This is a genomic window from Streptomyces shenzhenensis (assembly GCF_021462265.1).
In the GTDB taxonomy this organism is placed as follows: Bacteria; Actinomycetota; Actinomycetes; order Streptomycetales; family Streptomycetaceae; genus Streptomyces; species Streptomyces shenzhenensis.
The window spans coordinates 1-226597 of record NZ_JAJONF010000001.1 but is presented as its reverse complement, the minus strand read 5'-3'; the positions used below and the strand labels follow the sequence as shown (position 1 = coordinate 226597).

The 226597-nt window shown below is 71.8% G+C and carries 203 protein-coding genes, 1 tRNA gene and 4 pseudogenes (1 of these 208 cut by a window edge); 79 read left to right on the top strand and 129 right to left on the bottom strand.

Annotation, left to right across the window (positions count from 1 at the left end):
* The 5 genes from LQ326_RS01035 to infC form a co-directional block, all read right to left on the bottom strand.
* Window positions 1-369, bottom strand: partial view of a sensor histidine kinase gene (locus tag LQ326_RS01035; protein WP_234531487.1) — the 5' end (the start) only. 780 nt of this gene lie to the left of the window's left edge; the window shows 369 of its 1149 coding nt (coding positions 1-369); the start codon lies at window positions 367-369; its stop codon lies off the left edge, out of view.
* 166 nt (window positions 370-535) lie between these two features.
* The gene (locus tag LQ326_RS01030) at window positions 536-1390 is read right to left on the bottom strand and encodes a TrmH family RNA methyltransferase (RefSeq protein WP_234531894.1); all 855 of its coding nucleotides are present in this window, start codon (window positions 1388-1390) and stop codon (window positions 536-538) included.
* A gap of 357 nt (window positions 1391-1747) precedes the next feature.
* Window positions 1748-2131 carry a 50S ribosomal protein L20 gene (gene rplT, locus LQ326_RS01025; RefSeq protein WP_055492778.1) on the bottom strand — a complete coding sequence of 128 codons (384 nt, stop codon included), beginning with the start codon at window positions 2129-2131 and terminating at the stop codon, window positions 1748-1750.
* A gap of 99 nt (window positions 2132-2230) precedes the next feature.
* The gene (gene rpmI, locus LQ326_RS01020) at window positions 2231-2425 is read right to left on the bottom strand and encodes a 50S ribosomal protein L35 (RefSeq protein ID WP_046726698.1); all 195 of its coding nucleotides are present in this window, start codon (window positions 2423-2425) and stop codon (window positions 2231-2233) included.
* 133 nt (window positions 2426-2558) lie between these two features.
* Complete coding sequence (gene infC, locus LQ326_RS01015) at window positions 2559-3230, bottom strand: translation initiation factor IF-3 (protein ID WP_234531892.1); 672 nt, start codon at window positions 3228-3230, stop codon at window positions 2559-2561.
* A gap of 399 nt (window positions 3231-3629) precedes the next feature.
* Between infC and LQ326_RS01010 the strand changes: the two genes are divergently transcribed.
* Window positions 3630-4013: a DUF1844 domain-containing protein gene (locus LQ326_RS01010; protein WP_234531480.1), complete on the top strand. Its 384-nt coding sequence runs from the start codon at window positions 3630-3632 to the stop codon at window positions 4011-4013.
* A gap of 7 nt (window positions 4014-4020) precedes the next feature.
* Here LQ326_RS01010 and LQ326_RS01005 read toward each other — a convergent pair whose 3' ends face one another.
* Window positions 4021-4755 carry an SseB family protein gene (locus tag LQ326_RS01005; protein ID WP_234531479.1) on the bottom strand — a complete coding sequence of 245 codons (735 nt, stop codon included), beginning with the start codon at window positions 4753-4755 and terminating at the stop codon, window positions 4021-4023.
* A 150-nt stretch (window positions 4756-4905) separates the two neighbouring features.
* On the opposite strand from LQ326_RS01005, the gene LQ326_RS01000 reads away from it, so the two are divergent.
* Window positions 4906-5910, top strand: coding sequence for a serine hydrolase (locus LQ326_RS01000; RefSeq protein ID WP_234531478.1), 1005 nt, complete (start codon window positions 4906-4908; stop codon window positions 5908-5910).
* Between the two features lie 138 nt (window positions 5911-6048).
* Here LQ326_RS01000 and mycP read toward each other — a convergent pair whose 3' ends face one another.
* Both mycP and LQ326_RS00990 read right to left on the bottom strand, forming a co-directional pair.
* Entirely contained in the window at window positions 6049-7212 is a 1164-nt protein-coding gene (gene mycP, locus LQ326_RS00995; protein WP_234531477.1) for a type VII secretion-associated serine protease mycosin, read from the bottom strand.
* On the bottom strand, window positions 7209-8072 hold the full coding sequence (locus LQ326_RS00990) for a hypothetical protein (protein WP_234531890.1): 864 nt from the start codon (window positions 8070-8072) through the stop codon (window positions 7209-7211). The genes mycP and LQ326_RS00990 overlap by 4 nt, the downstream gene beginning before the upstream one ends.
* Before the next feature lie 1722 nt (window positions 8073-9794).
* On the opposite strand from LQ326_RS00990, the gene LQ326_RS00985 reads away from it, so the two are divergent.
* Window positions 9795-10997 carry an amino acid deaminase/aldolase gene (locus LQ326_RS00985; protein ID WP_234531476.1) on the top strand — a complete coding sequence of 401 codons (1203 nt, stop codon included), beginning with the start codon at window positions 9795-9797 and terminating at the stop codon, window positions 10995-10997.
* Here the strand turns inward: LQ326_RS00985 and LQ326_RS00980 are convergent.
* The 4 genes from LQ326_RS00980 to LQ326_RS00965 are packed head-to-tail and all read right to left on the bottom strand — an operon-like array spanning window position 10994 to window position 15395.
* Entirely contained in the window at window positions 10994-11812 is an 819-nt protein-coding gene (locus LQ326_RS00980) for a DUF2510 domain-containing protein (RefSeq protein ID WP_234531888.1), read from the bottom strand. The genes LQ326_RS00985 and LQ326_RS00980 overlap by 4 nt on opposite strands.
* 48 nt (window positions 11813-11860) lie before the next feature.
* Complete coding sequence (locus LQ326_RS00975) at window positions 11861-12652, bottom strand: 3-oxoacyl-ACP reductase (RefSeq protein WP_234531475.1); 792 nt, start codon at window positions 12650-12652, stop codon at window positions 11861-11863.
* The gene (locus LQ326_RS00970; protein WP_220214489.1) at window positions 12649-14028 is read right to left on the bottom strand and encodes an aldehyde dehydrogenase family protein; all 1380 of its coding nucleotides are present in this window, start codon (window positions 14026-14028) and stop codon (window positions 12649-12651) included. Before LQ326_RS00970 ends, LQ326_RS00975 begins: the two co-directional genes overlap by 4 nt.
* Window positions 14029-14036: 8 nt before the next feature.
* Window positions 14037-15395 carry a glutamine synthetase family protein gene (locus tag LQ326_RS00965; RefSeq protein WP_234531473.1) on the bottom strand — a complete coding sequence of 453 codons (1359 nt, stop codon included), beginning with the start codon at window positions 15393-15395 and terminating at the stop codon, window positions 14037-14039.
* Between the two features lie 161 nt (window positions 15396-15556).
* On the opposite strand from LQ326_RS00965, the gene LQ326_RS00960 reads away from it, so the two are divergent.
* Together LQ326_RS00960 and LQ326_RS00955 are read left to right on the top strand one after the other, a co-directional pair.
* Entirely contained in the window at window positions 15557-16291 is a 735-nt protein-coding gene (locus LQ326_RS00960) for a FadR/GntR family transcriptional regulator (RefSeq protein WP_234531472.1), read from the top strand.
* Window positions 16292-16361: 70 nt separating this feature from the next.
* Entirely contained in the window at window positions 16362-17054 is a 693-nt protein-coding gene (locus LQ326_RS00955) for a gamma-glutamyl-gamma-aminobutyrate hydrolase family protein (protein ID WP_234531471.1), read from the top strand.
* 675 nt (window positions 17055-17729) lie between these two features.
* Here the strand turns inward: LQ326_RS00955 and LQ326_RS00950 are convergent.
* Complete coding sequence (locus LQ326_RS00950) at window positions 17730-18650, bottom strand: LysR family transcriptional regulator (RefSeq protein WP_234531470.1); 921 nt, start codon at window positions 18648-18650, stop codon at window positions 17730-17732.
* A 71-nt stretch (window positions 18651-18721) separates the two neighbouring features.
* Here LQ326_RS00950 and LQ326_RS00945 point away from each other — a divergent pair, with 71 nt between their 5' ends.
* Entirely contained in the window at window positions 18722-19840 is a 1119-nt protein-coding gene (locus LQ326_RS00945) for a TDT family transporter (protein ID WP_234531469.1), read from the top strand.
* Here LQ326_RS00945 and LQ326_RS00940 read toward each other — a convergent pair.
* Entirely contained in the window at window positions 19752-20480 is a 729-nt protein-coding gene (locus LQ326_RS00940; protein WP_234531468.1) for a helical backbone metal receptor, read from the bottom strand. The genes LQ326_RS00945 and LQ326_RS00940 overlap by 89 nt on opposite strands.
* A gap of 139 nt (window positions 20481-20619) precedes the next feature.
* Window positions 20620-21192 carry a helix-turn-helix domain-containing protein gene (locus LQ326_RS00935; RefSeq protein WP_234531467.1) on the bottom strand — a complete coding sequence of 191 codons (573 nt, stop codon included), beginning with the start codon at window positions 21190-21192 and terminating at the stop codon, window positions 20620-20622.
* A gap of 847 nt (window positions 21193-22039) precedes the next feature.
* Between LQ326_RS00935 and LQ326_RS00930 the strand changes: the two genes are divergently transcribed.
* Complete coding sequence (locus LQ326_RS00930) at window positions 22040-22969, top strand: 5'-3' exonuclease (protein ID WP_234531887.1); 930 nt, start codon at window positions 22040-22042, stop codon at window positions 22967-22969.
* A 117-nt stretch (window positions 22970-23086) separates the two neighbouring features.
* Entirely contained in the window at window positions 23087-23932 is an 846-nt protein-coding gene (locus tag LQ326_RS00925; protein WP_234531466.1) for a siderophore-interacting protein, read from the top strand.
* A 53-nt stretch (window positions 23933-23985) separates the two neighbouring features.
* On the opposite strand, the gene LQ326_RS00920 is transcribed toward LQ326_RS00925, so the two are convergent.
* From LQ326_RS00920 to LQ326_RS00910, 3 genes are all read right to left on the bottom strand, one after another.
* Window positions 23986-24762 carry an ABC transporter permease gene (locus LQ326_RS00920; RefSeq protein ID WP_234531465.1) on the bottom strand — a complete coding sequence of 259 codons (777 nt, stop codon included), beginning with the start codon at window positions 24760-24762 and terminating at the stop codon, window positions 23986-23988.
* Window positions 24759-25775 carry an ABC transporter ATP-binding protein gene (locus LQ326_RS00915; RefSeq protein WP_234531463.1) on the bottom strand — a complete coding sequence of 339 codons (1017 nt, stop codon included), beginning with the start codon at window positions 25773-25775 and terminating at the stop codon, window positions 24759-24761. The genes LQ326_RS00920 and LQ326_RS00915 overlap by 4 nt, the downstream gene beginning before the upstream one ends.
* Window positions 25776-25972: 197 nt before the next feature.
* Entirely contained in the window at window positions 25973-26608 is a 636-nt protein-coding gene (locus tag LQ326_RS00910) for a PadR family transcriptional regulator (protein ID WP_234531462.1), read from the bottom strand.
* Window positions 26609-26845: 237 nt separating this feature from the next.
* On the opposite strand from LQ326_RS00910, the gene LQ326_RS00905 reads away from it, so the two are divergent.
* Window positions 26846-28351, top strand: coding sequence for an amino acid permease (locus tag LQ326_RS00905; RefSeq protein WP_234531460.1), 1506 nt, complete (start codon window positions 26846-26848; stop codon window positions 28349-28351).
* Window positions 28352-28458: 107 nt separating this feature from the next.
* On the top strand, window positions 28459-29406 hold the full coding sequence (locus LQ326_RS00900; protein WP_234531459.1) for an RluA family pseudouridine synthase: 948 nt from the start codon (window positions 28459-28461) through the stop codon (window positions 29404-29406).
* A 109-nt stretch (window positions 29407-29515) separates the two neighbouring features.
* On the opposite strand, the gene LQ326_RS00895 is transcribed toward LQ326_RS00900, so the two are convergent.
* The 6 genes from LQ326_RS00895 to LQ326_RS00870 form a co-directional block, all read right to left on the bottom strand.
* Window positions 29516-31006: a cytochrome P450 gene (locus LQ326_RS00895; protein ID WP_234531458.1), complete on the bottom strand. Its 1491-nt coding sequence runs from the start codon at window positions 31004-31006 to the stop codon at window positions 29516-29518.
* Window positions 31007-31078: 72 nt separating this feature from the next.
* Window positions 31079-31699 (bottom strand): GTP-binding protein, encoded by a 621-nt coding sequence (locus tag LQ326_RS00890; RefSeq protein WP_234531457.1) that lies wholly within the window; start codon window positions 31697-31699, stop codon window positions 31079-31081.
* On the bottom strand, window positions 31680-32108 hold the full coding sequence (locus LQ326_RS00885; protein WP_234531456.1) for a DUF742 domain-containing protein: 429 nt from the start codon (window positions 32106-32108) through the stop codon (window positions 31680-31682). The genes LQ326_RS00890 and LQ326_RS00885 overlap by 20 nt, the downstream gene beginning before the upstream one ends.
* Window positions 32105-32512, bottom strand: a complete 408-nt coding sequence (locus LQ326_RS00880) for a roadblock/LC7 domain-containing protein (protein WP_089103096.1) — start codon at window positions 32510-32512, stop codon at window positions 32105-32107. Before LQ326_RS00880 ends, LQ326_RS00885 begins: the two co-directional genes overlap by 4 nt.
* Window positions 32509-34131, bottom strand: a complete 1623-nt coding sequence (locus LQ326_RS00875; protein WP_234531455.1) for a sensor histidine kinase — start codon at window positions 34129-34131, stop codon at window positions 32509-32511. The genes LQ326_RS00880 and LQ326_RS00875 overlap by 4 nt, the downstream gene beginning before the upstream one ends.
* Before the next feature lie 336 nt (window positions 34132-34467).
* The gene (locus LQ326_RS00870) at window positions 34468-35094 is read right to left on the bottom strand and encodes a TetR/AcrR family transcriptional regulator (protein WP_234531454.1); all 627 of its coding nucleotides are present in this window, start codon (window positions 35092-35094) and stop codon (window positions 34468-34470) included.
* Between the two features lie 187 nt (window positions 35095-35281).
* Here LQ326_RS00870 and LQ326_RS00865 point away from each other — a divergent pair, with 187 nt between their 5' ends.
* The 4 genes from LQ326_RS00865 to atzF are packed head-to-tail and all read left to right on the top strand — an operon-like array spanning window position 35282 to window position 41890.
* On the top strand, window positions 35282-36106 hold the full coding sequence (locus LQ326_RS00865; protein WP_234531453.1) for an urea amidolyase associated protein UAAP1: 825 nt from the start codon (window positions 35282-35284) through the stop codon (window positions 36104-36106).
* Complete coding sequence (locus tag LQ326_RS00860) at window positions 36103-36708, top strand: urea amidolyase associated protein UAAP2 (RefSeq protein ID WP_234531452.1); 606 nt, start codon at window positions 36103-36105, stop codon at window positions 36706-36708. The genes LQ326_RS00865 and LQ326_RS00860 overlap by 4 nt, the downstream gene beginning before the upstream one ends.
* Window positions 36705-40217 carry a 5-oxoprolinase/urea amidolyase family protein gene (locus tag LQ326_RS00855; RefSeq protein WP_234531451.1) on the top strand — a complete coding sequence of 1171 codons (3513 nt, stop codon included), beginning with the start codon at window positions 36705-36707 and terminating at the stop codon, window positions 40215-40217. Before LQ326_RS00860 ends, LQ326_RS00855 begins: the two co-directional genes overlap by 4 nt.
* A 17-nt stretch (window positions 40218-40234) precedes the next feature.
* Complete coding sequence (gene atzF / locus LQ326_RS00850; RefSeq protein ID WP_234531449.1) at window positions 40235-41890, top strand: allophanate hydrolase; 1656 nt, start codon at window positions 40235-40237, stop codon at window positions 41888-41890.
* Window positions 41891-42035: 145 nt separating this feature from the next.
* Here the strand turns inward: atzF and LQ326_RS00845 are convergent, their stop codons facing one another.
* The 11 genes from LQ326_RS00845 to LQ326_RS00795 all read right to left on the bottom strand — a co-directional run bounded on the left by LQ326_RS00845 (window position 42036) and on the right by LQ326_RS00795 (window position 53497).
* A complete protein-coding gene (locus LQ326_RS00845; protein ID WP_234531447.1) occupies window positions 42036-44888 on the bottom strand; it encodes a DEAD/DEAH box helicase in 2853 nt (950 codons plus the stop codon).
* 82 nt (window positions 44889-44970) lie between these two features.
* On the bottom strand, window positions 44971-45915 hold the full coding sequence (gene tatC, locus LQ326_RS00840) for a twin-arginine translocase subunit TatC (RefSeq protein ID WP_234531445.1): 945 nt from the start codon (window positions 45913-45915) through the stop codon (window positions 44971-44973).
* Window positions 45916-45962: 47 nt separating this feature from the next.
* Window positions 45963-46247 (bottom strand): Sec-independent protein translocase subunit TatA, encoded by a 285-nt coding sequence (gene tatA, locus LQ326_RS00835; RefSeq protein WP_181806521.1) that lies wholly within the window; start codon window positions 46245-46247, stop codon window positions 45963-45965.
* A 261-nt stretch (window positions 46248-46508) separates the two neighbouring features.
* Entirely contained in the window at window positions 46509-46703 is a 195-nt protein-coding gene (locus tag LQ326_RS00830) for a hypothetical protein (RefSeq protein ID WP_234531443.1), read from the bottom strand.
* A gap of 10 nt (window positions 46704-46713) precedes the next feature.
* The gene (locus LQ326_RS00825) at window positions 46714-46974 is read right to left on the bottom strand and encodes a CpXC domain-containing protein (protein WP_181806526.1); all 261 of its coding nucleotides are present in this window, start codon (window positions 46972-46974) and stop codon (window positions 46714-46716) included.
* A 94-nt stretch (window positions 46975-47068) separates the two neighbouring features.
* Window positions 47069-48079 (bottom strand): helix-turn-helix transcriptional regulator, encoded by a 1011-nt coding sequence (locus LQ326_RS00820; RefSeq protein WP_234531441.1) that lies wholly within the window; start codon window positions 48077-48079, stop codon window positions 47069-47071.
* 19 nt (window positions 48080-48098) lie between these two features.
* Window positions 48099-49100, bottom strand: coding sequence for a helix-turn-helix transcriptional regulator (locus LQ326_RS00815; RefSeq protein ID WP_234531440.1), 1002 nt, complete (start codon window positions 49098-49100; stop codon window positions 48099-48101).
* Window positions 49101-49306: 206 nt separating this feature from the next.
* The gene (locus LQ326_RS00810) at window positions 49307-49678 is read right to left on the bottom strand and encodes an FKBP-type peptidyl-prolyl cis-trans isomerase (protein WP_234531439.1); all 372 of its coding nucleotides are present in this window, start codon (window positions 49676-49678) and stop codon (window positions 49307-49309) included.
* Window positions 49679-49753: 75 nt separating this feature from the next.
* Window positions 49754-50752 carry an FKBP-type peptidyl-prolyl cis-trans isomerase gene (locus LQ326_RS00805; RefSeq protein WP_234531438.1) on the bottom strand — a complete coding sequence of 333 codons (999 nt, stop codon included), beginning with the start codon at window positions 50750-50752 and terminating at the stop codon, window positions 49754-49756.
* Between the two features lie 114 nt (window positions 50753-50866).
* Complete coding sequence (gene pafA, locus LQ326_RS00800) at window positions 50867-52228, bottom strand: Pup--protein ligase (RefSeq protein WP_181801152.1); 1362 nt, start codon at window positions 52226-52228, stop codon at window positions 50867-50869.
* Between the two features lie 9 nt (window positions 52229-52237).
* Complete coding sequence (locus LQ326_RS00795; RefSeq protein WP_234531886.1) at window positions 52238-53497, bottom strand: MFS transporter; 1260 nt, start codon at window positions 53495-53497, stop codon at window positions 52238-52240.
* Window positions 53498-53592: 95 nt separating this feature from the next.
* Here LQ326_RS00795 and LQ326_RS00790 point away from each other — a divergent pair, with 95 nt between their 5' ends.
* A complete protein-coding gene (locus LQ326_RS00790) occupies window positions 53593-54609 on the top strand; it encodes a LacI family DNA-binding transcriptional regulator (protein WP_234531437.1) in 1017 nt (338 codons plus the stop codon).
* A gap of 69 nt (window positions 54610-54678) precedes the next feature.
* On the opposite strand, the gene prcA is transcribed toward LQ326_RS00790, so the two are convergent.
* The 6 genes from prcA to arc all read right to left on the bottom strand — a co-directional run bounded on the left by prcA (window position 54679) and on the right by arc (window position 60908).
* Window positions 54679-55455: a proteasome subunit alpha gene (gene prcA, locus LQ326_RS00785; protein WP_234531436.1), complete on the bottom strand. Its 777-nt coding sequence runs from the start codon at window positions 55453-55455 to the stop codon at window positions 54679-54681.
* 68 nt (window positions 55456-55523) lie between these two features.
* The gene (gene prcB / locus LQ326_RS00780) at window positions 55524-56369 is read right to left on the bottom strand and encodes a proteasome subunit beta (protein ID WP_234531435.1); all 846 of its coding nucleotides are present in this window, start codon (window positions 56367-56369) and stop codon (window positions 55524-55526) included.
* A complete protein-coding gene (locus tag LQ326_RS00775) occupies window positions 56321-56926 on the bottom strand; it encodes an endonuclease VII domain-containing protein (protein WP_234531433.1) in 606 nt (201 codons plus the stop codon). The genes prcB and LQ326_RS00775 overlap by 49 nt, the downstream gene beginning before the upstream one ends.
* Window positions 56927-56976: 50 nt before the next feature.
* Window positions 56977-57195, bottom strand: coding sequence for a ubiquitin-like protein Pup (locus tag LQ326_RS00770; protein WP_234531430.1), 219 nt, complete (start codon window positions 57193-57195; stop codon window positions 56977-56979).
* 190 nt (window positions 57196-57385) lie between these two features.
* Window positions 57386-58897, bottom strand: a complete 1512-nt coding sequence (dop, locus tag LQ326_RS00765) for a depupylase/deamidase Dop (protein ID WP_362741157.1) — start codon at window positions 58895-58897, stop codon at window positions 57386-57388.
* 244 nt (window positions 58898-59141) lie between these two features.
* Window positions 59142-60908: a proteasome ATPase gene (gene arc / locus LQ326_RS00760; protein WP_234531429.1), complete on the bottom strand. Its 1767-nt coding sequence runs from the start codon at window positions 60906-60908 to the stop codon at window positions 59142-59144.
* 526 nt (window positions 60909-61434) lie between these two features.
* Here arc and LQ326_RS00755 point away from each other — a divergent pair.
* A complete protein-coding gene (locus tag LQ326_RS00755; protein WP_234531428.1) occupies window positions 61435-61740 on the top strand; it encodes a ferredoxin in 306 nt (101 codons plus the stop codon).
* 52 nt (window positions 61741-61792) lie between these two features.
* On the opposite strand, the gene LQ326_RS00750 is transcribed toward LQ326_RS00755, so the two are convergent.
* From LQ326_RS00750 to LQ326_RS00740, 3 genes are all read right to left on the bottom strand, one after another.
* Window positions 61793-62374, bottom strand: coding sequence for a hypothetical protein (locus tag LQ326_RS00750; RefSeq protein ID WP_234531427.1), 582 nt, complete (start codon window positions 62372-62374; stop codon window positions 61793-61795).
* 281 nt (window positions 62375-62655) lie between these two features.
* Window positions 62656-63558 carry a tRNA (adenine-N1)-methyltransferase gene (locus tag LQ326_RS00745; RefSeq protein ID WP_089103073.1) on the bottom strand — a complete coding sequence of 301 codons (903 nt, stop codon included), beginning with the start codon at window positions 63556-63558 and terminating at the stop codon, window positions 62656-62658.
* 170 nt (window positions 63559-63728) lie between these two features.
* Entirely contained in the window at window positions 63729-65222 is a 1494-nt protein-coding gene (locus tag LQ326_RS00740) for a site-2 protease family protein (RefSeq protein WP_234531423.1), read from the bottom strand.
* Window positions 65223-65362: 140 nt separating this feature from the next.
* Between LQ326_RS00740 and LQ326_RS00735 the strand changes: the two genes are divergently transcribed.
* Window positions 65363-66304 (top strand): RecB family exonuclease, encoded by a 942-nt coding sequence (locus tag LQ326_RS00735; protein ID WP_234531422.1) that lies wholly within the window; start codon window positions 65363-65365, stop codon window positions 66302-66304.
* Between the two features lie 16 nt (window positions 66305-66320).
* Window positions 66321-66992, top strand: a complete 672-nt coding sequence (locus LQ326_RS00730; RefSeq protein WP_030608351.1) for a response regulator — start codon at window positions 66321-66323, stop codon at window positions 66990-66992.
* Window positions 66993-67064: 72 nt separating this feature from the next.
* Here LQ326_RS00730 and LQ326_RS00725 read toward each other — a convergent pair whose 3' ends face one another.
* The 3 genes from LQ326_RS00725 to metH all read right to left on the bottom strand — a co-directional run bounded on the left by LQ326_RS00725 (window position 67065) and on the right by metH (window position 73451).
* Window positions 67065-68669: an ABC transporter substrate-binding protein gene (locus tag LQ326_RS00725; protein ID WP_234531421.1), complete on the bottom strand. Its 1605-nt coding sequence runs from the start codon at window positions 68667-68669 to the stop codon at window positions 67065-67067.
* A gap of 423 nt (window positions 68670-69092) precedes the next feature.
* Window positions 69093-69794, bottom strand: a complete 702-nt coding sequence (locus LQ326_RS00720) for an HAD family hydrolase (protein WP_234531419.1) — start codon at window positions 69792-69794, stop codon at window positions 69093-69095.
* 141 nt (window positions 69795-69935) lie between these two features.
* Entirely contained in the window at window positions 69936-73451 is a 3516-nt protein-coding gene (gene metH / locus LQ326_RS00715; protein ID WP_234531418.1) for a methionine synthase, read from the bottom strand.
* 357 nt (window positions 73452-73808) lie between these two features.
* Here metH and LQ326_RS00710 point away from each other — a divergent pair, with 357 nt between their 5' ends.
* The 6 genes from LQ326_RS00710 (at window position 73809) to LQ326_RS00685 (ending at window position 81107) form a co-directional block, all read left to right on the top strand.
* A complete protein-coding gene (locus LQ326_RS00710) occupies window positions 73809-74573 on the top strand; it encodes an IclR family transcriptional regulator (RefSeq protein WP_181801167.1) in 765 nt (254 codons plus the stop codon).
* Between the two features lie 374 nt (window positions 74574-74947).
* Window positions 74948-75742 carry an MIP/aquaporin family protein gene (locus LQ326_RS00705; protein WP_234531417.1) on the top strand — a complete coding sequence of 265 codons (795 nt, stop codon included), beginning with the start codon at window positions 74948-74950 and terminating at the stop codon, window positions 75740-75742.
* Between the two features lie 72 nt (window positions 75743-75814).
* On the top strand, window positions 75815-77353 hold the full coding sequence (glpK, locus tag LQ326_RS00700; protein WP_234531416.1) for a glycerol kinase GlpK: 1539 nt from the start codon (window positions 75815-75817) through the stop codon (window positions 77351-77353).
* Window positions 77354-77406: 53 nt separating this feature from the next.
* Window positions 77407-79023: a glycerol-3-phosphate dehydrogenase/oxidase gene (locus tag LQ326_RS00695; RefSeq protein ID WP_234531415.1), complete on the top strand. Its 1617-nt coding sequence runs from the start codon at window positions 77407-77409 to the stop codon at window positions 79021-79023.
* 221 nt (window positions 79024-79244) lie between these two features.
* The gene (locus LQ326_RS00690) at window positions 79245-79916 is read left to right on the top strand and encodes a FadR/GntR family transcriptional regulator (RefSeq protein WP_234531414.1); all 672 of its coding nucleotides are present in this window, start codon (window positions 79245-79247) and stop codon (window positions 79914-79916) included.
* 162 nt (window positions 79917-80078) lie between these two features.
* On the top strand, window positions 80079-81107 hold the full coding sequence (locus LQ326_RS00685; protein ID WP_234531413.1) for a PAC2 family protein: 1029 nt from the start codon (window positions 80079-80081) through the stop codon (window positions 81105-81107).
* Window positions 81108-81245: 138 nt separating this feature from the next.
* Here LQ326_RS00685 and mshC read toward each other — a convergent pair whose 3' ends face one another.
* From mshC to LQ326_RS00665, 4 genes are all read right to left on the bottom strand, one after another.
* Complete coding sequence (gene mshC, locus LQ326_RS00680) at window positions 81246-82475, bottom strand: cysteine--1-D-myo-inosityl 2-amino-2-deoxy-alpha-D-glucopyranoside ligase (protein ID WP_234531411.1); 1230 nt, start codon at window positions 82473-82475, stop codon at window positions 81246-81248.
* Between the two features lie 92 nt (window positions 82476-82567).
* Window positions 82568-83383: an SCO1664 family protein gene (locus LQ326_RS00675; RefSeq protein WP_234531410.1), complete on the bottom strand. Its 816-nt coding sequence runs from the start codon at window positions 83381-83383 to the stop codon at window positions 82568-82570.
* Window positions 83347-83937 carry a DUF3090 domain-containing protein gene (locus LQ326_RS00670; protein WP_234531408.1) on the bottom strand — a complete coding sequence of 197 codons (591 nt, stop codon included), beginning with the start codon at window positions 83935-83937 and terminating at the stop codon, window positions 83347-83349. The genes LQ326_RS00675 and LQ326_RS00670 overlap by 37 nt, the downstream gene beginning before the upstream one ends.
* A gap of 101 nt (window positions 83938-84038) precedes the next feature.
* The gene (locus tag LQ326_RS00665) at window positions 84039-84725 is read right to left on the bottom strand and encodes a histidine phosphatase family protein (RefSeq protein ID WP_234531407.1); all 687 of its coding nucleotides are present in this window, start codon (window positions 84723-84725) and stop codon (window positions 84039-84041) included.
* 62 nt (window positions 84726-84787) lie between these two features.
* On the opposite strand from LQ326_RS00665, the pseudogene LQ326_RS00660 reads away from it, so the two are divergent.
* Window positions 84788-85826, top strand: a pseudogene (locus LQ326_RS00660) (magnesium and cobalt transport protein CorA).
* 22 nt (window positions 85827-85848) lie between these two features.
* Here the strand turns inward: LQ326_RS00660 and LQ326_RS00655 are convergent.
* Together LQ326_RS00655 and LQ326_RS00650 are read right to left on the bottom strand one after the other, a co-directional pair.
* On the bottom strand, window positions 85849-86637 hold the full coding sequence (locus LQ326_RS00655; RefSeq protein WP_234531404.1) for a ferritin-like domain-containing protein: 789 nt from the start codon (window positions 86635-86637) through the stop codon (window positions 85849-85851).
* A 223-nt stretch (window positions 86638-86860) separates the two neighbouring features.
* On the bottom strand, window positions 86861-87916 hold the full coding sequence (locus LQ326_RS00650) for an LLM class F420-dependent oxidoreductase (protein WP_234531403.1): 1056 nt from the start codon (window positions 87914-87916) through the stop codon (window positions 86861-86863).
* A gap of 254 nt (window positions 87917-88170) precedes the next feature.
* On the opposite strand from LQ326_RS00650, the gene LQ326_RS00645 reads away from it, so the two are divergent.
* Window positions 88171-89154 carry an aldo/keto reductase gene (locus tag LQ326_RS00645; protein WP_234531401.1) on the top strand — a complete coding sequence of 328 codons (984 nt, stop codon included), beginning with the start codon at window positions 88171-88173 and terminating at the stop codon, window positions 89152-89154.
* Window positions 89151-91478: a helix-hairpin-helix domain-containing protein gene (locus tag LQ326_RS00640; protein WP_372496690.1), complete on the top strand. Its 2328-nt coding sequence runs from the start codon at window positions 89151-89153 to the stop codon at window positions 91476-91478. The genes LQ326_RS00645 and LQ326_RS00640 overlap by 4 nt, the downstream gene beginning before the upstream one ends.
* A gap of 159 nt (window positions 91479-91637) precedes the next feature.
* Here the strand turns inward: LQ326_RS00640 and LQ326_RS00635 are convergent, their stop codons facing one another.
* On the bottom strand, window positions 91638-92366 hold the full coding sequence (locus LQ326_RS00635) for a hypothetical protein (RefSeq protein WP_234531391.1): 729 nt from the start codon (window positions 92364-92366) through the stop codon (window positions 91638-91640).
* A 47-nt stretch (window positions 92367-92413) separates the two neighbouring features.
* Here LQ326_RS00635 and LQ326_RS00630 point away from each other — a divergent pair, with 47 nt between their 5' ends.
* Complete coding sequence (locus LQ326_RS00630) at window positions 92414-92602, top strand: DUF5703 family protein (RefSeq protein WP_234531390.1); 189 nt, start codon at window positions 92414-92416, stop codon at window positions 92600-92602.
* An 85-nt stretch (window positions 92603-92687) separates the two neighbouring features.
* On the opposite strand, the gene LQ326_RS48195 is transcribed toward LQ326_RS00630, so the two are convergent.
* The 3 genes from LQ326_RS48195 to LQ326_RS00615 form a co-directional block, all read right to left on the bottom strand.
* Window positions 92688-93599, bottom strand: coding sequence for a chaplin (locus LQ326_RS48195; protein ID WP_234531387.1), 912 nt, complete (start codon window positions 93597-93599; stop codon window positions 92688-92690).
* Between the two features lie 144 nt (window positions 93600-93743).
* Entirely contained in the window at window positions 93744-93977 is a 234-nt protein-coding gene (gene chpH, locus LQ326_RS00620; RefSeq protein WP_181805842.1) for a chaplin ChpH, read from the bottom strand.
* A 145-nt stretch (window positions 93978-94122) separates the two neighbouring features.
* Window positions 94123-95448 (bottom strand): M20/M25/M40 family metallo-hydrolase, encoded by a 1326-nt coding sequence (locus LQ326_RS00615; protein WP_234531385.1) that lies wholly within the window; start codon window positions 95446-95448, stop codon window positions 94123-94125.
* A gap of 212 nt (window positions 95449-95660) precedes the next feature.
* Between LQ326_RS00615 and LQ326_RS00610 the strand changes: the two genes are divergently transcribed.
* A tRNA-Leu gene (locus LQ326_RS00610) sits at window positions 95661-95748 on the top strand.
* A gap of 94 nt (window positions 95749-95842) precedes the next feature.
* Here LQ326_RS00610 and LQ326_RS00605 read toward each other — a convergent pair.
* A complete protein-coding gene (locus tag LQ326_RS00605) occupies window positions 95843-96082 on the bottom strand; it encodes a DUF397 domain-containing protein (protein ID WP_234531384.1) in 240 nt (79 codons plus the stop codon).
* A 3-nt stretch (window positions 96083-96085) separates the two neighbouring features.
* A complete protein-coding gene (locus LQ326_RS00600; RefSeq protein ID WP_181805839.1) occupies window positions 96086-96952 on the bottom strand; it encodes a helix-turn-helix domain-containing protein in 867 nt (288 codons plus the stop codon).
* A gap of 242 nt (window positions 96953-97194) precedes the next feature.
* On the opposite strand from LQ326_RS00600, the gene LQ326_RS00595 reads away from it, so the two are divergent.
* The 4 genes from LQ326_RS00595 (at window position 97195) to LQ326_RS00580 (ending at window position 103727) form a co-directional block, all read left to right on the top strand.
* Complete coding sequence (locus tag LQ326_RS00595) at window positions 97195-97638, top strand: ATP-binding protein (RefSeq protein WP_234531382.1); 444 nt, start codon at window positions 97195-97197, stop codon at window positions 97636-97638.
* A 356-nt stretch (window positions 97639-97994) separates the two neighbouring features.
* Window positions 97995-101861: a Pls/PosA family non-ribosomal peptide synthetase gene (locus tag LQ326_RS00590; protein WP_234531380.1), complete on the top strand. Its 3867-nt coding sequence runs from the start codon at window positions 97995-97997 to the stop codon at window positions 101859-101861.
* Between the two features lie 77 nt (window positions 101862-101938).
* Window positions 101939-103312: a M1 family metallopeptidase gene (locus LQ326_RS00585; RefSeq protein ID WP_234531378.1), complete on the top strand. Its 1374-nt coding sequence runs from the start codon at window positions 101939-101941 to the stop codon at window positions 103310-103312.
* 13 nt (window positions 103313-103325) lie between these two features.
* Window positions 103326-103727: a YchJ family protein gene (locus LQ326_RS00580; RefSeq protein WP_234531376.1), complete on the top strand. Its 402-nt coding sequence runs from the start codon at window positions 103326-103328 to the stop codon at window positions 103725-103727.
* Window positions 103728-103729: 2 nt separating this feature from the next.
* Here the strand turns inward: LQ326_RS00580 and LQ326_RS00575 are convergent, their stop codons facing one another.
* Entirely contained in the window at window positions 103730-104431 is a 702-nt protein-coding gene (locus tag LQ326_RS00575; RefSeq protein WP_234531375.1) for a FadR/GntR family transcriptional regulator, read from the bottom strand.
* A 158-nt stretch (window positions 104432-104589) separates the two neighbouring features.
* On the opposite strand from LQ326_RS00575, the gene LQ326_RS00570 reads away from it, so the two are divergent.
* Window positions 104590-105108: a gluconokinase gene (locus tag LQ326_RS00570; protein ID WP_234531373.1), complete on the top strand. Its 519-nt coding sequence runs from the start codon at window positions 104590-104592 to the stop codon at window positions 105106-105108.
* A 54-nt stretch (window positions 105109-105162) separates the two neighbouring features.
* Window positions 105163-106560: a GntT/GntP/DsdX family permease gene (locus tag LQ326_RS00565; RefSeq protein ID WP_234531371.1), complete on the top strand. Its 1398-nt coding sequence runs from the start codon at window positions 105163-105165 to the stop codon at window positions 106558-106560.
* A 204-nt stretch (window positions 106561-106764) separates the two neighbouring features.
* On the opposite strand, the gene LQ326_RS00560 is transcribed toward LQ326_RS00565, so the two are convergent.
* The 3 genes from LQ326_RS00560 to LQ326_RS00550 form a co-directional block, all read right to left on the bottom strand.
* Window positions 106765-107388, bottom strand: coding sequence for a cytochrome b/b6 domain-containing protein (locus LQ326_RS00560; RefSeq protein ID WP_234531369.1), 624 nt, complete (start codon window positions 107386-107388; stop codon window positions 106765-106767).
* A complete protein-coding gene (locus tag LQ326_RS00555; protein WP_234531368.1) occupies window positions 107372-108112 on the bottom strand; it encodes a molybdopterin-dependent oxidoreductase in 741 nt (246 codons plus the stop codon). Before LQ326_RS00555 ends, LQ326_RS00560 begins: the two co-directional genes overlap by 17 nt.
* Before the next feature lie 127 nt (window positions 108113-108239).
* Window positions 108240-109229 (bottom strand): hypothetical protein, encoded by a 990-nt coding sequence (locus LQ326_RS00550; protein ID WP_372496689.1) that lies wholly within the window; start codon window positions 109227-109229, stop codon window positions 108240-108242.
* Window positions 109230-109616: 387 nt separating this feature from the next.
* Between LQ326_RS00550 and LQ326_RS00545 the strand changes: the two genes are divergently transcribed.
* The 4 genes from LQ326_RS00545 (at window position 109617) to LQ326_RS00530 (ending at window position 111954) form a co-directional block, all read left to right on the top strand.
* Window positions 109617-110510, top strand: coding sequence for a DMT family transporter (locus LQ326_RS00545; protein WP_234531367.1), 894 nt, complete (start codon window positions 109617-109619; stop codon window positions 110508-110510).
* A 34-nt stretch (window positions 110511-110544) separates the two neighbouring features.
* Window positions 110545-111054 (top strand): NUDIX hydrolase, encoded by a 510-nt coding sequence (locus LQ326_RS00540; RefSeq protein WP_234531365.1) that lies wholly within the window; start codon window positions 110545-110547, stop codon window positions 111052-111054.
* Between the two features lie 196 nt (window positions 111055-111250).
* On the top strand, window positions 111251-111643 hold the full coding sequence (locus LQ326_RS00535) for a YidH family protein (RefSeq protein WP_234531364.1): 393 nt from the start codon (window positions 111251-111253) through the stop codon (window positions 111641-111643).
* Entirely contained in the window at window positions 111640-111954 is a 315-nt protein-coding gene (locus LQ326_RS00530) for a DUF202 domain-containing protein (protein WP_234531363.1), read from the top strand. Before LQ326_RS00535 ends, LQ326_RS00530 begins: the two co-directional genes overlap by 4 nt.
* 13 nt (window positions 111955-111967) lie before the next feature.
* Here LQ326_RS00530 and LQ326_RS00525 read toward each other — a convergent pair whose 3' ends face one another.
* Window positions 111968-112909 carry an NADP-dependent oxidoreductase gene (locus LQ326_RS00525; protein WP_234531362.1) on the bottom strand — a complete coding sequence of 314 codons (942 nt, stop codon included), beginning with the start codon at window positions 112907-112909 and terminating at the stop codon, window positions 111968-111970.
* Between the two features lie 301 nt (window positions 112910-113210).
* Here LQ326_RS00525 and LQ326_RS00520 point away from each other — a divergent pair, with 301 nt between their 5' ends.
* Window positions 113211-114233, top strand: coding sequence for a phosphotransferase family protein (locus LQ326_RS00520; protein WP_234531361.1), 1023 nt, complete (start codon window positions 113211-113213; stop codon window positions 114231-114233).
* 5 nt (window positions 114234-114238) lie between these two features.
* A complete protein-coding gene (locus LQ326_RS00515; RefSeq protein WP_234531359.1) occupies window positions 114239-115453 on the top strand; it encodes an acyl-CoA dehydrogenase family protein in 1215 nt (404 codons plus the stop codon).
* A 153-nt stretch (window positions 115454-115606) separates the two neighbouring features.
* On the opposite strand, the gene LQ326_RS00510 is transcribed toward LQ326_RS00515, so the two are convergent.
* Window positions 115607-116527, bottom strand: coding sequence for a helix-turn-helix transcriptional regulator (locus LQ326_RS00510; RefSeq protein ID WP_234531357.1), 921 nt, complete (start codon window positions 116525-116527; stop codon window positions 115607-115609).
* Window positions 116528-116713: 186 nt separating this feature from the next.
* Here LQ326_RS00510 and LQ326_RS00505 point away from each other — a divergent pair, with 186 nt between their 5' ends.
* Window positions 116714-117688, top strand: a complete 975-nt coding sequence (locus LQ326_RS00505) for an aldo/keto reductase (protein WP_234531355.1) — start codon at window positions 116714-116716, stop codon at window positions 117686-117688.
* A gap of 111 nt (window positions 117689-117799) precedes the next feature.
* Here the strand turns inward: LQ326_RS00505 and LQ326_RS00500 are convergent, their stop codons facing one another.
* From LQ326_RS00500 to LQ326_RS00485, 4 genes are all read right to left on the bottom strand, one after another.
* Window positions 117800-118495 carry a type 1 glutamine amidotransferase domain-containing protein gene (locus tag LQ326_RS00500; RefSeq protein WP_234531353.1) on the bottom strand — a complete coding sequence of 232 codons (696 nt, stop codon included), beginning with the start codon at window positions 118493-118495 and terminating at the stop codon, window positions 117800-117802.
* Window positions 118496-118560: 65 nt separating this feature from the next.
* On the bottom strand, window positions 118561-119154 hold the full coding sequence (locus LQ326_RS00495) for a TetR/AcrR family transcriptional regulator (RefSeq protein WP_181805197.1): 594 nt from the start codon (window positions 119152-119154) through the stop codon (window positions 118561-118563).
* 29 nt (window positions 119155-119183) lie between these two features.
* Complete coding sequence (locus LQ326_RS00490; protein ID WP_234531351.1) at window positions 119184-120860, bottom strand: class I adenylate-forming enzyme family protein; 1677 nt, start codon at window positions 120858-120860, stop codon at window positions 119184-119186.
* The gene (locus tag LQ326_RS00485; protein WP_234531350.1) at window positions 120857-121621 is read right to left on the bottom strand and encodes an SDR family oxidoreductase; all 765 of its coding nucleotides are present in this window, start codon (window positions 121619-121621) and stop codon (window positions 120857-120859) included. Before LQ326_RS00485 ends, LQ326_RS00490 begins: the two co-directional genes overlap by 4 nt.
* A gap of 252 nt (window positions 121622-121873) precedes the next feature.
* Here LQ326_RS00485 and LQ326_RS00480 point away from each other — a divergent pair, with 252 nt between their 5' ends.
* On the top strand, window positions 121874-123115 hold the full coding sequence (locus LQ326_RS00480) for an exo-beta-N-acetylmuramidase NamZ family protein (RefSeq protein ID WP_234531348.1): 1242 nt from the start codon (window positions 121874-121876) through the stop codon (window positions 123113-123115).
* A 79-nt stretch (window positions 123116-123194) separates the two neighbouring features.
* Window positions 123195-124514: a serine-threonine protein kinase gene (locus LQ326_RS00475; protein ID WP_234531346.1), complete on the top strand. Its 1320-nt coding sequence runs from the start codon at window positions 123195-123197 to the stop codon at window positions 124512-124514.
* A 38-nt stretch (window positions 124515-124552) separates the two neighbouring features.
* Here LQ326_RS00475 and LQ326_RS00470 read toward each other — a convergent pair whose 3' ends face one another.
* Window positions 124553-127339: a penicillin acylase family protein gene (locus LQ326_RS00470; protein ID WP_234531344.1), complete on the bottom strand. Its 2787-nt coding sequence runs from the start codon at window positions 127337-127339 to the stop codon at window positions 124553-124555.
* A gap of 269 nt (window positions 127340-127608) precedes the next feature.
* On the opposite strand from LQ326_RS00470, the gene LQ326_RS00465 reads away from it, so the two are divergent.
* Window positions 127609-128211: a hypothetical protein gene (locus tag LQ326_RS00465; protein WP_234531342.1), complete on the top strand. Its 603-nt coding sequence runs from the start codon at window positions 127609-127611 to the stop codon at window positions 128209-128211.
* A gap of 49 nt (window positions 128212-128260) precedes the next feature.
* Window positions 128261-128344, top strand: a pseudogene (locus LQ326_RS47695) (3-keto-5-aminohexanoate cleavage protein); the annotation flags it as partial.
* 67 nt (window positions 128345-128411) lie between these two features.
* Here LQ326_RS47695 and soxR read toward each other — a convergent pair.
* Window positions 128412-128882: a redox-sensitive transcriptional activator SoxR gene (gene soxR, locus LQ326_RS00460; protein ID WP_234531340.1), complete on the bottom strand. Its 471-nt coding sequence runs from the start codon at window positions 128880-128882 to the stop codon at window positions 128412-128414.
* A gap of 124 nt (window positions 128883-129006) precedes the next feature.
* On the opposite strand from soxR, the gene LQ326_RS00455 reads away from it, so the two are divergent.
* Window positions 129007-129468, top strand: a complete 462-nt coding sequence (locus LQ326_RS00455) for a MaoC family dehydratase (protein ID WP_234531336.1) — start codon at window positions 129007-129009, stop codon at window positions 129466-129468.
* Window positions 129469-129480: 12 nt separating this feature from the next.
* Here LQ326_RS00455 and LQ326_RS00450 read toward each other — a convergent pair whose 3' ends face one another.
* The 3 genes from LQ326_RS00450 to LQ326_RS00440 form a co-directional block, all read right to left on the bottom strand.
* Window positions 129481-130104: a TetR/AcrR family transcriptional regulator gene (locus LQ326_RS00450; RefSeq protein ID WP_181805930.1), complete on the bottom strand. Its 624-nt coding sequence runs from the start codon at window positions 130102-130104 to the stop codon at window positions 129481-129483.
* 97 nt (window positions 130105-130201) lie between these two features.
* Entirely contained in the window at window positions 130202-130489 is a 288-nt protein-coding gene (locus tag LQ326_RS00445; protein WP_234531334.1) for a YiaA/YiaB family inner membrane protein, read from the bottom strand.
* A gap of 59 nt (window positions 130490-130548) precedes the next feature.
* On the bottom strand, window positions 130549-131700 hold the full coding sequence (locus LQ326_RS00440) for an acyl-CoA dehydrogenase family protein (RefSeq protein ID WP_181805934.1): 1152 nt from the start codon (window positions 131698-131700) through the stop codon (window positions 130549-130551).
* Between the two features lie 60 nt (window positions 131701-131760).
* Here LQ326_RS00440 and LQ326_RS00435 point away from each other — a divergent pair, with 60 nt between their 5' ends.
* Window positions 131761-132420, top strand: coding sequence for a TetR/AcrR family transcriptional regulator (locus LQ326_RS00435; RefSeq protein ID WP_234531332.1), 660 nt, complete (start codon window positions 131761-131763; stop codon window positions 132418-132420).
* A 544-nt stretch (window positions 132421-132964) separates the two neighbouring features.
* Entirely contained in the window at window positions 132965-133909 is a 945-nt protein-coding gene (locus LQ326_RS00430; RefSeq protein WP_234531331.1) for a DMT family transporter, read from the top strand.
* Between the two features lie 7 nt (window positions 133910-133916).
* Here LQ326_RS00430 and LQ326_RS00425 read toward each other — a convergent pair whose 3' ends face one another.
* The 7 genes from LQ326_RS00425 to LQ326_RS00395 form a co-directional block, all read right to left on the bottom strand.
* The gene (locus tag LQ326_RS00425; protein WP_234531329.1) at window positions 133917-135005 is read right to left on the bottom strand and encodes a Zn-dependent alcohol dehydrogenase; all 1089 of its coding nucleotides are present in this window, start codon (window positions 135003-135005) and stop codon (window positions 133917-133919) included.
* 13 nt (window positions 135006-135018) lie between these two features.
* A complete protein-coding gene (locus LQ326_RS00420; protein ID WP_234531328.1) occupies window positions 135019-136407 on the bottom strand; it encodes an aldehyde dehydrogenase family protein in 1389 nt (462 codons plus the stop codon).
* An 82-nt stretch (window positions 136408-136489) separates the two neighbouring features.
* Window positions 136490-136942 (bottom strand): DUF3574 domain-containing protein, encoded by a 453-nt coding sequence (locus tag LQ326_RS00415; RefSeq protein ID WP_234531327.1) that lies wholly within the window; start codon window positions 136940-136942, stop codon window positions 136490-136492.
* A gap of 158 nt (window positions 136943-137100) precedes the next feature.
* The gene (locus LQ326_RS00410; RefSeq protein ID WP_234531326.1) at window positions 137101-137757 is read right to left on the bottom strand and encodes a class F sortase; all 657 of its coding nucleotides are present in this window, start codon (window positions 137755-137757) and stop codon (window positions 137101-137103) included.
* Window positions 137744-138514 (bottom strand): hypothetical protein, encoded by a 771-nt coding sequence (locus LQ326_RS00405; RefSeq protein WP_234531325.1) that lies wholly within the window; start codon window positions 138512-138514, stop codon window positions 137744-137746. The genes LQ326_RS00410 and LQ326_RS00405 overlap by 14 nt, the downstream gene beginning before the upstream one ends.
* Window positions 138515-138827: 313 nt before the next feature.
* Window positions 138828-139445: a TetR/AcrR family transcriptional regulator gene (locus LQ326_RS00400; RefSeq protein ID WP_181806197.1), complete on the bottom strand. Its 618-nt coding sequence runs from the start codon at window positions 139443-139445 to the stop codon at window positions 138828-138830.
* A gap of 64 nt (window positions 139446-139509) precedes the next feature.
* Entirely contained in the window at window positions 139510-140094 is a 585-nt protein-coding gene (locus LQ326_RS00395) for a hypothetical protein (protein ID WP_234531324.1), read from the bottom strand.
* A 161-nt stretch (window positions 140095-140255) separates the two neighbouring features.
* Between LQ326_RS00395 and hmgA the strand changes: the two genes are divergently transcribed.
* From hmgA to LQ326_RS00380, 3 genes are read left to right on the top strand one after another with little or no spacing between them, the layout of a single operon-like run.
* On the top strand, window positions 140256-141632 hold the full coding sequence (hmgA, locus tag LQ326_RS00390; RefSeq protein ID WP_234531323.1) for a homogentisate 1,2-dioxygenase: 1377 nt from the start codon (window positions 140256-140258) through the stop codon (window positions 141630-141632).
* A gap of 26 nt (window positions 141633-141658) precedes the next feature.
* Window positions 141659-142408, top strand: coding sequence for a GntR family transcriptional regulator (locus LQ326_RS00385; protein WP_234531322.1), 750 nt, complete (start codon window positions 141659-141661; stop codon window positions 142406-142408).
* A 12-nt stretch (window positions 142409-142420) separates the two neighbouring features.
* On the top strand, window positions 142421-143572 hold the full coding sequence (locus LQ326_RS00380) for a type ISP restriction/modification enzyme (RefSeq protein ID WP_234531321.1): 1152 nt from the start codon (window positions 142421-142423) through the stop codon (window positions 143570-143572).
* A gap of 77 nt (window positions 143573-143649) precedes the next feature.
* Here the strand turns inward: LQ326_RS00380 and LQ326_RS00375 are convergent, their stop codons facing one another.
* Window positions 143650-144360 carry a TetR/AcrR family transcriptional regulator gene (locus LQ326_RS00375; protein ID WP_234531320.1) on the bottom strand — a complete coding sequence of 237 codons (711 nt, stop codon included), beginning with the start codon at window positions 144358-144360 and terminating at the stop codon, window positions 143650-143652.
* Between the two features lie 63 nt (window positions 144361-144423).
* Here LQ326_RS00375 and LQ326_RS00370 point away from each other — a divergent pair, with 63 nt between their 5' ends.
* The 3 genes from LQ326_RS00370 to LQ326_RS00360 are packed head-to-tail and all read left to right on the top strand — an operon-like array spanning window position 144424 to window position 147362.
* Entirely contained in the window at window positions 144424-145359 is a 936-nt protein-coding gene (locus LQ326_RS00370; RefSeq protein WP_234531319.1) for an ATP-binding cassette domain-containing protein, read from the top strand.
* Window positions 145356-146132, top strand: coding sequence for an ABC transporter permease (locus tag LQ326_RS00365; RefSeq protein WP_234531318.1), 777 nt, complete (start codon window positions 145356-145358; stop codon window positions 146130-146132). The genes LQ326_RS00370 and LQ326_RS00365 overlap by 4 nt, the downstream gene beginning before the upstream one ends.
* A gap of 33 nt (window positions 146133-146165) precedes the next feature.
* Window positions 146166-147362 carry a CaiB/BaiF CoA transferase family protein gene (locus LQ326_RS00360; RefSeq protein WP_234531317.1) on the top strand — a complete coding sequence of 399 codons (1197 nt, stop codon included), beginning with the start codon at window positions 146166-146168 and terminating at the stop codon, window positions 147360-147362.
* A 23-nt stretch (window positions 147363-147385) separates the two neighbouring features.
* On the opposite strand, the gene LQ326_RS00355 is transcribed toward LQ326_RS00360, so the two are convergent.
* The 3 genes from LQ326_RS00355 to LQ326_RS00345 all read right to left on the bottom strand — a co-directional run bounded on the left by LQ326_RS00355 (window position 147386) and on the right by LQ326_RS00345 (window position 149135).
* Window positions 147386-147655 carry a hypothetical protein gene (locus LQ326_RS00355; RefSeq protein ID WP_234531315.1) on the bottom strand — a complete coding sequence of 90 codons (270 nt, stop codon included), beginning with the start codon at window positions 147653-147655 and terminating at the stop codon, window positions 147386-147388.
* A gap of 137 nt (window positions 147656-147792) precedes the next feature.
* Window positions 147793-148596 carry an anti-sigma factor gene (locus LQ326_RS00350; protein ID WP_234531313.1) on the bottom strand — a complete coding sequence of 268 codons (804 nt, stop codon included), beginning with the start codon at window positions 148594-148596 and terminating at the stop codon, window positions 147793-147795.
* Entirely contained in the window at window positions 148593-149135 is a 543-nt protein-coding gene (locus LQ326_RS00345) for a sigma-70 family RNA polymerase sigma factor (protein ID WP_234531310.1), read from the bottom strand. Before LQ326_RS00345 ends, LQ326_RS00350 begins: the two co-directional genes overlap by 4 nt.
* Window positions 149136-149341: 206 nt before the next feature.
* Between LQ326_RS00345 and LQ326_RS00340 the strand changes: the two genes are divergently transcribed.
* The 4 genes from LQ326_RS00340 to LQ326_RS00325 all read left to right on the top strand — a co-directional run bounded on the left by LQ326_RS00340 (window position 149342) and on the right by LQ326_RS00325 (window position 155835).
* Window positions 149342-150868: a DUF4331 domain-containing protein gene (locus LQ326_RS00340; RefSeq protein WP_234531305.1), complete on the top strand. Its 1527-nt coding sequence runs from the start codon at window positions 149342-149344 to the stop codon at window positions 150866-150868.
* Between the two features lie 207 nt (window positions 150869-151075).
* Window positions 151076-152485 carry a tetratricopeptide repeat protein gene (locus tag LQ326_RS00335; protein ID WP_234531304.1) on the top strand — a complete coding sequence of 470 codons (1410 nt, stop codon included), beginning with the start codon at window positions 151076-151078 and terminating at the stop codon, window positions 152483-152485.
* Window positions 152482-154188, top strand: a complete 1707-nt coding sequence (locus LQ326_RS00330; protein WP_234531303.1) for a sulfite exporter TauE/SafE family protein — start codon at window positions 152482-152484, stop codon at window positions 154186-154188. Before LQ326_RS00335 ends, LQ326_RS00330 begins: the two co-directional genes overlap by 4 nt.
* Before the next feature lie 45 nt (window positions 154189-154233).
* On the top strand, window positions 154234-155835 hold the full coding sequence (locus LQ326_RS00325; protein WP_234531301.1) for a serine/threonine-protein kinase: 1602 nt from the start codon (window positions 154234-154236) through the stop codon (window positions 155833-155835).
* A gap of 3 nt (window positions 155836-155838) precedes the next feature.
* On the opposite strand, the gene LQ326_RS00320 is transcribed toward LQ326_RS00325, so the two are convergent.
* Window positions 155839-156642 (bottom strand): SGNH/GDSL hydrolase family protein, encoded by an 804-nt coding sequence (locus LQ326_RS00320; RefSeq protein WP_234531299.1) that lies wholly within the window; start codon window positions 156640-156642, stop codon window positions 155839-155841.
* Window positions 156643-157535: 893 nt separating this feature from the next.
* Between LQ326_RS00320 and LQ326_RS00315 the strand changes: the two genes are divergently transcribed.
* Together LQ326_RS00315 and LQ326_RS00310 are read left to right on the top strand one after the other, a co-directional pair.
* Window positions 157536-158630: a DUF5925 domain-containing protein gene (locus LQ326_RS00315; protein ID WP_234531298.1), complete on the top strand. Its 1095-nt coding sequence runs from the start codon at window positions 157536-157538 to the stop codon at window positions 158628-158630.
* A 15-nt stretch (window positions 158631-158645) separates the two neighbouring features.
* Window positions 158646-159416, top strand: a complete 771-nt coding sequence (locus LQ326_RS00310) for a DUF72 domain-containing protein (RefSeq protein WP_234531297.1) — start codon at window positions 158646-158648, stop codon at window positions 159414-159416.
* A 130-nt stretch (window positions 159417-159546) separates the two neighbouring features.
* On the opposite strand, the gene LQ326_RS00305 is transcribed toward LQ326_RS00310, so the two are convergent.
* Window positions 159547-159918, bottom strand: coding sequence for a GntR family transcriptional regulator (locus tag LQ326_RS00305; RefSeq protein ID WP_234531295.1), 372 nt, complete (start codon window positions 159916-159918; stop codon window positions 159547-159549).
* A gap of 70 nt (window positions 159919-159988) precedes the next feature.
* Here LQ326_RS00305 and LQ326_RS00300 point away from each other — a divergent pair, with 70 nt between their 5' ends.
* On the top strand, window positions 159989-160918 hold the full coding sequence (locus LQ326_RS00300; protein WP_234531289.1) for a GNAT family N-acetyltransferase: 930 nt from the start codon (window positions 159989-159991) through the stop codon (window positions 160916-160918).
* Window positions 160899-161408, top strand: coding sequence for a ribonuclease FAU-1 family protein (locus LQ326_RS00295; RefSeq protein ID WP_234531288.1), 510 nt, complete (start codon window positions 160899-160901; stop codon window positions 161406-161408). Before LQ326_RS00300 ends, LQ326_RS00295 begins: the two co-directional genes overlap by 20 nt.
* 7 nt (window positions 161409-161415) lie before the next feature.
* Here LQ326_RS00295 and LQ326_RS00290 read toward each other — a convergent pair whose 3' ends face one another.
* Window positions 161416-162042: a class I SAM-dependent methyltransferase gene (locus tag LQ326_RS00290; RefSeq protein WP_234531287.1), complete on the bottom strand. Its 627-nt coding sequence runs from the start codon at window positions 162040-162042 to the stop codon at window positions 161416-161418.
* A 140-nt stretch (window positions 162043-162182) separates the two neighbouring features.
* Here LQ326_RS00290 and LQ326_RS47690 point away from each other — a divergent pair, with 140 nt between their 5' ends.
* Complete coding sequence (locus LQ326_RS47690) at window positions 162183-162317, top strand: hypothetical protein (RefSeq protein ID WP_089102986.1); 135 nt, start codon at window positions 162183-162185, stop codon at window positions 162315-162317.
* Window positions 162318-162342: 25 nt separating this feature from the next.
* On the opposite strand, the gene LQ326_RS00285 is transcribed toward LQ326_RS47690, so the two are convergent.
* The 3 genes from LQ326_RS00285 to LQ326_RS00270 form a co-directional block, all read right to left on the bottom strand.
* Window positions 162343-162792 carry a GNAT family N-acetyltransferase gene (locus LQ326_RS00285; RefSeq protein ID WP_234531286.1) on the bottom strand — a complete coding sequence of 150 codons (450 nt, stop codon included), beginning with the start codon at window positions 162790-162792 and terminating at the stop codon, window positions 162343-162345.
* Window positions 162793-163146: 354 nt separating this feature from the next.
* On the bottom strand, window positions 163147-164007 hold the full coding sequence (locus LQ326_RS00280) for an esterase/lipase family protein (protein ID WP_181806920.1): 861 nt from the start codon (window positions 164005-164007) through the stop codon (window positions 163147-163149).
* Window positions 164008-164603: 596 nt separating this feature from the next.
* Window positions 164604-165185, bottom strand: coding sequence for a TetR/AcrR family transcriptional regulator (locus tag LQ326_RS00270; RefSeq protein WP_234531285.1), 582 nt, complete (start codon window positions 165183-165185; stop codon window positions 164604-164606).
* Between the two features lie 597 nt (window positions 165186-165782).
* Between LQ326_RS00270 and LQ326_RS00265 the strand changes: the two genes are divergently transcribed.
* Complete coding sequence (locus LQ326_RS00265; protein ID WP_234531284.1) at window positions 165783-166799, top strand: alcohol dehydrogenase catalytic domain-containing protein; 1017 nt, start codon at window positions 165783-165785, stop codon at window positions 166797-166799.
* A gap of 140 nt (window positions 166800-166939) precedes the next feature.
* Here the strand turns inward: LQ326_RS00265 and LQ326_RS00260 are convergent, their stop codons facing one another.
* The 8 genes and pseudogenes from LQ326_RS00260 to LQ326_RS00225 form a co-directional block, all read right to left on the bottom strand.
* Entirely contained in the window at window positions 166940-167503 is a 564-nt protein-coding gene (locus LQ326_RS00260) for a CGNR zinc finger domain-containing protein (protein ID WP_234531882.1), read from the bottom strand.
* A 95-nt stretch (window positions 167504-167598) separates the two neighbouring features.
* Window positions 167599-168597 (bottom strand): DNA polymerase Y family protein, encoded by a 999-nt coding sequence (locus LQ326_RS00255; protein WP_234531282.1) that lies wholly within the window; start codon window positions 168595-168597, stop codon window positions 167599-167601.
* Window positions 168594-172046: a DNA polymerase III subunit alpha gene (locus LQ326_RS00250; protein ID WP_234531280.1), complete on the bottom strand. Its 3453-nt coding sequence runs from the start codon at window positions 172044-172046 to the stop codon at window positions 168594-168596. Before LQ326_RS00250 ends, LQ326_RS00255 begins: the two co-directional genes overlap by 4 nt.
* Window positions 172047-172771: 725 nt before the next feature.
* Entirely contained in the window at window positions 172772-173608 is an 837-nt protein-coding gene (locus tag LQ326_RS00245; protein WP_234531279.1) for a slipin family protein, read from the bottom strand.
* A gap of 123 nt (window positions 173609-173731) precedes the next feature.
* The gene (locus tag LQ326_RS00240) at window positions 173732-174631 is read right to left on the bottom strand and encodes a S1 family peptidase (RefSeq protein WP_181808197.1); all 900 of its coding nucleotides are present in this window, start codon (window positions 174629-174631) and stop codon (window positions 173732-173734) included.
* A 250-nt stretch (window positions 174632-174881) separates the two neighbouring features.
* Window positions 174882-175661, bottom strand: a complete 780-nt coding sequence (locus tag LQ326_RS00235) for a DUF1684 domain-containing protein (RefSeq protein ID WP_234531278.1) — start codon at window positions 175659-175661, stop codon at window positions 174882-174884.
* Between the two features lie 37 nt (window positions 175662-175698).
* Window positions 175699-175971: pseudogene (locus LQ326_RS00230) on the bottom strand (LLM class flavin-dependent oxidoreductase); the annotation flags it as partial.
* A 12-nt stretch (window positions 175972-175983) separates the two neighbouring features.
* On the bottom strand, window positions 175984-177738 hold the full coding sequence (locus LQ326_RS00225; RefSeq protein WP_234531277.1) for an FAD/NAD(P)-binding protein: 1755 nt from the start codon (window positions 177736-177738) through the stop codon (window positions 175984-175986).
* A gap of 1563 nt (window positions 177739-179301) precedes the next feature.
* Here LQ326_RS00225 and LQ326_RS00220 point away from each other — a divergent pair.
* Window positions 179302-179742 (top strand): cell division protein SepF, encoded by a 441-nt coding sequence (locus LQ326_RS00220; RefSeq protein WP_181806499.1) that lies wholly within the window; start codon window positions 179302-179304, stop codon window positions 179740-179742.
* 36 nt (window positions 179743-179778) lie between these two features.
* On the opposite strand, the gene LQ326_RS00215 is transcribed toward LQ326_RS00220, so the two are convergent.
* Window positions 179779-180972, bottom strand: coding sequence for an acyl-CoA dehydrogenase family protein (locus tag LQ326_RS00215; protein WP_234531276.1), 1194 nt, complete (start codon window positions 180970-180972; stop codon window positions 179779-179781).
* A 135-nt stretch (window positions 180973-181107) separates the two neighbouring features.
* Complete coding sequence (locus LQ326_RS00210) at window positions 181108-182718, bottom strand: MFS transporter (protein ID WP_234531275.1); 1611 nt, start codon at window positions 182716-182718, stop codon at window positions 181108-181110.
* Between the two features lie 258 nt (window positions 182719-182976).
* Between LQ326_RS00210 and LQ326_RS00205 the strand changes: the two genes are divergently transcribed.
* Window positions 182977-184293, top strand: coding sequence for a mannosyltransferase family protein (locus LQ326_RS00205; protein WP_234531274.1), 1317 nt, complete (start codon window positions 182977-182979; stop codon window positions 184291-184293).
* 237 nt (window positions 184294-184530) lie between these two features.
* Complete coding sequence (locus LQ326_RS00200; protein WP_234531273.1) at window positions 184531-185556, top strand: phosphatase PAP2 family protein; 1026 nt, start codon at window positions 184531-184533, stop codon at window positions 185554-185556.
* 104 nt (window positions 185557-185660) lie between these two features.
* Here the strand turns inward: LQ326_RS00200 and LQ326_RS00195 are convergent, their stop codons facing one another.
* Together LQ326_RS00195 and LQ326_RS00190 are read right to left on the bottom strand one after the other, a co-directional pair.
* Window positions 185661-185876 carry an I78 family peptidase inhibitor gene (locus LQ326_RS00195; protein ID WP_234531272.1) on the bottom strand — a complete coding sequence of 72 codons (216 nt, stop codon included), beginning with the start codon at window positions 185874-185876 and terminating at the stop codon, window positions 185661-185663.
* 513 nt (window positions 185877-186389) lie between these two features.
* A complete protein-coding gene (locus LQ326_RS00190) occupies window positions 186390-187067 on the bottom strand; it encodes a LysM peptidoglycan-binding domain-containing protein (protein ID WP_234531271.1) in 678 nt (225 codons plus the stop codon).
* 540 nt (window positions 187068-187607) lie between these two features.
* Between LQ326_RS00190 and LQ326_RS00185 the strand changes: the two genes are divergently transcribed.
* Together LQ326_RS00185 and LQ326_RS00180 are read left to right on the top strand one after the other, a co-directional pair.
* Complete coding sequence (locus LQ326_RS00185; RefSeq protein ID WP_234531269.1) at window positions 187608-188393, top strand: DUF8842 C-terminal domain-containing protein; 786 nt, start codon at window positions 187608-187610, stop codon at window positions 188391-188393.
* A 206-nt stretch (window positions 188394-188599) separates the two neighbouring features.
* Window positions 188600-189007 carry a hypothetical protein gene (locus LQ326_RS00180; protein ID WP_234531268.1) on the top strand — a complete coding sequence of 136 codons (408 nt, stop codon included), beginning with the start codon at window positions 188600-188602 and terminating at the stop codon, window positions 189005-189007.
* A 69-nt stretch (window positions 189008-189076) separates the two neighbouring features.
* Here LQ326_RS00180 and der read toward each other — a convergent pair whose 3' ends face one another.
* The 5 genes from der to aroH all read right to left on the bottom strand — a co-directional run bounded on the left by der (window position 189077) and on the right by aroH (window position 193648).
* Complete coding sequence (gene der / locus LQ326_RS00175) at window positions 189077-190561, bottom strand: ribosome biogenesis GTPase Der (protein WP_234531265.1); 1485 nt, start codon at window positions 190559-190561, stop codon at window positions 189077-189079.
* 218 nt (window positions 190562-190779) lie between these two features.
* Window positions 190780-191463: a lysophospholipid acyltransferase family protein gene (locus LQ326_RS00170; RefSeq protein WP_372496686.1), complete on the bottom strand. Its 684-nt coding sequence runs from the start codon at window positions 191461-191463 to the stop codon at window positions 190780-190782.
* Window positions 191421-192107 (bottom strand): (d)CMP kinase, encoded by a 687-nt coding sequence (gene cmk, locus LQ326_RS00165; RefSeq protein ID WP_234531263.1) that lies wholly within the window; start codon window positions 192105-192107, stop codon window positions 191421-191423. Before cmk ends, LQ326_RS00170 begins: the two co-directional genes overlap by 43 nt.
* Window positions 192108-192203: 96 nt before the next feature.
* The gene (locus LQ326_RS00160) at window positions 192204-193289 is read right to left on the bottom strand and encodes a prephenate dehydrogenase (RefSeq protein WP_234531260.1); all 1086 of its coding nucleotides are present in this window, start codon (window positions 193287-193289) and stop codon (window positions 192204-192206) included.
* A complete protein-coding gene (aroH, locus tag LQ326_RS00155; RefSeq protein WP_234531258.1) occupies window positions 193286-193648 on the bottom strand; it encodes a chorismate mutase in 363 nt (120 codons plus the stop codon). Before aroH ends, LQ326_RS00160 begins: the two co-directional genes overlap by 4 nt.
* A 184-nt stretch (window positions 193649-193832) precedes the next feature.
* On the opposite strand from aroH, the pseudogene LQ326_RS00150 reads away from it, so the two are divergent.
* The 3 genes and pseudogenes from LQ326_RS00150 to LQ326_RS00140 form a co-directional block, all read left to right on the top strand.
* A pseudogene (locus LQ326_RS00150) lies at window positions 193833-194105 on the top strand (DUF6529 family protein); the annotation flags it as partial.
* The gene (locus LQ326_RS00145) at window positions 194102-194593 is read left to right on the top strand and encodes a Rieske (2Fe-2S) protein (protein ID WP_234531256.1); all 492 of its coding nucleotides are present in this window, start codon (window positions 194102-194104) and stop codon (window positions 194591-194593) included. The pseudogene LQ326_RS00150 and the gene LQ326_RS00145, both read left to right, overlap by 4 nt.
* A gap of 22 nt (window positions 194594-194615) precedes the next feature.
* Entirely contained in the window at window positions 194616-195359 is a 744-nt protein-coding gene (locus LQ326_RS00140; RefSeq protein WP_234531254.1) for a nucleotidyltransferase domain-containing protein, read from the top strand.
* Between the two features lie 104 nt (window positions 195360-195463).
* On the opposite strand, the gene LQ326_RS00135 is transcribed toward LQ326_RS00140, so the two are convergent.
* The 11 genes from LQ326_RS00135 to pyrG all read right to left on the bottom strand — a co-directional run bounded on the left by LQ326_RS00135 (window position 195464) and on the right by pyrG (window position 208329).
* Window positions 195464-196486 (bottom strand): ADP-ribosylglycohydrolase family protein, encoded by a 1023-nt coding sequence (locus LQ326_RS00135; RefSeq protein ID WP_234531253.1) that lies wholly within the window; start codon window positions 196484-196486, stop codon window positions 195464-195466.
* The gene (locus tag LQ326_RS00130; protein WP_234531250.1) at window positions 196483-197202 is read right to left on the bottom strand and encodes an NUDIX hydrolase; all 720 of its coding nucleotides are present in this window, start codon (window positions 197200-197202) and stop codon (window positions 196483-196485) included. Before LQ326_RS00130 ends, LQ326_RS00135 begins: the two co-directional genes overlap by 4 nt.
* Before the next feature lie 208 nt (window positions 197203-197410).
* Window positions 197411-198532, bottom strand: a complete 1122-nt coding sequence (locus LQ326_RS00125) for a pseudouridine synthase (RefSeq protein WP_234531248.1) — start codon at window positions 198530-198532, stop codon at window positions 197411-197413.
* On the bottom strand, window positions 198532-199185 hold the full coding sequence (gene scpB / locus LQ326_RS00120) for an SMC-Scp complex subunit ScpB (protein WP_181809513.1): 654 nt from the start codon (window positions 199183-199185) through the stop codon (window positions 198532-198534). Before scpB ends, LQ326_RS00125 begins: the two co-directional genes overlap by 1 nt.
* On the bottom strand, window positions 199182-200282 hold the full coding sequence (locus LQ326_RS00115) for a segregation and condensation protein A (protein ID WP_234531244.1): 1101 nt from the start codon (window positions 200280-200282) through the stop codon (window positions 199182-199184). The genes scpB and LQ326_RS00115 overlap by 4 nt, the downstream gene beginning before the upstream one ends.
* Before the next feature lie 18 nt (window positions 200283-200300).
* The gene (locus LQ326_RS00110) at window positions 200301-200888 is read right to left on the bottom strand and encodes a hypothetical protein (protein WP_234531243.1); all 588 of its coding nucleotides are present in this window, start codon (window positions 200886-200888) and stop codon (window positions 200301-200303) included.
* The gene (locus LQ326_RS00105) at window positions 200873-202000 is read right to left on the bottom strand and encodes a ParA family protein (RefSeq protein WP_181808434.1); all 1128 of its coding nucleotides are present in this window, start codon (window positions 201998-202000) and stop codon (window positions 200873-200875) included. Before LQ326_RS00105 ends, LQ326_RS00110 begins: the two co-directional genes overlap by 16 nt.
* Before the next feature lie 405 nt (window positions 202001-202405).
* Complete coding sequence (ald, locus tag LQ326_RS00100) at window positions 202406-203530, bottom strand: alanine dehydrogenase (protein WP_234531242.1); 1125 nt, start codon at window positions 203528-203530, stop codon at window positions 202406-202408.
* A gap of 137 nt (window positions 203531-203667) precedes the next feature.
* A complete protein-coding gene (locus LQ326_RS00095; protein ID WP_234531241.1) occupies window positions 203668-205743 on the bottom strand; it encodes a tetratricopeptide repeat protein in 2076 nt (691 codons plus the stop codon).
* Window positions 205744-205916: 173 nt separating this feature from the next.
* Window positions 205917-206543, bottom strand: a complete 627-nt coding sequence (locus tag LQ326_RS00090) for an NUDIX domain-containing protein (RefSeq protein WP_234531239.1) — start codon at window positions 206541-206543, stop codon at window positions 205917-205919.
* Between the two features lie 97 nt (window positions 206544-206640).
* A complete protein-coding gene (pyrG, locus tag LQ326_RS00085) occupies window positions 206641-208329 on the bottom strand; it encodes a CTP synthase (RefSeq protein ID WP_181806619.1) in 1689 nt (562 codons plus the stop codon).
* Between the two features lie 517 nt (window positions 208330-208846).
* Between pyrG and LQ326_RS00080 the strand changes: the two genes are divergently transcribed.
* The 3 genes from LQ326_RS00080 to LQ326_RS00070 all read left to right on the top strand — a co-directional run bounded on the left by LQ326_RS00080 (window position 208847) and on the right by LQ326_RS00070 (window position 213959).
* Window positions 208847-210649 carry a glycoside hydrolase family 15 protein gene (locus LQ326_RS00080; protein WP_234531238.1) on the top strand — a complete coding sequence of 601 codons (1803 nt, stop codon included), beginning with the start codon at window positions 208847-208849 and terminating at the stop codon, window positions 210647-210649.
* Window positions 210650-210778: 129 nt separating this feature from the next.
* Complete coding sequence (locus LQ326_RS00075; protein ID WP_234531236.1) at window positions 210779-212125, top strand: FAD-binding oxidoreductase; 1347 nt, start codon at window positions 210779-210781, stop codon at window positions 212123-212125.
* A 190-nt stretch (window positions 212126-212315) separates the two neighbouring features.
* The gene (locus LQ326_RS00070) at window positions 212316-213959 is read left to right on the top strand and encodes a PucR family transcriptional regulator (RefSeq protein ID WP_234531234.1); all 1644 of its coding nucleotides are present in this window, start codon (window positions 212316-212318) and stop codon (window positions 213957-213959) included.
* A gap of 4 nt (window positions 213960-213963) precedes the next feature.
* On the opposite strand, the gene LQ326_RS00065 is transcribed toward LQ326_RS00070, so the two are convergent.
* The 5 genes from LQ326_RS00065 to LQ326_RS00045 all read right to left on the bottom strand — a co-directional run bounded on the left by LQ326_RS00065 (window position 213964) and on the right by LQ326_RS00045 (window position 219456).
* Entirely contained in the window at window positions 213964-215100 is a 1137-nt protein-coding gene (locus LQ326_RS00065; protein ID WP_234531233.1) for a glycosyltransferase family 4 protein, read from the bottom strand.
* 323 nt (window positions 215101-215423) lie between these two features.
* Entirely contained in the window at window positions 215424-217151 is a 1728-nt protein-coding gene (recN, locus tag LQ326_RS00060; protein ID WP_234531880.1) for a DNA repair protein RecN, read from the bottom strand.
* Window positions 217152-217428: 277 nt separating this feature from the next.
* Window positions 217429-218334: an NAD kinase gene (locus LQ326_RS00055; RefSeq protein ID WP_132889008.1), complete on the bottom strand. Its 906-nt coding sequence runs from the start codon at window positions 218332-218334 to the stop codon at window positions 217429-217431.
* Complete coding sequence (locus LQ326_RS00050; RefSeq protein ID WP_234531232.1) at window positions 218331-219146, bottom strand: TlyA family RNA methyltransferase; 816 nt, start codon at window positions 219144-219146, stop codon at window positions 218331-218333. Before LQ326_RS00050 ends, LQ326_RS00055 begins: the two co-directional genes overlap by 4 nt.
* A gap of 7 nt (window positions 219147-219153) precedes the next feature.
* Entirely contained in the window at window positions 219154-219456 is a 303-nt protein-coding gene (locus tag LQ326_RS00045) for a hypothetical protein (protein WP_234531231.1), read from the bottom strand.
* 42 nt (window positions 219457-219498) lie between these two features.
* Here LQ326_RS00045 and LQ326_RS00040 point away from each other — a divergent pair, with 42 nt between their 5' ends.
* Window positions 219499-219846, top strand: coding sequence for a sterol-binding protein (locus LQ326_RS00040; RefSeq protein ID WP_234531230.1), 348 nt, complete (start codon window positions 219499-219501; stop codon window positions 219844-219846).
* Here the strand turns inward: LQ326_RS00040 and LQ326_RS00035 are convergent.
* The 4 genes from LQ326_RS00035 to LQ326_RS00020 are packed head-to-tail and all read right to left on the bottom strand — an operon-like array spanning window position 219830 to window position 223919.
* Window positions 219830-220696, bottom strand: a complete 867-nt coding sequence (locus tag LQ326_RS00035; RefSeq protein ID WP_234531228.1) for an ABC transporter ATP-binding protein — start codon at window positions 220694-220696, stop codon at window positions 219830-219832. The two genes, LQ326_RS00040 and LQ326_RS00035, sit on opposite strands and share 17 nt — an antisense overlap.
* Window positions 220693-221730, bottom strand: a complete 1038-nt coding sequence (locus LQ326_RS00030; protein WP_234531226.1) for a FecCD family ABC transporter permease — start codon at window positions 221728-221730, stop codon at window positions 220693-220695. Before LQ326_RS00030 ends, LQ326_RS00035 begins: the two co-directional genes overlap by 4 nt.
* A gap of 56 nt (window positions 221731-221786) precedes the next feature.
* Window positions 221787-222830, bottom strand: a complete 1044-nt coding sequence (locus LQ326_RS00025) for a FecCD family ABC transporter permease (protein ID WP_234531224.1) — start codon at window positions 222828-222830, stop codon at window positions 221787-221789.
* Window positions 222831-222890: 60 nt separating this feature from the next.
* On the bottom strand, window positions 222891-223919 hold the full coding sequence (locus LQ326_RS00020) for an HAD-IIA family hydrolase (protein WP_234531222.1): 1029 nt from the start codon (window positions 223917-223919) through the stop codon (window positions 222891-222893).
* Between the two features lie 95 nt (window positions 223920-224014).
* On the opposite strand from LQ326_RS00020, the gene LQ326_RS00015 reads away from it, so the two are divergent.
* Entirely contained in the window at window positions 224015-225298 is a 1284-nt protein-coding gene (locus LQ326_RS00015; RefSeq protein ID WP_234531220.1) for a DUF1015 family protein, read from the top strand.
* A gap of 66 nt (window positions 225299-225364) precedes the next feature.
* Here LQ326_RS00015 and LQ326_RS00010 read toward each other — a convergent pair whose 3' ends face one another.
* Window positions 225365-226174, bottom strand: coding sequence for a tetratricopeptide repeat protein (locus LQ326_RS00010; RefSeq protein WP_234531218.1), 810 nt, complete (start codon window positions 226172-226174; stop codon window positions 225365-225367).
* A gap of 105 nt (window positions 226175-226279) precedes the next feature.
* Between LQ326_RS00010 and LQ326_RS00005 the strand changes: the two genes are divergently transcribed.
* Window positions 226280-226597, top strand: a 318-nt coding sequence (locus LQ326_RS00005) for a hypothetical protein (protein ID WP_234531216.1), incomplete at its 3' end; no start/stop codon positions are given.

Below are 226597 nucleotides of genomic sequence, written 5' to 3'. Positions count from 1 at the left end.
CCGCACGTACCTGGCCGACACCAGCACCTCCCGGCCACCGGGCAGCAGCAGGTTCCGCTCGGGCTGGCCGGTCCGGATGGCGAGGCCGCCGTAGGGGTCGGTGAGCTGCCACCAGCGCCGGCCTTCCAGGTCCTCTAACGGCAGCGCCTTCTCCAGTCGCTGTCCGAGAGCGTCCGCGGCGGCGGTGGCGGTGATGCGGACGGCGGCGGCGTTGAAGCAGACGACGAGACCGTCCTCGTCGGCGACCACCAGTCCGTCGGGCAGCTCGTCGGGGTCGATGCCGGGCCCGGTGAGGTCGCCGTGCCGGGGTGCGGGTACGCGGCCGGTGCCGCGGCGGCCGCCCGGCGCGTTGCTGGTGCCGACACTCATACCCCGTACTCCACCTCTCAGACGGCGCAGCAGGCCCCCGAGGTGGCCACCCTACTAGCCCCTGCCGCCGGATTCCCGCCGCCCGCCCGAAGGGCGGGCGATTCGGCGACGCGGCGCGCGTGCGTGCCAGGCGTCGCGCGGCAGGCGGGGATCCGACGGCGGGGGCTTAGCTCTCGGTGACGGAACGGCACCCTCCGGAGGCGCGCTGGGCACGGGCCGATGCGTAGAGACATACGGCGGCGGCGGTGGCGAGGTTCAGACTTTCGGCCTTCCCGTGGATCGGGACGCGCACGACGGCGTCCGCGAGCGCGCGGGTCTCCTCCGGGAGCCCCCAGGCCTCGTTCCCGAACACCCACGCCGTGGGTCCGCCCATGGTGCCCTTGTCGAGCTCGTCGTCGAGGTCGTCGGTCCCCGCCCCGTCCGCGGCGAGAATCCGCACGCCGGTCTCCTTGAGCCCGGCCACGGCCCGCTCGACGGGCACGCCGACGGCGACGGGAAGGTGGAAGTGCGATCCGACGGAGGCCCGGACCGCCTTCGGGTTGTACAGGTCCACGGACGCGTCGGTGAGGACGACCGCTTCCGCGCCGGCGGCGTCGGCGCACCGCAGCACGGTCCCGGCGTTGCCCGGGTCGCGGACGTTGGCGAGGACGGCGACCAGCCGGGGTCGGGCGGCGAGGATGTCCTCGAACGGGGTGTCGAGGAACCGGCACACCCCGACGAGTCCCTGGGGGGTCACGGTCGTGGAGATGTCGGCGATGACGTCCTCGGAGGCGAGGTGGATCCGGGCGCCGGCCGCCCTGGCCTCCCCCACGATGTCGGCGTACCGCTCCGCGGCGTCGAGGGTCGCGAACAGTTCGACGAGCGTCGGCACGTCACCGACCCGATGCCCGGCCGCCTCCCGCACGGCCTGCGGCCCCTCGGCGAGAAACAGCCGGTCCTTGCCCCGGAAGTTCCGCCGCCCCAGCCGCCGGGCGGCGGCGACACGGGCGGAGCGGGGAGAGATCAGCTCGGGGGTGGGCATGTTCTGGTTCACCTTCGGAGACATCGGTAACTTCTTTGCCCGCCGCGCACCGCGCTTTCCGCCGCAACGGCGCTCAGCCGGTACGGCGGATTCTCTGCGGTGCCGAACCCTGCATCGCCAACGCGCGGCGCGGCGTGGCCGGGGCAACGGTTTCCCAGCACCCACCCGACTGCCCGCAGCTACGGCGTGCCCCGTGAGGGGCGCGGGGCTGAGTCGATGTGCGGCTGCGCCGCGTGGGCGCGATCGGCCCCCGCCGGCCCGCGGCCGAAGGGCAGCCGCAGCCCCGGCAACAGCAGGACCCGCAAGCCTTTCAGCCTGCGGGTCCTTCAGTCACGTCGGCCTGAAGCCAGCGCGGCGTCACGCAGCCTTGGGGGCGTTGACATCCGCGGGCAGCGCCTTCTGGGCCACCTCGACGAGCGCGGCGAAGGCGCCCGCGTCGTTGACGGCCAGCTCCGCCAGGATCTTGCGGTCGACCTCGACGTTGGCGGCCTTCAGACCCTGGATGAAGCGGTTGTAGGTGATGCCGTTGGCGCGGGCAGCGGCGTTGATGCGCTGGATCCACAGCTGACGGAAGTCGCCCTTGCGCTTCTTGCGGTCGTTGTAGTTGTAGACCAGCGAGTGGGTGACCTGCTCCTTGGCCTTGCGGTAGAGGCGCGAACGCTGACCGCGGTAGCCGGAGGCCTGCTCGAGGATCGCCCGGCGCTTCTTGTGGGCGTTGACTGCCCGCTTGACGCGTGCCACTTGTTAACTCCTTGTAGCGGGGCCGCGGTTGGACTCACGCGGCCCGGAAACGACTGGGTCCCGGTTGGTCTGACTCAGGGCGCGGAGAACGCCCGCGTGTCACTTGCCGAGAAGCTTCTTGATCTTCGCGGTGTCACCCGGGGCCATCTCGGCGTTGCCGGTGAGGCGACGCGTCACACGGGACGACTTGTGCTCGAGCAGGTGGCGCTTGCCGGCGCGCTCACGCAGGACCTTGCCGGAGCCGGTGACCTTGAAGCGCTTGCTGGCACCGCTGTGCGTCTTGTTCTTCGGCATAGCGCCGTTATCTCCTCGTCGGTGGCGCTCCGGTGCCCGGTCGTGAAACCGGGCACGGTGGAACGTCGCTCTTGTATCGAATACCACCTGGGGCTCGCGCCCCGGGTGCTGACCTGGGGCATTGGCCCCGGGGTCACGCCTCGGCGTGCTCCTCGGCGGGCACCTCGACCTCGGCGGCCTCAGCCTCGGCCTCGGCTTCAGCCTCGGCCGGGTTCTGCGAGCGGCCGGGGTTGGCCTTGGCGTCTGCCTTGCGGGCTTCCTGCGCCTGCCGGGCTTCGGCCATGGCCTCGGTCTTCTTCTTGTGCGGACCGAGAACCATGATCATGTTCCGGCCGTCCTGCTTCGGGTTCGACTCCACGAAACCGAGGTCCTGGACGTCCTCCGCGAGCCGCTGCAGCAGTCGGTAGCCCAGCTCGGGCCGGGACTGCTCGCGACCACGGAACATGATCGTGATCTTGACCTTGTCGCCCTGCTTGAGGAACCGGACGACGTGACCCTTCTTGGTGTCATAGTCGTGCGGGTCGATCTTCGGCCGGAGCTTCATCTCCTTGATGACCGTGTGCGCCTGGTTCTTGCGCGCCTCACGGGCCTTCATGGCCGACTCGTACTTGAACTTCCCGTAGTCCATGAGCTTGCACACGGGCGGACGGGCGTTCGCCGCGACCTCGACCAGGTCCAGGTCGTACTCCTGTGCAAGCTCCAGGGCCTTAGCGAGCGGGACGATGCCCACCTGCTCGCCACTGGGACCGACAAGTCGCACCTCGGGAACGCGAATCCGGTCGTTGATGCGGGGCTCGGCGCTGATGGATCCTCCTCGGTAGCACCACGCGACGGCCTGGCGGGCAGCCGCGTAACGTCTGTTTTCGTAAGACCTAACCGCGCCGAAGCACAAAAAATGCCCCGGACGATCACAGGCGGGGCTCCTCGAACTACCGGAACACCGCCGCGGGGATCGCGGGGCGCACAATCGGACGGAACGCCATCGCCACGAGTGGCGAAGCGACCGTCTGACCGGTGACCCGCCGCCCGGGGGGCGGTCGGGTGGGAGTTCGAAGCCTCCACTTGTGGGCCGGTTCAGCTAGCTGTGTGGCATACCTGTCCGGCCGGTCGTCCCACCAGGCTAGCAGCAAAGCCGGGGCAGGGCTAATTGAGACGGCCCGGCCTAGGTGAGAGCGTCCTGCCTCCTGCGCCTATCGTGTGGGGCATGAGTGAGACACCCCTTCCCGGCCCCGGTGACACCGGACAGTCCGACTTCGACGAGATGACCCGCGACATCGCCGAGGTCCCCGCGGTCGAGGTGATCGTGACGGTCGCCGTCAACCTGATGAGCGCCGCGGCCGTGAAGCTCGGTCTGTCTTCCCACGAGGAGGAGGCCGAGAAGTACAAGGACCTGGACGAGGCCCGCAAGCTGGTCACCGCCCTCGCCGGGCTGCTCGACGCGTCCGCGACCGAGATCAGCTCCTTCCACGCGGCCCCGCTGCGGGACGGCCTGAAATCGCTCCAGCTGGCCTTCCGCGAGGCCTCGCTCGTCCCCGACGAGCCCGGCCAGGGCCCCGGCGAGAAGTACACCGGACCGGTCTACGGCTGACCGCCTGTCAGTCCCTGACGTACAAGGGCTCGCCCGGAGGCGTGGTCCCGGCCGGCAGCAGTGCCAGGTCCAGGCCGCGCACCAGGCGGGCCCGCAGTGTCTCGTCGGCCGCGAGCCGCTCGGCGACGGCCCGGGCGGCCTCGGCGGGGGACGCCGCGGCCGGGTCGAGGACCAGCGCCAGCGTCCCGTCGGCCGATCCGGGTCCGAGGTGGGCACGGAGCACGGCGGGCTCGGCGGCCACCGCGGCCCGGACGGCACCGGCCACGGCCGGGTCGGCGAGCGGGTCGGTGGTCGTACGCCCCTCGGCGAGGGCGAGCAGCGCGGAGCCGGTCAGCTCGAACGGCACCGGCCCCGACATGTCGAGCACCACCGTGTCGGCCTTCTCGTGCGCGGCGGCCTGGAGCGCCTGGTGCAGGGGTACGGCGACGGGCCGGGCCGCCGGGTCCCAGCGGGCCAGCGACTCGGTGGAGGTGAAGGCCGGCAGAGCGGTGCGGTGGCCCGCCTTCAGGGTGGGGACGGCCATGTCGCTGGTCTTCTCACGACGCAGCCCGTTCTCGTCCTGCTCGACCTCACCGAGCACGGCGACCACCGGGACCAGGAGCCGGGCGCCCTTCAGCGCCTCGAGGACGGGTCCGACCGCGCCGCGGTCCTCGGCCCAGGCGGCCAGCGCGGCGGCCAGCCGGGGGTCGGCGGAGCCGTCGTCGTCGGAGTAGCCGGGGTCGGGAATGTTCTTCTTCGCCACGGTCCCCGACCTTATCGGTGGGATGCTGCTGCGGTTGTGCGGCCCCCGAAACCGGTTGGACACGGCTTTCACGGGAATCTCAGATTTCCCTGACCTGGTTCTAACGTCCGGCAAACGGCTCGCACAGTCCCCGCCCCGAGCATCGCGGGCATGGAGTCCTCCAGAGCCACCGCAGGTTCCCGTCGGGCCCGCCGCCGTACCCCGCGCCGGCGCCGGCGCGGGGGCCTTCTCCCCGTCTGCCTCGCCACCGTCGCCGTCGTCGGTGCCACCGCGGCGGGGACCGTGTACGTGAAGGCGCACGCGGGCGGCGACGCCGTATCCTCGGCGGCGTCGCCGGCGCCGTCCTCCTCGGCCTCGGCCGCGACGAGTGGGGAGGCGTCGGTGGAACCCGTGACGGAGCCGGCCGTGGACCGGGGCGCGCTGCTGGGTTCGGCGCTGGCGAAGGTGACGGTGCCGTCCGGGGCGAAGGTCTCGGCGGCCGTCCTCGACCTGGACTCCGGCGACAGCGCGGCCTGCGGGGACTCGTCCTTCGACACCGCGAGCATCGTGAAGGTCGACATCCTGGCGACGCTGCTGCTGCAGGCGCAGGACGCCGGCCGGCATCTGACGGCGACGGAGAAGGCGTACGCCGTGAAGATGATCGAGAACAGCGACAACGCGTCGGCGTCCCGGTTGTGGGACGCCATCGGCGGGGCGGCGGGGCTGGACGCGGCGAACAGGCGGTTCGGGCTGACGTCGACCGAGGGGGGCGACGGAGAGCTCTGGGGGCTGACGCAGACCACCGCCGCCGACCAGCTCACCCTGCTTCAGCAGGTGTTCGGGGACGACTCGAAGCTAAGCGCGGCCTCGCGGGCGTACGTCCAGGGGCTGATGAAGACGGTCGAGCCGGACCAGCGGTGGGGGGTCTCGGCCGCCGCCGACGGTTCGCGGTACGCGCTGAAGAACGGGTGGCTGGCGCGGAGCACGACGGGGTTGTGGGACGTCAACAGCATCGGGCGGGTGACGGTGGGCGGGACGGACTATCTGGTCGCCGTGCTGTCGAAGGGGACCGTGAGCCAGGCCAGGGGGATTTCCCTGGTGGAGGGGGCTGCGAAGGCGGCGGTGGGTTCCTTCGCCGGAGCTGATCCGTCGGCCTCCGCCTCGGCTTCGAGGTAGGGGAGGCGACGGCGGGTCCGGAGGCGGCCGCGGCCGCCTGGGGGCCGGTCGCGCCCGCGCGGCGGTGGCCGCGCATCGGACACGTCCCCGCGCCCCTTGCGGGGCGCTCCGGCTCAGGGTGTTGCGGAGACGGACGGGTCAGACCGTCCTGCGGCGCCCGCGCCACAGGACCGCCGCCGCCACCAGCAGCACCCCGCCGGTGCCTCCTGCCAGGGGGGCTGCCCAGTCCGTCGCGCCGGTCGCCTTTTCCTCCGGGTCGGGGCCGGAGCCGAAGTACTTCTTGCCGTACGACGCCGATGTCAGGTTCCGGGTCTTCAGGTTCGCCGCGGACTTGATCGCCGCCGCCGGGTCGATCATGCCGAAGCCCCGGGAGTCGTCGCGGCGGCCGCTCGGGGCGTTGCCGGCGGTGTCCTCCACGAGCTTCTTGATCTGGGCCGGGGTGAGGCCGGGATGGGCGGCCTTGATCAGGGCCACGGCGCCGGAGACGAAGGCGGAGGCGGCGCTGGTGCCCCAGCCTTCGTAGTACTTGTGGTCCGGGTCGGCGATGACGATGTCGTCGCCGGGCGCGCTGACCGTGGCGTACCAGCGGCGGGTGGAGAAGGAGGCGCGGACGCCGAACCTGTCCACCGCGGTGGCGGCGATGACACCCGGGTACGCGGCCGGGTAGGAGATGTGGTCGCCCTTCTTGCCGCCGTTGCCGGCCGAGGCGACGACCACGACGTCCTTCTTCAGGGCGTACTGGATGGCCTCGTCCTCGCTGGGCTCGGGGTGCGCGGAGTCGGAGTCGTCGCCGAGGGAGAGGTTGATGACGTCGGCGCCGTGGTCGGCGGCCCAGCGGATGCCCTCGGCCAGGGCGTTGCCCCGGGTGGAGCGGGCCCTGGTGCGGGCGCTGTCGCCGTCTTCGAGGATGACCCGGACGGGGAGGATCCTGGCCTCGGGCGCGACGCCCATCACGCCGTCGCCGTCGCCGGCCCCGTGGCCGTGACCGGCGATGATGCCGGCCATGGCGGTGCCGTGCCGGGCCCAGTCGCGGTCGCCGGGCCCGGCGCCGAAGCCGATCATGTCCTTGGCGGTCAGGACGTTGCCGACGAGGTCCGGGTGGTCGGCTTCGACGCCGGTGTCCAGGACGGCGACGGTGATGCCCTTGCCCTTGGTGGTCCGCCATGCTTCGTCGAGGTGCAGGGCGGCCAGGCCCCACTGCTGGGCGCGGATGCTGTCCGCGTAGGCGGTCGTGGCGGGCAGCAGGGCGAGCGAGCCGGCGAGCAGCAGGCTCATCGCGGCCCCGGTTGCGCGGCGCTTCATGAGGGCTTCTCCGTTGCCGGGCCGGCGATGCCGTGGCGCAGTCGCCGTTCGATGCGGTCCGCCAGGCCCTGGGCCTCGTTGCCGAGGCCGGCCTGGGCCGCGGCCGTGGTGGCGCCGGACGCCTCGGCGTCGGCGGCGGGCTGCGGGGCGTCGACGGTACGGCCGTCGGCCCAGCCGGAGACGGCGTAGGCGACGACCGGGGCGTCGGTGAGCACGGAGATCGTCCAGGAGGCGCGCTGGCGCGGTCCGAACCGCTCGGCGGCGGTGCCCTTCGCGGCGTACGGGCGGGGCAGCAGATCGGTACGGCGGTCCAGGCGCTCGGTCGCGAACCGCTTGGCGAGGGCGGTCATCCCGGCCGGGTCGGCCTTGGTGAACAGCAGGCCGACGGTCGTCACGTAGCTCTGGGTGGCGTCGGTGTAGGTGGCGCGGATCAGGCGCCGGCAGCCGACGGGGGCTAGCGCCTTGCGCAGCAGCGGGTCGAAGGCGTCGGCACAGTCCGTGGCCGGGGCGACGGCGATGCGGGTCCAGGTGCGGTCGGCTCCGCCGGGGCCGGCGCCGATGCCCTGCACGGTGGGCGGGAACAGCTCGTCGACGGGCACGTTGTGCCACAGGCCGGCGGCGGAGCTGAAGCTGGTCGCGGCGCCGGTGCCGCCGCCGTCGTCGACGAGCCAGCCGCCGGTCACCGCGCCGCCGATGAGGCCGAGGCCGAGGACCATGCAGGCGGCGGCAGCGGCGGTACGGGGCGCCACGCGACCGGCCAAGGACAGCCCCCGCCCCCGCTCGTCGTACCCCTCGGGCTCACCGAACGTCACAACGGGCCGCTCCCGGCCGGGAGTTCCCGCGCCGTCGCTCCAGGACATCGAGGGGTCCGGGGCGACGCCGAAGGGGTGGCGCGGCGGGACGGCCGGCCGATGCGGAACGTCGGCCGCCGGGGCCGTGTCCGGCCGCACAGGAGCACCGGCCGCCGGGGGCTTCGCCGGACGCGGCGGGGCGGAGGGCGCCGGGGGGCTCGTCGGCCGCGCGGGAGCGCCGTTCGCGGGAGCCCCCGCGGGACGCGGTGCGGGATCCGTGGGAGGCGAGGGCGTACCGGGCGCCGAGGAGCCGGCCGAAGGGCCCGCCGGACGCGACGGGAAACCGACCGTCGGAGTGCCCGTGGGACGCGAGGGCGCACCGGCCGCCGAGGTGCCCGTCGAAGGACCGCCACCGGCCGCCGAGGAGCCCGCCGGAGGGCCCGCCGGAGGCGGCGGGAAGCCGACCGTCGGGGTGCCCGTCGGACGTGGTGGGGTGTCGGCGGCCGGGGGCTGGGGCGGGCGGGACGGCGGTGGGGCGGCCTTCGGGGGGGTCGTGGGGCGGGGCGGGGCCGTGGGTACGGGGAACGTCCGCATGTGCGGGCTCCACGCGCTGCCCGACTCCGGCGCGCCGATGGTGGTGGCCGGGAAGTCGCCGCGCTGCCGGTCGAGCCGTCCGGGTACGGCTGTGCCGGACGTGCCCGTGGCCGCGTCGCTCGGCGGCTCGGCGGGGGTGCCCGGGCGCGTGGCCCGCGCCCCGGTGGCCGCACGCCGTTCACCCGGCGACGGGTCCGGTTCCCCGGCCGTACGCTCAGGGCGTCGCGAGCCGCCCGGTTCCGGGCCGGCACCCGTGCGCCGGGGCGACGGGCCCGGACCGTACGACAGCCGGAACGGCGCGCCCCGCACAGGGGCCTCAGGCGGCACCGGCCGGCCGGAGTCCCGGCCCGGGGACGGCGACGGCCCCTCCCGACCGGTCTGCCCACCGGAGAACGCCGACGGCACCGGCGGCACCGCTCGGCCGGTCTCCCGGCCGGAGGGCGCCGGGGGTGTGTCCGGGAAGCGGGCCGAGGCCGGCGGGGGCGGTGCGGACGCGGCGGGCCGGCCCTCAGGCGGCCGGAGGTTGGGGTAGCGGGGCCGAGTGATGCGTCCGGCGGACGCCGAGCGGCCTGCGCTCCTGTCCCCCGCCCCCTGTTCGCCCTGGCCCACCGCACCGCCCCGACTCGTCCGGTCATCACGACTCTGCTGCCCGCCAGGCGCTCCCGGCAGCTGGTCCTGCCCGGTGATCCCGGTCCCCTCCGTGGATACGTCCGGCCGCTGCGGTCGGTTCACCCGGTTCGGCCGGTCGAAGAACCCCGGACGGTCCGCCCGGCCGAACGCGTCACCCGTGCGGGGGGCATCACCTTCGCCGGTCACCTCGTTCTTCGGCCGGGACCCGTCGGCCGCCCGCGCGGACTCCCCGGCGGGCTCTGCCGGGACGGGGCCGGGCGAGGGGCGGCGTGGTATCGGGGCGTGCCGCGCTTCAGTGCTCATGCGCCCCCCGTTTCCTCATGCCCGGGCCAACTCCTCGTGCGGGCCGTCGTGCTCCCCGGCGCGGAGACGTCCGCCCCCGGGCACGCATACCCGCACACGCGGATCCGCATCCCGGCACGGGCCGGACGGCCGGGTCCGTGCCGCCGTACGTGCGCGTCACTCTACGGGTTGTCCGAGGGCGAACGGGAACCAGTCCGCGCCCCCGGGGCATCTGCCCGGATCGTCCCTCTACCCTGCGGTAATCCTGTCTGGCAGGCTTCGTTCATGACTGCGCGCGCCGCCGACCGGGCCCGTTACAACCGGGCCACCGCCCACCTGGACGCCCCTGTCGCGATCGTTGATCTGGAGGCCTTCGACGCCAACGCGGACGACCTCGTACGCCGGGCCGGCGGCAAGCCGATCCGGGTCGCGAGCAAGTCCGTGCGCTGCCGCCACCTGCTGGAACGGGTCCTCGCGAAGGAGGGTTTCGCGGGGATCATGTCGTTCACGCTCGCGGAGTCGCTGTGGCTCGCGCGCTCGGGGTTCGACGACGTCCTGCTGGCGTATCCGTCCGCGGACCGGGCCCGGTTCGCGGAACTGGCCGCCGATCCGAAGCTGGCCGCCGCCGTGACCGTGATGATCGACGACCCGGCACACCTCGACCTGATCGACGCCGCCCGTGACGGCGGCGGTGAAGTGGTCCGGGTCTGCCTGGAGTTGGACACCTCGCTGAAGCTGTTCGGGGGGCGGGTGCGGGTCGGGGCCCGGCGCTCGCCGCTGCACTCCCCGGCCCAACTGGCCGACCTCGCCCGGGTGGTGGCACGGCGCCCGGGGTTCCGGCTCGTCGGGATCATGGGGTACGAGGGGCATATCGCCGGGGTCGGGGACGATGTCGCCGGGCGGCCGCTGCGCTCCCGCGCGGTGCGTCTGATGCAGGCCACCGCCCGTCGTGAGCTGGCCGAGCGGCGCGCCGCGGTGGTGCGGGCGGTCCGGGCGGTGGCGCCGGACCTGGAGTTCGTCAACGGCGGCGGCACGGGCAGTGTGCAGACCACGGCGGCGGAGGACTCGGTCACCGAGATAGCGGCCGGGTCGGGCCTGTACGTGCCGCGTCTCTTCGACAACTACACCTCGTTCACCGGCCGTCCGGCCGCGCTGTTCGCCATGCCGGTGGTGCGGCGGCCCGGTGTCGGGGTCGTCACGGTCCTGGGCGGCGGTTACCCGGCTTCGGGCGTCGCGGGTCCGGACCGGCTGCCGGTGCCGTACCTGCCGGAGGGGCTGTCGTACGACGCGCAGGAGGGCCCCGGTGAGGTGCAGACGCCGCTGCTCGGCTCGGCGGCGGACGATCTGCTGATCGGCGACAAGGTGTGGTTCCGGCACGCCAAGGCGGGCGAGCTGTGCGAGCGGTTCGCCGAGTTGCAACTGGTCGAGGGCGACCGGGTGACGGCGACCGTGCCGACGTACCGGGGTGAAGGTCACACCTTCCTCTAACCGGCGGGCTGGTCACCGACCGGGCGGATGCCGCTGGTGATGGCGTCCATGTCGGACAGCGGCGGTCCGTCCGGGCCCGCGTCGAGGACGAGCCGGACGACGACCGGGGCCGGGATGCCGGTGGCGGAAGGGAAGGCCACGGCCTGGACGTAGCCGCCCGGTCCGTCGGCCGTCCGTACCCGCCAGCGCACCAGGTAGCCGTCGCGGCCTGCCACCGCGACCCGCCCGGCCTTGACGACCCGGTGCGAGCGGATGCCCCCGAAGGGACGCCGGCCGCCGGGATCGTGGCCGTAGGCCGCCTCGGCCGCCTCGGGTACGTCGCGTTCGGCGACGGTGCGCGGGGAGGCTCCGTCGGCGCCGCCCGCCGTAAGGCTGATGACCTGGCCGTGGCGGCACCGGCCGGTGCGGGCCGGGCAGGCGTAGGTGCCGGCGGTGGTCATCACGACGTCGTCCTGGGCGGGGTACGAGGAGCCGGTCCAGCCGGCCGGCACCGGCAGGCTGATGCCGTTGAGCTGGTCGACGACGCGGTCCGGGGGCGCCGCCGGACCGGGGGCGGTGCGGACCGTCGTGTCGGCCCGGCCGCTCGCCTCGTCGGTGCGGAGCACGGTCGCGCCGCAGACGATCGCGGTGGCCAGCACGGCCGCGGCGGATGTCAGCGCGACCGCCCTGGCCCGTCCGGACACCCCGGCCGCCGGGGGCGGCGGCGCGGGGAGGCCGGACGGGGTGCGCCGGTGCTCGGTCCAGGCCCGGCCGTCCCACCAGCGCTCCAGGTGCGGGGCGTGCGGGGCGGCGTACCAGCCGGGCGGCGGCGTCATGCTCACTCCCGCACTGTAGGACGGGGGTGGGGGTCCGTACCCGGACTCCTAGAGGGGCGTGACGTACGCCCCGGAGATCCCGCCGTCCACCAGGAAGTCGCTGGCGTTGACGAAGGAGGAGTCGTCGCTGGCCAGGAAGGCGACGGCGGCGGCGATCTCCTCGGCCTCGGCGAACCGGCCCAGCGGGATGTGCACCAGGCGGCGGGCGGCCCGCTCGGGGTCCTTGGCGAACAGCTCCTGGAGGAGGGGGGTGTTGACCGGTCCGGGGCAGAGCGCGTTGACCCGGATGCCCTCCCGGGCGAACTGCACGCCCAGTTCACGGGACATGGCCAGGACGCCGCCCTTGGAGGCGGTGTAGGAGATCTGCGAGGTGGCCGCGCCCATCCGGGCCACGAAGGACGCCGTGTTGATGATGGAGCCCTTGCCCTGCCGCCGCATGTAGGGGATGGCGGCCTTGCAGCACAGGTAGACGGAGGTGAGGTTGACCTCCTGGACGCGCTTCCAGGCCTCCAGTCCCGTCTCCAGGATGGAGTCGTCGTCGGGCGGTGAGATACCGGCGTTGTTGAAGGCGATGTCGACGCTGCCGTAGGTGTCGTACGCGGTCTTGAACAGCGCCTCGACCTGGTCGGCGTCGGTGACGTCGACCTTCACGAAGAGTCCGCCGACCTCCTCGGCGGCGGCCTTGCCCCGGGTCTCGTCGACGTCGCCGCAGACGACGTGGGCGCCCTCGGAGGCCAGCCGCCGCGCGGTGGCGAGGCCGATGCCGCTGCCGGCTCCGGTGATGACGGCGGTACGGCCGACGAGCCGGCGGCAGACGGTGTCAGGGGTCTGAGCGGTCACTGTGCGGGGCCTTCCGTGCTGATGAAGACGTTCTTGGTTTCGGTGAAGGCGGTGAGCGCGTCCGGGCCGAGTTCACGGCCGATCCCCGACTGCTTGTAGCCGCCGAAGGGGGTCCAGTAGCGGACGCTGGAGTGCGAGTTGACGGACAGGTTGCCGGCCTTGACGGCCTGGGAGACGCGCAGGGCGCGGCCCACGTCCCGGGTCCAGATGGAGCCGGAGAGGCCGTAGTCGGTGCCGTTGGCAAGCCGGATCGCGTCGGCCTCGTCCTCGAACGGGATGACGGCGGCGACCGGCCCGAAGACCTCCTCGACGGCCACGCGCGCGTGCGGGTCGACGCCGGTGAGGACGGTCGGCGGGAACCAGAAGCCGGGGCCCTCGGGGGCCTTGCCCCGGATGCCGGGCGCGTCCGCGTCGACGTAGGAACGGACCCGCTCCAGCTGGGCCCCGGAGATCAGCGGGCCCATGTCCGTCCGCTCGTCGGCCGGGTCGCCGACGGTGACGGACTCGATCGCGGGGGCGAGGAGTTCCAGGAAGCGGTCGTAGACCGGCCGCTGGACGAGGATGCGGGTACGGGCGCAGCAGTCCTGGCCGGAGTTGTCCAGGAAGGACATGGGGGCAGCGGCCGCGGCGGCCTCGATGTCCGCGTCGGCGAAGACCAGGTTGGGGCTCTTGCCGCCGAGTTCGAGGGTGACGCGCTTCACCTGGTCGGCGCAGAGCGCCATGATGCGCTTGCCGGTCCGGGTGGAGCCGGTGAACACGATCTTGGCGACGCCGGGGTGGCGGACCAGGGCCTCGCCGGCGATGTCACCCCGGCCGGGCAGGACTTGGAACAGGCCCTCCGGAAGCCCTGCCTCCAGGGCGAGTTCGGCGAGACGCAGGGCGGTGAGCGGGGTGGTCTCGGCGGGCTTGAGGATCACCGCGTTGCCTGCGGCGAGGGCGGGCGCGGTGCCCCAGGCCGCGATGGGCATGGGGAAGTTCCAGGGGGCGATGACGCCGACGACCCCGAGGGGTTCGAGAAGGGTGACGTCGAGGCCGCCGGGTACCGGGATCTGGCGTCCGGTCAGCCGCTCCACTCCCCCGGCCGCGTAGTCGAGCAGGTCGCGGACGTTGCCGGCCTCCCAGCGGGCGTTGCCGACGGTGTGCCCGGCTTCCCGGACCTCCGACTGGGCGAGTTCCTCGCGGTGTTCGTCGACGGCGACGGCGAACCGGCGCAGCAGCCGGGCCCGTTCGCCGGGCGCGAGCGCGGCCCAGCGCTCCTGGGCCCGCGCGGCCCGTCGTACGGCGGTGTCGATGTCCTGCTCCGCGGCGCCCGGGACGGTCGCGATCACCTCCTCCGTGGCCGGGTTGAGGACGTCGAGTTCGTACTGTTGCGACAAGTGATGCCTCACATGCGTTCGAAGGAGCGGCGCAGCTCCCAGTCGGTCACCGCGGCGTCGAAGGCCTCCAGCTCGACGCGGGCCATGTTGCGGTAGTGCGCGACGACCTCGTCGCCGAAGGCCGCCTTCGCCACGGGGCTGTTCTCCCAGAGTTCGGCGGCCTCGCGGAGGGTGGTGGGGACGTGGGCGAAGTCGGCGGTGTAGGCGTTGCCGGGGCAGGGCTCGGGGAGTTCCAGCTTCTGCTCGATGCCGTACAGGCCGGCCGCGACCAGACCGGCGACGGCGAGGTGCGGGTTGACGTCGCCGCCGGGCAGCCGGTTCTCGAAGCGCAGCGAACGGCCGTGGCCGACGACCCTCAGTGCACAGGTGCGGTTGTCCTGGCCCCAGGCGACGGCGGTGGGGGCGAAGGAGCCCGGCTGGAACCGCTTGTAGCTGTTGATGTTGGGGGCGTAGAGGAGCGAGAAGTCACGGAGGGCGGCGAGCTGTCCGGCGAGGAAGTGCCGCATCACGTCGGACATGTGGCCCTGGGAGGAGAAGGCGTTGTTGCCCTCCGCGTCCGCCAGCGACAGGTGGATGTGGCAGGAGTTGCCCTCCCGCTCGTTGTACTTGGCCATGAAGGTCAGGGAGACGCCCTCCTGGGCGGCGATCTCCTTGGCGCCGGTCTTGTAGACGGCGTGCTGGTCGCAGGTGACCAGGGCCTCGTCGTAGCGGAAGGCGATCTCGTGCTGGCCCGGGTTGCACTCGCCCTTCGCGGACTCGACGGTCAGACCCGCGCCCGCCATCTCGTTGCGGATCCGGCGGAGCAGGGGCTCGATCCGCCCGGTGCCCAGCACCGAATAGTCGATGTTGTACTGGTTGGCCGGGGTCAGTCCCCGGTAGTTCGCGTCCCAGGCCGCCTCGTAGGTGTCCTTGAACACGATGAACTCCAGCTCCGTACCGACCTGTGCGGTGTAGCCGAGTTCGGCGAGGCGCTCCAGCTGGCGGCGGAGGATCTGCCGGGGCGCGGCGACGACCGGGGAGCCGTCGTTCCAGGCGAGGTCGGCGATGAGCATCGCCGTGCCCGCGTTCCAGGGCACGCGGCGGAGGGTGGCGAGGTCGGGGTGCATGGCGAAGTCGCCGTAGCCGCGGTCCCAGGAGGACATGGCATAGCCGTCGACGGTGTTCATCTCGGTGTCGACGGCGAGGAGGTAGTTGCAGCCCTCCGTGCCGTGGCGCAGGACCTCGTCGAGGAAGAAACGGGCGGCGAACCGCTTGCCCTGCAACCGCCCTTGCATGTCGGGGAAGGCCAGGACGACGGTGTCGATCTCACCGCCCGCGACGAGGGTGTGCAGTTCCTCGACGCTCAGCGGGGGTGTGCGGTCTGCCACGGGAGCTCCTTCGGCTTCTTTCACGCTGGTACCGCTGGTACTGCTGGTACTGCTGCTGCCGCGGGTCTGCTGCGGCCACTGCTGACGATGCGCTTCTGCGGCCGGACGGGGAGCTCTAAGGTATTGAAGAGAACCATTGCTTGGGAAGGGGGTACGGCCATATGTCGCTGGACGCGGACGGCGCCCTCGACGACCCGTTGACTCCGGTGCTGCGACCGGTGCGGGCGGGCAACGGCTTCGAGGAGGCGCTGGAGCAGATCCTGCAGGTCGTCCGGCTGGGCCTGGTTCCGGGCGGCGAGCGGCTGCCCGCCGAGCGGGTTCTGGCGGAGCGGCTCGGGATCAGCCGGGTGACGCTGCGCGAGGTGCTGAAGGTGCTTCAGGACCAGGGTCTGGTGGAGTCCCGGCGCGGACGGTACGGCGGTACGTTCGTGCTGCCGCGCACGGACGCGGGCGGCGAGGGCGAGCTGCGGCGCCGGATCACCGAGGTCGACATCGAGGACGTGCTCCGGTTCCGGGAGGTCCTCGAAGTGGGCGCGGCGGGCCTGTGCGCGGCGCACGGGCTCACCGGCGAGCAGGCGCTCAGGCTGCGGGAGGCGCTGGCCCGCACGCACGAGGCGCCGCTGGCGGACTACCGCCGCCTGGACACCCTGCTGCATCTGACGATCGCCGAGCTGTGCCGCTCCCCGTCCCTCACCGCCCAGTACGCGGCGGTGCGCGCGACGGTGAACGACCTCCTCGACTGCATCCCGCTGCTGGTCCGCAACCTGGAGCACTCGCAGCGCCAGCACATCGCCCTGGTGGAGGCGGTGCTGGACGGGGACGCCGACGGCGCGCGGGAGATGATGCGGGAGCACTGCGCGGGGACGGCGGCGCTGCTGCGGGGCTTCCTGGCGTGACGGCCGGCCGACGCGTCACCGAGGTGTGCGATAAAGGTACGCACGCACACCTTATGACTGGGGAGGGTCCATGACCGGGCGGCCGCTGATCGGCGTGAGCACATACCTGGAGGCCGGAGTGCGCTGGGGAGTCTGGGAGCTGGAGGCGGCCCTGCTGCCTGCCGGTTACCCACGCCTCGTCCAGCGGGCCGGCGGCCTGGCCGCGCTGCTGCCGCCGGACGCCCCCGAGCACGCGGCGGCGACGGTGACGCGCCTGGACGGCCTGGTGATCGCGGGCGGCCCGGACGTGGAGCCGGTCCGCTACGGCGCCGAGCCCGACCCCCGCACCGGGCGTCCCGCCCGCACCCGGGACGCCTGGGAGCTGGCCCTCATCGACGCCGCGCTGGCCGCCGGCGTACCGCTGCTCGGCATCTGCCGGGGCATGCAGCTCCTGAACGTCGCCCTCGGGGGCACCCTCGTCCAGCACATCGACGGCCATGCGGAGGTGCCCGGGGTCTTCGGCCGCCACGAGGTGAAGCCGGTGCCCGGCACCCGGTACGCCGGGACGGTCCCGGAGGAGACGTCGGTCCCGACCTTCCACCACCAGGCGGTGGACCGCCTCGGCGCGGGGCTGCTGGTGTCGGCGTACGCGGCCGACGGCACGGTCGAGGCGATCGAACTGCCCGCCGGGGACGGCTGGGTCCTCGGGGTGCAGTGGCATCCGGAGATGGGCGAGGACCTGCGGGTGATGGAGGCACTGGTCGCCGCCGCGTCCGCGCGCTGAGCAGCGGTTTTCGCCCCCGCCGCCCCTACCCGTCCCGTCCACGTCCCGTCCTCCAGGGAGTGCGCCCCCTTCGACCGCCCGCTCCGGGGCTGCCGCCCCCGAACCCCCGCATCGGCCTGAACGGCCTCGTCCTCAAACGCCGGACGGGCTGGTGGGGGGTGCGGACCGGCCTTCGTCCTCGTCCGCCGGACAGACTGGAGGCAGGGACGCAGACCAGCCACCGTCCCCGTCCACCGCGCAGTTGGAGACGGGAACAGCCCGGCCTTCGGCCCCTGGCCGCCGGACAGACTGGAAACGGACACAGCCCGGCCTTCGCCCCCGGCCGCCGGACGGGCTGGAGGCGAGCACGGACCAACCACCGTCCTCGCCCACCGGACAGACTGGAGACGGACACAACCCGGCCTTCGCCCCTGGCCGCCGGACAGACTGGAGGCGGGCACGGACCGGCCCTCGTCCTCGCCCACCAGACAGACTGGAGAGGGGTACGGGCCGGCCTTCGCCTTCGCCCTCGTCCGCCGGACACTGGAGACAGGCACAGACCAGCCTTCGCCCTCGTCCGCCGGACAGACTCGAGGCGGGCACGGACCGGTCCTCGTCCTCGTGTGCCGGACGGGGCTTCCTTCCGGCCGTTGCTCTTTGCGGGAGCGAGTCGGGTGGTGGGTGGGCGAAGGGTTTTCAGGCGCGGGTCAGGGAAAGCAGCTCGCGGGCGGGGCCGGTCGGGCGGTGGCCTGTCGGCCACACGGCGCGTAGGTCGCGGCGGAGGGCGATGCCCTCCAGGGGGATGGCGACCAGCCGCCGCATCGCCAGCTCCTCCCCCACCACCAGTTCGCTGAGGACCGCAGGCCCGGCGCCGCCGACCGCCGATGCCTTCACCGCGGTGGTCGACGACAGTTCGATCAGCGGGCGGGCCAGGCCGCCCAGCGCCGTGTCGAGGACCTGGCGGGTGCCCGAGCCGCGTTCGCGGAGGATCAGCGGGGTCGCCGCCAGCTCCGCCGCCGCGAGCGGGCGCCGACGGCGGGCCCAGGGGTGGGCCGGGGCGACCACGACGATCAGGCGGTCGTGGGCAATCACCGCCGAGTCCAGGCCGTGCGGAACCGTCAGGCCCTCCACGAAGCCCAGGTCCGCCTCGTCCGCGAGCAGCCGCTCGGCCACCGCCGCCGAGTTGCCGGCGAGCAGCGACACCGCCGTGTCGGGACGCTGGGCGCGCAGCGCGAGCAGCCAGCCGGGCAGCAGGTACTCGGCGATGGTCATGCTCGCCGCCACCCGCAGCCGCGAGTCCCGCCGGTCCCGGAGCGCCTGGGTGCCCGCGTCGAAGGCCTCCGCCGCCTCCACCACCCGCCGCGCCCAGTCGGTCACCAGCGCCCCCGCGTCGGTGAGCCGGGAGCCGCGCGGCGAGCGGTCGACCAGGGCCACGCCCAGCTGCCGTTCCATGGAACGGATCCGGCTGCTGGCCGCCGGCTGGGTGATGCCGACCTCCCGCGCCGCCGCCCCGAGGCTGCCCAGCCGCGCCACCGCCAGCAGCAGCTCCAGCGCGCCGAGGTCCGGCACCCGGTGCGCGAGCGTGCCCCCTGTGGCCCGTTCCTCCGTCTCGCTCATAAGACCAGCTTATGCCCCCATAGAGAAGAGCTCCCTGGTCGGCCGCGCGGAACAGCGGAACCGTTGGATTCATGGTCACCGCAGTCCGTCATCTCGGCCCCAACTGGTACGCGTCCGTCATGGGCACCGCAGCCCTCGCCCTCGGCGGCGGCGCACTCGGCGTCAACGGCTCGCGCGAGCTCTTCGTGAGTGTCTGGGCGCTGTCCCTGCTCCAGCTCGTGGTCCTGCTGGCCGCCCGGGCCCTGCACTGGGCCCACCACCGCGACCAGGCCCGCGCGCATCTCCTCGACCCCGCCGTGGCACCCTTCTACGGCTGTCTCGCCATGGCCCTGCTCGCCGTCGGGGGCGGTGCGCTGGCCCTCGGACGGGACTGGATCGGGGAGCCTGCCGCCGTCACGCTCGGCTCCGTGCTCTTCGTCGCCGGTACCGCCGTGGGACTCGCGGCGGCCGTCGCCGTGCCGTACCTGATGGCCGTACGGCATCGCGTCGACCCCGGCCAGGCCTCCCCGGTGTGGCTGCTGCCGCTGGTGGCGCCCATGGTGTCGGCCGCGCTCGGGCCGCAGCTGGTCCCGCATCTGCCGCCCGGGCAGGCGCGCGAGACCCTGCTCTACGGCTGCTTCGCGCTCTTCGGGCTGAGTCTGCTCAGCACGCTGCTCATGCTGGGGCTCGTCTTCGGCCGGCTGATCGCCGGCGGTCCGCTGCCGCTCGCGCTGACCCCCACGGCCTTCCTGGTGCTGGGCCCGCTCGGGCAGTCCACGACGGCGGTGGGTGCCTTCGCGGACCTCGCCCCCGGCGTGGTACCGGCGCCGTACGCCGCTGGTTTCGGCCTCCTCGCGGTGCTGTACGGCGTTCCGGTCATGGGGTTCGCACTGCTGTGGCTGGCGCTGTCGGCCGTCCATGTGGCGCGGGCGTGGCGGCAGGGGATGCGGTTCACCATGACATGGTGGGCGTTCACCTTCCCCGTGGGGACGTGCGTCACGGGCGCCGCCGCGCTCGGGCGGCACACCGGGCTCGCCGCGTACCACTGGCTGGCGGCGGCCCTGTACGCCGTCCTCGTCGCCGGCTGGCTGGCGGCCGCCTCCGGCACCGTACGCGGGCTGCTCAGCGGTCAGCTGCTCGCAGGGCCTCGGCCAGCACCCGGGGCGCCTCGGCCAGTGAGGGTCCGTACCACGTCAGGTGCCGTCCGCTGACCAGCGCGCAGGGCAGTCCGGGAAACGCCTCGGGGCCGTCGGTGGCGGTGAAGCGGTAGGGCTCGTCCGGGAGGACGACCAGGTCGGGGTCGGCGTCGCGCAGTTCCCCGAGCGGGACGCGGGGGTAGCGCTCGGGGTGTCCTCCGAAGAGGTTGTGCACGCCCAGCCGGGCCAGCAGGTCGCCCGCGAACGTGTCCCGGCCGAGGACCATCCAGGGCCGCCGCCAGACCGGTACGACCGCCGTCGTCACAGGGCCGGCGGGCACCGGCGCGGACCACGCCTGCTCCGCCTCGTCCAGCCAGCGGGGGCGGCCGCTCGCGCCGCACGCGGTCAGGACCCTCTCCAGTTCACGGAAGGCCTGTGGCAGGTCCCGCACCTCCGTGACCAGCACCTCCAGGCCTGCCGTGCGCAGGGCGTCCAGGTCGGGGGCGCGGTTCTCCTCCTCGTTGGCGATCACCAGGTCGGGGGTGAGGGCGAGGATCCGGTCGAGGGCGGGGTTCTTGGTGCCGCCGATGCGGGGGACGCCGAGACGGGCCGGGTGGGTGCACCAGTCCGTGGCGCCGACGAGAACCCCTGGACGGGTCTCGGCGATCGCCTCGGTGAGGGACGGTACGAGGGAGACCACGCGCGGTGGTGCCACGCGCGGTGGTGCCACGCGCGGTGGTGCGCCGCGGGCGCGTGGTGGCCGGTCGCGCCCCCGCGGCGGCAGCAGCCTCTCGGATGCGGCACCGCGCCCCTTACGGGGCGCTTCGGAGCCGGGCGTCTCAGGACGGGGAAGATCAGCGCTGGCGATCGTGGACTGCCTCGATGTGTTCCGCCACCGCCACCACGATCACCCGGGTGTCCGGGACCGTCGCACGCCAGCGGTGGCGGACTCCGCCGGTGAGGTAGAGGGTGTCGCCGCGGCCGAGGCGGTAGGCGCGGCCCTCGGCCTCGATCTCCACGGCGCCGTCGGCGACATACATCAACTCGTCGTTGCGGTGCTGGAATTCGCGGCCGGCGTCGTGGTCGCCGGTGAACTCCGAGGCGTGCAGCTGGTGGTGACCGCGGACCAGGGAACGCACCTGGGGTGCGAAGTCCGGCTCGGTGGCGTCCTCGGCCCGTACGACGTCGACGCTGCACGCCGGGTCGGCGGCGGCGAGGAGTTCGACGGCCGTGGTGCGCAGGGCGTCGGCGAGCTTCTCCAGGGAGGTGCGGCTGGGGCGGGCCCTGTCGTTCTCGACCTGGCTCAGGAAGGGCACCGACAGGCCGCTGCGCTCGGCCACGACGGCGAGGGTGAGTTCCAGCGCGCGGCGGCGCCGCCGGACTGCCGCGCCCACCCGCACGGGCTGCTGGTCTTTGTGGTCGCCCATCGCTCCGGCTCCCTCCTTCGCTCGTCGTTCCGTCCTCCGGGTGCCCAGCCTCGGCCGGGTCCCTCCTGATGGGTTCTCTGCACCCTACGCATGTTCGGCAAACCGTTTCAGGCAGCCGTCACATCCCTGTCACGTCCGGTGAGTGCGACCCTCACGGTTCGCGCCAGTACACCGGACGGCCGGACCCGCCGGGCACCGGCTCCTCCTTCGGGATGAACGCGCTGACCAGAGGGCGGGACGGCCGTCGGGGCCGGTGATCGGCCCGGCCGGGGGACGGGCGAAGGCGCGGCTGCCGCCGGGGGAGGCGGGGGCGGTACCGGTCGGCCCGTCCGGAGGCGGGGTCGCAGGCGTACGCGGGCCGGCTCCCTCAGTCGGCCCACAGGCGCCGGCCCCCGTCCGCACGAGCAGACGCCCCATGAGTTCAATGCGCGGGCGGCCGCCGATGTTCCCGGCGCCGCCCCGGGCGCGGAGTGCCTGGTGGAGGCGGTGCTCCGGGCGGGCCCGCCGGACGGTGAAGCACCCCGGGCCGGCGCGGAGTTGAGGGCTGGCGCCGCGGCAGGGGGCGGCCGGTTCCCCGGGGTCGGCGTGGACCGCGGTGCCGTCGGGGACGCCCTCGGCGCAGCGGGAGCAGGGCGCGGCTCGCGTCGAACGTGCGGTCGGCCGTCCCGGCCGGCGGGGCGGAACGGCTTGGGCGGTGCCGTAGCGCTCTGTGGTTGGCCGGATCCTTCTCGCAGGCGTTGCCCCGTCCGCAGGGGCCGCCGGCGGGCCGGAAGGGAGGGCTGGTACCTGGGTGCCGGTCCATGGCTCCCGGCGCAGCGCCCGGACGCCGTCAGTGCCGTACGGCATGATGCGGGGCGTGACCGCACGACTGATGCTTCTCGACACCGCCTCGCTGTACTTCCGCGCCTACTTCGGCGTCCCGGACTCCGTGAGGGCGCCGGACGGCACGCCGGTGAACGCCGTGCGCGGGCTGCTGGACTTCATCGACCGGCTGGTCCGGGACCACCGTCCGGACCTGCTGGTGGCCTGCATGGACGCCGACTGGCGGCCGCGGTGGCGGGTCGACCTCATCCCCTCCTACAAGGCGCACCGGGTCGCCGCGGAGCACGAGAGCGGACCGGACGAGGAGGAGGTCCCGGACACCCTCGCCCCGCAGGTGCCGGTCATCGAGGAGGTTCTGGACGCGCTCGGCATCGCCCGGGTCGGCGTCGCCGGGTACGAGGCCGACGACGTGATCGGCACCTTCACCGCGCGCGCCGAGGGCCCGGTGGACATCGTCACCGGTGACCGCGACCTCTACCAGCTGGTGGACGACGCGCGCGGGGTGCGGGTGCTGTACCCGCTGAAGGGTGTCGGCACGCTGCAGACGACCGACGAGGCGTGGCTGCGCGAGAAGTACGGGGTCGACGGGCGCGGCTACGCGGACCTGGCGCTGCTGCGCGGCGACCCGAGCGACGGCCTGCCGGGGGTGCCGGGCATCGGGGAGAAGACGGCCGCCAGGCTTCTCGCCGAGTTCGGTGACCTGGCCGGGATCATGGCCGCGGTCGACGACCCGAAGGCGAAACTCACGCCGTCGCAGCGCAAGCGGCTGGACGAGGCCCGGCCGTACGTCGCCGTGGCCCCGCGGGTGGTCCGGGTCGCCGGTGACGTACCGCTGCCGGGCGTCGACACCGCGCTGCCCAAGACCCCCCGCGACCCGGCGGGACTGAACGCGCTGGCCGCTCGCTGGGGGCTGGGCGGCTCGCTGACCCGTCTGCTGGCGACGCTGGAAGCCTGACCCGTCGAAGGAATGCTTCCGGCAAAACCCGCTCATCAAGTGCTCATGGAAGAGGTGTTAACTGGAAGGGAAGTGCTAACTTAGGCAAACCTAACCAATTGAGCTGGGAGGCCGGTCATGGCAGAGCGCCCGGGACGTAAGCCGCGTAAGCCCCATTCCGCTCAGGTGGTGCGCACCGAGCGGTTGAGCCCGCACATGCAGCGCGTGGTCCTCGGCGGTGACGGACTGGCCGGCTTCGCCGCGGACACCTGCACCGATCATTACGTGAAACTCCTCTTCGGACCGGAGGGCGTCACCTATCCGGAGCCTTTCGACCTGGAGCGGATCCGCGCCGAGTTTCCCCGCGAGCACTGGCCGGTGACCCGGACCTACACCGTGCGCTCCTGGAACCCCGAACACCGGGAGCTGACCCTGGACTTCGTGGTCCACGGCGACGAGGGCCTGGCCGGGCCGTGGGCCTGCCGGGTCCAGCCCGGCGAGACCGTGCGCTTCCTGGGACCCGGCGGTGCCTACGCACCCGACCCGGACGCCGACTGGCATCTGCTCGCCGGTGACGAGAGCGCGCTGCCCGCGATCGCCCGCGCCCTGGAGTCCCTGCCGGCCGAGGCGAAGGCGTTCGCCTTCGTCGAGGTCTCCGGCCCCGAGGAGGAGCAGAAGATCGACGCCGACGTCGAGGTCGTCTGGCTGCACCGCGGCTCCCGGCCGGTCGGCGAGGCCCTGGTCGCGGCCGTACGGGCGCTGGAGTTCCCGGAGGGCCGGGTGCAGGCCTTCGTGCACGGCGAGGCGAGCTTCGTGAAGGAGCTGCGGGGGCTGCTGCGCGTGCAGAAGGGGATCCCGCGCGAGGACCTGTCGATCTCCGGTTACTGGCGCCTCGGCCACAACGAGGACGGCTGGCAGGCCTCCAAGCGCGAGTGGAACGCCCGGATCGAGGCGGAGCAGGAGAACGGCGCGGCCGCGGCCTGAGACGTGCGGGCCCGGCCGCACCCGAGGGTGCGGCCGGGCCCGCGCCGGCCGTTTCAGACAGAGCGCTGATACGACCTGAAGGTCCTGATCGACAGCCACACGGCCGCGACCGCCAGCGCCAGCAGCGCTCCGCCGCGGCCGAGCACCGCCCCCCAGTCGGGGTCCGCCGACATCGCCGAACGGCCCGCCACCATCGCCCAGTTGAGCGGGTTGAAGTCGGCTGTGTGCCGCATCCAGCCGGGCATCTGGGACGGCGCCATGAAGGCGCTGGACAGGAAGGTCAGCGGGAGCAGCAGGAAGGTGTTGATCCCGATGATCGACTCGCGCTCCCGGACCAGCATGCCGAGCGCGTTGGACAGCGCGCCGAAGATCGTGCCGAGCAGCACGGCGGCCACCACCAGGACGGCCGTGCCGCCGATCCCGCCCGGGTATTCGGCGCCGCCCAGCAGGCCGAGCAGCACGATGATCAGTGACTGGCCCGCGGTGACCAGGCCGTTGTTCACCACATTGCCGTTCATCAGCGCGGCCCGGCTGACCGGGGTGGTCAGGAAGCGGTTGAGGGTGCCGCGCTGGATCTCCTCCAACGTGCCCATGCCCGCCCACATGTTGGAACTGAGGGCGCTCATCACCACCACGCCGGGCACCAGGTAGTCGAGGTAGGAGGTGGTCCCGAAGCCGCCCAGCTCGACGACCTTCTTGAAGAGGTTGCCGAACAGGAACAGCCAGAACACCGGCTGGATCAGGGTGATGATCGCGTAGGCGGGCTGGCGGGCGAACACCAGCAGCTGGCGCTGGGTCATGTACCAGGTCTGGGATACGGCGTTGCTCATCGGGCACCTCCGGCCAGGGCGAGGGTGCCGGAGCCGTCGGCGGCGTCGGCCTCGGCGTAACGGCGGCCGGCGTAGCGCAGATAGACGTCGTCGAGGGAGGGCCGGGCGACGGTCGCCGACACCACGGTCACCCCGGCCCGCTCAAGGGCGGCGAGCAGCGCGGGCATCGCGGCGGCCCCGTCGTCGGCGCGGGCGCTGATCCGGCGCCCGTCGAACAGCACCTCGTGCACGCCCGGCAGCCCGGTCAGGGCGCCCGTGAGCAGGGTGCTGCCGGCTTCCCCGGGCGCCTCGCGGAGCTCCACGTGGACGGCGTCGCCACGCAGTTCGCCCTTGAGGGAGTCGGGGGTGCCCTCGACCACGACCCGGCCGCGGTCGACGATCGCGATCCGCTCGGCGAGCCGGTCGGCCTCTTCCAGGTAGTGCGTGGTGAGCAGGATGGTCAGGCCCTCCTCCCCGGCCAGCCGGCCGATCTCCTCCCACATCGCGGTGCGGGCCTCCGGATCCAGGCCGGTGGTGGGCTCGTCCAGGAAGAGCACCTCAGGGTTGTGGACCAGCCCGAGGGCCACGTCGAGCCGGCGCCGCATCCCGCCGGAGTACCCCTTGACCTGGCGGCCGGCGGCCTCGGTGAGGGTGAAGCGGTCCAGCAGTTCGTCGACGCGGCGGTCGAGAGGGGCGCCCCGCAGGCCGTAGAGCCTGCCCTGGAGCCGGAGGTTCTCGCGGCCGGTGGCGCCGGGGTCGGCGCCGGAGTTCTGGGCGACCACGCCGATCGCGCGGCGCACCCGGTCGGGGTGGCGCAGCACGTCGTGGCCGGCCACGGTGGCGGTGCCCGAGTCGGGGCGGGCCAGCGTGGTGAGGATCTTGACGGTGGTGGACTTGCCGGCGCCGTTGGGTCCGAGGAGCCCGAAGACGGTGCCGGGTTCGACGGTGACGTCCATGCCGTTGAGCGCGGTGACGTCACCGGGATAGGTCTTGATCAGCTGGCGCGCCTGCACTGCGGGCGCACGGGTGTTCATGACAGGGCTCTCCTGAGTGAGCGGATGACAGATGACAGGGGATGACAGCTGATCCGCTTGAGGAGCACCGGGCTATCCTGGGTGTGCCGCACCTCGATCGCCCGGATCTGCCTCACGGCGGGTTCAGCTCGGGGTTCGAGACCCTGGCGGAGCTGCTGCAACAGCTCTGCCGGGGTCTGTTTCCCGCTCGGCTTCCTCTACTGCTGGTCCACCTCCGTGAACTCCGGGGGCAGTTCGCCGGTTTCGTGGAACCGGCGCCAGCCCTCGACGCCCGGCAGCGAACCGTCCTGTATCTCCCGCACGAAGCCGCGGACCCATGCGGCCTGCGCCTCCAGCATGTGCAGGTGGTACTCGACCTCGACGACGAACAGCCGGGGCAGCGTCTCGTGCAGCTTCTCCAGCACGGCCCTGCCGCCGGCGACCTCCACCTCCAGGGAGCTCAGCCGCTGCTCCAGCAGGCGCTCGACCTCGTCCGGCGGCAGAGCGCCCATCAGCGAGAGCGCCGTCTCGAAGATCGGGTACTCCTTCGCCGGGACGGCCATGAGGTCGGACAGCCAGTGGATCATCTCCTCGCGCCCGGCGTCGGTGATGCCGTAGACCGTGCGCTCCGGGCGGTTGCCCCGCCGCTCCACGTCGGCCACCTCGACGAAGCCGTGCTTCTCCAGGTTCTGCATGACCGTGTAGAGCGAGCCGTAGTTGATCCGGGTGCTGGTGTCCTTGCCCTGCCGGCGCATGGTCTGGGCGATCTCGTACGGATGCATCGGCTTCTGCCAGAGGGTCGTCAGCACGACGAGCGCCAGGGGATTGCTGAGCTTGCGGCGCTTCGCTGCCATACCGACCTCCTCGCCTCCGAATATCCGTGGCCGAACATATCGCGAGTCGGCCAGAGACGTCAATACACACGATGTATCGCGTCTGAGGCAGATCCGCAAGAGAGTGAGGACTTGGGCCCGCCCCGGACACGCCGGCGTGACGCGTCCGAAACAGCGCGTCCCTAATTTCTGTCGCCCGACAGGAAATCTGCGATTCCCGTCCCAGACAGGAAGTCCGCCTGACAGGCAGGTGCCGCCGTGACGACACTCGACGACCGCTCCCTGGAGGAGTTCGGCTACCGCCAGGAGCTGCACCGCAGCCTCGGCCGGTACGCCTCGTTCGCCGCCGGGTTCTCCTTCATCTCCGTACTGACGACCGTCTTCCAGTTCTTCGCCTTCGGGTACGCCTTCGGCGGCCCGGTCTTCTTCTGGGCCTGGCCGGCCGTGCTGACCGGCCAGTTGCTGGTGGCCGCGTGCTTCGCCGAACTGGCCGGGCGCTATCCGATCTCCGGCGCCATCTACCAGTGGTCCTCCCGCCTGTCCAACCCGTCCTTCGGCTGGTTCGCCGGCTGGATCATGGTGATCGGGCAGATCGTGGTGGTCGCGGCGGCCGCGCTCGCGCTGCAGATGGTGCTGCCCGCCCTCTGGTCCGGCTTCCAGCTGATCGGCACGGATCCCTCGCCGGCCTCGGCCGACGGGGCTGCCAACGCCGCTGTGCTGGGCGTCGTACTGCTGGTGCTGACCACCCTCGTCAACATCGTGGACAACCGCGTGATGTCCGTGATCAACCGGGTCGGGGTGACCGCCGAGATCATCGGCGCGGTCCTGATCATCGTGCTCCTGCTCACCCACTCCAAGCGCTCCCCCGGCATCACCTTCCACACCGGTACGGCCGCCGAGGGCGGCCTGCTGGGCGCGCTGCTGGTCGGCTCGTTCACGGCCGCGTACGTGATGATCGGCTTCGACAGCGCGGGGGAGATGAGCGAGGAGACGCACCACCCGCGGCGTACGGCGCCGCGCACGATCCTCACGGCGCTGACCGCCGCGGGCCTGCTCGGCGGCCTGGTCGTCCTGGGCGGCCTGCTGGCCGCGCCCAGTCTGACCGACGGGCACCTGGGGGTCGACGGGCTCAGCTACGTGCTGACCAGCAGCCTCGGGGACGGGGTGGGGCGGGTGTTGCTGGCCGACGTGGTGGTGGCGATCGCGGTGGCGACGCTGGCGATCCAGACGGCGGCGTCCCGGATGCTGTTCTCCATGGCCCGGGACGGGCAGCTGCCGTTCGCCGGCCGGCTGGCGCGGGTGAACCCGCGGACCGGGATGCCGGCGGCGCCGGCCGTGGTGGTGGGGGTGCTGGCAGGTGCGCTGCTGCTGCTCGACTTCGGGTCACCGGACGCGTTCCTGGCGATCGGGACCACCTGCATCGTGATGCTGTATCTCGCCTACGCGATGGTGACCGGACCGTTGCTGGTGCGGCGGCTGCGGGGTGAGTTCCGGGTCGAGGGGACGGACGAGACCGGGGCCGCGCTGTTCTCGCTGGGGCGGTGGGGAGTGCCGGTGAACGCGGTCGCGCTGCTGTACGGGCTGGTGATGACCGTGAACCTGGCGTGGCCTCGGGGAGCGGTGTACGACCCCGCGGGGGGTCACTGGTACTTCCGGTGGTTCACCGTGCTGTTCCTGGCCGGGACCGTGGTGGCGGGCGGCGCCTGGCGGCTCACCCGCGCGGAGTCTCCGAGTGCGGTCGCGGTGCCGGAGGCCGTGGCGTAGCCGGCCGGACGCGGGTGCGCGGGGACGGGCCGCGCACCCGCGGCGGAACGCATGTCGCTACGGCCCCGCACCCCCGAGGGGGCGCGGGGCCGTAGCCTTGGCCGCACATGAGACGTAAGACTGCGGCCCCGCCCTCCCCCCTGCCCCAGCGCCAGGGGGTGGACCCCGTGCGGGTGCGGCTGCCCTTCGCCGACGGCTGGGCCACGGTCGGCGACTACCTGATCGAACGGCTCTCCGGGGCCGCTCCCGGCGCGGTCGCCGAGATGCTGGACTCGGGGCTGGTCGTGGGCGCGGACGGAAACCCCGTCGCCGCCCGCACGCCCTACTCCCCCGGCCGCTACCTCTGGTTCCACCGCGACCTGCCCCCCGAGGTCCCCGTCCCCTTCCCCCTCGAAGTCGTCCACCGCGACGACCACCTCGTCGTCGTCGACAAACCGCACTTCCTCGCCACCACCCCGCGCGGCAGTCATGTCACCGAGACCGTCCTCGCCCGGCTGCGGCGGGAGCTCGGGATTCCCGGGCTCGGGGCCGCGCACCGGCTGGACCGGCTCACGGCCGGGCTCGTGCTGCTGGTCGTGCGCCCCGAGGAGCGCGGGACCTACCAGACGCTGTTCAGCCAGCGGCGGGTGCGCAAGGAGTACGAGGCGATCGCGCCGTACGATCCTTCGCTCGCGGTTCCCCGCACCGTGCGCAGTCGCATCCTGAAGGAACGCGGGGTGCCCGCGGCCCGGGAGATCGACGGGGAACCCAACGCGGAGACCCTTGTCGAACTGGCCGGACACCGGGAAGGCCTGGGCCGCTACCGGCTCACCCCGCACACCGGGCAGACCCATCAACTGCGCGTCCACATGAGCGCCTTGGGGGTGCCGATTCTCGGCGATCCGCTGTATCCGGTCGTGACCGGCCCCGTGCCGGACGGTGACTTCCGGCGTCCGCTGCAACTGCTGGCACGGAGCCTGGAGTTCACCGATCCGGTCACGGGGGTGGAGCGCCGGCTGCGCAGCCGGCGGGCGCTGCGGGCCTGGGAGTCGTACGAGGACTGGGCAGCGCCCTGAAGGTGCGCGGGGCTGTAGGCGATGGTGCGGCCGCCGCCGCGTGGGCGCGACCGGCCACGACGGTGCCGCACCCGGCCGCCGGCCCGTCGCGGCGCTTCCCGCGGGGCACTCAGCTGCCCAGCCACCAGCGGCGCAGCCTGGGCCAGATGCCGCGTGGCGGGGCCGGTTCGGGGACGGTCATGGTCACGGGCACCGCCGGCCGGGGCGCGGGGGCCGGCTCCGGTGCTGCCGGGCGGGTCGTGCCGGCCTGCCAGTCGGTGCGCTGCGGGGGGACGAGGGCCGGGCTCGGCATGAGGGTGACGTCCTGCTTCGGCTTGGGGTCGAAGCGCACCGGCAGGTCCACCAGGTGCCGGGAGGCGATCGAGGCGCGCCAGCGCAGCTCCTCCTCGTCGCAGTCGAGCTGGATGTCGGAGAGCCGGGTCAGCAGCTGGTCGACCCCGACGTCGGCGATGGCACGGCCGATGTCCTGGCCGGGGCATTCGTGCGGGCCGCCGCCGAAGGCGAGGTGGGAGCGGTTGCCCTGCATGTTGGCGCTCAGGTCGGGGCGGACGCGCGGGTCGACGTTGCCCGGCGCGGGCGCGTAGAGCAGTCCGTCGCCCTTGCGGATGCGCTGGCCGCCGAGTTCCGTGTCCTGCTTGGCGAAGTAGGCGAAGACGGTGCTGAACGGCGGCTCGTCCCACAGCGACTGCTCGATCGCCTCGGGCACGGTCATCTGGCCGCCGTTGAGCTGGGCGCGGAAGCCGGGTTCGGTGAGGACCATGCGCAGTGCGTTGGCGAGGAGGTTGGCGGTGGTCTCGTAGGCGGCGATGAGGACGACCCGCAGGTGCTGGGCGACCTCGTCGTCGTTGAGCCGGGCCGGGTGGTTGATGAGGTGGCTGGCGAAGTCGTCCTCGGAGCGGGCCCGGCGCCGGGCGGTGAGCCGCGTCAGACAGCCCATGACGTACTGGTTGCTGGCGATCGCGGTCTCGGTGCCCTTCAGCATGTCCCGGGCGGCCTCCACGATCCGGTCGTTGTACTCCTCGGGCATGCCGATCAGTTCGCACATGACCGCCATGGGCAGGTGCTCGGAGTACTGGGACACCAGCTCGGCGCGGCCCTTCTCGCAGAACTCGTTGACCAGCAGCTGGGTGTAGCGGCCGATGAGGCGGCGGATGCTGCGGTGGTCGATGGTGGTCATGGCGCCCGTGACGGCCGCGCGCAGCCGCATGTGTTCCTCGCCCTCGGCGTGCGAGCAGATGGGCTGCCAGGCGATGTGCGGCATGAGGGGGTGGTCCGGCTTGACCATGCCCTCGCGCAGCGGGGTCCAGATCCGGCTGTCCCGGGTGAAGACGGCGGGGGTGCGGACCATCTGGAGGTTCTCGGTGAGCCCGAGGACCACCCAGACCGGTACGTCGTCGTGGAGCAGGACGGGTGCCACGGGGCCGTGTTCCTCGCGCAGCTTCTCGTACAGCTCGCCCAGGTGGTCCGCGTCGGCGCCGTAGAGCCGCTGGAGTCCGCCGGGGCCGCGGTCGTGCGCCGGACAGCCGGGCGGCGGGACCGGGGCCGGATCCGGGACCGGGTCGGTGCTGGTACCGGCCGGGAAGGGGGATTCAGGCGTCACAGTGATCGCTCCGAAGAGATCCGAAAGAATTCCAGAGAATCCAAGAGAATCCGGGAGAATCCGGAAGGAATGTCAGGTGAGCGCGCCGGACATGGCGAGCGAGTGCAGGAAGCGCATCAGGGTCATCAGGACGTCCCGGCTGGAGGCCCGGCGGCGGGCGTCACACTCCACGATGGGGACGTCGGGGGGCAGGTCCAGCGCGGTGCGCAGTTCCTCGATGGGGTAACTGGGCGCGTCAGGGAAGGAGTTGACGGCGACAACGAACGGCACGCCGCGTTCCTCCAGGCGTCCCATGACGTCGAAGCTGACCTCCAGGCGCCGGGTGTCGATGAGGACGACCGCGCCGAGGGCGCCCTCGAACAGCCCGTTCCACAGGAACCAGAAGCGTTCCTGGCCGGGGGTGCCGAAGAGGTAGAGGACCAGTTCGTCGGTGATGCTGATGCGGCCGAAGTCCATGGCCACGGTGGTGGCGGTCTTGGAGTCGGAACCGTAGTTGTCGTCGACGCCGATGCCCGCCTGGGTCATGGTCTCCTCGGTGGTCAGCGGTCTGATCTCGCTGACGGAACCGACCATGGTGGTCTTGCCGACCCCGAAGCCGCCCACGATCACGATCTTCACCGCGGCCTGGGCGGTGTGCGGCAGGTGGTCCTCGCTGCGGGGGCCGGGAATCGTGTCAGAGCCTTTGAAGTCCATGCATCACCGCTTCGAGAAGTGAACGGTCGGGGAGCGCCTGGCGGACGATCGGGGCGCGTGCCTGGACCAGTTCGGCCGTGATCAGCTCGGTGATCAGCGCCGTCATCGCGCTGAACGGCAGGTTGAGGTAGGCCGAGAGTTCGGCCACGGACAGGGGGGCCAGGCAGAGCCGGAGCAGCGCCGCCTGCTCGGGGGTGACGGACGGCGGCGGGGCGGCGCGTGCCACGATCAAGGTGACCAGGTCGAGTTCGGCCCGGGCGCCGTCGGCGCCGCTGATGACGTAGAGCCGTTCGGGGTTCTTGTTGTCGCCGTCCTCGCCGCTCTCGGGGGTGGGCGGCGTGGACGGGGGCGGGGGCGGGGGCGGAACGTCCGGCCTGGACCGGCGCCGTTTGCGTTGCGGAGGAGTCATACGGTCTGCCCGTTCCGCCGGGGCGGACTGGTGAGGTGGGCGCCGATGCGGACGACGAGATCGCGCATCATCTCGCTCATCCGGCCCGGTTCGCAGGTGACGTCGGCCAGCACGGCCAGATAGGCGTTGGCGCCGGCGGACATGAGGTAGAAGTAGCCCCTGTCGATCTCGATCAGGACGAGGTTCATGTCGCCGTTGCTGATGGGGAGTTCCTGGGCGACGGCACTGGCCAGGCTCTGCACGCCCGCGCAGGCGGCGGCGAGCCGGTCGGCGGCGTCGGGGTCGCCGCCGTGCCGGGCGATGCGCAGGCCGTCGGCGGAGAGCACGACGATCATCTCGACGCCCGGTACACCGTCGGCGAGTTGCTTGAGCATCCAGTCGAAGTTGCCTCGCTGCTGGATCACTTGAGGTCCCCCTCGTCGTCGGCTTCGGTGCCGGCCGGATCGTTGATCAGATGCAGGTACTTGGTGGGGTTCCGGGTGAAGTCGGTGGGGTGGACACCCGGGTTGTTCTTCTTGAGCCCCTCCCAGAAGGCATCGACCCAGAGGCCGGGCTCGCGGCGCTCGGGCTCCGGCTTCTCGGGCTCGGGTTCCTTGTGCTGCGACCAGATGGTCGGGGTGCCCTCGCGTTCGGCACGCTCGATCGCGGCCTGCTCGGCGATCCGCTGGCTGAGCGGAGTCTTCATCCGGCTGCGCCGCTGCGGCAGGCCGCCCGCCGTCCATTCGGTGACCTCGGGGACGTCGTCCTCCATGGAGATCCCGGCGGGGATGCGGGGGCTGGTGGGGCGGCGCCGCTTGGGCGGGCGCTTGGGGCCTTCGAGGGCGCCGAGTTCGGGCTGGGGGATGCCGGTGGCACCGATGCCGTGGGCGATGCCGGGGGCGGGGTCGGTGGTCATCATGTCGCTGGGCACGATGAGGACGGCCCGGACGCCGCCGTACGCGGAGGCGCGCAGCGAGACGTCCATGTTGTACATCTTGCACAGGCGGCCCACGACCGAGAGGCCGAGGCGCGGGTTCTCGCCGAGGACCTGGATGTCCTTGCCCTGCTTGGCCTTCGCCAGCAGGCCCTCCAGACGGTCGCGGGCCTCCTCGTTGAGGGTGACGCCGGCGTCCTCGATCTCGATGCAGACGCCGGACTGCACCTCGACGGCGGTGACGTGCACCTTGGTGGAGGGCGGCGAGTAGCGGGTGGCGTTGTCGAGGAGTTCGGCGGCCGCGTGGATGACCGGCTCGACGGAGGTGCCCTTGATGTTGACCTGGCAGATGGAGTGCAGTTCGATGCGCCGGTACTCCAGGATCCGGGACATGGCGCCGCGCAGCACGCTGTAGAGGGCGACCGGGTTGGGCCACTGGCGGCCGGGGCGGCCGCCGCCGAGCACGGAGACCGAGTCGGCGAGGCGTCCGATCAGCGCGGTGCCGTGGTCGATGCGCAGCAGGTCGTCGAAGACCTCGGGGTTGCGGCCGTGGTCCTCCTCCATCTCCCGCAGTTCGTGGGCCTGCTGGTGGACGATGGCCTGGACGCGCCGGGCGACGCTGACGAACGAGCGCTCCAGGGAGTCTCGCTGGAGGTCCTCCTCGTCGATGATGTCGAGCATGACGCGGATCAGCCGGCGCTGTGACTCGGGGGCGTTGCGCATCCCCGGGTCGAGGTCGAAGAGCTGGCGGACCACCTCTTTGGGCGACTCGCCGGCTTTCAGCCGGTAGAGCGCGGTCGGGAAGACCTCCCGGCCGAGTCGGTCGATCTCCGCCTCGCTCACGGTGAGGCACTGTTCCAGATACGTACGGTGACGTTCGTGTTCGGCCTGGGCGTCCCGGAGCCTGCGGCCGCGGCGCACTGCTTCCGCCGCCGTCACGAGCACCAGCAGCATGCCGACGGCCCCGCACGCGCCGACGGCGGCCCGGGCGGACTCCGCCACCAGGACGACGGCGGCGGCGGTCGCCGCCGCCATCAGTATGGCGGGCAGCAACAGCACGCGCGCCAGGGACAGTTCACGGCCATTGGGAGGCGATTGCACACTCACCATGTATGCCTTCTGAGACGAATCGGCTGGGTGTCGGGGAAGTTCGCATGGGGAAGGTTCATGGAGCAGTCTGGATCTTCCGTATGATTGGGAACAGGCGCACGAATTCATCTCAACTCGGTGCGCCGCGGGCGAGCTTAGTCCGACCGGATCAACGCCATGTCATATTCGGCGAGCACCTGAAAACGCCCACAGGACCGGAGTAGCCTCGGTCGTTTTGCACGCAGGGCATTCATTCGAACGCAGTCCGTCATGGCGTACAGGTGTGCGGGATCACTCACCGTGATGAGTGAAAGGAGCCGCCGGAGCGAGACCCCCGCCGGCCCGCGCGGGGCCTCTTCAGACCCCGACGATCCGCAGCGCCGCCTCGGCCGTGGCGCGGGCGAACTCGTCGGCGGGGCGCTCCGGTTCGGACCGGTGGACCAGGATGACGCCCTCGATCAGCCCGAAGACGAGATCGGTCCGAAGCTCCAGCTCCCTCTTGGCCAGCGCCCCGCCGGCCACCGTGGCGGCGATCAACTGCCGGTAGGCGTCCTTGAGTTCGGCGCGCACGGCACGGAAGCCCGCGAACCGGTCGGCCTGCACCTCGGGCAGCAGGTAGAGCGCACCCAGGTTGTGCGGCCCGGCGCACAACAGCTCCACGTCGGCCCGGCACAGGATCCGCAGCCGTTCCTCGGCCGGGGTCACCTCGTCCGCGAGCAGCTCCCGCGCACAGGCCAGGGACGGCGTGACGGTGGACTCCAGCAGCTCGGCGAGGAGTTCCTCCTTGCCGGAGACGTAGTGGTACATCGACGCCTGCCGCATGCCCGCCCGCTCGGCGACGGTCCGGGTGGTGGTGGCCGCGTAACCGCGGGTGGTGAACAACTCGGCCGCCGCGGCGAGCAGTTCGGCCCGCGGCTCAAGACCGCTGTCGGGTCGCTGCGCGGCCCGCGGCCGGCCGACCCGGCGGCCACTGCTCGTCCCCATGCGTTCGATCCTCGCACACGACGCCGTACGGCGGTCGCGCCGACGCCCCGCCCGACGGGCCACCGCCCCCGGTGAGCCCCAGGTAACCGGGCCGGAACGCCACCGCAACGCCGCCGACCCGACCCCGGCCTAATTTCTGTCGAGCGACAGAAATAACCCCTTCAGCCGAAGGAGACGGAGGTCAGCGATGGCGACAGCGACCACGTACGGGGCCCGGGCGCACGCCCGCGCCCAGGAGGGCACCCGCGCCGAGGCCATGCCCGTGGTACCGGCCGCCGACTGGCCGGACCCGCCCTGCGCGGCCGGCCACCTGGTGTGGGCCGAGACGGTGGCCGGCGGCAACTACACGCACCGCGTCCTCGCGCGCGGCACCGAGCTGCGCCTGACCGACCTGAACGGCGACGCCTGCGCCCACCTCCTGCTCTACGCCGCCGACCGCCCCTGGGAGCGGCTGAACGTCGCCGACACGGTCAAGGTCCAGTGGAACGCCTACCTCCGCGAGGGCGTGCTGCTCCTCTCCGACCAGGGCCGGGTGCTGGCCTCCGTCGTAGCCGACACCTCCGGCCGCCACGACGCCCTCTGCGGCACCTCCACCCTCCTGCGCAACACCGCCCGGTACGGCGACGGCGCCCCGCAGTCGCCCTCCCCCGCCGGCCGCGAACTGTTCAAGCTGGCCGCGGCCAAGAACGGCCTGGAACCGCGCGACCTGCCGCCGTCCCTGTCGTTCTTCCAGGGCGTCAGGGTGCGCGACGACGGCACGCTGGACTTCACCGGCTCGGCCGGCCCCGGCGGCAGCGTCACGCTCCGCGCCGAACAGGACGTCACCGTCCTCATCGCGAACGTCCCGCACCCGGCCGACCCGCGCCCCGACTACGTCAGTACCCCGCTGGAGGTACTGGCCTGGCGCGCCGCACCCACGCCGCCCGGCGCCCCGCTCTGGGACGCCACCCCCGAGGGCCGCCGTGCCTTCCTCAACACCGCCGAATTCCTCGCCGCGAGGGGGCTCGCATGAGCACGCAGAGCGTGGTCCCGGCCCGCGCCGCCTGGTCCGCCGTCATCCGCGCGGGCGAGTTCCTCACCATCACCGACCTGCACGGCAACCAGGCCGTCGACTTCCTCGTCTACGACGCCCACGACACGTCGGTCCGCTACAGCGCGCCCGACACCATCCACGCCCAGGACTCCGTCTTCCTGACCACCAACAGCGTGCTGCTCTCCAACGAGCACACCCCGCTGATGACCGTGACCGCCGACGAGGTCGGCCGCCACGACACGGTCGGCGGCGCCTGCTCCAAGGAGTCGAACACCCTGCGCTACGGCCACCACACCTGGTCCCAGCACGCCTGTGTGGACAACTTCCTCGCCGAGGGCGCCCGGTACGGCCTCGGCAAGCGCGACCTGGTCTCCAACATCAACTGGTACATGAACGTGCCCGTCGAGAAGGACGGCACCCTCGGCATCGTCGACGGCCTCTCGGCCCCGGGCCGGAAGCTGGCCCTGCGCGCCGAACGCGACGTCCTCGTCCTGGTCTCCAACTGCCCCCAGATCAACAACCCCTGCAACGGCTTCGACCCCACGCCCGTGCAGATGACGATCACCGGAGCCGCCGGATGACCTCCTTCGAGAAGCTGCTGGTCGCCAACCGCGGCGAGATCGCCGTCCGCGTCATCCGCACCGCCCGCGCCCTCGGCCTGCGCACGGTCGCCGTCTACTCCGACCCCGACCGCTCGGCGCCGCACGTACGCCTCGCCGACGAGGCGGTCCGGCTCGGCCCGGCCCCGGCGAAGGAGTCGTACCTCGACGCCGACCTGGTCCTGAAGGCCGCCAAGGACACCGGCGCGGGCGCCGTCCACCCCGGCTACGGCTTCCTGTCCGAGGACGCCGCCTTCGCCCGCCGGTGCGAGGAGGCCGGCATCGTCTTCGTCGGCCCGACCCCGGAGCAACTCGAACTGTTCGGCGCGAAGCACACCGCGCGGGCGGCCGCGAAGGCCGCCGGGGTGCCCCTGGCCCCGGGCACCGGGCTGCTGACCGACCTGGCCGAAGCCCTCCGCGAAGCGGACGCGATCGGCTATCCCGTGATGCTCAAGGCGACCGGCGGGGGCGGCGGTATCGGTATGTCGGCTTGTCGGTCAGCCGATGAACTGACCGACGCCTGGGAGCGGGTGCAGCGGGTCGCCGCCGCCTCCTTCTCCTCGGCCGGGGTCTTCCTGGAACGCCTGGTCGAGCAGGCCCGCCATGTCGAGGTCCAGGTCTTCGGCGACGGCCACGGCCGGGTCGTCACCTTCGGGGACCGGGACTGCTCCCTCCAGCGCCGCAACCAGAAGGTGGTCGAGGAGGCCCCGGCCCCCGGCCTGCCCCCGCGAATCCGCGCCCGACTCGCCACCGCCGCCCGCGACCTGTGCGCCTCGGTCGGCTACCGCTCGGCCGGCACGGTCGAGTTCGTGTACGACGCGGCCCGCGAGGAGGCCTACTTCCTGGAGGTCAACACCCGCCTCCAGGTGGAACACCCGGTCACCGAGGAGATCTACGGCGTCGACCTGGTCGCCTGGATGCTGCGCCTCGCGGGCGGCGAGACCGACGTGGTCCGCGACCCGGGCGAACCGCGCGGCCACGCCGTCGAGGCCCGCGTCTACGCCGAGGACCCCTCCCGCGGACACCGGCCCAGCGCCGGGCTGCTGACCCGGGTGGAGTTCCCCGCGGGGGTGCGCGTCGACGGCTGGGTGGAGACCGGCACCGAGGTGACGACGTCGTACGACCCGATGCTCGCGAAGGTGATCGCGTACGGTCCCGACCGCGCCGAGGCGCTGCGCCGGCTGGACGAGGCGCTGACCGCCGCCCGCGTCGACGGGATCGAGACGAACCTCGGCCTGGTGCGCGCGGCGCTCGCCGACCCCGCGTTCCGCGCCGCCGCCCACTCCACGGCGACCCTCGCCGAGGTCACCGACCCCACCCCCCGGATCGAGGTCGTCGCGGGCGGCACGCTCACCACGGTCCAGGACTGGCCGGGCCGCACCGGCTACTGGCAGGTCGGCGTCCCCCCGAGCGGTCCGATGGACGACCGCTCCTTCCGCCTCGGCAACCTCGCCCTCGGCAACCCGGCGGGCGCGCCCGGCCTCGAATGCACCCTGCAGGGCCCGTCCCTGCGTTTCACCCACCCCACCACCGTCTGCGTGACCGGTGCCCCGGCCCCGGTGGCGGTCGACGGCACCCCGGTCGCCCAATGGGAACCGGTGACGGTCCCGGCCGGCGGCCTGCTGGAGATCGGTGCCCCCGCCGAGCACGGCCTGCGCACCTACGTCCTCGTCGCCGGCGGCGGCCTGGACGTCCCCGACTTCCTCGGCAGCGCGAGCACCTTCACCCTGGGCCGGTTCGGCGGCCACGGCGGCCGGGCGCTGCGCACGGGTGACGTCCTGCACGGCGGGGCCGTGACCGACGGCGAACCCGTCGCCGACCGTCCGCGCTTCACCGCCGACTGGCACCTCGCGGCCGTCGAAGGCCCGCACGCGGCCCCGGAGTTCTTCACCGAGGACGACATCCGGGACTTCTACGCGGCCCGGTGGAAGGTGCACTTCAACTCGGCGCGCACCGGCGTCCGGCTGGTCGGCCCCAAGCCGCGCTGGGCGCGCACCGACGGCGGTGAGGCGGGCCTGCACCCCTCCAACATCCACGACACCCCGTACTCGGTCGGCGCGGTCGACTACACCGGTGACATGCCGGTCCTGCTCGGTCCGGACGGTCCCTCCCTGGGCGGGTTCGTGTGCCCGGCGACGGTCCTGAGCGGCGAACGCTGGAAGCTCGGCCAGTTCCGCCCCGGCGACACGGTCCGCTTCACCCCGGTCGACGTGACGGGCACGCCCCGCCCCGAGATCGTCGACGGCGGAGTCCTCGCCCGGGACGGCGACGTGACCTACCGGCGCAGCGGCGACGACAACCTGCTGGTCGAGTTCGGCCCCATGCAACTCGACCTGGCTCTGCGGATGCGCGTCCACGCGCTGATGGAGGCGGTGACGGCGGCGGACCTGCCCGGTGTCACGGACCTGACCCCGGGCATCCGTTCGCTTCAGATCCGGACCGACCCGAGCGTCCTCGCCCAGGCCGGACTCCTGAGCGCGGTAAGAGAGATCGTGGTGAACCTGCCGCCCACCGGGGAACTGGTGGTGCCCTCCCGCACGGTCCATCTCCCCCTCTCCTGGGACGACCCGGCGACCCGCGAGGCGATCGCCCGTTACATGGCGGGGGTGCGCGACGACGCCCCCTGGTGCCCGTGGAACATCGAGTTCATCCGCCGGATCAACGGCCTCGACTCGGTCGAGGACGTCTACCGCACGGTCTTCGACGCGGAGTACCTGGTCCTCGGCCTCGGCGACGTGTACCTGGGCGCCCCGGTCGCCACCCCGCTCGACCCGCGCCACCGCCTGGTCACGACGAAGTACAACCCGGCCCGCACCTGGACCGCCGAGAACTCCGTCGGCATCGGCGGCGCCTACCTGTGCGTCTACGGCATGGAGGGCCCGGGCGGCTACCAGTTCGTGGGCCGTACGACCCAGGTCTGGTCGGGCTGGCAGCAGCGCGGCGCGTTCGAGCCGGGCATGCCGTGGCTGCTGCGGTTCTTCGACCGGATCAGGTGGTACCCGGTGGACGCGGACGAACTCCTCGATCTGCGCGCCGACATCGTCTCCGGCCGGTTCGTGCCGCGCATCGAGGAGGGGACCTTCTCCCTCGCGTCCTACCAGGAGTTCCTCGCCACGCACGCCGACTCGATCGGGGAGTTCAGGGCACGCCAGCAGAAGGCCTTCGCCGCGGAGCGGGACGCCTGGGAGGCGGCGGGCGAGTTCGCGCGCGCCGAGGCGGACGCGGCGCCCGCCGCCCAGCCCGCCGAGGTGGCGGTGCCGCCGGGCGGCCGTCTGATAGAGGCCGAGTTCGCGGCCTCCGTATGGCAGTTGAACGTGGCGCCGGGGGACACGGTGACCACCGGGCAGCCCCTGCTCGCCCTGGAGGCGATGAAGATGGAGTCCAGGGTGCACGCGCCGATGACCGGTGTGGTCACGGAGATCCTGGCACGGCCCGGCGACCAGGTGGCGGCGGGCACGGCCCTGCTCGTCCTGGCACCGGCCCGGAACTGACCCCGAGGAGCACGACCATGTCCAGCACCGTCTCCCGTGTCCGTGCCGCCTACGCACGCATCGCGGCCGTCGACCGGCCCGAGATCTGGATCGGCCTGCGCCCGCGGGACGAAACCGAGGCGGAGGCCCGCACGATCGACGAGCGGGTGGCCCGCGGTGAGCACCTCCCGCTCGCCGGGCGGCTGTTCGCCGCCAAGGGCAACATCGACGTGCACGGGCTGCCCACGACAGCCGGCTGCCCGGCGTACGCGTACGAACCGCGGGCCGACGCCCCCGTGGTGGCCCGCCTGCGCGCGGCCGGCGCGCTCGTCCTCGGCACCACCAACCTCGACCAGTTCGCGACCGGCCTGGTGGGGACCCGTTCCCCGTACGGCGCGGTGCGCAACGCGATCGACCCGGCCAGGATCAGCGGCGGCTCCAGTTCCGGCTCGGCCGTCGCCGTGGCCCTGGGGATCGTCGACTTCGCCCTGGGCACGGACACGGCGGGCTCGGGCCGGATCCCGGCGGCCTTCAACGGCATCGTCGGCCTGAAGCCGACCCGGGGCCTGGTGCCGACGGCCGGCGTCGTCCCGGCGTGCGCGTCGATCGACTGCGTGACGGTGTTCGCCCGCACGGTCCCCGAGGCGGAGCAGGCACTGTGCCATGTCACATACCCCCCGGACCGCCCCCTCCCGGCGCTCCCCCAGCGCGCTCCCGGCCCGTGGCGGATCGCCGTACCGCCGCGCGAGCAGCTCGGCGAGCTGGACGAAGGCTGGGCGGAGGCCTACCAGGAGACGGTGGGCCGGCTGGCCGCCGCGGGCGCGTCGATCCGGCCGCTCGACCTCACCCCCTTCACCGAGGCGGCGGCGATGCTCTACGAGGGCGCGTTCGTGGCCGAGCGCTACACGGCGGTCGGGGACTTCATCGACTCGTTGCTCTTGTCCGGCGGGGCGGGTCTGGACCCCACGGTCACCGGAATCATCACCCGGGCCCGTGACATCCCGGCCCACCGGCTCTTCGCGGACCAGGACCGGCTGACGGACCTGCGCGGCCGTGCCCTGGCCGCGCTGGGAGACGCGGACGCCCTGCTGCTGCCCACAGCCCCCGGCCACCCCACCCTCGCCGAGGTGGCGGCGGACCCGCTGGGCGCCAACGCACGCCTGGGCCGTTTCACCAACTCCACGAACCTCTTCGACCTGGCGGCGGTGGCGGTCCCGGCGGGTGAGGTGAACGGCCTGCCGTTCGGCGTGATGCTGATCGGCCCGGCGTTCACGGACGACCGCCTGGCCGTCATCGCCCGCGCCCTGGAACCGAGGGTCCGTCTGGCCGTGGTCGGCGCCCACCTGACCGGCCAGCCGCTCAATCCCCAGCTGCTGGCGCTGGGGGCGGTACGGGAGCACACGACGACGACGGCCCCGGCGTACCGCCTCTACGCCCTGCCGACCACCTTGCCCAAGCCCGGCCTGGTGCACGTGGGCGCGGGCGGCGCGGCGATCGAGACGGAGATCTGGAGCCTGCCGGCCGAGGGCCTGGGCCGCCTGCTGGCCGCCCTGCCCCGTCCCATGGCGCTGGGCAGCGTGGAGCTGGCCGACGGCACCGCCGTCCCCGGGTTCCTGTGCGAGCCCGGCGCGCTGGCGGGCGCCGAGGACATCACCCGCCACGGCGGCTGGCGAGCGTTCCTGGCGTCGCGCTGACGCCCTCGCCGCACCCGTCCCGGCGGCCCGCCCGGACAGCGGGCTCACCGGTGACCTCACTTTCACGCGGCTGCGCTGAGCCCGCACGGCGAACCAGGGCCTGCCCGGCGGGATCCACCGGGCAGGCCCCACGCGCTGACGGCCGTCAGCCCACCGACGAGTAGGCCACGACTCCCCGCAGCACCAGGTCGACCGCCCTGCGCGCGGCCTTGGCCACCGTCGACCCCTCCACCGGGGCCGCGGCCGAGATCTGCCCCAGCACGTCGATGACCTGCTTGCACCACCGGACGAAGTCCCCGGCGGGCATCTCCGCCTCCCGCAGCACCTCGTCCAGCCCCGTTCCCGAGGCCCACATGTACACGGCCCAGGCGAACCCGAGATCCGGTTCCCGCTGCCCGACGCCCTCGGTCTGACTGATCCGGAAATCCTCTTCCAGGGCGTCCAGCCGACCCCAGATCCGCACCATCTCGCCGAGCGCGGCCTTGGCTTTCCCGGAGGGCAGCTTGGGGGCCATCGCGTCGTCACTGGCGCGGGCCTCGTACACCAGCGCCGAGACGCAGGCGGCGAGTTCGGCGGGGCCGAGGCCCTCCCAGACGCCCGCCCGCAGGCATTCGCTGGCGAGCAGGTCGAGTTCGCCGTAGAGCCGGGCCAGCCGCTTGCCGTGTTCGGTGACCTCGTCCCCGCGCAGGTAGTCCAGCTCGGTCAGCAGCGCCACGATCCGGTCGAAGGTCCGGGCGATGGTGTTGGTCCGGCCCTCGATCCGCCGCTCCAGCTGTGAGGTGTCCCGGATCAGCCGGTGGTAGCGCTCGGCCCAACGGGCGTGGTCCTCGCGGTCGTTGCACCCGTGGCAGGGGTGCGCGCGGATCGCGGTCCGCAGTCGCGCGATCTCGCGGTCGTCGGCCGCCTGCGACCGCTTCTTGCGGGCCCGCTCCGGGGGGATGTGCCCTGCCTTGGTGCGCAGCGCGGAGGCGAGGTCCCGACGGGACTGCGGCGAGCGGGGGTTGAACGACTTGGGGATCCGCATCCGCTCCAGCGCCTCGACGGGCACCGGGAAGTCGATGGCGGCGAGCCGCTTGACCTGCCGCTCGGCGGTCAGCACCAACGGCCTGGGACCGTCGTGCTGTTCGAAGCCGCGGTGACCGTTGGACCGGCCGGCGGGCAGCCCGGGGTCCAGCACCAGGGCGAGCCCGGCGTACTTGCCGGTCGGCACATGGATGACGTCGCCGGGCCTGAGCTTCTCCAGCGCGACCGCCGCCTCGGCCCGCCGCTGGGCCGCGCCCTGCCGGGACAGTTCCGTCTCCCGGTCCTTCAGCTCGCGCCGAAGTCGCGCGTACTCCTCGAAGTCGCCGAGGTGGCAGGTCATGGACTCCTTGTAGCCGGCGAGCCCTTCCTCGTTGCGCTGCACCTGACGGGAGATGCCGACGACCGACTTGTCGGCCTGGAACTGCGCGAACGACGTCTCCAGCAGCTCCCGCGAGCGATGCCGCCCGAACTGCTCGACCAGGTTGACCGCCATGTTGTACGACGGCTTGAAGCTGGACCGCAGCGGATACGTGCGGGTGCCGGCGAGTCCGGCGAGGTGCTCGGGGCTCATGGCGCGCTGCCACAGCACCACCGCGTGGCCCTCGACGTCGATGCCGCGCCGGCCCGCACGGCCCGTCAGCTGGGTGTACTCGCCCGGGGTGATGTCGGCGTGCTGCTCGCCGTTCCACTTGACGAGTTTCTCCAGCACCACGGAGCGGGCGGGCATGTTGATGCCGAGCGCGAGGGTCTCGGTGGCGAACACGGCCTTGACCAGGCCGCGGACGAACAGCTCCTCGACGACCTCCTTGAAGGTCGGCAGCATGCCGGCGTGGTGGGCGGCGATGCCGCGCTCCAGGCCCTCCAGCCACTCGTAGTAGCCGAGGACGTGCAGGTCCTCCGGCGGGATGGAGGAGGTGCGCTCCTCGACCAGGGCGCGCACTTTGTCCCGCGCCTCCTCGTCGTTGAGCCTGAGTCCCGCGTGCAGGCACTGCTGGACGGCGGCTTCGCAGGCGGCGCGGCTGAAGATGAACGTGATGGCGGGCAGCAGGCCCTCGTTGTCGAGCCGTTCGATGACCTCGGGGCGGCCCGGTGTCCACACCCGGGACCGCTGCCGGCGCTCCCGCTCCCGGTCGGCCTCGCGCATGGCACGGCCGCGTCTGCGGTCCTGGTACGAGGGCCGGGTGGCCTCCATCCGGGCCAGCCGGACGAGGTCGGGGTTGACGGCCTTCTTGTGGCCCTCGCCCTCCTCGAACAGGTCGTACATCCGGCGTCCGGCGAGCACGTGCTGGAACAGCGGGACGGGCCGGTGTTCGGAGACGATGACCTCGGTGTCGCCGCGGACGGTGTCCAGCCAGTCGCCGAACTCCTCGGCGTTGGAGACGGTCGCCGACAGGGAGACCAGGGTCACGGACTCCGGCAGGTGGATGATCACCTCTTCCCAGACGGCGCCGCGGAAGCGGTCGGAGAGGTAGTGCACCTCGTCCATGACCACGTAGCCGAGGCCGATGAGGGTCTGGGAGCCCGCGTACAGCATGTTCCGCAGGACCTCGGTGGTCATGACGACCACGGCGGCGTCCGGGTTGATGCTGTTGTCGCCGGTGAGCAGGCCGACCATGCCGTCGCCGTAGCGGCGGCAGAGGTCGGTGTACTTCTGGTTCGACAGTGCCTTGATGGGTGTCGTGTAGAAACACTTCCTGCCCTGCATGAGGGCGAGGTGGACGGCGAACTCGCCCACGATCGTCTTGCCTGAGCCGGTGGGGGCGGCCACCAGTACGCCCTTTCCGGCTTCGAGTGCCCGGCAGGCCTCGATCTGGAAGGGGTCGAGGCCGAAGTCGTACATCTCGCGGAAAGCCGCGAGCGCGGTGGCCTGCTCGGTGGCCCGCCTGCGGGCCGCCGCATACCGCTCGGCCGGTGAGAGGTCCTCTGTCATCGTGCTTTCGAGCGTACCGGTCCCCACTGACAACAGGACGATCATTATCCGGAACATGGGACGACGGACGACGAAGAGGTGCCCGCGTCGTGGGACGCGGGCACCTCTCGGTGACTGTGGGGCCTTGTCAGGTCACGTCGTCGTAGCCGTTCACGCGGTCCGCCGGGCCCTCGGGCAGCGCGCGGCTGGCGGAGACGGTCTCGATCTCGCCGATGCCCTCGGGGGTGAGGTCGAGGTGGGAGGCCTCGTCGTCGTCGAGGCCGTCGTCGTCGCGGCGGCGCCTGCGCCGGTCGTTGAGGAGGGAGAACATGACCGCGCCGAAGTACAGCACCCAGATCGGTCCGGCGAGCGCCAGCATGGAGAGCGGGTCGGTGCTCGGGGTGGCCACGGCGGCGAAGATCGTGATGCCGAGGATCATCCCCCGCCACCAGCCGAGCATCCGCTTGCCGGTGATGATGCCGGTGAGATTGAGCATCACCAGGAGCAGCGGCAGCTCGAAGGAGAGGCCGAAGACGACCACCATGCGCGTGACCAGCTGCAGCAGGTCGTCTAGCGGGAGCAGGTTGCTCACCCCGTGCGGGGTGAAGCCGATGAGCACCTTCGCGGTGGTCGGCAGCACCTTGTACGCGAAGAACGCGCCGGCGAAGAAGAGCGGAACGCCGGTACCGACGAACGCGTAGGCGTACTTCTTCTCGTGCCGGTGCAGACCGGGGGCGACGAACGCCCACAGCTGGTACAGCCAGACCGGTGAGGCGAACACCACACCGGCCATCAGGGAGACCTGAAGGGCGAGCGTGAAGGGCGCGAGCAGACCGTTGATGGTGATCTGGGCGCACTGCCCGTCACCGCTCGTCTTGTTCATCTCCGAGAAGGCGTGGGCGCAACCGACCGAGTCGAGGATCGGCCTGGTGAGGAAGTCGATGATGTTGTTGTAGAAGAAGGCGGCGATCACCGTGATGACGATGATGGCCAGCATCGCCTTCGCGAGCCGGTTGCGGAGCTCACGAAGGTGATCCGCGAGAGGCATCCGCCCCTCGGGGTCCTTCTCCTGTTTGCGGGCAGACTTTGGCAACCCACGTCCTCATCTCGTACGGCGGGCCGGGGGCTACCGGCCCTGCGTCAGCGCTGGGTGGTGTCCGACGGCTCGTTGACCGGGCGGGCGCTGGTCACGTCGCCGGGGGCCGCCTGGATGGTGCGCTGGGCCTGGGACTGCTCGCCGGAGGCGGGCGCCTGGGCGGAGGTGGTGGTGTTGCCGTCTTCCTTCATCGCCTTGGCCTCGCTCTTGAGGATGCGCGCGGACTTGCCGAGCGAGCGGGCCATGTCCGGAAGCTTCTTCGCGCCGAACAGCAGGATGACGACCACAAGGATGAGAATGATCTCGGGGGCTCCGAGCCTTCCGAACATAAGTCTTTACCTTCTCACCGAGGCGGCTGGATGGGGTGCTGTCCGATCCGTCGGACATGCGTCCGAGTGATCGTGCTGTCAGCGATCGTAACGCTCAGGGGTAAACGTGAGGCAATCCCCGTGCGTACTCCCGGTCCGCGGCACGGGCCTCGTTATCCGTACCGCGTGCAGCAGCGTACCTGCCCCTGCGGGCGCCGTGACAGGCCGAAGTGACGCAAACCGCTTACAGCCCCGCTCCTCACACCGCTTGCACAGCGAGGGTCACAGCGTGTCCACAGCACGGGCGGTGCTGACGGCCGCCCGCTCCAGGTCCTCCGCGGCCCGGTTGATCCGCCGCGCCGATTCCGCGACCTGCGCTCCCAGCCGGCGCGCCTCCAGGAACACCCGGACGGCGAGCACGCCGAGCACGGCGAGACCCACGAAACCCACAGCTACCGCGACCATCGCCCAGAACATGGGCCCGAGCCTAGACGGTGGGGTGCAGCCGCAGTGTCCTGACCCCGCCGCCGGTGAGCAGTTCGACGATGCGCTCACCGGCGGGCTTGCGGACGGCGGCCCCGCAGTCGGGGCAGGTGAAGGAGTAGAACGTCGTCTGGCTGGTGGCCCCGATGGCCAGGCGCAGAGCGCTCGCGGTGAGCTCGAAGCTGCCCCGGCAGTCCGGGCAGCCGGCCCTGAAGACCACGGGAACCACTCTTCTCATCCCGGCGAAGGCGGCCGCGACCGTCATCTCCCGCGTGCCCGCGCCACCGGAACCCGAAGACTCGTTCAAAACCCTCGCCCCTTCTTCCTGGCCGTTCGCCTCCGGAGCGCGCTCCTCGGGCTCACGCATGCCCTTCCTCATCGACGTGCCCCACGTGGTCGTACGCCGTCAGTGCCTCCCGGGCCGCCCGGCGGGCGCTGTCGGCCAGCTCGGGCGGTGACACGATCCGGCCGTCGCCGCCCAGCCTGAGCGCCAGCCGGCGCAGGGAGGCCGGATCGGGGGTGCGCAGACTGATACGCAGACCGCCGTCGGGAAGCTCATCCGCGCTGTCGTGCGGGTAGTACTCGGCGACCCAGCGGCCGGCCGGGCCGACCTCGACGACCACCTCGGGGTCCTCGGCGGCCGGCTGCACCAGGGCCTCGGACAGGTCGCGCAGCTCGATCTCGGGAGGTGCGGACGGCTCGTCGAGGATCTTGATCTCGGCGACCCGGTCGAGCCGGAAGGTGCGCCGCGCCTCGGAGCGGCGGCACCAGGCCTCCACATAGGTGTGGCCGACGCTGACCAGGCGGATGGGGTCGATCTCGCGCTCGGTGACCTCGTCGCGGGCCGGTGAGTAGTAGCGGATCCACAGCCGGCGGCGCTCGGCGATCGCCCGGTCGACGTCGGCGAAGACGCCGCCCTCGGACTCGAAGGTCACCGACAGGCGGGCGCTGGCGTCACCCGCCTCGCCGGCCGCGGTCTCCACTTTGGCGGTGGCCCGCAGCAGCGCCTGCCGGTCGCCCTCGCGCAGTCCGGGCAGGGTGGCCACCGCGCGGGCGGCGACCAGCAGCGCGGTCGCCTCGTCGGCGGCGAGCCTGAGCGGTTCGGCGGCCTCCTCGCCGAGGGCGGCCGCGTTGTGCCACCAGATCCGCTCGCCGTCGGTGTCGATGTCCAGCAGGTCGCCGCCCCGGAAGCTGGTGCCGCACATGGGCAGCACGTCGAGGTCGGAGACCAGCTCGTCCTCGGTGATGCCGAAGGCGCGCGCCACGTCCGCGATCCGGGCGCCGGGGCGCTCGCGCAGGTAGGTCACCAGGGAGAGCATCCGCCGGGTCTGGTCGATGGCGTTCACGTGCCTGACCGGTTTGCCTGCCACTGCCTTGCTCCGCTCCCCCTCAGCCCTTGGCCACGGCACGCAGCCGGTCCACGACATCCGCTCGCAGCTCGGCCGGCTCCAGGACCACCACGTCCGGCCCGAACTCCACCAGCCACGCGTCGAGCCCGTGCCCGTACGGAATCTCCAACTCGTCCCACCCGTCGCCGAGTTCCCGCACCGCCGTGGCCTTCGCCCGAAGGGGGTACCCGGACCCCGAACGCAGCCGGATCAGCGCGGAGCGGTCGGCGATCTCCCCGGCCCAGCTCGCCACGGTCTCGCGGACGGTGACGACGTCCGGGACCGGCGCGGTGAAAGCGGTGCCCCGGGAGCGGACCTTCCCGGTGATCCGGGACAGCCGGAAGACCCGCTCGGCGCCCCGGTCACGGTCCCAGCCGGCCAGATACCAGTGGCCGCGCCAGCACTCCAGGGCCCAGGGCTCCACGTTCCGCGTCTCGGGGCGGGCCGCGGTGGCCTTGCGGTACTCGAAGAGGACCGGGCGGCGGTCCCGGCAGGCCAGCATCAGCGGCTCGAACGCGGCCTCGTGCACGGGGATCCGCGGCTCCAGGGCGCCATGCGCCTCGTACGGGTCGACGCCCTCGGGGAGGCCTGCCGCGCGCAGCTTCTGCAGGGCGCCGCTGGCGGCGCCGGCGAGCCGGGCCTGCTGCCACACCTTGGCCGCAAGGCCCAGGGCGGCCGCCTCCTCGGCGTCCAGCGTGATCGGCGGCAGCCGGTTGCTGTCGCGGCGGGCGAGGTAGCCGACCTCGCCGTCCAGGTTCTCGACGGTCTCGATCACCAGCCCGAGTTCCCGCAGATCGTCCTTGTCCCGCTCGAACATCCGGTTGAAGGAGTCGTCGCTGCCCGCCGCACCCCGGCCCGGCCCAGAGGCCGCACCCCGGCCCGGCCCAGAGGCCTCGACGTATGCCTCGATGGAGTCCCGCAGCTCACGCTTGCTGAGCGGCCGCCGCGTCCCCAGCAGGCACAGCGCCAGGTTCATCAGCCGCTCGGCCTTGGCAATGGCCATCGACGCCCTTCGCCTTCCCTATGGTGCTTCTGACCGATGACCGTACCGCTCCGGAGTGTCACGGCAAAAGCCAGTACAAACAACGAGGACCGAAACGGACACAACCCCGCAAACACCGAGGGCCCGCACGCACCGCACGGGCCCTCGTCCAGCCGGTTCACGGCCGGAACCGGTCGGCGCGCGACGGCACCGGCCCGGCGCGGGGATCAGACCGCGATCAGGTCCACGACGAAGATCAGCGTCTCGCCGGGCTGGATCGCCGGCGTCGGGCTCTGGTTGCCGTAGGCGAGGTGCGCCGGGATGGTCAGCTGCCGCCGGCCACCGACCTTCATCCCCTGCACGCCCTGGTCCCACCCCTTGATGACCCGGCCCCCGCCCAGCGGGAAGCGGAACGGCGTGCCCCGGTTCCAGCTGGCGTCGAACTCCTCACCGGTGCTGAACGCGACACCCACGTAGTGCACGGTGACGGTCTGGCCGGCCTGCGCCACCTCGCCGTCGCCCTCCCAGATGTCCTTGATCTCCAGGTCGGCCGGGGGCTCGCCCTCGGGGAAGTCGATCTCGGGCTTGTCGATGCTCACGTCTTAGGCTCCTGCTTGTGTAACGACACGGAACCCGGACAGTCTTTCATCCCCGCCCCGGTGCCGCCCGCGCCACTACATCGCCGCGAGAATGTCCACCGAGAACACCAGCGTCGAACCCTTCTGCACCACACCACCGTTCGGCGGGTTGTTCCCGTAGGCCAGGTCCGGCGGCGTGACGACCATGATCCGGCTGCCCACCTTCTTGCCGGTGATCCCCTGCGCCAGCCCCTTGACGACCTGCTGCATCTGCGCGACCGAGAACTGGGCCAGCTTCCCGCTCTCATACGTCTGCTCGAAAACCTTGCCGCTGTCCCAGACCTCGCCCTTGAACTGGCACAGGATGGTCTGCTCCGCCTTCACCTCCGGGCCGTCGCCCTCCAGCACGTAGTTCGACACCAGCTTCTTCGGCGGAGCCGCCTTGGGAATGCCGATCGACGGAGCCTTGCCGTCCGTGTTCGTGCCCACCTTCGGCAGCGCGGCGTCGCTCTGCGCGACCGCCTTGCCCGTACTGGAGCTCTTCGAGTTGTACGAGTTCAGCACGTCCACCACGAACACCAGCGTGTCCGTGCCCTTGATCCCCGCCTGCGCGTTGCCCGAGCTGCCGTACCCCCAGGTCGGCGGCACGGCCATCAGCACCCGGCTGCCGGCCTTCTTCCCGGCCAGCCCGTACCGCCAGCCGTCGATGATGCTGCCCGCGGCAAGCTGCATGAGCAGCGGCGTACGGTCGTACGACTGGTCGAAGACCTTCCCCGTGGACCAGATCTGCCCCAGGTAGTTCGCCTCGATGAAGTCGTTCTCCGCGACCGTCTTCCCGCTCCCCGCGATCACCGTCTTGACCGCCAGGTTCTTCGACGGATCCCCGCTGCCCTTGGCGACCGTCGGCTTCTCGCCGAACTTCGTACCCGCCGTGATCGCCGGCAACGGCCCGTCCACGATCTTCGGCGGCGGCACCGAACCGGACGCCGACGGCGAGGCGCTGGCCTTGCTGGAGGAGGACGACTTGTCACCACACCCGGCGAGTGTGACCAGTCCTGCGGGAACAGCGGCAAGGAGAAGAGAGCGTCGGCGCACGGAAGAGCCTCGTAATCGGTCGATCTTGCGGATGGCGTGCGCGCAACTCTACGGCGTGCGACGGGCGCCGTACGGAAAACGTACGGCGCCCGTGTGGCGCTGAGCGGCGATCGCTCACATACCGGCGATGAGCTTCTCCACCCGGTCGTCGACCGAACGGAACGGGTCCTTGCACAACACCGTGCGCTGCGCCTGGTCGTTGAGCTTCAGATGCACCCAGTCGACCGTGAAGTCCCGGCGCTGCTCCTGAGCCCGCCGGATGAAGTCACCGCGCAACCGCGCCCGAGTCGTCTGCGGCGGCACCGACTTGCCCTCGAAGATCTTCAAGTCATTGCAGATCCGAGCGGCCTGCCCCTTCTTCTCCAGCAGGTAATAAAGACCCCGACGACGGTGAATGTCGTGATAAGCGAGGTCTATCTGCGCCACCCGCGGATGAGACATGGTCATGTTGTGCTTGGCCCGGTACCGCTCGATGAGCTTGTACTTCATCACCCAGTCGATCTCGGTGCCGATCCGGTCCAGGTCCTCGGCCTCGATCGCGTCCAGCGTCCGGCCCCACAGCTCCAGCACCCGCTCGACCGTGCCGGTGCGGATACCGCGGCGCTCGCAGAAGTCCACGGCCTTCTCGTAGTACTCCCGCTGCACCTCCAGGGCGGAGGCCTCCCGGCCGCTGGCCAGGCGCACCTTGCGCCGGCCCGTGATGTCATGGCTGACCTCGCGGATCGCCCGGATCGGGTTCTCCAGGGTCAGGTCCCGCATCACCGTGCCCGCCTCGATCATGCGCAGCACCAGGTCGGTGGCACCGACCTTCAGCAGCATCGTCGTCTCGGACATGTTCGAGTCACCGACGATGACATGCAGCCGGCGGTAGCGCTCGGCGTCCGCGTGCGGCTCGTCGCGCGTGTTGATGATCGGCCGGGAACGCGTCGTCGCCGAGGAGACGCCCTCCCAGATGTGCTCCGCCCGCTGGCTCACGCAGTACACCGCACCGCGCGGCGTCTGCAGCACCTTGCCCGCGCCGCACAGCAGCTGCCGGGTCACCAGGAACGGAATGAGAATGTCCGCGAGCCGGGAGAACTCCCCGTGCCGCGCCACCAGATAGTTCTCGTGGCAACCATACGAGTTGCCCGCCGAGTCGGTGTTGTTCTTGAAAAGGTAGACATCGCCCGCGATTCCTTCCTCATGCAGGCGTCGTTCGGCGTCCACCAACAGTCCTTCGAGAATGCGCTCGCCGGCCTTGTCGTGGGTGACCAGTTCGATCACATTGTCACACTCGGGTGTCGCGTATTCCGGATGTGAGCCCACGTCGAGATAGAGCCGGGCGCCGTTGCGCAGAAAGACATTGCTGCTACGGCCCCATGACACGACACGGCGGAAGAGGTACCGCGCCACCTCGTCAGGCGACAGGCGGCGCTGTCCCCTGAACGTGCACGTGACGCCGTACTCGTTCTCCAGCCCGAAAATGCGGCGGTCCATGACTGAACATTACGCCCGATCCCCCGAGCTGAAACGGGGTTCGGCAGCACGATTTGGATCATTTTCCGAACCGGCCGCAATCACCGTGTCCCCACCGGGAGCTGCGAGGACCCGCCCGGTGACCGCCAGGACCAGCAACGACACGGCCCCCGCCACCCCCGGCACAGCGAACCCCCACAAGGCCCCGCCCGCCTCGACGACCGGGCCCGCCAGGCCCGTTCCCACCGACGCACCCACCGTGAACGTCGTCACAAGCCAGGAGAACGCCTCGGTGACCGTACCGCTCGGCGCATGCCGGTCCACCAGCACGAACGCACACGCGATCACCGGCGCCAGGAACACCCCGGCCAACACCGCCAGCACCACCATGGCCACCGCACCCGGCATCAGCATCAACGGCAGATAACACACCGCCAGAAGAGCCACCAGCACCCGCAGTCGCCGCGTCGGCTCCCCCGTCCACCGCCGCGCCCCGTACACCATGCCCCCCAGCAGCGCACCGAGCCCCAGACCGGCCATCAGCCAGCCGTACACCACGTCACCGCCGTGGCCGTCCGCATACGGCACCGACGCGACCGTGATGGAACCCAGCGCGATCCCCACGAACAGGAACGCCGCCAGCATGACCAGCAGACCGGGCGACCGCAGCGCGCCCAGCCAGTGCGCCGCACGCGGCGCCGAACGCCACGCCCGCGACGGCGGCGAGACCACGACCGAGAGCGCACCGAGGACACCCACCGCGTTCACGACGAGCAGCGCCGCCTGCGCCGACCACAGCGACACGCACAACGTCACCAGCAACGGTCCCACGGTGAACATGACTTCCTGCGCCACCGCGTCCATCGCGTACGCCGTGTGCACCCGCTCCCCCGCACCCAGCACACTCGGCCACAGCGCCCGCAGACCGCCCTCCAGAGGAGGCGTGAACAACCCGGCGGCCGCCACGCACACATAGGCCGACGGCAGCGGACCGGTCCCGGCGAAGGCGAAAGCGGCCATCGCGACGGCCGACGCCACAGCCGCCGGCAACTGCACGCGCGGCTGGCCGTGCAGATCGACCAGACGCCCGAGCACCGGCTGCCCCACGGCGTTCGCCACCCCGTACACCGCGGCGAGCGCCCCCGCGAGGCTGTACGTACCGCCCTGCGCCCGCACGAACAGCACGATCGCGAGCGCGGCCGTCGCGTTCGGCAACCGGCCCACCAGCGTCCCCGCCAGCAGCCGGGCCGCGTGCCTCGCCCTGAGGATCTCCAGGTACCCCGCGGCCATGCCCCGCCTCCAAGCTTGACGTGTTACGTATAACCCCTTCTCCCATACGTACCATGTGCGCTGTTCACACGTCCAGACGAAGGAGCCCACCCCCGGTGCCACCCAGCAGCACGCGCCCGACGAGCCGCGACGTCGCCCAGGCCGCCGGCGTCTCCCAAGCAGCCGTCTCGCTCGTGCTCGGCGACAAATGGCGCGGCCGCGTCTCCGAAACCACCGCCGAACGCGTCCGCCAAGCCGCCCTCGACCTCGGCTACCGCCCCAACCTCGCCGCCCGCAACCTCCGCCTCGGCCGCACCCGCACCGTCCTCCTCGTCGTCCCCGCCCTCACCACCGAATTCTTCGCCGGCGTCTACACCGGAGCCGCCCGCGTCGCCTCCGCACACGGCTTCGGCGTCGTCCTCTACCCCTCCCCCCAGGGCATCGGCCCCGCCCGCGACCCCTTCGCCTCCGCCCAAGCCGCCCTCGACGGCGTCATCGCCTCCTCCATGGCCGCCGACGCCCTCACCGCCATCCGCGGCGACCAGCTCCCCCTCGTCATGCTCGACAGCGACCCCCACGGCAGCCTCGGCGCCGCCACCGTCAACCTCGACATCGCCGACGGCGTACGCCAGGTCACCGACCACCTCCTGCACCTCGGCCACCGCCACTTCCTGCACCTGGCCGCGGACATCCCCTCCTGGACCTTCGAAGTACGCGCACACGAACTGGCGACCCGCACCGCACGCGTGCCCGGCACCTCGGTACGCACCGTCCACGCCCCCATCTCCATCCAGGGCGCCCAGACCGCCATCGAAACCGCCCTCACCACCCCCGGCCCCCGCCCCACCGCCCTCGTCTGCGACGACGACAAACTCGCCGCCGGCGCCTACAAAGCCCTGCGCCGCCAAGGCCTGCGCATCCCCGACGACATCTCCGTCACCGGCCTCGACGACCTCGCCCTCGCCACCGCCATCGACCCCGAACTCACCACCGTCCGCCTCGACGCCGAACTCTTCGGCGAACGCGGCATGCAAGCCCTCCTCGCCGTCCTGGACGGCCGGGAACCCCCACACGGAGACATCCCCGTGGAACTCGTCGTACGAGGCTCCACAGCCCCACCACGGGCGTCCTGACCGCACAAACACCCGCGCCCCGCCCGGAAACCACCGGACGGGGCACACACAACGGGCTCACACCAACAGCTACTCGACGTCTCCGCCGGACTCCTCGACCCCCTCGGCCCCCTCGGCCCCCTCGGCCTCGGCAGCCGCGGCCGCACCCTCCGCCTCCAGCAGCCGGGACAGCTGCGGACCGACGATCCGCTTGAACTTACGCGCCTGCGGACGCGTACGATCCAGCACCGCCACCTCCAGACGCTCCGCCGGAATCTCCCGCTGCGTACCGTTCGGCTCCCGCGACAGAGCCGTCACCGCCAGCTTCAGAGCCTCCGCCAGAGTCATCCCCTCCCGGTGCTCACGGTCCAGATACGTACTGATCTGCTCCGCGTTACCACCGACCGCCACCGAACCGTGCTCATCCACGATCGAACCATCGTGCGGCAACCGATAGATCTGATCACCCTCCGGGGTCTCCCCCACCTCGGCGACGACCAGCTCCACCTCGTACGGCTTCTCCGCCGCCGACGAGAAGATCGTGCCCAGCGTCTGCGCGTACACGTTCGCCAGACCACGCGCCGTCACATCGTCACGGTCATAGGTGTAACCACGCAGATCGGCATAACGCACCCCACCGATCCGCAGATTCTCGTACTCGTTGTACTTACCGGCGGCCGCGAAACCGATCCGGTCATAGATCTCGCTGAACTTGTGCAGCGCACGGGACGGGTTCTCACCGACGAACACGATGCCGTCGGCGAACTGGAGCACAACCAGACTGCGGCCACGCGCGATGCCCTTCCGGGCGTACTCGGCACGGTCCGCCATCGCCTGCTGAGGTGAGACATAGAACGGCGTCGACACCGGTATCCGTCCCCTTCCCTAGGGTTCCGTCGAAGTCACTGGGATCACCTTGATAAGAACGCCGACACCTACAGCAGCGCCGCGCGCGGACCGTCCGGCTGCTCCAGACGGCGCGCCAGCACCGCACGGGCGAGCTCGGAGGACTCGTCGTCGGTGAGCCGGCGGAAACCGCCCTCGGTGATCACAGTGATGATCGGGTAGATCCGGCGGGCGACATCGGGACCACCCGTCGCCGAGTCGTCGTCAGCCGCGTCGTACAGAGCCTGCACCACCAGTGTGGTCGCCTGCTCCTCGGACAGGTCGTTACGGAACAGCTTCTTCATCGCACCGCGCGCGAAGATCGAGCCCGACCCGGTGGCGGCGAAGTGGTGCTCCTCGGAACGGCCGCCCGTCACGTCGTACGAGAAGATCCGCCCCTTCGCCCGGTCCACGTCGAACCCGGCGAACAACGGCACCACCGCGAGCCCCTGCATCGCCATGCCCAGGTTGGACCGGATCATCGTCGACAGCCGGTTCGCCTTGCCCTCCAGCGACAGCTGAGCGCCCTCGACCTTCTCGAAGTGCTCCAGCTCCAGCTGGAAGAGCTTCACCATCTCCACGGCCAGACCGGCGGTGCCGGCGATACCGACGGCCGAGTACTCGTCCGCCGGGAACACCTTCTCGATGTCCCGCTGCGCGATCACGTTCCCCATCGTGGCCCGGCGGTCACCCGCCAGCACGACCCCGCCGGGGAAGGTCACCGCCACGATCGTCGTCCCGTGCGGCGCCTCGATCACCCCCTGCGTCGGCGGCAGCTGCCTCCTGCCGGGCAGCAGCTCCGGCTGGTGCTCGCCGAGAAAGTCCATGAACGAGGACGACCCGGGCGTCAGGAAGGCAGCTGGTAGACGCCCGGTGCTACGAGTGTTGGCTTCCACAAGTTTCCTTCCAGGTAAGCGGCGGCTCGGCGAGCGGCGTCCGGATCATCCCTCAATTTGCCGATGGCCGAATTGCAGTTGAAGCACAGTACGCCTCGGACCCTACCCGTCTTGTGGCAGTGATCCACATGCACGGGTGGGGCAGATAGACAGATCGCGCAGATCCCGTACTGGGACACGACCATCGCGTCGCGCTCGGCTTCGGTGAGGCCGTAGTTGCGCTTGAGGTGATCCGGACGGCCCTTCGCCGCCCGGCAAGCCTTGCAGCGCGTCGAGAGTCCGTCCGAAGCGGTGGCATTCCGGTGCCACTCGCTCCAGGGCTTGATCTCGCCACACATCCGGCAGAGTTTGTGCCCGTGCGGGACATCGACCTTCTCCCGGACGGCCTTCCCCTCAGCCTCCCGGCGGCGCCGGTAGTGCGCGGCACTGTAGTCCGCCACGCACTCCCGGCAGTGCACCTGGAGGCCGTCCCGCCGATTCCTGTCCCTCGCGAACGAGGCGGGAGGCAGATCCCGCTTGCACTTCCTGCATTCCTTCGCGTCCGGTTCCCCAGCCACACCAACCCCCCGCAACCTTCAATTTGAAGGTGAAAACGCCTAGACGGGCTTCACTCCCCGCCTTTTTGCACGAAGGACCTCACGAAATCCTCGGCGTTTTCCTCGAGTACATCGTCAATCTCGTCAAGAACCGAGTCGACGTCGTCGCTCAGCTTCTCGTGCCGCTCCTTGAGGTCCTCCGAGCCCTGCGACTCCGCCGCCTGCTCCTCGACCTCCTCGGTGGAGTGCGTCGCCTTCTGCTGTCCGCCGCCGGTGTCCTTGGTTGCCATGACACTCACCCCGCTCAGTTCGCCCGACATGGGTCGACAGGTCGGCTTTCCTGCCGATCGGTGATGATCAGACCCTACAAGCGGGGTCCGACATCGGCCCCGCAGTTTCTCCAACGTACGGGGGCCAACTCGATGATTCCCGGGCGGCCGGGTTTTGACCCCGGTCGCCCGGTGTGGTCCGAGCGCCCGCTCAGCCGCCGGAGAGGACCCTGACCAGGTCTTCCGCGGTACGGCAGCGGTCCAGGAGCTCCTTGACGTGATTTCGCGTTCCGCGTAGTGGTTCCAGGGTTGGGACGCGCTGGAGGCTGTCGCGGCCGGGAAGGTCGAAGATGACCGAGTCCCAGCTGGCCGCGGCGACGTCGTCGGCGTACTGCTCAAGGCAGCGGCCGCGGAAGTAGGCCCGGGTGTCCTCAGGAGGGCTGGTGCGGGCCCGTTCCACCTCTGACTCGTCGAGGAGCCGCTTCATGCGTCCGCGGGCCGCGAGGCGGTTGTAGAGGCCCTTCTCGGCCCGTACGTCGGCGTACTGGAGATCGAGGAGGTGCAGTTTGGCGGCGTCCCAGTCCAGGTCGTCGCGGCGCCGGTAGCCCTCCATGAGTTCCAGTTTGGCGACCCAGTCGAGTTCTCCGGCCAGGCTCATGGGGTCGTGTTCCAGGCGGTTGAGGGTGTCCTCCCAGCGGGTGAGGACGTCCTTGGTCTGGTCGTCGGCGTCGGCGCCGTAGCGCTCCTCCACGTATTTGCGCGAGAGCTCGTAGTACTCCATCTGGAGCTGGACGGCGGTGAGTGTGCGTCCGCTGCGGAGGGTGACGAGGCGCTTGAGGGTGGGGTCGTGGGAGACCTGGTGGAGGGTGCGTACGGGCTGGTCGACGGCGAGGTCGACGGCGATGAAGCCGTCCTCGATCATGGAGAGGACGAGGGCGGTGGTGCCGAGTTTGAGGTAGGTCGAGGTCTCCGAGAGGTTGGCGTCGCCGATGATCACATGGAGGCGGCGGTATTTCTCGGCGTCGGCGTGGGGCTCGTCGCGGGTGTTGATGATGGGCCGTTTGAGTGTCGTCTCCAGGCCGACCTCGACCTCGAAGTAGTCGGCGCGCTGGCTGAGCTGGAAGCCGTGTTCGTGGCCGTCCTGGCCGATGCCGACGCGGCCGGCGCCGGTGACGACCTGGCGGGAGACGAAGAAGGGGGTGAGGTGGCGCACGATGTCCGAGAAGGGGGTTTCCCGCTTCATCAGGTAGTTCTCGTGGGTGCCGTAGGAGGCGCCTTTGTTGTCGGTGTTGTTCTTGTAGAGGTGGATGGGCTGGGCGCCGGGGAGTGCGGCGGCTCGTTCGGCGGCTTCGGCCATGATGCGTTCGCCGGCCTTGTCCCAGAGGACGGCGTCGCGGGGGTTGGTGACCTCGGGGGCGCTGTATTCGGGGTGCGCGTGGTCGACGTAGAGGCGGGCGCCGTTGGTGAGGATCACGTTGGCGAGGCCGATGTCCTCGTCGGTGAGCTGGCTGGCGTCGGCGGCCTCGCGTGCGAGGTCGAAGCCTCGGGCGTCCCGTAGCGGGTTCTCCTCCTCGAAGTCCCAGCGGGCCCGGCGGGCCCGGTGCATCGCCGCCGCGTAGGCGTTGACGATCTGGGACGAGGTGAGCATGGCATTGGCGTTGGGGTGACCGGGGACGGAGATCCCGTACTCCGTCTCGATGCCCATTACTCGCCGTACGGTCATGCGGCCCTCCTTGCCCGGCGGAGCCCTCGGTCGGGGGCTGCGCTCGCGTACCGCTGGTGCTCCGGTGCGTGTGCGGTGCCCGTCCCCGCACTGCGCGACCCGGCGGTAGGAAAGAGCCTAGAACGCCTTTGCACTGGTGGGGAGATCATTTGCGTCATTGCCCTGCTCGCCTCGGTTCCGGTTTTGGCCGGAAAAACAGTGGGCTGCGGGTACCCGGTGAGGGCACCCGCAGCCGCCCTGTGTTTTACAGGTACTGTCCGGTGTTCGCCACCGTGTCGATGGAGCGTCCGGTGTCGGCGCCCTGCTTTCCGGTGATGAGGGTACGGATGTAGACGATCCGTTCGCCCTTCTTTCCGGAGATTCGGGCCCAGTCGTCGGGGTTGGTGGTGTTGGGTAGGTCCTCGTTCTCCTTGAACTCGTCCACGCAGGCCTGGAGGAGGTGGGAGACGCGGAGGCCCTTCTGGTTGTGTTCGAGGAAGTCCTTGATCGCCATTTTCTTGGCGCGTCCGACGATGTTCTCGATCATGGCGCCGGAGTTGAAGTCCTTGAAGTAGAGGACTTCCTTGTCGCCGTTGGCGTAGGTGACTTCCAGGAAGCGGTTTTCCTCGGATTCGGCGTACATGTGTTCCACTGCCGTCTGGATCATGCTTTCGACGGTGGTGGCCTTGCTGCCGCCGTGTTCTCCGAGGTCGTCGGAGTGCAGCGGGAGGCGCTCGGTGAGGTACTTGCCGAAGATGTCCTTGGCCGCTTCGGCGTCGGGACGCTCGATCTTGATCTTCACGTCGAGCCGGCCGGGGCGGAGGATGGCGGGGTCGATCATGTCCTCGCGGTTGGAGGCGCCGATGACGACCACGTTCTGGAGGCCTTCGACACCGTCGATCTCGGCGAGCAGCTGGGGGACGATGGTGTTCTCGACGTCCGAGCTGACACCCGAGCCGCGGGTGCGGAAGAGGGACTCCATCTCGTCGAAGAAGACGATGACGGGGGTGCCCTCGCTGGCCTTCTCCCTCGCGCGCTGGAAGACGAGGCGGATCTGCCGCTCGGTCTCGCCGACGTACTTGTTCAGGAGCTCGGGGCCCTTGATGTTGAGGAAGAAGCTCTTGCCGGCCGCTTGGCCGGTGACTTCGGCGACCTTTTTGGCCAGTGAGTTGGCGACGGCCTTGGCGATGAGCGTCTTGCCGCATCCGGGGGGTCCGTAGAGCAGGACGCCCTTGGGCGGGCGCAGTTCGTGCTCCTTGAACAGGTCCGGGTAGAGATAGGGGAGCTCGACGGCGTCGCGGATGGCCTCGATCTGGCCGCCGAGACCGCCGATCTGCTCGTAGCCGATGTCGGGGACCTCTTCGAGGACGAGTTCCTCGACCTCGCTCTTGGGGACGATCTCGTAGACGTAGCCGGAGCGGGGTTCGAGCAGCAGGGCGTCGCCGGGGCGGATGTTCACGTCCAGCAGTGGCTCGGCGAGCCGTACCACTCGTTCCTCGTCGGTGTGCCCCAGTACGAGGGCGCGCTCGCCGTCCTCGAGGATCTCCTTGAGGGTGACGATGTCGCCGACGCGCTCGAACGCCATGGCGTCGACCACGTTGAGCGCTTCGTTGAGCATGACTTCCTGGCCGCGCCTGAGGTCGTCCAGGTCGACGCTTGGGCTGACGTTCACCCGTAGTTTGCGGCCGCCGGTGAAGATGTCGGCGGTGCCGTCCTCGTTCGCCGTGAGGAAGACGCCGAAGCCGGCCGGCGGCTGTGCGAGTCGGTCGACCTCTTCCTTGAGGGCCACGATCTGGTCGCGGGCCTCGCGGAGGGTGTTCGCGAGTCGCTCGTTCTGGGCGGACACGCCGGCCAGGTTCGTCTGTAGCTCGACGATCCGCTCTTCGAGAATCCTCGTGTGTCGCGGAGAGTCGGCGAGCTTGCGTCGCAGGACGGCGATCTCCTGCTCAAGATAGGCGATCTGCTCGGACGGGTCGTCGGACCCCCGTCCCGGGCGGATGCCGCGGTTCATGTCGTCGTCGTGGGCTGCCACGGTCCTCACCTCCTCCAAGGGGAGCTGGACGCTTCCAGACCCTACCTGGGTGGGTGTCGATTGAAACCCCTAGATCACAAAGACTGTCAAGGTGTGTCGTCGGTCACCCATTGCGTTCTCCCTCGTGCCGGGTGGATACCCACTCAACGCGTTTCAGAAGCGGCGTGTTCCAGGCCGGGAGTGGTCAAAACCCTTCGTCACTGACCGGAGTTGTCCGCTCCGGTGCCGGTTCTGGGGTTGTGCCCCGGTGGCGGATTTCTTACACAGAGCGACCGGCCGGATGTGGTGGGTGATCATGGAGGTGGGCCGCGGGTTGGCTCAAGTCGATCGATGCGGTGGCCGAGCGCCGCCGTACCGCGCGGTGGGACGCGCCGTGCGCGCGGGTCCGGAGTGTGCGCGGGGGTGCGCCGGGAGGGTGCGCGGGCGGCTGTGGGCCGGAGGTAGGGTCGAGGGCGTTCAACACCCGCCGGGGCGGGAGCGGGTGATCCCCGTCTCCTGCCGGCCGGCGCTTTCGACGGCAGGAGAGATGACCGTGCAGCAGGAGGCCCTGGCCGGCGGCGAGGCGCTTGAGGTCTGGATCGACCAGGATCTGTGTACGGGTGACGGGATCTGTGCCCAGTACGCCCCGGAGGTGTTCGAGCTGGACATCGACGGCCTGGCCTATGTGAAGGGCGCGGACGACGAGCTGCTGCAGGCGAAGGGGGCGACGGTGCCGGTGCCGTTGCCGCTCCTTACGGATGTGGTGGACTCGGCGCGGGAGTGTCCGGGCGAGTGCATCCATGTACGCCGGGTCGCGGACCGGGTCGAGGTGTACGGGCCGGACGCGGAGTGATTTTCCGGCCACCGGGCGTGGCGGCCGCGCCGGCCCGTCGGTGGTGCGGTCGTCAGACGCTGTGGGCGGCCGCCGGGGTGGAGCGGACGAACGCGTGGCCGTTCCACTGCCACTTGGCGCTGGATTTCAGGTCCGGGCAGCAACTGGGCACATTGTCCGAGGAATAGCCGAGCAGGGTGGCGGTGACCGCTTGGCCGGCTACGGCGAAGTCGGTCACGGTGAGCCGGTCCTTGGGGTCGACGAGGGTGGCGACGACGCGGGGGCTGGTGGCGTCGGCGGCCTGGGTGAGGACGTAGACGCCGTCGGGCGGGGTGCCCATGGCCGAATCGCAGTGCACCACGACGACGGTTTCCGGTCTGCCGTCGCCGTCGAGGTCGCCGGTGGCCTTCTTGACGACCAGTTCCTTCACGGGGCCGCAGTCGAGGGGGAAGTCCACGCCGGTGGTGCTGGGCGGCGCGGCGGCCGCGGGGGCGGGCTTCGTCTTGGCCGCGGCGGCGGGCTGGGCGGCTTTGGCCGAGCCCGGCTGGACGAGCGACGACAGAGCGACGACGCCGGCCACGGCAGCGGCGGTGGCGAGCCAGTGCATGGGGCGGGTGTCGGTGTGAGCGAGCTCCGGGACCACGGATTGCTGCACTAGGAGTGTCTCCTGTGAGGCCTGTGCCGGTGGGGGTGGCCTGCATCGTGCCACACGTCACAGTGGGGTGGGAACGGCGGGGTGGGCTTTCGTGGCCGGTGGGGTCCGTGGTCCGGTGAGGATGTCCGCGACGGCGCCTGTGGCGGGGGGGTGCTGGTGTCTGCGGGGCCCTGTGATGGCACCTGTGGTGGCGTCAACGTATGAGCGCCGCGGCCTAGTTCCGGTGGGGTCGGGGGAACTCGGCCGCGGCGCTCGTGCGTTGTCGGGGCGGTGGGGCGGGCTCAGCGGCCGGCGCCGCCGTCGGCGTTGGGGCCGTCGTAGTCCTCGCCGTAGGCGCCCTTGGCGGGGCGGCGGCGGCGCATGGGCGGCTCGACGCCGTCGGCGAGGCGGCGGGCGGTGAGCAGGAAGCCGGTGTGGCCGATCATCCGGTGGTCGGGGCGGACGGCGAGGCCTTCCACGTGCCAGTTGCGGATCATCGTCTCCCAGGAGGTCGGCTCGTTGAAGCAGCCGATCTCGCGGATGGACTCGACGGTCCTGGCGAGCTGGGTGGTGGTGGCGACGTAGCAGCAGAGGATGCCGCCGGGGACGAGTGCCTTGGAGACGGCCTCCAGGCATTCCCAGGGGGCGAGCATGTCGAGGATGACCCGGTCGACGTCGGTGTCCGAGAGGTTGTCCTGGAGATCGCCGACGGTGAGCTGCCAGGCGGGGTGCGGGCCGCCGAAGTAGCGCTCGACGTTCTGCTGGGCGATCTCGGCGAAGTCCGCGCGGCGCTCGTAGCTGTGCAGCATGCCCTGGTCGCCGATGGCGCGCAGCAGGAAGCTGCTGAGGGAGCCGGAGCCGACGCCGGCCTCGACGACGCGGGCGCCGGGGAAGATGTCGGCGAAGGAGAGGATCTGCCCCGCGTCCTTGGGGTAGACGACGGCTGCCCCGCGGGGCATGGACAGGACGTAGTCGGGGAGCAGGGGGCGCAGCGCGAGGTAGGCGACGTTGCCGGTGGTTCGGACAACGCTGCCCTCGGGAGCGCCGATCAGTTCGTCGTGCGGGAAGGAGCCCTTGTGGGTGTGGAAGTTCTTCCCGGCTTCGAGCGTGAACGTGTAGTGGCGGCCCTTGGGGTCGGTCAGCTGTACCTGGTCCCCGACCTTGAAGGGCCCGCGCCTGCGGGCGGCACCGGTCGGTTCGGACATGTGAACAGCCTACCGGTTCCCTGCGGGGGGCCTGACCGGCCTGACCGGCAGGGGGGCCGAGGGTGGGTGCGTCGAGTGCTGGTCGTGGGTGGCTGGTCGCGCCCACGCGGCGGAGCCGCACATCGACAAGGCCCCGCGCCCCTTGGGGGGCGCTTTCAGGCCGGGGCGTTTCAGGACGGTCTTGCCATCGCCCTGACGAAGGCGCGTTCGACGTCGGCTGCCGACAGGACGCCGTAGATCTCGCCGGTCTCCTCGACCACCAGGTATTCGGTGGCGGGGGTGGCGCGCAGGACGTCGAGGAGGTCCTCGCCCGCGAGTTCCGCGGAGACGCGCATGCCGTCGGTGAGGTCCTGGGCGAGGCCGCTGACGGCGACCCAGGGGCGGCGGTGTTCGGGTACGCCGACGATCGCGGCCTCGCGGACGAGGGAGAGGGGATTGCCGTCGGCGTCGACGACGACGAGGGCGCGGGCGCCGGCGGCGTTGGCGCGGCGCAGGGCCTCGGAGAGGGGGGTGTCGGTCTCGACGGGGACGGCGCGGCGGGTGAGGGCGCGGGCGCGCAGTTCCGGGAGGTGTTCGCGGAGCCGGGCCATGCGCAGGCTGTTGCCGGCGCCGGTCCAGATGATCGCGGCGAGGATGGCGGCGAGCAGGGCGTCGGTGACGGCGTCCATGCCGCTGCTGTCCGCGGTGTTGCCGCCGAAGGCGCCCCAGTGGTTGAGCAGGGGGAGGCCGATGAGGACGGAGACGGCGAGGGCGCGGCCGACCCAGGCGGCTGCGACGGTGCCGCTCATGGGTCTGCCGGTGATCTTCCAGACGACGGCGCGGAGCATCCGGCCGCCGTCGAGGGGCAGGCCGGGCAGGAGGTTGAAGGCGGCGACGATGAGGTTGGAGACCATCAGGCCGGCCAGCAGGACACCGGGGACGGTGCCGGGTTCGACGGGCTGCATGGCGAGGTAGAAGAGGCCGGACAGGACGAGGGAGAGCAGCGGGCCGACGAAGGCCAGCACGAATTCCCGTCCGGGGGTCTCGGCCTCTTTCTCGATCTCGGAGACGCCGCCGAAGAACTGGAGCTGGATGCGGCGGACGGGGAGTTTGAAGCGGATCGCGGCGACCGTGTGGGCGAGTTCGTGGACCAGTACGGAGGCGTAGAAGGCGATGGCGAAGAAGAGGGAGACGAGGTAGCGGGCGGCGCCGAGTTCGGGCAGCACGCGGTCGAGCTGGCCGCCGAAGACCCAGGTGATCAGGGCGGCGACGAGGAACCAGCTGGGGGCGACGTACACCGGGACGCCGAAGGGGCGCCCCATGAGCAGGCCGCCGCCGGGTTCCTTGGGCCGCTGCGGCGGCTGTCCCTTGGCCATGCCGGACTGGGCGGGGCCCGGCCGGTCGCCTTCACGGGGTGCGTCGGCGCGTGGCGCGGGCGCTGGTTCCGGCGTTTCCGCGGTGCCGGGCGTCCCGGCTGTCTCCGGCGTGTGCTCCGGGTTCGGTGTCTTCGGCGTCTCCCCCGGCTTCGGTGTCTGCGGGGTCTCCGGCGTCGGTTCGGCCTGGTCGGTGGGGGTGGTGGCGCGGGGATCGGCCGGGTCCGGCCGCGCGTCGGTGGGCCCTGCGCGGTGCTCGGTCGGGTCGGGGCTGTCCGACCGGGGCTGTCCGCTGCCGCCGCTCACGTCCACGGTGTCCCCTCGTTAGATACGTCGTCTCTGGTCGATGGTATGCGGCCGTCGTGGCGTGTTCCGCCCCGGCACCCCCTGTGGTGGCCGGGGCGTCGTGCGGGTTGGGTGACTGTCAGTGGCGGGCCGTATGGTCTGTGGTCATGGACAGCAGCATCGAGGACGCCTCGCAGGACGGGGACGCGGTCGTCGCGCAGGGGGAAGGGCCGGTCACGGTGAGGGCGGCGCGGGCGGCCGGGCCGCCCGTCTCGCTGTCGCCGTCGCGGGCCAGTGACTTCATGCAGTGTCCGCTGCTGTACCGGTTCCGGGTGATCGACCGGCTGCCGGAGAAGCCGAGCGAGGCGGCGACGCGGGGGACGCTGGTGCACGCGGTCCTGGAGCGGCTCTTCGACGCGCCCGCCGTGGAGCGGACGGTGCCGCGGGCCAAGTCGTTGGTCCCGGGGCAGTGGGACCGGTTGCGGGAGTCCCGGCCGGAGCTCGGGGAGCTGTTCGCGCAGGATCCGCAGGGCGAGCGGCTGGCGCGCTGGCTGGGTGAGGCGGAGCAGCTCGTGGAGCGCTGGTTCACGCTGGAGGATCCGGTCCGGCTGGAGCCCGTGGAGCGGGAGCTGTTCGTGGAGACCGAGCTGGAGTCGGGGCTGCGGCTGCGCGGGATCATCGACCGGGTCGACGTGGCGCCGACGGGTGAAGTGCGGATCGTCGACTACAAGACCGGCAAGGCGCCGCGGCCGGAGTACGCCGAGGGCGCGCTGTTCCAGATGAAGTTCTACGCGCTGGTGGTGTGGCGGCTGAAGAAGGTGGTGCCCAGGCGGCTGCAGCTGGTCTATCTGGGCAGCGGTGACGTGCTGACGTACGACCCGGTCCTCGCCGATCTCCAGCGGGTGGAGCGCAAGCTGCTCGCGCTGTGGGAGGCGATCCGGCAGGCGACGGAGTCGGGCGAGTGGCGGCCGCGCCCGACGAAGCTGTGCGGCTGGTGCGACCACCAGGCGCACTGCCCGGAGTTCGGCGGTACTCCCCCGCCGTACCCGCTGCCGGTGAGGTCGGCCGGGTCCGGGGACGTGGCGCAGGGCAGAATGGGCGCGGACTAGCAGAAGGAGACTCACCGTGGCCATCCGCGTCCTACTGGTCGACGACCAGCCGCTGCTGCGTACCGGGTTCCGGATGATTCTGGAGGCCGAGCAGGACATCGCGGTCGTGGGCGAGGCAGGCGACGGCCTGCAGGCCCTCGACCAGGTACGCGCTCTCCAGCCCGATGTCGTGCTGATGGACATCCGGATGCCGCGGATGGACGGCGTGGAGGCGACCCGGCAGATCACCGGTCCGGGCCGGGACGGTCCGGCGAAGGTGCTGGTGCTGACCACGTTCGATCTCGACGAGTACGTGGTGGAGGCGCTGCGCGCGGGCGCCAGCGGCTTCCTGCTGAAGGACGCTCCGGCCAATGAGCTGGTGCAGGCGATCCGGGTGGTGGCGAACGGCGAGGCGATGCTGGCGCCGAGCATCACGCGCCGGCTGCTGGACAAGTACGCGACGCATCTGCCGTCCGGCGAGGAGCCGGTGCCGGACACCCTGCACACTCTCACCGACCGTGAGGTGGAGGTGCTGAAGCTGGTGGCGCGGGGGCTGTCGAACGCGGAGATCGCCGCCGACCTGTTCGTCAGCGAGACCACGGTGAAGACGCATGTGGGGCATGTGCTGACCAAGCTGGGGCTGCGGGACCGGGTGCAGGCCGCGGTGTACGCGTACGAGAGCGGCCTGGTGCGGCCCGGCGCGCAGTAGGGCAGGTGAGTGCGACGCGAAGGGCGCCCCTCTCGGTGGAGAGGGGCGCCCTTCGCGTCGTCCGACCGGGTGTCAGCTGCTGGAGCCGCGGCTGAGCTCCCACAGCTGGAGGCTGGAGGAGGAGTTGAGGGTGTAGGCGACGCCCGTGATGTCGTTGCGGGCGGCGACGTACTGCTTGCCCTGCCACAGCGGCAGCACCGGGACGTCGTCGGCGACGGTGTTCTGGATCTCGGTCAGGGTGCCGGTGGCGCTGGCCCGGTCGGCCTCGCGGCGGGACTCCGGGATCAGAGTGTTGATGATCTTGCTGTTGAGGTAGGGCGACTTGAGGAAGTTGTCCTTGTCGAGGAACGGCGCGAGGAAGTTGTCGGGGTCCGGGAAGTCGGGGAACCAGCCCATGCCGTAGACGTCGTAGCGGCCCTTGCGTTCGGCCGTCTGGTAGGTCGTCCAGGCGGTGCCCTGGATGCTGACGTCGAACAGGCCGCTGGCGTCGAGCTGCTGCTTGAGGACCTCGAACTCCTGCTTGGTGGCCGGACCGTAGTGGTCGGTCGTGTAGTGCAGGGTGAGCTTCACCGGGGTGGTGATGTTCGCCGCGGCCAGCAGGTTCTTCGCCTTGGAGACGCTGGGGTCGCCGTACTTGTTGAAGAAGGAGTTGGAGTGGCCGGTCACGGAGGCCGGGACCAGCGAGTACAGCGGCTGGGCCTGGGAGCCGTACACCTTGGCGACGAGTTCGTCGCGGTTGATGACCTGGGCCATGGCCTGGCGGACGGCCTTGTCCTTGACCGAAGGCGCGTTCGTGTTGAAGCCGAGGTAGCGGATCTCCAGGCCGGACATCTCGACGAGGTCGACGTTGGAGTCGTCGCCGGCGTCGAGCTTGTTGATCTGGGACGGCGACATGCTGCGGGTCATGACGTCGATGTCGCCCTTGTTGATCGCCTCGCCCATGGCGTCGGCGTCCTTGAAGAAGCGCATGACGACCTGCTCGTTCTTCACCTTCACGCTGCCCTTGTAGTTCGGGTTCTTGGTGAAGGTGCCGGAGACGAAGTTGTTGTCCTTGACCTCGGCCTTGAAGGTGTAGGGGCCGGAGCCGTCGATGTCGAAGCCGTCGCGGAGCTTGTCCTTCTCGTAGTCCTTCGGGTTCACGATGCCCGCGACCGGAGTGGACAGCTTGTACGGGAAGGTGGCGTCGGCGCTCTTGAGGTGGAAGATGACCTCGCGGTCGCCCTGGGTCTCGATGGTGTCGATGTTCGAGAGGAGGGCGAAGACATCGCTGTCCGACTTGATGCGCAGGGCGCGCTCGATGGACCACTTGACGTCCTCGGCGGTGACGGCGTTGCCGTCGGAGAACTCCAGACCCTCGCGCAGCTTGCAGGCGTAGCGCTCGCTGCCGCTGTCGGTGAAGGAGCAGCTCTCCGCCGCGTCGGGGACCGGGTCGCCCTCGCCCTTGGGCTGGGACATGAGGGTCTGCACGGTCTGGCGCAGGATGTTCCAGCCGCCGACGTCGTAGGAGTAGGCGGGGTCGAGCGGTGCCGGGGCGTCCTTCGTGGCGGTGAACCCGTCGGTGGTGCCGACGACGATCGCGCCGCTGCTGCTGCTCCCGCTGTCGGATCCACCGCACGCGGCGAGCACGGGAGTGAGCAGGCCGACCACGGCCGGCAGCACCAAAGTCTTGCGGTTCATGCTCGAAGTTCTCCAGAGCTGTTCGAATCCGTGTATCCCGCATGCAGGGGGTGTCGAAGCGGATCACGGGGGCTACGGTGATGTTCTCGCGACGAGATTAGTCCGCGCCCGCAGGAGGGTTGGCAGCGGCGTGAGTTGAGGCCCCATCACGCAGGGGAGCCGGTTGCGGACAGAACGAACACCCGACAGCGTCAGGATTAGTGCAGCGTCTCCCCAATCGGGACACAAGGTCACCCTGATTCCCCCCGAACGGGGGTGGTCTGCACACTCGGGCAACGTTGTCGAGTTGCCGCACGCGTGGGGAACGTCACACGCACATTTCGGTGATGAGGTATCGGAATTCAGCCTGTTGAACAGTTGCGAATTCCGTTGAGCAACCGCCCCGGGATTTCACCCAATGACCTTTGCACGCTGGGTGAACGGCTAGCGCATTTCCGTCATCAGACCGTGCAGAAAAGCCAGGTCGACGTCTTCCAGCGAGGTCACCACGGTACGCCGCTCGGCCGGGGCGATCGGCGCGACCGACGGGACGGCGACCACGTGGCAGCCGGCGGCCTCGGCGGCGGCGACTCCGGTCGCGGTGTCCTCGACGACCGCGCACCTGGCCGGATCGACCTCGAGCCCCGCGGCGGCGAGCAGATACGGGTCCGGGAACGGCTTGGTGCGCGAGACCTCGTCGCCGGCGACGGACAGGGTGAAGTGGTGGGTGCCCAGCGAGGTCAGGACACGGTCGATGATGCGCCGGTGCGAGGCGGAGACCAGGGCGGTGGGGATCTGCTGCTCGTACAGCTCGGCGAGCAGCCGCTGGGCGCCCGGCATCAGCGGCAGGGCGGCGCCGATGCGCTCCTCGAAGCCCTCGTTGAGCAGCACGCTGAGCTCGGCGAGCGTGATGGCGGCGCCGGTGGCCTCGATGAGGAAGCCGGCGCTGCGGGTCATGGGGCCGCCGACCACGACATGGCGCCAGGACTCGTCGAGGGCGTGGCCGAGGCGGGCGAAGATCTCGACCTCGACGTCCCACCAGAAGCCCTCGGTGTCCACCAGGGTGCCGTCCATGTCGAGGAGCACCGCCTGGAGTGCCGAGCCTTCCGCCGTACGGGTTCCGAGCGCGGGGACCGTGCTGGTCATCCGGCCGCACCTCCTTGAGGGACGAGCAGGCCGGTTCCCATGCGGGGAACCGGCCTGCTGTGGACCGACCAGTGTACGACCTGTCCGCTCAGTGCGCTGTGTGGCGCGTGTCTCGGCGCGCCGCACGCCTCACCGGACGCCTCACCGCGCGTTGAAGTACTTCGCCTCCGGGTGGTGGATCACGATCGCGTCCGTGGACTGCTCGGGGTGCAGCTGGAACTCCTCGGAGAGGCGGACGCCGATCCGCTCCGGCTGGAGCAGGTCGGCGATCTTGGCGCGGTCCTCCAGGTTCGGGCAGGCGCCGTAGCCGAGGGAGAAGCGGGCGCCCCGGTACTTCAGGGAGAACATGTCCTCGATGTCGTCCGGGTCCTCGCCGGCGAAGCCGAGTTCGGAGCGCACGCGGGCGTGCCAGTACTCGGCGAGGGCCTCGGCGAGCTGGACGGACAGGCCGTGCAGTTCGAGGTAGTCGCGGTAGGAGTTGGCCTCGAACAGCTTGGCGGTCCGCTCACCGATGCGGGAGCCGACGGTGACGACCTGGAGGCCGACCACGTCCGTCTCCCCCGACTCCTCCGGGCGGAAGAAGTCGGCGAGGCAGAGCCGGCGGCCGCGGCGCTGGCGCGGGAAGGTGAAGCGGGTGCGCTCGTTGCCCTGTTCGTCGAGGATGATCAGGTCGTCGTCCTTGGAGACGCAGCGGAAGTAGCCGTAGACCACGGCCGCCTCCAGCAGGTTCTCCGTCTGGAGCTGGTCGAGGAGGCCGCGCAGCCGGGGGCGGCCCTCGGTCTCGACGAGTTCCTCGTAGGAGGGTCCCTCGCCGGTGCGGGCCTGCTTGAGGCCCCACTGGCCCTTGAAGAGGGCGCCCTCGTCGAGCCAGCTCGCGTACTCCTTGAGCTGGATGCCCTTGATGACGCGGGTGTCCCAGAACGGCGGGGTGGGCACCGGGTTGTCGACGGCGACGTCGGAGCGGACGTGCCCCTCCTCGGGCCGCTCCTCGGTCTCGACGGCGGCGGTGGAGCGGACCCGGCGCTGCTTGAGCTCCGGGAGGACGGCGCCGGGCATGCCGCGCTTGACGCCGATGAGGGCGTCCATGAGGCGCAGGCCCTCGAAGGCGTCGCGGGCGTAGCGGACCTCGCCCTCGTAGAGCTCGTACAGGTCCTGCTCGACGTAGGCACGGGTGAGGGCGGCGCCGCCGAGGATGACCGGGTAGGTGGCCGCGAGGCCGCGCTGGTTGAGCTCCTCCAGGTTCTCCTTCATGATCACTGTGGACTTGACCAGCAGGCCGGACATGCCGATGACGTCGGCCTTGTGTTCTTCGGCGGCCTCCAGGATCGCGGAGACGGGCTGCTTGATGCCGAGGTTGACCACGTTGTAGCCGTTGTTGGACAGGATGATGTCGACGAGGTTCTTGCCGATGTCGTGGACGTCGCCGCGCACGGTGGCCAGCACGATGGTGCCCTTGCCCTCGGCGTCCGACTTCTCCATGTGCGGTTCGAGGTGGGCGACCGCGGCCTTCATGACCTCGGCGGACTGCAGGACGAACGGCAGTTGCATCTGGCCGGAGCCGAACAGTTCGCCGACGACCTTCATGCCGTCCAGCAGGGTCTCGTTGACGATGTCGAGCGCCGGGCGGGTCCCCAGGGCCTCGTCGAGGTCGGCTTCCAGGCCGTTCTTCTCGCCGTCGATGATGCGGCGCTTGAGGCGCTCCTCCAGCGGGAGGGCGGCGAGTTCCTCGGCCTTGCCGGCCTTCAGCGACTTGGCGGTGGCGCCCTCGAAGAGCTGCATGAGCTTCTGGAGGGGGTCGTAGCCCTCGGCGCGGCGGTCGTGAATCAGGTCGAGGGCCGTGCGGACCTCTTCCTCGCTGAAGCGGGCGATGGGCAGGATCTTCGAGGCGTGCACGATCGCGGAGTCCAGGCCCGCCTTGACGCATTCGTCGAGGAAGACGGAGTTCAGCAGGATGCGGGCGGCCGGGTTGAGGCCGAAGGAGATGTTGGACAGGCCGAGGGTGGTCTGGACGTCCGGGTGGCGGCGCTTGAGCTCGCGGATCGCCTCGATGGTGGCGATGCCGTCCTTGCGGGACTCCTCCTGACCGGTGCAGATGGTGAAGGTCAGGGTGTCGATGAGGATGTCCGACTCGTGGATGCCCCAGTTCCCGGTCAGGTCGTCGATCAGCCGTTCGGCGATCTCGACCTTCTTCTGGGGGGTGCGGGCCTGGCCCTCCTCGTCGATGGTGAGCGCGATCAGCGCGGCGCCGTGCTCGCGGGCGAGCGCGGTGACCTTCGCGAAGCGGGACTCGGGGCCGTCGCCGTCCTCGTAGTTGACGGAGTTGATGACCGCGCGGCCGCCGAGCTTCTCCAGGCCGGCCCGGATGACGTCGACCTCGGTGGAGTCGAGCACGATCGGCAGCGTGGAGGCGGTCGCGAAGCGGCCGGCCAGTTCCTCCATGTCGGCGACGCCGTCCCGGCCGACGTAGTCCACGCACAGGTCCAGCATGTGGGCGCCCTCGCGGATCTGCTCGCGGGCGATCTCCACACAGTCGTCCCAGCGGGCCGCCAGCATGGCCTCGCGGAACTTCTTGGAGCCGTTGGCGTTGGTGCGCTCGCCGATGGCCAGGTAGGAGGTGTCCTGGCGGAACGGGACCGTCTGGTAGAGGGAGGCGGCGCCGGGCTCGGGGCGCGGGCTGCGCTCGGGCGGGGTGACGTCCCGGACCCGGTCGACGACCTGGCGCAGGTGCTCGGGGGTGGTGCCGCAGCAGCCGCCGATGAGGGAGAGACCGTAGTCGCGGACGAAGTTGCCCTGGGCCTCGGCCAGACCCTCGGGGCCGAGCGGGAAGTGGGCGCCGTCCTTGGTGAGGACCGGCAGACCGGCGTTGGGCATGCACAGCAGCGGAATGCGCGAGTGCCGGGTGAGGTAGCGCAGGTGCTCGCTCATCTCGGCGGGGCCGGTCGAGCAGTTCAGGCCGATCATGTCGATGCCGAGCGGCTCCAGCGCGGTCAGCGCGGCGCCGATCTCGGAGCCCAGCAGCATGGTGCCGGTGGTCTCGAAGGCCATGGAGACGAAGAGGGGGACCTCGATGCCGAGGGCCGTCATGGCGCGGCGGGCGCCGAGCACGGAGGCCTTGGTCTGCAGCAGGTCCTGGGTGGTCTCGACGATCAGGGCGTCGGCGCCCCCGGTGAGCAGGCCCTCGGCGTTCTGCTGGAAGCCGTCACGGATGGTGACGTACGGCACATGGCCGAGGGTCGGCAGCTTGGTGCCGGGGCCGATGGAGCCCAGGACCCAGCGCTGCCGGCCGTCGCGGGCGGTGAAGTCGTCGGCGGCCTCGCGGGCGATGCGGGCACCGGCCTCGGACAGTTCGTGGACGCGGTCGGCGATGTCGTACTCCGCCATGGCCGCGTGGTTGGCCCCGAAGGTGTTGGTCTCGACGCAGTCCACGCCCACCGAGAAGTAGGCGTCGTGGACCGAACGCACGATGTCCGGGCGGGTGAGGTTGAGGATCTCGTTGCAGCCTTCGAGGTTCTCGAAGTCCTCCAGGGTCGGGTCCTGCGCCTGGAGCATGGTGCCCATGGCTCCGTCGGCGACCACCACACGTGTGGCGAGCGCCTCGCGGAGCGCGGACACCCGGGTCCGGCTGTCGGCGGAGGGGGACGGCGGCAACGAGGCCATGAAGGGCTCCCTTGGATGCGACGGCTGTCGGCTATGCGGATTCCCCGGGCGGACCCGGCTGTGGACGCACCGCGCCAGCCTAGCCGGGAGTGGGCTTGGATGGGCAGGGCGTCCACGTGGCGGACGAGTGAGCCGGGGGCGGCAGTATGAGGCCCACCATGGCGTTTCCGCCGCTCACAGGTCATCCTGCGGGGCGGACCTGGGTGGCCGGGTACCCAAGGCCGGCTGGACGCGAAGTAACGGATGTCGACCGACCATTAGCGGAGAGTCGACATGGACCGGTAGTGTTCGGCATTGCCGAACGACGGTTACGGCGTCGTGACGGTGAGGGTCACCGGGAACGGAGGCAGAACGGCGATGGCACGGAACATCCAGTCGCTCGAACGGGCGGCCGCGATGCTGCGGCTGCTCGCGGGCGGCGAGCGACGGCTCGGGCTGTCGGACATCGCCTCGTCACTGGGTCTCGCCAAGGGCACCGCCCACGGCATCCTGCGCACCCTTCAGCAGGAGGGGTTCGTCGAGCAGGACGACGCCTCGGGGCGCTATCAGCTGGGCGCCGAGCTGCTCCGGCTGGGCACCACCTACCTGGACATCCACGAGCTGCGGGCGCGGGCCCTGGTGTGGACGGACGACCTGGCCCGCTCCAGCGGGGAGAGCGTCTACCTGGGCGTGCTGCACCAGCAGGGCGTGCTGATCGTGCACCACGTCTTCCGGCCCGACGACAGCCGGCAGGTGCTGGAGATCGGCGCCATGCAGCCGCTGCACTCCACGGCGCTGGGCAAGGTGCTGTCGGCGTACGACCCGGTGGCACACAGCGAGGCCCTGGAGGCCGACCGCAAACCCTTCACCGACCGCACCGTCTGCGACCTGGACGCCTTCGAGCACATCCTGGACATCACACGGGCGCGCGGGTACGCGGCCGACGTGGAGGAGACCTGGGAGGGCGTGGCCTCGGTCGCGGCCCCGATCCACGACCGCCGCCGCATGCCGGTGGGCGCGGTGGGCATCACGGGCGCGGTGGAACGGCTCTGCAAGGACGGGGAGGTGCGGCCCGACCTGATCGCGGCGGTGCGGGACTGCGCCCGTGCGGTGTCGCGGGACCTGGGCGCGGGCCGGTTCTGAGCGCGCGCCACTGATCGACGGCCGAGGCCGGTTCGCCTGTCGGCGGACCGGCCTCAGTCGTACCCTGAGGTGGACATAACGGCGCAAAAGTGCAGATCAGTGCAGTTACCGCAGGACACCCGGCGGACAACCCGACTCCCCGACAAGCCGCAGCAATCAATAACGATCGCGCTTTCAACAACGGAACTCTTGACGCACGTGTAACGCCGGAGCGAGACTCCCGTCCATCGGTCGGCATTGTCGAACACCTACCGGCAATACGCGCTAGAGTGTGACAACGCCAGAGGCCGACATCGCTCTCACCCCCGAGGGCGCCAACACCCCGAAGGGACTCGGGGTTCGGCTTCCCTGGACGAAGGACAAAGGAGTCGCGGGTGTCCAGCTCCGACATCTTCATCGGCGAGACCATCGGTACCGCCGTACTCATCCTGCTCGGCGGTGGCGTCTGCGCCGCCGTCACGCTCAAGGCCTCCAAGGCCCGTAACGCCGGCTGGCTCGCCATCGCCTTCGGTTGGGGCTTCGCCGTCATGACGGCCGTCTACATTTCCGGACCTCTGTCCGGTGCCCACCTCAACCCGGCCGTAACCGTCGCTCTCGCCATCAAGAACAGCGACTGGAGCAACGTCCCGGTCTACTTCGCCGGACAGCTGCTCGGCGCGATGATCGGCGCGGCCCTGGTGTGGGTCGCCTACTACGGCCAGTTCCACGCCCACCTGACCGACAAGGAGATCGTCGGCGGTCCGGGCGCGCAGGCCACCGAGGCCAAGGCCGTCGAGGCCCAGGAGGCGGGCGCCGGCCCGGTGCTCGGCATCTTCTCCACCGGCCCGGAGATCCGCAACGCGGTGCAGAACCTCGCCACGGAGATCATCGGCACCGTCGTGCTGATCCTCGCGGTCCTCACCCAGGGGCTCAACGACAAGGGCAACGGACTCGGCGTGCTGGGCGGCCTGATCACCGCGCTCGTGGTCGTCTCGATCGGCCTCTCGCTCGGCGGCCCGACGGGTTACGCCATCAACCCGGCCCGTGACCTCGGCCCGCGCATCGTGCACGCGCTCCTCCCCCTGCCCAACAAGGGCGGTTCCGACTGGAGCTACGCCTGGATCCCGGTGGTCGGCCCGCTGATCGGCGGAGCCATAGCCGCGGGCATCTACAACGTCGCCTTCGCTTAAAGCGTCGGGCCCCGCCGAAGCAGACGTAGACAGACGTACCGCCACACACCACGGACCTTTGAGGAGCACACAGTGACCGACGCCCACACCGCAGGCCCCTTCATCGCCGCGATCGACCAGGGCACGACCTCCAGCCGCTGCATCGTCTTCGACCGGGACGGCCGGATCGTCTCCGTCGACCAGAAGGAGCACGAGCAGATCTTCCCGAAGCCGGGCTGGGTCGAGCACAACGCCAACGAGATCTGGACCAACGTCCAGGAAGTCGTCGCCGGGGCCATCCAGAAGGCCGGCATCACCCGCGCCGACATCAAGGCCATCGGCATCACCAACCAGCGCGAGACCACCGTGCTGTGGGACAAGAACACCGGTGAGCCCGTCCACAACGCCATCGTCTGGCAGGACACCCGCACCGACGCCCTCTGCCGCGAGCTCGGCCGCAACGTCGGCCAGGACCGCTTCCGCCGCGAGACCGGCCTGCCGCTGGCCTCCTACTTCGCCGGCCCCAAGGCCCGCTGGCTGCTCGACCACGTCGACGGCCTCAAGGAGCGCGCCGCGGCGGGCGACATCCTCTTCGGCACCATGGACACCTGGGTCATCTGGAACCTGACCGGCGGTGTCAACGGCGGCAAGCACGTCACCGACGTGACCAACGCCTCCCGCACCCTCCTCATGAACCTGCACACCACGCAGTGGGACGAGAAGATCGCCGAGTCCATCGGCGTACCGCTGCAGATCCTCCCCGAGATCCGCTCCTCCGCCGAGGTCTACGGCGAGGTCACCGGCGGACCGCTCGGCGAGCTGCTCGGCGGCATCCCGGTCGCCTCCGCGCTCGGCGACCAGCAGGCGGCCCTGTTCGGCCAGACCTGCTTCTCCGAGGGCGAGACCAAGTCGACCTACGGCACCGGCACCTTCATGGTGATGAACACCGGCGACAAGATCATCAACTCCTACGCGGGCCTGCTGACCACGGTCGGCTACAAGATCGGCGACCAGCCGACCGTGTACGCGCTGGAGGGTTCGATCGCCGTCACCGGCTCGCTGGTGCAGTGGATGCGCGACCAGATGGGCCTGATCTCCACCGCGGCCGAGATCGAGACGCTCGCGCTCTCCGTGGAGGACAACGGCGGCGCCTACTTCGTGCCGGCCTTCTCCGGCCTCTTCGCCCCGCACTGGCGCTCCGACGCCCGCGGTGTCATCGCCGGCCTGACCCGGTACGTCACCAAGGCGCACCTGGCCCGCGCGGTCCTGGAGGCCACCGCCTGGCAGACCCGCGAGATCGCGGACGCCATGGTGAAGGACTCCGGCGACGAACTGGTGGCCCTCAAGGTCGACGGCGGCATGACCGCCAACAACCTGCTGATGCAGACCCTCGCCGACGTCCTCGACGCACCCGTGGTGCGCCCGATGGTCGCCGAGACCACCTGCCTCGGTGCCGCCTACGCCGCCGGCCTCGCCGTCGGCTTCTGGTCCAGCACCGACGAGCTGCGCGCCAACTGGCGCCGGGCCGCCGAGTGGACCCCCCGCATGGACGCGGAGACCCGCGACCGTGAGTACAAGAACTGGCTCAAGGCCGTCGACCGGACCATGGGCTGGATCGACGACGAGAGCTGACGAGAGCGCGGACGCTCTCACGATCGAGCTCTGACGAGGAGTAAGAACCCGACATGACCAGTCAGTCCACCCTGCAGTCCGTGCCTGCCCTGGGTACGCACCCGGCCTCCGGCTCCAACCCGAGCCGGGCCGAGACCAGGGAGCAGCTCTCCAAGGCGTCGTACGACCTTCTCGTGATCGGCGGCGGCATCCTGGGCATCTCCACCGCCTGGCACGCCGCGCAGTCCGGGCTCAGGGTGGCACTGGTCGACGCCGGCGACTTCGCCGGCGCCACCTCCTCCGCCTCCTCCAAGCTCCTCCACGGCGGTCTGCGCTACCTGCAGACCGGCGCGGTGAAGCTGGTGGCGGAGAACCACTTCGAGCGCCGTGCGGTCTCCCGCCAGGTGGCCCCCCACCTGGCGAACCCGCTCACGTTCTACCTCCCCGTGTACAGGGGCGGGCCGCACGGCGCGGCGAAGCTCGGGGCGGGCGTGTTCGCCTACTCCGCGCTCTCCGCGTTCGGTGACGGCGTCGGTCACCTGCTCTCGCCCGCCCGGGCGCAGCGGGACGTCCCGGAACTGCGTACCGAGAACCTCAAGGCCGTCGCGGTGTACGGCGACGACCAGATGAACGACGCGCGCATGGCGCTGATGACGGTCCGCGCGGCCGTCGAGGCGGGCGCGGTCGTCCTCAACCACGCCCAGGTCACCGGGCTGCGCTTCACCAGGGGGCGGGTGACCGGCGCCGATCTGAAGGACGCGGTCTCCGGCGAGGAGTTCGGCGTCAACGCCCGCCTGGTGCTCAACGCGACCGGCCCCTGGGTCGACCACCTGCGCCGGATGGAGGACCCGAACGCGGCCCCGTCCATCCGCCTCTCCAAGGGCGCGCACCTGGTGCTGAAGCGGACCTCCCCCTGGAAGGCCGCGCTGGCCACCCCGATCGACAAGTACCGGATCACCTTCGCCCTCCCCTGGGAGGACATGCTCCTGCTCGGCACCACCGACGAGGAGTACGAGGGCGACCCGGCGGACGTCTCCGTCACCGATCAGGACATAGCCCAGATCCTGGACGAGGCCGCGTTCTCCGTCCGGGACCAGCAGCTCAGGCGCGACCTGATCACCTACGCCTTCGCCGGCCTGCGGGTGCTGCCGGGCGGCCCCGGTGACACCGCCAAGGCCAAGCGGGAGACCGTGGTCACCGAGGGCCGGGGCGGCATGCTGTCCGTCGCGGGCGGCAAGTGGACCACCTTCCGGCACATCGGCCGTACGGTCATGGAGAAGCTGGAGGCGCTGCCGGGCCACCCGCTGGGCGACGACTTCGAGCCGGTCTCCGCGCTGCCGAAGAAGCTGCCGCTGCCCGGCGTCGCCAACCCCCGTGCCGTCGCCCACCGGCTGCTGGTGGACAGCCCGGCCCCGGGCCCGCGGATGGCCGCCGACACCGCCAGGCACCTGGCCACCCACTACGGCTCGCTGGCCTTCGACATCGCCCGTATCGCCAACGAGGACCCGCGGTTCGCCGAGCGCGTCCACCCGGACGCCCCGGAGATCTGGGCGCAGGTCGTCTGGGCCCGCGACCACGAGTGGGCCGAGACCGCGGACGACGTGCTGCGCCGCCGTACCACCCTGACGATCCGCGGCCTGGCCACGGACGACGTCCGGGCCAAGGTCCAGGACCTGCTCGACAAGAAGTAGCCCGCCGGGTTCGCCGAAGGACCACGCGATACGGGCGGTGTGCCGGGTCCTCCCCGACCACCCGGCACCCGCCGCGGCCCCGGCCCCGCCGTACCGGGACGGGTCTGTGAGGGGGCGGCTCCTCCGCTGTGGGGAGCCGCCCTCTCGGCGTGCCGCGGACGCCTGGCCGGGTCGCATATTGTGGCTGAGACATCGGATGTCTGAGTGACAGGGAGACCGGTATGGCAGTCACCGACGAGGCGATCGAGAAGATCAAGGACATGATCGTCTCCGGTGCGCTGCGCCCCGGGGACCGGCTGCCCAAGGAGAGCGAGCTCGCCGCCGAACTGGGTCTGTCCCGCAACTCGCTGCGGGAGGCGGTACGGGCCCTGTCGCTGATCCGGATCCTGGACGTCCGGCAGGGCGACGGCACGTACGTCACCAGCCTGGACCCGCAGTTGCTGCTCGAGGCGATGAGCTTCGTCGTCGACTTCCACCGTGACGACACGGTCCTGGAGTTCCTCGCGGTGCGCCGGATCCTGGAGCCGGCCGCGACCGCGATGGCCGCCTCCCGGATCAGCGAACAGCAACTGGACGCGCTGGAAACCCAGTTGGACGCGCTCGGCGCCGCGCCCTCGGTGGAGGAACTGGTCGCCTCGGACCTGGAGTTCCACCGGGGCATCGTGCAGAGCTCGGGAAACTCGGTGCTGTGCTCGCTGCTTGACGGACTGTCGGGGCCGACCACCCGGGCCCGGATCTGGCGCGGCCTGACCCAGGAGGACGCGGTCGCCCGGACCCTGCGGGAGCACCGGGCGATCCTGGCCGCGCTGCGCGACCGGGACGCGGAGGCGGCCCGGTCCTGGGCGACCGTGCACATCGCGAGCGTCGAGCAGTGGCTGCGCAGCAGTCTGTGAGGCGCTTCCCGGCTTCCCCGGATCGAGGGTGATCAAGGGTGTTCGAGGGCGGCGAACGGGGCAGTGATCCGTTCACTCCCCCGTGCAAGGGGGCTGCGGGCGCCCCCGCCTCACGCCGTAAGGTTGGGGCGTACGCGAGGGCACGTCGGAAGGAGGCGCTGGGTGATCGAGCTGGAGGGGGTTCCCGAGCTGATCGACCCAGTCATGGTGGCCGCGTTCGAAGGGTGGAACGATGCCGGCGACGCCGCCTCCACCGCGGTCGCGCATCTGGAGCGGGAGTGGAAGGGCGAGGTGTTCGCGGCGCTCGACGCCGAGGACTACTACGACTTCCAGGTGAACCGCCCCACGGTGTGGATGGACGGCGGCGTGCGCAAGATCACCTGGCCGACGACACGGCTGTCGGTGGTCCGGGTCGGCGGTGACAAGCCGCGCGACCTGGTACTGGTCAGAGGCATCGAGCCGTCCATGCGCTGGCGCTCGTTCTGCAACGAGCTGCTCGGCTTCGCCCACGAGCTGGGCGTCGAGCTGGTGGTCGTGCTGGGCGCGCTGCTCGGCGACACCCCGCACACGCGTCCGGTGCCGGTCAGCGGCGTCACCTCGGACTCCGACCTGGCACAGCGGATGGACCTGGAGGAGACCAAGTACGAGGGCCCGACGGGCATCGTCGGCGTCCTCCAGGAGGCGTGCACGCACGCGGGTGTCCCGGCGGTCTCGCTCTGGGCCGCGGTCCCGCACTACGTCTCCCAGCCGCCCAACCCGAAGGCCACGCTGGCACTGCTGAACCGGCTGGAGGACCTGCTCGACCTGCGGATCCCGCTCGGTGAGCTGCCCGAGGACGCGCGCGCCTGGCAGGTCGGGGTGGACCAGCTGGCCGCGGAGGACAGCGAGGTCGCCGAGTACGTGCAGACCCTGGAGGAGGCCCGGGACACCGCCGAGCTTCCGGAGGCGTCGGGTGAGGCGATCGCCCGCGAGTTCGAGCGCTACCTGCGGCGCCGGGACGTGAGCCCGCCCGGCGGTCACGCCACGGCGGACGGCGGCGACGCCCCGTCCTACCTGCGGGACAGCCCCGGCGGCCGGACCCGGCCGCCAAGGCCGCCGAAGCCCGACACTCCCGGGAGCGCCGAGAACTCCGGGGGGACCGGCGACGCCGGGGACCAGGGGTCGGACGGCGAGGACACCTCCGAGGACTGAAACAGGGGCGGTACGCGTGTGCGCGTACCGCCCCTTTCACGACAGGGTTTCGGCGGGCTGAGCGCGCCCACGCGGCGGAGCCGCACATCGGCGCAGCCCCGCGCCCCCCCCAAGAAGGGGCGCGGGTGTCGGCGTCTCCTAAAGGGCCACGCCCAGCAGGGCGTCGACCGCTCGCGACACGACGCCGGGTGCGCCCGTGTCCGCGCCGCCCTCCGTCTGCTGGCGGACCGCCCAACGGTCGACCGCCGCGAGCGCGGCCGGGGCGTCCAGGTCGTCGGAGAGGGCCTCGCGGATCTCCTCCACCAGGGCCTCGGCCGGCGGGCCGTCCGGGCGGGAGACCGCCGTGCGCCAGCGGGTGAGGCGTTCCTCGGCGTCCCGCAGGACCTGGTCGGTCCACTCCCAGTCGGCGCGGTAGTGGTGGGCGAGGAGCGCGAGGCGGATGGCGGCCGGGTCGACGCCGTCCCGGCGGAGCTGGGAGACGAAGACCAGGTTGCCCCTGGACTTGGACATCTTCTCGCCGTCGAGGGCGACCATGCCGGCGTGGACGTACGCCTTGGCCATCGGGAACTCGCCGGTGAGCACCTGGGCGTGCGAGGCGCCCATCTCGTGGTGCGGGAAGGCCAGGTCGGAGCCGCCGCCCTGGACGTCGAAGGTCATGCCGAGGTGGTCGAGGGCGATCGCCACGCACTCGATGTGCCAGCCGGGGCGGCCACGGCCGAGGGAGCCGCCGTCCCAGCTCGGTTCGCCCTCGCGGGCGGCCATCCACAGCATCGGGTCGAGGGGGTTCTTCTTGCCGGGGCGGTCGGGGTCGCCGCCGCGTTCGGCCGAGAGCAGCCGCATGGTGGCCGCGTCGAGGTTCGAGACCTTGCCGAAGTCCGGGTCGGCCTCGACGGAGAAGTAGATGTCGCCTTCGAGTTCGTAGGCCGCACCGAGTTCGCGCAGCCGCTCGACCAGCGGCACGATGCCGGGTATGGCCTCGACGGCGCCTATGTAGTGCTGCGGCGGGAGCATCCGGAGGGCGGTCATGTCCTCGCGGAAGAGGGCCGTCTCCTGCTCGGCGAGGGCGACCCAGTCGACGCCGTCCCGCTCTGCGCGCTCCAGGAGCGGGTCGTCGACGTCCGTCACGTTCTGGACGTAGTGCACCTGCCGCTTGGTGTCGAGCCACACGCGCTGAACCAGGTCGAACGCGTTGTAGGTCGCCGCGTGCCCCATGTGGGTCGCGTCGTACGGCGTGATGCCGCAGACGTAGATACGGGCGACGGGACCGGGGTCGAGGGAGACCAGACCGCCGGTCGCGGTGTCGTGGATCCTCAGGTCGCGGCCCTGACCAGGCAGGGCGGGGACCTCGGAAGCGGGCCAGGCATGCATGTACATGAGCGTAACCGGACCCGAGTTCGGTATACGAACCGGACGACCGGGAAGGCGCTCTTGATCTCGGGGCCGGAGTGTGCTGGTGAGGGCTATACGGGCGGCCAGGGGATGGCCGGCCACTCGCCGCTCGGTTCCGGGTGTTTCCCGGTGGTGAGCAACGTCTCGACACGCGCGCGTGTGGCGTCCAGTTCGGCTGTGGTGATCAGTTCGGCCAGCCGGGTCCCCAGCGGCCCGCCGAGGGCCTCACGCAGCTTCCTGAGGACTTCGACGGCGTCGCCGGTCAGGTCCTCCCCCGCCCAGCCCCACAGCAGGGTGCGCAGCTTGTTGTCGACGTTGAAGGTGACGCCGTGGTCGATGCCGTACAGGCGGCCGTCGGCGGTGGGCAGCAGGTGGCCGCCCTTGCGGTCGGCGTTGTTGACGACGGCGTCGAGGACGGCGAGCCGGCGCAGCCGTTCGTCGTCGGCGTGCACCAGCAGGGCCGTCCTGCCGTCGCCGACGTCGGCGAACCCGATGGCCTTCCAGCCGGGCTCCGGTTCCTCCGCGTCGACCAGGGCGAGCAGGTCGGCGGCATCGGGGGACACCTCGATCCACAGCTGGACCATGCCCTCGCCGTACGGGCCGTCGCGCAGCACGGTGGGCGGGACCAGGTCCCAGCCGGTGGCCGCGGCGACCTCGTAGGCGGCCACCTCGCGCTGCGCGAGGGTGCCGTCGGGGAAGTCCCACAGCGGGCGCTCCCCGGCGACCGGCTTGTAGACGCAGGACGCCTCCTGGCCGTCGTGCGCGACCGTGCAGAACAGCGCCGCGTTGGAGGCGTCGCGGATGCGGCCGCGCACCTTCAGTTCACCGTGGGCGAGCAGCTCGGCAGCGGTCACGCTCCGCGGCGGTATCCGTTCTGGCGCGGACATACGTGTCCTTCCGGGTCGAGCGGGAGGCTGCACAGCGGGCACGGCGGCCGCCCGGCGTTGACGACGTCGAGGGCGCGCTTGGTGAAGGCCCTGGCCTGCGCGCCGGTCAGCCGGACCCGCAGCATCGGGGGCCCGTTCTCCTCGTCCTGGAGGAGCCGCTCCTCGGCTTCGGCGAGGTCCTCCTCGGAATCGGCCTCCAGTTCCACGAGGGCCTGCGCCTCGACGATCATGCGCTCTTCCTCGCCGTCCCAGGCGAGCGCCATGGTGCCGACGCGGAACTCCTCCTCGATGGGGGTGTCCAGCGGGGCGGTGTCGGCCACCTCGTTGGGTACCACGGCCGGCACGGCCGCGTTGCCGCCGCTGCGGCGCACGACCTCGTCGAGGAGTTCGTCCATGCGTTCGGCGAGTGCGGCGACCTGAGTCTTCTCCAGGGCCACGCTGGTCGTCCGGGGGCCGGCCGTGGCCTGGAGGAAGAACGTACGGCGTCCGGGCATTCCGACCGTGCCTGCGACGAAGCGGTCCGGCGGATCGTAGAGGAACACCTGACGGGACACGTCCTGTCTCCATGGGAATCGAGAGTGCGTGGGTTTCGGGAGGGCGACGACGCGGCCGGGGGCCGCTTACGTGGATCGCTTCACCCTACTGCGGCCGACGATCACGGCGCGCCGGCGCCGCCACCGACCGGGGCGTCCTCCCCGGGGGGTTCCTCGCGGGGGGCGAGGGAGGCCAAATCCCCGGTGTCCCCGAGACGAACGAGAAACGGCCTGAGGCGGGTGTAACGGATCGCTGTGATGGAACACGGTTCGACGGAGATCCGCTGGAAGAGGTCGAGATGCAGGCCGAGCGCGTCCGCGACAAGGGACTTGATGATGTCACCGTGCGAACACATGAGATAGACGGCGTCCGAACCGTGGTCGCGCGCCACGCGCGCGTTCCACTCGCGTACCGCCTCGGCGGCACGGGTCTGCATGGCCCGCATGGACTCGCCGCCGGGGAACGCGGCCGCCGAGGGATGGGCCTGGACGACCTCCATCAGCGGTTCGTCGTTGAGTTCGGCGAGCTTGCGGCCGGACCAGTCGCCGTAGTGGGCCTCCCCGATCCGCTCGTCGGTGTGCGCGGTGAGTTCGGGGCGGGCGTCGAGCAGGGGGCGGACCGTCTCCTGACAGCGCTGCAGCGGGCTGGTGACGATCTCGGAGATCGGCAGCCCGGCGAGCCGGCCGGGCAGCGCGGCGGCCTGGGCGGCTCCCCGCTCGTCGAGGGCGACGCCCGGCGTCCAGCCGGCCAGCACACCCGAGGTGTTGGCCGTGGAACGTCCGTGCCTTACGAGGATCAGCGTGGGCATGCGGCCCAGGGTAGGCGCACGCCGGAGTGCACAGGCGCGCGGGCGACAGGAGAATACGCTCCGTGATCGTCGACTGCGCCATCTACCGGGACGGGCGAAGGACCGAGACACCGCAGGACTTCTCCGACGCCCTCGCGGAGGCACGCGGGCGTGGCGACAGCTTTCTGTGGATCGGCCTGCACGAGCCGACGGAACGCGAGTTCGACCTGGTCACCGACGAGTTCGGGCTGCATCCTCCCCCATAGCCCTGAACGGGCATGGGAGGTGCCCCCAGCCGTCGAGGACGCGCTGAGCGCCCACCAGCGGCCCAAGCTGGAGGTGTACGACGACTCGCTGTTCGTCGTCCTGAAGCCGGTCAACTACGAGCCGAAGAGCGACACGGTGACCTCCGGCGAGCTGATGATCTTCATCGGGGACTCCTTCGTGGTGACCGTGCGCCACGGGACGCCGTCGCCGCTCGGGGACGTCCGGCGGCATCTGGAGGAGCAGCACGAGATGCTCAGGCACGGGCCGACCGGCGTGCTGTACTCGATCTCCGACGCCGTCGTGGACCACTACCTGGAGGTCGCGACCGAGCTGCAGAGCGACCTGGAGGAACTGGAGACCGAGGTGTTCTCGCCCAGCGGCGGCGGCTCCCGGCACACCGCGTCGCGGATCTACACCTTCAAGCGGCAGATCCTGGAGTTCCGGCGGGCGACGGTGCCGCTGGCCGTGCCGATGACCAAGCTGGCCGGAGTCGGCTCGTACGGCAGCGGTGTGGCCGTGCCCTTCGTGCAGGAGTCGGCCCGACCGTTCTTCCGGGACGTCAACGATCATCTGATGCGGGTGAACGAGAGCGTGGAGGGCCTGGACCGGCTGGTGTCGGACGTCCTGAGCGCCCATCTCGCGCAGATGAGCGTGCGGCAGAACGACGACATGCGGAAGATCTCGGCGTGGGCGGCCATGGCCGCGGTCCCCACGATGATCGCGGGGATCTACGGCATGAACTTCGACCACATGCCCGAGTTGCACTGGATCTGGTCGTACCCGGCGGTGATCATGATCATGGCGTTCCTGGAGGCGGTGCTGTACCGGCTCTTCAAGCGCCGCGGGTGGATGTGAGGGACGGTCGCGGCCCGCCGGGTCAGGCGAACTCGGGGGCGGCGGCCGCGGGGCCGCCCAGGGCGTTGCGGCGCTCCGGCATCCGCAGGCGGACCATGCGGCGCCAGCCGGCGGCGCGTTCGTAGGCGTAGACGGCGTGGATGCCGAGCGCCAGGAGCGCGGAGGTGGCCTTGGGCCAGCCGAGGATGCGGCCCATGTGGGCCATGACGGCGAGGCTGACGTCCCGGTAGACGCGGATCTCGGCGAGGGCGCAGGCGCGGAGCGTGCGCTGGATGGCGTGGCCGTGCCCGGCGGCGGCCAGGCGCAGCAGTTCCTCGTGGCAGTAGGCGAGGTGGTTGTCCTCGTCACCGGAGATCATGCGCACCGCGCGGCCCACGTCCGGGTGGTCGGCGAAGTACCGGCGCAGCAGCGCCATCTGCTCGGAGGCGCGCTGCTCGGTGACCCGGCTGTGGGCGAGGTAGGTGACGATGTCCGGGACGGTGAGCGGCCGGTCGGCCCTGAGCCGCTGGTGGGCGAGCCCGATGCCGTGCCGTTCCAGGATCATCGTGTAGTCCGTGTCGGCCGGTACCGCGACGGGTGTCAGCCCGCGCTTCCTGAGCAGTGCGCGGAAGATGCGCCCGTGCTTGTCCTCGTCGGCGCCGTGGCGGGTGATCTTCGTGGCGAGGCCGCGTTCGCTCGCCGGTACCAGCGCGGCGATCCGCCCGTTCTCCCAGCCGCCCTGGGACTCCCCGCTGGCCGCGATGGAGCAGAAGAGCCGGAAGGACTCGTCGTTGTCGAGGATCTCCTGGAACAGACTCCTGGCTGACAGCATCGTGGGCACCTCTCTGGAGGACTCACCAAACCCGCAAAGAACGAGTCAAATGCCGCATCGGAGTCACTGCAACAGGGGGTACGGGAACACTCGGCCGAAAGGAGGACCACCGGGGCCCCGCGAGGCGTAACCGCGTGGGATCCGGCGCGTTGTTCCGCGTGGCGGCCGTGGCGGGGAAGCCCCCCCGAGCCCCCACCACGGCCGCGGACTTCCCCTCAGGCGCTCACGCGAGCCCGGCGCGCTCCAGGGCCTCCGCGCCGGCCCGCAGCGAGGCGAGCCGCTCGTCCAGGGCGAAGCCGGCGGGCGCGAGGGAGAGCGTGGTGACCCCGGCGGCCGCGTAGGCCTTCATCCGGTCGGCGATCCGCTCCACGGACCCGAGCAGCGTGGTCTGGTCGATCAGCTCCTGCGGTACGGCCGCGGCGGCCCCGTTCTTGTCCCCGGACAGGTACTTGTCCTGGATCTCGGCGGCCTCCCGCTCGTAGCCCATGCGCCGGGCGAGCTGGTTGTAGAAGTTCTGCTTGCGGCTGCCCATACCGCCGACGTAGAGCGCGGTGTAGGGCCGGAAGGTGTCGGCGAGGGTGGCGACGTCCTTGTCGTCGCCGACGGCGAGCGGCAGCGTCGGGCAGATGTCGAACCCGTCGAGGGTCTTGCCCGCCTTCTCCCGTCCCGCGCGCAGGTACTTGACCGCCGTCTCCTCCAGATGCTCGGCCGAGGGGAAGATCAGCAGCGCGCCGTCGGCGATCTCGCCGGTCTGCTCCAGGTTCTTCGGGCCGATGGCGGCGATGTAGACCGGGATGTGCTCGCGCTCCGGGTGCACGGTCAGCTTGATCGGCTTGCCGGGACCGCCGGGCAGCGGCAGCGTCCAGTGCTCGCCCTCGTACGACAGCCGTTCCCGGCTCATCGCCCTGCGCACGATCTCCACGTACTCGCGGGTGCGGGAGAGCGGCTTGTCGAACTTGACGCCGTACCAGCCTTCGGAGACCTGCGGCCCCGAGACGCCGAGGCCGAGCCGGAAACGGCCGCCGGAGAGGGAGTCGAGGGTCGCCGCGGTCATCGCGGTCATGGCCGGCTGCCGGGCCGGGATCTGGAAGATGGCCGAGCCGACGTCGATGCGCTCGGTCTGGGCGGCGACCCAGCTCAGCACGGTGGCGGCGTCGGAGCCGTAGGCCTCGGCGGCCCAGCACACGGCGTACCCGAGCCGCTCGGCCTCCTGCGCCACGGCCAGATTGTCCCCGTCCATCCCGGCACCCCAGTAGCCGAGGTTGATCCCGAGCTGCATGGCCGTTCCCCTTACCGATCAGTAACGTCGTTGTCGCGAGAGACCTTAGCGCGGAGGCTTTCGGCACGGAGGGCCGGTTCGCGGCCGCGGGCGGGCGGCGGCTGGTCGGGCCCCTGCGGCGGAGCCGTCCAGCGACGCTCTCCCGCACCCCCGGGCGGGTCGGCTCCCGCCTCCCGGAACGCTCCGCTGCCCGGTGAAATCGGTTGTCCACAGGCAACCCAACGCACCAGCTCTGGCCAGTAATGTCGGCTGACATGGAGCAGAGGCATCTCGGCCGTACCGGCCTGCGCGTGTCCCGGATCGGGCTCGGCACCCTCACCTGGGGCCGGGACGTCGACGAGCACGACGCCGCGGACATGCTGAAGGCGTTCTGGGAGGCCGGCGGGACCCTCGTGGACACCGCGGACGTGTACGGCGACGGAGAGGCCGAGTACCTGCTCGGGCAGCTGATGGAAGGGCTGGTGCCGCGCCGGGACCTGATCATCTCGACGAAGGCGGGCAGCGTCCCCGACCCCGACCGGCGTTTCAACGGCTCGCGCGGCCATCTGCTCGCCGCGCTGGACGCCTCTCTCGCCCGTCTCGGCACCGACTACGTCGACGTCTGGCACGTGCACGCCTACGACCCGGACACCCCGCTGGAGGAGACCCTCCAGGCCCTCGACCTGGCGGTCGGCAGCGGTCGCGCCCGGTACGCCGGGGTCTCCAACTTCTGCGGCTGGCAGCTGGCGAAGGCCGCGACCTGGCAGCTCGCGGCGCCGGGCACGCGCACCCGGCTGGCGAGCACGCAGCTGGAGTACTCGCTGCTCCAGCGCGGCATCGAGCGCGAGGTGCTGCCCGCCGCCCTCGACCTGGGCATCGGCCTGCTGCCGTCCTCCCCGCTGGGCCGGGGCGTGCTGACCGCGAAGTACCGCCACTCCACTCCCCCGGACTCGCGCGGCGCCTCCGAGCATCTGGCGCCGTTCGTCGAGCCGTACCTCGACGACACCGCCACCCGCATCGTGGACGCGGTGCAGACGGCGGCGGACGGGCTCGCGGTCACCCCGCTCCAGGTGGCGCTCGCCTGGGTGCGGGACCGGCCGGGCGTGGCAGCCCCGATCGTCGGCGCGCGCAACGCGCAGCAGCTCGCGGGGGCGTTGTCAGTGGAGGCGCTTAGTCTTCCTGACGAGATCTGCCGGGCGCTCGACGACGTGTCGGCGCCCGTGCACCGCTATCCCGATCACGACTGGAGCACGCTGTGAGCACGGAGCCGGGGCTGGGCGCCGAGCCCGAGGCCGACGAGGGCACGACAGCCGGGGAGACGACAGAGACCGGAAACCTCACCGCCGGCTCGGCCACGTCCCCCGACACGCACACCACCGGGTCCGGCACCACCGGCTCCGGCAGCGAGAACCGGGCCGAAGGCACAGCTCAGGTGTCCGAGGCCGAGGCCGACGAGGGCACGACGGCCGGGGAGACGACAGAGACCGGAAACCTCACCGCCGGCCCGGCCACGTCCCCCGACACGCACACCACCGGGTCCGGCACCACCGGCTCCGGCAGCGAGAACCGGGCCGAAGGCACAGCTCAGGTGTCCGAGGCCGCCGCCGAGCTGGCCGCTCAGCGGGTGGAGCGGGAGCGGATCGCGCGGCGGAAGGCCGAGAAGGCGGGTCCGGTCGAGAGCGGGGCCAGGCTCAGCGGGAAGGCGGCGGATCTGCTCGCGGCGATCCGGGCGGTGGAGAGCGGCGAGAAGCCGGCGGCCACCGTCTTCGCGGCACCGGAACCGGAGCCGCGCCGGAGGCCCGAGCCCGAGGCCGTCCGGCGCCCGCAGCCGGCGCCCGCCCCCGCGGTGCCCGCCGTGGCCGCCATGACCGGCGGCCCCGCGGCGGAGGCGGTCGCGGCGGTGCGCGGGGTGCTGGCCGACGGCGGCGCGCCCGAGTCGCTCGCCCTCCAGGTCGCCGCCGTCCTCGGCGAGGGCGCGGACACGCTGCTGCGGGAGGATCCCTGGCAGCTGCTCCGGGTCGCCGGCGTACGGCCCGACCAGGCCGACGGGTTCGCGCGGGCGCTGCTCGGCGGCCAGTGCGCGCCGGACGACGAGCGGCGCGGCCGGGCTGTGACGGGCTGGCTCCTCGAACAGGCCGCCGTGGCCGGGCACACCGCGCTGGAGATGCCGGCGCTCACCGCCGCGCTGGCCCAGCGGGCGGTGCCCGACCCGGAGGCCGCCGTGCAGAGCGCGCTCGCGGAGGGTGAGGCGCTGGTCTTCCAGGACGCCCTGGATCCGGGCGCCCCGGAGCCCGAGGACGACGAGGAGGAGCGGCCGGTCCGGATCCTGGCCGCCCTGGAGCGGTACGCGCTGGCCGAGGAGAGCCTCGCCGACGGTCTTGCCCGGCTCGTCGGCTCCCTCGCCAAGGACGCCCCGGAGCCCTGGGAGGCGGCCGCGGCGGCGGCCTCCGGCGGCGCGGCCGAGCTGGCGCGGGCGGTCGCCGGGCACGGGCTGGTGCTGCACACCGGCGGCGAGGCGGCCCGCGCCGAACCCGCGGCCCTGCTGACCGCCGCCCGCGCCGCCGGACTGCGCGCCTTCGCGGCCACCCACACCCCCGACGGCGGCCGGCGCCTCACCGGCGCCGAAGGAGCCGTCGGCACCGTCGCCGACCTGCTGTCCGGCGCCGTGGGCCCCGGCCGGGACGCGGACGGCGCCCTGGACCTCGACCTGCTGATCGTGCTGGACGCGCCGCAGCTGGACGTGGAGGGCGCCGCGATGCTCGTGGAGGCGCTGCCCGACGGGGCCCGGCTGGTGCTGAGCGGGGACCCGGCGGTGCTGTGGTCCGCGGGGCCCGGGCGGGTCTTCGCCGACCTGCTGGCAGCCCGCGTGTGCCCGCAGATCGCCTCCCGCACGCCCGACCCCGGCCCGCTCGGCGAGCTGGTCTCCGGGATCGGCGTCGGCGAGCTCACCCAGGTCGAGGCGCCCGGCAAGGAGGTCGTGATCGTGCCGGTACGGGACGCGGGCGAGGCGGTGCACCGGACGGTGCAGCTGGTCGCCGACTCCGTCCCGCGCGCGATCGGTGTCCCCGCCGAGCAGACGGTGGTGATCACCCCGGGCCACGGCGGGGCGGCGGGCACCCGCGCCCTCAACGCGGCCCTCAAGGAACGGCTCAATCCCGGCCCCGGCCGCTTCGGCGGCTTCGACCCCGGTGACCGGATCGCCTACTCCCCCGTACCGGGCCGCACGGTGCCGGGGCAGGTGGTGAAGGCCGACGCCGACGGGCTGCACCTGTCGTGCGCGGGCACGCCCGTGGTCGTACCGAAGGAGCGGGTGGAGCAGGCCGTCCGGCACGGCTGGGCCCTGACCGCCCACCAGGCGGCGGGCGGCCGCTGGCCGGCGGCGGTCGTGGTGCTGCCCGGCGACGCGGTCCAGTCCCTGAGCCGCCCCTGGGTGTACACGGCGTTCAGCAGGGCGGAGCGCCATCTGTCGGTGGTCCACGGCGTGGAGCAGGCCCTGCCGAAGGCGGTGGCCGAGACCTTGCCGAAGCCCCGGACGACCCGCCTGCCGCTGCTGCTGAGGACGCAGGTGCCCGCGGCGAACTGACCGATTCCGCCGGCGGCTCCGCGCGGGCACCGCCGACCACGCCGCGCGATCCCCGTCCGCCGCCGGACCGTATCCGCCGCGGCGTCGATCAGCCGCGACGGCGCCGACCGGCGGTGCCCGTCCGGTCTCGGCCTCCGGAAGGCACCGCCGGCCGTCGGCTCAGCGCTCGGCGTCCAACGGCTCCAGGTCCTCGTCCTCGTCCAGGTCGAGGACGTCGTCCAGTTCGTCGGCGTCCCCGGCGCCCTCGCCGTCGTCGTCTTCGTCGCCTTCGTCGTCCTCGTCGTCGAAGACCGCGCTGACGTCGAAGCGGCACACCACCCGCTGCGGCTCGACCCCCTCGAAGGGCGCCTCCAGCCACTCGCCGGGCTCGGCCGGCTCGTCCGCCGCGGTCACCCACAGCGTCGAGTCGCCCTCCTCCAGGCCGAACTCCTTGTGCCGGGAGGCGATCTCGTCCGGCTCGAACTCGCCGAACAGGACCCCCAGGGCTCCGTGGATCGTGCCGGCGGCGCCCTCGTCCGCGCCGGGACCGTCGCTGTACTCCGCCGCCTCGACCCGCTGGGCCTGCGCCAGCAGCCGCTGCGGCTCGGCCACGGCGTAGTCGCGGCGGATCAGCACGCTGATCGCGTTCGGTTCCTCGGGGCCCGCGTACGGCGGCAGCGAGTCGTCCGTACCGGGGATCTCGAAGGGCGTGACTTCGTCGTAGCGGTCGTAGAGAAGCTCGTCGTAGACCTCGGCGGCCGCAGCAAGCTGGTTGAACGCCTCGTAGACAGCCGGGTCGTCCTCCCCCGACCTGCGTTCGACCGCGGCCAGATGGCGGTCGAGCGCGGTCTTGACCGCCTCGGCGGCGGCGCGTACCTCGGCAGCGGTGGGCTGCGCAGCATCAGACATAGTGCAGACGCTATCCGTACCGGGCACCAGCCCGCACAATAGATGCGATGCCGGAATACGAATTTGTCGACGTGTACGTACCTCGCGGGGTGTCCCGCAAGGAGGCGACACGTCTGCTGACGGACCATGCCGAGTACAGACACTGGGAGTTGGACCGACTGAGCCTCATGCGCGACGGCAGCCGCAGGGTGCGGTTGCGCCGGCGGATCATCCGCCAGGTGCGTGCCACATGGTGAGACTGGCCGACTGACGGGAGGAGGCCCCGCGTCGCGGGGCCCGTCCCGTTCGACGCACCGCCACCGGTGCGTCACCGTCCGTGCGCTACGCCGTGGCGCGGGCCCTGCGGTACAGCACCGCGCCCGCGATCAGCGAGCCCGCGCCCGCCGGGAGCACGAGGCCCAGCGGCAGGTCGCCGCCGGTGTGCGCGAGCTGCGCGGCGACCGGCGCGCTGCCCAGCGGGCTGACGATGCCGCCGTGGCTACCGGTCGGGACGGTCCTGTTCCCGGAGTGAGCGGGAGGGGTGCCCGGGTGGTGGCCCGGTGTCCCCGGCTGTCCCGGCGTGCCCGGGTTGCCGGGCGGGGTGGTGCCGTGGCCGGGCGGCTGCGTCGGGTGACCGCCACCGGGCTGCCCGGGGTGGCCCGGGTGTCCGGAACCCCCGTTGTCGGCGCACTCGTTGCCCGCGGCGGTGTTGCCGGCGCCGATGACGTCGACGCTGTTGCCGCAGACATTGACCGGGACGTCGATCGGCGCCTGCACCGTGTTGCCCGAACCGACACCGGGCGAGTCGGCGGTCCGGCCTCCCGCGTGCGAGCCACCGGCGCCGCCTTGGCCGCCGCACCGGTTGCCCATCGCCGGGTTGAGGACACCGACGACGTCGACGCTGTTGCCGCAGACATTGACCGGGACGTCGATCGGCGCCTGCACCGTGTTGCCCGAACCGACACCGGGCGAGTCGGCGGTCCGGCCCCCGGCGTGCGAGCCACCGGCGCCGCCTTGGCCGCCGCACCGGTTGCCCATCGCCGGGTTGAGGACACCGACGACGTTCACGGTGTTGCCGCAGATGTTCAACGGCACGTGCAACGGCGCCTGCACCGTGTTGCCCGAGAGCACGCCGGCCGAGCGGGCGGCGGAACCGGCCGCCCCCGAGTCGGCGTGGGCGTATCCGCTTGCCGCGGCGATCACGCCGGTCGCCGCGGCCACTGTCATAAGACCCTTACGGGTACCCTGTCGCATTTTCTGAATTCCCCTGCCTCGGATCCTGACCTTGCATTCCGCACGGGCATCCGTTCGAAAAAGCCCGCGGAGAAACCGGTCGGCCCCGGAGCGCGTGGCGCGCGCTCCGGGGCCGACGGAAAGACGCCCCTCAGGGAGCCGGCGTCACTTGTTGATGCAGGAGTTGCCGAAGGCGGGGTTCAGCAGCCCGATCACGGAGATCGTGTTGCCGCAGACGTTCACCGGGACGTGCACGGGAAGCTGGATCACGTTGCCGGAGACGACACCCGGGGAGTGCACGGCAGCGCCCTGGGCCCCCGAGTCGGCGACAGCCAGGCCCGCACCCGCGAGAACCAGACCACCAGTGGCAGCCGCAGCAGCGACGACCTTCTTGAGCATTATTCCTCCTTGTTGGCAATGCGATCCGCAGTAGCGGATCACATCTGGAGTAACGAGGAGGGAGTAATGGAGCTACGAGCTTATCGTCGCATTCACTCTTCTCATTCGGCCTCGTACAGCCGCCCGATTATATGAAGCCAGGACTTTACGACGCGTCGATGAAACGGTCGAGCACGCGCACGCCGAACCGCAGCCCGTCCACCGGCACCCGCTCGTCCACGCCGTGGAACATGCCCGCGAAGTCCAGCTCCGGCGGCAGCTTGAGCGGCGCGAAACCGAAGCCGCGGATGCCGAGGTCGTCGAAGGACTTGGCGTCGGTGCCGCCGGAGAGCATGTAGGGGATCGCCTTGGCGGTCGGGTCCTCGGCGAGCAGCGAGGACTGCATGGCCTCCACCAGGGCTCCGTCGAAGCTGGTCTCCAGCGCCTTGTCGGAGTGCACGTCCGTACGGACCACGTTCGGACCGAGGATCCGGTCCAGGTCGGCGAGGAACTCCTCCTCGTGACCGGGCAGGAAGCGGCCGTCCACGTGCGCCGTGGCCTCGCCGGGGATGACGTTGACCTTGTAGCCGGCGTTCAGCTGGGTCGGGTTGGCGGTGTTGCCGAGGGTCGCGCCGATCAGCTTGGCGATGCCGCCGAGCCGGGCCAGCGTCGACTCCATGTCCTCCGGGTCCAGCTCGGTGCCGAGCGCGTCGCCGAGCTCGTCGAGGAAGGCCCGGGTGGTCTTGGTGACCCGCACCGGGAACCTGTGCCGGCCGAGCCGGGCCACGGCCTCGGACAGCTCGGTGATGGCGTTGTCGCGGTGGATCATCGAGCCGTGCCCGGCGGTCCCGGCCACCTTCAGCTTCATCCAGTGCATGCCCTTCTCGGCCGTCTGGATGAGGTAGAGCCGGCGCTGCTCGTTCACCGTGAAGGAGAAGCCGCCGACCTCGCTGATCGCCTCGGTGACGCCGTCGAAGAGGTCCGGGTGGTTGTCGACCAGGTGCCGGGCGCCCCAGGTGCCGCCGGCCTCCTCGTCGGCGAGGAAGGCCAGCACGATGTCCCGGGGCGGTTTCCGGCCGCTGCGCAGCCGGTCCCGTACGACCGCCAGGGTCATGGCGTCCATGTCCTTCATGTCGACCGCGCCCCGGCCCCACACGCACCCGTCCGCGACCTCGCCGGAGAAGGGGTGGTGGGTCCAGTCGTCGGCGTTGGCCGGCACGACGTCGAGGTGGCCGTGGATCAGCAGGGCGGGCCGGGAGGGGTCCGCGCCCTCGATGCGGGCCACCGTGGAGGCGCGGCCCGGGTGGGACTCGAAGATCCTGGGCTCCAGGCCGACCTCGGCGAGCTTCTCCGCGACCCACTCGGCGGCCTTGCGTTCACCGGGACCGGAGTGGTCGCCGTAGTTGCTGGTGTCGAACCGGATCAGCTCGCGGCAGAGGTCCACGACCTCGTCCTCACCGGTGACGCCCTTGGCCGTGTCTGTCTCGCTCACGCTGCTTCCTCCTGCTGTCCCTGCCGGCCGGTCCCTGCCATCCTCCCTCTCCTCCCGCCCCGGGCCCAAGGCCGGTCCCGGCCCGTCACACGCCCGTTCACGCCCGCCCGCCCCGGAACGGGGTGTGATCGGCCGCCCCCGAAAGCCTGGTAGTGTTTCCTTCGTCGCCGCGAGGGAAACCCACACGGAAGACTTCGCACGACAGACACCTTGTCCGGGTGGCGGAATGGCAGACGCGCTAGCTTGAGGTGCTAGTGCCCTTTATCGGGCGTGGGGGTTCAAGTCCCCCCTCGGACACCACGAAGAAACCCCTGCTGAGCAGGGGTTTCTTGGTTTTCCGGGCATTTTGGGCAGAGTGCGGGCGACCACCCCTCGCGGTGGGCGCCGCGCTGTCTCAGCCGATGCCGTCCACGGGGCCGCCTATTCGGCCGTCACGGTGGGCGAGGGTGGAGGTGAACGCACGGAGCGTGGCGCGGTCCAGCAGGAGCGCGGGTCCGTCGGGACACTTGCTGTCGCGGACGGCGACCGTCGCCTCGTCGACGATCCCGCATTCCACGCAGTCGGACTGTGATGCGGACGCCGAGGACTTCCACCAGATCACCGGCAGAGTCGACGCGTCGTCAGCGTGCTTCATTCCTTATTCGTTCTTCCTTATCTGGGTGATCAGTTCCACCGACGCCTCGACGGACTCGGCGGCAGACGTGAGGCGTTGCCACGCGGCCCGGTGCGTGGAGACCCGATCACGTTCCTCGATGTACAGGGCGGAGGTCAGCCCTTCCTGGTGGACGACGTCCAGGTCCGTGTGCGGACCGAAGCCCAGGATGCTGAAGGTGCCGGTGAGCCCGGCGTGCAGGGGAGCGTCCGATCGCAACACCTGGATGTTGATGTTCGGGCGCCGCCCCATCGTAAGCAGGCGCCCCAACTGCTCGTACATCAGGGCGGGATCCTCGGTGGTGGAGCGCAGGGCCTGTTCGGAGATGATCGCCCAGAGGGCCAACGGGTCGCTGTCCCGGGTGAGGACGGCCTGGCGTGCCAGCCGTACCTCGACCAGCGCGTCGACCCGTGCCTCGACCGCCTCGGACATGGCGGTCGCCCGGATGATCTCGCGGGCGTACTCGGCGGTCTGGAGCAGTCCGGGGATCATGCCCAGCTGCCAGGTGGAGACCGTCTCGGCCTCCGCCTCCAGGCTGATGAGATCCTCGTAGACCGGGGTGAGGACACCCCGGTACGAGTGCCACCAGCCGCGCCGGCCGCCTTCCTTGGTGAGCGTGATCAGGGCCGCGCGCAGCTCGTCGCTGACGTCACGGCCGAGTTCGCCGTACAGGTGGAGCAGCGCCTCGATGTCCGCTGCCTTGGGGGCCGTCTTGCCGGTCTCCATCCGGGAGAGCTTGGAGGAGACGAACGCGCCTGCGGAGTGCTCGGCGACCTCGTCGAGAGTGAGTTCGCCGCGCAGTTCACGCAACTTCGCACCGAGCCGTCGCCGGCGCACCGTGGGCGTGCTCACGGGTTCCCCCTTCTGTCCGGTGAACTGCCCGACAGTCTGCCCGTGCCGCCCCGACCCCCGCCACCGGCTGAAGGCTTGTCTCGCAACTCTCTCGACTCGATGCGCAATATTTCACATCCCGTGGTACGTATTGCGATCGACTGTGCCGTGAAGGCACCATGAATCCGGGAAATACGACAGTGACCGCACTCGCATGGCGAACCACCGTGCCTGCGTTGGGACATGCCCGTGAGGGGATGCACATGATCGAACGCCAGCGGAGCACCACGACCGAACCCCGCGCCGTGCAAGTCGCCCCGCCGCCGGTTCTGTTACTGGCCAGCGAGCCTCAGTCGGCCAAGGCCGCCCGGCTGTTCGTGAGCGACTTCATCGCGCACCACACCCCTGACGCCTCCCGTGACCACATCGACGCGGTAGCCCTGGTCACCTGCGAGCTGGTCACCAACTCCCTGCGCTACGAGACCGATCCGGACGACCCGGTCCGTCTCGTCATCGACACCGACGGCTCCCGGACCCGGGTCGAGGTGCACGACCCGCTGGGCCGCCACCCCCGGCTGCGCCCCATCTCGGTCGAACGGGACCGCGGGCGCGGTCTGCTCATCCTCGACGCGCTCTGCTCGGGCCGCTGGGGGGTGGGCAATCTGCCCTGGGGCAAGTCCATCTGGGCCGAGGTCAGCGCCGCGTGACGTCCGGCGCCCCGTGACGTTTCCTCCACCCCCACGGTGACGGCCGGTTCCGCGGCGTTCTCCCCTCCTCGCCGCGGGGCCGGCCGTTGCCGCAGGCGCCGCCGGACACGTGGAGTTGGCCTGCCTCACGCTGTGTGTCCCATCTCTCCCGTGGGCGGATAACCCCTGGTCAGGGCTTGCTCAAGAGTCGAGGGCCTGCTCCGAACGGCTGCCTCCGGGTGGCTGCCGGAGGAGCGGAAGCCTAGCGTCGTACTAATATTTCCGGCTTGTTACCCAGCCGGAGCCGGACAATCCCAGGCAGACCTGGGGATCCGCCGGCGCCCCGGAGGGTTCCGGGAACGAGACGCGAGGACCGGATGGCAGCCATTGACGGGAGCGGTGCTCTCGGCCTGCTCGACGAGGAGATCCGCGAGCAGTTCGGGAACACGGCACGGTTCTCGGCCGGACCGGCGGCCTCGCCGCGCACGCTCGTGGACGTGTTCGAAGCCACGGTGCGGGCCCACCCCGACGAGCCCGCGCTGGACGACGGCGCCGCCCAGCTCACCTACCGCGCGCTCGCCGTCGAGGTGGCACGACTGCGGCGGCGGCTCGCCGAGGCCGGGATCGGGCTCGGGGACCGGGTGGGCGTCCGGGTTCCCTCCGGGACCAACGACCTGTACATCGCCGTGCTCGGCGTCCTCGCCGCCGGTGCCGCCTACGTGCCCGTCGACGCCGAGGACCCGGACGAGCGGGCCGCACTGGTGTTCGGTGAGGCGGAGGTGGCGGCCGTTCTCGGCGCCGGTCTGCACATCGACGTCCGCCGCGAGTCCGCGAAGCCCGCCGGCCGGCCCGGGACCGAGCACGACGCCTGGATCATCTTCACCTCCGGATCCACCGGCACGCCCAAGGGCGTCGCCGTCACCCACCGCAGCGCCGCCGCCTTCGTGGACGCCGAGGCCGCGCTGTTCCTGGCCGAGGAGCCGATCGGCCCGGGCGACCGGGTCATGGCGGGCCTCTCCGTGGCCTTCGACGCCTCCTGCGAGGAGATGTGGCTGGCCTGGCGCCACGGCGCCTGCCTGGTGCCCGTGCCGCGCTCCCAGGTGCGCAGCGGCGCCGACCTCGGCCCCTGGCTGGTCGAGCAGGAGATCACCGTCGTCTCGACCGTGCCCACCCTGGCCGCCCTCTGGGAGCCCGAGACCCTCAACGACGTCCGGCTTCTCATCTTCGGCGGCGAGGCCTGCCCGCCCGAGCTGGCGCAGCGCCTGGTGACCGAGGGCCGCGAGGTCTGGAACACCTACGGGCCCACCGAGGCCACCGTGGTCGCCTGTGCGGCCCTGATGACCGGCGAGGAGCCGATCCGCATCGGGCTGCCGCTGAACGGCTGGGAGCTGGCCGTGGTGGACGACGCGGGCGTGCCCGTGGCCATGGGCGAGAGCGGCCAGCTGGTGATCGGCGGGGCCGGCCTCGCCCGGTACCTCGACGCCGAGAAGGACGCGGAGAAGTACGCGCCCCTGGAGTCGCTGGGCTGGCAGCGGGCGTACCGCAGCGGTGACCTGGTGCGGGCCGACCGCGAGGGGCTGGTCTTCCTCGGGCGCGCCGACGAGCAGATCAAGCTCGGCGGGCGCCGGATCGAGCTGGGCGAGGTCGACGCGGCCCTCCAGGCGCTCCCCGGCGTCGCGGGCGCGGCGGCGGCCGTACGGACCGCGCGCGGCGGCAACCAGCTCCTGGTCGGCTATGTCGTCACCCAGGACGGCTGGGACCACGCGGCGGCCGTCGAGAAGCTGCGCGCCGAGCTGCCGGCCGCCCTCGTGCCGCTGCTGGCGCCGGTCGCCGAACTGCCCACCCGCACCTCAGGCAAGGTCGACCGCAACGCCCTCCCCTGGCCCCTGGAGAGCCTGGGGACCGTCGGTCCGGCCGGGCAGCTGTACGGCACCGAGGCATGGCTCGCCGAACAGTGGACCGAGGTCCTCGGCATCCCGGTGAGCGGCGCCTTCGACGACTTCTTCGCGATCGGCGGCGGCAGCCTGTCCGCCGCCCGGCTCACCACCCGGCTGCGCACCCGCTACCCGAGCGTGGCCGTCCTCGACATCTACCAGCAGCCGGTGCTGCGCAAGCTGGCCCGGCGGCTGGAGCAGTCCGCGCAGGACGACGGCGCCGAGCGCACGATCGGGCCCGTGCCGCGCGCCGCCCAGTTCGTGCAGCTGCTGCTCCTGCTTCCCCTGTTCACCCTGCTCGGCCTGCGCTGGACGGTGGCCCTCGCCGCGCTCGGCAATGTGCTGGACGGCTACGGCTGGCTGCCCACCGCGCCCTGGTGGCTGGTGGCCCTGGGGGCCGTGGTGCTGTTCACCCCGCCCGGCCGGATCGCGATCGCGGCCGGTGGCGCGCGGCTGCTGCTGCGGGGCGTGGCTCCCGGCACGTATCCGCGCGGCGGCTCGGTCCACCTGCGGCTGTGGGCGGCGGAGCGGCTGGCCGAGTTCGCCGGGGCGACCACGCTGACCGGGGCCTGGCTGGAGCGGTACGCGCGGGCGCTGGGCGCCAGGATCGGCCCCGAGGTGGACCTGCACTCGCTGCCGCCGGTCACCGGCCTGCTCAGGATCGGGCGGGGCGCGGCCGTGGAGTCCGAGGTGGACCTGTCCGGCTCCTGGCTGGACGGCGACCGGCTGGTCGTCGGCCCGGTCCGGATCGGCGCCCACGCGGTCGTCGGGACGCGCAGCATGCTCTTCCCGGGCGCCCGGGTCGGCAAGCGCGCCGAGGTGGCCCCCGGCTCCGCGGTCACCGGGCAGATCCCGACCGGCCAGCGCTGGGCCGGCGCCCCGGCCGTCAAGCTGGGCAAGGCCAAGCGGAACTGGCCCAAGCAGCGGCCGCGGCGCGGCACCCACTGGCGCGTGATGTACGGCCTGACGGGCTTCGCGCTCAACGCGCTGCCGGTGCTGGCGGGCGGAGCCGCACTGCTGGCCGCCGGGCGTTTCGTGGCCCCCGGGGACGGCCTGGCCGACGCCCTGCGGGGCGCGGCGGCCGCGCTGGTCCCGGCCACGCTGGCGTTCGGGCTGGCGTACGCGCTGCTGCTCCTGGTCTCGGTCCGGCTGCTGAGCCTGGGGCTGCGCGCCGGCACCTACCCGACGCACAGCCGGACCGGCTGGCAGGCGTGGACGGTGTCCCAGCTGATGGACCGCTCCCGCGAGACGCTCTTTCCGCTGTACGCCGGCCTGGTCACGCCGGTGTGGCTGCGGCTGCTCGGGATGCGGATCGGCAAGGGCGCCGAGGTGTCGACCGTGCTCGCGCTGCCGAGCCTGACGACGGTCGGCGAGGGCGCGTTCCTGGCCGACGACACGCTGACCGCGCCGTACGAGCTGGGTGGCGGGTACGTGCGGATCGGGCGCGCGGAGATCGGGCGGCGGGCCTTCCTCGGGAACTCCGGGATGACCGCGCCGGGGCGCAGTGTGCCGGACGGCGGACTTGTCGGGGTGCTCTCGGCGACGCCGAAGAAGGCCAAGAAGGGCACGTCGTACCTGGGGCTGCCGCCGGTGAAGCTGCCGCGCAGCGCGGCCGACGGTGACCAGAGCCGTACCTACGAGCCGCCCAAGCGGCTGCTGTGGGCGCGGGCCCTGGTGGAGACGTGCAGGATCGTGCCGGTGCTGTGCTCGGTGGCGCTGGCCGGTCTGACGGTGGCCGCGCTGTGCGCGCTCGGCGGCTGGGCGCCGCTGCTGTCGGGCCTGGTGCTGCTCGCCGCCGGTGCGCTCGCGGGCCTGGTCTCGGTGCTGGCCAAGTGGGTGCTGGTCGGGCGGCACCGCAGCGCGGAGCACCCGCTGTGGAGCTCGTTCGTGTGGCGCAACGAGCTGGCGGACACGTTCGTCGAGGTGCTGGCGGTGCCGTGGCTGGCCGGCTCGGTTCCGGGTACTCCCGTGATGACGGCCTGGCTGCGCGGCCTCGGCGCGCACATCGGCAAGGGCGTCTGGGTGGAGAGCTACTGGCTTCCGGAGACGGATCTGGTGACCCTGGAGGACGCGGCCACGGTGAACCGCGGCTGTGTGCTGCAGACTCACCTCTTCCACGACCGGATCTTGCGGACGGATACTGTGGTCCTCCGTGAGGGCGCCACACTGGGTCCTGGCGGGATCGTGCTGCCCGGCAGCACGATCGGGGCCCGTACCACCCTGGGGCCCGCGTCCCTCGTCATGGCGGCGGAGTCGGTTCCCGACGGCACCCGCTGGCTCGGCAATCCGATCGAGGCATGGCGTCCCTGAGCGCGGGCCGTCCGGTGGCCGCGGGCGCAGGTGCGCCGAGAGACGGTTCGAGCACAGCGCAGGGAGCGGACGCGGAAGTGGCAGTGCAGCAGTCAGCGGGTCCGGACCCGTACTTCCCGGACAACGGCGATCCCCGGTACCGGGTGCATCGTTATGAGCTCACGCTGGACTACCGGCCCGGACCCAATCGTCTGGCCGGCACGGCCCGGATCAACGCGATCGCGGGCCGGGCGGCCCTGTCCGAGTTCCAGCTGAACCTGGCCGACTTCAAGATCGGCCGGATCCGGGTGGACGGCCGCCAGCCGCACTGGACGCACCGGGGCGGCAGGCTGCGGATCAAGCCGGCGAAGCCGCCGCGCGCCGGGGCCGCCTTCACCGTGGAGATCCACTGGTCCGGCAACCCGAAGCCGGTGAACAGCCCGTGGGGCGGGATCGGCTGGGAGGAGCTGACGGACGGCGCGCTGGTGGCCAGCCAGCCGGTGGGCGCGCCCTCCTGGTTCCCGTGCAACGACCGGCCGGCCGACAAGGCGTCGTACCTGCTCTCGGTCACCTGCCCGTCGGCGTACTCGGTGGTGGCCGGCGGCCGGCTGCTCACCCGTACCGCGAAGGCGTCGACGACGACCTGGGTGTACGAGCAGGCGGCACCGACGTCGAGCTATCTGCTGAGCCTCGCGATCGGCAAGTTCCAGACCGTGCTGCTGGGCGATCCCGGCATCGGCGGGGTGCCGATGCACGGGCACATACCGGCGCATCTGCTGCCGGAGTTCTCACGGGACTTCGCGCGGCAGCCCGCGATGATGGACCTGTTCCAGCGGCTGTTCGGGCCGTATCCCTTCGGCGAGTACGCCGTGGTCGTCGCCGACGAGGAGTTCGACGTCCCCGTCGAGGCCCAGGGGCTGTCGCTGTTCGGCGTCAACCACGTGGACGGGGCCCGGGGTTCGGAACGGCTGGTGGCGCACGAACTCGCCCATCAGTGGTTCGGCAACAGCGTGTCCATCGCCGACTGGCGGCACATCTGGCTGAACGAGGGGCTCGCCAAGTACGCGGAGTGGCTGTGGTCGGAGCGCTCGGGCGGGCGCAGCGCCCAGCAACTGGCGGCCGCCGCCCACCGGTTGCTGTCCGGGCTGCCGCAGGACATCCGGATCGCCGCCCCCGGCAAGAAGTCGATGTTCGACGACCGCCTCTACGAGCGGGGCGGTGTGACGGTCCACGCGATCCGGTGCGCGCTCGGTGACGACCGGTTCTTCCACATGCTGCGTGCGTGGGCGGGCCTGCACCGGGGCGGGTCCGTGACGACCGCGATGTTCACGGCCCACGTCAACCGGTTCGCGGACGAGCCGCTGGACGGCCTCCTCGACGCCTGGGTGCACCGTGCGGCGCTGCCCGCGCTGCCCGCCCCGGCCGTCCCGGCCCGCCCGGCGCAGCCGCCCACCAACGCCGAGTCGGCGTAGGGGGGGCGGGCGCATGACACCGAAACGCTCCCGGCGGCAGCCGTCCGCCGGCTGCCCGTGCGGTCTGGCGGAGACGTACGAGGAGTGCTGTGGCCGGTTCCACCGGGGCGAGGCGGCGGCGCCCACGGCGGAGGCGCTGATGCGCTCGCGCTACAGCGCCTTCGTGAAACGTGACGAGCCGTACCTGCTGCGCACCTGGCACCCCCGGACCCGTCCGGCCCGGCTGGACCTGGACCCCGGCATGCGCTGGACCGGCCTGGAAATCCTGGCGACGGCCGAGGGCTCCCCCTTCCACTCCACCGGCATGGTGACCTTCCGGGCCTCCTACCGGGGCGGCTCGCTCGAGGAGCGCAGCCGGTTCGAGCGGGTCGACGGAGCCTGGGTGTATCTGGACGGGGTGTTCCCGCCGCAGTAGCGCTACGGCGCCAGGACGTCCAGTTCCTGGAGGGCGCCCGTCGTGATGGCGCGGGTCAGTTGTTCGGCGCGGGGGGCGTCGCCCTCGCGTACCGCCTCCGCGACCTGGACGTGGAGGGTGACGGCGGCCGGGTCGGGGTCCTCGAACATCACCTCGTGGTGCGTGCGGCCGGCGAGCACCTCGGCCACGACGTCGCCGAGCCGGGCGAACATCTCGTTGCCCGAGGCCGTCAGGATCACGCGGTGGAAGGCCACGTCGTGGACCAGGTACTCCTCCAGCTCGTGGCCGCGGGAGTGGGCCACCATGCCGAGGGCACACTCGGTGAGCTCGGCGCACTGCGCGGCCGTGGCGTGCCGCGCCGCCAGGCCGGCCGCCACCGGCTCGACCGCCGAACGCAGCACGGTGAGCGAGCGCAGCTGGTGCGGGCGGTCGGCGCCGGCCAGCCGCCAGCGGATGACCTGCGGGTCGTAGACGTTCCACTCGGCTCTTGGGCGGACGGTGACGCCCACCCGGCGGCGGGACTCGACCAGGTGCATGGATTCGAGGACCCGCACCGCCTCGCGCATCACCGAGCGTGACACCTCGAAGTGCTGGGAAAGCTCGTCCGTACGCAGGACGCTTCCCGGCGGGTACTCACCGGCGGTGATGGCCGGGCCGAGGGCGTCCAGTACTCGGCCGTGCAGGCCCCGGCCAGGTGTGCTCATGCACTCAGCGTACCGAGTGGATCACCGGCGAAAAAGTCAGACTTATATGTCACAGGCTCTTGAATTCGTCGTACCTAATGGGTTTCAGTGAGGCCGACGCCGGATGCCGTACGCCGGTGTCGTTGTCCGGATCTCCCGAGGAAGACAGCGAGGCAGTGATGCGGACCCCCCACGTCGTCGCGGTGATGGGCGTCGCCGGCACGGGCAAGACCACGATCGGTCCCCTGCTCGCCGCCCGGCTCGGCGTCCCGTACGCCGAGGGCGACGACTTCCACCCGCCGGCCAACATCGCCAAGATGTCGGCCGGGCACCCGCTCGACGACGCCGACCGGTGGCCGTGGCTGGACGCCATCGGCGCGTGGGCGCACGGCCGGGAGGGGGGCGGCGTGGTCAGCTGCTCCGCGCTGAAGCGGGCGTACCGCGACCGGCTCCGGGCCGCGGCCCCGGGCCTTGTCTTCGTGCACCTCACCGGCGACCGGCAGCTCATCGAGGACCGGATGTCGCACCGGCGGGGTCACTTCATGCCGACCGCGCTGCTGGACTCCCAGTTCGCCGCCCTCCAGCCGCTGGAGGCGGACGAGGCCGGCGTCGCCGTGGACATCTCGGGCAGCCCCGAGGAGATCACCGCACGGGCCGTGCGGGCGCTGGACGCGCTGCCCGGCCCCGCCCCGCAGTGACACACCCCCCTTTGTTTGTCCCCATAACTGGCCCATAACCGCAAGGAACACCCCGTGACCAGACTCAGCGTCGAGGTGCTGGCAGCGGACGCCGTCGCGCCCATCACGTCGTCCGGACACGCCCGACTCGGCATCGCCGTCCTGTTGGGCATCGCCGTCATCGTCCTGCTCATCACCACGTTCAAGCTGCACGCCTTCCTGGCGCTCACCATCGGCTCGCTCGCGCTCGGCGCGTTCGCCGGGGCGCCGCTCGACAAGGTCATCACCAGCTTCACCACCGGGCTCGGCTCCACCGTCGCCGGCGTGGGTGTCCTGATCGCGCTCGGGTCGGTCCTGGGCAAGCTGCTGGCCGACTCCGGCGGCGCCGACCAGATCGTCGACACGATCCTCGCCAAGGCCGGCGGGCGGGCGATGCCCTGGGTGATGGTGCTGATCGCCTCCGTGATCGGGCTGCCGCTCTTCTTCGAAGTCGGCATCGTGCTCCTCATCCCGGTGGTGCTGATGGTCGCCAAGCGCGGCCACTACTCCCTGATGCGCATCGGCATCCCGGCCCTCGCCGGTCTGTCCGTGATGCACGGCCTGGTGCCCCCGCACCCGGGTCCGCTGGTCGCGATCGACGCGGTCCACGCGAACCTGGGCCTGACCCTGGCCCTCGGTGTCCTGGTCGCGATACCGACCGTGATCATCGCCGGTCCGCTGTTCTCCAAGGTCGCGGCCCGCTGGGTGGACGTGCAGGCCCCCGACCGGATGCTCCCGCAGCGCCCGTCCGCGGAACTGGAGGACCGCCCCGGCTTCGGCGCCACCCTCGTCACCATCCTGCTGCCGGTCGTCCTGATGCTGGCCAAGGCGCTGGTCGACGTGGTCGTCGACGACCCGGCGCACACCGTCCAGCGCGTCTTCGACGTCATCGGCTCCCCGTTGATCGCGCTGCTCGCGGCCGTGATCGTCGGCATGTTCACGCTGGGCCGGCCGGCCGGGTTCACCAGGGAACGCCTCTCGGAGACCGTCGAGAAGAGCCTCGCGCCCATCGCGGGCATCCTGCTGATCGTCGGTGCGGGCGGCGGCTTCAAGCAGACGCTGATCGACTGCGGTGTCGGCCAGATGATCCTGGAGATCTCCAAGGACTGGTCGATCCCGGCGCTGCTGCTGGCCTGGCTGATCGCGGTGGCGATCCGGCTGGCGACCGGCTCGGCGACGGTGGCCACGGTGTCGGCGGCGGGCCTGGTTGCTCCCCTGGCGGCCGACATGTCGACCGCCCACACCGCCCTCCTCGTGCTGGCCATCGGCGCGGGCTCGCTGTTCTTCAGCCATGTCAACGACGCCGGGTTCTGGCTGGTGAAGGAGTACTTCGGCCTGAGCGTCGGCCAGACGCTCAAGACCTGGTCCGTGATGGAGACGATCATCTCGGTGGTCGGGGGCGGCCTCGTCCTGCTGCTCTCGTTGGTGATCTAGGAGAGATCCGGGAGTGGGCGGAGGCCGATGGTGTGCCCGGCGGCGCACCATCGGCCTCCGCCTTCCCGGCTGGTCACCGTCGCGGCGGGAGTCACGGAGCGGCCGCTTCCGCGGTTCGCTCCGCGGCGACGGCGATCGGCCGCAGTGCTCGTGCTCGGCGGTTTCCGATGTGCCGCCGGAGTGCCTCGCGCGGGCCCCGCAGGGCTACGGTCGCCACAGCGGGTGTTCGCGTCTGGCCCACTCCCGGCTCACCGTGCCCGTGCGCAGGCCCCGTCGGGCCTCCGGGTCGCCCAGGGCCATGCCGACGTGACCGGCCAGGACGATGCCGATCGTCAGGGCCAGCCAGTCGTGCACGAAGGTCGCCGAGGTCCGCCACATCAGCGGGGTGAGGTGGGTGAACCACATGAGCAGGCCCGTGCCGAGCATGACGAGGGTGGCGCCGGCGATCCAGTTCGCGTAGATCTTCTGGCCGGCGTTGAACTTGCCCGCCGGGCGGGAGGAGCGGCGCTTGTCGCGGCTCAGGGCGGCGTGCAGCCAGAGCCGGTCATGGGGGCCGAAGCGGTTCAGGAAGCCGAGGTCCCTGCGGAAGGCACGGGAGGCGAGGCCCAGCAGGACGGGTACGGGGAGCGCGAGGCCCGCGCACTCGTGGATGCGGACGACCAGTTCGCGGCGGCCGACGAGGACCGCCAGCTGCGGGATGTAGAGGCAGGCGGCCGTCGCGACGCACAGGCCCATCAGCAGCGCCGTGGCGCGGTGCACCCAGCGTTCGGCGGCGGTGAAGCGGTGCAGCCGGTCCGTGGCGGCCGGGGCCTCAGCTCGTAGGCTCATCGTCACGTCCGTTCGAGCGGCCGACCCAGGCGTCGACGTCGTAGCCGAGCCTCTCCCAGTAACCCGGTTCGACCTGGTCGGTGACCGTGATGCCGGAGAGCCACTTGGCCGACTTGTAGAAGTACATGGGGGCGACGTAGAGGCGGACCGGGCCGCCGTGGTCGTGGGTGATCACCTTGTTCTGCATGCGCAGCGCGACCACGACATCGGGGCGGCGTGCCTGGTCGAGGGTGAGGCTCTCGGTGTACGCGCCGTCGAAGCAGGTGAAGCGGATCGCCTTCGCGGAGTCCCGGACGCCCGCCAGGTCCAGGAGACGGGACAGCCGGACACCCTCGAAGGGCGTGTCCGGCACCCGCCAGCCGGTCACGCACTGGACGTCCCTGACCAGCCTGGTCTGCGGCAGGGCCCGCAGGTCGGCCAGGGTGTACGTGCGCGGCTTGTCGACCAGCCCGTCGATCTTCAGCTGGTAGTCGGCGGCGGTCTTGTCCGGCACCGACCCGGTCACCGAGTAGTAGCGGAAGCCGCCGCCGTTCGGGAGGAGCCCGGTCAGGCCCGTGGGGTCCTTGCCGGAGAAGGCACCGAGGACCGACTCGGTGACGCGTTGCAGCACCGGGGCGGTGACCAGGCCGACCGCGCCGAGGCCGATGGTGCCCAGGAACACCCGGCGCCCGACCGGGCTGCCCTCCTCGCTGCGCCGCGGCTCCTCGGACTGTTCAGAGTTCACGCACTCATTCGAACACCATCCGGGCGGGCCCGGCCACGGATTCCGGCGGCCGTAAGGAATCCACAATCTCTTCTCATGAAGCTCTTCTCATGAGGCTCATGAACTCATGAATCCCATGAAGCTCCTCTCAGCCTCCCAGCACCCGCTCCCGGGCCGCCCGGAACGCCTCGCACGGGTCGCGGTCCGGGTACGACCAGGGTGCCGCGGTGGCGTGGCGGCCGATGCGCTGGAACAGGGCCGCGGCCTCGGCGTACCGGCCGGCGCCGAAGGTGGCGTGGGCGAGGTGGTTGACGTCGAGGTGGCGGCGCGGGTGCTCCTCGGTCCCCCACTCCAGCCACCAGTCGAAGGCGGCGCCCAGGGCGCGCAGCGCGGACGGCTCGGTCCAGTGCCCGGCGGCGGCCGGGTCGGCGGGGGCCTGGCCGGTGGCGGCGAGCACCCGGTGGCGTTCGGTGTACGCGACGACCGGCAGGACGGCGAGCGGGGAGTCGGCCGGGGCCTCGGCCGCCGCGCGTTCGGCGAAGGCGCGCAGTTCGTCTGTCCCCCGGCTCTCGGTCTCCGCGATCCGGGCCGCCATCAGGTGGTGGGCGTGGTGGTGCTCGGGATGGCGGCGGCGCACCTCGGTGAAGGCCCGCCGCGTCTCCTCGTCGGTGCCCAGGTGGCGTGCCACCAGGAGGAGGCCGAGCCACGGGGTGGGGTCGGCGGGGGCGAGCGCGGCGGCACCGGCGCAGGCCTCGCGGGCGCGCTCCGGATCCTCCTTGCCGCGCAGGGCGCGCCGGACCAGGGTCAGGGCGTACAGGGTGGCGGCGCCGGCGGAGCCGGGCTCGGCGAGCAGCCACTCGCGGGTCCAGGCGATGGCGTAGGGCTCGCGGGCGAGGACGGTGACCCGGTGGCCGCGGCGGTCCCAGTCGTCACCCGTGTGGAGCAACAGGGAGCGGGCGGACTGCCAGCGGCCCTGAGCCAACGCGGCCCGGGACGAGATGAGTTCGTCGTCGCCCAGGGCGTCGTCGGGACAGTACTCGCACTCGGGGTGCGTGGCCGCGCGGATGCCTTCGGCGAGGGCCGGGCGGTGCCCTGACACGGCTGGGCCTGGGCCTAAGAGGGGCGGGGTTGGGGGCACCGCGGAACTTCCTGATTGTCGGGCTGCCATCGGCCAATCACGCACAGCAAACCCCCAGCCAAGACTTTGCGTCAAGCTGAACGGGTCCGGTACTCCGTTCAACTACCCTGCGCCTGGGAGAACTTGACGCGCGCCGGGAGCCGATGGGCGTACCGTGTCGGTGGGGCACCGGGTGCCGGCTGTGGCGTACGCCATGGCGCCGCCCGCCCGGGCGTCGGACCATGGCCCTACGGTCCGCATCGCCCCGACCCGCCCATCGTGGTCGGCATGGGCAGCGTGACCGAGTCAACCGCCCGGTTCCGGGTACCCCCGGAACAATCCCATCCGGGAGCGCTACAGTCGGCCACTACGCACTCCGTAGCCCGGCCGCAGATCGAGGTACGCAGCGTGTCCGTTCTGGTTCTGATTCTCGCCGTGAGCGCGGCCTGTTGCCTGGGCTTCGGGTTCGTGCTCCAGCAGAACGTCGCCCAGAAGGCACCGCTCAGCGACTTCCTGTCGCCGCGGCTGCTGCTCGACCTGATGCGGGTGCCGCGCTGGCTCGGCGGCATCGGCCTGATGGTGGCCGGCATGATCCTCGGCGCGGTCGCCCTCGGCAAGGGCGAGATCTCCCTCGTCGAGCCACTGCTCGCGACGAACCTCCTGTTCGCCCTCGCGCTCTCCCGGCACCAGACCAAGCATCCACTCAGCCATCAGGGCTGGGCCGGCCTCATCTTGCTCGCGGGCGGGGTGACCACGTTCATCCTGGCGGGCCAGCCACGCGGCGGCGACGCCGTCACCGACCCGGCGCGCCACTGGCTCATCATCGGCGTGATGGTCGGCACCGCCCTGCTGCTCACGACCTACGCCAAACGGTCCCGCCTCAGCGCCGGCCCCACCCTGCTCGCCCTCGCCGCCGGCCTGCTCTACGGCGTCCAGGACGCGCTGACCCGGGTCACCGGCACCCGCTTCTCCGAGGGCGGCATCATGGAGGTGCTGACCGGCTGGCAGCCGTACGGCGTGCTGGTCCTCGGGGTCACCGGGCTGATCCTCGTCCAGAGCGCGTTCGAGACGGCGGAGCTGCGCAACTCGCTGCCCGCGCTCACCGCGGCCCAGCCGCTCGCCGGGATCCTGTGCGGGGTCGGATTCCTCGGGGACCGGCTGCGCACCGACACCGGGGCACTGGCCTGGGAGGCGGCGGGACTCGCGGCGATCGTGGCGGGCATCGTGCTGCTCGGGCTGCATCCCGCGATGCCGCGCGGTACGGCGCCGAGGGAGCCGTCGCTCGACCTTCAGCCGCGCTGACCCCGGCGGGCCGTCCGCCTGCTTGGATGGCGGCATGAGCGCTGCTGACGAGATTCTCGACATCGTCGACGAGCACGACCAGGTCATCGGGCGGTCCCCGCGCGGCGAGGCCTACGCCCGGGGTCTGCGCCACCGCTGCGTCTTCATCCAGGCCCGCGACGCCGCCGGCCGCGTCTTCGTGCACCGCCGCACCGCGACCAAGCTGGTCTTCCCCTCCCTGTACGACATGTTCGTCGGGGGCGTGGTGGGGGCGGGCGAGTCCTACGACGACGCGGCGCTGCGGGAGGCCGAGGAGGAACTCGGCGTCCACGGGCTGCCGCGCCCGACGTTCCTCTTCAAGTTCCTGTACGACGACGGGGCCGGGCAGAGCTGGTGGTCGGCGGTGTACGAGGTGCGCTGCGAGCTGCCGGTGCGGCCACAGGTGGAGGAGGTGGCGTGGCACGACTTCCTGACCGAGGAGGAAGTGGTGTCGCGGCTCGGGGAGTGGGAGTGGGTGCCGGACGGGGTGGCGGCGTGGGAGAAGCTGCGGCTCCATCGGGGCTGAGGCGGGGGGGACGGACGCTTACCGGCGCCGGCAGGGTGCCGCCGCGCCCACCCGTGCCGCCCAGCGGCACGACTGCCCGCGGCTGTGTGAGACACGGCCGGGCAGCGCGCCCCTTCAGGGGCGCGGGGAACTGCGCGACCAGCCCCCACGCACCCGCGGCCGGACGACCACGGCACCCCCGGTAGGCTCCCTGCACGTGATCGGATTCGTGCAGAACGTCCGCCTGTGGTTCGCCCCCGAAGAGGTGCGCCAGGAAGGAACGACCCCCGACTACCGTTTCTCCCTCGCCAACGAGCGCACCTTCCTGGCCTGGCTGCGCACCGCCCTCGCCCTCATCGGCGGCGGATTCGCGGTGGACCAGTTCCTGCCCCACCTCGGCCGGAGCTGGCGCATCGGCCTCGCCCTCGCGCTCCTCGGCGCCGGCGTGCTCTGCTCGCTGCGTGCCGTCAACCACTGGATGCGCTGCGAGCGGGCGATGCGGCGCGGTGAGGACCTGCCCGTCTCCCGGTTCCCGGCGCTGCTGAGCGTGGTCATCGCCGTGGTCGCCGTCGCGATGGTCGTCGTCGTGGTCGCCGGGTGGGAGGGATGACGCAGCCGGACCGCGACCCCGGGCTGCAGCCGGAGCGGACCCGGCTGGCGTGGCGCCGTACGACGCTGTCGGCGACCGTCGCCGCCATCCTCGCGGCGAAGACCGCCCTGCACGGCGGCGCCTCGGCCGCCGGCTTGGTCGCCTGCGCCGCCTGCTGCGTCCTGTGGCTGGGCTTCCTCCTGGTCGCCCACCGCCGTATCCGCGACCTCGCGGTCCCCGGCCGCCCCACGGCACTGGCCCCCCGGTGGGCGACCGGGGCGGTGCTGTGCACGGTCGCCATCGCCCTGTGCGCCGCCGCGCTGGTCGTATGAGATCAGCCGCGGCTCAGCCCTCCTCCGGCCAGTCCACGGTGACCACCAGCTTGCCCCGGGTGTGCCCCTCCTGGCTGCGGCGCTGCGCGTCGGCCGCCGCCTTCAGCGGAAACGTCTCGGCGACATGGACGGTGATCACGCCCTGTTCCGCGAGCGCGGTGAGCCGGGTCAGGTCCTCGGCGTCGGGCCGTACGAAGCAGTACCGGCCGCCGAAGTCGACGACGTCCGGGTCGGCGATCGAGGCCATCCGGCCCTCGGGGGCGAGCAGGTTCGCCGAGACGATCAGGGCCTCCCCGCCCACGGTGTCGAAGACGGCGGCCACGCCCTCCGGGGCCAGTCCCCGCACGCGTTCGGCGAGGCCCGGGCCGTAACCGACCGGCTCGCCGCCGAGGCCGCGGACGAAGTCATGGTTGCGCTCGCTCGCCGTGCCGATGACCCGGGCACCGAGATGGGCCGCGATCTGCACGGCGAGGGAGCCGACCCCGCCGGCGGCGGCGTGCACGAGGATCGTCTCGCCCCGCTTGACCTCCAGGGCGTGCACCAGCACCTGGTAGGCGGTGAGGCCGGCCAGCGGCAGCCCGGCGGCCTGTTCGAAGGTGAGGTTGCGCGGCTTGCGGGCCAGGGTGCGCACCGGGGCGGCGACGTACTCGGCGAAGGTGCCCCGGGAGAGGAAGTCCTCGCGGACGTAGCCGATCACCTCGTCGCCGACCGCGAACTCCGTGACGGCGGAGCCCGGCTGCACGACGACCCCGGAGACGTCCCAGCCGGGGATCACCGGGAAGACGGCGTCCAGGATGCTGTGCAGATGGCCCTCGCGGCACTTCCAGTCGACGGGGTTGACGGCCGCCGCGCGGACCTTCACCAGCACCGAGTCGGGGCCGACCTTCGGGTCCTTGACCTCGCCGTACTCCAGCACCTCGGGGCCGCCGTACCGGCTGTAGCTGATCCCTTTCATGCACACGACCCTCCGGGGTACCGGGGCGCCCCGCAACCGGGATGCCGGTACGTACGCCGTTCGCGTGGCAGTCCGTGGGCCGGCATCCGGTCACCCTCCTGAGCCGCGCAGCGGTCCTTCCCGACGTCCGGGGCGACCCCGCACCCGTGGTGGCTTCCGCCGCTCCGCGCGCGGGGAGAGCCGCCGCGCGCTGTTCGGGCCGTAGGGTGGTCCCGGTCACGTTTGGCGCACGCGCTGGACGACATACCGACTGGTCGGCATCATGAGTCGGGTCCTGTTCATTCATTCGTAGGAGCGATGCATGAGCCCCGACCACCCGCCCGGACTCGATCTCGACCGGCTGCGCGGCCTGCTCGACCGCGAGCGCCCCGGCCTGGTGACCGGTCCGCTGACCGCAAGGCTGATCGAGGGCGGCCGGTCGAACCTCACCTACGCGCTCTCCGACTCCGCCTCGAAGTGGGTCGTACGACGGCCGCCGCTGGGTCACGTCCTGGCCACCGCGCACGACATGAAGCGCGAGCACCGGGTGATCAGCGCGCTGTACCCGACCGAGGTGCCGGTGCCGCGGCCGGTGCTGCTGTGCGAGGACGAGGAGGTCCTCGGCGCGCCGTTCTACGTCATGGAGTTCGTGGCGGGCACCCCGTACCGCACCTCCGACCAGCTCGTCCCGCTCGGCCCCGAGCGCACCCGTGACGCCGTGCTCTCCCTGGTGGACACGCTCGTCGAGTTGCACGCCGTGGACCCCGCGGAGGTAGGCCTCGGCGACTTCGGCCGCCCCGAGGGCTTCCTGGACCGGCAGCTGCGCCGCTGGGGCAAGCAGCTGGACGCCTCCCGCAACCGTGAGCTGGCCGGCATCGACGAGCTGCACGCGACCCTGGGCCGCCGGCTGCCCGAGTCACCCATGCCCACGGTGATCCACGGCGACTACCGTCTCGACAACGTCCTGATCGGCGACGACGACCGGATCAAGGCGATTCTCGACTGGGAGATGTCGACGCTCGGCGACCCGCTGACCGACCTGGGTCTGCTGGTGATGTACAGCCTGCCGCTGGGCGCGCCCGACTCCCCGGTGTCCACGACCGCCGAGGCGCCGGGCCACCCGGAACCCCGGGAGCTGATCGAACGGTACGCCGCCCGCTCCGGGCGCGACGTCTCGCACATCTCCTGGTACACGGCGTTCGCCTGGTTCAAGCTCGCCGTGATCCTGGAGGGCATCCACTACCGGTACACGCTGGGCCAGACACTCGGGGAGGGCTTCGACCGCATCGGCGATCTCGTCCCCGTCTTCATCGACCACGGACTGACCACTCTTCAGGAAGGCTGACGGTCATGGACTTCGCGTTCGACGCGCGCACCGAGGAGCTGCGCGCCCAACTCCTCGCCTTCATGGACGAGTTCGTCTATCCGGCCGAGGCGGTGGCCGAGGAGCAGCGGGCCGCGCTGGCCTCGCCGTGGGACACCCCGGCCGTGGTGGAGGAACTGAAGGCCGAGGCGCGCAGGCAGGGCCTGTGGAACCTCTTCCTCCCGGACGCCGAGTACGGCGCCGGCCTCACCAACCTCCAGTACGCGCCGCTCGCCGAGATCACCGGCCGGTCCCCGCACCTGGCGCCCACCGCGCTGAACTGCGCGGCGCCGGACACCGGCAACATGGAGGTGCTGGCCCAGTTCGGTGACGACGCGCAGAAGAAGCAGTGGCTGGAGCCGCTGCTGGCCGGTGAGATCCGCTCCGCGTTCGCCATGACCGAGCCGGAGGTGGCCTCCTCCGACGCCACCAACATCACCACCCGCATCGAGCGGGACGGCGACGACTATGTCATCACCGGCCGCAAGTGGTACATCTCCGGGGCGATGAACCCGGACTGCAGGATCTTCATCGTGATGGGCAAGACCGACCCGGACGGCACCGACATCCGGCGCCAGCAGTCCATGGTCCTGGTCCCCCGTGACACCCCGGGCGTCACCGTCAAGCGCGCGATGAAGGTCTTCGGCTACGAGGACCACTACCACGGCGGCCACGCCGAGGTGTTCTTCGACCACGCGCGCGTGCCGGTGTCGAACCTGATCGGCGAGGAGGGCGGCGGCTTCGCCATCGCCCAGGCCCGGCTCGGTCCCGGCCGGATCCACCACTGCATGCGGCTGATCGGCATGGCCGAGCGGGCGATCGAGCTGATGTGCAGGCGGGCGGTGTCCCGGACGGCCTTCGGGAAGGCGCTGGCCCAGCAGGGTGTGGTGCACAACTGGATCGCCGACGCCCGGGTGACGGTGGAGCAGCTGCGGCTGCTGGTGCTCAAGACCGCCTGGCTGATGGACACCGTCGGCAACCGGGGCGCGCACGCCGAGATCCAGGCCATCAAGATCGCGACGCCGCGTGCGGTCGTCGACATCATCGACCGCGCGATCCAGTTGCACGGCGCGGGCGGTGTCAGCCAGGACTTCCCGCTGGCCGACCTGTACGCCGGAGCCCGCACGCTGATGATCGCCGACGGGCCGGACGAGGTGCACCAGCGCTCGCTGGCGCGACGGGAGCTGAAGAAGTACCTGTAGGCGCCGGGCCGTCGGGGCCGGTGCGGGCGTCCGCCATGCCCGCGCCGGCCCCTCGCCGTCCGCCGCGTCCGGTCCTGGTACCTGGCCCCTCGCCGGTCACCGCGTCCGGTCCTGGTACCTGGCCGTGCGCCACCGGTGACGGCGGCGGGCCGGTCAGTGCTCGTCCGGTCCCGGTCGCCGGTCGTGAGCCGGCGCCTCGGCCCGGTCGACGGGGTCGGGGGTGCGCTGGGTGCCGAGCATGTCGAGGAGGACCATGGCGTCGTGCTCGGGGGTCGCGGGGGCGGCGTAGTAGGCGACGAGGCGTTGGCCGGGGGTGCCTTCGAGCGTCATGGACTGGTAGCCGAGGGTGAGGTCGCCGACCTGCGGGTGCCGGAAGCGCTTGGTGCCGGGGCGATGGGCGCGGACGTCGTAGCGCTCCCACAGACGGGCGAAGTCCTCGCTCTTGAGAAGGAGTTCGCCGACGAGCTGGGCCAGGTCGGGGGCATCGGGGTCGGTGCCGGCCAGGGCGCGCAGGCGGGCGACGCAGCCGCGGATCTGGCTGTCCCAGTCCGGGAACAGGTCACGGGCGGCGGGGTGCAGGAAGTAGTAGCGGGCGAGGTTGCGCTGCTTGGCCGGCCAGCTGTCGATACCCGCGTAGAGGTGCAGGCCGCCCGGGTTGGCGGCGAGGACGTCCAGGGTGCGGCTCAGGACGTAGGCGGGGCCCGGCCGCAGGTTTGCCAGCAGCAGCCTGACTCCGGGCCGCACCGTGCGGCTGGGCGCGGTGGGCGGCTCGGGGGCGGTTCGGGCGGCCCGGGCGGCCAGACTGCGCAGATGCTCGTGCTCGTCCCCCGCCAGGCGCAGGGCGCGGGCGAGGGAGTCGACGACCGCGGGGCTGGGCCGGGTCTCCTTGCCACGTTCGAGGCGGGTGTAGTAGTCGATGCTGACTCCGGCGAGGGTGGCGAGCTCCTCGCGGCGCAGTCCCGGGGTGCGGCGCAGCCCCGGGCCGGCGGGAAGGCCGACCTGGTCCGGGGTGATCTGGGTACGGCGGGCGCGCAGGAACCGTGCCAGCTCGTTGCTGTGCTGGTCAGAGCTCATGGGGAACAGTGTCGCAGCCCGGTGACCGGAGCACGGTGGCCGTGGGGGGCCGTACCGCTCCCTGGCACGCCGCTCCCCGGCACCGCTCGGCCTGCCACGGGATGCCGGGCGGCGCGAGGGTGGTGAAGCCGCGACGGGCTGTCGCCCCGGCGGCTTCCCGTTCCCGTTCGGAAGGCAGAACGCAGCATGCGTACCACCACCCTGGGCACCCACGGACCGCAGGTCGGCGTCATCGGCCTGGGCGCCATGGGGATGAGCTTCGCCTACGACATGGCCTCCCCCCGTGACGAGGCCGCCTCGGTCTCCGTCATCCACCAGGCCCTCGACCTGGGCGTGACCCTGATCGACACCGCCGACGTGTACGGCCCCTACACCAACGAGGAGCTCGTCGGCCGGGCCCTGGCCGGCCACCGCGACCGCGCGGTGATCGCCACCAAGGTCGGCTTGGAGTGCGTCGACCCCACCGGCGGCCCCGGCGGTTCACCGCTGGTGAGGCCCAACGGCCGGCCCGAGCACGTGCGGGCCGCCATCGACGCGAGCCTGCGCCGCCTGGGCACCGACCATGTCGACCTCTACCAGCTGCACCGGGTCGACCCCGAGGTCCCGGTCGAGGAGACCTGGGGTGCCCTCGCCGAGGCCGTCACCGCCGGCAAGGCCCGCCACCTGGGCCTGTCCGAGGTCGGCGTCGACGTCATCCGGCGCGCCGAGGCGATCCACCCGGTGACCACCGTGCAGTCCGAGTTCTCCCTGTGGACCCGCGACGTCCAGGCCGAGGTGCTGCCCTACTGCGCGCTGCACGGCATCGGGCTGCTGCCGTACTCGCCGCTGGGCCGTGGCTTCCTCGCCGGCCGTTTCGCGTCCTTCGACGAACTGCCGGACAAGGACCAGCGGCGCCGTCTGCCGCGCTTCCAGCAGGAGAACCTGCGCGCCAACCTGGGCATCGCGGCCGCGGTCCGCGAAGTCGCCGACCGGATCGGCGCCACCCCCGCGCAGGTCGCCCTCGCCTGGCTCGTCGCCCAGGGCCCGTACGTCGTCCCCATCCCCGGCACCAAGACGCCGGAGTACCTCGCCGACAACGCGGGCGCCACGGACGTCCGGCTGTCTCCGGCGGACCTCGCCGACCTGGACGCCGTCCCGGCCCCGGCCGGCGCCCGGTACTGAGGCCGCTGCCGGCTTGAGGCCGTCACCGGCTTGAGGCCGTCACCTAAGTGAGCCCGTCGCCGGCTTGAGCCCGTCGCCTGCGTGAGGATCTCGGCGGCTCGAAGACGTCGCCTACTTGAGGATCTCGAGCAGCCGGTCCGCCAGAATCGCCGCCGAGCGGGGGTTCTGGCCGGTGATGAGATTGCGGTCCTCGACCATGTACGGCTCCCAGACCGGGCCGCGGCTGAAGTCGATGCCGACCTTGTCCTTCAGCTCCGTCTCCAGCAGCCACGGAGCCCGAGAGGCCAGGCCGACGCCCTCTTCCTCCTCGTCGGTGAAGCACGTGACCCGGTACCCCGCGAAGGGCGACCTGCCGTGGATCCTGGTGGCGAGGATCGAGGCGGGAGCGTGGCACACGATCGCCAGCGGCCTGCCCGAGGCGAGCTGCGCGGTCAGCAGGCGGCCGGCATCGGCGTCGAACGCCAGGTCCGCCATGGGGCCGTGGCCGCCGGGCAGGTACACCGCGTCGTAGTCCTCCGGGCGGACGTGGGAGAGCTGGAGGGGCCGCCGCATCACCTCGGCGGAGCGGATGATCTCCTCCAGTTCGAGGGCCATCTCCTCGCCGCCGGCCATCGACGGACGCAGGCTCATCATGTCGACGTTCGGGGTCACGCCGCCGGGCGTCGCGACCTCGACGTCGTGACCGGACTCCGTGATCTTCTTGTACGGCATCGCGAACTCTTCGGCCCAGTAGCCGGTCGCGTACCTGGTGCCGTCCTTGAGCACCCAGTAGGTCGCCCCGCTGACGATGAAGAGGATTTTCGCCATCGCACTCGGTCTCCTTCCCCCCGAGTCGACTCGTAGAGGAATGCAGCCGTTCCAGCGTAGGCACCTCAGGGACGCAGTGCCCTCAGCAGCAGGTCGGCCAGGTGGTCCGCGACCTCCTGGGGGGTCATGGGACCTCCGGGGCGGTACCACGTCGACAGGTGGTGGACCGAGCCGAAGTGGTAGTCGACCACGAGGTCGGCCGGGGTCGCGGTGGAGAAGACGCCCTCGCGCTGGCCCTCCTCGACGAGCGCGCGGAACCGTTCGTGGTAGCGCCGCCGCTCGGCGCGCACCTGCTTGTTCTTCTCCGGGCTCAGGTGGTGCATGGACCGGAAGAAGATCATGGCGTCGTCGAGGTTCTCGATGGTCGTGACGACCACGTCCGCCGCGGCGCCCCGCAGCCGCTTCTCGATCGGCTCGTCCGCGTTCGCGAAGGCGTCGAGCCGCTCCTGCTGGACGCGCAGCACGCGCGCGTACACCTCGTGCAGGAGGTCGTCCTTGGAGCCGAAGTAGTGGTACAGCGCCCCCTTGGTGACGCCGGCCGCCTCCACGATCTCCTGCACGGAGGTCCGGTCGTACCCCTGCTCCGCGAAGAGCCGGGTGGCGGCGGCAAGAAGCCGCTGCGGAACGGGAGCCCCGTCTCCGTCCGTCGTCCTGGGCACTGCCGCCACCTGCCTCTCTCGAAATTCTGCTAACTCTGTTGCGGTCGGGAACGCAGTTCCCGTCGCAGGATCTTCCCACTTGCCGTTTTCGGCAGGTCGGGCAGGATCTCCACCTGGCGCGGATACTTGTATGCGGCCAGTCTCTCCCTGCAATAGAGGGCGAGATCGTCCGGATCGGTTGCAGCACCGGGGCGAAGACTGATGTAGGCCTTGACGGTCTCCCCGCGGTACCCGTCCGGCACGCCGACCACGGCGGCCTCGCGCACCGCCGGGTGGGTGTACAGCACGTCCTCGACCTCGCGCGGCCAGACCTTGAACCCGGACGCGTTGATCATGTCCTTCTTGCGGTCGACGACGTACAGCCAGCCCTGCGGGTCCATGAACCCGATGTCGCCGGTGCGCAGTTCGCCGTCGGGGAAGGTCTCGGCGGTGGCCTCGGGCCGCCGCCAGTACCCGGGCACCACCTGCGGCCCGCGTACGGCGATCTCGCCCTGCTCGCCGAAGGGCACCTCCTGACCCTGGTCGTCGATGACGCGGACGACGGTGTCCGGGCCGGGCACCCCGACCGCGAGGGTGCCGGACACGGGGTCGACGGGTGCCTCCAGCGTCGGCGGCACGGAGGCGCAGGGCGCGGTGCACTCGGTCAGCCCGTAGCCGTTGCGGATGTACGGCCCGAACCCGGCGCGGAACTTCTCCACCAGGGCCGGCGGCAGCGGCGCGCCGCCGGAGGAGATGTTGACGAAGGAGGCGAAGTGCTCCGGGGTGACGTCCGGGTGGGCGGCCAGGGCCATGAAGGCGGTGGAGGGGCCCACCGTGTACTGCGGGCGGTGCTCGGCGAACGCCTCCAGCACCAGGCCCGGCTCGAAGCGGTACGTCAGCACGAGCGTGCCCGCACTCGTGAGGCAGGCGCAGAGCTGGCAGACCATGCCGGTGATGTGGAAGAGCGGCGCGAGGGCGTAGTAGACCGGCGCGTCGGGCAGCGCGAGCCCGGTCCGCTGCCGCTCGGCGTTGTACATGATGTTGCTGTGCAGGTTGGTGGCGCCCTTGGGGGCGCCGCTGGTCCCCGAGGTGTAGCTGATCAGCGCGATGCCGGAGGGCTCCGGATCCCGCCCCTCGGGCGCCTTGCCGCCCTGCCGCGCGACGGCGACCAGGTCCTCGGCGTCGGCGGCCTGCGGCAGCCGCTCGAAGCCCAGCACGCGCGCGTCGTCACGGGTCTGGAAGTCCAGCTCGCTCGCGGTGAGCACGATCCGCACCGTCGAGTCCGCGGCCGTCTCGCGCAGATACGACTCCCAGGCCCGCTGCGAGCAGACCAGCGCGGCCACCTCCGCGTCCCGCAGGACGTGGGTGACCTCCCCCGACTTGTACATCGGGTTGACCGGCACGACGGTCGCGCCCGCCTTCCAGGCGCCGAGCAGCGCGAGCACGAAGTGCGGCGAGTTCTGCAGGACGACGGCGACCCGGTCGCCGCGCTCCAGGCCGCGCCCGGCGAGGTACCCGGCGACCGAGTCGCTCAGCTCGTCGACCTCGCGGAAGCTGAGGCGGGCGTCGAAGTAGGTGAGGCAGGTGCGGTCGGGCGCCTCGGCGACGGCGGTGCGCAGCGCGTGCACCAGCGAGGCGGGCGGCTCGACCGGCCCGCGCTGGACGTCGTCGAGCAGGGCCAGCCAGGGCCGGGCGGCATAGCCGGACTCGGTCTGCGGCCGGGTCACCGGGTGGCCTCCCACTTCTGCTGGAGGTGGTTCATGTTCGTCAGCCAGCGGTCCGGGTCGGTGGCCCGCGCCTGGTAGAAGTCGGCGACCTCGGGGTGCGGCAGGATCAGGAACCGGTCCTCGGCCATCCCCTTGAACAGCGCGTCCGCGACGGCGTCCGGCTCGATCGCGGTCGGACGGAGCACCAGGTCGCCCGCGCTGCCGGTGGCGGCGAGCATGTCGGTACGCACGCCCTGCGGACAGATGGCATGCACCTTGAGTCCGCGGTGCCGGTATGTCAGCGACAGCCACTCGGCGAAGGCGTACGCGGCGTGCTTGGTCACGCTGTACGGCGCGGCCCCGATCATGGTGAGCAGTCCGGCGGCGGACACGGTGGACACGAACCGCCCGCTCCCCCGCTCCAGCCAGTCCGGCACCAGCTCCTGCGCGGCCCGCACATGGGCCATGACGTTGACGTCCCAGGCCGACTCCCACACGGCCGCGTCGGCCGCCTCGGACCCGCCGGAGCCGAGCCCGGCGTTGGCGCAGTAGACGTCGACACTGCCGCCGAGCGCGTCCCGGGCGGCGCCGACGATGCCGGACGCGTCCCCCGGAAGGGCGATCCCGCCGATCTCCGCGGCGACCGCGGCCGCCTTCTCCCCGTCCAGGTCGTTCACGACCACGCGGGCGCCTTCGGCGGCGAACCGGCGGGCAAGAGCGGCACCGATGCCACCCCCCGCCCCGGTGACCACGACTCGGGCTTCTTGCACGGCTCCCACCATCGGTCTCCTTCGACACGACGCGACCAGACTCGGCTCAGCAACGACACACTAACCGGTCGGTATGTTTGAGAAAAGGGCGACCGTCGCACCCCCTAGGAGCAACGCGCCCTCCAGGGGCGCGGGGCCCACTGTCCGACACACGACCACGGCAACTCCCCAGGGGCGCGGGGCTGTGTCCGGCATGCGGCTCCGCCTCGTGGGCGCGACCAGCCACCCACGACCCGCACCCGGACGACCACGGAGGCCACCCCCATGCGCCCGTCCAGACGAACTCTGCTCACCGCGGCCACGGCAACGGCAGCGGCCGTCACAGCCGTACCCACGGCGACCACAGCCGACGCCCACGCCGGCCTCAGAACCGGTTTCGACCACCTGTCCGCCGACGGCTACGCCCTCCTCACCGCCCAGAAGGTCGGCATCGTCACCAACCCCACCGGCATCACCCCCGACGCCCGCCACATCGTCGACGTCATGCACGCCGACCCACGTGTGAACCTCACCGCCGTCTTCGGCCCGGAACACGGATTCCGCGGCACCGCCCAGGCCGGCGGTTCCGAGGGCCGCTACGACGACCCGGCGACCGGTCTGCCCGTCTACGACACGTACCTCAAGAGCGGACAGCCCCTCGCCGACGTCTTCACCGCCTCCGGCGTGGACACCGTCGTCTTCGACATCCAGGACGTCGGCGCCCGTTTCTACACGTACATCTGGACGCTGTACGACTGCATGGAGGCCGCACAGCTGGCGGGCAAGCGCCTCGTCGTCCTCGACCGCCCCAACCCGGTGACCGGCCGCACGGCCCAGGGCCCGGTCCTGCACCGGGAGTTCGCCAGTTTCGTCGGCCGGCAGCCGATCGCACAGGCGCACGGGATGACGGTCGCCGAGCTCGCGCGGCTGTTCAACGCGGAGTTCCTGGGCACCCCGGTCACCCTGGACGTCGTACCGATGACGGGCTGGCGGCGTTCGCGCTTCTACGACGCCTACGGCCTGCCGTGGGTGCCACCGAGCCCCAACATGCCCACCCCGGACACCGCCCTGGTCTACTCGGGGACGTGCCTCTTCGAGGGCACGAACCTGTCGGAGGGACGCGGGACCACCCGGCCCTTCGAACTGCTGGGCGCGGAGGGCATCGACGCGCGCTGGGCGGCCGCCGCCGACGGACTGGCGCTGCCGGGCGTGCGGTTCCGGGAGGCGTACTTCACGCCCGCCTTCTCCAAGTTCCAGGGCAGAACCGTCGGCGGGGTGCAGATCCATGTGCACGACCGGGCCGCCTACGACCCCGTGCGCACCGGAATCGGCCTCCTGGTCACCGCGAAGAAGGTGTGGAGCGGCTTCGCCTGGCGCCCGGACGACTGGATCGACAAGCTCACCGGATCCGCGCGCGTGCGCACGATGATCGACGCCGGCGCGGGCCCGGACGAGGTCGTGGGCGCCTGGCAGGACGAACTCGCCGCTTTCCGCCGGGTCCGAAAGGAATTTCTCCTCTACAACTGAGGCGCGTCGTATGGCCAGTCCCGCCCCGTGGCAGGACGATGCGCGCACATCGCACCGGTTCGGGGACGAGGAGCCCGGCATGGCGGATCCTGGGATGAGTGTGGCCCCCTACTGGGAGCTGACCTTCGACGCGGACGGGGACCCGGACGGGGCCGAACGCGACCGGCTGCTGGGCGAGATCGGCGGCCATGGCCTTCATGACCTGATCGTCTTCGCGCACGGCTGGAACAACGACCGTTCGGGGGCGACCGCCCTGTACCGGCGGTTCTTCGCGCCGGTCCCGAAGCTCGCGCCGCGGGCGCGGATCGGGTACGCCGGGGTGATCTGGCCGTCGATGCGGTTCTGCGACGAGCCGATCCCCGACTTCCCGAAGTCCGTGGTGGCCACGGAGGCGGAGGAGGCGGCGGCGCCCGTCCTCGACAAGGACACCCGGCGCGCGCTCCTGGAGACCTTTCCGGGGCGGGCCACCGTGGTCCACCAGATCGCGCGGATGCTGGACCAGCGGCCTGCGAACGAGCTGGCGGAGTTCGGGCGCCTGGTACGGCTGCTGGTCGAGGTCCTCCCCGGCGGCCCCCAGCCGCTGTTCGCGGCGGACACGCTCGCACAGGGCGTCCCGCGGAGCGAACCGGTGCTGTTCAGCGGAGACACGACGGCCCTGTGCGAGGAGTTCGCGACGGCGCTGGCCGGTCTCCAAGGGAGCGGCGAGGCGGCCGGGTTCACGGTGCCGAACCCCTGGGACGGTGCGAAGGAGCTGCTGCGGCAGGCGGCCTACTACGCGATGAAACGGCGCGCTGGGGCCGTCGGGGAACGCGGGCTCGGGCCGGTGATCGGCCGGCTGGCCGAGGCGGCACCGGAGGTGCGGGTGCATCTGGTGGGCCACAGCTTCGGTGGCCGGCTGGTGTCGTTCGCGCTCCGCGGGCTGCCGGACGGGGTACGCACGGTGAAGTCCGTCACCCTGCTGCAAGGAGCTTTCTCGCACTACGCGTTCGCCGCCCGGCTGCCGCAGGATCCGCGCGCCTGCGGGGTGCTCCAGGGGCGGCAGAACCGGATCGACGGCCCGCTGGTGTGCTGTTACTCCCACTTCGACGAGGCGCTCGGCACGCTGTATCCGCTGGCCTCGCGGATGGCGGACGACGCCGAGTCGGCGCTGGGCGAGGACGTGGGGCGGGTGCTGGGCGCCCAATGGGGTGCGATGGGCCACGACGGCGTCCAGGAGGTGCCGGACACCCGGTCGCTGGACCTGGCGGCGGCGCTGCGCGGCCCGCTCGCCGCGCCGGGCTGTGTGAACGTCGACGCGGCGGCGGTGGTGAAGCGGGGCGGCCCGCCGTGCGGGGCGCACAGCGACATCGTGCACCCGGAACTGGCACGGGTGGTACTGGCGGCGGGGCGCATCGGATGACCCCGCCGCCGTAAGACATCAGCTCACCGGTGTTCGGCTCACCGGTGTGACGTGAACTCCACGACCTGCTGGAAGGTCGGCCGGTTCTGCCAGCTGATGTTGTAGTGCTTGATGCCGCCCAGGGTGCGCTGGACGATCGAGTCCGCGCACCACTGGTCGCCCGCCGAGCACAGCGAGTCCCCGGGGTAGACGGTGGACGCGCTGGTGCCGGCCGCCGTCTTCAGGGTGCTGATGAGGATGTCCCGGCAGGCGCTGAGGCTGCCGCCGCCGCAGTACTGCTCGGCGAGCGGTCCCGAAACGGTCTGCCCGAGCACCGACCGGATGTCCTTGTCGACATAACTCCACCAGCCGTACTGGAAGGAGCTTCCGGCGTGCGAACCGGTCGGTCCGTGGGCGGCCGACGGGGTCTCGTCGATGTACAGGTTGTTGGTGAACGCGGTGTACAGGTTGTCACCGAGGCCGGGCTGGAACTCGGCCTTCACCAGCAGCGGCCACCAGGCGTCCAGGATCCGGATGGCGTCGGAGTTGGCGTACGCCTTCGAGCCCGCCGAGGTCTCCGTGCGCTTGCCGCCCGCGGTCAGCCAGGTCTGGAGCTTGGTGACCGCCGCGGCGGCCGTGGAGTCGGTGACGGTACTGCTGTTGACCACCTTCAGGAGGTCGGGCAGGACGTCCTCGGCACGCAGGTCCGTGAGCGACGCGTCTGCCATGGCCTTGACAAGCGAGGAGCGGGTGACACCACCGGCGGCGAGGAGTTTCTTGACCCGGTCGTCGAGCAGGTTGCCACGGTGCACCGAGCCGTCACCCCAGCTCGCGGTCGTGTAGTTCAGTGCCTGCTTGTTGTTCCAGGAGATGTAGTAGTCCTGGTCGATCGACTGGGGGTGCTGGGAGGCCGGGGTGTAGTCGGCCGTGTTGGTGGCCGGGTTCCAGTTCTGCCACTCGTAGGCGGCCTGCCCCCAGACCGGGAACTCGGAGTCGACGCCGCTCGCCCGCACCGGGTTGTTGCCGCTGTTGTAGTACGCGGTGTGCGAGGAGTCGGCGTAGAACCAGTTGAACGTGAAGTTGATGTGCTGCACCGCGCTCTGGAAGGTCTGCGGGCTCTTCACGTAGTCGGGATCGTTGAGCATCTGGAAGCCGATGATCGAGTCGGCCTCGTGCATGTAGGAGGATCTGAGGGTGGTGTAGGCGACCCTCTTCCCGCCGACCGTGGCCCGGTATTCGACCGGGCCGTACTTGGTCCTCCAGACCTTCATGGTGTACGACCCGGCGGCCGTGCCGTCGGCCGTGGTCGGCTTCCAGGAGTTGGTCTGCTGGACCTCGTCCATGGCCGTGCAGGTGCCGTGGAAGAGGTAGTGGTAGTCGTCCTGGCAGAGTTCGACCGCGTAGGAGTCGATGATGTCCTGCCCGGAGGTGGTCGCGGACCACGCGTAGTCCTGGCCGCGGCCCAGTTCGACGTACATGCTCAGGCCGGCGAAGGAGGCGCCGCGGGCGCTGATGCCCGGGCCCTGGATCTCCTGGAGCATGAGCAGCTGCGGGGCGAAGTAGCCGGTCTGCGGTCCGAAGACGGCGATCGGGTGGCCGCTCGCGGTGTACTTGCCGCTGACGACGAGGGCGTTGGACATGCCGCGTCTGGCCGAGCTGAGCGCGGTCTTGGTCGCCGCCGCGGCGGCGGCGTTGGCGCTCTGGTCGGCGCCGGTTCCGGTGGCGTCGTAGACCAGCGGTTCGGTCGTCACCGACCCGGCGTCCGGCAGCGCCTCGCCCTGCGGGTCGGCGGGCTTGGTGCCGTAGGGGTAGCTCTCGCCGTTGTGGACGGTGAGCACGGCCTCGGGGTCGTTGCGCTCGCGGAACGACTCCCAGACCTTGGTGCCCTCCGTCACGCCGTACTTCTCCTGGGCGGCGAGCAGCGATATGGCGTTGTTGACCTCGCCGCCGCCACCGGACCCGAACAGCGCGCCGATCACGGAGGCCAGCGCCACCAGGTCGGTGATCTTGAAGTGGTCGATCGTGCCGGCGTTGGTGATCGAGTCCTTGTGCCCGGTCAGGACGTACTCGCCGGGGAAGTAACGGCCGCTGTCGGAGGCGTCGATGTAGGAGTTGATGCCGTCGAGGTAGGCGTTGGCGTCCCCGAGGGCCTGCTGGCCGCGGGCGCCGTTGCTGGCGACGGCGTTGTCGATCTGCGCCTGGAGGTCGGCCTCGGAGTAGGGGGCGTTGCGGTAGAACTCCTGCTCCAGGCCCTGGTTGGAGGCGACCCCACCGGCGAAGGTGGTGAGCTGGCCGCGGCCGACGTGCCGGAACACGTCCATGAGCCACAGCCGGTCCTCAGCGGCGGCATACCCCGCGCCGAACTCCGTGCCGTACCTGGTGGTACCGGTGATATGGGGCACTCCGGTCGGCTTGTCGCGGACGATCGTGACGTCGCTGCGGCCGGCCGGCTTCTCCGTGGAGGCGACTTGACTGGAGGGGACCCCGAACGACGAGTCGTTGAAGAACGTGTTGATCTTCGCGTCGGTGAGGGTGGAGTACCCCGTCGCCAGGTTGCTGTAGGGGCCGAGCTGGTCCTCGGCATGGCTGGGCTGGGTGCCGAAGGCCTGGTTGAGCAGGATCTGGGCGAGCGTGGCGTTGCCGTTCTCGCCGGGCGGCAGGATGTCGGAACACTGGCCGCCGCAGTAGTCGTTCGAGGCCGCGGCCGCCGCCGGAGTCGCCTGGACCAGCGGGGAGAGCAGGCCGGCGACGAGGACGCATACGGATGCGGCTTTCAGGAACCCGGGGAGCTTGCGGGGAGTTCTCAGTTTGTCGAACAGAGCGTGGTATCTGGTGCGCCGGGGCATGGCGGCTCCTCACAACGGGGGTGGTGCCGGACGTTACCGCCGGTATCCCCGGGATTGAAGATGAACATGCGTCAAGTTTTGGAGTGGTCGCCCGCGTCGGCGCTGTCACCGGCCGTCGGTCAAGGCGGGCGGCCTTATGGACGGCATCGGAAATCGGATGGAGCCGATTCGAGTGTCGATACGTCTATACGGCAACGCCGCGCGAAGCCCGTGCGGGCGACGCCGAAGTGACCGAAGTACAGCAGCAGGTGTGACGGAGGTGCAGGGCGATGGCCGGTTTCCGGAGTCTGGCGAGACAGGTGCGGGACCCACGGTGCGATCTGGCGCTACGGCGTTACTCGCTGCGCAAGTGCCTGGAGCGGTTCGCTCCTTACGGGCACCGCGCGACCTGGGACCATCTCTGCTCGCGGGCCGGGTTCGGTCCCGAGGACCGCTCCCCCGATCCGGTGCGTCTCGTGGGCGCGCTGGAGGAGCTGGAGGAGGCACGGACGGTGTGGCTCGGCTATGAGAGCGAGTTCGCCGAGCGCCGCAAGAAGGAGAAGCACGACGGGCTGCGCCGCCCGGGCAGCGTGGACGACTGGCACCGGCTGACCTGGGGCGGATTCGGAGTGGCCTGGTGCGACGACCCACGGGTCCATCCCGACGGACCACTCGCCGAGGTGCTGCGACGGCTGATCGCCGCCCTGGAGCGCGCGCCGGGCACGGCCTGCCCGGTGTGCGAAGGGGAGCACCTCATCTGGAAGTACGACCTGGACCACGAGCCTTCCGCCGGTCCGGTCTGCGCGGACTGCGGGATCCTGGTGCCGCGTCCGGTACTGACCGCCGAGGCCCTGGCCTACGCCAGGCGCGGGCGGCTTCTCATGTCGGCCTGACCACACGGGGGTGCGCCGGGGACGCCGCACCCCCCAACTGCCGGTGACCTGGCCGGTGCTGCGGCCGGCGGGCCGGCCGGGCCTCGCGACCCGGATCGGGCTGGAGGACACCCTGCCGCTGCCGGACGGCTGACGGGCCCTGTCCAACGCGCGGTTGGTGACCGAGAGGCCGCTCCAGCACGGACGGTGGCCGGCGCGCCCTACTGCCCGCGCTCCACCCGTTCCGGCAGCAGCCGGGAACCCGCCCGCCGTTCGCCGAACGCGTCGTCCGGGTTGGACAGCACGCACGTGTCCAGCGACAGACAGCCGCAGCCGATGCAGTCGGTCAGATGATCACGCAGGCGGTTGAGCTGCTTGATGCGCTCGTCGAGTTCCGCGCGCCAGGCCGCCGAGAGGCGGGCCCAGTCCTCGCGGGTCGGCGTGCGCTCCTCGGGGAGTTGGGAGAGGGCCTCGCGGATCGTGGCGAGCGGGATGCCGACCCGCTGCGCCGCCCGGACGAAGGCGACCCGCCGCAGTGTGTCGCGGGTGTAGCGGCGCTGGTTGCCGGGGGTCCGCCGACTGCTGATGAGGCCCTTGGACTCGTAGAAGTGCAGCGCGGAGACGGCGGCGCCGCTGCGCGCGGCCAACTGGCCCACGGTCAGCTCATGGATCTTCTCGGGAATCTGCGGCACCCGTCAGAGACTACCCAGGGGGTGCGGGTCGCGGTCCGTTGACAGGGGGCCCGTACCCGACCATGCTAAGCAGTTGCTTAGACATGGCAACGCGTGATCCCGTGAGTGCGAGAGGGCCGGCAACATGGCAGAACCGAGGATCTTCACCTCCCCCGACGAGCTGAAGGCGGCCGTGGGCGAGCAGTTGGGCCACACCGACTGGCTGGAGGTCGACCAGAAGCGGATCGACCTGTTCGCGGAGGCGACCGGCGACCATCAGTGGATCCACGTCGATCCGGAGAAGGCCGCCGCCGGCCCGTTCGGCACGACCATCGCGCACGGCTATCTCACCCTGTCGCTCCTCCCGCTCTTCGGTCCCCAGCTGATCAAGGTCGAGGGCGTGAAGATGGGGGTCAACTACGGCACCAACAAGGTCCGTTTCCCCTCGCCCGTCCCGGTCGGCTCGCGGCTGCGCGCCACCGCGACCATCACCGACGTGACGGACGTCACGGGAGGCGTCCAGGTGACGGTCGCCTTCACCGTGGAGCGCGAGGGCGGCGACAAGCCGGTCTGCGTCGCGGAGTCGGTCTCCCGCTACTACCTCTGAGCGGCCCCGCGGCTACTTGGCACCCACCATCCGCAGCACGAGGTCGGCGTAGAGCGCGCCGACCTCCTCGGGGGTCCGGGGGCCGTTGACGTTGAACCAGCGGGCGACGTCGATGCAGAGCGACAGCACCGCGAGGGTGGTGCCGTGCACGTCGATGACGTCGAACTCGCCGGCGGCGACGCCCTCCTGGATGATTCCGCGCACCTCGGCGTCGACCTGGCGGCGCAGGTCGAGGATCTCGGCGCGGGCGTCGGGGCCGAGTGCCTCGAGTTCGTACTGCACGACCCGGGCGGTGGTACGCCGCCCGGCGTGCCAGCGGACGAAGGAGCTGACCGCGTCGGCGAGCCGCTCGGTGGCGGTGCCCTCGCGCCGGGCGGCCGTCCGGAGAATGTCCAGGGCCTTGTCGTGACCGATGCGGCTGATCCGGTGGAGCAGCTCTTCCTTGGTCTTGTAGTGGATGTAGAGCGCGGCGGGGCTCATGCCGGCCCGGCCCGCGATGTCGCGGGTGGTGGTGGCGTGGTAGCCGCGTTCGGCGAAGGCCTCCACGGCGGCGACCAGCAGGCGCCGGGCCGCGTCAGGGGTGACCTCTTCCCACGGCTCGACCTCGCCGCCGGCCGTCTCCTCCGCCGTACTCATCGCTCGTTCGCCCCTCTCGATACCGGAGCTCCACCATACCGCCGAAGCTGAGCGAGCGCTTAGTGTGCCCGCTCAGAGCTTTCCCGGCGGCGGGGCCTCAGAGCTTCTCGAAGGGGTCGTGCTCGGCGAGCAGCTTCTCCAGCCTGGCCTGGTCGACGCGGCTGACGAGCTGCCCGGCCTCCTGGCGGTCACGGATCACCTTGGCGAGCGTGAAGGCGGAGGTGACGAGGTAGAGCACGGCGATGCCGAGGAAGCCGCGTACCCAGGCGTCGGCGTGCAGCCGGAGGATGCCGATGACGGTGGCCGTCATGGCGAGGGCGAAGGAGGCGACGGCCTGGCCGTAGAAGGCCGCCGTGTTCTGGTGTCTGACCGGTGCGTCACTCATGGTCCGAGCATCGGCGCACGTGGCCCGCGCCACATCCGTCGGGATACTCAGGGACGTACTCAGAACGCCGAGACACCCGTGAGCGCCCGCCCGATGAGCAGCTTCTGGATCTGGCTGGTGCCCTCGTAGAGGGTCATCACGCGGGCGTCACGCAGGAGTTTGCCGGCCGGGTACTCGTCGATGTAGCCGTAGCCGCCGAAGACCTGGAGGGCGTTGTTGGCGGCGCGCACCGCGGCCTCGGAGGCGAAGAGCTTGGCCTTGGAGGACTCGGTGGCGAACGGCAGCCCCCGGTCGATCAGATCGGCGACCCGCCAGGTCAGCAGCCGGGCCGCGTCCACGTCGACGGCGATGTCGCTGATCAGCTCCTGGACCAGCTGGTGTCCGGCGATCGGCGTGCCGAACTGCTCGCGCTCACCGGCGTACTTGACGGCCGCGTCCAGTGCGGCCTGCGCTATCCCCACACAGCCCGCGGCGACCGACATCCGCCCCTTGGCCAGCGCCGACATGGCGACCGAGAAGCCCTTGCCCTCCGGGCCGAGCATCGCCGAGGCGGGAACCCGGACGTTCTCCAGGACGAGCTCCGCGGTGGCCTGGCCGCGCAGGCCCAGCTTGCCGTGGAGGGGACGGCGGGTGAGGCCGGGGGTGCCGGCCGGCACGAGGAAGGCGGAGACGCCCTTGTGGCCGGGGGCGTCGGTGGAGCGGGCGAAGAGGAGGACGACGTCGGCCCAGGTGCCGTTGGTGATGAACATCTTGGTGCCGTTGACGACGTAGTCGTCGCCGTCGCGTACGGCCCGGGTGGTGAGGTTGCCCGCGTCGGAGCCGGTGCCCGGTTCGGTGAGACCGAAGCAGCCGACGTACGCGCCGGAGGTGAGCCCGGGCAGCCAGCGCCGTTTCTGCTCCTCGGTCCCCCAGGCGGCCACCGTCTTGGCGACGAGGCCGAGGGAGACCGACACGATGCCGCGCACCGAGGAGTCCCCGCGGCCCAGTTCCTCCGTCACCAGGCAGTACGCGAGGTGGTCGCCGCCGGATCCGCCGTACTCCTCGTCGATGGTCAGCCCCAGGAAACCGACCTCGCCGAGCTTCTTCACGATGCCCCGGTCGACCTCCTCGGCACGGTCCCAGGCGGTCGCGTTCGGGGCGATCTCGCGGTCGACGAAGTCCCGGGCGAGCCGGCGTACGGCGGTCTGCTCCTCGCTGAGCCCCAGGTTCACCATGCGATCACCCTTTAATTAGCACTGCTAGTTTATTCTCCCGGGCCTACTATGTGCGCCATGGCCCGACCGCGCAAGCCCCTCCTCAGCACCGACCGGATCGTCCGGGCGGCCCGGGAACTCGTGGACGCGGAGGGCCTCGCGGCCGTCTCCACGCGGCGGCTCGCGGCCGAGCTGGGGGTGAGCGGGCCCTCGCTCTACAACCACTTCCGCACCAAGGACGAGATCCTGGAGGCGGTCGCGGACTCGGTCAGCGCGCAGGTCGACCTGTCGATGTTCGAGAACCTCGGGCAGGACGGCGGCCGGGACTGGCGAACCGCGCTGCACGACTGGGCGGTGTCGTACCGCACCGCACTGCGCGACCACCCGAACATCGTCCCGGTCCTCGCCCGGGGCCCCGGCCGCCGGCCGGCCGGCCTCCGGCTCGCCGACGCGGTCTACGGCGCGATGGTGGGCGCGGGGTGGCCGCCGGCGCAGGCGACGTCCATCGGGGCGCTGATGCGGTACTTCATCATGGGGTCGGCGCTGGGGTCGTTCGCCGGGGGCTTCGTGGACGACGTGAGCGCGTACGACCCGGCCGACTATCCGCATCTCGGGCAGGCGCATCTCCTCTCGGAACGCCAGGAGAAGATCGACGCGCGGGCGTTCGAGACGGGGTTGCGGGCGTTGCTGGACGGGTTGAACGAACAGTTCGCGCGGGTGCGGGAGACGACGGCGTAGTCGTGGCGGGAGTACGTGGTCGGCTGCGGGCCGGTGGGGGCTGGCCGCGCCCACGCGGCGGAGCCGCACATCGATACAGCCCCGCGCCCCTGACGGGGCGCTGCCCAGCCGTGTCTCACAAACCGCGGGCAGTCGTTGCGGGAGTACGTGGTCGACTGCGGGCCGGTGGGGGCTGGCCGCGCCCACGCGGCGGAGCCGCACATCGATACAGCCCCGCGCCCCTGACGGGGCGCTGCCCAGCCGTGTCTCACAAACCGCGGGCAGTCGTTGCGGGAGTACGTGGTCGACTGCGGGCCGGTGGGGGCTGGCCGCGCCCACGCGGCGGAGCCGCACATCGATACAGCCCCGCGCCCCTTTGGGCGCGCTGCCCAGCCGTGTCTCACAAACCGCGGGCAGTCGTGCCGCTGGGGCGGCACGGGTGGGCGCGGGCGGCACCCTGCAAGCGCCGGTGAGCGTCCCCACCCCCCGGCTCCACCTCCGGCCCGCCGATCACCCGTCCGAAATCCGCCAGCGCCGAGCCGGTCCGGTCCCTACCCTCGGCGGTATGACGAACCAGGCCACCCCGGCTCGACCACGCCTTCTCCCGACCGTCGCCGCCGGCGTCACCGTCGTGCTCTGGGCCTCCGCCTTCGTGTCGATCCGCAGTGCCGGGGCGGCCTACTCGCCGGGCGCGCTCGCGTTCGGGCGGATGTCGGCCGGGGCGCTCGCGCTCGGGCTGATCTGTGCCGTACGTCGGATACCGCCGCCGCCCAGGTCCGCCTGGCGCGGGATCGGGATGTCCGGCGTGCTGTGGTTCGGCTTCTACATGGTCGCCCTCAACTGGGGCGAGCAGCAGGTGGACGCGGGGACGGCCGCCCTCGTGGTGAACGTCGGCCCCTTGCTGATCGCCCTGCTCGACGCCCGGCTGCTCGGTGATCCCATGCCGCCGCGGCTGCTCGCGGGGATGGCGGTGTCGTTCGCGGGTGCCGTGACCGTGGGGCTGTCGATGGCGGGCGAGGGCGGCTCCTCGGTGCTGGGTGTGGTGCTGTGCCTGCTCGCGGCGGTGGCCTACGCGGCCGGTGTCGTCTCCCAGAAGCCCGCGCTGGCCAGGGCGAGCGCGCTCCAGGCGACGACGTACGGGTGTCTCGTCGGCGCCGTCGCGTGTCTGCCGTTCGCCGGGCAGTTGGTGCGCCAGGCCGCCGACGCACCCCTGTCCGCCACCCTGAACATGGTGTACCTGGGCGTCTTCCCGACCGCGCTCGCCTTCACGACCTGGGCGTACGCCCTGGCCAGGACCACCGCCAGCCGGATGGGCGCGACGACGTACGCCGTGCCGGCGCTGGTGGTGCTGATGTCGTGGCTGGCTCTCGGCGAGGTGCCCGGGCCGGTCACCCTGGCGGGCGGCGTGCTGTGCCTGGCCGGTGTGGCGGTGTCCCGGTCCCAGGCGCGGACGCGCACTCCCCGGGCCGTGACCGGGGCCGGGGAGGCCCGCTCCGAACAGGTGCGGTGACGGCCGGTCAGAAGACGACCAGCGCCCGGCCGCCCTTGCCCGCGGTCATGTTCTCGAAGGCCGCCGGGATGCCCTCCAGGGCGATGCGTTCGGTCACCATCGCCCCGAGGTCCAGGCGGCCGGCCCGGACGTGCCCGGCGAGCACCGGCAGGTCGCGGGCCGGGTCCGAGTTGCCGTAGACGCAGCCGGAGAGGGTGCGGCCCCAGTGGAAGAGTTCCAGGGCGTTGAAGGTGACCTGTTCGGTCTTGGCGCCGATGCCGACCACCGTCGTACGGCCGCCCCGCCGGGTGGACTCCCAGGCCGCCCGGATGCTGACCGCGCGGCCCACGCACTCCACGGCGACGTCGACGCCCTGTCGGCCGGTGCGGGCGCGGATCTCGCGGGGCGTGGTGTCGGAGGCGAGGACGAAGTCGGTGGCGCCGGCCGCGCGGGCCAGCCCCTCCTTGGCCGCGGAGACGTCCACGGCGATGATCGTGGACGCGCCCGCGATCCGGGCCGCCTGGACGGTGGCCAGGCCCACCCCGCCGGCGCCGAACACCGCCACCGTCTCGCCCGCCCGGACCCGCGCCGAGTGGTGGACGGCGCCGTACCCGGTGAGGACCGCGCAGCCGAGGAGGGCCGCGTCGGTGAGCGGGATGCCGGCGGGGAGCGGGAGGACGCAGGACTCGGCGACCACGGTCTCCTCGGCGAAGGCCGCCACGTTCAGGCCGGGGTGCAGGTCGGTGCCGTCCGCCGTGCGGGCGTGGACGTCGGCGGAGCCGTTCAGCGCGTTGGCGCACAGCCAGACCTCGCCGAGCGCGCAGGCGGGGCAGCTTCCGCAGGAGGGCGCCCAGTTGAGGACGACCGGGTCGCCCGGCGAGAGCCGGGTGACCCCCTCCCCCACGGCCACCACGGTGCCCGCGCCCTCGTGGCCGAGGACCGCCGGGACCGGCACCCGCATGGTGCCGTCGCAGAGGGAGAGGTCGGAGTGGCAGACGCCGGCGGCGGCGAGCCGGACCCGGACCTGGCCGGGGCCGGGGTCCGGGAGTTCGATCGCGGTGACCGACAGCGGGGCGCCCACGGCGGGCAGTACGGCGGCTCGGACCGTGAAAGTCATCGCAGCGGCCTCCTCAGAACTGCAGGGACTTGGTCTGGAGGTACTCGGCGAGCCCGTGCGCGCCCAGCTCCCGCCCGACGCCCGACTGCTTGTAACCGCCGAACGGGGCAAGGGGGTTGAAGCGTCCGCCGTTGATGTCGACCTGCCCGGTGTCCATGCGCCGGGCGAAGGCGACCGCCTCCGCCTCGTCCCCGGCCCAGACGGCCCCCGCGAGCCCGTAGACCGTGCCGTTGGCGATGCGCAGGGCGTCCTCCTCGTCCTCGTAGCGCAGGATCGACAGAACCGGGCCGAAGATCTCCTCCTGCGCGATCGTCATCTCGGGGGTGACGTCGGCGAAGACGGTCGGGCTGACGAAGTACCCCCGCTCACGCGGGCATTCGGGGCCGCCCGCGACCAGCCGGGCCCCCTCCGCGACGCCCTTCTCGATGTAACCGCGCACCCGCTCCTGCTGTCTGGCGCTGACGACCGGCCCGATCCGCTCGCCGTACTTGGCGGCGGCCGTCGCCGCCAGCTCCACCGCCTCCTCGTACCGGTCGGTGTGGACCAGCATCCGGGTCCAGGCGCTGCACGTCTGGCCGGAGTTGGACATCACGTTGGCCACGCCGACGTTGACGGCCCTGGCGAGGTCGGCGCTCGGGAGGATGACGTTGGCGGACTTGCCGCCCAGTTCGAGGGCGACCTTCTTCACGGCGGCCCCGGCCACCGCGCCGATCTGCCTGCCGACGGCCGTGGAGCCGGTGAAGGAGACCAGGTCGACGCCCGGGTGCTCGGCGAGGGCCTGCCCCGCGACCGGGCCGAGGCCGGTGACCAGGTTGAACACACCTGCCGGGAAGCCCGCCTCGTGCACCGCCTCCGCGAACAGCTGGGCGGTGAGCGGGGTGTCCTCGGCGGGCTTGAGCACGACCGTGCAGCCGGCGGCGAGCGCCGGGGCGGCCTTGGCGACGATCTGGTGCAGCGGGTAGTTCCAGGGCGTGATCGCGCCGACCACGCCCGCCGGCTCCTGGTAGACGGTGGAGTTGCCGACCTGCTCCTCGAAGGGGTGGGTGGCCGCCAGTTCGGCGTAGGAGCCCGCGACCGCGATCGGCACGCCGGCGTGGACCGCCTGGGAGAGCTGGAGCGGTGCGCCCAGTTCGGCGGTGACCGTCTCGGCGATCTCGTCCTTCCGGGCCGCGAGCACGTCACGCAGGGCGGCCAGCCGGGCGGCCCGCTCGGCGGGCGGCGTCGCGGCCCACGCCGGGAGGGCGGCACGAGCGGCGCGCACGGCGGTGTCGACGTCCAGCGCGCCGCCCGCCGGTACCCGCCCGACGACCTGCTCGTCGACCGGGTTCACCACCTCGATCACGTCCCTGCTCTCGGCGGCGCGCCAGTCGCCGTCGATGTACAGGCCGTCATGTGCCTTCATGCTGGTTCCTCCCGGCAGGCTGCGTCGTCCGCTCACAAACTAGCGGCGATAGTTTTAGTGCGCCAGACGTGCCCCGGGGCCATCAGAAGTCGGCCCGGGCGCGTTCGTCGACCCTGCCCACGCTCTCCTGCGCGAAGGCCTTCTCGTAGGCCCGCCGGATCTCCTCGATCTTCCGGTCACTGCCCCGCGCCCCCGACTCCGGATACAGCAGGATCAGCACGTACGACCGCTCCTTCTCGATCGTCCCGTGCGCGTCCCGCCACTGCCCGCGCCCGTCCTGCACGGTGAGCCCGCCGGGGAACTCCGGGGTGACCTCCTTGTCGACGAACGCCGCGAACTGCCGGTCGGTGACGGCGGGCCCGCCGTCCGGTCGGGCGGTGCCGAAGAGCAGCCGGGTCTCGACGTACGGCTCGCCTCGCGCCGACGTGGCCGGGGAACGGCCGCCGGCCGGCGCGGTGTACGCGGCCGGAGTACCGGCGAGCAGGATCCCGGCCACGGCGAGCGCGGAACGGTTGCGGAGGGAATGTACAGGCATGCCCCATTCCTAGAGGGATCGCCCGTCCCAAGTCCCGGCTTCCCACCGGAGTTCACTCGTCCAGGCCGGCCGGCACGGCTGGACTGCGGCGCCCCGTCAGGGGCGCGGGGCCGCAGCGGATCTGCGTCTCCGCCGCACCCCGCGCCCACGTCCCCCGCTCACCGCGTCGCGGCCAGGTGGGCGAAGACCACCACGTTGCTGGTGTAGCCGGTCCTCCGGCTGAAGAGACCACCGCAGGTGATCACCCGGAGTTCGGGACGCCGGGTCGGGCCGTACACCTCCTTGTCGGGGAAGTCAGCCTTGTCGTAGACCTTCACCCGGTCCACGGTGTACACGGCGGTACGGCCGTCCGCGCGCCTGGCCTCGATCCGTTTGCCCGGGGTCACCTGGGCGAGTGCCGCGAAGACGGCGGGCCCCGTCGTGGTGTCACGGTGGCCGACGGCGACCGCGAGGCCGGACTCGCCCGGCGTGGCGCCGCCCTGGAACCAGCCGACCAGATTCGGCTTGTCGACCGGCGGTGTCTCCAACCGCCGGTCCCGGTCGAGCCGGATGCCGACCACCGGCGCGTCGACACCCAGGAACGGGATGCGCAGCGACGTCGGCCGGGACCTGGGCAGCGGCCGGGGCGGAGGCCCGGGCCTGGCCCCCGCGCCCGGGCCGGCCGCCAAGGCGTCCGGCCCGGCCGGTACGGTCGGCCCGCCGTCCCCCCACCACCGGACCACGGCCACCAGGACGATCGCCAGCAGGGCCGTCCTCGCGAGACGGTAGGCACGGGTCCGGTACCAGGGCCTGCGTCTGCGCCTACGCGGCGCCATGGGGGCGACGGCGGATCAGCCGGACGTACATCACGCCGCCGGCCGCGACGAGACTCACGGCCGCGGCCGCGGCCAGCGGCGAGAACGCGGCCGTGAGGCCGGCGAGACCACCGCCACCCGCGTGCACCCCGCCCCGCGGGCCGCCGTGGTCGGTGCCCTGCACCCAGGCGTCGTTGCGCTGGTTGTCCTCGATACGGCCGTTCAGACCGGCCCCGTCGCCCGGAGCGACCCCGTTCTGCCCGTTCAAACCGGCCCCGCCGCCCGGACCGACCCCGCTCTGCCCGTTCGGATCGTTGAAGCCGTTGGCACCGTTCTGGCCCTGCGCGCCGGCCTGCCTGCTGTCATGGCAGTCGACCCGGAAGATCTTCGACTTGGTCCGGCCGTTCAGGGCCCACGTGAGGCTGTACTGCCCGTCCGCCAGCCCCAGCGGGTCGGTGTGGCCGGCCCCTCCGGCGAGCTGGATGGCGCCGCCGGAACTGGCGGCGGTGGGCAGCGGGGGCTGCGGCGTGATGGTGTAGGTGATCGTGCTGAGGTCGTCGAAGTTGACGGCGTCGAGGTAGAAGCTGCAGACGACCGGGTCGTCCTTCGACACACCGAAGGGCACGCCCACACGGTGGACCCTGATGTCACCGTTCTCCCCCTGCGCCGCCGCGTTCGGCGCCGCCACCCACGACGCGCCCGCCGCGGCGAGGGCGGTGAGGACGACGGTGGCGCCCGCGCGGGAACCGGTGGTGCGCGGATGTGTGAGCGTGGGCATGCAAGCTCCTCCGAGTTAGATGATTTTCATACAAATCAGCCTTTCGCCTGGACTGTCACTCACGCGCTCCGAGGACCGGGGCAGCCACGTGCGACGCGCCGTCAGATATCCCTCGTGCGGCGCAGCGCCGGGTCCCCGCGCGGCGTCCGCGGCCGTGCCGGTCAGGACGTGGACGGCGGGCACCGGCGGGCTGGACATGCGGCGCGGCGGCCGGCGACCGGGACGCGGGCGGCCTCCACCGCGCGGACGCGGCGCGCCTGACCGGGCTCGGCGAGCACCGGCGGGGCTCCGGTCGGGACGTTCGCGACGACCGTCAGTCCAGAACCCGGGCCAGGTAGGCCCGCAGGAGTTCCCGCATCTCGGTGATGATCTTCTCGTCACCCTCCGGGTCCATCCGGAAGGACAGGTGGACCAAGGTGTCGGCCGTCTCCACGGCGACGAGGAACGTGCGACGCAGGGCCTCGTCGGAAGCGCGGCCGATATAGCCGGAGAGCAGGTCCGTCAGGCGGTCGGCGACTCTGCGGTTGGGTTCGGAGTGGCGGGCGCCGACCGGGATCTGGTTGCCGAAGTCGACGAGGGAGAAGCCGGGGGCGGTGCGCTTCATGGCCAGGTACTCGTCGAGCACCGCGTCCATCGCGGCCCGCCAGTCCCCCTTCGGCGCGTCCTTCAGCCGCTCGGTGACCCGCTCGGAGAACCGCTCGAGGTTGCGCTGGGCGAGGGCGTCGGCCATCTGGCGCTTGTTGCCGAAGAAGCGGTAGACCGAGCCGATGGGCACCCCGGCGCGCACCGCGACGGCCCGGGTGCTCAACTCGTCGTAGCCCACCTCGTCGAGGAGGTCGGCACAGGCGTCGAGGATCCTGGTCAGCCGTTCGGCGCTGCGGCGCTGCACGGGCGCTTTGCGAAGCGATGTCGCTGGGGGCACGGACTTCATGATGCCTTTCCGCCGGGATCACGGGAACCACGCCCCCGAGTACGCAGACGGATGGCCCATGCACTCATCCGGCGTCCTGGCTGCTCGCGCCGGTGCCGGCGGCCGGAGGAGTGCCGGGTGCGGCCGGCGATGCCGACGGTGTGGCCGTCTCCGCGCCCGACGCGGTGACGTCCGCGGTGCTCTCCACCGGCTTGCCCTGCACGGCCCAGACCGTGCCGTCGTCCGCGTAGAGCCGGGCGGTGATGTGATGGGTGCCGTGCGGGACCAGGCCGGCGGGCAGGTGGTACGCGGCCGTGCGCAGCCGCGTCACCAGGCCGCCGTCCACGAAGAGGTAGGCCAGGCCCCGGCCGAGGACCGCCTTCGCCGCGCCGCCCGCCTGCGAGAACCGGAAGCGGTGCACGTCGAGCCGGACGTCCCAGCCGCCGGCGGCGTCGGGGGTGACCACCGTGTCCACCTCGGGCGCCCGCTTCTTGTCCAGCTCGCGGTAGTGGCGCCCGCCCGTGTCCGTCTTGTCGAGGACCTTGCCCACCGGCGAGGACGACGCCGTTCCCCGCCGCCCGTGCGCGTCCCCGGTCCCGCATCCCGCCGCCGCGACCAGCAGCAGCACGCAGACCGCGAGCGCACCCGGCAGTCCACGCGTCCACGACATGCCCGGGAGCGTAGAACAGCGCGCCCGAGACCGGATCCCCCTCAAGTCGGGTTCTCACCGTCCCCCCGCGGGATGATCCGGGCCCTCTTGCACCCGGCCCCGCGCAATCCTACGGTGTTGCATAGGAATCGATGGCGTGCAGGCAGGTTCAGGGAGCGATCATGAGCGATGGGGGCACCTCCCGCGCGAGCGTGTACGAGCGCGAGCGAGAGCGCGGGGAAGCACGGAAGACCGCCGAGGGGCTGTCGTACCTCTCCGGGTTCGGCAACGAGCACTCCTCCCAGGCGGTGCCGGGCGCCCTGCCCGAAGGCCGCAACTCCCCGCAGCGCGCCCCGCTCGGCCTGTACGCGGAGCAGCTCAGCGGCACCGCCTTCACCGAGCCGCGGGCCCACAACCGCCGCTCCTGGCTGTACCGGATCCGCCCCTCGGCCGCCCACCCGGCGTTCACCCGCGCCGCCGGCAACGGGGCGCTGCGCACCGCCCCCTTCACGGACCTCGCCCCGGACCCGAACCGACTGCGCTGGAACCCGGCGCCGGAGCCGCCGCCCGGCACGGACTTCCTGGCCGGCCTGTGGACCCTGGGCGGCAACGGCGACGCCACCCAGCGCACCGGCATGGCCGTGCACCTCTACCATGCCAACGCCTCCATGACGCGGGTCTTCTCCGACGCGGACGGCGAGCTGCTCGTCGTCCCGGAGCACGGCGGACTGCTGCTGCACACGGAGTTCGGTCTGCTGCATGTGGAACCGGGACAGGTGGCACTGATCCCTCGTGGGGTCCGCTTCCGTGTGGAGCTGCTGGAGGACACGGCCCGGGGTTATGTGTGCGAGAACTACGGCTCGCCCTTCCGCCTCCCCGAGCTCGGCCCGATCGGCGCCAACGGCCTCGCCAACGCCCGGGATTTCCTGGCCCCCGTCGCGGCCTACGAGGACGTGGCGGGTCCGGTGGAGGTGGTCAACAAGTTCTGCGGCAACCTGTGGACCGCCACATATGACCACTCCCCACTGGACGTGGTCGCCTGGCACGGCACACATGTGCCGTACATCTACGATCTCCGCCGCTTCAATGTGATCGGCACCATCTCGTACGACCACCCCGACCCGTCGATCTTCACGGTGCTGACGGCACCCTCCGACACCCCCGGCCTCGCCGGCGTCGACTTCGTGGTCTTCGCGCCCCGCTGGCTGGTGGGCGAGAACACCTTCCGGCCGCCGTACTTCCACCGCAACGTGATGAGCGAGTACATGGGTCTGATCGAGGGCGCGTACGACGCGAAGACCGCCGGAAAGGGGGGCTTCGTGCCGGGCGGCGGGTCCCTGCACAACATGATGTCCGCGCACGGCCCGGACCGGGAGACGTTCGACCGGGCGAGCGCGGCCGAGCTGGGGCCGCAGAAGGTGGACGACGGTCTGGCATTCATGTTCGAGACCCGCTGGCCGGTCACCCTCACCCCGCAGGCGGCGGCCGCCGAACATCTCCAGCCGCGCTACGACGACGTGTGGCAGGGCCTGGAACGGCACTTCCGCCCCTTGCCCTGAAGATCTACCACCGGTACGGATGGCCCGTGACCTCCTTCGCCCCGGACTCGATCGTCCTGAACCGCAAGCTGCCGCTCTGGTACCAGGTGTCGCAGTCGCTGCGCGCCTCGATACTCGGCCGCTCGCCCCGGGACCCGCTCCGGCTGCCCACCGAGGAGCAGCTCGCGGAGCACTACGGCGTGAGCGTGCTGACCATGCGGCAGGCGCTGAAGGAACTGGAGGACGAGGGCCTGATCAGCCGGCACCGCCGCCGCGGCACCTTCATCGAACCGGACGCCCGGCGGGGCACCCCGGTACGGCTGCTCGGCTCGGTGGACGCGATCGTGGCCCAGCAGTCGGGCATGACGGCACGGCTGCTGGACCACGGCACGGTGCCCGTCACCGGCGAACTCACCGAGTACTTCCCGGATCTCGCGCAGGTGGCGGCGTACCACCGGCTGCGCAGTGACGAGCAGACCGGCGAGCCCACCAACCACGCCCGCAACCACGTCCGCCCCGAACTGGCCGAGCGCATCGACCCGGAGGACCTCGCCCGCTGGCCGATGACCAAGGTGCTCCGGGACGTCGTCCGCGCGGACATCAGCCGCATCACGGACACGGTCGAGGCCCGCCTGGCCGACCCGGAGACCGCCCGGCTGCTCCAAGTCCCGCTCCTCAGCCCGATCCTGCACTACACGGGCGTCACCTACGACACCGCCGGGCGGGTCCTGGATCTGGCGGTCATCCACTACCGGGGCGACCGTTTCTCCTTCACGGTCACCCTCGACGCCACCTGAACTCGTCGTACGATGCCGGGCGTGACGCCCGACGACGCTCCGCTGCTGGCGGACCTCATGCCGTGGTCCGTCGCACCACTACGGCTCGGCCGGGGGTGGCCGACGGCTCCCGGCCCGGCGACTCTGAAGGCCCGCTGGGACGCCCTTCTCAAGGCCGAGGGCACCGACCGGGAGACGCTGTTCGAGCCGACGCGCTCCCGGTCGGTCCATTCAGCGGTGGCCCAGCTACCGGGCCGGCCGACCGGCACGGAGAGACTGGAGCGGGCCGCGTCCCCCTGCCCGGAGCCGGTCCGCGTCCTGACGGCCCCCTTCGACGAACAGTGGCTGCTCCCGGACCACCGCCTGATCGACGCGGCCCGCCCGGAGTTGTGGCGGGTGGCGGACGACCGCCAGATCTTCGCGGTGGAATCGGCGGAGGGGATGCCCCTGCTGGCGACCTCCCTCCTGCCCACCCTGCGCACGGGCCGCATCCGTCCGCTGTACCGCCGGCCGGGGGGCGACGAACCGAACCTGGCACCGGGGCTGCCGGCCTACCTGGCCGACCGGCTGGGCGAAGACCCCACTCCGGTGGACGTCCTGGCCTGGATCCTGGCGACGGTGCGCGCCGACCACACCGTGCCGCTGACCGGGGACCCCGGCCTCTGGTCGAGAGGCGTGGCACTGGGCCGGCGGGCCCTGTGGCTGCTGCGCCGCGACGGCGAACGCCCCCGGCTCCCGGGCGGCCGCCGCCCGTACGTCCGGGCCCCGCTCCCCGCCCGCCCCCGCACGCTCCTCTACGACCCCGAGGAGGAGGCCCTCCACCTCGACGAGGGCCGCATCTCCCCGGTGCCGCGGGAGGCGTGGGACTTCAGGATGGGCGAGGTACGGGTCCTTCAGGCGTGGTTCACCACCCGCGCGCAACAGGGGGAACCGGGCACCCTGTCGGCGATCGGCCCCACGACATGGCCGCAGCAGCAGACCTCGGAGCTGCTGGAACTGATCACGGTCCTGACCCTGCTGGCAGACGTCCGCGCGCAGCAGGCCGAGCTGGAGATCAAGACACCGATCACGGCGGCCGACCTGACCGCGGCGGGCGTTCTCCCGCCGCCGGAGACGGCCCGCAAACCGGCGTCGATCCTGGAGCACACGGAAGAGGGCCCGGCGGGTCAACTGACGCTGCTGTGAGTCGCCCAGGGGCGCGGGCCGCGTTCGGTCCGCGGCTGCCGCCGCGCGGGCGCGCCCGACGCCCGCCCACCCGCGGCCTACGACGACGCGAACCCGTCCAGAACCCGCGCCACCGCCCGCCGGAAAACCCCCTCCATGTCAACCGGCCCCGAATCCTGCGCGAACGCCTCCGCCATCCGCGGATACGCCCCCGAGGCGATCTGCCCCCCGAGGTAGGCGATGCGCATCGCGTTCTCCCGTTCCTCGGACCACGGCAGGTTCCGCACCCGCTCGGCCGTGTCGATCTCGTTCCGCACATAGGTGGTGACCACACCGTTCACCATGGCGACCAGCTCGAACTTGGTGCCGTACGACGCGTCCAGCGGCTCCAGGCAGGCCAGACAGTGCTCCAGATACCGCAGCGCATGGGGGCTGAAGCCGTAGACCGGTGACATCAGACGGGCCACCCACGGGTGTCGGCGCATCAGCTCCCGGGTCTGCTCGGCGACCCGCATCATGTCGGCCCGCCAGTTCCCCGTCGGCTCCCAGAGCTCGTGCTCCGCGCTGACCGCGTCGAACATCAGCTCGTACAGGTCCTCCTTGCGGGGGACGTAGTTGTACAGCGACATGGTGCCGCACCCCACGCCGGCCGCCACATGCCGCATCGACACCGCGTCCAGACCCTCCGCGTCGGCGATCCGCACCGCGACCGCCGCGATGTCGGCGCGGGTGAACGCCGGCCGCGGCCCCCTCCCGGTCCGCTCGGGACGCGCCCAGATCACCTCGGGTTCGACCCCTCGGACTGCCATCGGTCATCACCTCGCCCACCATCCTAGTTACGTACAGCGTACGTAGTGCGCTATGGTCGCCGTATGACTACTACGTACGCTGTACTTAGTGAGGGTCTGGAGAAGCGCTTCGGCGCCGTGCACGCCCTGCGCGGTCTCGATCTGGCCGTACGGCAGGGCGCGGTCTGCGGACTGCTCGGGCCGAACGGGGCGGGGAAGACGACGGCCGTACGCCTGCTGGCCACCCTCCTCCGGCCGGACGCCGGCTCCGCCCGCGTCGCGGGGCACGACCTGGTCCGGGACGCGGCGGCCGTACGCCGCAGCATCGGCGTCACCGGCCAGTACGCCTCGGTCGACGGCGACCTCACCGGCCACGAGAACCTGCGCCTCTTCGCCCGGCTGCACCGGGTGCCGGGGCCGAACGACCGGGCGGCCGAACTCCTCGGCCGCTTCGGTCTCGCCGAGGCGGCCGACCGCAAGGCAGCCACCTACTCCGGCGGTATGCGCCGCCGCCTCGACCTCGCGGCGAGCCTGGTCCGCCGCCCCGCCGTGCTGTTCCTCGACGAGCCCACCACCGGCCTCGACCCGGCCAGCAGGAACGGCATCTGGGACACGGTGCGCGAGCTGGCCGCGGACGGCACGACGGTGCTGCTCACCACGCAGTACCTGGAGGAGGCCGACCAGCTCGCCGACGACATCGTGCTGATCGACCGGGGCCGGGTGGCCCGGACCGGCTCTCCCGCCGAACTGAAGGCTCTCGTCGGCCGGTACGCACAGGCGGTGGTCGCCGACCGGGACGCGCTGCCGAAGGCCGCCGCCGTCATCGATCAACTCACCGGAGCGGAGCCGCAGTTCGATCACGACGGGCACACCGTCGGCGCCGTCACCACCGATCCCACCCTCACCCTCCCCCGCCTGGTGCGCGAACTCGACGCGGCGGGAGTGCCGTTGCTCGACGCGAGCATCAGACAGCCGACCCTGGACGACGTCTTCCTCCGACTGACGGGAAGCCCCGCATGAGTGAGCTCGTGTACGACGGTGTCGCGATGGCGGGACGGCAGCTGCGCCGGGTCCGCAACAGCCCGGGCCTCGCGGTCCTCACCCAGCTGATGCCGGTCAACATGCTGCTGTTCTTCGGCTACGTCTTCGGCAGCGCGCTGGCGATGCCCGGCCAGGAGTACCGCTCCTTCCTCGTCCCGGGACTGCTGGTGGCGACCGCGGCCGGCGGGATCATGACGGGGATGTTCCAGGCCGCCCAGGACACCCATCGAGGCGTGACGGACCGCTTCCGGAGCATGCCGGTGAGCCGGGCCGCGGTACCGCTGGGACAGGCGGTGGCGGACCTCGTCGTCACCACGGTGGGTACCGTTCCCCTGCTCCTGGTGGGACTCGCCGTGGGCTGGCGCGTCGAGGGCTCGGCAGCCGCGGCGGCCGGCGCGGTGGGCCTGCTGCTCCTGTTCCGGTTCGCCTGCACGACCGTCGGCATCCACCTCGGCCTGCTCACCCGCAGCGAGGAGGCGGCCGGTCAGCTCGGGGCGTCCTTCTTCGTGCTGCCGCTGCTCTCCGACGCCTACATTCCCACCGGCAACCTCCCCGGCTGGCTGCGCACGCTCGCCGAGTGGAACCCGATCAGCGCGGTGACGACGGCCCTGCGCGACCTCTTCGGCAACGCTCCCGTCCCGGACGGCGCGGCCTGGCCGGTGGCGCACCCCGTCCTGGGCTCGGTTCTCTGGAGCGTGGTCCTCATCGCCGTCTTCCTGCCCCTGGCCGTCCGCCGGTACGGTCACTGCTGACAAACCCGGTGGTCACCGGACATGATCCGGTCCATGGACCGTCTCCCCCTGCCTCTCGAAGGCATCACCGTCGTCGCCGTCGAACAGGCCGTGGCCGCCCCCTTCGCCACCCGGCAGCTCGCCGACCTCGGGGCCCGCGTCATCAAGGTGGAGCGGACCGACGGCGGGGACTTCGCGCGTGGCTACGACACCGCCGCCCGGGGGCTCGCCTCGCACTTCGTGTGGTGCAACCGGGGCAAGGAGTCCATCGCGCTGGACCTCAAGGACCCACGCGGCCTGGACGTCGTACGGCGGCTGATCGCGGACGCGGACGTCTTCGTGCAGAACCTGGCGCACGGTGCCGCGTCCCGGCTCGGGCTCGACGCGGCCACGCTGTGCGCCGCGCACCCCCGGCTGGTCGCGGTGGACATCTCCGGGTACGGGGCGTCGGGGCCGTACGCCGGCAAACGCGCGTACGACATGCTCGTGCAGTGCGAGGCGGGGCTGGTGTCGGTCACCGGGACGCCGGAGCAGCCCGTGAAGGCCGGGATCCCGGCCGCGGACATCGCGGCGGCCATGTACGCCTTCTCGGGCGTCCTCGCGGCGCTGGTGCGGCGCGGGACCACCGGGCGGGGCGGGCCGGTGGAGGTGTCGATGCTGGAGGCACTGGCCGAGTGGCTCGGGCATCCGCTGCATCACACGATGCACGGCGGGACGCCGCCCGATCGCACGGGTCTGGCGCATGCCGTGATCGCGCCGTACGACGCCTATCCGACCGCGGACGGCGGGCGGGTGCTGCTGTCCGTGCAGAACGACCGGGAGTGGCGGCGACTGGCCGAACAGGTGATCGGCCGGCCCGAGTGGGGCACGGATCCGGCGTTCGCGACGAACGCGGCACGGGTGGCGAACCGGGCGCGGACCGACGAACTGGTCGGCACCGCTCTCAAGGCGCTCGGTGCCGACGAGGCGCTGGCACGGCTGGAGGCCGCGGGCATCGCGTGCGCGCGGCTGCGGGATCTGCGGGAACTGGCCGGGCATCCGCAGCTGGCGGCGCGGCAGCGGTGGCGGGAAGTGGGGTCACCGGTCGGGCCACTGCGTGCGTTGCTGCCACCCATCACGCTGCCGGGCGGGGACGAGGCGCGGATGGGGGACGTACCCGCGCTCGGGCAGCACACCGGGGCGCTGCTGCGTGCCGTGGGGATGACGGACGCCGAGATCGCAGCGTTGCGCCGGGACGGTGTGGCGGCCTGAGCGCGGGCGTGACGGTCGGGCGGTCAGTGCTTGTTGCCGCCGAACAGTGAACGGCGCAGCCTGCGCAGCGGCGCGAAGAGGGAGACACGGCCGACCCGCGTGACCCGGTCGCTGCGCTGCGCGGGTTCACGCGCGGTCAGCTCACGCATCAGCGAGGTCGCCTCGACCGCCTGCTGCTGCGGTATGGCGGGACCCGCCAGCACCGACAGATGGCGGTCGAGGCGCGAACTGGTCGCGCCGCTCCCGCAGGTGATCGCAGGAACCCTCGCCCTGCTGCGTGTTATCTGATCCATGTCACTCCCCACCCGTACGAGTCCACCCGGCCCGGGCAGGGTAACCCTATCGCCCCGAGGGGGCACTCGTGTATCGCGGTCACAGGATTCACCTTCCCCGCAAGGGTGTTGACGACCCCTCTTGAACTACGCTTCGATTACTTTCCGAATCCGACCGATTCCAGGGCGAGTTGGACAACTGGCTGACTGGTGGGCTGCGCTGACCCTCCGGCGGGCTCGACGGTCACGGCGAGTGACGTCGCGGACCTGCTCAGCCCTGTCGCGACCAGGGGCGTGCCGGCCTTGAAGAGCCCGAGGGAGCGCGGTTGCACACGGGGGCGCATGAGCCAGAGCTGGTGCACCCGGCCGTTCGCCGGGGTGCCGTATCCGCTGAGCGTGACGACGGCCCGCCCCTCCGAAGCGGAGGCCACCGCTCCGATACTCCGGCCCTGGGCGTCCTGGTAGCTGGTCGCGCGGGCGTCCGTCGCGGCCAGCACGTGGGCGATCTCACGTGACTGGGAGCGCGCGGCGTCGAGCTGCTCCTGGGTCCGGTCGGCCTGCACCGCGAACAGTGAGGCGACGACCAGCGCGGCGGCCGCGGTGGCGGTGGCGAACGGCACGAACAGCGGACGCGGCCGCCGGCGCGGCGGCGGGGGCTGCGCGCCCCAGACGTGCGGCGGCAGATTGGGCACGCGCTCCTGGCCCAGGGCCGGCTCCTGCGGGGTGGCGCGTACGGCGGCCAGCACCCGGTCGCGCATCGCGAGCGGCGGCGGGGCCGCCGTCGACCAGGCGAGCCGCACCGCGTCCTCGGTCAGCGCCCGGACCTCGCCGGCACACCGGTCGCAGTCCTTGAGATGCCTCTCGAAGCGCCGCCGTTCACCGGCGTCCAGGGCGTCGAGGGCGTAGGGCGGGGCCAGCGAGTGCAGGTCCTCGCGGTGCAGCAGGCGGCCGACGAGACTCATGCGGTGCCTCCCAGGCAGTCACGCATCCGGGTGAGTCCGTCGCGCATCCGGGTCTTGACCGTGCCCAGCGGCAGCTTGAGCCGCTCGGCGACCTCACGGTAGGTGTAGCCGTCGTAGTAGGCGAGTGTGACGGACTGGCGCTGCAGGGCGGTGAGGCGGTCCAGGCAGCGGCGCACCCATTCACGCTCCAGGCCGGCCTCCACCGTCTCGGCGACCTGGTCGAAGGCGGGTTCGCCGGCGCGCAGGGCCTCGCGCTGTTCGCGTTCGCCGGCCGCGCGGGCGCTGCGCACCCGGTCGACGGCGCGGCGGTGGGCGAGGGTGAGGACCCAGGACAGGGCACTGCCCCGGCCGGGGTCGAATCTGGCCGCGGAGCGCCAGAGTTCGAGCAGCACCTCCTGGGCCACCTCCTCGGACTGGGCGGGGTCGCGGACCACGCGTCGCACGAGCCCGAACACCGGACCGGACACAAGTCCGTAGAGGTCCTCGAACGCCTTCTGGTCGCCTCCGGCGACCAGCACCAGCAGTTCGTCCGCCTCCACCCCGTCCCCCCTCCTGTGGCCGCACCCGGCCCGTCCTCCCACACCAGGCATTCGCAACTGACACACCTCCGGCAGAAGTACGTACGCGAGCGCCCGAAACGCGGGTTGACCACGAAAAAAGATTTTCTTTCCGCTGACCAATCCAAACGGCCCCGCCGCTCCGTATACCCGTCCGTCAAGCAAGTTGGGACCGAGGGACGGACGGCATGACACCTCTAAACTCCAGGAGCGGCGCGCGGCGCAAGGGCCTCGTCACGCTCATCTGTGGGGCACTGGCCACCGGTGGGATCACAGCCGCCAGCGTCGCCGCGCTGGAACCGGGGGCGGCCTCCGCCTCCTCCCACCGGGAGGCCCCGCTCATCTCGGGCACTCCGCAGTACGACAACACCGACCTGTACGCGTTCGTCAGCCCGGACAAGCCCGACACCACGACGATCGTGTCGGACTACATCCCCTTCGAGGAGCCGGCCGGCGGCCCGAACTTCTACCAGTTCGCCGACGACGCCCAGTACGACATCCACATCGACAACAACGGTGACGCGCTGGACGACCTGATCTTCCGTTACACCTTCCGTACCAAGATCAAGAACAAGAACACGTTCCTCTACAACACGGGCGTGGTCGACAGCCTGAACGACCCCGACCTGAACGTCACGCAGTCGTACGACCTCGACCTCATCAAGCTGAAGAACGGCAGGCAGCAGTACCGGACGCGGATCGCCGACAACGTCCCGGCGGCTCCCTCGGACGTCGGCAAGGCGTCGATGCCCGACTACGCGAAGCTGCGCTCCCAGGCCATCTACAAGACGGCGAACGGCGGCGCGACCTTCGCCGGCCAGGCCGACGACCCGTTCTTCGCCGACCTGCGCGTCTTCGACCTGCTGTACGGCGGCAACCTCTCCGAGGTCGGGCGGGACACCCTCAAGGGCTACAACGTCAACACGATCGCGCTCCAGGTGCCGAACTCCCTGATCCGGCAGTCGGCGTCGCGTCCGACCGTCGGCGTCTACGCGACGACCCAGCGCAGGAACGCGCAGGGCTACTACGCGCAGGTCTCGCGCCTGGGCAACCCGTTGGTCAACGAGGTCGTCAACCCGCAGAAGGACAAGGACAGGTTCAACGCGTCCCAGCCGAAGGACGACGCGCAGTTCCTGAAGAACGTCACCAACCCGGAACTGCCGAAGCTGATCCAGCAGATCTACAACATCAAGGCGCCGTCCGAGCCCCGCAACGACCTCGTCAGCGTGTTCCTCACGGGCGTCAAGGGCCTCAACACGGAGCAGCCGCAGGCGAAGCCGTCGGAGATGCTCCGCCTGAACACGTCCATCAAGCCCACCGCCAAGCCCAAGCGGCTCGGTGTCCTGGACGGCGACAACGCGGGCTTCCCGAACGGGCGCCGGCTCACCGACGACGTGATCGACGAGGCGCTCCAGGTCATGGAGGGCGAACTGGTCGGTTCCAAGAACGACCTGGGCGACGCGGTCGACAAGAACGACAAGGGCTTCGAGAAGTACTTCCCGTACGTGGCCGAGCCGACGTCCGGCTCGCGCGGTGCGCTCGCCAAGAGCGCGGCCCAGAGCAGCACGAAGAGCGCGCTGGGCGACGCCCTGACCGGTTCCGGTGACAGCAACACGACACTGATCGCCGGGTCGGCGGCCGCGGGTGCGGCGGGCGTGCTGCTGATCGGCACCGGGTTCGGCTGGTGGCGGCGTCGGATGCGGCGGCCGTACTAGTCGCCGTTCCGGCAAGGGCAGCTGGGTGACCGCGGGTCGGTGGTGGCTGATCGCGCCCGCGCGACGGTAGTCGCACATCCATCACAGCCCCGCACCCCTTACGGGGCGATCGATTCACGCCCCTCATGTACTGGCGCGGCCCGCACCCACTCAATCCCCCACGGCGCGGGCCGCGCCGCCCCACGCGAACAGCTACTAGGAGAGGGCATGGCCCCGGGTACGAACGACAAGCAGCCCGCCGAGACCAAGGACGACGAGCGCGTCGCCGCCCTGCGCCGGTTCGCCGCCGCGGGGCGGAACCGGCGGCGGGCCCGACTCGCCGGCTCCGCCGTGCTGATGGCGATCGCGCTGACCGGCGGGGCGATCGCCTTCGGGTCCGACGGGGACAGCGGTACGGCGGCGGTGGCCACGTCGAGCGCGGTGGACCCGGCGCTGCTGGCGAGCGGCGACCTCGACACCACGATCGCCTCTCTCCAGGCACACCTCCGCACCCAGCCGAAGGACTCCGACAGCTGGGCCACCCTCGGCCTCGCCTACGTCGAGCAGGCGCGCACCAAGGGCGACCCGTCCCGCTACCCGCAGGCCGAGAAGGCCCTCAAGCGCGCGCTCCTGATCACCCCGGACAACGACCAGGCGCTGGCCGCCGAGGCCGCGCTCGCCGCCGCCCGGCACGAGTTCGCGCCGGCGCTCACCTACGCCGACCAGGCCCTGAAGCAGAACGCGTACAACGCAAACGCCCTGTCCTCGCGAATCGACGCCCTGGTCGAGCTCGGCCGCTACGACGAGGCGAGCAAGGCGGCCGACCTCGCCGACCAACGCAAGCCCGGCGTACCGGTGTTCACGCGGTACGCGTATGTGCGGGAGCTGCGCGGTGACGTGCGGGGCGCCCGGCGGGTGCTGACGCAGGCACTGGCCACGGCCACGTCGAAGGGCGACATCTCCTACGTGGCCGCCCAGCTCGGTCTGCTCGCCTGGAACCAGGGCGACTACAAGAGCGCGCTGAACTACTACGCCCGTGCCCTGGCCGCCGACGAGAACTACCTTCCGGCGCTGGAGGGCCGGGCCCGCGCCCAGGCGGCGACCGGCGACCGGGCCGACGCCATCAAGGGCATGGAACTGGTCGTCTCCCGCTACCCCCTGCCCCAGCCCCTGGTCGAGCTCGGCGAGTTGTACGAGGACCGGGGCGCCAAGGGCGACAAGGAGAGGGCCGAGAACCAGTACGCCCTCGTCGAGGCCTGGATCGCGCTCGCCCGCGCCAACGGCGTCAACGCCGACCTCGACACCGCCCTCGCCGCCGCCGACCACGGCAACAGGGCCGAGGCGCTGAAGGCCGCGCGCACCGAGTGGGCCCGCCGTCACACCGTGCACACCGCGGACGCGCTGGCCTGGGCCCTGCATGTCAACGGCAAGGACAAGGAGGCACTGCCCTACGCCCGGCAGGCCACTGCCACCGGCTATCACAACGCCTCCTTCCTCTACCACCTGGGCATGATCGAGCTGGCGGGCGGCGAGAAGGCGGCCGGCCGGGCCGCCCTCGCCAAGGCCCTCGACCTCAACCCGGGCTTCTCCCCGCTGGGCGCCCGTGCGGCCCGCAAGGCGCTGGAGGCCGCGAAGTGAACCTGCGCCGGATCGCCGCCCTCTTCACCACGGCCTGCGCCCTGGCCCTTCTCCCCGCCACGGCCGCGAGCGCCCACCCACTCGGCAACTTCACCGTCAACAAGTACGACGGTCTCGTCGCCGCCCCCGGACAGCTCCGCGTCGACCACTTCGAGGACCTCGCCGAGATCCCGGCGACCCAGGCCAAACCCGATCTGAAGCGGCTGGGCACCGCCAAGTGGGCCGAGCAGCGCTGCACGACGGCGGCGGACGGCAGCAGGCTCACCGTCGACGGCACGGCCACGCCCCTGGCCGTCACCACCAGCCGTGCCGAACTGCGTCCCGGCCAGGCGGGTCTGAACACTCTGCGGGTGTCGTGCAGGTTCACCGCGCCGCTCCCGAAGGGCTCCGCCGTCACCCTGGCCTTCCACAGCGCGGGCACCGACTCCGGCCCCGGCTGGCGGGAGATCACTGCGCGCGGCGACCGGATGACGCTGACGAAGACGGACGTACCGAAGACGTCCGTCTCCCACGAACTCACCAGCTACCCCAAGGACCTGCTCTCCTCCCCCGCCGACATCACCAGCGCCGCCGTCCGGGTACGGCCGGGCGGCCCCGCCCTCGCCCAGGAACAGCAGGCCACCCCGGGGGCCGAGATCCTCCCCCGGGGCATCGACCGCTGGACCCAGGCCCTGACCGACCTGGTCGCCCGCCATCACCTCACCGTCGGCTTCGCGGCGCTGGCACTGTTCATCGCGATCGGCCTCGGCGCGATGCACGCCCTCGCACCGGGCCACGGCAAGACCCTGATGGCGGCGACCGCGGCGGCCCGGGGCGGCCGCGCCCGCCTCCGTGACGTCCTCCCGCTGGCCGCGTCGGTCACGGTCACCCACACCCTGGGCGTGGTCGCCCTCGGCGTCCTGGTGACAGCGGGCTCGGCGGCCACGCCCTCGGTGATCGCCTGGCTGGGCATCGCGAGCGGCCTCACGGTCCTCGCCGCGGGCGCGAACCTGACCCGCAGGGCCTGGCGGAACAGGACCCACGAGCAGGCGCATGCCCACGGCCACCACCATCACCACCACCACGATCACGATCACGCTCACGCCCCGGCCGAGAAGCGAGAACCGGCCCTGGTCGGCGCCCACACGCACGATCACGACCACGGCGCTCAGCCACATCCTTCAGCCCGTCCGACGTTCGAGGACCAGGCCCTTCAGCACCATCACGACCACGGCGCTCAGCCACATCCTTCAGCCCGTCCGGCGTTTGAGGACGAAGCCGTTCAGGCCGAAGCGGGGTCCGGGGGCGCAGCCCCCGCTGACGGCCACACCAACCCGCCGCACACGCACGGCGGCCACACCCACACCCACCCCACGGCCCCCACCCTCCGCGGCACCGTCCTCCTCGGCTTCGCCGGCGGCCTCGTCCCCAGCCCCTCCGCCGTCGTCGTGCTCGTCGGTGCCGCCGCCCTCGGCCATGCCTGGTTCGGGCTGCTTCTCGTCGTCGCCTACGGCGTCGGTCTCGCGCTGACGCTGACCGCCGCCGGGTTCGCCGTCGTCAAGCTGGGTACGGGAATGACTCAGGTGATGGACAAACGCCCGCGCTGGACCGCCCACCCCATCGCCACACTGGTCCGCAGGACCACCCCGCTCGCCTCGGCGCTCGTGGTCGTGGCCCTGGGCGCCGGACTGGTGCTCAAGGGGGCCGCATCCGCGTTCCTCTGAGTTACGTTTGTGATGAATTCGCGCGAGCTGCCGTGGGGGGCACCCGTGACCGAAGAGCCGGGTCGTGAGCGAGTGATCGCGGGCCGCTACCGACTGCTGTCCCCGCTGGGCGAGGGCGGCATGGGAACCGTGTGGCGGGCCCGCGACGAGGTGCTGGGCCGTGACGTCGCCGTCAAGGAGGTGCGGGCGCCCGCCGGGCTGCCCGGCTCCGACGTCGAGCGGATGTACGCCCGTCTGGAACGCGAGGCCTGGGCCGCGGCCCGGGTCGCGAACCGCAATGTCGTCACGGTGTACGACGTGGCGGTGGAGGGCGGACGGCCCTGGATCGTCATGGAGTTGGTCCCGGGCGTGTCCCTGGCCGACGTGCTGGAGGCGGAGGGCCCGATGTCGCCGCAGCGGGCGGCGGGCATCGGCGCCGAGGTGCTGTCCGCGCTGCGCTCCGCGCACGCCGCCGGGGTGCTGCACCGGGACGTGAAGCCCGGCAACGTGCTGCTGTCGAACGACGGCCGGGTGGTGCTCACCGACTTCGGGATCGCCACGGTCGAGGGCAGCTCGGCGCTGACCATGACCGGCGAGGTGATCGGCTCACCGGAGTTCCTCGCCCCGGAGCGGGCGCTCGGACGGGCGTTCGGCCCCGAGTCCGACCTGTGGTCGCTCGGGGTGCTGCTGTACGCGGCGGTGGAGGGCGCCTCGCCGTTCCGGCAGAACACCCCGCTGAACACCCTGCGGGCCGTGGTGGACGAGGAGTTGCCGCCGCCGTACCGGGCCGGGCCGCTCGCCCCCGTCATCGAGGGGCTGCTCCGCAAGGACCCGGCGCAGCGGCTGTCGGCCGACCAGGCCGAGCGCGACCTGCGGTTGATCGCGGCCGGGGGCACCCCGAGCACAGCCGTCACCGTCCCGGTCCCGGCACCGTACGAGGCCCCGACCCGCGTCGCCCGGCAGCCTCGGCCGTCCTCGCCCACGCCCCCGCTGCCCACCCCGACGGACATCCGGCCGCCGGCCTCGGACCACGAAGGCAACCGCAGGGCCGGCACCGTGCTGATCATCGGCCTGGTACTGGTCGCCCTCGCGCTCGGCGGGCTGACGTACGCCCTTCTCCACCGGAACAACGGCGGCAGTGGCGGCGGCGACGCCGGTGCCGGCCAGTCGGCCAGCAGCCTCAGCTCCCCGGCGCCCAGCCGGAGCAGCACGACCAGGTCCGGGTCCCCGTCGGCGTCCGCGAGCAGCAGCGCGCCCGCGCAGAGCGTGAAGGTCAGTGTGGCCGGGTCCGGTACGGACTACTCGGGGGCCTGCCCGCCGTCGTCCGCGCAGGCGCCGACGTTCACGGCGACGTTCACGGTGGGGAGCGTGCCCGCGGACGTGCGGTACCGGTGGGTGCTGAAGAACGGGACGCTCAACGACCAGGGCTGGAAGACGCTGTCCTTCCCGGACGGCGGCGGGAAGACCCGGCAGACGAGGGTGACCGTGACGACCTGGTCCGGCAGCGGGACACTGCGCGACGCGATCGCCGTCGAGGTGCGCAGCCCGGTGGAGACGACGTCCAACTCGGTGCCGTTCTCGGTGACCTGCACCAGCACGACGGAGACCCCGACCGGCGGGGCCTCCTCATCGGCTTCGCCTTCGCCTTCGCCTTCGAGTTCGGGCTAGAACTCAGGAAGCGTTGGCGGTCAGGACCGGCAGATAGGCGCCGGAGTGGCCGCCCGCGGTGGGATGGTACGACTCGGTGATGGCCAGCCAGTTGACGCTGTGCAGCCAGGAGCTGCCGGAGCAGATCTCGTGGCTGGAGAACGCGGAGCGGACGTCGCCGAAGGTGAACCCGTGGTCGGCCGCGCGCTTGGCGATCGCGGTGTCGATGTAGTCGGCGGCGTTGTTGATGGCGGTGCGCTTGGCCGTGGAGAGACCGAGACAGGTGGTGCCCAGCAGGTAGAAGCGGGGGTAGCCGAGGACGACGACCTTGGCGTTGGGGGCCTTGGCGCTGATCGCGTCGTAGACGTTGTCGAGTTTGCCGGGGAGGGTGGAGTCGACGTAGGCCTCCGCGGTGCTGATGCGGGACAGGCAGGTGCTGTCGGAGCTGAGCACACAGGTCGTCATGATGTCCGCGAAGCCCGCGTCGTTGCCGCCGATGCTGATGGAGACCAGGGCGGTCGAGGAGCTGAGGGTGCCGAGCTGGCTGGAGAGCACATCGTCGGTGGTGGCGCCCGAACAGGCGAGGAACGAGAACGAGGACGGGCTGTGGGCGGCGTTCCACAGGTAGGGGTAGGCGTTGGTGCTGCGGTCGCAGCTGCCACTTGAGCTGATGTAGCTGCCGGCGCCGACGCCGGACGAGTACGAGTCGCCGAGTGCCACATAGCCCCCGGTCGCGGCCTGTGCTTCGGTCGCGGCCGCCCCGGTGAGGGCGAGGCCGGTGGCGAGGAGGAGTGAAGTCACGTATGCCGTAATTCGGGAACGTCTCATGGAACCTCCCTTTAGCAGGATCTCTGCAGCAACCGTCTTAGCAACTACGCGCGTTGACGGGAAGTGTCCATGCCAAAACTGTTCCGGATCTCAACTGGCCCTAAACTGGCTGAAACTGCACGTTCCCGCCGCATTTCATCACGTTCAACAGAGATCCCGAGGAACGTGCCGTCGTCGATCACCGGAACGCGCCGTTGTCGAGCGACTTGTCCCCCGACGGCATCAGGCGTCTCGGGGAACGGTCACGTCCAAAGGCCCGCTTCACGCCTCGCGTTCGCCTGCGCGAGATCGAGGCCCGGCATCCGGCGCCCCGGGGGCGAGGTGGTCCGGGTCGCGGTCCGGTCCGGGGTGCGGCGACTGTGCCGCCTGCGGGACGGCTTCTGGTTCTCGCTGCCGCTGCTCGCGGTACCCCCGGCCTCGCCGGCGCAGCGCTTTCTGACGCTCAAGTGACGGGGGTGAAGCGACGCACGGGGTGCACCTGGTGAGCGACTTCACCTCGTACGGGTTCCAGTAGCAGCCGGAGTCGGCACCGCCCTCGGCCAGGGCGATCAGCTCGTTCGCGCATGAAGTCGACGCGCCGGGCCGGCGCGCCGAAGTCGTAACGTCCTTTCACCGGCTCGGGGTTGCCGGCGCCCCAGCCCACGACGGCCCGGTCCTGCGGCGGCCCGGCGTCCTGGGAGCGCACCCATGACGTCCCATCAAGGACAACAGGTGCGGCGGGACTCGCCCCGGGGCCGGGTCTCGGCGATCGCCGGCCGTGCGGCAGGCCGGGGGCGCTCCGGGCTGTGCGCCGGGCCCCCTCGGGTACTCCGGAAGCTCGGTGCGCGCCCGACACTCCCCTCCCACTCCGGAAAACGGGTGCGCGGCGGGGTCCGGTGACGGATCATGGCGGCATGTCTGCCAAGCCGCACGAGACGCTGCCGATCCGGCTGAACGTCGACGACTCCGACTCCCCGTCCGATGTCGTCGACGCGCTGTTCCTCGGCCGCTTCGCGACGGGCGAGCAGCCGTACTCGCACGCGGCGAACATCGACCGGGTGCGCTCCGGGGCGACCCTGCTGCCGAAGGAGGCGCGGGTGCTGCGGGTGGCCCGCGACGACGACCGCAGCGCGACCCTGGCGGAGGGCGACGGCTGGACCCTGCTGGTCTCCCGCTGGAACCGGGGCGCTGACGTCACGGTCACCGCGACCACCGCCGAATTGGCCGCGAAGGTGCTGAACGAGGCGACGGACGGCGCGGCGGACGAGCCGGAACCGCAGCCGGAGAACGTGACCATGGGTTTCTGGTACGTCTCCCCGCGCCGTGGCCCGCACCGCACCACCCGGCAGATCTCCGCGGGCACCTGGGACGAGGTCCGCGCCAACTACACGGCGCCGGTCGCGGACGCGATGGACCGCCTGATGAAGACGACCCCGGAGGACATCGCCGGCCGGCTCCTGCTGCTGCACGGCCCGCCGGGCACCGGCAAGACCTCCGCCCTGCGCACCCTCGCCCGGTCCTGGCGGGACTGGTGCCAGGTGGACTGCGTCCTCGACCCGGAGCGGCTCTTCTCCGACGTCGGCTATCTGATGGACATCGCGATCGGCGAGGAGGACGGCGCCGGCAAGGGCCGCTGGCGGCTCCTGCTGCTGGAGGACTGCGACGAACTGATCCGCGGCGAGGCCAAGCACACGGCGGGCCAGGCGCTGTCCCGGCTGCTGAACCTGACCGACGGCCTGCTCGGCCAGGGCCGCAACGTCCTGGTCGGTGTCACCACCAACGAGGACCTGGAGCGGCTGCACCCCGCCGTGGTCCGGCCCGGCCGCTGCCTGGCCCGCATCGAGGTGGGCCCGCTGACCCATCGCGAGGCGGTGAACTGGCTCGGCACCGAGGAGGGTGTGAGCCGGGACGGGGCGACCCTGGCGGAGTTGTACGCGCTGCGCCGGGGCACCGCGCCGACCTCGGTACCGGGGGCGCGCGAGGGCGCGGACGCGGGGCTGTACCTGTAGTGCTTTGATGGGGGTATGCCCCTGTTCATCGGAACGTCGGGCTGGCAGTACAAGGACTGGCGGGACGTCCTGTACCCGGCCGACGTACCCATGCGCTCGTGGCTGGAGACCTACGCGGAGCACTTCACCACGGTCGAACTGAACAACGCCTTCTACCGCCTCCCGTCCCGCGAGAACTTCGAGTCCTGGCGGGACCGGGTCCCGCCGGACTTCGTGATCGCGGTCAAGGCGAGCCGCTACCTGACGCACATCAAACGCCTCAAGGACCCCGCGGAGCCGGTCGACCGCCTGATGACCCACGCGGCGGGCCTCGGCGACCGGCTGGGCCCGGTCCTCCTCCAACTCCCCCCGACACTCAGGGCGGACCCGTCACTTCTGGACGCCTGCCTGGCGTGTTTTCCGCGCGGTACGCGGGTGGCGGTGGAGCCCCGCCATGACTCGTGGTGGACGCGGGAGACCCGCGAGGTCCTGGAGTCCCGGGGCGCGGCCTTGTGCTGGGCCGACATCCAGGCCCGCCCCATGACCCCCCTGTGGCACACCACCGACTGGGCCTACGTCCGCTTCCACCAGGGCCGGGCCCATCCCTGGCCCCGCTACGGCCGCCGCTCCCTGGAGACGTGGGCCGACCGCATCGCCACGGCGTACCCGAAGGAGGCCGACGTCTACACGTACTTCAACAACGACCCGGGCGGGGCGGCGGTACGGGACGCGGTGGCGTTCGGGAGAGCGGCGCAACGGGCTGGGCTGACGGTGACCCGCACCCCGCAGCTGAGCACCAGCGGCTGACGCCGCAGCGCTTCCCACGTCGGGCCGAGCGGAGCAGGGCACCGCCCGGTCGCTTGTTGCCGTCGGTCTTCTCTCCTGCCGCAACGGCCCTCAGCCATGACGGGGGAACCGGCGGTGCCGGGCCCCGCCCTCAGCCCTCCCCGTAGACCGCCCGCAGGGCATCCCGGGCCGCGGACAGCGCCTCCTCCTCGCCCAACCCCAGCCGCCGCACCCGATCGGCGTAGGCCTGGGCGGCCAGTGACGCCTCGCGCTCGGCGGCGGAGCCCGCCGCGGCGACGAACGTGCCGTTGCGGCCCCGCGTCTCGATCACCCCGTCCGTCTCCAGCGCCCGGTACGCCTTGGCCACCGTGTTCACCGCGAGGCCCAGCGACTCGGCCAGCCCCCTGACCGTCGGCAGCCGGTACCCCACCGGCAGCACCCCGCCCCGCGCCTGCTCGGAGATCTGCGCCCGCACCTGCTCGTACGGCGGCGCGCTGTCATCGATGTGGATCTTCAAGGTCACGGCCCGATTCTCCCGCACCCGCCGGAAAATGAGAGGCATCCCGCTCACGTCCCCGCATAGCGTGCGCCCCATGACAGTGATCGTGCGTGACCTGCGCCCCGACGTCCGGTCCGACGCCGAGGGCTTTGCCCGGGTCCGGCAGCTCGCCCTGCCCTACATGCTGTACACCCCCGAGTCCCTGGTCCACGATCTCACGCACGCCCACCCCGACGCCCGCTTCCGCCTGCTGATCGCGGAGGAGGACGGCGAGGTCATCGGCACCGCCCAGGTCGGCGTCGCCCACGAGAGCACGGAACCGGGCCAGGGCTTCGCCAACGTGTACGTGCACCCGGAGCGCACCGGCCGGGGCGCCGGCACCCTCCTCGTCCGCAGCGCGGAGGCACACCTGTCGGCGGTGGGCGGGAGCACGTTGTTCACCTGGGTCCTGGACGCCCCGTCCAACCGTGCCTTCGCCGAGCGCCGCGGCTACACCGCGAGCCGCTCCTCCCACTTCCTCCGTCTCGACCTGGCGCACGGCGCGCTCCCCCCGCCGCGGACTCCCCCGCCCGGCGCGGAGCTGCGCACCGCCGCCGACTTCGCCGACGACCCGCGCCCTCTCTTCGACCTCGACGCGGAGACGATACGGGACGAACCGAGCGACATCGACTTCGAGTTCGCCGACTACGAGGCATGGCTGGACGAGACCTGGCGGCACCCGCTTTTCAGCCGGGAGCTGACCTCGGTCGTCCTGGTCGACGGGCGCCCCGCGGCCTTCAGCTCGGCCCGCACCGACGGCGGCACACGGTACGGCACCATCATGACCGGCACCGCCCGCGCCTTCCGCGGCCGGGGACTGGCCAAGCTCGCCAAGAACGACTCCCTGCACCGCGCCCGCGCCGCCGGCCACACGGAGGCGTTCACGGGCAACGACAGCGGCAACGGCCCGATGCTGGCGATCAACAAGTGGTTCGGGTACGAGATCTGCGCAACGGAGGTCAGGTATGTCCGTGAACTCGGCTGAGCCGACCGGCACGGTGGACGTCGTGCTGGTCAAGGCAGGCCGCACGAAGATCAGTTATCCCGCCGAGCTGCTGCACGACGACGGCAACCGGATCGCCGTGCGCGCCCCCTGGGCCGGCGACACGCCCCGCGACTTCGGCTTCGTCCGCTTCGAACCGGGCGACGTCTTCACCGAGTTCTACTGGCGGGACCGCTGGTACGCGGTGAAGGAGGTCCGGGCCGCCGACGGCACGCTGAAGGGCTGGTACTGCGACGTCACACGCCCCGCCACGCTGGCGGGCGGCCGGCTGGTCGTCGAGGACCTCGACCTGGACCTGTGGCGCTCCGCCGACGGCGGGGACGTACGGCGCCTGGACGAGGACGAGTTCGCCGAGAGCGGGCTGGCGGAGCGGGACCCGGAGGCCGCGGCGGCGGCCGTGACCGCGCTCGACACGCTGGAGGCCCTGGCCCACGAGCCGGATTTCACCGATCGGCTGTCCCTGCTGTCCTGAAGCCCTCTCACACCGTCGCCACCACCGCGTACCGCTCGTCGGCCACCTCCTTCCCCCACAGCACCGCCTGCGCGGACAGCGGCTCCACGCGCACGTCCGCGGCGAGCGGCGCGAGGAGGGCGGCGAGCCGGCCGGAGGGGATTCCGACAGGTGCACCGGGGGGAGTCGCGGCCCCCCAGACCCCCTCCACCAGCACGAACCGCCCTCCGGGGCGCAACAGGCCCCGCCAGTGCCGCAGCACACGCGCGGGATCGGGCAGCGTCCACAGCACATGCCGCACCAGCACGGTGTCGAAGAGCCGCTCGCCCACGGGCGGCGCCGCGGCGTCGCCGAGCAGGAACACCGCGTCACGGCCGGCGAGCTTGGCGCGGGCCCGCGCCAGCATCGCCGGGGAGCTGTCCACCCCGGTGACGCGGTGGCCCTGCTCGGCGGCGAGGAGGGCGAGGCTGCCGGTGCCGCAGCCGAGGTCGAGGACATCGGCCGGACGGGCGGGCAGCCACGCCCGGAGCCGCGCCGCCCAGGCCGCGCGCACCTCGGGCGTGCCCAGCCCGTGATCGGGCTCCGCATCGAAGGTGGCGGCCTCCGCATCCCAGTCGACACACAGCGCAACTGTCTGATCACTGTCGTTCGTCATGCCCCCAGCGTGACACCCGCCACTGACACTCGATCCGTGTGACAGCGACCACTGACAGACCGGCACCGATGAGGAACTCTCGCCACAAGGGTCTACCTCCGTGAGAACACGGAACTCGGTAGGCGCTCAAGGAGGCAGCCATGCGCCGCACGACCGTGCAGAAGCCCCTGAAGAGGACGGACAGCCGCCGGATCCGCGAGGAGGCCGACGAGCGCCCCGCCGGACGCCCGGAGGTGCGGAAGGACATCGCACGCACCTGGTGGCCGGACGGCTGACCGTGCCGGTGTCCTCCGCGCCCTTTCAGCTCAGCCGCTTGCGGTAGTGGACGCGGTCGTAGGGCCCGTCCACCCGCCGTTCGACGACTTCGTAGCCGTACCTCGGGTACAGCTTCCGGTTCTCCCACATCATCGCGTTGGTGTAGAGCCTGACCTCTGACAGGCCGAGCGCACGCGCGCGTGCGTCCACGAAGGCCAGCAGCAGCCGCCCCACCCCCGTGCCGTGCGCGTCGGGGTGGACGGCGACGCTGTCGAGGAACAGGTGGTCCTCGTGTGCCTCGATGACGACGAGCCCGGTCACCGGCTCCCCGACGACGAACACCCGCCCCGCGGACACATTCGCCATGTGGTCCGCCTCCATGGGCTGCGGCACCACCCCGATCCGCGCGATGTAGGGCTGGTACGCCATGTCGGTCACGGCCTTCACGGCCGGCACGTCGGCGGCCCCGGCGAGCCGGATCTCGTCGTTCGTCACGGCGTGAACGCTATCTACCTCAGCGCAGTCTGAGCACTCCCTTAAGACGACCATAAGGATCTCCTTCGCCCGCTCCCAGCAGGCGATTCCACGGTTTCCTGGGGCTAGCTTTCTGATCGCCCCCACGGGACCCGGCCCGGCCGGACCGAGCCCGACCCGAGGACCGTCGCGAGGAGTCCCGCATGCGCGCAACACGCCGTCAGGCCGCCGCCGTGGCGCTCGGCGTGGGCACGGTCACGTTCGCCGCCGCGCGATCGGCGGAGCGGGCGCCCCGGCGCTGATCCTCATTGGCTCCGGGGCCTGACCGGCGGCTCAGGCCGGACAGGCCCCGGTGGCGTTCAGTTGGGCCGTGGCTCAGCTGAACGCCGACGCACAGGTGGTGGCGGTGGCGTGCGCGGGGTCGAGCGCGTTGGCCACCTCGTGGAAGGCGATGCGGTCGAAGAGCGCGATCGCCACGTGTTCGGAGAGGTCGAGCGAGCACAGGTCCTGGAGCAGGACGTTGTGGACGTCGGAGCCGGTCAGGTACTGGCTCTGCCAGGGCGTGGCCACCTCGTCGTACTTGGTGGCGACGACCGTGTAGTGCACTCCGGGGACGGTGTCGCCGCCCGCGTTGAGCTTGGTGAGGAAGGCGGAGCCGGGGATCTGGTCGGCGAGGCCGGGGGTGGTGGCCTTGATCAGGTCCGTGGCGCCGGGGAAGTACGGCAGCAGGTTGGTGAGGCCGCTGATGGTGGCGCCGTGGTTGTCGGGGGCGAGGCCGACGAGGGCGTTCACCTTGGCGGCACCGCCGAGGAACTTCAGGTAGTAGCGGGGCATCATGCCGCCCTGGGAGTGGCCGACGAGATCGGCCTTGGCGGCGCCGGTCGCGGCGAGCACCTTGTCCACGAAGGCGGAGAGTTGCTCTGCCGACTTGTCGATGGGACCGAGGCCGTAGAAGACGGGGACACCGTCGAGCTGGCCGTAGTCGAGGGAGAAGACGCAGTAGCCGCGGTCCTCCAGATACGGGGCGAGGGAGAGCCAGTTGTCGACGGAGTTGCCAAGGGTGCCGTGGACCAGGATCACGGGGCGGGGGTGGGCGGCGGAGGGACGGCAGGAGTAGTCGTTCCAGCCGGTACTGGGGGCGCTCGACGCGTGGGCGGTGGCGGCGGGAACGGTGGCGACGGCGGCGGCCAGGAGTAGCGCGGTCAGGGGTCTGAGCACTCGTTTCCAGGGCAGCATCGAGTGATCTCCTTGCGGCTCAAGGGAGGTGCGACGGCCTTACGCCCTGTGATCCGGATCACGAGGATGCTGTTCACTCATCAAGTTACGGACGAGTAGTGGAAGCGTGAAGTTACGCGTCAGTAAAAACTTCCAGTGATAACCAATGGCTCAGACACAACCCTGACAGACCATCACCAGGCAGGCCCGAGCGGACTATAAGGAGCGATCCGCGCGAAATGCTCACCCCGGGGTGAGGCCGGCGCTTCGCATATCCCTCGCGCACGACTTCATCGACAAGCCGACTTGCCGCCCGCGTGGGGACCCCGAGGTGCACGGCGGTTCGGTGACGGTGCCCCGGCCGGGGCGCCCGCTTCGTCGTCCACGACCGGCGTCGGCCCGATGGCCGCGGCCTCGTGCGGGCGGCCGTCGTTCGGTTCGCCGCACGGTACACACGGCCTCGTGGCCCAGCCGTCCGTGTGCCGTGCGAGGGTGACGAGGCCGGAGCCGAAACGGCAGGCGCAGGAGGGAAGCACGGCGCCGTGCGGCACAAGGAGGCACCCCGGGCCGGCCGGGACTCCCCCAGGGCGCTCACCGCGGGCCGGCGAGCAGGACGATCACTTCCGGCGCAGCAACACGCCGAAGACGGTACGGAAGAACGCGTCCACGGCCGAAGCCGACTTGTCGGCGCGCGCGGCAATCAGCGCCCCCTCCCACGCGCTGAGGATGAACAGCGCGGTGGCCTCGATGTCGAGATCGTCGTCGAGGTCACCCGCCTCCTGGGCCTCGGCGAGCACCTGACGGATCCGCGCCGTCCACCGGTCGAACCCCCGCTTGACCGCGGCCCGGATCTCCTCGTTGTGGTCGGCGACCTCCGCGCCGAAGTTGCCTACCAGGCATCCACGGACGAACCCGTTCTCCACCATATCCTTGCTCAGGAACTCGAAGTGCGCCCGGAGCCTGTCCAGCGGGTGACTGTCCGACGCTGTGAGCATCTCGAAACGCAAAGAGGCCCCGTACCGGTTCAGCGCCTCCAGGGCGCTCTCCTCCTTGCTGGAGAAGTGGTTGTAGAACGAGCCCTTGGGAACACCCGCGGCCTTGACGATGTCGCTGATCCCCGTGGCGTTGAAGCCCTGCGCGTGGAACTGCCGGAAGGCCGCCTGCGCGATCTCCTCCCGCTTGGACGCTCGCCCCATCATTCCCACCTTCTGATGACCTGTCAGGCACCTCGTACGACACCGGAGGCGTCTCCGCGGGTACGTGCGCGGCAAGAGGCCGTCACCGCTCGGGTCATGGGAAAGCGGCGCCGCTCATCAAGATGACCGACCATATTATAGCCAGGAAGCCGCGCAACGGTCGTGAGTCCCCTTCCTCACCCGGCGCGATCGCCCCCGAGACGCCACTCACCGCTGAGCCTGGGCCGACCGCCCGCGGCCCTGGACGCGACCGGCCGCGAACACCCGTCTCGGGGGCATCCGCCGTGGACCGCGCCAGGCACACCCATAGGCCCCATGACCTGCGCGTTCATCATTTCGTTCCTGCCGCGCACCAAACGCACGTCCCCACGAACCGAACCGCCTCGCCCGCAGACCGGGACTACGCGGCGCCGTCTCGACCGCCCCCGCCGCGGGGCAGGGGTTCACCCGAGGGCGGAGATGGGTTAGCGTTTAAGACGACCGGTCATTTTGATAACCTCGCCGTCGAGCCGGGGCCCGCGCCGCCGCGGTGCGTCGTGGAGCCGCCGGTCTCGGCACCCACCCCTGCCCTCCCGGGCAGCATCACACTCAGGAGCAGTCGTGCCCACATACCGGGCCTTCGAGGCCACCGGCGTCCACAACCTCCAGTTGGTCGAGCGAGAGCTGACAGATCCCGCACCAGGCCAGGTACGCCTGCGTGTGGAGGCCTGCGGTGTCTGCCACACCGACGTGCTGGCCGTGGAGGGGTTGCGCAGCGGCCCCTCGCGCCCGCTCGTTCCCGGCCATGAGCTCGTCGGCGTCATCGACGCCGTCGGGGCAGGCGTCACCGCCTGGCAGCCCGGTGACCGTGTCGGCGTCGGCTTCCTGAACGGCCAGTGCTGGGAGTGCGAGCCGTGCCGCCGCGGTGACTTCGTGAACTGCAAGAACCAGGAGCAGACCGGAACCACCGTCGACGGCGGGTACGCGGAGGTGGCCTATGCCCGGGCCAGCGGGCTGGTGCGGGTTCCCGAAGGGATATCCGCGATCGACGCCGCTCCGCTGCTGTGCGCCGGACTGACCACCTTCATCGCCCTCCAGCAGGGGCCGACCAGGGCCGGCGCGCTGGTCGCCGTGCAGGGCATCGGCGGGCTGGGGCACCTGGCCCTGCAGTACGCACGCAGCCTCGGCTACCGGGTCGCCGCCGTGGCGCGCGGGAAGGAGAAGGAGGCGCACGCACGGCAGTTCGGCGCCCACGAGTACATCGACAGCACCGGTACCGATCCCGGAACCGCGCTCAGCGCCCTGGGCGGCGCTTCCCTCATCGTGGCCACGGCGGCCAGCGGCGCGTCGATGAATCCGCTGGTCCGCGGTCTCGCGCCGAACGGCAGGCTGGTCGTGGTCGGTGTGGGGCCCGACCCGCTGACCGTCGCCACTCCTGACCTGATCTTCGGCACGCACTCCGTCGTCGGCAGCCTGACCGGGTCGTCCATCGAGAACGAGGACAACCTCGCCTTCGCCCTCGCCCACGGGATCCGCGCCGGCATCGAGGTCATGCCCTTCACCCGGGCGCCGGAGGCCTACGAGCGCATGCTGTCAGGCGAGGCGCGCTTCCGCGTCGTGCTCGACACGGCGGCCTGACCCTGACGGCGCCGGGCAGGACGCCCCACCACCCCCCCTGCCACCCCACGCGCCGGCCGGGGTCGCCGGGCGATGCCGAGGCCCTTCGGGGACCAGCGGCAGTCGACGCCTGGCACCCCCGGGACGCGCACGCGCCCGTGTCAGTGAGCCTGCGCCGTCGGGGCCTCGCTCCTGCGCTTGCGCGCTCGATAGGCGGCCGCCTTCACCCTGTTTCCGCACGGATCCATGGCGCACCACTCCCGGCGGCTCCCATGCGACCGGTCGACGTAGACCTGGGTGCACTCCGGCCTGCTGCACTCCTTGAGCAGTGCCGCGTCCGGTCCGCCGAGGAGCTGTATGGTCTGCCGGGCAATCGATGACAGAGCCTGCGGCGCCGTGGCTTCGATCCGTCGCCCCGTGGGGGTCAGCTGCGGGATGGCGGACGGCGTACGGGCCCTGTCGTTGACGAGCATGAGCGCGTCGGCGTCGTAGACGTCACCCGCCAGCCTGGCGACGATGAGCAGGTAGATCGCCTCGCGCAGGGCCACCGCGTGCTCCAGGTCGGCCGGCGCGCACGGCGTGTCCCGGTCCGCGATGCCGGACTCACGGAACCAGGCGTTGAGGCTTTCCGGTGAAGTGAGGACCTCGACCGGCTCGGCGGTGCGCCGCGCCCGCAGGGTCCCGACAAAGTCCAGCACTGGGTGACCACACTTGAAGACATGCATCATGTCACCAGTTTGACCAGTGATGGCCAAAAGGGCAAAGAAGGCCCACGACCAGGGGTATTCCGTTCGTCCCGGCGTCCACGTCCGTCAGTCAGTCAGTCAGCCAGAGTCGCTCGACGTACAGCCTTCAGCCCGAAGCGGCGGCGGGCGCGGTCGGCGGCCGCCTCGGCCGCTCGGGCGCGATCGTCGCCGGGATCCAGGGAGAGCTGGCGGTAGGCATCGTCTTCGGGCAGCAGGGCGTCCGCGCGGACCGCGAAAGCGCGGACCCGTGCTCGCTGTAGCCCCAGTGCGTTCAGCAGAGTCAGAGCACTGGCCGCGAGGGCGGGTGAGTGGTCGGTCGGCTCCGGCAGTGTGCGGGTGCGCGTGGTGGAGCTGCGGTCGGCATACCGCACCGTGAGGGTGAGCCGACCGGCGATCAGGTGTTCGACGCGCAGGCGTTGTCCGATCTGGTCGGCGAGTTCGAGGACGGCTCGGTGATGCTGCGCCGGGTCGAGGCAGTCCCGTTCCAGCACGAGGTCGGCGGCCAGGTGCGCCGCCGGTTCCGAGGGGGTGACCGGGCGGGGGTCGTGGCCGTGGGCGCGTTCGGCCAGCAGCCGGGCGGGGCCCGCGCCGAGGAGCCGTTGCAGGGTCCCCGCGGGCAGGTCGACGATCTGGCCGATGGTGTGCAGACCGTATCTGCGAAGCGTTTCCGCCGTGCCGCGGCCGACCCCGGGCAGCGCGGTGACCGGCCGCGGATACAGCCAGTCAGCCGCTTGCCCGAGGGGAACCCAGGTGGTGTCCCCGGGCGCGGACGCGTCGGCGGCCATGGCCGCCAGCATGCGGTTGCCCGCGAGCCCGGCGCTGCTGTCGATGCCGTAGAGGGCCTTCAGCCTCATCTTCGCCAACTGCACTACGTCATAAGGGGACAGCCCGAAGTACCGGAGCGCCGACGTCAGGTCGAGCTGGACGGCGTCGGGCGGAACGGCCTGGACGTGCGGCGTGATTCCAGACATCAGTTCGATTACATCGCCGTACTGGGCCTCGGTCAGTGCCGCGTGCAGGTGGAGGTGGGCGATGTGCCGCCGCCGCGCACTCGTCCCCAGCGTCCCGCTCATCCCGCGCTCCCGGGGCTGCGGTGGCCGAACTTCTTCAGGTCGGCCGAGCGGGTGCCGGCGGGCTGGAGGTCGGCGTACGGGTGCAGGCGGGCGCCCGCGGTGCCGTCGGCCAGGGTGCGCCGCGGCTGAGCGGGGGTCGGATGCGGGCTACGGGCGCCGAGCAGGGCGAGGGCGGCCTCGGGACCGTGGTCGCGGCGGGCGGCGGCGATCTCGTCCAGGTCCCAGGCCATCGTGCCGACGACGGTACGACGACTGCCGCGCACCTGGACCGTGCCACGCACCAGCAGCAGCCCGCTGTGGAAGACGGTGTACGCGCACGCCGGGTGCGAGTCCTCGAAGAAGGCCAGGTCGACCAGCCCGGACCCGTCCTCCAGCGTGACGAAGATGATCCGCCTGCCGCTCGCGATCGGCGGGGTCTGGGTGGAAGCCCGTACCCCCGCGACCAGGACCTGCTGACCGGCGCGCATACCGGCCAGGTGCGCCGCGTCGGTCGCGCCGATCTCCCGCAGCAGCCGGTGGTGGTGCTCCATCAGGTGCCTGGAGACGTCGATACCGAGCGTGCTCAGCTCGGCGCTCAGGGCCTCACGGCCGGTCATCTCCGGCAGCCCGCTCGGCTCGGCCCCGCCGACGGCGTCCGCGGTGAGGGGCAGCTGACCCTCGTGCGCGGACCGGTTGCGGGACTGGCGATGGAGTTCGGCGATCTGGAGCAGCAGGTCACGCCGGGTGAGGCGGCCGTCGTGCAGACCGTTCAGGGCACCGATCTCGGCGAGGCGCTCGGCGACCGGCCTGCTGGGGCGGGCCCGCTGCCAGAAGTCCGACAGCGAACCGTACGGCTGCCCCTCCTCGATCCGGGCGCACTCCGCCTCGCCGATGCCGTGCACCGCGGACAGCGCCAGCCGCACGCCCCACCGGTCTCCGTCGGTCTTCTCCACGGTGTGCCGCACCCGGGAGTTGTTGACGTCGACGGGCAGGACGGGGACACCGCGGCGGCGGGCGTCGGAGACGAGGACCCGCTTGGGCCACATCCCGGGGTCGTGCTCGAGGAGGCCGGCCAGCAGGAACGCCGGGTAGTGCGCCTTGAGCCACGCGCTCTGCAGGGCGGGTACGGCGAAGGCGACCGCGTGGGCGCGGCAGAAGCCGTACGCCCCGAAGGCCTCGACGGTCTTCCACACCTCGTCCCGCACGGCCGCGCTGTAGCCACGCGCGCCGGCCCGCTGGTGGAACCAGTCCCTGATCCTGGGCAGCTGTTCCTTGTCGCCGAGCGCCCGCCGGGTGACCTCGCCGAAGGCCCGGTCGCAGCCGGTCAGCACCCGCAGCGTCTCGATGATCTGCTCATGCCAGATGGTCACGCCGTAGGTGTCCGCGAGCACCGGCTCCAGGTCGGGGTGCGCGTACCCGGGCGAACCGCCATGACGGGCGGCGATGTACCGCTCGGGCATGCCGCCGGCGACCGGGCCGGGACGGAAGAGGCTGATGTCGGCGATGACGTCCTGCACGTCGCGGGGCTGGAGCCGGGACAGCAGGTCCTGCTGACCGGGCGACTCCAGCTGGAACAGGCCCAGGGTCTGGCTGGACTGGATGAGCTTGAAGGCGAAGACGTCGTCGAGCGGTACCTGCCGGGGGTTGTCGAGGTCGATGTGGTTGCCGGTGGTCCGTTCGATCTCGGTGACGGCGTGGGCCATCGCGGACTGCATCCGGACGCCCAGGACGTCGAGTTTGATGTTGCCGAGCGCCTCGATCTCCTCCTTCGCGGCCATGGCCATCGGGTAGTCGCCCTGCGGGGTGGGCTGCACCGGCAGCCGGTCCAGGAGGGTGGCGTCGCTGACGACCACGCCACAGGGATGCATGGCCATGCCGTGGACCAGGGAGTCGAGGCCCTCGGCGAGTTCCCACAGGGGGCCGTACCGGTGCGCCTCGGCGGCCAGCCGGCGCAGTTCGGGCAGTTCGGCGAGGGCACCGGTGATGTCACAGGCGCGCAGGTGCGGGAAGCTCTTGGCGATCCGGTCGACGTCGGCGGGCGCGATACCGAGGGCGAGGCCGGTGTCGCGCAGGGCGCGGCGGGCGCGGTAGGTCTCGGGCATCGCGGTGACCGCCACCCGCTCCTTGCCGAAGCGTTCGAAGATCGTGTCGTAGCACTCCAGGCGCCGGGCGGACTCCACGTCGATGTCGATGTCGGGCAGCGACTCCCGGCGCCTGCTCAGGAAGCGTTCGAACAGCAGGCTGTGGTCGAGCGGGTTGGCGGTGGCGATGTCCAGGGCGTGGCAGACCAGGGAACCGGCGCCGGAGCCGCGGGCGGCGACCCGGATGCCCTTGGCCCGGATGTCGGCGACGACCTGTCCGATGGCGAGGAAGTACGCGTCGTAGTTCCAGTGGGAGATGACGGCGAGCTCCTCGTCCAGTCGGGCGAGTGCCTCCCGGTCGCGGTCGAGGCCGCGGCGGACCAGGCCGTCCTCGCAGCGCAGGCGGAGCAGCCGGGCCGCGCCGCCGGCTCCCGGCTCGGCGCCGAAGAGTGCCGGTTCGGGGAGGTGCGGGGTGCCGAGACCGAGGTCGGCCGCCGGGTCGACGATGCACGCTGTCGCGGTGGCCGCGGTGTCCGCCATCAGCCGGCGGGCCCGGCGGTCGTCCGCTCCGGCGCATTCGGCGACCATGCGGGCGACGGCTGCCATTGATCTCTCGTCCCTGAGCCAGCGCTGTCCGCTGTCCAGCCGTCGCCGGTCGATCGGCCGCAGCAGGCGGGCGGCGTCCAGAACGTCGGCGAGGCGGTGCTCGCCGGGGTCGGCGTAGCGGACGGCGTTGGAGAGCACGGCGGTGGTGCCGGTGCGGTCGGCCAGCGCGAGGGTGCGGGCGGCCAGACGCAGGGATCCCGGACCCATGCCGGAACGTTTCTGCGCGACGGCTTCCAATCGAACATCCCTCCCGAAGATCTCCTGCCAGGACGCCAGCAGCTTCACCGCGACGTCCTCCCGGCCCGCCGACAGGGCCCGCACCGGCTCCGAGAGCGGACCGAGCAGCACGGTCAGGCCCGGGCCGCCGTACTCGCGCAGCGCCTCCCACGGCACCACCGGCGGCGTACCGGACACGGCACCGACATGAGCGGCCGACGTGATCCGGCACAGCCGCGCCCAGCCCTCCCGGTCCTGGGCGAGCAGCACGAACCGCAGCGGCGGCTCGACCACGTGCGCGCCGCCGCGCGCCGGGGTGCGCCGGCGCTGGGCGGGCGGCGGGGGCGCAAGGGCCTGAACCGCCAGGTCGATGCCGAAGACCGGCCGGACCCCCTCCTTCGCACAGGCCCGTGCGAATCGAACAGCCCCGGTGACGGTGTCCCGGTCGGTGAGCGCGAGCGCGGACATGCCCCGCTCGGCCGCCCGCCGGACGAGCTGCTCGGGGTGGGAGGCGCCGTAGCGGGCGGAGTAACCGGACGCGACGTGCAGATGAGCGAAGCCCGTCATGCCGCACCTCCATCACTTCACCCCTTTTCTGAACATACGCCCTATATGTTCATCGTACTCGCGTTCGATTACTCTAACCTCATCAGCCCCGGTCAGCGACCCGCAAGCGACTTATATTCGAACGCATCAGCGATTCATCGAAGGGCGGGCGTCGTCAGAAACAGGCACCGCCCCGTCAGCCCTCCGGCCGGTCACCGCACTTGAGGAGAACCGCCCCCGCGCCACGCACCCCGCAATAACCATCCGCACTCCAGGGAAACCCGCCGACGACCCCGTGCAACGTGAACAGCACTCACCGTAGTCAATGGCGGCCGGATCCCGAGCGTTCACCGTCGGCCCTCAGAGCCCCACCGCCACGCTCCGGCCGCGATGAGCGCGACGACACCCGGGCCCGTGAGCGCCACCCGGCGCCGGGGCATGCGTCGGTGCTTCACCTCACGTCCTCCCGTGGGGGGCGGGCCCGCAAGGTGGTGGGGGGCCGCAAGGGCCGGAAGGCCGGTCGACGGCCGGCCGCCTGCTGTTCCGGGCCCCCGCAGGAAGCGCACAAGGCCGACTCCAGGTCTCGCGTGCGCTGATGTTGTGCGCCCCGGCGCGCGGACCGCTCACAGTTCACCGTCGCCCGCGGAGAGTTCGCGGTGCGAACACCACGGGCGGCGCCCGACGTCGCGCCCTCGCCCGGCGCCCCGGACGGCGCCGTGACGGCGGGCAGTGACGTCCGCCCCCGGCTACCCCTGGCCGCCCTGGCCGGAATTCACCCCCGCCGACCCGCCGGCCCCTTCGTCCCCTGCCGCCGCGGGCAGTGGCTGCTGCGCCCGCTCCAGGAACCGCAGCAGCTCCACCGGGAACGGCAGCACCAGCGTCGAGTTCTTCTCGGCGGCGACCGCCACCACCGTCTGCAGCAGCCGCAGTTGGAGGGCGGCGGGCTGCTCCGACATCTCCTTGGCGGCCTCGGCGAGCTTCTTGGAGGCCTGCAGTTCGGCGTCGGCGTTGATGACACGGGCCCGGCGCTCCCGGTCGGCCTCGGCCTGCCGGGCCATGGACCGCTTCATGGTCTCGGGCAGCGAGACATCCTTGATCTCGACGCGGTCGATGGTCACCCCCCACTCCACGGCCGGGCTGTCGATCATCAACTCCAGTCCCTGGTTGAGCTTTTCGCGGTTGGACAGCAGGTCGTCCAGCTCGCTCTTGCCGATGATGGACCTGAGCGAGGTCTGCGCCATCTGCGAGACCGCGAACCGGTAGTCCTCCACCCGGACCACCGCCTCGGCGGGCGAGGTCACCTTGAAGTAGACGACGGCGTCGACGCGCACGGTCACGTTGTCCCGGGTGATGCCCTCCTGCGCGGGCACGGGCATCGTGACGATCTGCATGTTGACCTTCTGGAGCCGGTCCACGAACGGGAGGATCATGGTGAACCCGGGTCCACGCACCTCCGGCCGGAGCCGGCCGAGCCGGAAGACCACACCCCGCTCGTACTGTTTGACGACCCGTGCCGCGGACATCGCGTAGACCGCTCCGACGGACACGAGAGCGGCTGCGGCCGCCGTCAGCGCCTCGACCATGCCGGCCCCCAGGGGGTGACTGACTTCAACGGTCCTTCGACCGTAACGCCCGGTTCCCGCAAGAGCGAGCCCCCGTACGCCGGTTGCGTACGGGGGCCCGCCAGGAACCGATCCGAAGGGTCGTCAGCCGACGCTCACGCCGTAGTAGCTCAGCGCCTCGGTGACCGGCTGGAAGAAGGTCGTACCGCCGGAGGTGCAGTCGCCGCTGCCGCCGGAGGTCAGACCGTACGCCACGGAACCCGCGTAGAGCGGGCCGCCGCTGTCGCCGCCCTCGGCACAGACCGTGGTCTGGATCATGCCGTAGACGATGTCACCGCTGCCGTAGTTGACGGTGGCGTTGAGCGCGGTGACCCGGCCGCTGTGGGTGCCGGTGGTCGAACCGCGGCGGTACACCGTCGTCCCGACGCTCGGCGTGGCCGCGCTGGAGATGGTCTGGCTGCCGACCGCGCTCGGGTGCGCGATCGAGCTGTTGGTGTACTTCACCAGCGCGAAGTCGTTCGTCGGGAAGCTGTAACTGACGTTCGTGCCCAGGACGGTGGTGTGCCCGGAGTTGCTGTACCACGTCGAGGCCACCTGACCGCAGTGCCCGGCGGTCAGGAAGTAGTACGTGCTCCCGCTGTGCACGTTGAAGCCGAGCGAGCAGCGGTAGGAGCCGCCGTAGATGGCGTCGCCGCCGGTGATCAGCTTCCGGAACGTGCCGTTGGTGTGCTTGATGGTGAGCGCGCCGGCGTCGGCGCCCGCCTGCCGCTTGATCTTGGCGATCTCGGCGTTGGAGACCGTGTTGTCGACGGTGACGACGACCCGGTTGGTCTTGCTGTCGACGGACCAGGCGGTGCCGGGGACGTCCGCCTTCAGAACGGAGCTGTTCACTGCCTTCAGCTCGGTGGCGCTGAAGGTGTGGGTGGTGCTCGCGCTCGCGGTGGGGACGGCGAACGCGGCCGCGGCCAGGAAGCCGGTGCCCACGGCGATCAGCCGGGTCCGTCTCGTGACACCGCTGCGGGGGGTCGTGCGCTTGATCCTCACTTTTCGTTCCCTCCCAGGGGGAAGTCGGGGGCCCGCGTGGGGTCGGGGCCCGTGAGGCGCAGTCAGGGGACGGCACCCGGATTGCGGACGCACATGTCCCTGACAAGCGCTGAGGGGGAGTATTCGGGCGAACGACCGGTACCCGCAAGGGTGCCTTTCGGCCGCCCGGCTGGGTGCGCACCACGCCGACTTTGGGTTAACTCGTCGCGGTCCGGGCCAGTTGACACCCTGTCGCATACCAGTCGAAACCTCAGGCGAGCCGGCGCTCCCCCGCCTCGACCGCGAGGTCCAGCGTGTTGCCCGGCGGCGGGAAAGGGCAGATGAAGTGGTCCGCGAAGGCGCACTGCGGCAGCTGCGCCCGGTTGAAGTCGACGGTGGTGGAGCCGTCGGCGGCCGGGGCGGCCGAATAGAGGAACCTGAACCGGAAGCTGGTGACCCCGCTGGTGGTGTCGGCGAAGACCGCCCACAGCCGGCCGTCGGCCTGCTCGGCGACCTGGAGCGTCAGCTCCCGCCCGGCCACGGTGAAGCCGAGTTCCCCGGCGAGCACGAGCGCGCGCTCCACTCCGTCCGCGGTGCCGACGCGGACGGTGCGCGGGTCGTCGTCGTACGGCGTGAAGTGTCCCGGCACCGACCAGCGCGGGTCGTACGGAGTGGCGTCGATGCCCCGGAAGGCGCGACGGGGCCCGGCGGCCGGGTCGTACTCCCGTACCCCCCAGACGCCCTCGCGGACCAGCACGACCAGCCGGCGCTCGCCCCACGTGACCCGGGCCGACGGTTCGGGGTCGGCGGCGAGCCGGATCTCACCGGCGAAGGGCTCGCCGTCCAGGGCCAGGCCGTCGGCCGCCGTCGCGGTGAGCACGACGCCGTCCTCGTCGGCGGTCCAGACTCCGGGGACGGCCGGGAGCCGGCCGCCCGGGTGGTCCTCGATCCAGTGGCTGCCGACCAGCGCGAGCGGCCCGTACGGCGCCGACACCGTCTCCTCGCGGTGTTCGTGCCAGCGCTTCCAGTCCCCGGACGCGTCCGCGTTCATATGATCAGTCCTTCCATTGCTTTCGTCACGACTCACGTCATGTCTCTCGTGTGCGCAAGGGGGTGCAGGGCACCGTGGGCTGCCCGGCGGGCCGGGCGAGGCCGAGGTGCTCGCGCAGGGTGCCGCCCGGGTAGAAGGTGCGGAACAGGCCGCGGTGTTGGAGGAGGGCCCCGGTGCCGTTGACCAGCCGCTCCGGGTCGCGGCGCGGTTCGGCGGGGACCAGGTGGAAGCCGTCGGCGGCACCCTCACCGTGCCAGCCGGCGACCAGTTCCGCCAGATCCACCGGCCGAGGCAGCGGTGTCCGTCCTGTCGGCCACGCCGCTCATGAGGCGGATCCCGCCAGGTCGGCCAGGAAGGCCAGCGCCGCGCGTGCCGTGGCGTCGTTCTGCCGGAACGCGGGCCCTCCGGTGCGCGGCCGGGTGAAGGCCCCGGGCGTACGGCTGTTCGTGAACGGCCCGAGCGCGAACCGCCGGGGATGCGGCCGCCCGCCCCGGTCGAGGATCCGCCCGTCGGCGGGGTCCACCCTGAGCAGCCCGTCGGCCGTCTCGGCGGCCTCGCCGGCGTGCAGTTCGCGCAGCAGCGGGTCCCGGGCACGTCCCATGGTCGGTTCGGGCAGCCGCGCCTCGACGAGGGCCCGCGCCTCCACGGCGAACCCGGGCACGGTCTCGGCGGACGCCCGGAAGACCCCGTCCTCGGCCGTCACCGTCATCCCGGCGCCGACGAACCGCAGTACCCCGGCCCGGGACAGCGCGAGCATCTGCCGCAGCCGGGGGCCGGGCGGCCCGGAGGCGAGGTAGCTGAAGAACCCGTGCCACCAGGAATCGATGTCGCCGAGCCGTACCAACTGTCCGTAGACGGAGAGCAGCCCGAGGAACACCGCCAGGTCGGGGCTGTACCCGGGATCGTGCCGGCGGCTCAGGTCCGCCTCGATGTAGCCGCACAGCCCGTCCTGGAACTCCTCGTGCGACCGGTAACGGACCCCGTCCAGCGGGTGGTCCAGCGCCGCGAGATCGAGCCGGTCGGCCGGATCCGGTACCGCGGCCGCCACCAGCGCCCGCAGGTCCGCGCCGCCCTCGGCGGCGGCGTACTTCTCCTCGAAGTCCCGCCAGGCCACGGCCGTCCGCTCGGGATGGACGGTGAACAGCCGGTGGTAGTGGGCGAACCCCAGCTCCTTCTCCACCAGCGGCCACACGTCCCGCCGGAAGTCGAAGCCACCGGGCCGGGCGAGCAGTTCGTCGGTCTCGCCGGGTCCGAGGAAGCGGGGCAGCGGCGGGCGTTCGCCGGTCCAGTCGTACCCGATCTTCGAGTGGTACGGCACTCCGCGCCGCGACCCGACGTACAGCAGCGGCTCCTGCCCGGACGGCACATAGGTGTCACCGTCGTGACGCCCGCCCCGCCCCTCGGTGAGCAGCACCATCAGGTCGACGAAGGCGAGCCCGAACCCCCGGACCAGCACCGGTTCGCCGGGCCGCAGTGCGGACAGGTCGCTGTCGGCGGTGAAGTCGGGCGGCAGGTGGAGCAGGCCGTGCGCGTCGGCGTACGCGGCCAGTGCCTGCTGTTCCGGGTCGAGTTCGGCGTCCAGGTGGCCGAGGGCGAGGACCACGAGGTCGGCGAGGAGCGGGCGCGGCCTGCCCTCCAGCCAGACCTGCTGACGGCCCTCGCGCGGCCCGCTCACCCGCAGGGCACGGCGCGGGTGGTGGTGCACGGTGACGCCCTCGGGGAGGTCGGCGACGGCGCGGTCGTAGACGTGGCGCAGATAGCGGCCCTGGATCTGCCGGTCGGCGAAGGTACGGCCGTCCAGGGCCGCCCACTCGTGCAGGGTGGGGCCCTCCCGCACCGGCCCGGCCATCCGCACCGTCTCGTCCGTGAACATGGTGACGTCCTCGGCGTGCGAGTTCATCCACAGCAGCGGCGACTGGGCGGCCCGCCAGATGCGTCCGGCGCCCGGCGGATGCGGGTCGACCAGATGGATGTCGAGGCCGGAACCGGCGTACAGCTCGGGGGCGTTGGCGGCGATGCGCTCCAGGAGTCCGGTCCCCCGCGGCCCGGCTCCCACGATCACCAGCTGCGGCCTCATCGGGCGGCCTTCGAGGTGGGGCGGTCGGCCGCGAGTCCGGGTATGCCGGGGGCGGTGGCGGGGGTGGCTCTGGCGGGGGTCTCGGAAGACATGCGAAGGCTCCGTGGCGGATCAATCGAACACGGTGGACGCGCACGCGGTGGTGCGGCTGCCTTCACACGGAGCGCCGGGATACGGCGCTCTTACGGCCGAGCCCCTCAGCAGGGCCGTCCGTCGACTGTACGGTGCCGTTTCCCCTCGTTGTCAAGGGTGTCCAGAGTGTGGGCAGCGCGTCTCAGGTCAGTTGACGGAAAACCGGAGACCTGTTCCACTTGGCCCATGCATCCGCAGCAGTGGCTGGTCACCCGCTCCCACATCGACTTCGGTCGCGTGTGGTCCTGTTCCTGTTGAGCTGACCCCCTGCGCGCCCCGCGGACAGCGGGGACTCTTCGCGTTCTCCCCCGTTCCGCCCTTCGCCTTCACACGCGCACACCCCTCCCCTCGCACTACGCACTACGCACCGCGCACCGCGCACCGCGCACCGCGCACCGCGCACCGCGCACCCGCACCCGCACCCGCACCCGCACCCGCACCCGCAAGAACGACGCCGGCTTCACGTGCCCCAAAGGGGGCGCGGAGCTCGCGGATGCGCGGCTTGGCCGCATGGGCACGACCAGCCACGACGAACCCGCAGCCGCGACGTCGGCGCCACGCCCAGCCTCCTGCCGCGCCCTCACCGCCGCCCTCCTCCGCCCGGGCCGACCCGCTGCCCGATCACCCGGTCCGCCAACGCCCCCAGCACCCCGCACCTCCTCCGGTCAGCAGGAGTGCGAGGGCGGCCGGGACCGGAATCCCCGGGAGCCTGCTGCGAATGGGGGCTGCTTGCACGGAAGTTCCTTAACCATGGGACGAGTTGAGGGACGGGCGGAACTGGCGCAGAAATGGTTCTGCGCTGCGGCCGACGAACATCTCCGGGCCACGTTCACCCGATCATGTTTTTGTTTTACGTCACGGAAACAGGATCAAGGTGAATGCCGAGGCGACCGCCCCGCGCCGCGCACCCGTATCCGGTGACGGACCCGCACGCCGGTTGACGCCGACCGCCGCACCCGAGCCGACCGCGACCCCTGATCCGTCGTCAGAGCCGCGCGTCGGAACCCACGATGGGCCGCGTCGCCCCGCGATGACCGTCCGGAGCGCTGCGGCAGACCCGACGCGACCGCGCCCGGACTCACAAGTACGCCGCCCACCAGGCCTTTTCCTCACATCACCGCCGCGGACGACCGGGCGGACCAACCGCCTGGCGGCCCGCCGAAAACGGTCCGGGGACACCCCGGACCGCCTCCGCCCGTTCACCCGGACGCACCGTTCATCACCCGGACGCCGGAGACAATCATATTTCACTCACAGTCAGCAGCCGTGTGAGCTAACGCCCTTGGGGTACCTGGGCTCTCGACGTTTTGGCTCTGCACCAGTACCGTCACAAACCCCCCGTGCGGCGTCTATCCACTTGGCGCGACATCCGCATCATGGACGACGATAGGGATGCGGAAGCAGAAAAGACCGCTGTGAGAGGAGGCGTCCATGGGATCGGTACGCAAGGCGAGTGCCTGGCTTGGCCTCGTCGACGACAACGATGACGAGCGCTACTACGACGACGACTACTCCGAAGGGACCGAGCAGCCCGGGGATGCCTGGGTCACCGACCCCCGGGTCAAGGTGGCGTCGGACACCGCCGAGGACAAGGGCCGCCGGATCGGCACGGTCACCCCGGACAGCTTCCGGGACGCCCGCGCGCTCGGCGAGCTGTTCCGGGAGGGCGTCCCGGTCATCGTGAACCTCACGGCCATGGAGCCGGCCGACGCCAAGCGGGTGGTCGACTTCGCGGCCGGGCTGACCTTCGGCCTGCGCGGCACGATCGAGCGGGTCGCCAACCGGGTCTTCCTGCTGACCCCCGCCAACACCGAGATCGTCAGCGGTGAGCCGGCCTCGCGCCGGGAGGACGGCTTCTTCAACCAGAGCTGAGGCAGGGCCGCTCACCGGCCCTGCCCTCACGCGGGGTCACCGGAAGGCGTCGAGTCCGGTGAGTGCCTTGCCCAGCACCAGCTGGTGCATCTCGACGGTGCCCTCGTAGGTGAGCACCGATTCGAGGTTGGTCGCATGCCGCATCACCGGGTACTCCAGCGAGATCCCGTTCGCCCCGAGGATCGTCCGCGCCGTACGGCAGATCTCGATGGCCTCGCGTACGTTGTTGAGCTTGCCGAAACTGACCTGCTCGGGACGGAGGCGGCCGGCATCCATCCGCCGCCCCAGATGATGGGCGAGCAGGATTCCCTTGTGCAGTTCGACCGCCATGTCGGCGAGTTTGGCCTGGGTGAGCTGGAAGCCGCCGATGGGCCGACCGAACTGCTCCCGCGACTTCGCGTAGTCGACGGCGGTCTCGAAGCAGGTGCGCGCCGCGCCCATGGCGCCCCACACGATCCCGTACCGGGCGTGCGACAGACAGCTGAGCGGCCCCTTGAGCCCGGTGACTTCCGGCAGTACGGCATCGGCAGGCAGCCGGACGTCGTCCAGCACCAGCTCACTGGTGACGCTGGCCCGCAGCGACCACTTGTGCTTGATCTCCGGCGCGGAGAAGCCCGGGGTGTCCGTGGGCACCACAAAGCCGCGGATCCCGTTCTCCGTCTGCGCCCACACGACGGCGACGCCCGCCACCGATCCGTTGGTGATCCACATCTTCCGCCCGCCCAGCACCCAGTCACCGCCCGCGTCGCGCTTGGCGTACGTCCGCATGGCGGCCGGGTCGGACCCGTGATCCGGCTCGGTGAGCCCGAAGCACCCGATGACGTCGCCGGCGGCCATGCCCGGCAGCCAGCGGGTCTTCTGCTCCTCACTCCCGAACCGGTGGATCGCGTACATGGCGAGCGATCCCTGCACGGAGACGAGCGAGCGGATACCCGAGTCGGCGGCCTCCAGCTCCAGGCAGGCGAGCCCGTACTGCACGGCGGAGGCTCCGGCACAGCCGTACCCGTCGAGTGACATACCGAGCGCCCCGATCGACCCGAGCTCCTTGGCGAGCTCCCGGACACGGGGCAGCTCGCCGCTCTCGTACCACTCGGCGACGAACGGCAGCACCCGGTCGGCCGCCCAGTTCCGCACGGTCTCCCGTACGGCGAGATCCTCCGGCTCCAGAAGGTCGTCGATCCCCAGCGGATCACCGGCATCGAACGGGGGCAACTTCACGGACGCGGACATCAGAACCCTCCCAAAACTAGCACCGCTAGTTAGGTCAGACTACGCGCAGTCTCCCCGCCGGCCCACCCACACACCACCCGGGCCCACCCGCCGACAGCGAAAACGCCCCCATGGGTCAGCCCCCTCCCGCAGGAGCTACGCCGAGACGCGGGAGCGCTGGGGTTCCCGGGGAGCGGGAAGTTCCACCGGAACCTCCTCGCAGTGCATGGCGCGCGGCAACCGCAGCGCCATCACCGCCCCGAGCAACAACAGCCCCGCACTCACCAGCAACGTCACATGCAGCCCGTGCACGAAGGAGTCCCGCGCCGCCCGCCGCAGCGCCGTCCCCGCCGCCCCGCCCAGCCGTCCGGCGACCGCGTACGCCTCCCCCAGCGAGTGCCCCGCCGCGGCCGACGCCGGCGCCGGCACCCCCGGCACGGCCGCCAGCCCGGGCGCGTACGCCGCGTTCATCACACTGCCGAGCAGCGCGATCCCGATCCCGGCACCCAGCTGGTACGAGGTCTCCCCGATCGCCGCCGCCCCGCCGGCCTGCGCCGCCGGCGCCTCGCTCAGCATCGACTCGTACGCCCCGAAGAGGGTGGTCTCCAGACCGAACCCGAGCAGCAGGAAACCGGCGAGCAGCAGGCCCGCGTTGTCCACCCCGCCCATCGCCGTCAGCGTGAGGACCGCCGCCGCCGTGAGGCAGAAGCCGAAGCACACCATCCGGCGCGGCCCGAACCGCCGCAGCATCCGTGCCCCGGCCAGCCCCGCCGCCATCGCGGCGAGCGTCAGCGGCAGCAGCCGCAGCCCCGTCTGCAGCGGCGAGAGCCCCAGCACCAGTTGCAGATACTGCGCGGCGATCAGCTCAAGGCCCACCAGTGCCAGCATCGCCAGCACGATGCAGCCCACCGCCGTACTGAACGCCGGCCGCGCGAACATCGCCAGGTCCACCAGCGGAAACGTCCGCCGCCGCTGCCGTCGTACGAAGAGGACCAGCAACAGCGCGCCCAGCACGAGCGGCGCCACCGTCAGCGCGTCGGCGGCCGGTTCGCCGCCGCCGAGGCGCTTCACGGCGAACACCACGCCGAACAGGCCGACCGCCGCCATCAGCGCGCCGAGCACGTCCCAGGGGCCGTCGCGGTCGCCGCGCGACTCGGGGAGGAAGATCCGTCCCACCGGGAGGCTGACCAGCATCAGCGGGATGTTGACCAGGAAGACGGAGCCCCACCAGAAGTGTTCGAGCAGGAAGCCGCCGAGGAGGGGGCCGACGGCCGCGCCGACCGCCGCCACCGCGCTCCAGATGCCGATGGCGAGGGCCCGCTCCCGGCGGTCGGGGAAGACCTGCCGGAGGATGGAGAGGGTCGCCGGCATGATCATCGCTCCGCCGACCCCGAGCAGCGCGCGGGCCCCGATCAGCGCCGCGGCGCTCGGTGCGAGGGCGGCCGCCGCGGAGGCGATGCCGAACAGGGCGTAGCCGAGGAGCAGGACGCGCCGCCGGCCCACCCGGTCGCCGAGCGTGCCGAAGAGAATCAGCAGCGAGGCGCAGACCAGCGGGTAGACGTCGACGATCCAGAGCAGTTCCATGGCGCCGGGCTTGAGGTCCTCGGTGACGGCGGGCACCGCGACATGCAGCACGGTCGCGTCGAGGGCGACCAGCAGCAGGCTGACGCAGAGGACGACGAGGACGACCCAGCGGTTGGCACGGGCACCGGCCCCGGACGCCGTCCGACGGCGCGGTCGTACGGCGGCCGTGGTCGTCCCGGACATGTACGTACCTCCCAGATGATCCCTCGCGTGCGGCGGACCGACGGGGTGGGGACGCCCCGTCGTGCGGCCGGAGAGGAGCAGGGTCTCCGGCCCGCGCATACGAACGCGAGTGACACGCCAGCGTACGCGAGTTCGTTCCGGGGGCACGTGGCGGACCTCTCACACGCTCCGGAGAACTCGTGTGGCGTACGCCACTGCCCCGCTCCGCACCACGCCCGCGCGGACCCCGCGGTTCCGCCCCCGTCGATAATCGAGCCCGTGACCGATCTTGAAACGCCCGTGGCGGCCCCGCGCGCGCCCGCCCTGCGCCGGGCGGCGCCGGCCCTGCTCGGGTACGCGGCCGTACGCGCCCTCGGCCTGGCCGTGCTGGCCGGGTGGAGCGCGGCACGCGGCAAGAGCGCCTACACCTTGCTGACGGCGCGCTGGGACTCGCTCTGGTACACGCGGGTCGCCGGCCCGGGCTACGGCTACGAGGTGCGGCTGCCGAACGGCGACGTCCACTCCGACCTGGCCTTCTTCCCGCTGCTGCCCTGGCTGGAGCGCCTGCTGCACGCGCTCACGCCCCTGTCGTACGCCGACGCCGGCTTCACCGTGAGCCTGCTCGCCTCGCTCGCCGCGGCCTGGGGGATCTTCGCGGTCACGGACGTCGTGTACGGCCGGCGGGTGGGAGTCTGCGCGGTGCTGCTGTGGGCCGTGCTGCCCGTCGGGATCGTGCAGTCGATGGCGTACAGCGAGTCGCTGTTCACGGCGCTGGCCGCGTGGTCGCTGTACGCCGTGCTGACCGGCCGCTGGGTGAGCGCCGGGGCGCTGGCCGCGCTGGCGGGGCTGACCCGGCCGGTGGGGCTCGCCGTGGTGGCGGCGGTGTGGACGGCGGGGGTGGTCTCGTTCGTGCGGGATCGGAGCGCGGGCGCGCGCGGCGGTGGTGCGGACCAGGCGGGCGGCGCACACCTTGACGGACGCGCTCCTGAGGAGGCCGGCGCCGGGCGCACCCCGCAGACAAGCGGCGCGTCAAAGGCGACACGCGCCCCCCTCGTCGACTCCATCACCACCTTCTTCGTCACGCCCACCGGCGCCCCGGCCCGGCACCGCGTCCTCGGCATGGCCCTCGCCCCCGTCGGCGCCGCCGCCTACGTGCTGTGGGTCGGCCACCGCACCGGCCGGGGCCCGCTCGGCTACCTGGACGTCCAGGCGGGCTGGCGCAACGGCTTCGACGGCGGCTACGCGTTCGCACGCTTCGTCGCCGACAAGTTCACGTCATTTCCGTCCGCTGCGGCCGGAGCGGGTCTGATCCTCGGCGTCGGCCTGCTGCTGTGGCTCTACGTGACCGGCATCCGGCAGCGGCAACCGCTTCCCCTGCTGGTCTACACGGGTGTCGTCCTCGCGCTCGCGCTCTGCGCGTCGAGCTACTTCGGGTCCAAGCCGCGGCTGCTGATGCCGGCCTTCCCGGTGCTGCTGCCGCTCGCCCGGGCCCTCACCCGGTTGCGCACCAGCAGATCAGCACTGGTCACGGCCGGTGTGGCGGTGGCCTCGGCGGTCTATGGCGCGTTCTGGCTGAACGGCTCCGGGCCCCCATGATCATTTCGGTGGCCCCGGTGAGCGGCGGGAGAATTCCACCCCATGCTTTGGTTAACGAATTCATAAGTGCCACAAAACAGCGACCCGGCATGATCAAAGGAATTGAAGGGCAGACTCGCCGAGGATTAGGGAATCATTAGAATTCGAAGCCTCCTGAGAGGTTTCCCACATCACATCGTCATCACAAAGCGGCAGTTCCGACCGGGAACAGAGCTCACTCGCTGTAACGTCGATTGGGTGCGTACCGAACGAAACCTCACCCGTCTGGACCGGGTGTTCGCCAGGCTGGACCGTGAGCCGGAACGGCCGGCCCACATTGATGTGCCGAAGATGAGCCGGCACCGGGTCGTGCTGTTCGCCGCGACCCTCGCCTTCTACCTGGCGATCGTGTGGGCCGTCGTGATCACGTCGTGGCTGGTCCGGCTCGACTGGCAGGTCATGTTCTTCCGGCCGTACCAGCAGTGGGCGGGAATCCACTGGTTCGTCGACTACTACGTGGTCCTCGGCCAGCGCGGACCGACCGCCGTGATGGTCGCGGCCTGGCTGGGCTGGCGATCGTGGCGGCAGCACACCGTGCGCCCACTGCTGACGCTCGGTGCCTCACTGCTGCTGCTCAACATCACGGTCGGTGCCGCCAAGCTCGGCATGGGGCGCCTCGGACCGCACTACGCGACCGTCATCGGCTCGAACGAGATGGGCCTGGGCGGCGATATATTCCCCAGCGGACACACCGCCAACGCGGTGGTGACCTGGGGAATTCTGGCTTATCTGGCCTCCACCCCGAGGGCCCGCCGCTGGCTCTCCGCGGCCTCGGCGGTCACCTCCCTCGGCGTCGGCATGTCCACCGTCTACCTCGGTACGCACTGGCTGAGCGACGTGTTGCTGGGCTGGGCCGCGGGACTGCTGATCCTGCTGGCGCTGCCGTGGTGCGAGCCGTTCATCGCCCGCGCCGAGACCTGGCTCTTCGACCTGCGCGACCGCTGGCGTGCCCGCCGCGGCAGCATGGTGCCCGCGCCCGTCCCGGTGCCCGTCGTCCTCAAGCCGCGCCCGGCGCCCGTCGAGCAGCCGGCGCCGGAGCCCGAGCCGGTTTCCCTGGCCCGCGCCCCCAGGGCCCCGGTCCATCTGCATCTGGCACCCGGCCCGCACACCGCCCGCTCGGAGCGCACCCCGGTGACCCCGGCGGGCAGCCGCCGCCCGCAGCACCCCGAGCGGCAGCCGCGCGGCACCGCCGCCCAGGCGGTCCGCCCGCTGACGGGCGGCTGACGGCCGTACCACGGTGACAGCGGGGTCAGGTACGCACAGCCGGCCCCCGGCACGCGAGGGCCCCGGTTCCCCCTGCGGGAACCGGGGCCTTCGCCGTCGTACGGTCAGCCCTTCCAGGAGCGCGCCACGACGCCGTCGCGCACCTCGAAGTTGAGCCGCCCCACCCGGTACTCCATGGTGATGATCGCGCCCGGCGGCAGCGAACGCACCGTGGTCCACCCCCGCTGCCGGGCGAGCCGTTCCGCGTCGACCGCGTCGAGGCCTACGTACCCCTGCGGGCTGTCCTGTGGCTCCTTCGGCGGAGCGGTGTCCGGTGCCATACGGCCCACGCTAGGCCGCTCGCGGCGGAGACGGAAGCCGGGATCGGGGGCCGAAGTCCCACGCCCGTCACGGTCACGCTTCTGTCACAGAATCACGACACGCGTTTCGATCGAACTCTGTCACACGTTCGAGCGGTTTCCTACGTCTTCCTGGCGCATTCGAGCGCAATTCCCCGATGCCGGCAGAGGCTCCCGAAAAGCCGCCGGAAAGAACCGGGAGCCGCGTTCGAAGGCCCTCCGGCGCGCGCATTCCATTTCGATTCCGGTGACCCGCACGGAAGCTGACCACACATAAGAGATTCACCGGTTCGGCACACGACCCCCTACCGCGCGGGCCGGGAGGGGGTGCGGCAGGGTGAACTCGAAGCCCGCCGCCCGTACATGAATCGCCCTCACATCGCGAGGCCCGCTCTCATTCAAAGCATGTACATGCCCCCAAAACGCACCGGGCTCCGCCCGGGTCGGACCGGGCGGAGCAGGGCGGTGCGGGGCGGTGCCAGTCAGGGAGTCGCGTCAGAGCGCGAGGCGCTGTCCGGGCACGATGAGGTTCGGGTCGTCGCCGATGACGGCCTTGTTGGCGGCGTAGAGGCGCTGCCAGGTGGTGCCGTGCCGTTCGGCGATCTGGCTCAGGGTGTCGCCCTCGCGGACGGTGTAGTGCCCCCTGGAAGAGGCGCCCGCCGTCGAACGCTGCGGCGCCTTCGCCGCGGGGGCCGGCTTCCTGGCGGCCGACGGCGTCGACGACTTGGTCGCCGACTCCGTGGTGCTCCTCGTGGTCACCGAGGCGCTCTCGGGCGCCGAGCCGGTCGCCCCGGCCCGCCCCGAGCAGACCGGCCACGCGCCCCAGCCCTGGGCGTGCTGGACCTTGGTGGCGACGGCGATCTGCGCTTGCCTGGAGGCCTGGTCGGCCGTCGCCGCGTAGGCGGTGCCGCCGTACGCGCGCCAGGTGGAGGCGGAGAACTGGAGTCCGCCGTAGTAGCCGTTGCCGGTGTTGATGTGCCAGTTGCCGCCGCTCTCGCACTGGGCGATGCGGTCCCACACTCCGTTGTCCGCCGCCGCGGCGTTGCCGGTGGCCGCCAGCAGGCCCAGCGGGGCGAGCAGCGCCGCTCCGGCCAGGGCGGCCGTCGTACGGCCCTTGCGGGAGCCGCTCTTGTCCGCGGCGGTCTCACGGGTGGTATCGGCACACTCGGACATGTATTTCCCTCTCCACGTACCCGGGGTCCCCCAGGCGGGACGCGGTCCCCGCGCGATGGACGCGGTTCCTCGCGCTCGCCCCGTCCGCCGCGGCCGGTACTGCGGTGGTGCTCTGCCTGATGTGGCCGGCGGACGTACCCGAGCGGTGCTCGTTGCACACGGCGGAGGAATCTAGAGATCTGGAACGCCCGAAATCAACCAACTCTCTGTCGGGCCAGGCCAGTTCGGTGTTACCGTAGGTAGCGGCGATTTTCGGCCACCCACTACATTCCTTGATTTCGTAATTTGTCGACCATGGGTTCGATGGATCTGTGATTCACTTCACCACGTCAAACTCCTGTGACTTGCGAAGAGTTGACAGGGAGTGCCGGATTCCGCGCGCGGAGTGACCCTGCGCAATGGATGGTTCGATCCCTATCCCCCGCATGCGTGACCCCCACCACAGATCGCCCGTTGTCTTCTTCATGAGCCCGCGACCCCGGGGGCTCACGGACCGGGAGCCACCCGGGCCTTCACGCACCGCATCCCGAGGGAGCCACCGTGCCGCGCATGCTCGACGTCAGCGACGAGGTACGAGCCGAGATCGGCGACGAAGAAGCCGACCGGCTGCTCGCCGGAGACAACGCCCCCGGCAGTTACGACTGCACGTCCTGCCGTACCCCTGGCGACTCCGAGCAGGAGCGCACCAGCACCGTCCTGTTCGTCGGCGACGAGACCGCAGTCCTCGCCTTCGCCCACGCCACCTGCCTGCCCTCGCAGGTCGTCCAGGTGACCGAGGAGCAGTTGCAGGGCGCGGTCCGCTCCATCAACGGCGACAGCGCGGCCGGCGGCGGGCCGCAGAAGTCCGCGCCCGAGCAGGCGGTGCTCGGGGTGACCAGCGGACTCGTGCTGATCGCCGGGGAGTTGCACCCCGCGCTGGTCGTGGAGCCGACCTCGCCGATCGTGCGGCCCGGCACGACCGGGGTGGGCGACGACTTCCTGCCGCTCCTCATCGAGCAGGGCTTCATGTCGGTGACGGAGCTGTCCGTGGTGCCGCCGGTGCTGCACGGGTGGTCGGTGCTGCTGGCGGCGGGTCAGCTGCACGCGGTGCTGCAGCCCGGGGCGCCGGGTGGGCAGCCGGTGGCGTGGTGGCAGGCGCATCAGCCGCTGCAGGTGACCGACGGGTGGCGGGCGGCGGCCAACAAGCACCAGCAGGTGCTGATGTTCGCCGCGCCGGTGGGGTCGATCGGGCGGCAGCCGCGGGAGGACCTGCTGCGGGACGCGATCGACAAGGCGGCGGCGAACGGGAAGCTGGTGGCGGCGGCGCTTCCCCTTGCCGGGCTCTGATTACCGGAGCCTGACTGCCGGGGCCTGAGGGTCACCCACGGAGGGTGGGGCCGCGGTCCGGACGGCGCCCGCGGCAGCGGCGTGGTGGCTCGCTCCCGCGCGGCGGTGGCCGGGGGTTCACTACAGCCCCGCGCCCTTACGGGTGCTAGCGCTCCAAAAGGGGACCACAGCCGCATCTCTTGAAGAATCCGGTCGTTTGGACATACGTGCACGCATACGACCTTTCTCCCCACCGGCCGTCCTTCTCCGCCGTCCCGGCCCCTCGGGCGGCTCAGGAGGCCCCCGGCGGGCTCTCGGCCACGCCGATCTACGACTCGCTCTGTGCGGAATGGGGGAAGGCCTTCCGTACGCTGCCGGGTGACCGCAGCGGTGAGGAGTCGCTGGGGTTCGTCGCCTTCGGGAACACCCCGTTCAGCACCGGCACACACGGTCCGAGGTCGTACGGAGGTAACTCGTACAGCGCGTACAGCGCGGGCGCCTACAGCGCCCGGAACGGCGGCGGGCAGCCGCAGCCGCCGCAGTGGCAGCGGGTCGGGACGCTCGGGCGGAACCAGGAGCCCGGGATGACGCCGATCCCCGCGGCGCTTCCGCCGGGTCAGCGCCGGGGGCTGTGACCCGGGTGAGAGGGGCGGCCACCGGATCGGTGACCGCCCCTCTCACATGTCGCTCTGCTACTGCTACTGCTACTTCTTCTTCGCGCCGCGCTTCTCGCGCACCCGCACGGAGATATGGATCGGCGTGCCCTCGAAGCCGAACTCCTCACGCAGCCTGCGCTCGATGAAGCGGCGGTAGCCCGCCTCGATGAAGCCGGAGGCGAACAGGACGAACCGCGGCGGCTTGGTGCCGGCCTGGGTGCCGAACAGGATGCGCGGCTGCTTGCCGCCCCGCACCGGGTGCGGGTGCGCGGAGACCAGCTCGCCGAGGAAGGCGTTGAGGCGGCCGGTGGGGACGCGGGTCTCCCAGCCGGCGAGGGCGGTCTCGATCGCCGGGACCAGCTTCTCCATGTGGCGGCCGGTGCGCGCCGAGACGTTGACGCGGGGGGCCCAGACGACCTGGCCGAGCTCGGTCTCGATCTCGCGTTCCAGGTAGTAGCGGCGTTCCTCGTCGAGGGTGTCCCACTTGTTGAAGGCAAGAACGACCGCGCGGCCCGCCTCGACGGCCATGGTGACGATGCGCTGGTCCTGCACCGAGATGGACTCGGAGGCGTCGATCAGGATGACCGCGACTTCCGCCTTCTCCACCGCCGCCGCGGTACGCAGCGAGGCGTAGTAGTCGGCGCCCTGCTGGAGGTGGACGCGCTTGCGGATGCCCGCGGTGTCGACGAACTTCCAGGTGACGCCGCCAAGTTCGATCAGCTCGTCGACCGGGTCGCGGGTGGTGCCGGCGATTTCGTTGACGACGACGCGCTCCTCGCCCGCCACCTTGTTGAGGAGGGAGGACTTGCCGACGTTCGGGCGGCCGATGAGGGCGATGCGGCGGGGGCCGCCGACGCCGGGGCCGCCGAAGGTCTGCTCGGGCGCCTCGGGCAGCGCCTCCAGGACGGCGTCCAGCATGTCGCCGGTGCCGCGGCCGTGCAGGGCGGAGACCGGGTGCGGCTCGCCGAGGCCGAGGGACCAGAGGTAGGCCGCGTCGGCCTCGCCGCTGGGGCCGTCGACCTTGTTGGCGGCCAGCACGACGGGCTTGCCGGCCTTGCGCAGCAGGCGGACCACCGCCTCGTCGGTGTCGGTCGCGCCGACCTTGGCGTCGACGACGAAGACGACCGCGTCGGCCGCCTCGATCGCGTACTCGGCCTGAGCCGCCACGGAGGCGTCGATACCGAGGACGTCCTGCTCCCAGCCGCCGGTGTCGACGACCTTGAAGCGGCGGCCCGCCCACTCGGCCTCGTAGGTCACGCGGTCCCGAGTGACACCGGGCTTGTCCTCGACGACGGCCTCACGGCGGCCGATGATGCGGTTGACGAGGGTCGACTTGCCGACATTGGGACGGCCGACGACGGCGAGGACGGGCAGCGGACCGTGGCCAGCCGCCTCGATGGCGCCCTCGACGTCCTCGATGTCGAAGCCCTCTTCGGCGGCGAGCTCCATGAACTCCGCGTACTCGGTGTCACCGAGCGCCCCGTGGTCGTACTCGTGCTCAGCCGAGTCGCCGGGCTGGATGTGGTCGTTCATGAAGTCCGTACCTCGTCGTTCATCGTGGTGATCGGTGGATCAGCCGCACAGCAGACCGATCCACTACTCAGTGTCGCCCCGGGGCGCGTCCGGCGGATCGTGCCGGACACGCGGGGGTGTGGTGCGCGCATCTGCCATGTTGCCGACGCACACCACCCCGCTCACCCGAGGGTAGTGGGCGCCGCTGCCTTTCTCCGACCCGATCCGCCGGGGCGGCCCTAGCGCCCGGTCAGACGTCTGGCGTTCTCCAGGTGGCCGGCGAGCTGCTTCTGGATGCGCTCGGTGGCCTCGTCCAGGGCCTTGCGGGTGCGCCGGCCTGTGCCGTCGCCCGCCTCGAAGGGGTCGCCGAAGACGACGTCGACGCGGGACCGCAGCGGGGGCAGCCCCTTTATCAACCGTCCGCGCCGCTCGGAGCTTCCCAGCACCGCCACCGGGACGACGGGCGCCCCGGAGCGCACCGCGAAGTAGGCGAGCCCGGCGCGCAGCGCGGCGAAGTCGCCGTCGCCCCGGCTGCCTTCGGGGAAGATGCCGAGCACTCCCCCGGCCTCCAGGACGCCGAGCGCCCGGGTGACGGCGGTGCGGTCGGTGGCATGCCGGTCCACCTTCAACTGCCCGATGCGGGTCAGGAACGGGTCGAGCGGCCCGACGAACGCCTCCTTCTTGATGAGGAAGTGCGTCGGCCGGGGCGCCACGCCCATGACCATCGGGCCGTCGATGTTGTGGGAGTGGTTCACGGCGAGGATCGCCGGCCCCTGCGTGGGCACCTTCCAGGCGCCGAGCACGCGCGGCTTCCACAGCCCGTACATCAGGCCGACCCCGATGCGCCGCCCCGTCTCGGCGCCGCGCTGCGACGGAAGACTCACTTCCCGGCCCGCTTCTCCTCGACGAGGGCGACGACGCACTCTATGACCTGGGCCAGCGTCAGCTCGGTGGTGTCCACCTCGATCGCGTCGCCGGCCTTGGCGAGCGGCGAGGTCTTGCGGGTCGAGTCGGCCGCGTCCCGCTTGACCAGGGCCTCGCGGGTGGCGTTGACGTCGGCGCCCTTCAGCTCACCGCTGCGCCGGGCCGCGCGGGCCTGGGGCGAGGCGGTGAGGAAGACCTTCAGGTCGGCGTCGGGCAGCACGGTCGTACCGATGTCCCGGCCCTCGACGACGATGCCGGCCGCGGCGGCGCGGGCCAGGGACCGCTGCAGCTCGCTGATCCGGGTCCGCACCTCCGGTACCGCGCTGACCGCGCTGACCTTGGAGGTGACCTCCTCGGTGCGGATCGGGCCGGAGACGTCCACGCCGTCGACGGTGATCGTCGGCTTGACCGGGTCGGTCCCCGAGACGATCTCCGGCTTGCCGGCCACCGCGGCGACCGCGGTCGGGTCGGTGAGGTCGATGCCGTTGTTCACCATCCACCAGGTGATCGCCCGGTACTGGGCCCCGGTGTCCAGGTAGCTCAGGCCGAGCCGCTCGGCCACGGCCTTGGAGGTGCTCGACTTGCCGGTGCCCGAGGGGCCGTCGATCGCGACAATCACGGGCTTTACGGCGCCGTTTTCCACGGGGGGACACCTTCCGGGTGCAGAGTGGTGGGTGGTGTGGGGGCGGCGATGCGCCCCGCACAAGGTTACCGGCCCCCGGGACCGCGGTTTTCAGCGCTACTGGCGCAGCGCCCAGCCCCGGTCCCGCAGCGCCGACGTGAGCAGGGGCACCGCCCTCGGCTCCACCCAGAGCTGGACGTGACCGGCCTGCTGACCGGTGGCGTGCTCGATCCGCACGTCCTCGACGTTGACCCCGGCCGCCCCCGCGTCCGCGAAGATCCGGGCCAGCTGGCCGGGCTGGTCGTCGATGAGCACCGCCACGACCTCGTACACCCGCGGCGCCGAGCCGTGCTTGCCGGGTACCCGCACCTGGCCGGCGTTACCGCGGCGCAGCACGTCCGCGATGCCCGCGCCGCCCTCGCGCCGCTTGGCCTCGTCCACGGACTGCAGGGCCCGCAGGGCGCGGACCGTCTCGTCGAGGTCGGCGGAGACGTCGGCGAGCAGATCGGCGACCGGGCCCGGGTTCGCGGAGAGGATGTCGATCCACATCCGGGGGTCGGAGGCGGCGATCCGGGTCACGTCCCGGATGCCCTGTCCGCACAGCCGTACGGCCGACTCGTCGGCGTGCTCCAGGCGGGCCGCGACCATGCTGGAGACCAGGTGGGGCATGTGCGAGACCAGGGCGACCGCGCGGTCGTGGGCGTCGGCGTCCATGACCACCGGCAGGGCCCGGCAGTGCGAGACCAGTTCCAGGGCGAGGTTCAGCACCTCGGTGTCGGTGTCCCGGGTCGGGGTGAGCACCCAGGGCCGGCCCTCGAAGAGGTCCGCGGTGGCGGCCAGCGGCCCGGACTTCTCCCGGCCCGCCATGGGGTGGGTCCCGATGTACGACGACAGGTCCAGGCCCCTGGCCTCCAGCTCCCGGCGCGGCCCGCCCTTGACGCTGGCCACGTCGGCGTAGCCGCGGGCCGCGCCCCTGCGCATCGCGTCCGCGAGGACGGAGGCGACATGGGCGGGCGGGGCGGCGACGATCGCCAGGTCGACCCGGCCCTCGGGGGCCTCGTCGGTGCCGGCGCCGAGCGCGGCCGCGGTCCGGGCCTGCTCGGGGTCGTGGTCGGCGAGGTGGACGACGACGCCCCGCTGGACGAGGGCGAGCGCGGCGGACGTACCGATCAGACCGGTGCCGATGACGAGCGCGGTTCTCACTGGGCGATGTCCTTGCGCAGGGCGGCCGCGGCGCCGAGGTAGACGTGGTGGACGTCGCCGCGGGACCGCTCGGTCTCGATGTGCGCGAGTATCCGTACGACCCGGGGCATCGCGCCGGCGATGTCCAGCTCCTGGGCGCAGATCAGCGGTACGTCGACGATGCCGAGCCCCCGCGCCGCGGCCGCCGGGAAGTCGCTGTGCAGGTCGGGGGTGGCCGTGAACCAGATGCTGATCAGGTCGTCGGCGGTCAGGCCGTTCCGCTCCAGGACGGCCGTGAGCAGCGCTGCGACCTGCTCCTGCATGTGACCGGCCTCGTCCCGCTCCAGCTGGACGGCCCCCCGGACCGCTCGTACCGCCACGGCACCGCTCCTGTTCTGACGTCGGCCTCTTGGTCCGGCCAGCCTAGTCAGACCGGTACCGGGCCCGTGCGCCGCGCCCGCCCGCTGAGACACGGCGGGCTTTCGGCACCGCCGCCCGCCATGGCCCCAATGTCGCGTGCGGTCTCCTGTTCCGCTACCTGGGGGCAGACGCTCCAGCAGGTCTTCGGCGCTGAGGATGTACGACAGGCCGCCCGGCCGGTGGTGCACCGGCCGGTGCGCGTTGGGCTGTCAGGCGTACGAAACACGCGTTTTGCCAAGCTTCACCCCGGTTTGCTTCTTCTTCGGTGTTTTCAGTGCCAAGATGCTGCTGCTCCGCTCGGAGCGACTGCCCGGCCGGCTGCCGCCGATCGTCGATGGGCCGGTGTTCGCCGTGCTCACGCCGGTCCGGCTGATGTCCGCCTGCTGGTTCTTCCGCACGTTCGGGGTGACGACATGACCGACGGCTCCACTCGGCGCAGCATGCTCACGACGGGTACCGCGGCGCTCGCCGCGACCTGTGTGGGTTGCGGCAACCACAGCGGCGGCTCCTCCAGTTCGTCCGGGTCGCCCACCACGGGGCCGTCCGCCTCCGGTTCGTCTCCCTCCGAGCCGTCTCCCTCCGAGCCGTCTCCCTCCGGACCTTCGAGCGCGAGCACCGGGAAGGTGCTGGCGCGGACGAGTGAGATCCCGGAGGGCGGCGGCACGATCTTCAAGGACCATAAGATCGTGGTGACCCAGCCGACGGCGGGCGAGTTCAAGGCCTTCTCGGCGATCTGCACGCACATGGGCTGCACGGTGAACCGGGTGGCGGACGGCACCATCGACTGCCCCTGCCACGGCAGCAAGTTCCACATCGCCGACGGCGCGGTGGCCCACGGCCCGGCGACCAGGCCGCTGCCCGCGGAGTCGATCACGGTGAGCGGAAATTCGATCACCGTGGGGTGACCGGCCGCGTACGCTCCCGGGCATGCACCCCGAGGACCTGGTACGCGACCACACGATCTACGCCTGCGTCATGGGGTCGCGCGCCTTCGGTCTGGCCACGGAGGACAGCGACACCGACCGCCGGGGCGTGTTCCTCGCCCCCACCCCGCTGTTCTGGGGCTTCGAGAAACCGCCGTCGCATGTCGAGGGACCGGGCGAGGAGCGGTTCTCCTGGGAGCTGGAACGGTTCTGCGAGCTGGCCCTGCGGGCCAACCCGAACATCCTGGAGTGCCTGCACTCGCCCCTGGTCGAGCACGTCGACGACACGGGCCGCGAACTGCTCGCCCTGCGCGGCGCCTTCCTCTCCCGGCGCGCGTACGACACCTTCACCGGCTACGCCCTCGGCCAACGCCGCAAGCTGGACGCCGACCTCCGCACGCACGGTGCCCCCCGCTGGAAGCACGCGATGCACCTGCTGCGGCTGCTGACCAGCGCCCGCGATCTGCTGCGCACCGGCGAGCTGACGATCGACGTGGGCGAGCGGCGCGCGGAGTTCCTGGCGGTGAGGCGGGGCGAGGTCTCCTGGGCGGAGGCCGAGTCCCGGATGGCCCGGCTCGCCGCGGAGACCGAGCGGGCCCTGCGGGGCAGCCCGCTCCCGGCGGAGCCGGACCACGCGCGCGTGGCCGGCTTCCTGTTCCGCGCCCGCCGGGACTCGGCGCTCCGGACGCACACGGACCACCAGGTCGTGCAGGGCGCCCCGCGCGCGGGGCGGGTCGGGCGGCGCTGAGCTGTTCTGCGCCTCGTCGAGCAGGACGGGCAGCCGCTCCACGGCGGCCGCCGGCCCCGACGGACGCCGGGCCGAGGTCCGGATCAAGGTCGTCGACCGTGCGCTCAAGCGTCCCAGAGCGCGCCCAGGGTCAGCAGGTCGCCCCCGTACTCGATCCGGTCGGCCCACTCCGTCGGCCAGGCGTCCGCGCCGAGCCAGGCCCCCGCGAACGCCCCGGTGAGGCAGGCGATCGAGTCCGAGTCGCCGGAGGAGCAGGCGGCCCGGCGCAGGGCGAGCAGCGGTTCGCCGGGGAAGAGCAGGAAACAGAGCAGGCCGGTCGCCAGGGCCTCCTCGGCGATCCAGCCGGCGCCGGTGGCCAGGCAGGGGTCGTCCTCGGGGGAGGCGGTCCGCACGGCCTCCTGGAGCCGGTCGAGGATCTCCAGGCACTCGTCCCAGCCGCGCGCGATGAAGTCCTCGGGACTCGCGTCGTGGCTGCGCGTCCACAGGTCGCCGAGCCAGGGGTGGTGGTAGCGGGTGCGGTTCTCGCGGGCGTACGAACGCAGTTGACCGAGGAGCCGGTCCGGTCCGGCCCCTTGCGCGAGGAGCCGTACGGCACGTGCGGTGAGGTCGGAGGCGGCCAGGGCGGTGGGATGGCCGTGGGTGAGGGCGGACTGCAACTGGGCGGCCCCGGCGCGCTGTTCGTCACTGAGCCCCGGCGCGAGCCCGACGGGCGCGACCCGCATGTTGGCGCCGCAGCCCTTGGAGTCGATCTGGCTGGCGTCCTGCCAGCGGCGTCCCTCCTCCTTCAGGAGATCGCAGGCCCGCAGGCAGGTCCGGCCGGGCGCCCGGTTGTTCTCGGGCGACTGGTACCAGTTCACGAACTCCTCGCGCAGCGGCCGCTCCAGCCGCTTGGGCGCGAGCACTCCGCGGTCCATCGCGGTGCGCATGGCGTGCCCCACGGCGAGGGTCATCTGGGTGTCGTCCGAGACGAAGGCGCGCCGGGGCAGTTCCATCTCCCGCCACGGTCCGCACTTGGCGAGGATCGAGGGCACGTCGTTGAACTCGACGGGGAAGCCGAGCGCGTCCCCGAGGGCGAGACCGATCAGGGAGCCGGTGGCGGCGCGTTTGTCGCCGATGTTCGCGGTCATGCGGGGCGTCCTTCCCGGGACGGGCGGAGCAGGGGCGGGTGGAGGGCGGTGGCGGTGCCCGCGCGGTAGAGGGCGGCCGGCTTGCCGCGGCCGCCGGTCAGCCTGGCGGCGCCGGGGACGGGTTCGACGAAGCCGGGGGTGGCGAGCACCTTGCGGCGGAAGTTGGGGCGGTCCAGCGCGACTCCCCACACGGTCTCGTAGACGTTCTGCAGCTCGCCGAGCGTGAACTCGGGCGGGCAGAAGGCGGTGGCGAGACAGCTGTACTCCAGCCGCGCGCCGACCCGGTCATGGGCGTCGGCCAGGATCCGCTCGTGGTCGAAGGCGAGCGGCCGGGCCTGGTCGTAGGGCTGCCAGCGCGCCTGTGCCGCGTCACCGCCGCCGTGCGGCTCGGGGGCGTCGGGCAGCAGCGCGGTGAAGGCGACGGAGACCACCCGCATCCTCGGGTCGCGGTCGGGCTCGCTGTAGGTGCGCAGCTGCTCCAGGCGCAGCCCGGACACGTCCGACAGGCCGGTCTCCTCGGCGAGTTCCCGGCGGGCCGCCGTCTCGGCCGACTCCCGCGGCAGCAGGAAGCCGCCGGGCAGCGCCCACTGTCCGGCGTACGGCTCCTGCCCGCGCTCGACGAGCAGCACGTGCAGGGCGCCGGCGCGCAGGGTGAGGACGGCAAGGTCGACGGTGACGGCGAAGGGTTCGAAGGCGTGCTTGTCGTAGCCCCGCATGCGCCCGCCCCCCTCGATGATCGTAGCGACTAATAGTCGTCTCGACTATAAAGACTGCGTCTTGGTCACGCAAGCCCCCGTGGCCGCTGGAGCGCCGTTCGCCGACACGACGACGGCCGGTCCCGGAACATCCGGGACCGGCCGTCAGAAAGCCACACAAGCCCCCGCACGGGGTTCACGGCGCTTGGAGCTGGGCTCGGGAGCCGCCTTAGAGGTCGACCTCCTTCATGAGCATCCCGACCTCGGTGTTGGACAGGCGGCGCAGCCAGCCCGACTTCTGGTCGCCGAGGGTGATCGGCCCGAAGGCGACCCGCACCAGCTTGTCGACCGGGAACCCGGCCTCGGCCAGCATGCGGCGCACGATGTGCTTGCGGCCCTCGTGCAGGGTGACCTCGACCAGGTAGTTCTTGCCGGTCTGCTCGACGACCCGGAAGTGGTCCGCGCGCGCGTACCCGTCCTCCAGCTGGATGCCGTCCTTGAGCTTCTTGCCCAGGTCGCGCGGGATCGGGCCGACGATGTGCGCGAGGTAGGTCTTCTTCACGCCGTACTTGGGATGGGTCAGCCGGTGGGCCAGCTCGCCGTGGTTGGTGAGCAGGATGACGCCCTCGGTCTCGGTGTCGAGCCGCCCCACGTGGAAGAGCCGGGTCTCCCGGTTGGTGACGTAGTCGCCGAGGCACTGCCGGCCGTCCGGGTCCTCCATGGTGGAGACCACGCCGGCCGGCTTGTTCAGCGAGAAGAACTGGTACGACTGCGTGGCGACCGTCAGCCCGTCGACCCTGACCTCGTCCTTCTCCGGGTCGACCCGCTTGCCCTGCTCCAGGACGATCTCGCCGTTGACCTCGACCCTGGCCTGCTCGATCAGCTCCTCGCAGGCCCGCCGGGAACCGTAGCCCGCGCGGGCGAGGACCTTCTGCAGCCGCTCGCCCTCCTGCTCGGCGCCCGGGAAGGTCTTGGGGAGCTTGACGTCCTTCCGGTCCGCGTACCGCTCCCGGTTGCGCTCCTCGGCGCGGGCGTCGTACTCACGGGAACTCGCCGGGGCCGTACGGCCGCGCCCGGTGCCCTGGCCCTGCCGGGGGCCGCCCTTGGCGCCGCCGCGCGCCGAGGCGCCCCGGCCCGACTTCGGGCCGTCCTGGGTGGCGCCGGGTCCCACGTCGTAGCGCCGCTCCTCCGGGCGCGGCTTCTTCGGCCGGCCGCCCTGCTTGTCGTCGCGGGCGTTCCCGGCGCCGCGGTGGTTACCGCGGCCACCGCTGCTCCCGCCGCGGCCGCCGCTGTTGCCACCACGGCTCCCGCCGTTGTTTCCGCTGCTGTTCCTGCCGCTGCTGCTTCGCATCAAAGTTCCGTCTTGTCGTCTGCGTCCTCGGAATCCGGAGCGTCCGGATCGAACGACGGCACACCCTCCTGGGTCTCGGCCTCGATCGCCTCCGCCTCCGGGAGGAAGGGCGCGAGCTCCGGGAGCTCGTCCAGGCCGCGCAGGCCCATCCGCTCCAGGAAGTAGTTCGTCGTCCTGTACAGGATCGCACCTGTTTCGGGTTCCGTGCCCGCCTCCTCGACCAGACCGCGCTGGAGCAGGGTGCGCATCACACCGTCGCAGTTGACCCCGCGTACGACGGAGACGCGGCTGCGGCTCACCGGCTGACGGTAGGCGACCACCGCGAGGGTCTCCAGGGCGGCCTGGGTGAGCCGGGCGGTCTGGCCCTCCAGGACCAGCCGCTCGACGGCGGGCGCGTACTCGCCGCGGGTGTAGAAACGCCAGCCGCCCGCGACGAACCGCAGCTCGAAGCCGCGGCCCTGCGCGGTGTACTCCTCCGCCAGCGCCCGCAGCGCCTTCGTGACCGTCTGCCTCGGCCGCTCCAGGAGCCTGGCCAGGTGCTCGGCGGTGGCGGGCTCGTCCACGACCATGAGCACCGCCTCCAGGGCAGGCTTGAGGTCGAGTTCGGCGACGGGCCGCAGCCCCGCCGGCAGCTCCGCGGTCTCCTCACTCACGCCTTCTCCTCCTTGGGCGGCTTGGGCGGCTCGGGCGGCCGGTCGAACTCGTCGGTGACCATCGGCCGGGTCTGCTCGTCGCCGCCGGTCCAGCGCACGATCAGGTCGCCGAGGGCGGTCTCCTGGTCGAGGGCGACGGCCTTCTCCCGGTACAGCTCGAGGAGCGCCAGGAAGCGGGCGACGACGGTGAGCGTGTTGTCGGTGTCCGCCACGAGCACCCGGAAGCTGGCCTCCCCCAGCTCCCGCAGCCGCGCGACCACGAACTGGGCCTGCTCCTGCACGCTGACCAGCGGGGCGTGAATGTGGTCGACGTACACCTGCGGCTTGGGCTTGGGCTGCATCGCCTTGACCGCGAGCCTGGCGAACCCCTCCGGCCCGATGCTGATGACGACCTCGGGCAACAGCTCGGCGAGATGCGGTTCGAGGCCGACGGTACGCGGCCAGCGGCGGGCCTCGTCGTCCAGGCGCCGGTTGAAGATGTCGGCGATCTGTTTGTACGCCCGGTACTGCAGCAGCCGCGCGAACAGCAGGTCGCGGGCCTCCAGCAGCGCCAGGTCGGCCTCGTCCTCGACCTCGGCGGCGGGCAGCAGCCGGGCGGCCTTCAGGTCGAGCAGAGTCGCCGCGACGACGAGGAACTCGGTGGTCTGGTCCAGGTCCCAGTCCGGCCCCATGGCCCGGATGTGCGCCATGAACTCGTCGGTCACCTTCGAGAGCGCGACCTCGGTGACGTCCAGCTTGTGCTTGGAGATCAACTGGAGGAGCAGGTCGAAGGGCCCCTCGAAGTTGGCGAGCCGGACCTTGAAGACGCCGTCGGGGGCTTCGGCGGCGCCGGGCTCCTCTACGGACCCGCTGCCGTTGGGGGCAGGCGTTCCGCCGGGCGACGGCGGTCCAACCGTGCGAGCGGAGTCGGGACTGGGGGAATGCGGGCCCAACGGCCCACCGGCCTCGACCGGGCCCGTGGCCTCAGCCGACGACGGCCCCCCGTCCACCGACGGCACCGCCTCCGGCGCCGGAGGCGAACCCCCCGGCCCCCGCCCCAGCGCACGCCGACGGCCGCCGGAAGAGGCACCGGAAGCGGGAACGCCGTTCGAGGTCATAGCCCCCGCAGGCTACCTCTACCGCCCGCGCAGCCGGCGTACGAGGATGCTCGCGTCCCCGCGGGACTCCAGGTCGGCCAGGACCACGGCGACCGCCTCACGGACGATCCGGCCCCGGTCCACGGCCAGCCCGTGCTCACCCCGGAGCACGAGACGGGCGTGCTCCAGGTCCATCAGCTCCTCGGCGGAGACGTACACGGTGATCTTCTCGTCGTGCCGCTCGCGCCCGCTGGGCCGCCGGGCGGGCGCCCGGCCACCGCGCTTGCGCGGCTGGGCGTCGGCGCCAGAACCTTCCTGCGCCCCCTGCCGGCGCGGGCCGGAGGGCGCCACCGTGGCCGACACCCCGCGGTTGCGGGACTCCCCGGCGTCGGCCGGCCCGGCCTCCGCCGCCACGTGCTCCGCGCCCTCGCCGTCGCCGCCCTGCACGGGCACCGACTGGGGCACGTCCCCGGCCGCCGCGGCCGCCGTCTCGTCGCTCTCCCCCGCGGGAGCCGGCACCCGGGCCTCGCCGTTGGCCGGGCGCCTGGGAGTGGACGGCTGCAGCGCCATCCCCCCGGTCGTACGGAACAGTTCGTCGGCCCCGGGCAGACTCACTCGGCGTGACACCGGGCGAGCACCTCCCTGGCGAGCTGGCGATAGGCGGCGGCACCGACGGAGTTGGAGGCGTACGTGGTGATCGGCTCGCCGGCGACCGTGGTCTCCGGGAAGCGGACCGTGCGGCCGATGACCGTGTGGTAGACGTGGTCGTCGAACGCCTCGACCACACGGGCCAGCACCTCACGGCTGTGGACCGTGCGCGAGTCGTACATGGTGGCGAGGATGCCGTCGAGCTCCAGCTCCGGGTTGAGCCGCTCCTGGACCTTCTCGATGGTCTCGGTCAGCAGGGCGACACCGCGCAGGGCGAAGAACTCGCATTCCAGCGGCACGATCACCTTGTGAGCGGCCGTCAGCGCGTTGACCGTGAGCAGGCCGAGCGAGGGCTGACAGTCGATCACGATGTAGTCGTAGTCGGGCAGCAGCGGCTTGAGGGCGCGCTGCAGCGTCGACTCGCGGGCGACCTCGGAGACCAGCTGGACCTCGGCGGCCGACAGGTCGATGTTGGAGGGCAGCAGGTCCATGTTGGGGACCGCGGTCTTCAGGAGGACCTCGTCGGCCGCCATGCCCCGCTCCATGAGCAGGTTGTAGACGGTGAGGTCGAGCTCCATCGGGTTGACGCCGAGACCGACCGACAGCGCGCCCTGCGGGTCGAAGTCCACGAGCAGCACCCGCCGGCCGTACTCCGCGAGCGCGGCACCCAGGTTGATGGTCGACGTGGTCTTGCCGACGCCGCCCTTCTGGTTGCACATCGCGATGATCGTCGCGGGGCCGTGACTGGTCACCGGGCCCGGGATCGGGAAGTACGGCAGCGGGCGACCGGTCGGGCCGACGCGCTCGCGGCGCTGGCGGGCAGCGTCGGGCGCGAGCGTGGCCGCGTACTCCGGATCGGGCTCGTACTCGGCGTCGGGGTCGTAGAAGTGCCCGTCGGGCAGTTCGTCGTAGTCGGCGAATTGGTTGTGGGGCGCGCCACTTCCGTCGCCGGCCATGGCGTTCACGTGATGGCCATCCATGCTCTGGTGTGCTGTCCGCGTGGTCAGCGGACTCTGGGCTGCTGCGAAGGTACGCACCGCGACGGAGCCGACAGCCTCGAACCCCGCGGGACCCTGGCCCCGTACCGGCATTCCTGGTTGACCACCCCCGGGAGAAAATGTCGACTCATTCACAAGTCGTCTTACCTCCTTGGTGACCAGGAAACTTCTAGACAGGTCAGCGTGGCACTATGCCGACGGTTGGCGACTCTATGGCGTGTCGGGCGTTGTCAGCAACACAATCCGCCGGACCCGGCAGGATGTGTCGGCAATGAAACATCCCGCTGTCAAGGGCGTACGGCCGTCGCACAGCAGGTTTCACCGGTGTACGAATCGGTCGAAGAGTTACGTTCGAGGCGAGTTGACCGCAAGTCGCAAAGTGACCATACACACATCCGGCCGGACCTTGTCGGGCAAGGTCCGGCCGGTTGTGCGCGATTGACGCGGCTTGTTGACGTATCGCCTTTACGAAAAGGTGACTTGCCGGTCGGGGCCGGCTCAGCCGATCAGCGTGTCGAGGTCCAGGTGCTCCAGGCCGTGCGCCTCGGCGACCTCCTTGTAAACCACCTTGCCGTCATGGGTGTTGAGACCCTTGGCGAGCGCGGCGTCCCGGCGCAGCGCCTCCGCCCAGCCGTTGTCCGCGAGCGACACGATGTACGGCAGCGTGGCGTTGGTGAGCGCGTAGGTGGAGGTGTTGGGCACCGCGCCGGGCATGTTGGCGACGCAGTAGAAGACCGACTCGTGAACCTTGAAGGTCGGCTCGGCGTGGGTGGTGGGGCGGGAGTCCTCGAAGCAGCCGCCCTGGTCGATCGCGATGTCGACAAGGACACTTCCCGGCTTCATCCGGGAGACCAGCTCGTTGGTGACGAGCTTCGGGGCCTTGGCGCCCGGGATGAGCACGGCGCCGATCACGAGGTCGGCCTCCAGGCAGGCCTTCTCCAGCTCGAAGGCGTTGGACATGACGGCCTTGACCTTGGTGCCGAAGATCCGGTCGGCCTCGCGCAGCTTGTTGATGTCGCGGTCGAGCAGGGTCACGTCGAAGCCCATGCCGATGGCGATCTGCACGGCGTTCCAGCCGGAGACGCCGCCGCCGATGACGACGGCCTTGGCGGGCAGCACACCGGGGACTCCGCCGGGCAGGACGCCACGGCCGCCGGCGGCGCGCATCAGGTGGTAGGCGCCGACCTGCGGGGCCAGCCGGCCGGCCACCTCGGACATGGGCGCGAGCAGCGGGAGCGCGCGGCTCGGCAGCTCGACGGTCTCGTAGGCGATCGCCGTGGTGCCGGACTCCAGGAGGGCGTCCGTGCACTCCTTGGACGCGGCCAGATGCAGGTAGGTGAAGAGGGTCTGGTCCTTGCGGAGGCGGTGGTACTCCTCCGCGATCGGCTCCTTGACCTTCAGCAGCAGGTCGGCGGTGGCCCACACCTCGTCGGCGGTGTCCAGGATCGAGGCACCGGCGGCCACGTACTCGTCGTCGGGGATCGACGAGCCGAGACCGGCGCCGCGCTCGATGACGACCTGGTGGCCGTGCCGCACCAGCTCGTGCACGCCGGCCGGGGTGATGGCCACCCGGAACTCGTTGTTCTTGATTTCGCGGGGGATGCCGACCTTCACGTCGATCACGGTCCTTGGCTCAGGGGGTGTGTGGGGGCATAGCTGCACATACCCGGCATGCATCCGCATACCAGGAGACACCGCGGAAGAACCGGCGGCAGAGCCAGTTTAATGAAGGCGTTCCGGCTGTCTAGCCTTTCATTGCATCAATCTTCGCCGGATGCACTACGGATTTCGTAGGCGTTAGCGCCGTGTTCCAGGTCGGAGTCGGGGTCCGAGGGCCCCACGGGCTCCACAGGCTCCTCACCCAGCATGCGCTCGGCGGCCGACCGGTGCAGGCTCGCGGCGGTGAAGTCGCCCAGGCGCTCCAGCGTGTCGGCGAGCCGCAACTGGAGCGCCGCCTGGAGCCGGGCGTCCTCGGCGCGGCGTGCCCACTCGACCGCCTCCTGGCAGGTGCGCAGCGACTCCTCGGGCCGTCCGGCGTACTCCTGGACCCGGGCAAGCTCGCTCAACGCCCGTGCCTGGGCGGGCACATCGCCGTTCTTGCGATGGCCGGAAACAGCCGCCCGCCAGGCCCGCAGCGCCTCGCCGTACCGGCCCGCGTAGGTGTGCGCGCCGGCGATACGGCCGTAGAGCCGGGCCTCCTCGGCGCGCTCGCCGCGGGCCAGGCGCTCGGCGAGCGCGCGGCCGAACCAGTCGGCGGCCCGGTCGTAGTCCCCCAGCTCCTGGTACGCGCCACCTACGGATTCCATTGCGCGACCGGTCGCGTACGGGTCATGCGCGCGGCGTCCGGCGTCCAGCGCGGACCGGTAGCGCACCAGAGCGGCCGCGGTACGGCCCGTCTGCGCGTCCAGGTCGCCGAGGTTCAGCAGCGCGGCGGCCTGCTCGCGGTGCAGCCCGCGGCGCCGGGCGACGTCGAGGACCAGCCCGTGGATGCCGTACAGGTCGGGAGCCGCGGCCTGGGTGCCGAGGTGCGCCACCATGGCCTTGACCAGCTGCGCCATCAGACGGCGGGCCAGCGTGTCGAGCTCGCCGTCGGCGACCGCCGCGCGGGCGGCGGCCAGCAGGGCCGGGCGCCGGGCGCACAGCCAGTCGGCGGCGGCCCGGGGGGTGGGGAAGCGCAGCTCGCGGGGCAGGGCCTGGAGCTTCTCACGGGCCTGCGGGTTGTCGGTCTCGGTGATCGCCCGGCAGGACTGCAGCAGCCGTACGGTGCGCTCCAGCATCCGGGCGCGGGCCAGCTGGAGCTCCCCGGCCCGCTCCCGGCTCTCGGCCAGGGCCCTCAGCAGCGGGTGCAGGCAGCCGGGGACCTCGTACTGGGGCAGCGGGGAGGCCAGGGGGTGCAGCAGGCCCAGGCGGACCAGCTCGTCCAGGGCGGTGCGGGCGGTGTCGACCGAGCAGCCGGCGAGCGCGGAGGCGGTGTGCGGGTCGGCCAGGCCGGCCGGGGCCAGGCTGAGCAGGCGCAGTATCCGCGCGTGCTGGGCCGGCAGCTGGTCGTGCGCGAACCGGAAGACCCGGGCCAGCACGGTGCCGTCGTCCGGCTCCGCGTGCAGCCGTTTGGCGAGGTCGGAGACGGCCGTCTGGGGGCGGGCGGCGAGCCAGCCGCCGGCCAGGGCGAGCGCGGCGGGCTGCGCCTGGCACGCCTCGACCAGCGACTCGGCGGACCGGGGGTCGACGGTGATGCGGACCGAGCCGGTGTACCGGCTGAGCAGTTCCACGGCCGACTTGGTGTCCAGGCCGCCCAGGGTGCACGGGCGGACGTCCGAGATGCCGGTGAGCGGGCCGCCGGAGACGGCGACGGCCAGGCAGTCCGCGGTGTCGGGGAGCAGGACGTCGACCTCTTCGGCGCCGGGCGCGTCGTCGAGCAGGAGCAGCATCCGGCGTTTGGCCAGGGCGGTGCGCAGGGCGTGCGTGAGGTCGTCCGCGGCGGCGCCGGCCGGGGTGGGCAGCCGCAGGGCGGTGAGGAGGTCGCGGGCGGTGCGCTCGACGGGGACCGGGGTGCCGTCGGGCTCGGCGAGGCGGGCGCGCAGCACCCCGTCGGGATAGTCGGCGGCGACCTGCCGGACGAATTCCTCGGCGAGGGCGGTGCGGCCGGACCCGGGTCGGCCGGCGATCAGCAGTACCCGGGCGCGGGCGGCCTTGCGGCCGGCGATGGTGTCCAGGCCCGCACGCTCGATGTCGGCGCGCAGTTCCTTCAACTCCCTTGTGCGGCCCAGGAACCGGTCGTCCGTGGCCGCGGGCGCCGGCCGCCGTGCGCCGCCTGTGTCCACCGCCTGATCCGTCACGGGCCACACTCCCGTCCCACCGCACACGCAGGCCCGCCGGGGCTCCGGTTCGGGCGTTTCGGCTCAATCGCGTCGAGCCTAGTTCACGTGCACGGACGTTCCGGGCGGAGCACGGCGGGCGCATCGCCCGATCGGATCAGGCGATGGTCACACCGGGTCGCCCGATCGGTGGTTCAGGACTCGAAGGGGCGGGCCGGCCAGGGCGCGTCGGCCGGCCGCAGCGCGTCGAGACCGTCGCCCGTGCGGGCGGCGACCAGCGAGAGTACGCCTGTCACCAGGCAGTTGTTGTGCAGATCGCCGGCGAGGAGCAGGCGCACCAGCTCGTCGACCGGCACGCGCGCGTACTCCAGGTCGGTCTCCTCGTGCTCCGACGCGAAACGCTCGCCGTCGGCCTCGGACAGGTCACGGGCCAGGAAGATCCGCACCGCCTCGTCGCAGCCGCCGGGGGTGGTGTACAGGTCGGTCAGCACCCGCCAGTCCTCGGCCTTGACGTGCGCCTCCTCGTACAGCTCGCGCTGGGCCGCGTGCAGCGGGTTCTCGCCGGGGACGTCGAGCAGGCCGGCCGGGATCTCCCAGAGCTTCTGCCGGACCGGGTGCCGGTACTGGCGGATGAGCAGCACCCGGTCCTCCCCGTCGAGGGCGAGGACGGCGACCGAGCCGGGGTGCACCTGGTAGTCACGGCGGACCACCGAACCGTCGGGCATGACCACCTCGTCCGTGCGGACCGAGGTCTTGTTGCCCACGAAGGGGGTCTCCGTCGCCCGGATCTCCCACTCCTCGGGGGTGTCCTTGATCGTCATGCCGTGCCGCCCTTCCGCGTGCCTGCCACGTGCAGAAAAGAAAACCGGGGTACGCGCCTTTGAAGGTTTGCACCCCGGCCACCGTACAACCGGTGTGTTACTTCGAACTCTCCTGCTCGACGGCGCCCTGCTGACGCGCGACCGCGGCCTTCACCAGGCCCGCGAAGAGCGGGTGCGGGCGGGTCGGGCGGGAGCGCAGTTCCGGGTGGGCCTGGGTGGCGACCAGGTAGGGGTGGACGTCGCGCGGGTACTCGACGTACTCGACGAGCTTGCCGTCCGGAGAGGTGCCGGAGAACAGGATGCCGGCCTTCTTCTCCAGTTCCGCGCGGTAGGCGTTGTTCACCTCGTAGCGGTGGCGGTGCCGCTCCTCGACGTACTCCTTGCCGTCGTACACCTCACGCACGATGGAGCCCTCGGCCAGCTTGGCCGGGTACATGCCGAGGCGCATGGTGCCGCCCATGTCGCCCTCGCCGGCGACGATGTCGAGCTGCTCGGCCATGGTGGAGATGACGGGATGACCGGTGGCCGGGTCGAACTCGGTGGAGTTGGCGTCCGGGATGCCTGCCAGGTGGCGGGCGGCCTCGATCACGATGCACTGCAGGCCGAGGCAGAGGCCGAGCAGCGGGATCCTGTTCTCGCGGGCGTAGCGGATGGCGCCGACCTTGCCGAGCACACCGCGGTCACCGAAGCCGCCCGGGATGCAGATGCCGTCGACGTCGGAGAGCTGCGCCGCGGCGCCGGCCTGGGTCTTGCAGTCGTCCGACGTCACCCACTTGATCTTCACGCGGGCCTTGTTGGCGAAGCCGCCGGCGCGCAGCGCCTCGGTGACCGAGAGGTAGGCGTCGGGCAGGTCGATGTATTTGCCGACCAGCGCGAGGGTGACCTCGTGGTCGGGGTTGTGGACGCGGTCGAGCAGGTCGTCCCAGGTCCGCCAGTCCACGTCCCGGAACGGCAGGTCCAGCTTGCGGACGACATACGCGTCCAGGCCCTCGCCGTGCACGGTCTTCGGGATGTCGTAGATCGAGCGGGCGTCCGGGCAGGCCACGACCGCGGCCTCGTCGACGTCGCACATCAGCGAGATCTTGCGCTTGATGGCGGTGGGGACCTCGCGGTCGCAGCGCAGGACGATCGCGTCCGGCTGGATACCGATGTTGCGCAGGGCGGCCACGGAGTGCTGGGTGGGCTTGGTCTTCAGCTCGCCGGAGGGCCCGATGTAGGGCAGCAGCGAGATGTGAACCACGAAGACGTTGTCCCGGCCGACCTCGTGGCGGACCTGGCGGACCGTCTCCAGGAACGGCAGCGACTCGATGTCGCCGACCGTGCCGCCGACCTCGGTGATGACGACGTCGACCTCGTCGGTGGCCATGCGGCGGATGCGGTGCTTGATCTCGTTGGTGATGTGCGGGATGACCTGGACCGTGTCGCCCAGGTACTCGCCACGCCGTTCCTTCGCGATCACCGTCGAATAGACCTGACCTGTGGTGACGTTGGCGGAGCCGTCCAGGTCGCGGTCGAGGAAACGCTCGTAGTGGCCGATGTCCAGGTCGGTCTCGGCACCGTCGTTGGTGACGAACACCTCACCGTGCTGGAAGGGGTTCATCGTGCCCGGGTCGACGTTCAGGTACGGGTCGAGCTTCTGCATCACGACGCGCAGGCCCCGGGCCTTGAGCAGCATGCCCAGGCTGGAGGCCGTCAGGCCCTTGCCGAGCGAGGAGGCGACACCCCCGGTGACGAAGATGTGCTTGGTCGTCGTAGCTGTGCTCGATCGAAAAGCATGCGGCGGCATGGCCAAGAGGGGGCTCCCGTGGTCGCGATCTGTCGTGCGGTACGGCTGCCGTCCGGGAGTTTCCGGGGGTGGGGCCGTCGCTGCGGTTCGGGGGTTTCGTGCCCACCGGTCCACGGGCTACCAGGGTATCAGCGCCGCGCGGGGATGGCTTCCGGCCACACTCCGTGCACACGTCGGCACGGACGTAGGGTCTGTCTTACCGGCTTTTCACTCAGGGCTCACCCGTTCGGCCCGCACCGGTTGCCCGGAGCGGCACGCAGATCATCTACGTGCGTCGTATCCTGCTCGGACACTCGCTGCCGAGCCCGACCGGAGAACACGGCACACCCCCGCCCGTCACTCCCGGAACACGAGAGCCTGGCAGTTCGTTGAGCTGTGACTGTCGTTTTGCCTCAGGGCACGGCGGCCTGCTTTGCTTCACCGCTCAACGACGCATAACAACAACCCCCCCCTTGACCGCACTAGCGACAGCCCCCTTCTGTCTGGGGGTGACGTGGCCGTTCGACTGGAGTTGCACGTGGCCGGGCGCATCGAAGATTACGCACTCATCGGAGACATGCAGACCGCCGCTCTGGTCTGCCGGGACGGCACAGTGGACTGGTTGTGCCTGCCCCGCTTCGACTCGCATGCCATCTTCGCCGGTCTGCTCGGCACGGAGGAACACGGCTTCTGGCGGCTCGGCCCGGCGCACGCGGCCGACTCCCAGCCCCCGACCGCGTCGCGCCGCACCTACCGGGGCGACTCGCTGATCCTGGAGTCGGAGTGGGACACCCCGCGCGGCACGGTCCGGGTGACCGACTTCATGCCCCCGCGTGACGGCGCGCCCCAGCTGATCCGCATCGTCGAGGGCGTCACCGGCCGGGTGCCGATGCGCTCGGTGCTGCGGATGCGGTTCTCCTACGGCCGGGTCGTCCCGTGGGTGCACAAGCACGACGGCCGTACGGTCGCCGTCGCGGGCCCCGACTCGGTGTGGTTCGACACCTCGGCGGAGACCTACGGAAAGTCGCTGACCACCTACGCCGACTTCACCGTGGCCCCCGGCGACCGGATCGCGTTCACGATCTCGTGGCAGCCCTCGCACAAGGAGGCGCCGCCGCTGCCGGAGCCGGAGCAGTCGCTGGAGGCGACCGAGGACTTCTGGCGGGAGTGGGTCGAGCAGTGCACGTACCACGGGCCCTACCGGGAGGCCGTGATCCGCTCCCTGATCACGCTGAAGGCCCTGACGTACGCCCCCACGGGCGGCATCGTCGCCGCGCCCACCACCTCCCTGCCCGAGGACATCGGCGGCGTCCGCAACTGGGACTATCGCTACACCTGGCTCCGCGACGCGGCCATCACCCTTACCTCGCTGCTGCGCACCGGCTACCGCGAGGAGGCCCGCGCCTGGCGCGAGTGGCTGCTGCGCGCGGTCGCCGGCGACCCCGAGAACCTGCAGATCATGTACGGCATCGCCGGTGAGCGCGAGCTGGGCGAGGCCGAGCTGGACTGGCTGCCCGGCTACGCGAACTCGGCGCCGGTCCGGGTCGGCAACGGCGCCGCCCACCAGCTCCAGCTGGACGTCTACGGCGAGGTCACCGAGGCCCTGCACCTGGCCCACATGACCGGCCTCGCCCGCAACGACTACGCGTCCCTCCTGCAGCTCAAGCTCATCCGCTACCTGGAGGACCACTGGGACGAGCCGGACGAGGGCATCTGGGAGGTGCGCGGGCCGCGCCGGCACTTCGTGCACTCCAAGGTGATGGCCTGGGTCGCCGTCGACCGCACCATCAAGCTCATCGAGTCCGGGGACGCGGACGGCCCGCTGGAGCGCTGGAAGGAGCTGCGCGACGACATCCACCGGGACGTGTGCGAGCGGGGCTACGACAAGGAACGCAACACCTTCACCCAGTCGTACGGCTCCCAGGAGCTGGACGCCTCGCTGCTGCTCATCCCCCAGATGGGGTTCCTGCCGCCGGACGACAAGCGGGTCATCGGCACCATCGAGGCGATCCAGCGGGAGCTGTCCACGTCGGACGGCTTCATCCTGCGCTACCCGACCGCGGGCGGCGACGAGGGTGTGGACGGGCTGCCCGGTGACGAGGGGGCCTTCCTGGCGTGCTCGTTCTGGATGGCCGACGACCTCGCGATGATCGGGCGCGTCGACGAGGCCCGCAAGCTGTTCGAGAAGCTGCTCGCGCTGCGGAACGACCTCGGTCTGCTGGCGGAGGAGTGGGATCCGCGGCTGAAGCGGCAGGTGGGGAACTTCCCGCAGGCGTTCAGTCATGTGCCGTTGATCGACACGGCGCTTCGGCTCACGGCTTCGGGGGCGTACGGGGGGTAACCGCCAGCGGGTCGCGGCCGTCGTCGGCCGCGGGCGCGTGGCGGCCGGCCGCGCCCGCGCGGCGGCAGCCGCATGCCGGACAGGGCCGCGCCCCTGAGAGGGGGCGCGCTGCTGCCTAGGCTGGGAAGCATGCCCCTGTCGAAGGCGCGCACGGCCCTCGCCGAGCTTCGGGAGGACCTCCTCGGCGATGTGTTCGCGCCGGGGGATCCGGGGTACGACGCGGCCCGTGCCGTCTTCAACGGCATGATCGACCGGTATCCGGCCGTGATCGCCCGGTGCGTGGACGACGTCGACGTGGTCCGTGCCGTGCGGTTCGGGCGGGAGCTGGACCTGAAGATCGCGGTCCGCGGCGGTGGGCACGGCGTGGCGGGGGCGGGAGCCGGGGACGGGGCGCTCGTGGTGGACCTGCGCCGGATGCACGAGGTGACCGTCGACCCGGCGGCGAAGGCCGTACGCGTACAGGGCGGGGCCACCATCGGCCATCTGGACCGGGCGACCCGGCCCTACGGCCTCGCCACCCCCGGTGGCCGGGTCTCCACCACCGGGGTCGGCGGCTTCGTGCTCGGTGGCGGGTCGGGCTGGCTGGACCGTGCCTTCGGCCTGGCTGTCGACAACCTGATCGGCGTGGAGCTGGTGACCGCCGACGCGGAGCGCGTGCATGCCGGTGCCGGCGAGAACCCGGAGCTGTTCTGGGCCCTGCACGGCGGCGGCGGGAACTTCGGCGTCGCCACCGCGCTCACCCTCGCACTGCACGAGCTGCCGGTGTTCTCGGCCGCGCTGCTGCGCTACCCGCGGTCCTGCGGCCCGGACGTGGTCCGCGCCTTCCGCGAGGTGATCCGCACCGGCCCTGACGAGGCGGGCGGCGCGGTGCTGCACCTCGCCGGGGCCGCGCCGGGGTGCGCCGCCCTGGTGACCTACCTGGGCGGTACGGAGGGCCTGTACGAGGTCGCCGAGCCGCTGCTGGCGCTGCCGCACGCGGCGCGGGCCGTCGGCCCGCTGCCCTACAGCGCGGTGCAGGGCATGCTCGACCTGCCTGCCGGGCTGCGGAACCACTGGTCGGCCGAGTGCCTGGCCGACCTGCCCGAGGAGGCGGTGAACGCCTGGTGCGGCGGCGCGGAGGGCATGCCGGTGCCCACCGCCAGCCGGCAGCTGCTGTTCCCGCTGGGCGGCGCGATCGCCTCCGGACCGGGCCAGTACCCGGTGCCGTACCGGAGCGCGGCCTGGGTGGCGCACCCGGCCGGGATCTGGGCGGACCCGGGCGACGACGAACGGGTGATCGGGTGGGTGCGGGGCGCCGGTGCCGGGGTCCGGCCGTGGTCCACCGGCGCGGTCTGCCTGGACCTCGTCGGTGACGAGGGCCCGGAGCGGGTGCGCGCCGGGCTGGGCGTGGGAAACGCGCTGCGGCTCGGCAAGGTGAAGCGGCGGTGGGACCCCGACAACGTCTTCCGCTTCAACCACAACATCACACCGCTCTGAGCGGCCCTGGTGAAGTGCGCCGCGGTTCGGCAGCGCCCTGAAGGGCGCGGGTGCCGATGTGCGGCTCCGCCGCGTGGGCGCGACCAGCCACCACGGCGCCGCAGACGCTCGGCGGTCCCTCGCCGCACCGCGAGCGGAGCGCTTGGCGGGAAGTCGCCGTGAAGGCGTTCGCCCAGGTAGCGTCCGCTCCATGGACAGCAGTACGGGCAGTGGGCCCGACAACCAGGGCGCCGGGATCACCGTACGGCGGGCACTGGAGCTGCCCACGCTGCGCAGCGGGCTCCCGGAGATCCTGGCGGGCGCCGACCGGCTGGGCCGCACCGTGCGCTGGGTGCACGCGGGCGAGGTGCCGAACATCGCCTCGCTGCTGAAGGGCGGCGAACTGCTGCTGACCACCGGCTACGGCCTGGGCACCCGGCCGACCGACCAGCGGGCGTTCGTCCGCACGCTCGCCGAGCGGGGCATCGCCGCCCTGGTGGTGGAGCTGGGCGCCCGGTTCGACCGGCTGCCCGCCACCCTCGTGGACACCGCCCGCGCGACCGGGCTGCCGCTGGTCGTGCTGCACCGCGAGGTGCCGTTCGTGACGGTGACGGAGGAGATCCACACCGAGATCGTCAACCACCACTACGCGCTCCTCCAGCGCGCCGAGGAGGTGCACCGCCGCTGCACCGAGGCCCTGCTGGGCGGCGGCGGGGTGCCGCAGGTGCTGGCGATCCTGGCCGACTTCAGCGGCAACCCCGTCTTCCTGGAGACCGCCGACGGCCAGTTGCTGTACGCGGCCGGGGCGGGGCCCGAGGGAGCGGATCCGCTCCAGGTGTGGGAGGGGCTGCGCGGCCAGCGCAAGAACGCGCCGCCGCCGGCCGGGGCGGTGCTGGTGGACGTGCCGGGCGGCGGCCCGGGAGCGGGGTCGGTGCGTGCCCGGCTGGTCCTGCTTCCGGTCCGCGGCCCGCTCGCGCCCGTGCACCGGATCGCCGCCGAACGCGCCGCCGGCGTCCTGGCCGTCGTGCTGATGCAGGCCCGCCAGGAGGAGGAGCTGGCGGCGCGCGGGCGCGGCGACTTCCTGACCGACCTCGCCGAGGGCCGGATCAGCGCGGAGGACGCCCCGGCGCAGGCCCGGGTGCTCGGCTTCAAGCCCGGCGGCAGTCCGCTGCTGCCGATGGTCATGCGGATCGGCGACTCCCTGCCCCCGGGCGGGGGGTGGGCGATGCTGGCCCGCGCGGTCGGCGAGGAACTGGCGGCCGTGGGCGTGCCCGTCCTGCTGGGCGTACGACCGGTCGAGGGCCGGGTGCCCCTGCTCGTGGGCCTGCGCTCGGAGGCGGAGCGGACGACGGTCGCGGACCGGGTCGCGGCGGCGCTCAGGGCGGGGGTGGAGCGCGCCGGGATACAGCGCGCCGGAGCCGCGCCCCCGGTCGTGGTGGTCGGGGTGGCCGGCGGCTGGGCGGCGGCGTCGGCGGGACTGCGGCACGCGGCCGAGACGGCCACAGCGGCCCAGGGCCTCTCCGGCCGGGCCTGGTACGACGCCCGCCGTCTCGACATCGACCTCCTGCTGTGGCGGCTGCGCGACCACCCCGACCTGGCGGCCTTCGTGGACCGCGCGATCGGCCCGCTGCGCGACCACGACCGCCGCTCCAAGCCGCCGCTGCTGCCCACCCTGGAGACCTACCTGGCACACGCGGGCCGCAAGGCGGAGACGGCCCGGGAGCTCCACCTCAACCGGCAGACCCTCTACAACCGCCTCGCCCGCATCGGGGAGTTGCTGGGCACCGACCTCGACGACCCGCAGGTGGTGCTGGCGTTGAGCCTGGCGCTGAGAGCGCGAAGGCATGTGCCCTAGGAGATCACGGCAGCGGCCTGAGCTGCGTCAACTCGTCGTACACGCTGAGCACTTGGGCGACGGTCTCGTCCTCCGTGGGCCAGCTCGCCGCCTGCCGGGCACCCCGCTCGCGCAGCTCCGCGCAGCGCTCGGGGTCGCCGAGCAGGCGTGAGACGGTGGCGGCGAGGGCCGGTGCGTCGCCGTACGCGACCAGCTCGGCCGCGTCTCCGACCAGGTCGGGGATGCCGCCCACCGCGGTGGCGACGAGCGGCACGCCCGCATGCAGGGCCTCCTGCGCGAGGACGGAGCGGGGCTCCCAACGACTGGGCAGCAGCGCCAGATCGGCGGCGGCGAGCAGTTCGGCGATGTCGTCACGGCGCCCGATCAGCCGCACGGGCAGCTCCTCGTCCTCGATCCGCCGCTGCAACGACGCACGCAGTGGCCCCTCGCCGGCGATGACGAGGAGCGGCACCGGGTCGAGCCGGCACCAGGCGCGTGCCGCGTCCAGCAGGACGTCATAGCCGCGATGCCGGTCGAGGGAGCCGACGGCGATGAGCAACGGCCGCCCCATGCAGCCGAGTTCGGCCCGGACCTTGGGCCGCAGCCCCTCCGCCTCGTCCTCGTCCACGGGCCGCCGCGGACCGGGCAGCGCCACGGCGGCGAGCCGGGCGTCCCTGGCACCGGTACGGCGGGCCCGGTCCACCAGGTCGTAGGTGGTGCCGAACACCACGGCGGCCGTCCTCACCACCCGCCGCTCCAGCATCCTCAGCAGATGGGCCCGCGCTCCCTCGGCATGCGCCCGGTTGTGCCAGGTGACGACCAGCGGAGTGCTGCGGCCGCTCAGCGCCAGCACCGCGCGGAAGGAGGCGTGCAGGCCGTGGGCGTGCACGAGGTCGGCGTCCGCGCAGGCGGCGCGGAGTGCCGCGACCGAGCCCGGGTCGCTGCTGCGCGGCACGTGCACATGGTCGGCGCCGACGTCCGAGAAGCCGTAGGCGCGATCGGCCTCGGCGGGGGCGCAGACCGTGACCCGCACGCCCCGCGCGACGAGGCCCGCGGTCAGCGAACGCACGTGCGCGCTGCTGCCGGCGTTGCCGCCGCCCAGCACCTGCACGGTGCGCAGCGGCGACTGACCATGCGGTGCGTTGCTGCTCACGGGGCTCACGCGGCCGGGGCTCCTGGTTAGGCGTGGGGCGGTCACGAGGGAACGTAGAGAAGGTATCGGGGCCGAGGGCATCACCGCGCGCGCCTCCCCCGGACACCGCGTTCCCCTCAAGGATGCCAGCACACAGAGGTGTTCCGGGTATTCCGGGTGTTCCCAGAAGGCACATACCGAGGCGGGCCGGGGCAATGCGTCGAACCGTGTCACCCGTGAGGGTGATGAAACGCCACCGCGGGGAGCACGGCCGGCAGCCTCAGACCACCCCGGCCGTCGCCCTCCGCCCTCCACGCCCCGCGGCCGTTGTCTGCGTCTCCGTCAGTGGCCGGTCAGCGGTCCGCCCGTGCCGTCGCCAGCAGTTCCTCGGCGTGCGCCCGTGCCGTCTCCGAGTCCTCCTGGCCTGCCAGCATGCGGGACAGCTCCCGTACCCGCTCCTCGCCCTCCAGGACCTTCACACCCGAGCGGGTGACCGAGCCGTCGTTGGTCTTCTCGACGAGCAACTGCCGGTCGGCGAAGGCGGCGACCTGGGGAAGGTGGGTGACGACGACCACCTGCGCGGACTTGGCGAGCTTGGCAAGGCGCCGTCCGATCTCCACCGCCGCCTTGCCGCCCACACCCGCGTCGACCTCGTCGAAGAGGTACGTCGGGACCGGATCCGTACCCGCGAAGACGACCTCCACCGCGAGCATCACGCGCGACAGCTCACCACCCGAGGCGCCCTTCGCGATCGGGCGGGGCGGTGCTCCCGGGTGCGGGGCCAGGAGCAGTTCGACCTCGTCGGCGCCCGCCGGGCCGTAGGCCACCGCCCGGCCGCCGACCTCCACGCCCTCCGGGTCCTCGGTCTGCCGGATGGCGAAGGACACGCGCGCGTGCGGCATCGCGAGCGAGCCCAGCTCGGCGGTGACGGCGGCCGCGAAGCGTTCGGCGGCCTCGGTGCGCGCGTCGGTCAACGCCTGTGCGAGACCGCCCAGTTCTGCCCGCAGGGCGTCGCGCTCGGCGGTCAGTTCGTCGATCCGCTCGTCGTCGCCGTCGAGTTCGGTGAGCCGTGCGGCGCCCTGCTCGGCCCACGCCAGCACCGCGTCGATGCCGTCACCGTACGCGCCGTACTTGCGGGTCAGCGCGGTGAGCGCCGCACGCCGCTCCTCCACGGCCGCGAGCCGCAGCGGATCGGCGTCCAGATCGTCGGCGTACCCGGCGAGCTCGCCCGCCACATCGCCGAGCAGGATCCCGACCTCGCCGATCCGGTCGGCGAGCGCGGCCAGCGCCGGATCGTGCGAGCGCACGGCCTCCAGGGCCCGGTGGGCGCCCGCGACCAGGGTGGCCGCGTCGATGCCCTCGGGGTCCTCGGGGTTGCCCGCGAGCGCGGAGTGCGCGGCGGTCGCGGCGGACGACAGGGCCTCGGCGTGCCCGAGCCGCTCGGCCTCCTCGGCGAGCTCGACGTCCTCGCCGGCCCGCGGCTCCACCCCCGCGATCTCGTCCAGCCCGAAGCGCAGCATGTCGGCCTCCTGGGCCCGCTCACGCGCGCGTGTGACGATCTCCTCCAGCTCGGCCGCGACGGCCCGCAGCCGCCGGTAGGCCTCGCCGTACTTGGCCAGCGGTACGGCGACCCCGTCGCCCGCGTACCGGTCGAGGGCCTGCCGCTGCCGGGACAGCTTCAGGAGCCCCTGCTGATCCGTCTGCCCGTGCACGGCCACCAGGTCGTCGGCGAGTTCGGCGAGCAGCCCCACGGGCACGCTCCGCCCGCCCAGGTGCGCCCGCGAGCGGCCCTCGGCGGAAACGGTACGGCTGATCAGCAGCGCCCCGTCGTCCAGCTCGGCACCGGCCTCCTCGGCCCGTACGGCCGCCGAGGCCCCCGCGGGAACGGAGACCCGCCCCTCCACAACCGCCTTCTCGGACCCGATCCGCACGAGCGCGGGATCGGCCCGCCCGCCGAGCAGCAGCCCCAGGCTGGTGACCACCATGGTCTTGCCCGCACCGGTCTCACCGGTGACGGCGGTGAACCCCGGCGACAACTCGACGACGGCGTCATCGATGACTCCGAGGGACCGTATCCGCATTTCTTCCAGCACGGGGAAGACCTTACGAGGTCGAGACGGCGAAGTGCGAGGCCCCCTGTCACCCGGGCGGGTGGAGAACCCACGAGCGCCCGCCCGCATCGACATGCGGCGGATGTGCCCACCCGAAGGAGCAGGCGGCTCCTCACCCCGACGGGGAGCACCCCCACCCGAAGAGGCGCGGGGCTGTATCGACATGCGGCTCCGCCGCGCGGGCACGACAAGCCACGAATCGCCCGCAGCCGTCGAAGCTCCCCAGCCCCCTCCTCCCCACGTACCGTCAGTGCGGCGCCCCCCGCCAGCCGGAGACCGGCAACGCGAACTTCGCGACCAACCGGTCCGTGAACGAAGCGTGATGCAGCCGCGCCAGCCGCACCGGCACCGCCCCCCGCCGCACCTCCACCCGCGCCCCCGGCGGCAACTCCACCGTCCGCCGCCCGTCACACCACAGCACCCCCGGCTGGATGTGCGGCAGCACCTCCACCGCGAGCACCGAGTCCGGCGAGGTCACCAGCGGCTTCGCGAACAGCGCGTGCGCGGAGATCGGCACCATCAGCAGCGCCTCCACCTCCGGCCACACCACCGGCCCGCCCGCCGAGAACGCGTACGCCGTCGATCCGGTCGGCGTCGACAGGACGATCCCGTCGCACCCGAACCCCGTGACCGGCCGCCCGTCGATCTCCAGCACCACTTCCAGCAGCTTCTCGGCGCCCGCCTTCTGCACCGCCGCCTCGTTCAGCGCCCAGTCGGTGTGCACGATGTCCCCGTTGCGGTGCACGACGACGTCGACGGTCATCCGCTCCTCGACCTCGTACGCCCGGCTCACCACCCGGTCGACCACCTTGTCGAGGTCGTCGCGCTCGGCCTCCGCGAGGAACCCGACGCTGCCGAGGTTGACGCCGAGCATCGGCACCCCGGAGGCGCGGGCGAACTCGGCGCCGCGCAGCAGCGTCCCGTCACCGCCGAGCACGATCAGCAGCTCACAGCCGTCGAGGCTGTGCGGCGAGGCCTCCTCGACGAGTTCGACCTCGTCGGGCAACGGCAGGTCGCGGGCCTCGAAGTCCAGGACCCGTACGCCGACTCCGGCCGCCAGCAGCCCCTTCACCACGAGCTCGGCGCTGCGGATCGCGGCCGGCCGCCCGGTGTGAGCGAGGAGGAAAACAGTACGAGCTCGGTTCTGTGTCAACGCGGCCCCTCCGCCACTGCACGGTCAACGTCGGCCGGATCCAACTGATGTGCGCCGGCCCGCAACCACAGAAAGTACTCGACGTTGCCGGACGGCCCGGGCAGCGGACTGGCGGTGACACCCTTCACCCCGAGCCCCAGCTCCCACGCCTTCCCGGCAACCCCCCGCACGGCCTCCGCCCGCAGCTGCGGACTCCGTACGACTCCCCCGCTGCCCAGTCGCTCCTTGCCCACCTCGAACTGCGGCTTGACCATCATCACCAGGTCGGCGTCCGGCTTCACGCACCGCACCAGGGCCGGCAGCACCAGCCCGAGCGGGATGAAGGACAGATCACCCACGACAAGATCCACAGGCTCCCCATCGATCGCTTCAAGCGTCAACTCGCGTACGTTCGTACGGTCCTTGACGGTGACGCGTTCATCGCTCTGCAGAGACCACGCGAGTTGTCCGTATCCGACGTCCACGGCGACGACATGGGCGGCCCCCGCGCGCAGCAGCACATCGGTGAACCCTCCGGTCGACGCACCGGCGTCCAGCGCCCGCCGCCCCTCGACCACCAGGCCCTCCGGGACGAACACCGCCAGCGCGCCGGCGAGCTTGTGGCCGCCCCGGGACACGTACTCGGGATCGCTGTCGTCGGTCTGGACGACGATGGCGGCGGCGGTCTCCACCTGGGTGGCCGGCTTGGTCGCGAGGGTCTTGCCGACGGTGACCCGCCCGGCGGCGATCAGCTGGCTGGCGTGCTCGCGTGAACGCGCGAGCTTCCGGCGGACCAGCTCCGCATCCAGACGGCGACGTGCGACTCCTGCCACGGTGGGTTCAGCTCCTGCTCTGGTGGTACGGCGACACGGGCACCGGGGGTCCCGGAGGTCCCGGGCGGGCGTCGAGCGCGGTCAGCGCGTCGCGCAGCCCCCGGTGCACATCCTCGTACACCTCCAGATGCCCGTCCGTGGCGAGGTGGTCGGCGTCGGCCAGCCGGTCGAGCCCCGCGTCGACCTCGGCGTTGCCGGTCGGGGTGCGCGGGACGTTCAGCGCGGCGGGCGCGGCGGGGTCGTACTCGGGTTCGACGGCGGCCGCTTCCTCGGCCCCCGCCACCCGGCCCTCGGGCACGGAGTCGGTCATGCCCCGACGCTACATCGAACCGCTGGGGTACCGTCGGTCGCGATGGCCACGATCGAGGAGTGCCGCGCCGCACTCGCCAAGCTCTCGCACGGCATGAGCGGTGCCGAGGGAGACGTCCGTGCGGCCGCCGCCATGGACCGCACGGTGAGCTGCCACATCACCGACCTGGACGTCACCTTCGCCGGCCGGCTCACCGGCGGCCGGATCGACGTCGAGGAGACGTTCCCCGGTCCGCCCCGGGAGAAGGCGCAGATACGACTCGCCATGGCGGGTCACGACCTGGTGGCCCTGGTCGACGGCGAACTGAACTTCGCCGGCGCCTGGGGTTCGGGCCGGGTGCGGCTGGAGGCGACCCTGCTGGACCTGTTCCGGCTCAGGAAGTTGTTGTGACCCTTGCCTTCCGGGCGGCCGGCACCACCAGCGGGGTCCCCGTCTCCGGGTCGTCGATGATCTGGCAGCGCAGCCCGAAGACCTCCCGCACCAGTTCGGCGGTGACGATGTCGTTCGGGGCGCCCTCGGCGATCACCCGGCCGCCCCGCAGCGCGACGAGGTGGGTGGCGTACCGGGCCGCGTGGTTGAGGTCGTGCAGCACGGCGACCAGCGTCCGCCCCTGTTCCTCGTGGAGCTCGGCGCACAGGTCGAGGACGTCGATCTGGTGCTGGATGTCCAGGTAGGTGGTCGGCTCGTCCAGGAGCAGCAGCGGGGTCTGCTGGGCGAGCGCCATCGCGATCCACACGCGCTGCCGCTGTCCGCCGGACAGCTCGTCGACGTACCGGTCGGCGAGTTCGGCGACGCCCGTCCGCTCCATCGACTCCTGTACGACCCGTTCGTCCTCGGCGGACCACTGGCGCAGCAGGCCCTGGTGCGGGTAGCGGCCTCGTGCGACCAGGTCACCGACGGTGATGCCGTCGGGCGCGATGGACGACTGCGGGAGCAGGCCGAGGGTGCGGGCGACCTTCTTGGCGGGCATCGACTGGATGACCTGGCCGTCGAGCAGCACCCGGCCCTGGCTCGGCCTGAGCATCCGGGACAGCGCGCGCAGCAGCGTCGACTTGCCGCAGGCGTTGGGGCCGACGATCACGGTGAAGGAGCTGTCGGGGATCTCCACCGACAGCTGCTCGGCGATGACCCGCTGGTCGTAGGCGAGGGTGAGGTTCTCGGCGGACAGGCGGTTCACGGTGTTCCTCTCGCGGTCCGACTCGGGTGTCGGGTTCTTGTCCCGGCCGTCTTCCGGTGTCATATCCGGCCCGCCCGGCGTTCGGTGACGAGGAGCCAGAGCAGATAGACCCCGCCGAGGACGCCGGTGACCACACCCACGGGCAGCTGGTCGGCGCCGAAGGCGCGCTGCGCGGCCCAGTCGGCGGTGACCAGGAGGGTGGCGCCCATGCAGAGGGAGGGCACCAGGTTGGGGCCGGGGGCGCGGGTGAGGCGGCGGGCGAGCTGGGGCGCGGTGAGGGCCACGAAGCTGACGGGCCCGGCGGCGGCGGTGGCGGCCGCGGTCAGCAGGACGGCGGCCACCATCAGCAGCGTCCGCACCCGTTCCACGCGCACGCCGAGGGCGTGCGAGACGTCGTCGCCCATCTCCATCATCCGCAGGCCCCGCGCGTTGACGAGGACCAGGGGCACGAGGACCGCGCACAGTGCGAGCAGCGGCCAGACCTGACTCCAGTCACGGCCGTCGAGGGAACCGGTCATCCAGACGACCGCGCGGGTCGCGTCGACCAGGTCGGCCTTGGTGAGCAGATAGCCGTTGACCGCGGTGACGACGGCGGAGACGCCGATGCCGACCAGGACCAGCCGGTAACCGTGCACGCCCTGCTTCCAGGCGAGGAGGTGGATGGCGAGGCCGGTCACCAGACCGCCGGCCAGCGCGCCGACGGTGACCTGGGCGGCGGTCCCGGACAGCAGCACGATGACGACGAGCGCACCGGAGGTGGCGCCCTGGGAGAGGCCGAGGACGTCCGGGCTGCCCAGCGGGTTGCGGGAGATCGACTGGAACAGGGCGCCGCCGAGCCCGAGTGAGGCACCGACCAGCAGACCGACCAGGACCCGTGGCAGCCGCAGTTCGTTGACGACGAAGTCCTGTCCGGCCGTACCGTTCCCGGCCAGGGTCTTCAGCACGTCGCCGAAGGAGATCGGGAAGTCCCCGGTGCCGATCAGCACGACACTCGCGGCGCACGCGGCCAGCAGCAGCGCGACGACCACGACCAGCGCGCGCACGTCGGTCCGCAGGGAGAGCCCGCCCGGGGTACGCAGCGTGAGCGTGGTCTTCACAGCAGTCCTCACAGCGGTTCTCACATTGGTCCTCACAGCGGTCCTCACGACGGTCCTCACAGCTGGGCCGTCCTGCGCCGTCGTACGAGAAGAATGAAGACCGGCCCGCCGATGATCGCGGTGACGATGCCGACCTGGAGCTCCGCGGGGCGGGCGACGATCCGGCCGATGACATCGGCGCCGAGCAGCAGAACGGGCGACAGGACCGTCGCGTACGGCAGGATCCAGCGCAGGTCGGGGCCGGTGAACGCGCGTACGGCGTGCGGGACCATCAGGCCGACGAAGGCGATCGGACCGCAGGCGGCGGTGGCCGCGCCGCACAGCACGGTGGCGGCGAGCATGGCGAGGGCCCGGGTGCGGGCGAGGCCGACGCCGAGGGCTCGGGCGGTGTCGTCGCCCATCGCCACCGCGTTCAGCGGGCGGGCGAGGCCGAGGGCGAGCAGGGTGCCGGCCGCGAGGAACGGCAGCACCTGCAGGATCGTCGAGTCGCCGGCCGAGGCCAGCGAACCCACCGTCCAGAAACGCAACTTGTTGAGCGCCGCGTCGTCGGTGATCATCACGGCCTGGAGGTAGCCGTAGAGCGCGGCGCTGATCGCCGTACCGGCCAGCGCGAGCCGGACCGGGGTGGCGCCCCGGCTGCCGCCCAGGAGCCACACCAGCGCGCCCACCGCGGCCGCCCCGAGGAAGGCGAACCACACATAGCCGCTGAGGGTGCTGACGCCGAAGTAGGTGATGGCGGTGACGACAGCGGCCGACGCGCCCGCGTTGATGCCGAGCAGTCCGGGGTCTGCGAGCGGGTTGCGGGTGAGCGCCTGGAGCACCGCCCCGGACAGGCCGAGGGCGGCACCGGCCAGCAGGCCGAGGACGGTGCGCGAGAGCCGGGCGCCGACCACGACGTCGCCGTACGTCCCCGTGTCGTGGAACAGGCCGTGCCAGACCTGGTCCAGCGGCAGCTGCTTCGCCCCGATCGCGATGCTCGCCAGCGCGACGAGCAGCAGGATCACGGCGGAGACCAGGAGCCCGAGGGCCCGTACCGCCCGACGGGTCGGGGGCGCGGGGGCGGTGTCCGCGCGCTGCTCGGAAGCACTGTCGACCAACACAAGATTAGGTTAGCCTATCCTCGCATCCCGGTCGGCAACTCCCCGTCGGGTGCGGGGACATCAGAGCCCCAGCCGTGCCAGTGCCTTGCCTCCGTCCAGGTCGCAGGAGCCCTCCCCGGCCGCCGTCCAGGCCGCCGCGCACAGCGCCCGCAGGCCGTCGAGCGACTCGCCCTCACCCTCCAGCTCCAGCCGGTCGGAAAGCGCCGTCGCCGTCCAGCCACCGCACCGGAATCCGTCGCCGTCCGCCGTGACCTCCGGCTGCCCGGTGAGCAGCCCGCGCAGATCGGCGTCGACATAGGTCGGCCGGTGCCGCGGCGGCGCAGCGAGCAGCTGACGCCCGTCGGTGACGCCGGTCAGCACGAGCAGCGAGTCGACCCCGCCGTTGAACGCGCCCTCGATGTCGGTGTCCAGCCGGTCCCCGACCACCAACGGCCGCTCCGCGCCCGTCCGCAGGATCGTCTCCCGGTGCATCGGCGGCAGCGGCTTGCCCGCCACCTGCGGCTCCGCGCCCGTCGCGATCCGGACCACCTCGACCGCCGCCCCGTTGCCCGGCGCTATCCCGCGCCCGCTCGGAATCGTCAGATCGGTGTTGGACGCGAACCACGGCACCCCGCGCGCGACGGCGTACGACGCCTCGGCGAATCGCCCCCAGGGCAGGTCGAGACCGCCGTACCCCTGCACCACGGCCGCCGGATCGTCGTCAGCGGACTCCACCGGCTCAAGTCCCCGCTCCCGCAGCGCGACCCGCAGCCCGTCCCCGCCGATCACCAGCACCCGCGCCCCGGCCGGCACCTGCTCGCTGATCAGCCGCGCGACCGCCTGCGCCGAGGTGATGACGTCGTCGGCCTCCGTCGGGATCCCCAGCTCGGTGAGGTGCTCGGCCACCGTGTCCGGCGTCCGCAGCGCGTTGTTGGTGACGTACGCCAGACGCATGCCGCCCGCACGGGCGACCTCCAGCGACTCCACGGCGTGCGCGATCGCGCTGCCCCCCGCGTACACCACCCCGTCCAGATCGAGCAGCGCCGTGTCGTACGCCGTGCTCAGGGCCTGTCCGATGCCCTCGGGACCAGTCCTGACGCCCTGGCTCATCCCCATCGCTCCTTGTCACTCCTTGTCACTCTTCGTCGACCCGCCCTTTCACCGCCGATCATCCCGCACGCCACTGACACACGTACGATGCCGGGATGAACACTGCAGGTCACTCGGAAGCAACGGAGCCCCGAGGCCTGGAACTGACCCCGTTCCGAGGTCTTCGCTACGACCCGCACCGGGTCGGCAGTCTGGCCGCCGTCACCTCCCCGCCCTACGACGTCGTCGTACGCCCCGACGGAGTACACCACCTCCAGTCGGCCGACCCGCACAACATCGTCCGTCTCATCCTTCCCCAGGCCGGTACCCCCAGCGCCGGTACCGAACAGGCGGCCGACACCCTGCACCGCTGGCAGACCGAGGGCATCCTCACCGCGGATCCCGAACCGGGCCTGTACGTCTACGAACAGCACGACGGGAAGGGCCTGCTCCAGCGCGGCATCATCGGCGCCCTGCGGGTCTCGGAGCCGTCCGAGGGCGTGGTGCTGCCGCACGAGGAGGTCATGGCCCCGGTCGTCGCCGACCGGGCGGCCCTGATGCGCGCCACCTTCGCGAACCTCGAACCCCTCCTGCTCACCTACCGGGGCGACGGCGCGACCGCCGAGGTCATCGAAGCGGTGGCCGGCCGGCCACCGCTCCTCGCCACCACCACGGAGGACGGTTTCCACCACCGCCTCTGGTCGATCACCGACCCCGCCGAGGTGTCCCTGGTCCAGTCCGACCTGTCCCACCACCAGGCCCTGATCGCCGACGGCCACCACCGCTGGGCCACCTACCTGCGTCTACGCGCGGAGCACAGCTCGCCGAGCCCCTGGGACTACGGCCTGGTCCTCCTCGTCGACACCGCCCGCTACCCGCTGCGCGTCCGCGCCATCCACCGCCTGCTGCACGGCCTGCCGGTGGCCGAGGCACTGGAACGCGTCAAGGGCCTGTTCCGGGTACGACGGCTCGACGTCCCGCTCCCGGCGGCCCAGGAGGCGCTGGCGGACGCGGCCTGCGCCGGCAACGCGTTCATGCTGGCCGGCGACGGCGCGTTCCACCTCATCGACCGCCCGGACCCCGCTCTCCTGGCCCGCACGATCCCCGACGACCGCCCAGCCGCCTGGCGCACCCTGGACGCCACCGTCCTGCACGCCACGCTCCTCGACCACGTCTGGCGGATCCCCGAGGACTCCCCCGCGCACATCGCGTACATCCACGACACGGCGGCGACCGTCGACAAGGCCGAGCGGGACGGCGGCACGGCCGTCCTCATGCACCCGGTACGCGAGGAGGTCGTCCGCGACCTGGCCCGCCAGGGCGTGACCATGCCCCGCAAGTCGACGTCCTTCGGCCCGAAGCCGGCATCCGGGCTGGTGCTGCGGGCGCTCGACGTCTGAAAGCAGGAGGGCAGACCCGGTCCAGGCCTGCCCTCCGCACATCACTCGGTCACCCGGTCACTGAGCTCAGTCCTGCTCGGCCTCGAACTCGGCCTTGGCCTCGGAGCCGGACTCGGACTCGGACTCGGGCTCGGACTCGGCGACGGTCTTGGTCCCGGCCTCCGCCTCGGTGTCGTCCGCGACCTTGGTCTCCTCCCGGGTCTCCTCGGCCGACTCTTCGGCCAGCTCTTCGGCGGACTCCTCGTCCAGCGCGTCGACGAACTCGACCCCGTCCAGCTCGGCCAGCCGGTCGGAGGCGTCCGTGCTGCCGTCCCGGTCGGCCTCGACGGCCTTGGCGAACCACTCCCGCGCCTCGTCGACACGCTGAGCAGCGAGCAGGGCGTCGGCATAGGCGTACCGCAGCCGCGCGGTCCACGGCTGTACGGAGCTGGACGCCAGCTCGGGGCTCTGCAGCGTCACGATGGCCGCGTCCAGCTGCCCCATGTCACGCCGGGCACCGGCGGCGACGAGCCGCATCTCGACCTGGCCGGCCTTGTCGAGCTTGTGCACCTCGGGGGCGCCGGCCATGTCCAGCGCCTTCTCCGGCCGCCCGAGCCCACGCTCGCAGTCGGCCATCACCGGCCACAGGTCGACGCTGCCGGTCATACGCCGCGCGGCGCGGAACTCGGCGAGCGCCTCGGCGTACTTCTGGTTCGCGTACGCGGCGAACCCTCCCGCCTCACGGACGGCGGCGACACGGGACGCCAGCCGCAGGGCCACCTTGGAGTAGCCGTAGGCGCCCTCGGGGTCCTCGTCGATGAGCCGGGCGACCATCACCAGGTTCTTGGCGACGTCTTCCGCGAGCGTCTTGGGCAGGCTCTGCAGTTCCTGCCGCACGTCCTTGTCGATCTCCTCGCCGGTGACGTCCTCCGGGATCGGCAGCCGCTTGATCGGCTCCCGGTCCCGGTCCCGCTCCCGCTCGTCCCGGAAGCGGCCGCCGCCATGGCGGTCGTCTCGACGGTCGTCGCGACCGCGGTAACCGCCACCGCGGTTGTCGTCCCGGCGGAAGCCACCGCCCCGGTCGTCACGGCGGGGGCCACGGTCGCGATCGTCGCGACCGCGATCGTCGCGCCGGCCGTAGCCGCCACCTCGGTTGTCGTCGCGGCGGTCGTCACGACGGCCGTGACCACCGCGGTCGTCACGACGCTCGTGACCACCGCGGTCGTCACGACGGTCACCGCGGTCACCGCGGTCGTCACGACGGAAAGCCGGACGTTCACCACGGTCGTCACGACGGAAGCCAGGACGGTCGCCCCGGTC

Excerpts from the sequence above, each read along its gene's own strand:
- LQ326_RS00405 (WP_234531325.1), bottom strand. The coding sequence starts at position 138,514 with ATGCCCACGCTCACACATCCGCGCACCACCGGTTCCCGCGCGGGCGCC.
- LQ326_RS00845 (WP_234531447.1), bottom strand. The coding sequence starts at position 44,888 with ATGATCGTCCTGTTGTCAGTGGGGACCGGTACGCTCGAAAGCACGATG.
- LQ326_RS00425 (WP_234531329.1), bottom strand. The coding sequence starts at position 135,005 with ATGACTTTCACGGTCCGAGCCGCCGTACTGCCCGCCGTGGGCGCCCCG.
- LQ326_RS00655 (WP_234531404.1), bottom strand. The coding sequence starts at position 86,637 with ATGCTGTCAGCCAGGAGTCTGTTCCAGGAGATCCTCGACAACGACGAG.
- LQ326_RS00375 (WP_234531320.1), bottom strand. The coding sequence starts at position 144,360 with ATGGCAGTCCGAGGGGTCGAACCCGAGGTGATCTGGGCGCGTCCCGAG.
- rpmI (WP_046726698.1), bottom strand. The coding sequence starts at position 2,425 with ATGCCGAAGAACAAGACGCACAGCGGTGCCAGCAAGCGCTTCAAGGTC.
- LQ326_RS00145 (WP_234531256.1), top strand. The coding sequence starts at position 194,102 with ATGACCGACGGCTCCACTCGGCGCAGCATGCTCACGACGGGTACCGCG.
- LQ326_RS00735 (WP_234531422.1), top strand. The coding sequence starts at position 65,363 with ATGGACAGCAGCATCGAGGACGCCTCGCAGGACGGGGACGCGGTCGTC.
- pyrG (WP_181806619.1), bottom strand. The coding sequence starts at position 208,329 with ATGCCGCCGCATGCTTTTCGATCGAGCACAGCTACGACGACCAAGCAC.
- LQ326_RS00925 (WP_234531466.1), top strand. The coding sequence starts at position 23,087 with ATGGCAGAGCGCCCGGGACGTAAGCCGCGTAAGCCCCATTCCGCTCAG.
- chpH (WP_181805842.1), bottom strand. The coding sequence starts at position 93,977 with ATGCTCAAGAAGGTCGTCGCTGCTGCGGCTGCCACTGGTGGTCTGGTT.
- der (WP_234531265.1), bottom strand. The coding sequence starts at position 190,561 with ATGAACGACCACATCCAGCCCGGCGACTCGGCTGAGCACGAGTACGAC.
- LQ326_RS00710 (WP_181801167.1), top strand. The coding sequence starts at position 73,809 with ATGGCACGGAACATCCAGTCGCTCGAACGGGCGGCCGCGATGCTGCGG.
- LQ326_RS00420 (WP_234531328.1), bottom strand. The coding sequence starts at position 136,407 with ATGAAGGCACATGACGGCCTGTACATCGACGGCGACTGGCGCGCCGCC.
- LQ326_RS00355 (WP_234531315.1), bottom strand. The coding sequence starts at position 147,655 with ATGGATCAGATAACACGCAGCAGGGCGAGGGTTCCTGCGATCACCTGC.
- LQ326_RS00455 (WP_234531336.1), top strand. The coding sequence starts at position 129,007 with ATGGCAGAACCGAGGATCTTCACCTCCCCCGACGAGCTGAAGGCGGCC.
- LQ326_RS00115 (WP_234531244.1), bottom strand. The coding sequence starts at position 200,282 with ATGACCTCGAACGGCGTTCCCGCTTCCGGTGCCTCTTCCGGCGGCCGT.
- LQ326_RS00350 (WP_234531313.1), bottom strand. The coding sequence starts at position 148,596 with ATGAGTCTCGTCGGCCGCCTGCTGCACCGCGAGGACCTGCACTCGCTG.
- LQ326_RS01000 (WP_234531478.1), top strand. The coding sequence starts at position 4,906 with ATGGAGTCCTCCAGAGCCACCGCAGGTTCCCGTCGGGCCCGCCGCCGT.
- LQ326_RS01010 (WP_234531480.1), top strand. The coding sequence starts at position 3,630 with ATGAGTGAGACACCCCTTCCCGGCCCCGGTGACACCGGACAGTCCGAC.
- LQ326_RS00695 (WP_234531415.1), top strand. The coding sequence starts at position 77,407 with ATGACCAGTCAGTCCACCCTGCAGTCCGTGCCTGCCCTGGGTACGCAC.
- LQ326_RS00830 (WP_234531443.1), bottom strand. The coding sequence starts at position 46,703 with ATGTTCTGGGCGATGGTCGCGGTAGCTGTGGGTTTCGTGGGTCTCGCC.
- LQ326_RS00630 (WP_234531390.1), top strand. The coding sequence starts at position 92,414 with ATGCCGGAATACGAATTTGTCGACGTGTACGTACCTCGCGGGGTGTCC.
- LQ326_RS00020 (WP_234531222.1), bottom strand. The coding sequence starts at position 223,919 with ATGAGCCAGGGCGTCAGGACTGGTCCCGAGGGCATCGGACAGGCCCTG.
- LQ326_RS00520 (WP_234531361.1), top strand. The coding sequence starts at position 113,211 with ATGAGCCCCGACCACCCGCCCGGACTCGATCTCGACCGGCTGCGCGGC.
- LQ326_RS00855 (WP_234531451.1), top strand. The coding sequence starts at position 36,705 with ATGACCTCCTTCGAGAAGCTGCTGGTCGCCAACCGCGGCGAGATCGCC.
- LQ326_RS00950 (WP_234531470.1), bottom strand. The coding sequence starts at position 18,650 with ATGAGCGAGACGGAGGAACGGGCCACAGGGGGCACGCTCGCGCACCGG.
- LQ326_RS00090 (WP_234531239.1), bottom strand. The coding sequence starts at position 206,543 with ATGACGATCAAGGACACCCCCGAGGAGTGGGAGATCCGGGCGACGGAG.
- LQ326_RS00190 (WP_234531271.1), bottom strand. The coding sequence starts at position 187,067 with ATGTCCGAGTGTGCCGATACCACCCGTGAGACCGCCGCGGACAAGAGC.
- LQ326_RS00915 (WP_234531463.1), bottom strand. The coding sequence starts at position 25,775 with ATGAACACCCGTGCGCCCGCAGTGCAGGCGCGCCAGCTGATCAAGACC.
- LQ326_RS00690 (WP_234531414.1), top strand. The coding sequence starts at position 79,245 with ATGGCAGTCACCGACGAGGCGATCGAGAAGATCAAGGACATGATCGTC.
- LQ326_RS00295 (WP_234531288.1), top strand. The coding sequence starts at position 160,899 with ATGTCCGTGAACTCGGCTGAGCCGACCGGCACGGTGGACGTCGTGCTG.
- LQ326_RS00235 (WP_234531278.1), bottom strand. The coding sequence starts at position 175,661 with ATGAACGCGGACGCGTCCGGGGACTGGAAGCGCTGGCACGAACACCGC.
- LQ326_RS00500 (WP_234531353.1), bottom strand. The coding sequence starts at position 118,495 with ATGGCGAAAATCCTCTTCATCGTCAGCGGGGCGACCTACTGGGTGCTC.
- atzF (WP_234531449.1), top strand. The coding sequence starts at position 40,235 with ATGTCCAGCACCGTCTCCCGTGTCCGTGCCGCCTACGCACGCATCGCG.
- LQ326_RS00755 (WP_234531428.1), top strand. The coding sequence starts at position 61,435 with ATGACCGTGCAGCAGGAGGCCCTGGCCGGCGGCGAGGCGCTTGAGGTC.
- LQ326_RS00360 (WP_234531317.1), top strand. The coding sequence starts at position 146,166 with ATGGACCGTCTCCCCCTGCCTCTCGAAGGCATCACCGTCGTCGCCGTC.
- tatA (WP_181806521.1), bottom strand. The coding sequence starts at position 46,247 with ATGTTCGGAAGGCTCGGAGCCCCCGAGATCATTCTCATCCTTGTGGTC.
- LQ326_RS00870 (WP_234531454.1), bottom strand. The coding sequence starts at position 35,094 with ATGGGGACGAGCAGTGGCCGCCGGGTCGGCCGGCCGCGGGCCGCGCAG.
- recN (WP_234531880.1), bottom strand. The coding sequence starts at position 217,151 with ATGCGGATACGGTCCCTCGGAGTCATCGATGACGCCGTCGTCGAGTTG.
- LQ326_RS00195 (WP_234531272.1), bottom strand. The coding sequence starts at position 185,876 with ATGGCACCGGACACCGCTCCGCCGAAGGAGCCACAGGACAGCCCGCAG.
- LQ326_RS00510 (WP_234531357.1), bottom strand. The coding sequence starts at position 116,527 with ATGAGCTCTGACCAGCACAGCAACGAGCTGGCACGGTTCCTGCGCGCC.
- LQ326_RS00720 (WP_234531419.1), bottom strand. The coding sequence starts at position 69,794 with ATGACCAGCACGGTCCCCGCGCTCGGAACCCGTACGGCGGAAGGCTCG.
- pafA (WP_181801152.1), bottom strand. The coding sequence starts at position 52,228 with ATGGACCGCCGCATTTTCGGGCTGGAGAACGAGTACGGCGTCACGTGC.
- LQ326_RS00370 (WP_234531319.1), top strand. The coding sequence starts at position 144,424 with ATGACTACTACGTACGCTGTACTTAGTGAGGGTCTGGAGAAGCGCTTC.
- LQ326_RS00310 (WP_234531297.1), top strand. The coding sequence starts at position 158,646 with ATGCCCCTGTTCATCGGAACGTCGGGCTGGCAGTACAAGGACTGGCGG.
- LQ326_RS00335 (WP_234531304.1), top strand. The coding sequence starts at position 151,076 with ATGGCCCCGGGTACGAACGACAAGCAGCCCGCCGAGACCAAGGACGAC.
- LQ326_RS00930 (WP_234531887.1), top strand. The coding sequence starts at position 22,040 with ATGCGGGGCGTGACCGCACGACTGATGCTTCTCGACACCGCCTCGCTG.
- LQ326_RS00220 (WP_181806499.1), top strand. The coding sequence starts at position 179,302 with ATGGGATCGGTACGCAAGGCGAGTGCCTGGCTTGGCCTCGTCGACGAC.
- LQ326_RS00910 (WP_234531462.1), bottom strand. The coding sequence starts at position 26,608 with ATGGCAGCGAAGCGCCGCAAGCTCAGCAATCCCCTGGCGCTCGTCGTG.
- LQ326_RS00320 (WP_234531299.1), bottom strand. The coding sequence starts at position 156,642 with ATGAGACGTTCCCGAATTACGGCATACGTGACTTCACTCCTCCTCGCC.
- LQ326_RS00955 (WP_234531471.1), top strand. The coding sequence starts at position 16,362 with ATGACCGGGCGGCCGCTGATCGGCGTGAGCACATACCTGGAGGCCGGA.
- LQ326_RS00935 (WP_234531467.1), bottom strand. The coding sequence starts at position 21,192 with ATGGGCGACCACAAAGACCAGCAGCCCGTGCGGGTGGGCGCGGCAGTC.
- LQ326_RS00125 (WP_234531248.1), bottom strand. The coding sequence starts at position 198,532 with ATGCGAAGCAGCAGCGGCAGGAACAGCAGCGGAAACAACGGCGGGAGC.
- LQ326_RS00890 (WP_234531457.1), bottom strand. The coding sequence starts at position 31,699 with ATGGACTTCAAAGGCTCTGACACGATTCCCGGCCCCCGCAGCGAGGAC.
- LQ326_RS00595 (WP_234531382.1), top strand. The coding sequence starts at position 97,195 with ATGATCGAACGCCAGCGGAGCACCACGACCGAACCCCGCGCCGTGCAA.
- LQ326_RS00250 (WP_234531280.1), bottom strand. The coding sequence starts at position 172,046 with ATGACGGGCTTCGCTCATCTGCACGTCGCGTCCGGTTACTCCGCCCGC.
- LQ326_RS00215 (WP_234531276.1), bottom strand. The coding sequence starts at position 180,972 with ATGTCCGCGTCCGTGAAGTTGCCCCCGTTCGATGCCGGTGATCCGCTG.
- LQ326_RS00985 (WP_234531476.1), top strand. The coding sequence starts at position 9,795 with ATGACTGCGCGCGCCGCCGACCGGGCCCGTTACAACCGGGCCACCGCC.
- LQ326_RS00400 (WP_181806197.1), bottom strand. The coding sequence starts at position 139,445 with ATGAAGTCCGTGCCCCCAGCGACATCGCTTCGCAAAGCGCCCGTGCAG.
- LQ326_RS00255 (WP_234531282.1), bottom strand. The coding sequence starts at position 168,597 with ATGAGCGGGACGCTGGGGACGAGTGCGCGGCGGCGGCACATCGCCCAC.
- LQ326_RS00815 (WP_234531440.1), bottom strand. The coding sequence starts at position 49,100 with ATGGCCATTGCCAAGGCCGAGCGGCTGATGAACCTGGCGCTGTGCCTG.
- LQ326_RS00540 (WP_234531365.1), top strand. The coding sequence starts at position 110,545 with ATGAGCGCTGCTGACGAGATTCTCGACATCGTCGACGAGCACGACCAG.
- LQ326_RS00770 (WP_234531430.1), bottom strand. The coding sequence starts at position 57,195 with ATGGCAACCAAGGACACCGGCGGCGGACAGCAGAAGGCGACGCACTCC.
- LQ326_RS00980 (WP_234531888.1), bottom strand. The coding sequence starts at position 11,812 with ATGACGCCGCCGCCCGGCTGGTACGCCGCCCCGCACGCCCCGCACCTG.
- LQ326_RS00270 (WP_234531285.1), bottom strand. The coding sequence starts at position 165,185 with ATGATGGGGCGAGCGTCCAAGCGGGAGGAGATCGCGCAGGCGGCCTTC.
- LQ326_RS00990 (WP_234531890.1), bottom strand. The coding sequence starts at position 8,072 with ATGTCCTGGAGCGACGGCGCGGGAACTCCCGGCCGGGAGCGGCCCGTT.
- dop (WP_362741157.1), bottom strand. The coding sequence starts at position 58,897 with ATGACCGTACGGCGAGTAATGGGCATCGAGACGGAGTACGGGATCTCC.
- LQ326_RS00665 (WP_234531407.1), bottom strand. The coding sequence starts at position 84,725 with ATGCCCACGCTGATCCTCGTAAGGCACGGACGTTCCACGGCCAACACC.
- LQ326_RS00650 (WP_234531403.1), bottom strand. The coding sequence starts at position 87,916 with ATGCAGCTCGGGATCAACCTCGGCTACTGGGGTGCCGGGATGGACGGG.
- LQ326_RS00070 (WP_234531234.1), top strand. The coding sequence starts at position 212,316 with ATGGACAGCAGTACGGGCAGTGGGCCCGACAACCAGGGCGCCGGGATC.
- LQ326_RS00365 (WP_234531318.1), top strand. The coding sequence starts at position 145,356 with ATGAGTGAGCTCGTGTACGACGGTGTCGCGATGGCGGGACGGCAGCTG.
- LQ326_RS00435 (WP_234531332.1), top strand. The coding sequence starts at position 131,761 with ATGGCCCGACCGCGCAAGCCCCTCCTCAGCACCGACCGGATCGTCCGG.
- LQ326_RS00380 (WP_234531321.1), top strand. The coding sequence starts at position 142,421 with ATGCCGGGCGTGACGCCCGACGACGCTCCGCTGCTGGCGGACCTCATG.
- LQ326_RS00445 (WP_234531334.1), bottom strand. The coding sequence starts at position 130,489 with ATGAGTGACGCACCGGTCAGACACCAGAACACGGCGGCCTTCTACGGC.
- hmgA (WP_234531323.1), top strand. The coding sequence starts at position 140,256 with ATGAGCGATGGGGGCACCTCCCGCGCGAGCGTGTACGAGCGCGAGCGA.
- LQ326_RS00280 (WP_181806920.1), bottom strand. The coding sequence starts at position 164,007 with ATGCTGCCCTGGAAACGAGTGCTCAGACCCCTGACCGCGCTACTCCTG.
- LQ326_RS00315 (WP_234531298.1), top strand. The coding sequence starts at position 157,536 with ATGTCTGCCAAGCCGCACGAGACGCTGCCGATCCGGCTGAACGTCGAC.
- LQ326_RS00530 (WP_234531363.1), top strand. The coding sequence starts at position 111,640 with ATGACGCAGCCGGACCGCGACCCCGGGCTGCAGCCGGAGCGGACCCGG.
- LQ326_RS00575 (WP_234531375.1), bottom strand. The coding sequence starts at position 104,431 with ATGAGCACACCTGGCCGGGGCCTGCACGGCCGAGTACTGGACGCCCTC.
- mycP (WP_234531477.1), bottom strand. The coding sequence starts at position 7,212 with ATGAAGCGCCGCGCAACCGGGGCCGCGATGAGCCTGCTGCTCGCCGGC.
- LQ326_RS00485 (WP_234531350.1), bottom strand. The coding sequence starts at position 121,621 with ATGGTGGGAGCCGTGCAAGAAGCCCGAGTCGTGGTCACCGGGGCGGGG.
- LQ326_RS00245 (WP_234531279.1), bottom strand. The coding sequence starts at position 173,608 with ATGGTCGAGGCGCTGACGGCGGCCGCAGCCGCTCTCGTGTCCGTCGGA.
- LQ326_RS00505 (WP_234531355.1), top strand. The coding sequence starts at position 116,714 with ATGCGTACCACCACCCTGGGCACCCACGGACCGCAGGTCGGCGTCATC.
- LQ326_RS00450 (WP_181805930.1), bottom strand. The coding sequence starts at position 130,104 with ATGAGTACGGCGGAGGAGACGGCCGGCGGCGAGGTCGAGCCGTGGGAA.
- LQ326_RS00570 (WP_234531373.1), top strand. The coding sequence starts at position 104,590 with ATGCGGACCCCCCACGTCGTCGCGGTGATGGGCGTCGCCGGCACGGGC.
- LQ326_RS00865 (WP_234531453.1), top strand. The coding sequence starts at position 35,282 with ATGGCGACAGCGACCACGTACGGGGCCCGGGCGCACGCCCGCGCCCAG.
- LQ326_RS00480 (WP_234531348.1), top strand. The coding sequence starts at position 121,874 with ATGCGCCCGTCCAGACGAACTCTGCTCACCGCGGCCACGGCAACGGCA.
- LQ326_RS00465 (WP_234531342.1), top strand. The coding sequence starts at position 127,609 with ATGGCCGGTTTCCGGAGTCTGGCGAGACAGGTGCGGGACCCACGGTGC.
- LQ326_RS00430 (WP_234531331.1), top strand. The coding sequence starts at position 132,965 with ATGACGAACCAGGCCACCCCGGCTCGACCACGCCTTCTCCCGACCGTC.
- LQ326_RS00340 (WP_234531305.1), top strand. The coding sequence starts at position 149,342 with ATGACACCTCTAAACTCCAGGAGCGGCGCGCGGCGCAAGGGCCTCGTC.
- LQ326_RS00130 (WP_234531250.1), bottom strand. The coding sequence starts at position 197,202 with ATGCGGGGCTACGACAAGCACGCCTTCGAACCCTTCGCCGTCACCGTC.
- LQ326_RS00745 (WP_089103073.1), bottom strand. The coding sequence starts at position 63,558 with ATGTCCGAACCGACCGGTGCCGCCCGCAGGCGCGGGCCCTTCAAGGTC.
- LQ326_RS00645 (WP_234531401.1), top strand. The coding sequence starts at position 88,171 with ATGGAGCAGAGGCATCTCGGCCGTACCGGCCTGCGCGTGTCCCGGATC.
- LQ326_RS00035 (WP_234531228.1), bottom strand. The coding sequence starts at position 220,696 with ATGACACCGGAAGACGGCCGGGACAAGAACCCGACACCCGAGTCGGAC.
- LQ326_RS00210 (WP_234531275.1), bottom strand. The coding sequence starts at position 182,718 with ATGTCCGGGACGACCACGGCCGCCGTACGACCGCGCCGTCGGACGGCG.
- LQ326_RS00580 (WP_234531376.1), top strand. The coding sequence starts at position 103,326 with ATGACACCGAAACGCTCCCGGCGGCAGCCGTCCGCCGGCTGCCCGTGC.
- LQ326_RS00525 (WP_234531362.1), bottom strand. The coding sequence starts at position 112,909 with ATGAAAGGGATCAGCTACAGCCGGTACGGCGGCCCCGAGGTGCTGGAG.
- LQ326_RS00410 (WP_234531326.1), bottom strand. The coding sequence starts at position 137,757 with ATGGCGCCGCGTAGGCGCAGACGCAGGCCCTGGTACCGGACCCGTGCC.
- LQ326_RS00415 (WP_234531327.1), bottom strand. The coding sequence starts at position 136,942 with ATGCCTGTACATTCCCTCCGCAACCGTTCCGCGCTCGCCGTGGCCGGG.
- LQ326_RS00470 (WP_234531344.1), bottom strand. The coding sequence starts at position 127,339 with ATGCCCCGGCGCACCAGATACCACGCTCTGTTCGACAAACTGAGAACT.
- LQ326_RS00825 (WP_181806526.1), bottom strand. The coding sequence starts at position 46,974 with ATGACGGTCGCGGCCGCCTTCGCCGGGATGAGAAGAGTGGTTCCCGTG.
- LQ326_RS01030 (WP_234531894.1), bottom strand. The coding sequence starts at position 1,390 with ATGCCCACCCCCGAGCTGATCTCTCCCCGCTCCGCCCGTGTCGCCGCC.
- mshC (WP_234531411.1), bottom strand. The coding sequence starts at position 82,475 with ATGCATGCCTGGCCCGCTTCCGAGGTCCCCGCCCTGCCTGGTCAGGGC.
- LQ326_RS47690 (WP_089102986.1), top strand. The coding sequence starts at position 162,183 with ATGCGCCGCACGACCGTGCAGAAGCCCCTGAAGAGGACGGACAGCCGC.
- LQ326_RS00675 (WP_234531410.1), bottom strand. The coding sequence starts at position 83,383 with ATGTCCGCGCCAGAACGGATACCGCCGCGGAGCGTGACCGCTGCCGAG.
- LQ326_RS00300 (WP_234531289.1), top strand. The coding sequence starts at position 159,989 with ATGACAGTGATCGTGCGTGACCTGCGCCCCGACGTCCGGTCCGACGCC.
- LQ326_RS00945 (WP_234531469.1), top strand. The coding sequence starts at position 18,722 with ATGGTCACCGCAGTCCGTCATCTCGGCCCCAACTGGTACGCGTCCGTC.
- LQ326_RS00560 (WP_234531369.1), bottom strand. The coding sequence starts at position 107,388 with ATGAGCCTACGAGCTGAGGCCCCGGCCGCCACGGACCGGCTGCACCGC.
- LQ326_RS00885 (WP_234531456.1), bottom strand. The coding sequence starts at position 32,108 with ATGACTCCTCCGCAACGCAAACGGCGCCGGTCCAGGCCGGACGTTCCG.
- LQ326_RS00960 (WP_234531472.1), top strand. The coding sequence starts at position 15,557 with ATGTCGCTGGACGCGGACGGCGCCCTCGACGACCCGTTGACTCCGGTG.
- LQ326_RS00725 (WP_234531421.1), bottom strand. The coding sequence starts at position 68,669 with ATGAACCGCAAGACTTTGGTGCTGCCGGCCGTGGTCGGCCTGCTCACT.
- LQ326_RS00860 (WP_234531452.1), top strand. The coding sequence starts at position 36,103 with ATGAGCACGCAGAGCGTGGTCCCGGCCCGCGCCGCCTGGTCCGCCGTC.
- LQ326_RS00875 (WP_234531455.1), bottom strand. The coding sequence starts at position 34,131 with ATGGTGAGTGTGCAATCGCCTCCCAATGGCCGTGAACTGTCCCTGGCG.
- LQ326_RS00260 (WP_234531882.1), bottom strand. The coding sequence starts at position 167,503 with ATGCATGTCTTCAAGTGTGGTCACCCAGTGCTGGACTTTGTCGGGACC.
- LQ326_RS00075 (WP_234531236.1), top strand. The coding sequence starts at position 210,779 with ATGCCCCTGTCGAAGGCGCGCACGGCCCTCGCCGAGCTTCGGGAGGAC.
- metH (WP_234531418.1), bottom strand. The coding sequence starts at position 73,451 with ATGGCCTCGTTGCCGCCGTCCCCCTCCGCCGACAGCCGGACCCGGGTG.
- LQ326_RS00475 (WP_234531346.1), top strand. The coding sequence starts at position 123,195 with ATGGCGGATCCTGGGATGAGTGTGGCCCCCTACTGGGAGCTGACCTTC.
- LQ326_RS00590 (WP_234531380.1), top strand. The coding sequence starts at position 97,995 with ATGGCAGCCATTGACGGGAGCGGTGCTCTCGGCCTGCTCGACGAGGAG.
- LQ326_RS00605 (WP_234531384.1), bottom strand. The coding sequence starts at position 96,082 with ATGAAGCACGCTGACGACGCGTCGACTCTGCCGGTGATCTGGTGGAAG.
- LQ326_RS00900 (WP_234531459.1), top strand. The coding sequence starts at position 28,459 with ATGAGACGTAAGACTGCGGCCCCGCCCTCCCCCCTGCCCCAGCGCCAG.
- LQ326_RS00225 (WP_234531277.1), bottom strand. The coding sequence starts at position 177,738 with ATGAGGCCGCAGCTGGTGATCGTGGGAGCCGGGCCGCGGGGGACCGGA.
- LQ326_RS00135 (WP_234531253.1), bottom strand. The coding sequence starts at position 196,486 with ATGACCGCGAACATCGGCGACAAACGCGCCGCCACCGGCTCCCTGATC.
- LQ326_RS48195 (WP_234531387.1), bottom strand. The coding sequence starts at position 93,599 with ATGCGACAGGGTACCCGTAAGGGTCTTATGACAGTGGCCGCGGCGACC.
- LQ326_RS00040 (WP_234531230.1), top strand. The coding sequence starts at position 219,499 with ATGGCCACGATCGAGGAGTGCCGCGCCGCACTCGCCAAGCTCTCGCAC.
- LQ326_RS00140 (WP_234531254.1), top strand. The coding sequence starts at position 194,616 with ATGCACCCCGAGGACCTGGTACGCGACCACACGATCTACGCCTGCGTC.
- LQ326_RS00395 (WP_234531324.1), bottom strand. The coding sequence starts at position 140,094 with ATGTCGTGGACGCGTGGACTGCCGGGTGCGCTCGCGGTCTGCGTGCTG.
- LQ326_RS00635 (WP_234531391.1), bottom strand. The coding sequence starts at position 92,366 with ATGTCTGATGCTGCGCAGCCCACCGCTGCCGAGGTACGCGCCGCCGCC.
- LQ326_RS00920 (WP_234531465.1), bottom strand. The coding sequence starts at position 24,762 with ATGAGCAACGCCGTATCCCAGACCTGGTACATGACCCAGCGCCAGCTG.
- LQ326_RS00290 (WP_234531287.1), bottom strand. The coding sequence starts at position 162,042 with ATGACGAACGACAGTGATCAGACAGTTGCGCTGTGTGTCGACTGGGAT.
- LQ326_RS00015 (WP_234531220.1), top strand. The coding sequence starts at position 224,015 with ATGAACACTGCAGGTCACTCGGAAGCAACGGAGCCCCGAGGCCTGGAA.
- LQ326_RS00105 (WP_181808434.1), bottom strand. The coding sequence starts at position 202,000 with ATGCCGGTACGGGGCCAGGGTCCCGCGGGGTTCGAGGCTGTCGGCTCC.
- LQ326_RS00795 (WP_234531886.1), bottom strand. The coding sequence starts at position 53,497 with ATGGCCGCGGGGTACCTGGAGATCCTCAGGGCGAGGCACGCGGCCCGG.
- LQ326_RS00515 (WP_234531359.1), top strand. The coding sequence starts at position 114,239 with ATGGACTTCGCGTTCGACGCGCGCACCGAGGAGCTGCGCGCCCAACTC.
- LQ326_RS00045 (WP_234531231.1), bottom strand. The coding sequence starts at position 219,456 with ATGACCGACTCCGTGCCCGAGGGCCGGGTGGCGGGGGCCGAGGAAGCG.